Below are 230,686 nucleotides of genomic sequence, written 5' to 3'. Positions count from 1 at the left end.
TGAGCGGTACGATTCTGATGAGGGTCTCGGATGGTTTTACCCGCTTATGGCCTTCCATTCTTATGTTTGCCTGTTATGGAGCGAGCTTTACCCTGTTGAATTTTGCTGTGAAGTATATGCCGCTGGGTGTTGCTTATGCCATCTGGTCGGGCATAGGCATTACATTGATTGGGATCGTGGGACATTACTTTCTGGGAGAACGTCTGAAGGCGATGTCGATCGTCTGGATGGGCTTTATTCTGATTGGCATTATTGGACTGAAATGGAGTGATTCCTGATGGATAATGAAAATAAATACGAACAACCGATAATCAGCTTCCAGGTCATCACAGATACTCATGTGAGAGAGCAGGCTGATCATATCCATAACCGTCATCTGGAGAAAGCGCTGGAAGACATCGCAACGTATGGCCATGGCAGCAGCGGAATTATGCATGTGGGCGATGTTACCGATCGTGGAATGCCGCAAGAATACCAGGAGTTGCAGCGTATATTGGAGGCTCACGGCGATTCACTGCCTCAAATACGTTACACCGTAGGCAATCATGATATTGGAGCCATTCTATGGGGAGATCCGCCGTTGAATTTGACCACAATGACCCAGCATGAGGTGGGTAAGGTGCTGGGGCATTCAGGGGATATGGGCCAAATAGAGGCTCATGATATTGAGAAACCGCAGCAATCTATTTCAATTGAGGAGTTATGGCAGAAGCGGTTGAACGATTTTACGGCAATCACAGGTATGAACGGATCGTACCACGACCACTGGATCGACGGATATCATTATATCTTCCTGGGTACGGAGCAGCCTCATCCGAAAGATTGTGATATGTCTGTCGAACAGATGCAATGGCTGGAAACCAAACTGTCGGAACAAGCGTTGCCTGAGCAGCCGATTTTTGTCTTCCTCCATCAACCACTAATGGATACAGTCGCCGGTTCCATGAAGGAACAGGGTTGGTATGGCGTGAATCAGGACGCAGCATTAAAGGCTGTTCTAAGTCGTTATCCGCAGGTCATCCTCTTCTCTGGGCACACCCATTGGCAAATAGAGGCCCAGCGCACCATGTACGAAGGTGGCGGGCAGATGGCAACGATGTTTAATGCTTCCTCTGTAGCTTATCTCTGGACGGATGAGGAGGAGCATCTTGAGGGAAGTGAGAGTTTGCATGTGGATGTATACCGTGATCGGGTTGTCGTTAAGGGGCGTGATCATGTTACGGGGAGCTGGATTGAAGGCGCGGAATATACAATTCATTATCCGGTAAAAGTAAATGGGGGTAATTGACCCATACATCGGGTAAGTTGATGAAATATGCAGGGCAGCAATAGAAGACTTCGCTCGTTAGTTGTAGCGGAGTCTTTATTATTTCTGTAAAAGTTCCACGTGAAACGTAGTTTTGGCGGTTGAATCTGGACAAACTTGTAAATGGGTCTCACGGAGATCTATACTCAAATAAGTGGAAACGCGCCTGCCAGTACGTACGAAAGGGCGTTGAAGCAATACAAGATTATTCTTCGTGTACGTTATTTATTTAATAAACCTTGAGACAGAATTTCGTCAGCCCAAAGTTACACCCGGATCTGAGCAACACCAGTCGTAAGCTGGAACTATCGATCAGTAGAGAGGATGTATATGCGCATGAGGGAACTTCAAGTGAACACAAGATATGGCACGGTTCAAGGAGAGCTTCTGCATGGAGCGATTGTATGGAAAGGCATTCCTTATGCTAAACCACCCGTAGGTGAATTACGCTTTCAGGCTCCGGTTCCACCCGAGATTTGGGACGGAGTCAGAGATGCGAAGCAATTCGGCCCTGAAAATATACAGCCAAGAAATCCTCAAACCGAGGCCATATCCGGACAGCCTCCAGTGGAATCGGAAGATAGTCTTTACCTGAATATCTGGGCACCTGAAAAAGAAAGCCATGATCCACTTCCCGTGATGGTATGGATTCATGGCGGATCATTCGTTTCAGGCGCTGGCAGCCAGCCGATGTACGATGGAACACAACTCGTCCTCCGGGGAGACGTTATCGTCGTGACAATCAACTACCGCCTGGGGCCGCTAGGGTTTCTGCATCTGGCTCCGCTTGGAGAAGGTTTTGCATCCAATGTGGGTTTACTGGATCAGATTGCTGCGCTGCAATGGGTACAGGACAACATTGAAGCTTTTGGCGGTGATTCGCATAACGTCACTGTATTCGGAGAATCCGCGGGCAGCATGAGTATTGCCGCTTTGATGGCGATGCCAGCAGCCAAAGGATTGTTCCATCGCGCCATTATGCAAAGTGGAGCTTCACAAGTCGTGCCAGCAGAGCAGGCTTCTGCCATTCGTGAGGGCATGCTGAAGGTACTGGGTGTAACACCAGATGACCTGCATAAACTCAAAACCATTCCAGTGGAGCAAATCATCGCTGCTGGCGAGACGGTCAAACAACAAAGTGGTGTAGGTATGGCCCTGTTGTTCCAGCCCGTACTGGATGGAGTTACAATTCCGAAGGCGCCTCTCCAGGCGGTAGAAGAAGGCGCGGCACAGGATATCCCTGTACTGATCGGAACCACTTTGCATGAAGGATCGTTGTTCATTCAGCCTCAGGTACCTTACTCCGAAGAAATCAACATGGTGAAGGCTGTTGATTTCATGACACCTGATCTGGAGAATCGGGCAGCGATTGCGGACAGTTATCCGAAGACTGCAGATGGTCAAGCCCAAGTGATGACAGATCTTTTCTTCTGGCGCTCGGCTGTGCAATATGCGGCTGCTCAGCAGAAGCATGCACCTGTATGGATGTATCGATTTGATTGGGTGATGCCGGAGCATCCACTGCTGCAAAAATCAATCCATAGCATCGATATCTTCTTTGCTTTTAATACGTTACCTGTATTGAAGTTTATGAATGCCGAACCGGATGCTGCCGCGGTAAAACTTGCGGGTAAAGTGCAGGATGCATGGATTTCGTTTGCCAAGCAGGGCAAGCCTGAGACAGCGGGAGTAAATTGGCCTGCCTACGAAGATGATCGTGCTACGCTGATTTTCAATCATGAATTGGAGTTGGTCCATGATCCGGAAGCTTCCAAACGTGAGCTGCTGGGGCTATAGTTCGACAACCTCTGAACTTCATCTCAACATAGCTAAAAGGTGTGCCTCGTCATTAGTTGACGAGGCACACCTTTTTTTACGATGGATCAAACTTGCCGACTGTAATGGCAAACGCTACGGTACTATTTTTCACCTGAACCTATGTGCTGTGAGTGGAATGAGTCCAGCATTTACTTTCGGGATGCTCTTGTCTTGGACACATCATCACAGTAAAAAGCTCGCTTGCCTCGGGAGAACAGCACCAGCATGACATGAATGAACAACACCAAGAAAATAAGCATATGCAGACCAAAAATTCCGACAGAGATCCACACCTTATAAGGTTCGAGCATCGCATTTTCGTTCAGAAAGGCATAATCGGTTATGAATTGAGCTATGGTGACCAAGATCCAAGGGGCATAAAGTGCCAGCAACCTTTTGAACAGTGATGCGCTTGAAGGGTCGCCAGTTTCCCGGTTAACATATCTGAACCGCATTATGGCGGACCCTGGAGTCTTACCATCTCGTAATGATGGAATAAAGAAAAATACAAACAGCATGGCGATCACCGTATTTAGCGTACTGACGATCACATTTGTATTACTCCAATTGAAAATGGACATCAGATTGGAAAGGAATACAACAACTACACCGTCAATGATAAGCGCGAGCAATTGAGGCACAGGATAGACCTTGTTTTGTTCCAGAATCTGCTCGCTCTTCGCCTGAATACTTGCACGAGACGGGAATAAGGCAAGCAAGATGGGAGCTGCGAAAAATCCAAGTACCGTTCCTGATGTATTCAGCAGGAGATCATCCACGTCAAATAACCGATAAGGGCAATCATAATAACCGTAGAAGCCGGTGATCTGGGTAATCTCAAAGAAGAGGGACAAGCCGAATCCGCTTAACAAAGCCTGTTTCCAGTACGATCTCTTTTGCCGAAAATAACGGATATACACGCCAAGTGGCATGAGAAGCATTACGTTGAACAGAACTTGCAGAAAAGCTCTGCCCTGAATCATTCCGATATAGCTGGCGGGTTGAGACCAGACGAGTGGTGTTTCTTTCATAATATCTTTTACAAAGGTGAACGGAACAAGGTTGTAATATACGGTATCCGCTGCTTGCTGTGCACATGTATTACGAGTGGTCGGGAAAGGAAGAATAACCAGACAATACGCAGCCAGTAGGTAGAAAATAAATGAAAAGCTGACGCCAAATCTTGACCAGCTGAAAAATCCATCTTTCCGATATCCGTAGATCAACCAAGGAACCAGCAGGAACATGGCGATAAGGACAAAAATAAAAAAAGCCGTTTGAACAGGAAAAACATAGGGTGACATGAGCAGAAACTCCTTTTATAGGATATATATCAGCATTTCGTGTAAGACACGACTTTTAAGAATAGTATTTCGTTGTGATGCTCCACCATTTTTCTTCTATAGCTTCAGTATAAGGAACCTTCCTTAAATCAGGGGGCGGGGCAATCTTAAATTTAGTTTAAAATCAATTAACCACCGTGGCCTAATGTGGAACAATGGACTGCATTCCCGTATACTTGCGAGGAAGCCACAAAATGAATGGAGAGTTTAATACATATGTCTAATTTGCCTAATTGCCCCAAATGTAATTCCGAATACACTTACGAGGACGGGAATTTGTTGGTGTGTCCAGAGTGTGCGCACGAATGGGCGCTAGCGTCAGAAGAAGAGAATGCGGAAGAAACTAAAGTAGTACGCGATTCCAACGGTAATGTCCTGAATGATGGCGATACTGTTACGGTCATTAAGGATTTGAAGGTGAAAGGCAGCTCACTGGTAGTTAAGCAGGGCACCAAAGTCAAAAACATTCGACTGATTGACGGTGATCATGACATCGACTGCAAAATCGACAGCCTAGGCGCGATGAAGCTGAAGTCCGAGTTTGTGAAAAAAATCTAGCAAATCCCCTTAGGCAACACTGGATTGCCATGTTATTGGCCTTGTCTTAAACCATAAAGAACGTTCATTTCTGCAACGCTGTGGAAGTGAAGGTTCTTTTTTGTTGTGTGGAGAAAGAAGCAAGATGAATAAAGTAGTATTATAATGTTATAATTAAGTGATTATAATGATATCGGAGGGAAGTTATGCAGATCAAACCATCAACTACAATACGCAAGGACTATAACGGGTTCTCTAAATATTGTCATGAGCTGGATGAGCCCGTGATACTTACCCGCAATGGAGAAGCTGATTTAGTCGTGATGAGCCATGAAGCGTACCGGAGAATGGAAGCCAGAAACGCCTTGCAATCCAAACTACTCGTCGCTGAGAAACAGGTGGCTGAAGGTGAAGAGTTGCCCAGTCACGAGCAAGTGATGACACGATTACGGAGAAAATTGGATGCTTCCAAAACAGAGTAGCATCCGATATACTCCTGCTGCTGTTGATGATCTGGACGAAATTTTCTCTTATATATCTATGGATAACGTAGAACAGGCAGAAAAGATGCTTGATAAACTGGATGGAAAAATAAGGGATATTGCCGATTTTCCCAATATAGGTTCTGTTTTGTCAGAGGATGATTATAACCTGATCCAGCGAGGATACCGGTTTATCGTCGTTTCTCCCTATCTGGTTTTTTACCGCATTGTTGGAGAGGGTATTATCATTTATCGCATCTTGCATGGGCGGAGAGATTACCTCCGGGATTTATTTGAAATGAATTGACAGGAAATATTTAGAAGTACTATACTGGTTAAAATTTAACAGTCAAATGCAATGATCAGGAGTAGTAAGGTTCAAGGTTTGGTCCAGAGAACTGTCGCTATGGTGCAAGGCAGTCCAACCTTTCCCCAACTCACCTGTGAGCAGCAGGATCGAATCGTAGTTACGTAAGTATCGTCAATGTTCAGCGCACGAAAGGGCTGGATACTGAAAATGATGCTATACGCTGACTTCATGTAGATCCTGACGGTTAACCTCCGTCATCAGGTCCTGAGATGCTATGGCAGCATAGGTTGGAGCATGTTGTTTCCAATCCTGTTCATGGATCAAGAAGAGTGGTACCGCGAAGGTCAGACCTGTCGCCTCTTAGTTGAGGTGGCAGGTTTTTTGTTTTTTTATATGGCCCTAATGTTGAGAAAAGGCAGGTGCAGAATCATGGAAAGATCACGTGTGATTGAGTATTATTCCAGATTTGACGAGTGGGGAAGGTTGGATTGGGAACCGCTGGAGTTCATCATTAACATGCATTATATCCGAGAGTCACTTCCGGCAACCGGACTTGTGCTGGACAATGGCGCCGGACCAGGCAAATATGCGATGGAGCTTGCCAGGCTCGGATACCATGTCACGCTGTCAGACCTGACCCCTGCATCTGTGGATATGGCTCAGCAGAAGGCAAAGGAATTGGATCTGACACAGCAGTTTGACGGATTTCATGTATTGGATGCGACCCATCTTAACGGTATTGCAGATGAGACGTATGATGCATCTCTGATGCTGGGACCGTTATATCATTTGCAGACGGAAGAAGAGCGAGTGGCTGCGGTACGGGAGCTGCACCGGGTCACAAAGCGTGGGGGAACCGTGTTTGTAGCGATGCAGAGCCGCATGCGAATGGGCATTACCTCTTTGCAATTCCCGCAGCAATGGAAGCCACATGACCACATGGAAGCTATCCGATCTTTTGTGGAAAAGGGGACATTCGATCATCTGGATCAGGGACGGTTTACGGGAGCGTACTATTTCAACATTCAGGATATTAACCCGTTTATGGAGCAGTACGGATTTGAAACGGTAAACCTGATTGGATCGTCCAGTCTGAGAGCTATGCTCACAGAAGAGCAGCAGCAATATTGGAAGGAACGCGGAGAATACGATGAGTTGATCCAGTACATGATTGAGGCGGCCAAAGACCCGTCGATATTGGGAATCTCGTCTCACCTGTTGTACATTGGGAAAAAGAAATAATCATGAAATCATTGGATTCTGAGAAGAATATGTCACGAAATTGCCCTCTGGAAAACAGGGGGCACTTGTATTTTTCCTCAAAATAGTTCAATATTAAGATAAATAACAAAAGGTGATCTACTTACAATAGGTTAGATGAACGACGGATCGCTTCATAACAGGGAGGAATAGACAATGGAAATCGGAATCAGTACATTTGTGGAGACGAACCCAGATGTAAACACAGGAGAACTTATAAGTCATGCGCAGCGTATTCGCGACGTCGTTGAAGAGATTGTTTTGGCAGATCAGGTCGGGCTGGATGTATACGGCGTGGGAGAACATCACCGTGCCGACTATGCCGCTTCATCACCAGCTATAATTCTGGCCGCCGCAGCTTCACAGACCAAACGCATTCGCCTAACTAGCGCTGTAACGGTGCTATCATCGGCTGACCCGGTACGGGTATTTCAGGATTTTGCAACGCTGGACGGCATTTCGAATGGGCGTGCGGAGATTATGGCAGGGCGGGGATCATTCATCGAATCATTCCCATTGTTCGGTTATGATCTGAATGACTATGATGAGTTGTTTGACGAGAAATTGGAGCTGCTCTTAAAGCTGCGTGATTCGGAAAAAGTAACTTGGGAAGGCAAACACCGCCCTTCCTTTAACAATCTGGGCATCTACCCACGTCCGGTACAAGAGAAGCTGCCTGTATGGATCGGTAGTGGCGGTAACCAGGAATCGGTTGTCCGCGCAGGTTTACTTGGATTACCGCTTGTACTCGCCATTATTGGTGGTCGCCCCGTTCAATTCGCACCACTGGTGGAGTTGTACAAAAAAGCAGCCGCACATGCAGGTCACGATGCTTCCAAACTGACTGTGGCTTCCCACTCCCATGGGTTCATTGCGGATACAACAGATGAAGCGGTAGAGAAATTCTTCCCGCCCGCACAAGCAGTCATGAACATACTGGGCCGTGAACGCGGCTGGGGACACTACAGCCGTGCAACCTTTGACGCGGCACGCAGTCTGGAAGGCGCATTGTATGTGGGTGATGTGGATACCGTGGCTCAAAAGATTATCTATCTGCGCAAAGAAGTTGGTATCACACGCTTCATGTTACACACTCCCCTCGGCACGATGCCGCATAAAGAAGTGATGAGAGCTATTGAACTGCTCGGGAAAGAGGTGGCTCCCAAAGTTCGTGCTGAAATCTCGCGTTGGGAAGCTGAGAACGAAACCGCGCGTTAATTGGTAATGGTAATCCCTTATATATAATTATAAAAAGGAGCAGGTCCTTCATCCGAGCGATGAAGTGCCTGCTCCTTTTTTCGTTTCTTTATCAATTTATGGCTTATCAATTCGCGGATACCCCAACAAGGGAAAGAATGACCATGGACAACGTATGATCATATAGCCGTTTGGCGGCTTCCTCACTCTCAATATGGCCTCCCAGGTACAGGTGGATGACACCATGCAGAGGGGCCCAGATCATACGGACTGCAAGCAGGAGATCGTTCTCCTTAAGCATTCCCTGCTCAATTGAGGCCGCAACCAGGGACGTAATTTGTTTGAGGGCAGTTGCTGTTCCTTGCAGACTCTCTGCATCTGGTTTGAATTCTACAAATGAACCGCCAAACATCAGCTGATAGAAGCTGGATTGTGTAATCCCGAAATCCCAGTAGGCATAAGCAAGGTCACGAAAATATGTCTCGAATGATGCTTGCTGAGGCACGGATTCAAACGATTGGGATAGGAGGGTGCACCCCTCCATGTATAGATATTTAGCTAACCCTTCTTTCTTGCCGAAGAGGTTATATATGATTTTGGTGGAGCACTCCATTCGTTCTGCCACACGCCGAACCGTGACGGCTTCGGGACCGTGCTCTTGCAGCAAGGATGCGGCGGCATGCACAATATTTTGGCGCAGGTTTTCGGAGTGCTGGAGTCTGGCTTCCTGAAAGGTAGTGACCGTGTGAGCGGATTCTTTGGAACCCGAATTGTGATCTTTCATCTATCTCATCCTCATACATCCATATTGTTGTTTAACGGAAACCGTGTTTCTTATCGTCATTCTACTGTTTTACGCTGGAAATCGTCAAATGATCAAAAGAAGTTGACAGTAAGAAGACAAGAGAGTACGATGATTTCATTAGGAAACAGTGTTTCCAATAAAAAACGAGTGTTCGAAAAGGGTGGATGAGATATGAAGCAGGTTCAGAATCAATGGGTACTCATTACGGGGGCTTCTTCAGGAATTGGACAGACTTTTGCATTGGAAATGGCGTCAAAAGGCAAACATCTGGTCTTGGTGGCCCGAACGGAGTCCAAATTGCGTCAATTGGCAGAACGGATTGAGCGAACCTATCAAGTGAAGACGGAAGTGATTGTAGCGGATCTATCCCAAGCGGATGCATCACAACACGTTTATGAGGAATGTATGAATCGGGGCATACAGGTTAATGTATTAATCAACAATGCGGGATTTGCCACGCATGGAATGTTTGAGAAGGTGGATGGTGCACGGCAGCAGGAAGAGATTATGCTGAATGTACTCGCAGTCATGAACATGACCCATCTTTTCCTGCCAGGCATGCTGCAAAAACGGAACGGTGCCGTCATCAATGTCTCTTCAACGGCTGCTTTTCAACCTGATCCATACATGGCTGTATATGGGGCTACGAAATCTTTCGTCCTTTCTTTTACAGAGGCATTGTATGAAGAGAACCGGAAGCGAGGCGTTCAGTTTTTGGCTCTATGCCCTGGCTCAACTGATACCTCATTCTTTGACGTAGTAGGAGCCGAAGAGGCCTCGGTAGGCAAACGGGATACGCCCGAGCATGTTGTGGAAGTAGCGATGAAGGCGTTGGAGTCAGGCAAGCCGTATGCTGTTCCAGGTGCCTCCAATTATTGGACGGCCCAGTTCGCCCGCCTTATGCCGCGCAGACAAATGCTGCGCATCGTAGGGGGCATGCTTCGGCCCCGTTCGAAGAGTGGTAAACCGCAAAAAGCACAGGCTTAACCGTAAAAAACCCAAATACGCTGCTAGCGGGAATACCCACTGGCAGCGTCTATATCTGAACAATCTTCAGTACTCCATAGGTCACGCTGCATCCAGCAGCGCCTAATGCAATCAACTGCTATTGCGTCCACCTTTATGATTCCTATACCGTCGGGCCCGCGTATAACCCAACCATTAATACTCCTTGCTCTCCCCGGCCAACGGTATAGAGTTCAGGCTGCTTGCGCAGATCAAGCTCATCGTAATTGAGGCTGTAATCAAACTTTTTCATGGATTCCTCTCCTTCTTGGAGAATATTGTCCCTTTCCACCTCTTTACCCCGATTCTTGTACAACATGCACGGTTAATGGGAAAGAAGAGAAGTACATACATAGGAGGGATAAGGGTATGGGCATGTCCGGCAGATATCTTGTTGTTACCAAGGAATTGATTGAATCCATTAAGTCAGGTGAAGTCAGTGTACATGATTGTTCGGTTGAGCTGGATATCGATAAAATGTGGCAGATGCTTCAGTTTACGTTGACTGGTGAAGTGGTAGAGGGGCAGCCTCCTCTGGGATATGTGGTCCCTTTGGCAGGCGAACAATATCTGGGGAACTATTCAGACATGGATCTGTTCCTGCTGAACAATGAACAGGTGCTTGAGGCGTACATGGCGTTAGAACAACTGATACCTGAAGAATTGAAGAAACGGTTTAGCTTGGAACAAATGGTGGCTGAGGGCGTGTATCCTGTCATGGAAGATTGGGACGCAGAGGAGACATTCCAGGAGATCGTTCAAACACTGAATGATGTTCAGGCTTTATATCAGGCAACTGCTGCGAGCGGGAACGGGATTGTCTTTTATATTTTCTAAGTTCCCACCTCCGTCTGTTTAATTTGTCATTATTCCGGTTATTGATAGAAACAAGGCACAGACTGTGCCTAAAATCCGGTAGAAGAGAGGGAATACGATATGACACAAGACCAGAATGAAGAGAACAAAGCCATTCAAGACGACGAGCCGGATCAATTTGAAACCCCTGCACGTACCGATGGTAAAGAATCCGATGAGGATACTGAGGCAGAGGATACGGAAAAAGAATAAACTTAACTGTTTATGATTCGACTAGGCATAGTGTTGTTGAAGCCCATTACCCCAAATTTTAAATATACGTCGTACACGAGGTCGGACCATTGTTCGGCCTTTTTTTGGTGTTTATTTATGGATTCGGTTTACAACAATTACCTATAACCCTCATAATAGGAGTGAACCACATTTTTCCTAAGGAGGAGATCGTATCAAAAATCACAAGTTAGTGAAGTGGATTGCCGTACCACTCGTTTTGATGATGGTTGCGCTTACGGGATGTCAGGCCGTAGGTGGCGTAGATATTAGCAAAGCCGTTGTCAACAGCACAACCGTCAAGTCCGGTGAATCCAAACAGTCGATGCATATAAAAATTGAACCTACAGCAAACCTCGTCGATGAGGATGCGCTTCAAATGATTGAACTCATTAATTCCGTTTCATTGGATATTGAAGATGCCAAAGTGAAGGACTCCAGTACGGTGTCTGTCAAAGGTACACTAAGTATGCAAGGAAAGAAATTGCCTTTCCATCTGTCGATGGATAAATCGGAAATGGTCATTGATGTAGACGGAGCGCAAAAGCCTCTATACATATCTTTGCAGGATGACACACTTCCTATGCTAGATACGAAGGCGTTGGAGAAGCAGATCGAGGAGCTTTCCCCGAAATTGCTGACCTTTGCGCTGAAGCATTTGTCCAACCCAAAAAATATTTCCGTAACTCCGGTACAGGAATCGGTTAACGGTGAATCGCTGAGCCTCTCCAAGCTGCATGTGGAGATCAGTGGAGAAGAGCTTCTTGCTATGGTTAAACCGTTTCTGACAAGTGTTGCTCAGGATGAGCAAGGACTCAAGGATCTGATTGGGGATCTGTATGATGTGTTCTACCCTATCCTCGTTACAATCAACACGGTTGATAATGGCGAAGGTAGTGCCCTGCCTTCTACTATTAGCGAATCACGGGATGCTGAGGTTGCTTCATTGTACGAAATGATTAAGGGCGGTCTTGACGAGATTCTTGCCAATTACGACAAAGAACTAGCCAGCTTGTTGACCGATACGCCTGAATTGAAGACGGTATTCGGAACAGAGACCAATCTCAAATTGGACTTTTATCTGGACAGCGCACTGAATATCCGTAAACAGAATTATGATTTCAAAGTAGCGTTGCCTGCTTCTGAAGATCTGCCGATCAAATCGGTATCCGTATACGGTGACAGTGAACTGTGGAATATTGGTGGACCAGTAACTGTGGATGCCGTGGATAAAACGGGTGGTGCAATTGATCTGATGCAGGGAGATATCACGCCAGGTCAGATGTTGCGCAATTTTGATTCCAATTCACTTGTGTATCAACTGTTGAAAGATGAAGCGGGAATCACCCGCAAAAATGTTATGCTTTATCCGGACGACGAATCCTTTGGCGCAATCACTGTTAAAAATACAACATTTGTTCCTCTGCGCTATCTATCCGAGGAATTGGATGCTGAAGTGAAATGGACCAAAGGATCGGATAAAATCGTCGTTATTGACGATATCACCGGCGATGAGATTGTCCTGACTGTAGGTTCCAAGAAGGCAACCGTTGCAGGCAAGGAAGTAACGTTGGTTGAACCCGCCTATGTGGGCAAAAACGGCAAAACTTACGTCCCGCTGCGCTTTATGGCAGAGTCTCTTGGGGCATCTGTAGATAAGGAAAAAGAAACAGGCTGGATTTTCATTGATCGGCCATAAGTAAGATTTGTATGTAAGCCTTAGGTTGAGAGGGGTTTTCAGAGTATGCCAGATTTCTCGTAATGATCATGAAAGAACACATCGAAAAATTCCGTTAGACCATTAACGGGATACGTGTGTCCTTTTTGACCCATTACGAGGAGCTTCGGCGTTTCTGAAATGATGAAACGAATCGGGGAGTGCCTCTATTGGAGGTGCTCCTCTTTGTCGTGTCATCCCAAATAAATCCCAGAGGAGTTATATATGAAAAGTCAATTGACCATCCAATTACGGCGTGCTCAGCAAGAAGACGCGTTTATGCTGACAGAGATATGCACCCGAGCATTTGATCATGCGATCCGGGTCTGGGTTAAAGGAGACACAGTTCCGGACAGCAACATCTGTCCACCAGGCTATTCGTCTGTTCGCATGCACAGTTATGTGATCCGTGAATGGGACTATTACGTTATAGAATGGGATGGATGTGCCATTGGTGGAGTCAGTGTCAATGTATTGGGGAGCAAACATGCGAGACTGGATAAAATCTTTATTGACCCCGTCTGTCATGGTCGGGGCATAGGATCTCAGGTCATCAGGCTTGTTGAGGCCGAATTCCCTGAGATTGGGATATGGAAGCTGGAGACCTCGGGAAGACAGCGGGATAATCATCATTTTTATGAGAAAATGGGTTATGTCTGTCTCTATGCGTCTGAAGATGAATATGGATATGAGAAAATCATAACAATAGAACCTGTAATCCAGCTCCCATCCGAGGAATTATCCAATGTTAAGGATGAGACGGTTACTGAATTTTACCAAGCTGATCTGGATTCACTTCGCTTCAGCACCAGCAATCTTCGGGATCTCCGGATGACCGATTGCAACCTGAGTGGGGGCAAATTCACCAATCTGAATATGACCGGCATATTACTGGCCGATTTGCGTTTAACAGATAGCAAGGTTGAATTCTGTGCTTTGGATGGCGTTCATTTTCAGGATACACACCTCGGCCCAGACAGAGTACCCATGCGTTGGGAACATTGTGATCTCAAGGGCAGTCATTTCAATGACTGTGATCTATCCGGCGTACACTTGGAGCAGTGTCAGGTGGCAGGAATGAAGATTAATGGAGTGGCTATAGAGGAGTTGCTTGCTGCGTATGAATCCATGAAGGCCAAAAGATAAATTACTTATAGCGAAATAGAGAACGCCCGTTTCCGACCTTTGTGTTGGAAATGGGCGTTTTTTTGATGTTACTTTGCAAACAGTCAGCTATGCTGCAAAGCCTGCGGCTTTTTGCTAAATCCGGTGCTTCCCGCGGTAAAGCCCATCTGTTGGTAGAATTTATGCGCAGCTTCACGATCCGGGCGATTGCCGCTGTTCAGGGATAAGGAATCTACGCCATGCGTGGCTGCCCATTGCTCAGCTTCCAGAATAAGCTGACGACCGATGCCGGAGCTTCTGAACTGATCATGCACGATAAGAGCCATGATACGGCAGTGCCTTCCGTTTTTTTCATATAGGTAAGATGTTTGGAGGCCAATCAGTCCAACGACACGACCACGGACTTCAGCAACCAACGTTGCAAAGTTTGAATCCGCAGCGATGTGCGAATAACGCTCCTTCATCTCGGCATACGTAGTTGGATAACCGAGTTGATCCATAAGAATGACCATATCCTGCAGATCTTCAGGGGAACTGTTACGAATCGTTACATTCAGACTCATGATCGCGTTGCCTCCTTTTGGCGTTCTTTTAACGAGAGATCAATAATGGAATCCAGCAAACTCGCAAAGGAAATACCGGCAGCGGCTGCACTTTTAGGCAGCAGGCTATTTCGGGTAAGACCCGGCAGCGTGTTCACCTCAAGCACATATGGCATGCCATCTCGAATCATCATGTCTACGCGGGCATAGACACTGCATTTTAACACCCGGTAACAGGTTAGTGCTGCAACTTCTACACGTTTGTGCAAATCCGCAGGTAAATGGACGACCTGCTCATCAGCGCCGCCGTCATTATATTTGGAGGTGTAATCGAAAAAATCAGCATTTGAACGAATCGAGATAACAGGAAGCATCTGACCATCCAGAACGGCGCAGGTAATCTCCTCGCCCTCAATATATTGCTCGATCATAACGACTTTATCCCAGACGAGTGCCGCTTCTACAGCCGCATGAAGAGCCGAGGGTTCTTGCACCACTTGTGTACCTATGCTGGAACCGCCTGAATTGGGCTTTACCACAACGGGATACGTTAACTGCTGCACAGCGACTGATGACAATTCATCCAGACTGCTTACCTGAAGCCACTCGCCAGTAGGTACACCCGCATGCTGGATGAGGCGTTTGGACATATCTTTGTCCATGCATACGCTGCTCGCGAGGACACCACAGCCTGTATAAGGAACACCCAGCGACTCCAACGTACCTTGAATCGTACCATCCTCGCCGTATTTGCCGTGCAGAGCGAGCAGTGCCACATCCAATCCTGCTGCTTTCTCAATGAGATCTCGTTTGCTGTTGATCTCCACCGGAATAACCTCATACTTCTGTCCATCCAGATGGTTCATCATCTCCTGTCCGGTGAGCAAGGAAACATCCCGCTCCGAAGATGTGCCACCCATAATAACGCCAACTTTCATGTGAATCCTCCTCATTTCATTTGAGCAACCGTCTCGCCAATGATGCGAATACCTTTGCGAATGTTCTCATCGCTGACCCGGGAGAAGCCCAAACGCATCGTGTTTTGTCCCTGGCCTGGTTCAAGATAAAAGGTATCCCCGGGCATGAAGGTAACGCCTTTTGCCTTGCAAGCCGCCAGTAGCTCCCTCGTGCGGTATTCTGGTGGAAATTGTACGAACAGGTGAAGTCCGCCTTCACCGGAAACCCGGCACATCGGCAGATACTGCCGCAAGCAGCGAACGACCAACTCATATTTACGCTTATATTCCGTACGGGCCCGCTTCAAATATTTCTCGAAATTGCCGTTGCTCAGATACTGATAGAGCAGCGACTGATCCAGCGTCGAGGTATGAATGCTGCGCGCCCGTTTCATGCTTTCCAGATAATCAATTAGTGCCCCATCCGCAATGACCCAGCCTACGCGCAGTCCCGGAAACAATATCTTGGAGAAGCTGCCCAGATACACGAGTCCATTCCCTTTGCCCACACTTGCAATCAGGGGAGAGACGTGGGAACCGGAATAACGCAATTCCTCGTTAAAGCCGTCTTCAATAATCGGTACATGGTACTGGTTCATCAACCGAATGATCTCTGTCCGTTTGGCAGGTGATGTGACGATCCCGGTTGGATTGTGATAGGAGGGCACGAGATAGGCCAGATCATACGGGTTTGCTGCAAGTTCCCGTTCCAACTGCTTCAGGTCCAGACCATCTGATTCCATATCCACACCGGTGAGATGGAATTGATGAAGTCTCAGATTTTTAACAGCGGTATGATGTGTCGGGTTTTCACACAGGGCCCTGCCGCTTTTTTTGCGAAGTGCGCCCAGTACCAGATCAAAACCTTCTGTAAATCCGTTGGTAATCAGAATATCCTTGCCCGTTAGGTCGACACCTTTATTTTCCATATAACGCTGCAGATACTTCATAAGAGGCCTGTAGCCTTGCGCATATCCGTAATTCAGCAGCACTTCACCTTCAAGCGACATCCGGTCGAGGAAAGCTCTTTTCACATTGTGCATGTCGAACAGCTTCTCATCCGGCGCGATGCTGGTAAATGAAATCTCACCGCGCTCTGAGCCAGAGCCATGCTTCATCAGATCATACTGTTCTGCCTGGATTGCATAATCGCTGACACGTTCGTTCCAGTCCAGCTGCAAACCGGATGTTGCCTCAGGTGCATCAATGGTGGAACTTACGTAATTGCCTTTGCCTTTGACTGCGTAAATCAGGCCTTCCTCCTCAAGTTCAGCATAGGCCAGCAGAATCGTGCTGCGGCTTACTTTCATGAGTGTACTGAGTTCGCGGGTGGAAGGAAGCTTTTGTTTGGCTTGCAGGCCGCCTTTGAGCATCAATCGCTTCATATAATCTTTGACTTGTATATATACAGGGCGGTCCTCCGTCAGTTGCAGATCGGAATACATCCCATCACTCCCTCTTTTGCTATCTTGCCATATTATAAACCCCACAGAAAGAACCACGATACCTCTGTTTCCCTGCGGAGGTGGTTGGTTGTTTGCGCAAACGTAAAAAAGCCCTGGCATCATGCCGGGCTGGGGTGAAACGTGATCCATCTTTTATAGTGCTGCTGCTATAACTTTCTAGGTTGGCGTTACATGACTAGTCTCTCTAGGATCGATAGCTATCTGTCCTTCTACGTGTGTCTATTTACTCTCGTACGTCTATAATTGCAGGCTTTCTAGGTGAATCCAATTCTATACTATCTTCGTAAATCTAGGATCTTTCTACGTTTGCTTGCTGCAAGGGTCGAATAGATGATGAATCTTAAAGCTATAAAGCTAGGTTCTTGCTAACTGTACTCTTGTCGTGCGCACGTAACAGAATTCAGTATGAAAAAGATGATCAATCATAGGGTACAATAGACGGAAGTAGATATAAAGACATATGTCTTAGTGCCCAAATTCTTCCTCATACCCCTATAGTACCACTTTGAATCAGGGAAGTTAACCTTTTTTTTGAAATATTTGTCGTAATAGTTGAAAAAAGCTTGAATCTTGCTTCTTATTAATGAAATGGTTTCCCTTTATAATATATGATAGGATGTAAACCTATAGATAATGAGGAAGTGAACCTATTGATTAATATTACTGTGCCAACACCAGATGTCACCATCACGAAGCAGGCTGATCCACAGCTTAGCCACATTTACGGATTCACCGATTTCCACCTGATTACGCGGGAACAGGGCGGTATCTTTATGTTTTACAATGCCGCTGATGAGTTGTTGTTTGTCGGGAAAGCACGAAAATTAAGACCGCGTATCAAGAAACATTTTGAAGATACCGTATCACCAATGAAGTCACACCGCGAGGAAGTAACCACCATTGAAGTGTGTGTTATTGAAGATCCGGTGGATCGCGAAATTTACGAGACCTATATCATCAACACGATGCGTGCGAAATACAATGTAGATAAAGTGTTGTACAAATAAGTATCTCGAATATGCCCCAAGAGCGTTAAGAATTGGAATCAAGTGATGGAATGTGCTGAATAAAGCGTAAAGTATTCTTCGCAAAGTTTTGGGACATATAGCCTATGCCTTGCGTCAACAGACAAGGATGTGATCTGCGGATTGCATCCCACGTCTGCTTGGAAGCATTAGAATTTTTATTTTTCAATATGCAATTCAATATGTAGTTCGTAGAAATGGCAATGTAGAACCTAGAGATGGTAGTACAGGATTAACCAAATACATAGAAGAGGTGATTGTTTTGATCGGACGTAGCGGTAACCCTACACTCAAAGATAGTACGTTTGAAGACTCCAGAGGATATGGAGATGATCGGTATCAAACCAGAATGACGATCAACGGTACGGTAAATAAGGCGTTTATTACGTTGGTAATCCTGCTGGGCAGTGCATTTGCATCTTGGATGATGTTTTTCAATGGGCAGGAAGTGCTTCCTCTTGCATATGGAGGGGCGATTGTCGGATTTATCCTCGCATTGATTATTTCATTCAAACCTGTTGCAGCGCCTTACCTTGTGCCGATCTATGCCGTAGCGGAAGGGATGTTCCTTGGTGCGCTCTCGGCTACGTATGAATACTTGTACAACGGCATTACGTTGCAAGCTGCTTTGCTGACCATGGCCGTCTTTATTGCTCTGCTGATGGCATACAAGACAAGATTGATCAAAGCTACGGAGAATTTCAAGCTGGGGGTTGTGGCAGCAACCGGAGGCATCATGATTATGTATCTCCTCAGTTTTGTTCTTGGTTTGTTCGGGATTACCGTTCCCTATCTGCATGACAACAGCCTGATCGGAATCGGCATTTCTGTCGTTATCGTCATTGTGGCCGCACTGAATCTGGTACTTGATTTTGATTTTATTGAAAGTGGTGCCGACAACGGTGCTCCGAAATATATGGAGTGGTACGGTGCATTTGGATTGATGGTTACGCTGGTATGGCTGTATATTGAAATTATTCGTCTGCTGGGTAAGCTGCGGAGCCGGGATTAATTCAATTTAAATTTTTGCAAACTTAATCATGTAGTTTCTCATCAAAAGCTAACTCGTGCTCAAAACACGCAGTTAGCTTTTTTGGCGTTTACGGGATTGTCTTAACATCGAACTGTGTACATTCTTCCATATATGGATTGACTGAATGGAAAAGAATGTGATATTTTAATTGATAATGATTATCATTTTCGTTAAGTTAATATAGTACTGGCTTTACAGCCCTGTACATTTCATATCAAACCGATCAAGCAGATCGAAAGGAGTGGCCTTATGTTACTGGAAAATGATTCGCAGACCCCTGCGCACTTGCCCGTTACCGGCCGCAGTCCCAAGACGGATCTTGCCAAGGTAAAAGTATATATGGACGAGCACTATGACGAACCATTGTCTATTGCAGATCTCGCCCACAAAGCCAATATCAGTGCGAAATATTTCGTGGATCTGTTCAAGAAGACCTACGGGCAGAGTGCAATGGAATATCTGACCGATCTCCGTATCAATCGTGCGAAACGATATCTGAAAGAAACAGGGTACAAACTCCGTGAAATCGCGCTGAGAGTAGGCTATAGCGATGAGTATTATTTTAGCCGCAAATTTAAAAAGGAAGTGGGCGTATCTCCTTCGGATTATGCCAAAAATACGAGAAAACGCATCGCCACCTGCTCCTCCAGCATCATTGGACAGCTGCTGGCGCTTAATGTCATGCCTATCGCTGCGCCGATTGATCCCAAATGGACCGCTTATTATTATAACGCGCACCGAACAGAGATTCAGTCTCATCTGAGACTGACAGACCCGTATACCAGCTTGAGATTTGAAGCCAACGTGGAGCGTTTGGTTCATATCCGGCCGGACGCTATTGTCGGTACGGATCAGATTAGTGATCAGGATCAGGCCAAGCTAGCTGAGATTGCACCTTGTTGTTTTGTACCGAAGTATCACTTGGATTGGCGTGCGCAGTTACGCATGATTGCTGCTTTTCTGGAACGGGAAGAACAGGCAGAGCAGTGGATTGGTGTATACAATCAGCGAGTCGAGAAGGCACGGGACTCAGTAAAGCAGAAAGTGGGCCGAGAGAAGGTCATCGTTGTCCGAGTGTATGGGCAGTACCTTTATCTGTATCGAAATCCGGGTATTGAAGAGGTGTTGTACAATAATGGTTTACAACTGGAGACGTTTCCCGATGTTCAGGCCAATACACGGTTAACACTGGAACAACTGGCTGGGCTAAATCCAGATCGGATTCTTGTTATGGTGTGTCCTGAGGCCGCATCGCGGGCGTATTGGCTCAGTCTGCAACACTCTCCAGTATGGCGTCAGCTTAAGGCAGTAAGGCAATACCAGATTCATCTGATTACAGGTGATCCCTGGTTTGACTACTCTGCCGTAGGTGTGATGCGCATGCTGGATGAAGCGCTGCTGATTTTCACGGGATATTGTCCAAATGTATATCTGGATAACGTCCATGGTGATTCCCGGGCTACATGACATATAATCCATCTATCTAAATGAGAATGTTTATCAAGGGGGATATGTCATGTTTCAACAGAAAAAAGGTAACGGACACCGTTCCGTTCGTCCATTTCGTAGTACCGGTTTTTCGGCCTTGCTCGTACTGGTATTGATTACGGGTCTGCTATCTGCCTGTGGCTCAAAAGCAGATAATGAAGGGGAAGCACAGAAAGAGCAGCCAACAACGGAGGCTTCGACCACGGCCTCATCAGGGACTGCTGTAACCGAAGAGAACACGGAAGAAACCAAAGGAGAACGAACTGTCAAAGACGATCTGGGACATGATGTTATCGTTCCTGAGCATACAGAGCGTGTTTTTGCACCTTATCTGGAAGACTCTCTGCTGACGCTGGGTGTCAAACCGGTAGCTCAATGGGCCAGCGGTACGCAAGGCCATGTTTACCTTAAGGATCAGTTGAGCGGGGTGCCAACACTGGATTTCTCCAGTGGATTGCCTTCTCCTGAAGCACTGATGGCGTACAATCCGGATTTTATTATTCTACACACGGCCCAATATGCCGAGAACGGTGTATATGAGAGTTATTCGAAAATTGCACCAACCTACGTATTTACGAATGCTTCGGGTGATGTCGAGAAGTCTTTGCAGGTGATTGGTGATCTGTTGGGTAAAACGACTGAGGCCGAAAAAGCCATTGAAACATATCATGCGAAGGTAGACGATGCTAAGGCCAAGCTCGCCAAAGTTACCGAGGGCAAGAAAGCAGCGATCATTCGTTTTGCACCTCGTGGGATCAGCATGATGGGTGGTAACTACTTTAGTGGTTACGTGGTATATCAGCAATTGGGACTTGGCAAGCCTGCACTGGTGCAAACAGAGAACAGCGCAACGGTATCAACCGAGGTGTTGCCTGAGATTGATGCAGACTTTATTTTCACGGTGGAACAGGGTCCGGGGAGCATGAAGGAAATGACGGATACCAAAGTATGGAATAGCATGCCAGCCGTTAAAGCTGGACATGTATACGCAGTGGAGCCAGCTCCGTGGCTGGGCGGCGGATTGATTGCTTACGGTCATGTCATTGACGACACGCTGAAGGCGTTAACGCAATAATGGAGTCAATCCATTGATGTATTGATCACAATATGAGAAATGTAGCTCCCCGCGGAGTGCCAGAAACCGGACAAATTCCAGCGTTTCAGGTATTCCGTGAGGGAGTTTTTTTATTTTTAGGGTAACCAAGTCAGTTACAGAAATGTGGAAATATGGAGATAATCAAAATCATTTCTGGATATCGTCCATGGGACAGCCGGATGGACTCTCTTATAATTGGTAATGAGAATCAATCTCATATAAAACATTTGTAGTTCAGTATTCAACTTATATACGCAGAACAACGAGGAGGAACCATCCGTAATGACGTTTCAGCCCAATCAACCCGCATCTGGCACCCTTGAACATATCGCACGCAGCACCGTACAGATTCCACGTGCCGAACAATGGACGATGAAATCACGCAACGGCAATCATGCCTATCAGATCATGGTATTCCAACCAGCAGAAGCGCCGCCACCTTCGGGATATCCGGTGATCTATCTGCTGGATGCCAACTCGGTGTTTGGCACGATGGTGGAAGCCGTTCGTGTACAGGGCCGCAGACCGGAGAAGACCGGAGCTCTACCGGCCATTGTTGTTGGCATCGGGTATCCAACGGCGAGCCCTTTTTCGCCGCACCGTTACTATGACTTTACCCCGCAGGCCACAACGGAATATACACAGAATTCGGATGGAACACCTTTACCGAAACAGGGTGGAGCCGATGAATTCTTGCTGTTTATTGAAGAAGAGCTGAAGCCGGATATGGAACAGCAGTTCCGGATTGACCGGAACAGACAGGCCATTTTTGGACATTCCCTTGGTGGATTGTTCGTGTTGCATACGCTGTTCAAGAAACCGGAAGCTTTTCGCTATTACATTGCGGGCAGCCCTTCGCTTCACTGGAATCAGAACGTCATGCTGGCAGAGGAACAGGAATTTGTCGCACGGCTGGAGCAGCATCCCGTGAACGTCAAGGTGTGGATTGGCATGGGTGAACAGGAAAAGACACATCCTGCGCGCAACAATGATAAGGCTTCGAGTCTTACAGAACGGTTATCTGCGCTGAATCAGCCGGGTCTGGACATTAAATATACCGAGTTTGAAGAAGAAAACCATGTATCCGTATTGCCGTTTCTGATTAGTCGTACGATGCGTTTTGCCTGCAGCCCGGAGTCGTAGGAGGAAAGAGACGACAGTATTTCTCAATCAGAGGTATCGATATGGCAGATTTGGCGAAAGACAGGTGGACAGAAATGTTTCGGATTTACGGATGATCCGATCGAATTCAGCAGGCTAACATATCTCTCCAACAGGAGAGGGAGCAGTAATGCAAGGGAGGAACAGGAGTGAGTTACACAGGGATTGATGGAAAAGTAGCCGTAGTCACCGGTGCTGCGCAAGGCATTGGTGAAGCCGTGGCAAGATTGCTTGCCGAGCAAGGCGCTATTGTTGCAGCTGTCGACATACGAGAGGATCAGTTGAATCAACTGGTCACAGATCTGCATAGTCAGGGTCATCAGGCAACAGCCTGTCCTGTGGACATATCTAATCGTCAATCCGTCGAAGATGCAATCCAGCGTATTGAGAATACATTAGGTCCGATTGGCATTCTCGTGAATGCAGCGGGAGTACTATACACGGGGGCTGTGAGTGATCTCCGCGATGAAGATTGGACAAGAACTTTTGACGTGAATACACATGGTGTATTTTACATGTCACGTGCTGTAGTGCGATACATGGCTGAACGTCATTCGGGGGCGATCGTTACTGTCGGTTCAAATGCTTCTGGCGTGCCCCGGATGCACATGTCTGCCTACGTAGCCTCCAAAGCGGCTTCAACCATGTTCACCAAATGTTTGGCGCTTGAATACGCCTCAGACCATATCCGCTGTAACATTGTATCTCCAGGTTCGACGGATACCGATATGCAGCGTGCATTGTGGGCGGATGAGCAGGGAGCACAGGCAGTTATCGCGGGTTCCCCGCAAGCATACCGACTGGGCATACCACTGAACAGGCTGGCGTTGCCATCGGATATAGCGGATAGTGTACTTTTTTTGGTATCGGATCAGGCTAGACATATTACGATGCATAACTTGTGTGTGGACGGAGGCGCCACGCTAGGTGCCTGAATCAAGATAAGGAGATGATAATCATGTCAAAAGCGGGTACGGTTGCTGCAACTTCCGCCTTACACCTTCTGGAACAATATCGGGAAGGGACGTCCTTTTTCTGGTCTTCACCGCAACATACCCTGTTAGCTCAAGGGGAACAGATTCGATGGCCTGCCATGGAGGTATCGGAAGGAAATACACCCAATTCCATGGGCGCGGTTAGTGTTACTGAACAAAAGCGTAATGAAGAAACGCAGCTTTTCATTAACCGGATGGAACAGCTGATGGAAAAGGCGAGACGCTCGGGCCAAACGAAACCGATTGTGGTCGGTGCCATTCCGTTCGATCCGATACATTCTTCTGCGGAGCTATTCGTACCGGAAACGGTACAATGGGCTGAACTCCTATCCCCGGACTCCAGAGCATTGGTGGAAAAACGTCCAGCCGCAGTGGGGTGTGAGGTGCGTGAAGAACCTGCTGGAGCCATATTTAAGCAAAGCGTAAACAACGTTTTGATGGATCTGAATCAAGGCAATCTCCACAAAGTTGTGTTATCCCGTACACTGCATGTGACTTCACAGACGTTTGTGGACACGCATCAGTTACTCCGTAATTTGTTCAGGGATAACACACACGGATATACATTTGCTGTTCCGATGACGAAATTCTCTCTAGCTAAAGGTAATATAACAACGGATAAACGCGCTGATGTGGAGGCGGAAAAAGAAACTCATCGGACTTATATCGGAGCGAGTCCCGAATTGCTGGTTACCCGGAAAGGGTCCAAAGTAAGAGCCAATCCACTCGCCGGGTCTGCTGCCCGGAGTGAAGATCCTGCTGAGGACCGCCGCCGTGCAGAAGCACTGCTGGCTTCAGCCAAAGATCGTCATGAACATGCAGTAGTCATTGAGGCTGTGGTGGAAGCACTGCGTCCGCTGTGCAAGCAGCTATCAGTTCCGGCTGAACCTTCCTTGATCCAGACACGGACCATGTGGCACTTATCTACGGAAATTCACGGGGAGCTTGTTGATGTGAACACATCATCACTGGAACTTGCGTTTGCTCTTCATCCTACACCAGCAATCTGTGGAACACCTGTACAGGCCGCACGGGAAGCCATCCGTGAACAGGAGCCGTTTGAACGGGGATTATTCACCGGCATGGTGGGCTGGTGTGACAGTGACGGTGACGGCGAGTGGGCTGTAACGATCCGATGTGCGGAAGTGGAAGGGAAAACGCTTAAACTGTTCGCTGGCGCGGGTATTGTTGCAGGTTCTACAGCAGAAGCGGAGCTGGCAGAGACCTCAGCGAAATTCGGAACAATGCTGCTCGCCATGGGTTTGGATTCATCTGTGTCCAGTATGAAGGAGGAATGAATGATGCTGTCAGGATTTCAGGCCTGGCCTGAGGAAGTTGCCGAACGTTATCGTCAGGAAGGCTGCTGGGAAGGAATTACGTTTGGAGAAATGCTCCGCCAGCGCGCTGAACTATATGGCAATCGTGTAGCCGTTGTCAGTGGTGAACAACAATTAACATATGCGGAGCTGAACGATCGGGTGGATCGTCTGGCTGCTGGCTTATATGCCAAAGGAATACGACAGCATGATCGAGTCATTATCCAACTGCCCAATATTCCGGCGTTTATCGAGGTGTGTTTTGCCCTATTCCGCATTGGAGCACTGCCTGTATATGCCCTTCCCTTGCACCGGAAGAGTGAGATTACGTATTTTGCCCGTTTCTCTGAGGCTGTAGCATACGTGATACCTGATCAGGATGGAGGGTTTGATTACCGCTCGCTGGCCGAAGAGGTTCAGGCAGAGGTTCCGGGACTTCGGCATGTATTCGTGGCGGGAGAAGCGGGGCGATTTATGGCTTTGGATGATGTTTATACAGCACCAGTCACACTGCCGGATGAGCCGGTTTCTTCGGACGTTGCTTTTCTACAGTTGTCTGGTGGAAGTACCGGGCTGTCCAAAATGATTCCCCGCACCCATGATGACTACATCTACAGTTTGCGGAGAAGTATGGAAGTCTGCGGACTTACCCCAGAGAGTGTCTACCTAGCGGTTCTGCCTATAGCACATAACTATCCGATGAGCTCACCCGGCTTTCTGGGTACGCTGTATGCGGGTGGAACCATTGTACTGTCACGCGGGTCCAGCCCCGATGAAGCTTTTCCACTCATTATGCGCCATAAGGTAACCATAACGGCTCTTGTACCACCTCTTGCGCTCATATGGTTGAATGCGGCGGCTACCCGGGGGATTAAACTTCCCTCACTTGAGGTGCTTCAGGTTGGCGGAGCCAAATTCAGCGCCGAGGTGGCTGCACGTGTCCAACCCGTCCTTGGCTGCACCTTGCAGCAAGTGTTCGGCATGGCGGAGGGGCTGGTGAACTACACCCGTCTGGATGATTCGTTGCAGGTCATTGTTAACACTCAGGGCAAGCCGATGTCTCCGTATGACGAAGTACGAATTGTGGATGACGAGGACATGGATGTGGAACAGGGACAATCGGGGCATTTACTGACACGAGGGCCTTATACGATTCGTGGTTATTACAAGGCTGACGAACATAATGCCAGATCGTTTACCACGGACGGTTTCTATCGTACCGGAGATATTGCCAGTCTTACGGCTGATGGATACCTCGTTGTGGAAGGACGGGCGAAGGATCAAATCAACCGTGGTGGCGATAAAGTGGCTGCCGAGGAAGTGGAAAATCATCTGCTTGCCCATCCTGCCGTACATGATGCGGCATTAGTATCCATGCCGGATGAATATTTGGGCGAGCGTTCCTGTGCATTTATCGTGCCGAGCGGTGAAGCTCCGTCAGCTGCCGAAGTGAAATCTTTCCTGCGTAATCGGGGACTGGCGAGCTATAAAATACCGGATCGGATTGAGTTTGTGCAGTCTTTTCCCAAAACTCAAGTTGGTAAAGTAAGCAAAAAAGCGTTGCGAGAGATGATTACGATGAAACAACCAATATAACAGGTGCGACAATGCTGAACGGTAACGATGAACATGATTGTGATAAATAAAGCTGAAAAGAGGGATATTCATGGCACTTCCAAAGATTCAACCCTATGCAATGCCTGTAGAGTCGGAGCTTCCCGTCAACAAGGTAACATGGACACCGGATGCGAAGCGCTCGGTACTCCTGATTCATGATATGCAGCAATATTTTATGAACGCCTTTACGGCTGGGCAATCCCCTGTTGTGGAGCTGATCGATCATATTTCACAACTTCGTTCGAAGTGTCATGAGCTTGGCATTCCGGTGGTTTACTCCGCACAACCGGGCGGACAGACTCCGGAGCAGCGCGGGTTACAGCTGGACTTTTGGGGTGCGGGGATTGATGGAGGACCTGTGCAAAAAGAAATTATTGAAGCACTCGTACCCGCTCCGCAAGATACGTTCATGACCAAATGGCGATATAGCGCCTTCCAGAAGACAGAACTGTTTGAACTAATGCAGCGGGATGGTCGCGATCAATTGATTGTCTGCGGCATTTATGCTCATATCGGATGTCTGATGACCTCCTGCGAAGCCTTTATGCGAGACATTCAGGCGTTCCTGGTTGCGGATGCAGTAGCTGATTTTTCGGCGGAAAAACATCGCATGGCCTTGACGTATGCAGCAGAACGGTGCGCTGTGACAATGACAACCGGGCGTTTGCTTGAATCGCTAAATGATTCCGCCGCTGACGGAAATGAAGGAGCACTGAAATCCGAAGCGGGTGAGCAAGGGGAGCGCTCCTATGCTGCATCTGCTCAGGTGGCTGGTTCGGAGGCTGAACAACAAACGGCATCCGCAGCAGAGCCAATTCAGGACGGAAGTCATGGCGTTGAACAAGTCACGTTGGAAGCATTAAGAAATCAGGTCGGAGAGATGCTCCAGGAGCACCCTGCCCACATTGGAGAGCACGATGATCTGATTCAGATGTGGGGACTGGATTCCATTCGTATTATGAGTCTGGCTGAGCGCTTTCGAGTGGAAGGAGCGGGGGTAACGTTCGTGGATCTGGCGGAGCTACCTACATTGGCTGCATGGGCAACATTGCTGGATAAGGCCAAAAATAGGGTGCTCCCGAACGGAGACTACTTTTGAGCGGGGCCGTGCATACGTCGCACAGTCGGAACACGGCTTGGCCCCTGTCCTCTGCACAGTCCGGCATCTGGTTCGCTCAGCAGTTGAATCCGGACAATCCGATGTACAACACTGCCGAGTATGTGGTCATCGAGGGTAGCGTAGACCAAAGACGATTCGAAGAAAGTGTGCGACAGACCGTTTCGGAAGCAGAATCTCTGAATATGGTTTATGGCGAAAATGAACAAGGTCCATGGCAGTCTTTGGACAGCAACCCGGATCATTGGACATTTCATGTCATCGACGTGAGGGAGGAACCGGAGCCCCACACAGCAGCACTGGCCTGGATGAAAAAGGATCTGGCCAATCCCGTCAATCTGGCGACAGGTCCACTCTTCACGGAGGCATTGTTCCAGGTGAGCCATGATTGTTATTACTGGTACCAGCGCATTCATCATATCGCGATTGATGGATACGGCGTTTCGCTGATTACCCGCAGGGTGGCGAGCCTATACTCCGCAAGTCTAAGAGGAGAAGCTGTAGATCAAGTGCAGCAAGGGGCGTCGTTTGGCTCGTTGACGGCCGTTCTTCAGGAAGACGAGGCTTATCTTGGCTCAGTGGACAAGGAGCAGGATCGTCAGTTCTGGATGGATCGATATGCAGATGAACCGGATGTTGTCAGTCTGGGGGAACGGGCTCCGCGAACATCTACCTACTTCCTGAGACAGGGAGGTCTGCTTACACAGCCGCAGCGCGAGCAAATGCAGGCGGCAGCGGCAAGGTTCGGTGTGACTTGGCCGGATTTGTTTGTAGCGGCAACGGCCATTTACGTACACCGAATGACAGGGGCGACCGATGTTGTGCTGGCCCTGCCCGTGATGTGCCGATTGGGATCAACATCCCTGCGGGTTCCGGGTATGGTCATGAATGTGCTTCCGCTGCGTCTCAACGTAGAGTCGGATCTGACCGTGTCAGAGTTGCTGAAACAGGTTGTGCAGGAGATTCGGGCGGTACGCAAGCATCAACGCTATCGGCACCAGGATCTGCGGCGTGATCTGAAGCTGCTTGGAGAGAATCGTCGTCTGTTCGGACCCATGATTAATGTCATGCCATTCCACCATGAATTGAACTTTGCGGGGCAGTGCGGCATGATTCACAACCTGTCCACGGGCCCGGTAGACGATCTGTCCATTCATGTTGTGGACCAAGGGCATGGTCATGGGCTAAGTATTGATTTTGATGCGAACCCATCTATCTACAATGATTCCGAACTGCTGAACCATCAGCTTCGTTATATGCAGCTGCTGAACCTGGTGATGCAGGAAGGCATGGAGACGGAAACGGTGGAACGACTGGAATTGCTGCTCCCTGCCGAACGTGAGCAACTATTGGTTACATGGAATGGAACGGGAGGGGTGACAGCCGATAGCAATTCAGCAGCACTGTTTGAACAGCAAGTCCGCCGCACGCCTTCTGCAACGGCGCTGACCTTCGAAGGGGCCTCCCTGACGTATGCGGAGCTGAATGAACGGGCGAATCAGTTGGCTCATGAATTGATACAACGATATCAGGCAGGACCGGAACGGATGATAGCCATTGCTCTGCCTCGTTCGCTCGAAGTGGTCATTGCCATTGTGGCTGTCCACAAAACGGGGGCCGCTTATCTGCCGCTTGACCCTGACTATCCCGAAGAGCGTCTGATCTACATGTTGGAGGATGCCAAGCCTGCTTGTGTGGTGACGGTAATGAACCATGTTTCCAATCTGCCGACAACATCCAGTGTACCGATGATGGTCATGGATGAACCGAATACTGCTACGGCAGTGAGTCGCCGGCCTGGAAGTAATCCCGAAGCTGATGACCTGACAAGTAAATCTTCTCTGCTCAATCCTTCGTATATTATCTACACTTCAGGTTCCACGGGTAAGCCCAAGGGTGTAGCCGTAACCCATCTGGGGCTGGCGAATCTGCTTGAGGATATGAAGAAGAGATTACAAGTTGGTCCGCAGGACCACTGGCTGTCGGTGACCACGATTGCTTTTGACATATCCGTACTGGAAGTATTCCTGCCGCTTACGACGGGTGCCCGGCTGGATATTGCTCGCAAAGAGACGATTCTTGATCCGGTAGCTCTGGCTGGGAAGATGAGAGAACGGGAAACCACCATCATGCAGGCTACGCCTACGTTATGGCAGTCTTTGGTGACGAGCCGGCCAGGGCGATTCGATGGGCTAACCGTGATTACCGGAGGAGAGGCGCTGACGGAGGAACTGAAGCTTTCTTTGCAGGAACTGGGGTGTCACGTCAATAACCAGTACGGCCCGACTGAGACGACCATTTATTCCACGGCTGCCTCGTTCGACACAGGGGTGATGGGGAAACCGTCGATTGGTGGTCCGGTTCGCAACACGCAGCTATATGTGCTGGATAAAGGCTTAAAGCCAGTACCCTCGGGTGTAGCAGGGGAACTGTATATCGCAGGCGAAGGGCTTGCGCGCGGGTATTTGGGCAGGCCTGATCTTACCGCAGAACGCTTTGTAGCCAATCCCTTCGGTCAGCCAGGCAGTCGGATGTACCGTACAGGAGATTTGGCGGAATGGCTGCCGGATGGTTCTATCGATTATTTGGGTCGTGCAGATCACCAGATCAAAATTAGAGGCTTCCGAATTGAACTGGGCGAGATTGAATCGGTAATCTCCAGGTATCCTGGCGTAGCTCAGGTCACGGTCATGGCTCGCGAAGACCAGCCGGGAAACCAGCGACTGGCAGCGTATGTAGTGGCTGAGTCTGAACTCGAGAATCGTATGGATCTGGCAGAACTAAGAGTGTATGTGGCTGAGGCGTTACCGGATTACATGGTGCCTTCTTCATTCACGCTACTGCCCGAGATGCCGCTGACACCGAATAAAAAGATCGATCGCAAACGGCTTCCTGTGCCTGCTTTGCTATCAAATGCCAATGGACGGGAGGCGCGCACGCCACAAGAAGAAATTCTGTGCAGTCTGTTCGCTGAGATTCTTGGTGTTGGTCGTGTGGGCATTGACGATGATTTCTTTGAACTGGGTGGGCACTCCCTGCTGGCTGGACGAATTACAGCACGTATCCGTGATGTATTCGGTGCAGATCTAACGATTGGCAGTGTATTTGAAGCTCCAACCGCAGCAGGCCTAGCCAAACGATTGGATCAGGCGAAATCGGTGAGACCTGTTATTCAGCCTGTTTCACGTCAGGGGGAGCTTCCGCTCTCCTTTGCCCAGCGGAGGTTGTGGTTCATGTATTGTCTGGAAGGCGCCAATCCGACGTATAACATTCCGCTGGTTGCCCGGTTGGCCGGGAAGCTGGATACGGATGCTCTGGAGAACGCCCTGCAGGATATTGTAGACCGTCATGAGACATTACGAACGTTGTATCCGCCTGAAATGGGTTCTGCGAGCCAGCATATTCTGAATGCTGCTGACGTCAAAGTGAAATTGAATATAACCGCTGCTACGGAGCAGGAGCTTCCCGAGCTTCTGACAGAAGCGTCACGTTACAGTTTCCAGCTTTCCACTGAACCAGGCATTCGTGCCGAGTTGTTCAGAATCGGCGCTGATGAGCATGTGCTGTTGTTGCTGCTGCATCATATTGCCGGGGATGGATGGTCATTGTCACCGCTCATCCGCGATCTGTCGGTGGCTTATGCATCACGCTTGCGGGGTTCTTCACCTGCCTGGGAGCCGCTGCGCATTCAATATGCCGACTATGCGGTGTGGCAGGAGAGATTGCTAGGGAATGAGAAACAGCAGGACAGTCTGATTGCAAGACAGATGGAATTCTGGAGCAACCAACTGGCCCATTTACCGGAGCAGGTTACATTCCCTACGGATTACGCACGTCCAGTCGTGTCCAGTTATCGCGGTGGGTCAGTGCCTTTTACGATCAGTCAACGTTTGCATGAGCAATTAATGATCATCGCACGTGAGAATAAAGTCAGCCTGTTCATGGTGCTGCACTCGGCACTGTCCTTGCTGCTTACCCGAATGGGTGCAGGAACGGATATCGCGATAGGAACACCGATTGCCGGACGGAGCGATGATGCGCTGGATGAAGTCGTAGGTATGTTCATTAACACCCTTGTGCTGCGTACAGATACTTCAGGTGATCCAACATTCCGTGAGCTGCTGGCTCGTGTGCGAGAAGTCGACCTGGCAGCATATGAACATCAGGATCTGCCCTTTGAACGGTTGGTTGAAGTATTAAATCCGCCTCGATCCCGTTCCAAACATCCGCTCTTTCAAGTGATGCTTGTGCTGCAAAATACACCGGATATTCGTCTTGATCTACCGGGTATTGTGGCGGAAACCCGCATGCATGGTGTGGGTTCATCCAAATTTGATCTAACCCTTGAGCTGACAGAGCAGCGTCAGCATAACGGATCTCCAGGCGGAATTGAAGGTGTGCTGGAATATAGTGCAGATCTCTTCCGGGAGTCTACTGCAGGTGAACTTGTGGTCCGATTGATGCAGGTGCTTGAAGATGCAGTGCAGCAGTTGGATGAGCGAATCAGCAGATTTCATGTCGTGACCCCAACAGAGCAGGCCCAGCTTGAAAAAGAATGGTCCTTTACGCTGAGTGAGGATGCACAACTGACCATAGCCGAGCGCTTTGAAATACAAGCAGCTGCTCATCCGGAAGCGACTGCCATGACCTGTGAGGATATCACCTTAAATTACAGGGAGCTGAATGCAAGAGCCAATCAGCTTGCCAGATTACTGATCGCTCAAGGCGTGGCACCGGAACAAATGGTTGCGCTAGCCTTGCCTCGTTCCGTTGAAATGGTTGTGGGCATTCTCGCTGTGCTAAAAGCAGGAGCCGCTTATCTACCACTTGACCCCAATTATCCGGCAGATCGGTTGACACATATGCTGACAGATGCAGCACCGAAAGTAATGGTAACGAGCACAGAGGTATACACCTTGCTTCCGCAGGTGGCAGAAATTCAGTGTATTAATATGGACGATTTGCATACTTTGCAGCAATTGGAGATGCTGGATGATCGAAACCCTGCGGATAGTGAACGCAATGGGCGTGTAACACCTCTGAACCCGGCTTACATGATCTATACCTCGGGTTCGACAGGCAAGCCTAAAGGGGTCGTTATTCCGCATGCCAATGTCATCCGTTTATTGGATGCCACGCAGCACTGGTTCCATTTTGACGCGAGTCATGTATGGACCTTGTTCCACTCCTATGCATTTGACTTCTCCGTATGGGAAATCTGGGGACCGCTGCTGCATGGAGGGCGATTAGTCGTTGTTCCTCATGAGATTAGCCGTTCACCTGGAGCGTTCCTGCAGTTGCTTGCTGAGCAAAAGGTGACCGTATTGAACCAGACGCCATCCGCATTCTACCAACTCATGCAGGCTGACAGGGAAAATCCGGCCTGGGGACAGCAGCTTGCACTCCGTTATGTCATTTTTGGAGGCGAGGCACTGGAGCTTGGGCGCTTGGATGATTGGTATGAACGTCATGCTGATGATGCGCCAAGACTCATCAATATGTATGGCATCACTGAGACGACGGTTCATGTCAGCTACCAGGAACTGCATGCAGGCAGTTCTACGGAAGGCGCGAGCAGCTGGATTGGATGCGCCATACCGGATCTTCGGGTATATGTGTTGGATGATCAACTTGAGCCTGTACCAACAGGAGTAACCGGAGAGATGTATGTAGCCGGAGCGGGTCTGGCTCGTGGTTATTGGAATCGACCTGATCTTACAGCTGAGCGATTCGTTGCTGATCCATACGGTCCACCAGGCACACGTATGTACCGGACAGGAGATCTGGCGAAGCGTTTGCATGATGGCTCGCTTGATTATTTGGGGCGGGCGGATCAGCAGGTGAAAATACGGGGATTCCGCATTGAGCTTGGCGAGATTGAAGCGGTGCTGGCAAGGCATTCAAGCGTGGCCCAGGCTGCTGTAATTGTCCGTGAAGACCAGCCGGGGGATAAACGTCTTGTAGCTTATATCGTTCCGGCTTCGGATACAGGGAAGGCACCTGAATCGACTGCTTTGCGTCGTCATGCGTCTGCCAGCCTTCCGGATTATATGGTTCCATCTGCGGTTGTAGCGATGGAGAGCCTGCCGCTTACAGCTAATGGAAAGCTCGATCGCAAGGCACTACCCGCACCGGAAATGCAATTAACGACAGGTGGCAGAGCGCCTCGCAACCCGCAGGAGGAGATCCTCTGTGATTTGTTTGCCGAAGTATTGGGCATGCGGAGTGTGAGTATTGATGACAGTTTCTTCGAGCTGGGTGGCCATTCGTTACTGGCTGTTCGCTTGATGAGCCGCATTCGTGAAGCGATGGGACGGGAGCCGGGCATCGGCATTTTGTTCGAAACAGCTACCGTAGCGGGGCTGGCGGAGCGATTGGAGATGGATTCCGATTCCGGAAAAAGCTCGCTTCAGGTGCTGTTGCCGCTCAGAACGCATGGGGAGCATCTGCCTATATTCTGTGTCCATCCTGCAGGAGGACTTAGCTGGTGTTACGCCGGGCTGATGAAACATCTGGGCATGGAGTATCCGCTCTATGGGTTACAGGCCAGAGGAATTGCTGAGGTTGAGGAACTTCCGTCTACACTGGAAGATATGACGGCAGACTACATCCGTCATATCCGCTCGGTACAGCCTGAGGGGCCTTACCGTCTGCTGGGCTGGTCTCTCGGAGGCAACGTTGCGCAGGCTATGGCGGTACAACTGCAATTGGAAGGGGAAGAAGTGGAGTTTCTCGCCATGCTGGATGCGTATCCTAGCCATTATCTTCCAATTCGCGGAGAGCCGGATGAGGAAGAAGCCTTAACCGCATTGCTTGCACTGGGTGGTTATGATCCGGACAGCATTGGGGATGGTCCACTGGATATGGCAACGGCTATGCGCATATTGCGCAGTGAGGGCAGTGCGCTGGCAAGTTTGGATGAAGAAACGATTATGAAGCTGCGGAAGACCTATGAAAATTCCGTACGGATCTTGGGGGCCTACACGCCATCCCGATTCGAGGGGGATCTGATCTTCTTCCGTTCCACCATTATTCCTGACTGGTTCGACCCGATTGAACCGGAAATGTGGAATGCATACATCGGAGGCCAATTGGAACGTCATGATATCGCTTGCCGTCACAAGGACCTCTGTCAGCCTGGGCCTCTGGAGGAAATCTGCCGAACACTGGCCGCCAAGCTGGAGGAGCTGAACAAGCGCGAAATTCAACATAAATAGGAGGATAAGGCGATGAGCAACCCATTTGAATATGAAGACAGCAATTATCTGGTGTTAATCAATGAGGAGGGTCAATACTCCCTCTGGCCTGCATCCCTTGAAGTACCCGCAGGTTGGACCGTGATGCTTGGCAAGGCCAAGCGCCGGGTATGTCTCGATTACATCGCCGAGCAATGGACAGATTTAAAACCGCTGAGTCTCTGTGATGAAGTTGGCATGCCTGGAGCCGTTTATGAGGCTAGCAGATGAAATTCGGTCTGAATCCCAAGGTCATTGTCAGCATTGTCTACGTACTGGCGATGTTTATGGTGGCTATGGATGGAACGGTCTTGAACGTAGCATTACGAACCATTAGTGAAGAGCTGGGGATTCCCCCAGCTGCTTCAAGTACCTTGAATGTGGGTTATCTGGTGAGTTTGGCTGTATTCCTGCCTGTCGCCGGGTGGCTTGGTGATCGATGGGGAACGAAACGAGTTTTCTTATCGGCACTGGCACTGTTTACGGTATCTTCTGCACTTTGTGCGACGGCCGATCAATTAAGAACGCTGACGTTCTTTCGCATTTTGCAGGGTGCAGGGGGTGGTCTGCTTACTCCTGTAGGGATGGCGATGCTGTTTCGAACCTTTCCTCCCCAGGAACGGGCTAAGGTATCTCGAATGCTCGTACTGCCCATCGCGCTGGCCCCGGCACTGGGGCCGATTGTGAGCGGATTGATTGTGGACCAGCTCTCTTGGCGATGGATCTTCTATGTGAATCTGCCCGTCGGCATTCCAGCGGTAATCTTCGGAATGCTGTATCTGAAGGAGCACAGAGAACAGGGAGCTGGTCGACTGGATGTACCGGGTTGGTTATTATCTGCCGCAGGACTCGCTCTGACGATGTACGCTCTTAGTCAGGGTCCGCTGCGAGGGTGGACTTCCCCTCTTATTATTGGAGCTGGCCTTACAGGAATCATCCTGCTCGCGTTGCTCGTGGTGGCCGAACTGCGCGCGAAGCAGCCTTTGCTTGACCTGCGTTTGCTGAAAGACCGTTTATTCCGCTATTCGGGTCTAGTATCTGTATGCGGGTCAGCAGGTCTGCTGGGCATGTTGTATGTGTTTCCGTTGATGTATCAAAACGTGCTAAACGCCTCTGCGCTGGAGACAGGGCTAACCACATTCCCGGAAGCCCTGGGACTTATGATTGCTTCCCAGCTTGTGCCCTGGACGTATCCGCGCCTAGGCCCACGTAAGCTTATATCCATGGGTCTGATCTGCACGGCGGTGATTTTTATTACACTTAGTCAGATCACAATGGATACGAATCCATGGTTCATCCGTGCATTATTGTTCGGAGTGGGCATCTTCCTGGGACAGACGGTAGGCGCGGTGCAGATTGCTTCGTTTGCCCAAATACCGCCTCCTTCTATGGGACGAGCCTCCACCTGGTTCACGGTGCAAAATCGGTTGGGTTCCGCGATTGGAATGGCGTTATTGTCTGCTGTTCTGGCTGGCGTGGGTACAACGACGGTGACTGCGGCTGGAGCGATGGAGCCGAATATGCTGGCGTACCGTTTGGCTTTGCTGGGAGCTGCTGCGTTTTTGTTGATTGGTCTATGTTTTGCCCTGAAAATCAGCGATGCTGACGCGGCTGCAACGATACGGAAAAACAGCAGTCAGGGTCTCTTTCGGAGGCAAAAGAAATCTCCATCATTGACACAGGAAACGTCTGTACAATCGAAAGGTTAAGTCCCCTGGCAGTTGAACATGATATCCATTCAGAGGATTGCGTGAATGCAGTGCATTGAATATTAAAAAGTCCCTGACGGGTTCGCCAGGGACTTTTCGGTATTTCTACATGGGTGCGTGCTAGTTCATAAATCTACAATAAAAATCTAAATTGCTATGTTTGTTACATTCTTTTCTAAGTTTATGCTGCTCGAGCAATAATCTGATTTCTCTCAAGAACCGCTTGAGACTCAGCATTTGCAGGACGGTAGCCTTTTTCCAGCAATTCTTTAATGTAAATTTTGTTGTAAACGAAGGAGAATACGATTCCACTAACCCAAGCTCCGAAACCCACAGTGAAGACTCCAAGAGCTACACTAATCAAAAACATGATGGCAGCCCATTTCAAATCACCACGGAAAAGAGCAGGGAAAAAACCGAAAAAGAGTGTTGTCCAGCTGAAACCAACCTTAACGTTTTTGGTCACACCTGCATTGTTTTGCAAAAAGATATGCATTTGTCCACTTCCTTCTAAAATAATAAATGGAGAGAGAATCGAGCGTTGACAAGTATGTACTGTAGAAACTAGTTATAAATACCTGATCTATATTACCTACTTCTCTTCCTTTTGGTCCTATAGTACCATTAACTGGACAGAATGTTAATCATTTTTTTTTGAAAATTATGGTTTGGAAAGGGATAAATGCACTTTTTGATAAAATGTAAAAAATGAAGGAGGGGTTGTAACCCCTCCTTCATAATAATGCCTGATACAACTCTTCGATTGTGATGACATTCGGCTGGGCAGGTAAATCTTCTCCTGCGGAACAAGCTGCTAACATATGCCCATGATCCAGTCGCAGGCTGAGGAATGGATAAGCGGCTGCTTCTGGTGAGTGCCAGTTCCCGTCAGCATTACGGATCATGGAGAATGAATCAAGTGGCATGGACAGGCCCATGCCGACGGCCTTGATGTAGCTTTCCTTCAACGTCCATAGACGGTAGAAGGTCTCTAGCTGCATCTCGGCGGGCTCCGCAGCCAGAAATTGGCTCTCTGTGAGAGAGAAGAATCGCTCCGAAATCTTCATGTCGATAGGCGATATTTTTTCCACATCCACACCCAGATCAGCGTCACCGCCAGAGATTAAAGCAATCCAATCGCCGGAGTGCGAGACATTAAATTGAACATCAGCATAGTTACTGAGTGCAGGTTTGCCGTATTTGTTACGTGTAAAGGAAAGATCTCCCGGCCTTAGGCCAGTTAACTTGCTCAGCGTCACACGGGTCAACACTTCACCCAGAACAGAGCGATAGGCGTCCGCCTGATGTACAAAACGTGAAGCTTGTCCTCGTCTTTCCTCAGATACCCCCGACAGAAAAAGGTTCCAGTATGCCTCCGGCAATTCTGCCGGAACTTGAAGAACTTGAATAGTTATCATCATTTATCACCTGACGATGTATTCGGCATGGATTGCACACTTTCCTTTATAATCATCGGTTTATCGGGTCTGCGCGTGCCGCTTCATACCTGCTGTGTTCTTTTCCATTCTTCATGTGCAGCCTGTACCCGTCCCCACATTTCTTTGCGTTCCACTTCTGTGTAATTCACCAACGGTTCGTGGAATTTCTCAGCCAATACGTCTTTCCACTCGGTGTAGGTTTGAATCTCCTTTTTGCGGATACCATCGCGGTCATGCGTCCGGAGCATACATCCACGTAGTTCGTTGCTTTGGAGAGCATGCCTCTGACGGAGCAAAAATGCGTTATGCCAAGGCGAATCGGCTGACTGGCTGTAGAATTCATGCTTGGGCATGAACTCTTCCAGGCTGGTAAGCTCTTCGGGAGCGAAGTCGACACCCTCACTTGGCCCGTTGGGTTCATATTCAAGTCTCCATCCGCCAGGAGCAACAGATGAAGGCATTAATGTATAAGTAAACGGGGCCGATCCGTAAGTTCCATAACGAAGAGGAAGCGGTTCGAAGGGCTTACCGCCCAGACCGACATCCACAATCCAACGTTCCACATTCGGGTCTGCATCTGGCAAAGAGACCGACAGACCTAGATGGAACGAGTTCACACGTGGCTGCTCTCCATATGGCTGAACTCCGGCACGATGCCAATGCACCGTATATCCCAGAGAGCGAAGCAGAACGCTGAATGCGCCATTCAGATGAAAACAGTAACCACTACGGCCTTGCAATATAAGCTGGACCGATTCTTGAAGATCAATGCCCGCAGGCCGACCTGCAAAAATATCGACCGTTTGCCAGGATAGATGCTGCACATGTGCCTGCTGGATTTCGGATAGGAATTCCAGGGTGGGTTCCTTGATATTATGAATGCCTATCCGTTTCAGGTAGGCCTGTATTTCAGATGGAGTCAATGTAACATTCATCCAGATCACCTCGAGTCATGTAGTGGGCGTATTATTAATTGCTGCTGCCCTGAATTCATTGTAAAAGTGAACGGATGAAATGAATACACTAGTTTGCTTCAATTGTACCGGTACAGTAAAGGTTACGCATACACATCTTTCCATCAATGGGAGCGTTATTTCTTTTTCTTGGTATGCTAACCGTTTGGAGTGGATATAGGTTAGAATATAGATAGATAGCAGGATTAGGAGATGGAAAAAATGGCTAATGATGAAGTGATTTTGACACAGGAAGGCTTGGAAAAGCTGGAGGACGAACTGAGGGAATTAAAGACGGTGAAGCGTAAGGAACTGGCGGCGCGTCTGAAACTCGCGATCAGTTACGGTGACCTGAAGGAAAATAGTGAGTATCATTCAGCCAAAGATGATCAGGCTTTTATGGAAACCCGCATTTTGATTCTGGAGAAAATGCTGACCAAAGCAAGAGTCATCACTTCGGACAATATCGACTCGAACAAAGTAAGCATTGGCTCAACCATTCTGCTTAATGATATCGAATTCGCCGAGAAGATTGAATACATGCTGGTTGGTCCGGCCGAGGCGGATGTTGCTGATAACAAAATATCGTACGAAAGCCCGCTTGGCAAAGAACTGATGGGCAAAGAAGTAGGCAGTGTCATTCATGTCAATGCGCCGATGGGCATTATCAAATATGAGTTGCTAGAAATTAAAATTTAATGGGAATAAAGGTGTTTCGGCAACCATGGAAATGGCTGTTGGAACACCTCTTTTTTATTCTTTCAAAATAATATTCAGCTCCGTTTTTTTCGTTCATCCAGAACCTCACGGGTCATGGCATATACAACCCAGAGCAGGATCACGATATGGATCATTGCAATGGAAATGCCTATGCCATACATCAAGTCATTGGTCAGTCCCGAACCGTGCATGCTGAAGCTCGCTCCATGTCCTCCGCCAAAGTTACCATACCCACCACCGATGCGCGATTGTCCTCCCTCAGCTCCAAAGTCGCCATCAGAGCCCGTGCTCATGATCATGGCAATATTTACGTAGGTCGTCAGGGAGAAGGTGATTGCTGCATACATCCATTTACGTTCAAAGAACGGAACTAAAACCAAGAATAACAAAGCAGGTATGCTGTAACGCTCATGAATTTCCGTTGGCAGCATAAAGAAGGCGAGATTCACCGCTGCACCTGCAATGAGCAGGGATGAAATACGAATTTCCTTAATTAGCAGTAGATAGGCTGCTACTCCAATCACGGCAATGGCTAGCAGCAGCAGACCAAACATTTTATACGTCACTATGCCAAACAACACCGTAGCATCGCTTGTTCCGGGATCACCAAGCAGGTGATACCAGATATTCATGGCGTTCAGGGAAAGCTGCGGGTACATATTAATGGCGCTCCCGTAGGCGTTGGTCAGCATGGTGCCGAGGGTTCCATTTGCAGCAAAATAGAGAAATACAGGCAGGGTTGCAATCATTAATCCTGCTACAAATAGAAGCGTAGCCCAAAATTGCCTTTGATAAAGCTGGCGTAGTAATACAATACCGAATACCGGAGCAATGACAATCGCCTGAAACTTTGCCAGCAGGGCAACGGAGAACAATATACCCGCCAATAGAGGATTACTTAGCAGCAGAACGGTAGACAGCACCATTAATGTACTGTGCAGGATGTCGATCTGTCCCCACATGGCGCTATCGACCAGCAGGCCGGGGTTGAAGGAAAGAACTGCAAGCAGCACCAAAAGTGCGCCAGAGCTTAGCTTTTTGAATGTGAGGGTCAAGACCGCCATGGACAGCATATCAAAGGCGATAGGTAGTATTTTCATGGATAGATTTCCAGCTGAGGCGGTTATGCCAAGTCCATCCAGTATCCAGCGGTACAATCCCAGAATGAAGATAAAAAAGGGGGGATAGTTCTGATCTTTTCCATACAGGTATGATTCGCGAAGACCGTATTGGTGAACAGCATTCATCCAATCGACGAACAGGGACTGATCTCCGACATAGCCTCTGAATTGTGTTCCAAGATACAATCGCAGCAGTAGACCTCCTGTGAAAATTAGAGCGGCATACAGCCAGAAATGCCTGTTCCATCGGATGTTTGGATCTCTGTAGGTCAGTGTGTTCATCCTTCTCCTCCTCAGCATGGGCGATTGAGATTGGTGCAAGTATAGGTGACCAAGCTGAAAAAGGGATGAATTTTGGATCATGTTTCACTCGAATGGAAGCTTAAAGTTTGCTGAAAGCCAGTGAATAGCACGGGCGATTCAACAGCAGAGAAGCAGGATGTGAGGAGGTTCCTCCTTCTTAACGGTTTGGTGCCAGCAGGGGAAGTTAAGTTTGCAGCCATCTGAGCAATTACCGAACTACAGGGCAGGGTTGGCGTGCTCCTTTTTATCACATACTGTATATTAGGGGGTTCAGTGGACTACATGTCGCATGCTGCTTGCTTTGTTAAGCGAAGAAGGCAAGGGCAGCATATTTAATGTAGACATTCCTGTAAATAAATAACATTTCGACAAATTTCGATTTTCGAATGACCTGACACGTGGAGTAGTATATAATTACGGGAAAACTTTAAAGTGATGGAGTAGATACGATGAATTTTAGTAAGTCCAATAATCCTAATTTGAATCAAGACGGGCCCAACAAAGGTGAACGCTTCTCACAGGCCGGATTCATTCTGGCTGCCATCGGTAGTTCAGTGGGTCTTGGCAACATGTGGAAGTTTCCTTATATTACGGGAGAGAACGGGGGCGCTGCATTTTTCCTGCTCTTCATCGTCTGTCTTCTACTAATTGGTCTGCCTGTTCTGCTGGCTGAACTTGCGATTGGTCGCAGCGGCAGAGGTAGCGCGGCTACGGCCTTTATTAAAGCGGGTGGTCATAAGGGCTGGCTGGCAGCAGGATTGCTGCAAGTACTGACGCCGTTTATTATCCTTTCCTTTTATGTCATCATTGCAGGCTGGACGCTGCAATATGCAGTGACGTCATTCAGCGGTACGCTGTATAACAATCCTGATTATGCTGGACAATTTGGTGACTTTGTAGGCGGTTATATGCCGATTGTGTGGCAGCTGATTTCGGTTCTGATTACAGGCTGGATCGTAGCCAAAGGGGTATCGAACGGAATCGAGAAGTTTAACAAGGTACTGATTCCAGCGATGCTGGTTCTGCTCATTATCCTGATGGTTCGTGCAGTGACTTTGCCAGGAGCTGGTGCGGGAGTTTCCTTCTTCCTGAATCCTGACTTCTCGCAGCTTACGACCGAATCTGCGCTGGTTGCGCTTGGACATGCCTTCTTCTCCCTATCGCTGGGTATGGGTATTCTCGTGACATACGGTTCATATGTTGATAAAAATCAATCGCTCGGTGCAGCAACCATTGCTGTCGGTGCGGGTGACCTGATCTATGCATTCATTGCGGGTCTGATCATATTCCCAACGACCTTCTCCTTCGGGATTGCACCGGATCAGGGTCCGTCGCTGATCTTTGTGGCTCTGCCGGCAGCCTTCTCGGCTATGCCGCTGGGCTTCGTGTTTGGCGGGTTGTTCTTCGTGCTTCTGGCGATTGCGGCGTTAACATCGGCGGTATCCTTGCTGGAAGTTCCGGTGAAATATTTCATGGAGAGATTATCCTGGAGCCGGAGTCGCTCGGTATGGACCATCTCACTTGCCGTCTTCATCGTTGGGCTTCCTTCGGTATTGTCGCTTGGATTGTTCCCTGAATGGACGATTGGCTCGAAGAGTGTGTTCGACTGGATGGACTTTATGGCGTCCAACATTTTACTTCCGATTGGTGGATTGCTCGTTACTATTTTTGCCGGATACTTCTGGAAAAAGGCAGCCGAAGCTTCCGGCCTGCGTGCAGGCTGGTTCCGGGTATGGCTGTTCATGCTGCGTTATATAGCGCCAATCTTGGTGCTTCTGGTTCTGCTGCACACCTCCGGTATTATTCACTTCTAAACGGTTGGGAATTGAAGTGGAGAAGTAAGTTACTGTGCAGATTTGCCATTGATAAAACCTCTTGGAAGAAATGCAAAAGCCCTTGTGTTCCCTCGTCAATTTTGGGACAATACAGAGTAGAGGTTTTTTCGATAGACCGATAAGCCATATGCTTTTTGCGAAAAGAGGACAATAACATGATTAAATCATCCATATATGGATTAACATTAGAGCAACTACGTGACTGGCTGCCGGAGCACGGACAGAAGAAATCCCGTGCTTCCCGCATCTGGGAATGGTTATATCAGGAGCGTGTGCACGATTTTACAGACATGACGGACGTGCGTCAGGAATGCCTGGATGTCATTTCCGAGCATTTCACGATGAACTCGCTGAGTGAACATGTCAAGCAGGAATCCGCTGACGGCACCGTGAAATTTCTGCTGCGTATGCAGGACGGTAATCTGATTGAAACAGTTTTAATGCGCCAAAAATACGGTCTCACTGTATGTGTAACTACTCAAGTGGGATGTAACATTGGTTGCAGCTTCTGCGCGAGCGGGCTGATCAAGAAGAGCCGCGATCTGTCCGGTGGTGAGATTGTGGAACAGATTATGCATGTACAACAGTATCTTGATGCAGCTGGTCAAGGCGAGCGGGTAACTAACGTGGTGGTAATGGGAATTGGCGAGCCGTTTGACAATTTCCAGAACATGACTGACTTTATTGAAGTGATCAAGCATCGTAAAGGGCTGGCGCTTGCGGCCAAACGGATCACTGTATCCACGAGTGGGCTGCCTGACAAGATCAAGGAATTTGCAGATAGCAGCCTTCAGGTTAATCTGGCGATCTCCCTGCACGCACCGAATAACGAACTGCGGACACATATCATGAAGATCAACCGGGCCTTCCCGATTGAACAATTGATGGATGCAGTGGATTATTACCTGGCTACGACGAACAAGCGTATTATGTTTGAGTATATTTTGCTCCGGGACGTCAACGATCAGCGGGAACATGCAGCAGAACTGGCTGAACTGTTGTCCAGCCGCAAGAGTATGGTCAGCATCAATCTGATTCCGTATAATCCGGTGGATGAGCACAGTCAGTATCAGCGGAGCACGGAAGAGTCCATTCTGGGCTTCTATGATACGTTGAAAAAGAATAACATTAACGCAACTGTACGCATGGAACATGGTACCGATATCGATGCGGCATGCGGACAATTGCGCAGTAAACAGATGAAAAATAACGCCACTGAATCCCAGCCAGGTCGTCTGGCTTTGGGATAAGGATGTAAGCCATGAAGTCAGGCTAACGCCTGGCTTCTTTGTCATGATATATGCTTAGTAAATACTCTCCCAATGGAGCATTTCTAATGAACTCATTCACCTTATTGTGGCAAAATACGTGAATTAGAAATGCTAACGAACTTCAATCACGTTATTGCAGTCAAATTGACATAGAAGGTGCAAGCTAGTTTGCAAAGCAGAAAATAAGGTGTGTACGGTTCGTTACAATCCCAAAATGGTTGAATCTCCATTAATAGCACTGACTGGGTTCATTAGAAACCAAAAAGAGCATCCCAAAGTCTTGTTCTTGAACTTTGAGGATGCTCTTTTTGTATTTATTTCAGTTTTTTGGTCATCAGCAGATGAGGAATGCTATCTTCCATGAATACGTCCGAGGCTGCCGTGTATCCGAGACGTTCGTAGAACCCGGAGGCTTGTACCTGTGCGTGCAGCTTGGCTTTCTCCAGCCCTTGAGCGAGAGCCATCTGCTCCAGCTTATCGATCAGCACACGACCAAGTCCATGTTTCCGATAATCGATCATGACACAGATCCGTTCCAATTTGGCAACATTTTCGACCACACGTAGTCTGGAAGAGGCGGCAGGAACGCCGTCTACGTAAAGCAGGATATGTTTTGCTTCCGTATCCAATGCATCAAAGGTGTCGAATTCATCTTCTGCAGGCACCCCTTGCTCTTCAACAAAAATAGCGGTACGAATGGCGAAGCAGGCGTCGAGCAATTCCTGGTTATTAGCTTCAACAATAGTTGTATTCATGAATGTTTCTCCTTTAGTCAATAGTAATTCTATTCTGGCATGGTAAACTGGTAGATAGCTTGAATGTATACCTGTTCCATGTGTTATCATGGTTAAAATTTAAACTGATCCAATTCAGTTATATCATCAATTATGTTGCGAATGCAACAATTTTATAGAGGGGTGAATCCATTGACTGAAAAAAAAGAAGTGTTGCGTGAAATCGGCATGATTGCCCGCTGTCTGGATTCAATCAGCAACGTTGAATTCCAACATCTAAACTTGTCTCGTGGACAGTATTTGTATCTTTATCGCATATGTGAGAATCCTGGTATTATCCCCAACCAGCTCGCTGAATTAATCAAAGTTGATCGGACCACTGCGGCTAGAGCCATTAGCAAACTGGAAGCGGACGGGTTTGTCGTCAAACAGTCGGCAATGGGTAATAAAAAGAATAAGTTGTTATATCCGACAGATGCGGGTCTTGAAGCTTGGGAGTTCATCCGCAGGGAGGGTGTTCATTCCGATCAGGTAACGCTGGAGGGCTTAACGGATGAAGAGATCGAGATTGCGGTTAAGCTTCTGCGCCGGATGCGCCACAATATTGAGGTGGATTGGAAATTCGTCAAAAAGGGCGGCCGCCGACCTTATATGGATCAATCTGAATGAGCTTACTTCTAATACGTAAGGGCTGTCTGCTGGAGTATTTCGGGCGACAGCCTTTTGCTGTAGAAACATATGCCGATATTCTGTATAATCTTCCAGGCTGAATATGAGAGCTGAACTTCATTACAGTAACGGAGGGGTTGAGCATTGAGCGAACGGGGATCGGATTTTTACGAAGATGGGGCCAATTTCGAGAAGTATATGAAACGCCGGCAGTGGCAGGAGAATGCCAATGATACGTTGGAGAAGCCTGTAGTGCTGGAGCTGATTGGAGACGTTGGGGGCTTGAGCATATTGGATCTCGGCTGTGGGGATGCGAGGTTCGGAGCAGAACTGTTGGGTCCCGACCACCGTGGTGGCAGCTACATGGGAATTGAAGGTTCAGTGAATATGATTCAGGCTGCCAATGAATCGATAAAGGGCCAGAACGCGCAGATTGAGCAAGCGTATATGGAAGATTGGAGTTATCCCGCGAATACATATGATCTGGTCATATCCAGACTGGCGATTCATTATATTGAGGATGTGGACAGCCTATTTCGCAAGGTATATCAGACGTTAAAAAAGAATGGCACATTCGTATTTTCGGTAGAACATCCTGTGATCACGTCAACGTTGCAGCCTTCGGTGGTCCGAACCAACTGGGTTGTCGATCAGTATTTTGTGGAGGGATTTCGGGAGCAGCAATGGCTTGGAGGCACGGTGAAAAAAATGCATCGCTCCATCGAATCTTACTATATGGCATTACAGCAGGCAGGATTTCAAGTACAGCATCTGCGGGAATCCGCGCCTCAGCGTCAGTATTTTGTGAACGAGGAGACGTACCTGCGCAGACAGCGGATTCCGTTGTTTTTATTCCTGTCTGCCCTTACACAGAAAACTGTGGATAATTCATAATATAGCCAAGCAGCCCAAAAACCTGTCCACATGTGGATAAGATTTTGGGCTGCTTCGACTGTTCTGATTGTGAATAGATAAATTGAACTAAAGAATATTTACACTTGCCACTCCGATGACAGAACAACCTTCCGATCGCTGTTATCCCCAGATTTTTTTGAATCCCTTATTTAAAGGGGAAAATCCGGGGATAAAGGCGAGGTGTATGCTTCCGATGCAGCTTTCTTTCAGAAAGCTTTTAGCTCCGCTTCTTCAGGTTATTTCTGTCCTCTCCGTTATCGTGTAAATGTTTAGTTCAATTTATATAGATATAGAAAATTATTTATCCGATGCTCTGACATAGACACGTTCTCCATGCCGATCCACATCCACCGGTGATTCAAAAAAGTTACTCAGTACGTCTCTGTTCATCAACTCACTGGTTAATCCACTATTCACGATCTCGCCCCGCCGGAGCAGCAGGCTGTGACTGAACACAGGCAATATTTCCTCCGTATGATGAGTAACGTAGATGAGCGAAGGGGTATCCGGCTTCTGCGTCAGTTCACTGATACTTTCAAGCAGCCGCTCTCTAGAGAACAGATCGAGCCCATTGCAGGGTTCGTCCAGAATGAGTACACGCGGGTTAGCCATCAGGGCTCTGGCAATGAGCAGCTTCTGCTTCTCCCCCTGGGAGCAGGTACGGTATTCGCGATCCCACAGATGCTGACAGCCGAGCGTATGCATCAATTCTCGTGCCTGATCCAGATCCTCGTCTGACAGTTTATCGTACAGTCCGATCGTGGCGTGTTTACCGCTGATCACGACATACTGGGTGCGGTCGGTGCCATACAATTTCTCCTGAAGGGAGGAGCTGACCCAGCCAATCGACTTCCGCAGCTCTCGCAAATCCACATCTCCGTAACGGTGTCCAAGCACGGATATCGTACCTTCTGTGGGCCAGAGATATCCGGTGATCATGTTCAGGAGTGTGGTTTTACCGGAACCATTCAGGCCAAGCAATGCCCAATGTTCGCCTTCGTTTACACGCCAGCTGACATCGTTCAGCAGGGTGATCGGTCCTCTTTTCCAAGTAACATGCTGTACATCAATGATCATGGGTTATTCCTTCCTTCTGTTTAGCCTCTGTCTCCATTATCCTGACCTTATTGTAGTCACAAAACGACTGACGTTTCAATGCATATTAGGCGTTTCTTGGCCGATCCCGGCGCAGGAATACAGCACACACCCCGAGCAGCGGCAAAAAAGAACATAGCTTGATGACGAATGAAATGCTGGTCACATCAATCAGGGAACCGAGCACAACCGAGCCGAGTCCCGCCATGCCAAACGACAGGCCGAAGAACAATCCCGATACCGTCCCAATATGACGCGGCAGCAATTCTTGTGCGTAGACAATGATGACACTGAAGCCGGACATCAGAATCAAACCGATCATGCCGCATAATACCATGGATAGAGCAGGTCCCGCATAAGGCAGCAGCAGTGAAAATGGTGCAGTACCCGCGATGGAGAACCAGATCATCGGTTTACGTCCATAACGGTCAGCCAGTGGGCCGCCGAGCAAGGTTCCAACCATACCCGCAAATTGCAGAACGAACAGGCAGATCTGTGCCTGCGAAAGAGGCAGGTTATACGCATCGGCGTAATAAAAGGCATAGTATCCGGTCATACCGGCAATATACACGAATTTGGAAAACAGCAGCAGGATGAGGATACCCATTGTAAAAGCGATAAATCCCCGACTTACAGGCTGGGCAGCAGGCTGCACAATACCATTTGCCTGTACAGGCTGTTGCTGACGGCTGCGATTATCCGCCAATTTTTCTCTATACCAACGGCTAACGGAAGACTGGATAACGATCCCGATTAGGGCAAAAGCCATTAGCCACAGAAAACTAAGCTGTCCATGCGGGAGCAGGATAAAGGCAACCAGCAACGGGGCGAGAGCCTGACCTGTGTTGCCACCGACTTGGAAGATGGACTGTGCCATTCCGCGTCCTCGACCTGCCGCCAGATGGGCGACGCGTGAGGATTCAGGATGCAGGATGGATGATCCTATGCCGATCAATGCTGCGGAGACAAGCAGCATCCATAGCTCGGAAGACAAGGCAAAGCCGAGAACACCGATCAGGGAGAACAACATGCCTCCGGGCAGCAGGATTGGCATGGGTTTGCGATCAGACATATAACCGACCAGCGGTTGTAGGACCGATGCGGTAATATTTAATGTGAAGGCAATCCAACCCATCTGGGCGAAACTGAGCTGCATCGTTTGCTGGAACAGTGGAAAAGCAGACGGAACAACGGTCTGCATCGCATCATTCAGCAGATGGGCGAAGCTGACTCCGGCAAGCGCCCAATTGGCGGAGTGATTGATTTGCATTTTGCTTACAGCGGCTTGTGCCACGGGAGATCACCTCGAATTATTTTTTTACCATGATAAAAGATACAGACAGAGATTGTCTTTGTGAAAAGTGCTTGGAAAGTGAGCACGATTTGCTATAATGTCAGCAGGTGAGGAAACGATGGAATTAAACATGATGCTGAATGGATTGGAATTGTGGAAGGCTTCTGGCGGATTCGCCAATGAACCCCATGTGCATGATGACTGGTATCAGGTTACGTTGCCTGTAAGAGGACAATGCCATCTGGTGCAGGAACAGCAGGCTTATCCACTGCAAGCAGGACTGGGGATTATTGCGCATCCCCGGATGGAGCACTTTTTCGAGATTGGCTCGGATTCCGCGGTTATCGTTATCAAGTTTCGTAATCCGCCAGTTGGCGGCTTGGAGAATTCAGGTCAACAAGGGGCGCAGACCGAATTTCGGACCACACAAACCTTCGATCCTGCTGAAATTAGCAGACTATTTCGAGGCTGGAACGCCATTTTGTTGGACGATGCGCCTGAACCATTGCAGATACAGGAAACGGAGCTTGCAGTAGAGACATATCTTGGGCGGATGCTGACTGGTCAACCGAATGGGAGTAACCTGACGCTGGCAACCGCAGGAATAGGTGTGGTGGGGAGCGTGGGGTCTGGTCTGGTTTGCGGGCAGCTTCAGAATCTGCTTCAGCGAACAAATAGCAATGGCGGCGCATTCTTCGACCCCCATCTACGGCGCGTGCTGGAGTATATACACAGTGACTATACAAGTCCAATGGACATTGAATCGATGGCGGCGGTTGCGCACCAGAGCAGATATCATTTTATGCGTTCTTTCAAGGCACTGACAGGTTCAACGCCGTATCAGTACGTGCTGAATTTGCGTGTGGAGGAAGCCACCCGACGTCTGCGCCATACAACAGATTCAGTGACCACCATCAGCTTTGGGCTGGGGTTCTCCAATGTCAGTCAGTTCTACAGGGCGTTTCAGCGCGTGACGGGTGTAACACCGATGGAGTATCGGAACCAGATGTAGAATCCGAATAGGTTGAAACCAAGGGTACACATATAAAAAATAGAACAATCCTGCGCTGGAAATGGAGCGATTGACATGAACAAACCTCTGTCACACGGATCAAATCTGGATTTGTACAGAAATGGTTACCTGGTTGCTGCGGACGGAAGCGGCGATTTTCCCTCTATTCAGGCTGCCATTGATGCGATTCCGGCAGACTGCACTGAAAAGTATACGATTCGCATAAAGCCGGGCACCTATATTGAGAAACTGCATATCGAGAAGCCGATGGTCCACCTCGTCGGTGCGGGAGCCGATCAGACTATCATCACGTATGATGATTATGCGCTCAAGAAGTTCCCGAACGGGGAGTTGTATCACACCTTTCATTCTTACACGGCCTTTATTGGTGCAGATGATTTCACCGCTGAAGGACTTTCCTTCATAAACTCGGCCGGACCTGGTCGTGAGGTGGGTCAGGCGTTGGCTGTATACGTGGATGGGGATCGGGCAGCCTTTCGGCATTGCCGATTTATGGGTCACCAGGACACGATCTTTACCGGACCGCTGCCCGAGCAGCCGATTGACCGGAGTTTCTTCGGGGGGCCGCGTGACGGGGCGGAGCGGCGGAAGCTGCGCCAATATTATGAGGACTGTTACATTGAGGGCGATGTCGATTTTATTTTTGGCTCGGCTACGGCAGTGTTCCAGGGCTGTGAGATCTTTGCGAAGAATCGCTTGAGCGATGTTGCTGCTGCAGAGGGAGAAGTGAATGGTTGGATAACGGCTGCTTCCACACCAGAGGATGCACGATATGGCTATGTGTTTATCGATTGTGACCTAACCAGCAACGCCCCCGTTCAGTCCGTATATCTAGGCAGACCGTGGCGAAATCATGCCAAAGTCTGCTTCCTGAACTGCTGGATGGGAGCGCATGTGAAGCAGGAGGGCTGGCATAACTGGAACAAGACCGATGCGGAAGTAACGGTTGCGTACGTTGAATATCGTAGTGCCGGACCTGGGGCAGGAAGTGTGATGGGGAGAGTCCCGTGGGCGAAAATACTCAGTGAGCAGGAAGCGGCTGAATACGCTGTACCTATTATTTTATCTGGTGATGATGGGTGGCAACCTTTCGAAGGTATGCTGTCATCTGAACTAGCCTCTTCGAAATTGAAACAAACTTAGTAATACATCCGTTAATTTATAAAATGAAAATAAAAAAAGGCTGTCTACCAAGTCTCTTAATGACTTGGTAGACGGCCTTTTTGTGCGGTATATTACATTTTTCGCCCCCCATAGAAATAATTTATCCCTTATCTCAATTGCATTTTACTGATTAAATACAGGGTGAGGATCTGTAAATTCCCTGTAAAATTTGGATGATGTCTGCAAAAAAAGAAAACGAGAGGGAAGGTCCATTTTGATAAGGGAAGGGAGTGAAGCGATACTCATCGTCAGACGGTTTTATAAGCTCTATAGATCGCGGATCACATGTATGTGCACCAGTGAAGCTTTGTTTGCAAGGTGAAAATAATCTGAATACAGGAGGGATTTTGCTTGAATCAAGCTGTTCGATTCCGCCCGGTCATTACATTCGCTTTGGCATTTATTCTGATTATTACGTGGTTTGCACCAAGAGCAGACGCCGCTGCCCAGTGGCAGGCAGGCACCGCATACAAACAAGGAGATCTAGTAACCTATTTAAATAAAGATTATGAATGTATTCAGCCCCATACGGCTTTGACCGGATGGGAGCCCTCAAATGTGCCTGCGTTGTGGAAATACGTCGGGGAAGGTACGGGAGGAGGAACTCCAACTCCGGATACGACACCACCTACCGTCCCTGCAGGTTTAACCTCATCCCTCGTCACGGATACATCGGTCAATCTTACCTGGAACGCTTCCACGGACAATGTGGGTGTAACCGGATATGAAGTGTACCGGAACGGTACTCTCGTGGCGAACACTTCAACGACTACGGCTGTAGTAACAGGACTGACAGCCGGCACCACATATGTTTTTACAGTCAAAGCAAAAGATGCGGCAGGCAATCTGTCCGCTGCAAGTACCTCTCTCAGCGTTACCACTTCCACCGGATCTTCGAATCCTGGGCCTAGCGGCAGCAAATGGCTGATCGGCTACTGGCACAACTTCGATAATGGCTCTACCAACATTAAACTGCGCAACGTGTCAACAGCCTATGACGTTATTAATGTCTCCTTTGCCGAGCCGATTTCACCCGGCAGCGGAACGCTCGCTTTTACTCCGTATAACGCTACGGTAGAAGAGTTTAAGTCGGACATTGCATACCTTCAAAGCCAAGGGAAGAAGGTACTGATTTCTATGGGGGGAGCCAATGGCACAATTGAGCTCACAGATGCGACCAAGAGACAACAGTTCGAGGATTCCCTAAAATCCATTATTTCGACTTACGGATTCAATGGCCTCGACATCGATCTTGAAGGAAGCTCCCTGTCTTTAAATGCGGGCGATACCGACTTTCGCAGTCCAACGACTCCGAAGATCGTTAATCTGATTAACGGCGTGAAAGCGCTTAAATCACACTTTGGTGCCAATTTTGTCCTGACCGCTGCACCGGAAACGGCCTACGTACAGGGCGGATATCTGAACTATGGTGGTCCTTGGGGGGCGTATCTTCCAGTGATTCATGCCTTACGTAATGACCTGACCCTACTTCATGTGCAGCACTATAACACCGGTTCGATGGTGGGGCTGGATGGACGTTCTTACGCTCAAGGGACAGCCGATTTCCATGTCGCCATGGCCGAAATGCTGCTTCAAGGTTTTAACGTAGGCGGAAGCTCGGGTCCATTCTTTAGCCCTCTGCGCCCGGACCAGATCGCCATTGGCGTACCAGCTTCCCAGCAGGCGGCTGGAGGCGGCTATACGGCGCCAGCTGAGCTGCAAAAGGCATTGAACTATCTGATCAAAGGAGTATCATACGGCGGTTCTTATACCTTGCGCCAGCCTGCGGGTTATGCCGGTATTAAGGGCATTATGACCTGGTCAATCAACTGGGACGCGTATACGAATAACCAGTTCTCGAACGCACATCGTCCATTCCTGAATGGACTTGGCACGCAAAAGACAGAGGAGGTTGTGTATTAAATGATAAATTTAAATAAACACACTGCTTTTAAGAAGACTGCAAAGTTTTTCCTTGGTCTGTCCCTGCTCTTATCCGTCATTGTTCCTTCCTTTGCGCTCCAACCAGCTACGGCCGAAGCAGCAGATTCTTATAAAATTGTTGGTTACTATCCGTCCTGGGCTGCGTACGGGAGAAACTATAATGTAGCCGATATCGATCCGACCAAAGTGACGCATATCAACTATGCTTTTGCTGATATCTGCTGGAACGGCATTCATGGGAATCCGGACCCTTCGGGCCCCAATCCTGTAACCTGGACCTGTCAGAATGAAAAAAGCCAAACGATTAATGTACCAAACGGAACGATCGTGCTCGGCGATCCATGGATCGATACGGGCAAGACATTTGCAGGGGATACATGGGATCAGCCTATTGCAGGCAATATCAATCAGCTTAACAAGCTGAAACAAACCAATCCTAATCTGAAGACTATTATCTCCGTTGGAGGATGGACGTGGTCCAACCGTTTCTCTGATGTAGCCGCGACTGCTGCAACCCGAGAGGTATTTGCGAACTCCGCCGTCGATTTCCTACGGAAGTACAATTTTGACGGGGTAGATCTGGACTGGGAGTATCCGGTATCAGGAGGACTCGATGGTAACAGCAAACGTCCTGAAGATAAGCAGAACTACACATTGCTCCTGAGCAAAATCCGTGAAAAGCTGGATGCAGCGGGAGCTGTGGACGGCAAGAAGTATCTGCTTACGATTGCAAGCGGTGCGTCTGCGACCTATGCTGCCAATACGGAGCTTGCAAAAATTGCTGCCATCGTCGACTGGATTAACATTATGACATACGATTTTAACGGGGCTTGGCAAAAGATCAGCGCACATAATGCGCCATTGAACTATGATCCTGCGGCTTCAGCCGCTGGCGTGCCAGATGCCAATACATTTAATGTGGCTGCCGGAGCACAAGGGCATCTGGATGCAGGCGTACCGGCCGCTAAACTCGTGCTTGGTGTTCCATTCTATGGCCGTGGCTGGGATGGATGCGCACAGGCAGGCAACGGCCAGTATCAGACGTGCACGGGTGGTTCTTCCGTTGGGACATGGGAAGCAGGCTCCTTTGACTTCTATGATCTGGAAGCCAATTACATCAACAAAAACGGATACACGCGTTACTGGAATGACACGGCCAAAGTGCCATATCTCTATAATGCGTCCAACAAGCGCTTTATCAGTTATGACGATGCGGAGTCCGTTGGTTATAAAACTGCTTATATCAAGAGCAAAGGACTCGGCGGAGCGATGTTCTGGGAGCTCAGCGGTGACCGTAACAAAACACTCCAAAACAAACTGAAGGCCGATCTGCCTACCGGAGGTACAGTGCCACCAGTAGATACGACAGCACCAAGCGTACCAGGGAATGCCCGTTCGACAGGTGTGACGGCAAACTCTGTGACGCTGGCTTGGAATGCTTCAACAGATAATGTAGGGGTTACCGGTTATAACGTCTATAATGGCGCTAATCTTGCGACATCGGTCACCGGAACGACAGCAACAATCAGCGGACTTACAGCGGGTACTTCATATACCTTCACGGTAAAAGCAAAAGATGCAGCAGGTAATCTGTCTGCAGCCAGTAATGCTGTAACTGTAAGTACAACGGCTCAGCCGGGAGGCGATACGCAAGCACCAACTGCACCAACGAACCTTGCGTCGACCGCGCAAACTACATCCAGCATAACGCTGAGCTGGACGGCATCCACTGATAATGTTGGTGTAACAGGTTATGACGTGTACAACGGAACGGCACTGGCAACAACGGTAACCGGAACGACAGCAACAATCAGCGGGCTTGCGGCGGATACCTCGTATACATTTACGGTAAAAGCAAAGGATGCGGCAGGCAATGTGTCTGCAGCGAGCAACGCGGTAAGTGTGAAGACGGCCGCCGAAACGACGAATCCTGGCGTATCTGCATGGCAGGTCAACACAGCTTATACTGCGGGACAATTGGTCACATATAACGGCAAGACGTATAAATGTTTGCAGCCCCACACCTCCTTGGCAGGGTGGGAACCATCCAACGTTCCTGCCTTGTGGCAGCTTCAATAGTTAAAAATTTAAATACAACATTTTTAATTGAAGCGTGCAGTGTTGGCGAGCTTAGTTAATGGAAAGAGAATATGACACATGGATTGTTTCTCGACGCTAAACAGAGGAGAAAAGAAAAGAGAAGTCCAAAAACCACCGGCTCTTGATCCGGTGGTTTTTGGCTATGGTATGTCAAAGCAGGTTCCAACAAGGATTTGCCCTACTTATTTTATCTGAGATTTTACACAGACATAATTTGAATCTTCAATTAGAAATCAAAGTTGTCAGGATCAGGTCCAACGCGAACGTCTTCATTCAGGGCGCTAATACGCTCCATCTCATCATTAGACAATTCAAAGTCGAAGATGGAAGAGTTCTCGACGATACGTTTCTCCTTGGTAGACTTCGGAATGGTGATGACGCCGTTCTGCAAGTCCCAACGAAGGATTACTTGTGCTACCGATTTACCTTTCGCAGTTGCAATTTCGGTCAGAACCGGATTGTCCAGAAGTTGACCCTGCATTAACGGGGACCAAGCTTCCAATTGAATTTCGTTTTTCTCACAGAATGCTTTAAGTGGAGATTGAGTCAGACGAGGGTGGTACTCCACCTGATTAATCACTGGCTTCACTTCAGCATCCTGCAACAGATCTTCAAGGTGATGAATCTGGAAATTGCTGACGCCAATGGCTTTAATGCGACCTGCTTTGTACAGCTGCTCCATCGCTTTCCATGCGCCTTTATATTTGCCTGCTTTTGGCCAGTGAATCAGATACAGGTCCAGATATTCCAGTCCCAGTTTGTTCAGCGTGACATCAAAAGCAGCAAGAGTTTCCTCGTATCCGAGGTCTGCATTCCACACTTTGGAGGTAATGAACAGTTCTTCACGTTTCAGATTATTCTCTTTCAAAGCCTCGGCGATTGCTTGTCCTACACCGGATTCGTTGCCATAGATTGCAGCCGTATCAATGCTGCGGTAACCGTGAGCAATCGCTTGTTTAACGGCCTCGATTAATTCAGATCCTTCTTCTACCTGAAATACGCCAAGTCCGAACCAAGGCATATGAACGCCGTTATTTAAAGCTACTGTAGATTGTAAATGTTGTGCTGTCATGTGAAGTCCTCCTCATATTATGAATCAAAATGGTAGTAACGAAGTTAAATGATAAATCCTAGTATCCTTCATTAAGTCATAGTAGATTAAATTCGAATTAACGTATTATACTAGATTAAAATAAAAAGCGAAACCGGTTCCGAGTTGTAGCTTCAACCTAGGAAAGACGCGTGTTTAGGCTGATATCTGACTGAACCTGTCTTACGTCTCTGATGGGGAATATGGATCTTTACGATCAAGCGCTCTTGCCCAACCAGTCAGAAGAACAGCAGCCAGAACCATAATTGCACCAACCCATGTGGTATGAATCAGACCGATGGAATCTGTGATTACACCGCCCAAATATGCACCAATTGCGATACCCGCGTTAAAGGCTGCGATGTTGAAGGCGGAGGCGACGTCTTTGGCCTGCGGAGCATAACGTTCTGCGAGCGTCACGACGTACATCTGAAGCCCTGGCACATTCATAAAGGCAAGCAGACCCATGCCGAGTATCGTGAGTAACGCTGCCAGCTTAAATGGAACTGTGAAATACAGTATGCCCAGAATGACGGTCTGAATGATAAACATATAGAAGAGTGCTCGGAGCGGATTGCGGTTGGCGGCTTTCCCTCCGATAATATTGCCAATAGCAATAGCGATCCCGTACAGCAGCAGAATACCCGCGACCGTTTTCTCGGAATACCCGCTGATATCATGCAATAGTGGGGACAGGTAAGTGAATACCACAAACGTTCCCCCATATCCCACGGCTGTAATGGCAAAAGCCAGAAGCAACCGTCCGCCTGTCACCAGCTTCAGTTGTTCTCGGAATGCAGTTCGCGTTCCGCGTTGTAACGTGGATGGTACTAGAAGCATGTTGCCGATGAAGGCAACAACACCTACGACAACGATAAGAATGAAAGCTGCGCGCCAGCCCCAGTTTTGACCGATGAGTGTACCCAGGGGTACACCAGTTACTGTAGCAATGGTCAAACCAGAGAACATGATGGCAATAGCGCTCGCCCGGCGGTTTGCAGGAACCAGGTCTGCCGCAATGGTGGAACCAATGGACATGAATACTCCGTGTGCCAAAGCGGAGACAATTCGCGCAATGAGCAGCATTGTAATTCCACTCGAGAGCGCCGCCATGGTGTTACCAGCGATAAAAACAACCATAATAGCAAGCAGCAGCGTCTTGCGTGACACCGTTGACGTCAATGAGGTCAGAATCGGTGCCCCGAAGGTTACGCCTAATGCATATAATGTAACGGTCAGTCCCGCTGTCGTTACGGAAATGCCCAGATCATCTGCAATAAGGGGCAGCAGACCAACGCTGATAAATTCAGTGGTGCCGATGGCAAACGCACTGATTGCCAGCGCTAGCAGTGCCCAGGTACTGCGTTTTGAATCATGTAACATGTCTTGTTCAACTCCCCAGAATGTAGATTTACGTACCGGCAAATGCTATTATGAGTTATTCGACATAAAATGAATAGTACGTACTTTTTAGTACCCTACGTACTTTTTGGTGCCTATATAGCAATTGCTTTTTATGAATAACAATTCCAGGGAGGACATTCAGCATGATCAGAAAGAAGTATAATATTTCAGTTGAAGCGACGCTTGAAGTCATCGGTGGCAAGTGGAAATGCGTTATCCTCTGCCATCTGACACACGGGAAGAAGCGCACTAGTGATCTCAAGCGTATTATGCCCGCAATTACGCAGAAAATGTTAACGCAGCAGCTGAGGGAGCTTGAAGATGACGGGATTGTGAACCGTATTGTTTATAATCAGGTACCTCCCAAGGTGGAGTATGAACTGAGTGAATATGGCCGAAGTTTGGAACCGATTCTAAATGCCCTATGTAACTGGGGAGATCAGCACATTATTAAGGAATACGGAGACAAATCCTCAGTGTTGGAGGATAATGGGTTAAACGATTTTAACACGGACAACAAGGAGCTGATGAAGCCATGAACTATGAAATTCTATATGATGGTGCATTTGCGATGCTTAAAGTGCAATTGCAACGGGGGGAAAGGTTCAAGGCAGAAAGCGGGGCCATGGTATCCATGACACCAACCGTTGACTTGAAGGGATCTGCTGAAGGCGGTATGTTTGCCGGATTCGGACGTATGATCAGCGGCGAGAAATTCTTTTTTCAGGAATTGACGGCTGCAGGGGGATCTGCGGAAATTCTGTTGTCACCCTCCAGCATGGGGGATGTGGAGGCGATTGAACTGGATGGTTCCTATTCGCTCTACGTACAGAAAGATGGTTTTCTGGCCGGAACAGAAGGCATCCAGGTGAATACCAAAATGCAAAACTTGAAGAAAGGTCTCTTCTCGGGAGAGGGTTTCTTTATTATAGAGATCAGTGGGCGAGGAACAGTGTTCCTATCATCCTATGGTGCAATCCATGCGATCAATCTGGCTGCGGGTGAAGAAGTGATCGTGGATAATGCCCACTTGGTCGCATGGCCCAATTATATGGATTATCGCATTGAGAAAGCTTCACAAGGCTGGTTATCCAGTGTGACCAGTGGAGAAGGATTAGTATGCCGATTCCGGGGTGAAGGGACAGTCCTGATTCAGAGCCGTAATCCGCATGGATTTGGTCAATGGGTCAAGCAATTTATTCCTTCACGCTAATGTTTTCCGCTGAAAATGTACAACGTTGAAACGCATGCGTTCCGACAAGCGTTATAAGAAAAGATGAAGCTCAAGGTGTAATGATGGAGGTATATTGAGATGGAAAGCTCACGGTATAAAAATGCTCAGGAAAGTCCAGGATACCTGCTATGGCAGGTTACTACGATGTGGCAAAAGGAAATACGCAGGGTGCTCGAGCCTCTGGAATTAACACAACCCCAATTTGTATTATTGCATGCCTGTGTGTGGCTCAATGAACGCGACACAGAGGGCAAGGGAGTAACCCAGGTCCAGCTTGCGCAATTTGCCAATGTGGATGTTAACGTTACTTCTCAAGTTCTCCGTGCTCTTGAAAAGAGAGAGTTGATAACTCGCAAGCGTCATCTTACCGATACCCGTGCGAATATTATTACAACAACGCCGGAAGGAACCCGCTTGGCGCTTGAAGGTATTCATCTTGTTGAAGCTGCGGACAAGGTGTTCTTTGATGTGTTAAGTGATCGTAAGGACGAATACATGGAAATTATGCAGGAATTTATTCGATATAAAACAGATGTTTAATGCATAAAAAGATTTTTTCTATGGTTTAATAGACTACAATGTGTAGTGAAGTTGTACCTCCCGGACTTTTTAGCCGGGAGGTTTTTTCTGTTGGTTCAATCAATCCGATAAGTCGCAAATGGCTTACCATGGCGGAAAGAGTCGCTGAGTTGATCGAGCTCGGTGATCATATCATCGGTCAGTTTCATGTCCAGGCTAACCAGATTATGCTCCAGCTGTTCGGTACTCGTTGCCCCAACGATAACCGTTGAAACAGCAGGGCGTGCCAGCAGCCATGCGAGCGACAGGACACTTGGGGAGCAGCCATACGCCGATGCCTTTTCACTGACCTGCTCACCTAATTTAATATTGTGTTCCAACAAGAAACGATTGAAGGCCGGATCAGTATCCGCTCTGGAACCGGAAGGTACGCCAGCTTCTCCATTGTATTTACCTGTCAGAATTCCACCAGCCAGCGGGAAATACGGGATGATGCCGACGCCCTGATCAAGGCACATCGGTACGAGTTCAAGCTCAGGTGTGCGATCAGCCAGCGAGTAGCTGGTTTGGGTCGAGATATAACGTACATATCCTTTTAGTACGCTGCTACCAAGAGCTTTCATTAGTTCCCAGGCTGCATAGTTGGAAGCTCCGATATAGCGGACTTTGCCGGAAATGACCATATCGTCCAATGTGCGCAGCGTCTCATCCAGTGGTGTATGCGGATCAAAGGTATGGATCTGATACAGATCCACATAGTCCGTTTGCAGACGCCGCAGGCTATGTTCAAGCTCTTGCTGCAAATGATAGCGGGAGGAACCGCGTCCATTGGGACCCTCATGCCGGGGAAGTCCGGCTTTGGTAGCAAGCACAGCGTTTTCCCGTCTGCCTGCCAGGGCCTGTCCGATAATCCGCTCCGATTCAGTTCCGGCGTAGATGTTGGCGGTATCAATAAAATTGATTCCCTGATCCAGTGCCGCATGAATAATGCGGATAGAAGTTGGGTCATCCGCCCGTTTACCAAAGGCATTGGTGCCGAGTCCAAGTGCGGAAACGCGCAGTCCGCTATTCCCCAAACGTCGATATTCCATCGTTCATCGCTCCTTCTGTGTCATTTCTTGTATAGCAGATTATAACGTAATCTATTGAAAACGTGTTATTAATATAGTTAAATGATTCTAAGACCGTTATTAAAGGAGATATGATGGAGAACAGTGCCGCACATTTAACCAGACGGAAGCCGAAGAAACCGAAGAAGAGATGGAAGAAACCTTTGATTATCATCCTGAGTACTTTGATTGTGCTGGGGGGACTCGGATTTATCTATCAAAAGCAACTCGTTGTGTTTGCATTTAACCTGTTTGCTTCGGAAACCGTAAAGGAAACGCTCGATGAATCCTTCAAGCCAGTTGGAGATAAGGATGCACCCGTTGTAGAACATACCGATCCATTCTCGCTGTTGTTGCTAGGAATTGACCAACGGGATAACGAACCAAGCCGTTCGGATACCATGATCTATTCTGTTGTGCGTCCGGAAGAAAATAAAGTGTTGCTGCTGTCAATTCCACGTGACTCCTATACCGATATTATCGGCCGGGATGTGAAGTCGAAGATTAATTCAGCCTATGCGCATGGTGAAGCCAAGATGGCGATGGATACCGTAGAGCATTTGTTGGAAAACAAAGTCGATTTCTATGCCGCGATTAATTTTAACGGACTCAAGGATATTGTTGATGCGGTTGGCGGTGTTGAATTGCCGATTAAGAAAAATATTGAGAACAAATTGAAAATCCATGAGAAGCTGTTTGTTGAAGCGAACAAACCGATCTACAGCGGCGAAGAAGCGCTGGGCTATGTGCGTTACCGGGAAGATTCCGATTTCAATCGGACGATGCGGCACCGTCTTTTCCTGAGTGCCTTCATGAATCGTGCGCTTGAGGTCAAAAACCTGACCAAGATCCCGGACGTTATCCAAATCGCTGGATCGAATTTTACAACCAACATGAACTCGGATTTCATCGTGAAATTTGCCGAGTCTCTATATATGAAAGACAGCACACCAACAATCAGCAATTACATGCTGAAGGGTGAAGGCGCAACGCGGAGCGGCACATGGTACTATGATTTGTCAGAGAGTGATCTGCAATATGTGCGCGGGATGATCGCCAATTGGCTGGACCCGGATACCACCGAAATTATGGAGCCGGAGACGGCGGATACGAAAGATCCGGCGTAAGCATATCACCATATTTATGAATGAGAGTCCGGGAAGCTTGATGCTTTCTGGGCTTTTTGTTGTTATCTATTCCTTAAACCCCATTTTATGGCATACATATAGTAAAATATAGGGAATGAATTCAACATCAACCAACGGAGGAAGCTCATGAAAGAGTTCAAGGATCGGCTTCACCAGGTTCAGGAGCAGCAGAAGCAGCTGGTAAAGGAGTACAATGCGCTGCTCCAGGAGTATCAATCCGATGATCTGATCGTGCAGAATGAACAGCTGCGAGCGCAATATGAAGCGAATCAACTCAAGCTGCAACAGCTTGAAATACGCACACGCAAGATGGAAGAAGAGAATGCCCGTCTTCGCATGGCTCTGTCCGAACAGATGCTGGATGAAAAATTGAATCTCATTCGTGTATCCCAGGAGAAGATGGAGACCTATTTTCGGGGAAAGACGAGTGTACATAATGATCGGCTCGCGGCACATGAACACCGTGCCAAAGTGAATTTGAATGCCATATTCAACAGGGCTTCAGAGGAACTTCAGGGCGACGCCAATGAGATTAAAGAGAGAATTGCTCATCTGGCTGCTGAGGTGCAGGAACGAATTGAGCTGCATAGACAGACCCTGTGGGAGAGAGAAGAGGCACTGCGCGGGCAGATGCAACTAGGATACGAGCATATGGCGGAAGAAGGCTTAAGCGAAGAGACCATTCAGCGGCGCATTCGCCAGAACCGGATGGAGATGAAGATTGGCCTGAGCTGGATCAACAAGGTCGCCATCCTGCTTATTATTCTTGGTGTTGGTGCGGCATTTCAGTACTCATACGCTGCCTGGTTCAACGATGAGATGAAAGGCGGGGCATTTTTCCTGCTGGGGGCGATCATGCTTACCGGGGGTGAATGGCTGTTTCGCCGTAAACGGCAGACGTTCGCGATGGGTCTGCTGGGCGGCGGCATTTCCGTGCTGTTTGGCTCGATATTCTACAGTTACTTTTTACTGCATATTATCGGGTTATATACGGGACTTGCCTTGTCGGTGTTGGTTTCGGCGTTATCCGTGCTGCTATCGTTGAGGTATCGGTCCAGGACAATCTGCTCACTTGGTTTGGTTGGAGGGTATCTACCGTTAATCTCCTACATGGCCTATTTTGGCCTTCAAGGTTCGGCTGTGTATGTTGCCATGATCTATCTGTTGCTCTTAAACGGAATTATTGTGTTGATTTCATTTGGCAAACGGTGGCCGATTGTGCATTATATCAGTTTTCTGTTCAACACACCGTCCATGCTCATCCTGTTATGGCTCTCGCCAAGCGAGAAGATCGGCATGGTGTATTCCATTGTGACATTTGCATTATATCTCGGTATTACACTGGCGTATCCATTCAAACATCGGGTGAAGTTAACCTGGTGGGACTTCGCACTGTTGGCCATGAATACGAGCATCAGCTGCCTGATGTTGTATGTATTGTTTGATGCAGCGGGCTGGAATGATGCACAGGGCTTGCTTGCTCTGATTTTCGCTCTGGTCTATTTCGGGCTCGCCCGGTTTGTCCAGCAGAGGATGCCTCAGGAAAAGCAGACCCTTCTATTGTTCTACGTGACTTCCCTGACCTTTGCCATTCTGATTATACCGTTCCAATTTGGTGCAAAGTGGCTGTCCATGGGCTGGCTGATCGAAGGGGTTCTGCTGGTTACGCTAGGACATCTGAAGCGGTTCAAGTTGGTGGAGCGTGCCGGATGGGGAATCGTGCTTCTGTGCATGTTCACCTTTGTGTATTATGACGTGCTGGTGCTGTTCATCATGGGGGAGCAATCTTATTTCATGCTAAAATACTCCTGCATCACGTTGGGTGCGCTGCTTATTACGCTCTATTACGCCTTGGATCGCAACGGCTCCCTTTCCGGGGAGAAATATCATTATAGCCAGACAGAGCTTGGCTTTCTGAATGCAATTAAGTACATCACACTCGCCAATCTGTGGTTATACGTGCTGTATGAATCGAATGAATTGTATATGAAAGCAGTCGATGACTCATTCCTGTTATACCTGTTCTACAAATGGCTGATGTTCGCTGCGCTGACCATTGCCATGGCCTATGGATTGGGTAAAGTGAGGCTTTTGCGTGATCGGATCGTGCAGGGTTATATCGTCTTCCTGCATGCGGTGGGCTGTTGTATTGCACTGGCAGTAACGTTAACCATGCCGGCACTTCAGCCGGATGTCCAGCAGCACACAGCGGCTGAAGTCGTAGGTTTACTTGTGTTAATCATCTTTAATGTGGGTGTGTTCTTTGCAGGAAGAGATCTGCTAATCACGGCAATCCGCGGGCAGTTCAAGAGCATTGAATGGTATCCGGTTATCGCAGGGGTCTATCTGCTGGGTGTCATCACCGTGTTCCTGACGATCCAATTCCATTGGGGAGATGTAGGGCTGTTGTTCAGCCTAATCTATCTGCTACTTGCGATCCTGTACATCGCATACGGTTTCCGAAGAAAATATGTGATGATTCGGCGCCTCGGTCTGGGTCTGACGTTGTTTTCCACCGGGAAAATGGTTTTCTATGATGTGGGATTGCTTACATCGGGCAGCAAGATCATTGCCTATTTCAGCTTTGGCGTACTGCTGCTTGGAATTTCTTATCTGTATCAGAAGGTGTCGAGCCGGATGGAGGAAATTCAGGCTAGAGAGACCGTACGGTCTAATGAATCCGATCTGCCGGAGGATGAAGATAACCAATTTTAGGATAGTCGATACAGCATTCACAATCTTTGGGGGAGGGATACAACATGGGATTTGATCTGAGTATCTTGTTATGGCAATTATTATGGATTGCTGGCTCTGTAACTCTTATTGTGTATGGGTGGAGGAAACTTGGTATCAGGAAAAAGCGGCGCTGAGGGCGGGGAATGCCGCAGCAACATCGCTTTTGACAAAAGTTATTATCGGATGAACCTATTGGTATCCATATTATAAATATGCATTAAAATGAGGCTCTTGAGCGCTGGTTGTTAGCGTCCAGGGGCCTTATTCTGATGAACGAATTATGATCTGTTCTTCATTCAGCATGGCATGACTCAGTATAAGATGACATTCGTGAAACGTTTTTTTCTGTTGATCACGTTATAATAGAGTATACTTACGGCTGGGTATTCAGTTGCAACCATGAAGTTTCGGTTGTGGTTGTGCCTTTCAATGATTCTCCGCGATCATCATTGATACGGGAGAGCACTGTTAATGTAATGGACAGGGTGAAGGCGAGCAGCACATATATAAAAATGTTTTTTTTGTTCATGATGAGGGACCTCTCTTGTTGATTGGGCTAGGGCATGGATACGACTGTTATGAGAAAAAAGGCACAACGTCTGGTATAGTAGAGAAAAGCATAAAACGATGCCTGTATACACTATATAAATTATTATGGATGCAAACAATGGAACAAATCTGATGAATTTATCATTATTTATGAACGGAACGCTCATAGAGATAGAGTGATATTTGAAGGTGGGAGAATAACATGCGGGAGACGGCAAAAATCGTCATTCGTACGCCAGGGCAGGAAAGTGATGGTTCGTTCGCTTATGTCAGCCAGGGGCGTTCCATTACAGTGGGGCGTTATACGGGTGGAGATGAATTGGACTTGTCTGTCTACAATCAGTTGATATCGAAGCGGCATTGCCGCATTCATTATGATTTGCAGCAGCAACTTTGGATTGAGGACCTGGATAGCAAAAATGGAACGGAATTGAACGGGCAGCGCCTCGTTCCTTATGAGAAATACCCGTTTGCCGAAGGAGACAGCCTGACGCTAGTCAACGGCTTGATTCAGCTTCGCGTAGAAGGGGATCTCGAAGAAACGAGAGAATATCGAATATCTGACCTCCTGGGCGAGGGCGTGCGTTTACAGGATCACCTGCAAACCGTGCAGATTGGAGAAGTGGAGATTCCACTGTCCAAGAAGGAGTACCAACTGTTCAAGCTGCTGTACAGCCAGTTGGATCACTTTGTCACACGGGAGCAGATTGTCGGCCAGGTGTGGCCGGAGCGAAGCATGCTGGAGAGCGAGCCAGTGGGTATTGACGAGATTAACTCGCTGATCTACCGGACGAATCGCAAGCTGGGAGTACATTTTACAATCAAATCGGTTTACAAAAAGGGTGTATACATGAAGTCCCATGTGCCGGACTGAATGCGTGGAATGAGCAGCGGGATGGAATGAGATTAAGCCAAAATAGAATAAGAAGAAGGAAGCTTCTTCCAGGTTTTTTAGACCTGAGGAAGCTTCTTTTGTTATGATGAAGGTGCAATTACCGCCTCTTAATTAAAAATCCAAAGGGTTGGGGTTATGTTCATATTTCAATTTATACCATGGCTGATTGCTGTGGTGACACTTATATCGGTAGTATCCATCGTGCTGGTCAGTTGGAAAAATGGAATCTCACCTATGCCCACATCCAGCATCGTCAGGCAGACAGTCATTCAGGAGGTCAACCGCATTCCCGGTTACGGCGATGTTATTGAAGCAGGCTCCGGGTGGGGAACGCTCGGACTTGATTTGGTGAGACATTGCCCTGGCAAACGGCTTACGGGGATCGAAAATTCAATCATTCCCTTATGGGCATCTCAATTGATTGCTTTTCTAAGTGTCCGCTTACGGCGAGCGAAGGGAAAGCGTCATTCTCTGGAGGGGCGGCTGCGATTCATCCGTGGCAACATTTATACCAGTTCATATGAACACGCAGATTGCGTCATCTGTTATTTGTTCCCTGGAGCAATGAAACGTCTCGTCGACAAATTCAATCGGGAGCTTCCGCCGGGAGCAAAGGTGATTAGCGTTTGTTTTGCACTGCCAGGCAAGGTACCGTTACGGACGATTACATGTCGGGATACGCTGCGTACCAAGGTGTATGTATATACGTTTTGAGCGCTAACGAATGTACAGCATCTTAAAAGGTGGATATCAAGGGATGCAGCATTTAATGAACATCAGCAACGTTATTCCTTCACAGACCTGGGCAAATGGGAGCGAATAGCGTGTACCAGCTTCTATAGAACAAAATAGCAAAAATAAGGGATGTCCCTCGTCATATTCATGACGTAGGGGACATCCCTTATTTTTAATTGTTTAATCGTTGGCTTTTATAGCCTGAATCTTAGCTTACTTCGCGGTATCTGTAGTGCCCGTTGTACCTGTAGTGTCTGTTGTTGTGCCCGATGTACCGGATTGCGTTCTGTTTCTACCGCCTCCGAATCCACCTTGGCCACGGCCTCCGCCTGGACCACCCATACCTGAATTGGCAGTTGTAACACCAGATTCATTCACCCAAGTTACATTGCTTGTGGATTGGAAGGCAACTACTTTGGTTCCGCCACTATACGTTCCGTCTGTATAGAGTCCATCCACAGCTTTACCAGTCGATGATCCGCCGGAGTAGATCACGTAAGAGCCGTCTTTTTTCAGATCCGGGGAGCTGACAACCACCGTTTGATAATCTTTCGCTGGAGCAAAGGTTAGGGTATTGTTGCCTTCGCTGTCTTCCACGTGTACCAGTGTTCCTGCTTTTTGCGTTTCAGGGAACGTCATGGCAATGGTATTTTGAGTCGAGGCTTCAGATGTTGCCTGAGCCATGCCGGAGCTTCCCGCGGCGACCAGATATCCGCCGCTCAACTCGAAGTTCCCGTCATAATCCAGTGCTCCGTTGCCGCTGTCTGTAGGGCCGTTCACAATGACGGTTCCGTCTGTCATATAGATGGAGCCATTCGAATCCAGTCCATCGCCACCTGCATTTACGGTGAGGGAACCGCCGTTGATATGGAGCTCACTGTTGCTGGCGGATTCACCCGGCATACCACCTGGAGCGCCGCCTTGTGGGCGAGTATTGCTGTTCGCGTCTGTACTTTGATTGGATTGATCCGTAGTTGATGTTGTGCCAGTCGTTTCTGTAACAGAAGTGTTGGAGACTGTAGTTGTATCGGTATCGGCTGCTTGAGTGCTGTCATCTGCAGTGGTTGCAGCATCCGCATCAGTTGCAGTTATTTCACCGGAAGCATTCACGCCATCATCTGATGCAGTCACATCCACATCCCCATCGTTCATAGTGATGATTGCACCTTCAAGACCTTCATAGCTCTTGGCAATGGTGATCGTTCCGCCGTTAATGGTAAGCGCCTGATCTGCATGAATACCGTCATCACCGGATTCAATGCTGAACTTGCCGTCATTGACGGTCACATTGTTGTTACTGTGCAGGGAATCATCCATGGAATCGATCGTATACGTACCGCCATTGACGGTAAGATCTGCTCCTGCTTTAAGTGCTTTGGCACTCGTTGTTTCTTCTTCTGCAGCCGTTGTGCTTGTGTCTGCATCTGCATTGGAATCAGCAGGTGCTGTTGCATTTGTAGAGCTGGATGGTGCTGCGCCTGTTGCGTTCGTTCCATTATTGCTCAGCATATCAGCAGGTGGTTCCCCATCCGGTGGTGTGCCCATATCGGTTGGAGGTGTACCGCCACCCCATCCGCCACCACCGCCGCCAAATGGTCCTTCTTCTACTTTTTCTGGTGCATTGGCACTGCCGCCTCCGGTTACGATGTCAAATGTGCCGCCATCCGTAACCAATGCGGTTTCCGCTTGAATGCCGTCGCTGCCGCTCTGGATGTTGAATGTGCCTCCAGCAATGGCAACGAAGCCTTTGGTCGTATCTGTATCGTTTGTGGATTTGATGCCGTCACCTTCTGAATCAATGGTAATGGTTCCTGCTTGAATCGCCACCATATCTTTACCTTTGATGCCGTCATCGGCGGATTTGACGTTAATTGTTCCACTAACGATTTTCAGATCATCCTTGCTCGTAATACCTTCATTGTAGTTACCTGTAACCGTCAGCTTGCCTGTACCATTGAACGTCAGGTCTGCCTTGCTGAAGATGGCTGCATCCGGCTCATCCGTTGTATCGTCGGCGTATACGTATTTTTTGCCATCGGAGACGGCATTCTCGGTTCCTTCCTCCAGCGTAATGATGGCTTTGCCCGCTTTCTGGATATAGATGGCTGCACTATCGTTGTCATTGATTGTTGCCCCGTTTAATACGAGATGTACGGTGCCCTTATCAGCAATATTAACTACAATCTGTCCATCAGTAAGCTTGCCGCTAAGTACATAGGTACCCGCTGCGGAGATGGTTACCGATCCGTTTGCTGCTTTTGCACCCGATCCTGTGATGGAAGCGGTCGTACCGTTCAGCTTAATCGTTGTGGAATCTGTTGCACTCCAGCTAACGTTGGTATCGTCTGCATCCATCGTGACCAGATCGGCATATTTCACCGAGGTTTGTTCACTGACGGATACGGTTTTGGTTGTCCCTGTCGTTGACACTGCGGCGTTTGCGGTACTGCTGGTTGCAGCCGGAGCGCTGCAAGCTGTAACCATTGCAGTAATCATCGCGACGGACCACAGTTTGCTGCCAGTTATGATTTTCTTTTTCATAGTATATCGTTCCCTTCGGATTCAATTTAGTATTCTGGTGTTGGACTCATCGTTAACGAGATACCCAGATTTCCGTTTCGTGTACGAATCGCGTCCAAGAATTCCTTTTGGCTTACACTTTCGTGAATGGTAACACTGTAGACAAGCTCGTACAGACTGCCGAGTTCGGTCGTTCTGATTTTTTTGAGATCAAAAGGTACGTTAAATTTATGGAACACTTCGTTCAGTGCTTCTTCGTAACTCAGATTCTCGGGAATGGTCACTTTCAATGTTTTTTGCTGGTTTTTCTTCGCTCCGAAGTTGAAGCGGCTCAGGACAAACATCAGTACACACAGGATAATGGTGAACATTACGGCATAACCGAATGCGCCTACACCACAGGCAAGACCGGAAGCCATGGTAAACAGAACATAAGCAATGTCTTTCGGGTCACCAGGCGCACTTCTGAATCGGATGATGGAGAAGGCACCGGCGAGGCTGAATGCACGGGCAATGTTGCTGCCGATCAGAAGAATGATGATGGCTACGATGACTGGCAAGACGACCATGGTTAGTGTAAAGCTTTGGGAATATGTGCTCTGATTTGTCTTCATGTACGTCAGGCTGATGATGACCCCCATGATGATGGCAAGTCCGATCGTTAGAATCGCATTACTAAAAGTTAGGGTGGTGTCTGTTAAAGCTGAGCTGAAAATGGAATCAAGCATATACTACACGCTCTCTTTCTGTGATTGTTTTTTCTTGTTCTATGGATGGGTTGAAATCTGTACCCGGCAGCAATTCTCGTTCAGTCTGGTAGTTCAGGTTGGTTGTTCTGGCCAGATGTCTGTACTCATTGCCGTATTTCGAGAATCCGGTGCGATATAGGCCGTGTTCGGATAACAGTTGAGAGAGCCACATCGGAACGGTTTTCTCGGCTTTGACTTCCATCAGCCAGCGTCCGTCTTTCACCAGAGGTTCACCGTAATCTCCTTGCTCTAGCTTCAGATCGTATCTGCGACTGCGGATGTTGGTATCAAAGGTGATGCGGAGATCGCGGCTGTTCTTGTCGAACAACGCCTTGCGTTCATACGCCAGATATACTTTTGGTTCCAGATCGTACAGCCGGAGGAAATACTTGATCTCTTCGACGACCTGTTTGTTCATATAATCGGCGAGATCAGGCGCCTTGCCTGTCTGAACGAATTCATAGGCTTCATCCAGCTTCAGGGCAGTTCGGCGTTTGTTCACCAGGCCAAATACTTTCTTTTTGATCTCCAGATATACCTTCGCATTCTCTTCAGGAACTCCGTATGCCCGCAGTCTCAGCTTCTCCTTGTATTTGGGTTTGGAGAGACTGGCGCGGATCAGGGAATCCTGCGGAGTGTCGAAGTACAGGTTGCTGATCGAGTAAAACTCGTGTTTCTTGTTATAGGCATCCAGCTCCATATACTTCAGCAGGTCGGTGTAGAAGTTCTCGTATTGCTCATCTGTCAGGAGGTACTTGCTCTCATATCGGTTGAATACTTCAATTGCCATTGGGTTCAGTCCTTTCATCCATGTTTTGTATGTTTTGTTTCATCGTGTATTGCTTCCATGTCTGTATCTTAGAGCGCCAACCTTGAATGAATCTTAAATGATTTTACATTCCGTTGATCTTTTTTTACCTTCCTTTAATAGTCCGCGAAAAAAGTGAAATTAAGATTGATTCAAGGTTCGGTTGCTACAATCGTTGGTATAATAGATTGACATATATCGAAACCAATTCATGCAGAGGAATGAAGAACCGATGAGAATACTAATTGCGGAAGATGAGGTTCATTTGGCGGAAGCCGTATCGCAAATATTGAAAAAACACAATTACTCTGTAGACATGGTGCATGACGGGAGATCGGGTCTGGATTATGCGCTAAGCGGAATCTATGATCTGTTGCTGCTGGACATCATGATGCCGGAAATGGACGGGATTACCGTGCTGAAGAAACTACGCAGCGAAGGCAATCATACGCCTGTCATTCTGCTCACAGCCAAAGGAGAAATATCAGACAAAGTTACCGGGCTGGATTATGGAGCCGATGATTATATAGCAAAGCCCTTTGCCACGGAGGAATTGCTCGCACGGATTCGGGCAGCCCTGAGAAGGAAGGGAGAAGTCGTTCCAGAGGATGGACTGAAGTTCGGTGACATCGAACTGAACACAACGCAGCTGAAGCTGAGTGTTCAAGGCAAGGAGATCAAGCTGAATCTGAAGGAAAATGAACTGCTGGAACTGCTGATCACGCGCAAACAGGCCATTACTTCCAAAGAGCAGATTATTGAGAAGTTGTGGGGTTTCGATTCGGAAGTGGAGTATAACAATGTGGAGGTGTACATCTCGTTTTTACGCAAAAAATTAACCTTCTTGAACTCCGCGGTCCGCATTAATACGATTCGGGGTGTGGGGTACGTACTTGAGGTGACGTCCTGATGTTCAAGAAACTCAGAAACCGATTTCTGATCGTGAACTTGGTATCCATCTCGATTATGATGCTGGTTGCCTTTGCTACGATCTACATCATTACGTATCAGAATGTGCAGCGGGAAACTAACATGGAGCTGTTCAAAGTGTCGGATTTCTATCATGGTCCGTACAACTCCAGCAAGATGCCGCGCGGTGATGACAGGGATTCAGTGACAGGATCGCAGCCATCGGATTCCGTTACCAATGGAGCACCGGGAAGTGATCCGAACTCACCACCAGGACGCTCGGTATCATTCATGATCAAGACGGACAGTGAATGGAAAATCACGGATGCGCACTCCAGGTTTGATATGGATGACACGTTCTATACTGAAGCTTTGCAAAAGGTGAACAAGGTTAACGATCTGGATCGGAAAACCGGACAATTCACACTGAATGGAACCGATTGGGCTTATGTGATCGATCCGAGCAGCACAGGTCACATGATTGTGTTCATCGATGTGACGGCCCAACAGGGCATCCTTACGAATCTGATTTATACGTTTGCCATCGTAGGTTTGATCATGCTGATCGTCATCTTCTTCCTGAGTCGTTATTTCGCCAATCGTTCCATTACCCCAGTCAAGGAAGCTTTTGAGAAGCAAAAGCAGTTCATAGCCGATGCTTCTCATGAGTTGAAAACGCCGCTGGCGATCATTAATACCAACACGGATGTGCTTCTCGCGAACCGGGAGGATACAATTGAAAATCAGGCCAAATGGCTGCATTACATCAAGTCGGAGACGGAACGCATGTCGGGACTGACGAATGATTTGTTATATCTGACTCAAATTGACGATTCGCGATCCTCGATGATTCATGCCAAGTTCAATATGAGCGATGCGGTGGAGACGATCATTTTGACGATGGAAGCGGTGATTTTCGAGAAAAATATATCCTTGGACTACAGCATTGAACCGCAGCTCATGGTCCATGGCAACAGCGAACAGATTAAGCAAGTCATTCTGATTTTGCTCGATAATGCTGTGAAATACTCCAGAGCCAAGGGCTCGGTCAACGTATCGTTGAAGAAACAAAATAATGACGTTGTGCTGGCCGTTTCCAACACGGGAGAGGGCATTGCGGCTGAACATCTGGACCGGATTTTCGATCGTTTCTATCGCACGGATGCCTCCAGAGCACGGAAACATGGTGGACATGGATTGGGTCTTGCGATTGCTAGGTCGATTGTGGAGCAGCATAAAGGTGAGATTTACCCCCGCAGTGTGGTAGGGGAAGGCGCAACATTTTACGTTCGTTTATCCTAGGGATAAGGAATAAGGCATGACTGTTGTGGGTTAACCTATGCTACAATGGCAACAGAACGTATGAATCAAGGAGCTGACTTTAACGTGACTGAAGCAAATTCAATTAATGAACAGGAAATGAAGGCATATATTGCAGAGAAGACGAAGGCAAGCGAAGCGAATATCGCTCTTGTCCTGAAGCATGAGCAGGCGTACATTAACAAAGCGCATGAAAATGCCAAAGGCGACGTGGATATCGACGGTGACGATCTGGCCGACTACATTCTGAGCCGCAAAGATGTGAAGCTGGATGAGCTGACCGTTGAAGGCATTCTGGATGCTGAAATGGACTACTTGATGGAAAAAGGGCTCGCTGGCTACGTGGATTAAATTTAAATCAATCTATTTAAAAAATGACCTCAGCCTCCACGTTATTGTGGAATTTGAGGTCATTTTGGATTGTACATTCGGAATCACCTTTTAAACCGCCATCCCCGTTGGGCTAGCCCCATTCTTCTTATTGACCCATCATACCGCCATCGACAGTGTAGAGCGAAGCAGTGACATAAGATGCTTCTTCGGACAACAGGAAGTTCATGATGGCTGCGACTTCTTCCGGTTCACCATAGCGGCCCATCGGAATGCTGGATACCGTAGCGGATTGATAATCCTCCACATTACCGGAGTTTGCCTCGATTTGGCGCATCATGCGGGTATTAATAGTGCCTGGCAATACCGCGTTGACCCGAATACCATGGGGCGCGAGTTCATTCGCTGCTGTGCGGGTGAGGCCAATCACGGCATGTTTGGACATAATATATGGAGATACGGCTGGAGCACCCATCAGACCTGCAAGGGAAGAGGTATTCAGAATCGCGCCTGATTTTTGTTTTTTCATGACAGGGATAACGTTCTGCAAACCAAGGAATACCCCGCGCACATTGACGTTATATACGAGGTCGAGGGCTTCAACGCTCAGATCTTCGATCAGTCCGGTTGGACCTTCAATGCCGGCATTATTGGCGAAATAATCGATACGACCAAACGTATCAAGTGCTTGCTGCACATAGTTTTTCACATCGGCTTCCTGAGATACGTTTGCTTTCACCGCAATGACGTGCTCCTTGTCGAGTTTCAGATGCGTAATGGTTTGCTGAATGGCTTCTTCGTTGAGGTCGACCAGCACCAGATTAATTTTGCGTTCGGCAAGGCGACGTGCCAATTCTTTACCAATGCCACCGGCTGCTCCTGTAATAACGGCTGTTTGGGTATATGATGTACTCATCATTTATTCGCTCCTTATAAAATGAAATCAGGTGAACTGTGAGTGAACATTCAACCTGTGGTCTATCGTTCCTATCTCAATGTTAAGATATACATAGTAATGTGACAATCATCATTGACAGCGCATATGTCAGCTATCGGACAGAGATGTAAGCGGTGTTCATTTAGGTTACAATAATGGACAGAGGAGGTGGAAATGTTGATTATCGAACACCCTCAGGATCGGAGAGCACGAAGAACGCAGGATGCCATCATTGCTGCGGCAGTTTCTTTGATATTGGAAAAGGGAGCTGAAGCCGTCACGATTCGTGACATTACGGAGCGGGCAGATTATAACCGGGGAACGTTCTATTTACATTTTCCTGGTAAACCCGAGCTATTGCAATTCATTCTGGATGATTTCATGCAGGGCGTGGGACAAGCTTATGCATCACCTTACGCGGAGTTAAAAGAAGTGGATATGACGGCATTGCTGCCATCAACGATGCCTGTATTTGAATATATCGAAGCGCATCAGGATATCTTTCGAGCCTTGATGACGATGCATGGGGATATGGGAACGAGACTCTGCAATATGTTCAGAACATATTTAACCGAGGATTTTGTATTGGTGACCGAAGACAGCGACTACACCATTAATTACGATATCATGCTAAGTTACCTGGTATCTGCGACCGTTGGTGTGATTATGCACTGGGCGGAGATTGGGTTCAAGTATTCTTCCCACTACATGGGAGAACAGTTGACCGCGTTAATTAACATCAAACCGACCCGTCTCCTGATTGAACCAGGGCAGAAGGGCCGGACCATTCATGAACGCATGCTTCAGGACTGAATAGCGTGCCTGATTCTCTTATTCCCAAGGATAACTAACGGTGAGGAAGTCGGCGAAGTTCTTGCTTTCTGCCCGCCGTTGTTTCCGCATGGCCGCCCGGGCTGGAGCAGTCTCGTATAATTTCTTCTCTTCCTCCGTCTCCGGAATGATGCGAGGAACAATGAGTTTACGGTTATTCTCATCCAAAGCGACAAAGGTAAGGAATGCGGTCGCCGCAATCTTCTTCTCCCCCGTCTTCAGATCCTCGCGGATCACCTTCACAAAAATCTCCATCGAACTTCGTCCCGTCCACGATGCGAAGGATTCCAACGTCACCGAATCCGTCGGATTAATCGGATACAAGAAATCGACCGAATCGGTCGAAGCCGTAACGGTATTGACCCGGCACAACTTGGATGCGGCGATGGATGCAATGTCATCGATATAGGACATGAGTTTGCCGCCAAACAAGGTATTATGGTTATTTACATCGGTTGGAAATACTCTTGCCGTCTTGAAACAACGTGTTTCGCGCACATACTTTCTCTCCACTTGATCTAATTCCGTAGGTTTAGGTATCTCTCTCATATTTCTTCCTCCTGACAGTATGGCTGATGGACTCTGCAAGATATGGCGCGCCCATCGTCTCTATATGTTAGTTCTAGTATAGGTGTCGGTCACATCCCTATTCAAGTGAAGCATAATTCAAAAAAACCGCCAGGCGCGGACCGGCGCGCTGGCGGTTTGATGCTGTATATTAAGCCTTGGCTTTGAAAATGCCAGACGGTCCGCCAACAGGCAGGAACGTGTAGCCAAAATGAGCATTCAGTACGGAAGCACCTGTGCCGTACAACGACACGATTCCGATTCCCATTTCAGCATAAGCTGCGATGGTATGGAAGATATGAGGAGCTACGCCGAAAGCGTCAAAGGTCAGGCCAAGGAACAGGAAGTCAATGAGAATGAAAATGATGAGCAATACTTTGTTGGCTTCCACGGCACCCAGCGTCATGAACAGGGTGAACACGAGGTATCCGGCAAAAGCAAATCCGAGCTGCTTTCCATCTGCCTGTTCCGCAAGAGTGGAGCCAAACACGCCCATTTTGATCAGCCAGTTGGCACCCATGGCGAACCAGAAGAATGCATATGCGCCGAAGGCAGTTGTGCCAAAGGTATTGTTGCGTTTGGAATCTTGAATACAAGCGAACAACTGGGCAAAAGCACCTAGGAAAATCGCCCAAGGAATGGCGTAGCTAAGGCCGTCTGTAATGCCAAGCTTTTGGGAGGAAGCGACCAGAGTGACGATGGCCAACCCAAATAATCCCATCGCGCTGGGATCGGCGTTTATGATTTTGACTTTAGTCTGTGAATCGGTTTGCATGGTGTTGATGAGCCTCCAAATAATCAAATCAGGATGATCCGTTCGAACGGAATCGTCCTCTATACTTCTTATTTCGTATCCGCCTGGTCCGGACACACACATCGCCCTATTGTACCTGAATGAATTACGTATGAAAAGGGATTTTATTACCTTTTGGAGCATTATCCGATCCCTTGTGAGGCTTGTGTTAGAGATCAAGAACGAAGAGATTGGTTTTTTGGTGAAAAAATACGGAAAATTCCATGTTCATTCCTTAAATTGATCTAATGAAGAAGCACCTCTTTATCGATATAGGGTAACCCCTTGGGTAAGTCTGTAGATCGAGAGGTGTTTTTTTGTTTTTTTAACATACACAATAATGACACAACTGTTTGAATATGAAGTTAGTGGGGAAAATTTGCTCGTGAAATTGTAAGCCAACCTTCAATTAGGCGTTGCAGAGCCATTTTCGGATCGTCTTGTAGAGATGACTTTAGAGACTTTCAAAAATTGGAGAAGGATACAAAACATCCATGCGAACTATGCCATATGTTAATCCAACTATAGATTGACAGGAAAACCTAAAATGTAACACAGAAATAAGGAGGGATCAGACGCGATGGTTATGAGTTTGGAATTGAAAAATCAAATAGAGAAAGCCAGACATAACCTTCATATGTTGGTAGAGCATAACGAGGGTAGATTTGGGCATCCCGATGTGCTTCAGCAGTCCATGGTACTGGATGAATTGATCAATGAGTATAATCGAATGCACTTAAGCAAGCCGAGGGCTTGATGGATATAGATGGTTTTTTTGCATGCGCACATGATAATAGCTGGAATAGGCAGCAGGAAGAACGAATGCTGTATCATTCCAGTTCAATCATGAGCGCATGTTTTTTTGTTTACTCCTCAATGCAACAGCCGCTTGGCTTCCAGATACAGTACCTGAACGAACTTTTTGGTGTTAATGCGAGTCTGAGACAAGGAGGGCTCCACATTGTTTTGCAGTTCCAGCATTTTTTTGCGAATCTCCGTAAAGTCAAAGAACTTCGACGCGTAATTCTCGAACTTCGGATGTGTGTAATCCGTGAGTCCAAGCGATACGACATGGCTTAATGTCTGGAAAATTGCACGGCGAACGCGCTGCTCAGATGCCTTGATCTCTTTCGTTATTTCCGCTGGAGAGGCATCGGAACCCAGTTTGCGTATAGCTACATTCTGGAAGATATCTTTAAGTGACGGGAACGTATATGGAGAGAGCTTATGTTCCTCTGTTTCAATCTGCTCCAGGTATTCCAGCATGTCCAGCAGATCTCTGCTGCCGGCTTCTCCGATCATGCCCATCTCGGATAGCAGGAAATGTCCTGCTGTGGTAATCGTTTTGTCGGGAGCTGGTGTTGTAGCACGCTCGGAGGATTGCAGTCTGGAAAGTCCTTGCAGTGTACGTTGAATATCTGCGATGGATTGCTGCATACGCAGACGTTCATCCACCAGACGCAGAACAGACAGGATCTCCAGCCGATTAATCGGCTTCGTAATATAATATTCGATGCCAAGCGAATAGGCTTCTCCGATCATATTTTTCGACTCAATCTGGGAGATCATCACGATCTTGCCATCGAACCTTCCTTCAAGTGCACGTATCGTCTGAATCCCGTCTCGCTGGGGCATGAGCAGATCAATCAGCAGTACATCCACCTTATGCAGCTCCAGCAGTTCAGCATGAATATGAGCTCCATCTTCGGCTTCCCCCGCAATCTCGCCGAGCCCCTCATCTTCTATAATATCCATCAGCATGGATCGAACCCCAGGATCATCATCCACAATAAAATATCGCATTTCCGTGTCCTCCTTTCTGATTAAGTTAACTCCTATATATTCCGTCCTCTGTATCTATAAATGATCTTTCCCTGCTTTTAATATCCTCTATTATCATACTTGGTTGTGTATCCCGATGTGAAGACCCGTGGACCAATATGTCAGATAAAGTGACAGTGAATGGATAAACGTTGCTTATTTATAAAAAATTTAAATGTTTCCGTGTAGGTATTTGTCGATTTCCGTAGATGTCCCTGTAGTATAGGTAACATCCGAAAATGTGGATTCCGAGATGTGCAGAATGGTACAAACGATGCTCTTAACCTATCGTACTCCAGCAGAAAAGGGTTCGTCTGAGACGATAGAACTGTATGCCTTATTAAGTAGTATGAGAATATTTCGCTCAGTCATACAGCTGGGGAACGCTTTTTAACGAACCATCAACGAAAAGGGGCATTGCCAATGGAGCAAACAATACAAGATATTATTGCAGTTTTCAATGATTTTCTGTGGTCCAAGCTGTTAATCATCTTGTTGGTCGTATGTGGTTTGTATTTTACGACCAAGACCCGGTTCATGCAATTCCGCATGATTGGGGATATGGTGAAAGTGCTCAAGGAGCCGAAAAGTAAGGAGCCCGGCAAAATTTCGCCGTTTCAGGCATTCTGTATCAGTATGGCAGCCCGCGTGGGAACCGGGAATATTACCGGTATTGCACTGGCAATCGCACTGGGGGGACCAGGGGCTGTATTCTGGATGTGGGTTATCGCGATTTTTGGTTCGGCTTCGAGTTTTGTGGAGAGTACGCTTGCCCAAATTTATAAAATCAAGGATAAGGGCGGATTCCGCGGGGGTCCAGCTTATTATATGGAGCGTGGCCTTGGGAAACGCTGGATGGGGATATTGTTCGCAATTCTCATCACGTTGTCGTTCGGTTTGGTCTTTAATGCTGTGCAGTCCAACACGATCACAGTCGCCTTCAAAAATTCATTCGGCATCGATCGGTTGACTGTAGGTATTATTATGGCCGTTGTGTTTGCAGCAATTATTATGGGTGGTGTTAAACGGATTGCCAAGGCGTCCGAATATATCGTTGTTGTACTTGCTGTGCTATACATTGGCGTGGCTGCATTTGTTGTTCTGGCGAACATCACACAGCTTCCGGCCATGATTGCGCTGATTGTAAAAAATGCCTTCGGCATTGAACAGGTTGCCGGTGGTACACTGGGAGCCGCACTGATGAATGGTGTCAAACGTGGTTTGTTCTCCAATGAGGCGGGTATGGGTAGTGCGCCGAATGCTGCGGCTACGGCGGATACAACACATCCGGTCAAACAAGGGCTTATTCAGGCGTTTGGCGTGTTGACCGATACCTTGATCATTTGTACAAGTACGGCTATGATTATTTTGTTATCAGGCGTGTACAAGGGTTCCAATCTGGGTGGAATTGAATTAACTCAAGCGGCATTAAGTGTGCATATTGGTTCATGGGCGTCCGGATTTTTGGCAGTCATGGTGTTCCTGTTTGCTTTTAGTACGCTCATCGGGAATTATTACTACGGGGAAACCAATATTGAGTTTATCAAATCCAATAAAGGTTGGCTGTGGGTATACCGTGTCTGTGTCATCGCGATGGTGCTGTTCGGTGCCGTTGCCAAGGTACAGTTGGTATGGGATTTGGCCGACCTGTTCATGGGGCTGATGGTTGTGGTGAATCTGATTGCCATCCTGATGCTGTCCAAGGTGACATTCGATGCGCTGAAAGATTACAAGAAACAAAAGGCCGAAGGACGTGACCCGATCTTTACTCGGGACCGTATTCACATTCCGGGCGAAGTGGAATGCTGGGAGTCGGAGGCCGAGGTAGTAGGAACAAAATTAAATGAAGCTGCCAAATAATAAAGGAATAACGAATACAGATACAACACGACATTCACATTCATCACGATAAAAAGACAAATGAAAGAGGACTTGGAAGCTCCATCATGGGGCCTTCAAGTCCTCTTTGCTACATATAGAGTGTTAGTGTTCAGCTATCTTTGGGGGAGTGGGTAACCTCCCATCGGGAGATGTACATTTCCTTAATCGTTCACAGAGTAACTGATGAGTTGCTCAGACAGAGCTTTCATGCGTTCTCCCGCTTCATTCAGCTTCTCGATGACATCCGTGAAGGAGGATACGAGCGTAGCTTGCTCCTGAGAAGAAGCTGCAATCTGGGATACTTCGACTTCCATCTGTTTAATAACCTGTTGTACATCTTTCAAGCTGATATCAATGTCGCTGGTAGCCTGTTTGGCATCGACAGAAAGTTTGCGCACTTCCGTTGCGACCACACCAAAGCCTGCTCCGGCTTCACCTACACGCGCAGCTTCGATAGCGGCATTGAGCCCAAGCAAGTTGGTCTGTTCAGAGATTTCACGAATGAACCCGGCAACCTTGTTGATCTGAGACGAATTCTTTACCGCCAGGCGTGTATTCTCCAGAATCTGTTCGCTGGTGGCTTGCAATTCTTCCGCATGAGCGGCAACATGCTGGACCATTTCAACCAGGTTTCCATTAATGGTTTGGTTTTCTTGTATAATAGCTTCAAGCTGATTCTGGTTCGATTGATCATACGATACGCAGAAAATAGCAACGACCTGATGATTGTCATCAAAGATCGGTATATTAAGGACATCCAGCTCGATACCGTAGTATTCTGCCGGCAGGTGGGTCAGAGAGGCCTCGTTTCCGTTCGTGAGAGCGGTGAAGTTCTTATATCCATCCAAAAGAGGATCGCCTTCGTTGAATCCAAGATTAAACTTATCGGTAGAGACAGAATACAGTACTTTCTCGTGATCATACACCGTTAGACTGGCTGGTTCTCTAAGAATCAGACGGATATAAGGCATTACTTTCAAAAGAGCATCTACAACGTTCATGGTAAGTCGAACCATCCTTTCATTATTTGAATTCTAAATTAGCAGTTGTAACTATGCTTATTGCTTTATCTTTCATCGGATAAGAGTGCGCTATCATGTACTCCTTTTTTCATAAAATATTGTCATTTTGAAGGCTGGACTTTAAAATATTTTCCATTTGAATGAATGTATTGGATATAAAATCTAGTTGTAACTATTTTTATATCAAGATATATGCACGGACCTATGTCGTTTAAGGGACATGTGTCCATTGTATATGTAGATCCACACAGGGGGGTATCCAAGATGAGAGAAATCATGGACTTTGGATTACTGCGCGAGCTTGCGCGGGAGCATGGCCTGGATCAGGTACTCGACGAACCTGCGCTTGCTGAATTAAGGTTGCTCGAAGCCTCCAAAGGCGAGATTATATGTGCCAAAGGTGAACGTCCCGAACGATTATATTTTCTCGTCCAAGGTAAGCTCAAGATTTATACAACACTGCCGAATGGCAAGTCTTTGTTGCTTCGTTTCAGTATGCCGCCTGCGCTGGTAGGTGATCTGGAGCTGGTCAATGGCAAGGAAGCCAAAAACACGGTGGAATCCGTCAACAAGAGTCTGCTGTTCGGTGTAAGCTATCGCTATCTCAAGAATACATATGCTGAAAACCCGAAGTTTCTCCATTTTATGCTCAGTCATGTGACCCACAAATTATATACCTTCTCGAATCTATCGAGTCTCAATCTGCTTTATCCTGTCGAGAGCCGTTTTGCAAGCTATTTGCTGTCCACGATGGAGCAGGGGGAGCAGATCACAGAAGAAATCCAGACCTCCAAGCTGACAGAGCTGGCGGATATGCTGGGCACGAGCTATAGACACTTGAACCGGGTGATCCATGACCTCCGCGACCGTGATATCATCCGCAAAGAACAGCGCAACATTGTCATCTGTAATCTGGAGCAGCTGCGTGAAATTGCGGGAGGTAATATGTACGAATAAATAAGGATAGGTGGCAGTGCTTCACAACTGTTGTACGGCAAAAATGTAAAGACACCCTCTGCAGGTCAGAGGGTGTCCCGTGCCTTCACCTGTCAGGTGAAGGTTCTTTTTTGTCATTCTATTGCTTTAGATATGGATTAAACATCTCCACGCTGTTCGAATAATTGAGCGATTTCCACGATGACCTGTGTGGCCTTCACCATATTATCTACCGATACATATTCGAATTTGCCGTGATAGTTCTCTCCGCCAGTGAAGATGTTGGGTGTAGGCATACCCATGTACGAGAGCTGGGAACCGTCTGTGCCTCCGCGAATTGGGCGGATGACAGGCTCAATATCCAGGCGGGTCATTGCTTCATGTGCAATATCGACGATCTGGCGCACAGGTTCGATTTTCTCACGCATGTTATAGTATTGATCATTTAATTCAATGGAGATGCTTTTCTCGCCATATTTGCTTTTCAATTCGCCCACAACATCCAACAAATACGCTTTACGTTTCTCAAACTTCTCCCGGTCGAAGTCTCGGATGATGTAACTCATCTTAGTCAGTTCGACGTCTCCCTCGATAGATAACAAATGATAGAATCCTTCATAACCATCTGTGAATTCGGGAGCTTCCTCCGCAGGCAATCGGCGGTTCAACTCCATCGCAATTTTAGCTGAATTGACCATCTTGTTTTTGGCTGTGCCCGGGTGCACGTTGGTGCCGCGTACTGTGATTTTGGCAGCAGCCGCGTTGAAACTTTCGTATTCCAGCTCACCGAGTGGTCCGCCGTCCACCGTGTAGGCATATTTGGCTCCAAAAGCAGGGACATCGAACTTATGCGGCCCGCGTCCAATCTCTTCATCCGGGGTAAAAGCAACGCGAATCTTTCCGTGTTTTAATTCCGGGTGTTCAATCAGATAGGCCATCGCCGTCATGATCTCGGTTATGCCGGCTTTATTGTCCGCACCAAGGAGTGTTGTGCCATCTGTTGTAATCAGGGTGTGGCCTTTATATTCACGAAGTTCCGGGAAATCAGTGGTGGATAACACCACATCCAATTCCTGATTCAGCACAATATCCTGTCCATCATAGTTGTCGATGACCTGTGGTTTGACATCTTTGCCTGTGAAGTCGGTTGCTGTATCCAGATGAGCGAGGAAACCGATCACTGGAACATCCTTGTCTGTGTTGGATGGCAATGTCGCCATTACGTAGCCGTTATCATCCATGGTCACTTCCTGCAATCCAATGGATTTACATTCTTCAACCAGATATTTACCCAAGACCAGCTGGCCTGGTGTGGAAGGGCAGTTCTCACTATTTTCATCAGATTGCGTATCCATTTGAGCATAGGTTGTCAGTCTTTGAATTAAAATATCTTTCACCAGTAATCGCTCCTTTGGCTCGGTTAGTATATAAGTTGACCACTTATTTTACACTATCACTACAAGGTCAGAATATCCTTCTGATCGCTGTTATCCCCAGATTTTTTTTGATTCCCTTATTAAAAGGGAAAATCCGGTGATAAAGGCGAGTATATGCTTCCGATGCAGCTTTCTTTCAGAAAGCTTTTAGCTTCGCTTCTCCAGTTTATCCTGCCCTCTCCGTTTTCGTGTAACCGTTAGGTACAACTTATATAAAGTGGGTATAGTATAACCTGTATGTCTGTATGGCTATCATATCATGTTTTGGGTTCATTTCGAGTTGTGGTGAATGCATCAGAGGAAAAGGGTCAACTAGGTATAAAAAAGGGTACTATCTCACAAAAAAGTACGTACTTGTATTTCTATGGGTTAGGTTCATAATAGTGATTGAGGATTTGGAGAAGGACAACTGCGGCAAGCATGGGCAGCTGTTTTCCGATCTGGAAAACAAGGAATTGCCTCAACATATATCATCATATTGAATAGGAGATGTAATTGAAATGACAGAGAAATTATTTTCCCCGTATCAATTCAAGGGACTTCAACTAAATAACCGTGTCGTCATGGCACCGATGTGCCAATATTCCGTTACTGCCAAAGACGGTATTCCGAACGATTGGCATCAGGTACACTATGTAAGCCGTGCGGTTGGGGGTACAGGATTGATCGTGATTGAGATGACGGATGTTGATCCGGACGGACGTATTACCGACAATGATTTGGGCATCTGGTCAGATGAACACATTCCTGCCTTTACCAAGCTGGTGGATGGCATTCACGCTTATGGCTCCAAGGTGGCGATTCAGATCGCGCATGCTGGACGTAAAGCAGAGGATGCGGCTCGACCTGTAGCTCCATCGGTGGTTACCTTCCCAGGAGAGAGCTTCAATACGCCACACGCTTTAACTACAGAGGAAACACAAGCCATGGTACAGAAGTTTGCGGACGGTGTACGCCGCGCAGTAGCTGCCGGGGTAGATACCATTGAGCTGCATGGCGCACATGGTTACCTCATCCACCAGTTCCATTCTCCGCTGATGAACCATCGCGAGGATGCGTATGGACAGGATCTTTCCCGTTTTGGTGTCGAGATTATTCGTGCAGTGAAAAAAGAAATGCCTGAAGATATGCCTCTGATTATGCGGATTTCGGCAGTGGAGTACGCTGATGGCGGATATGATATTGATCATACCATTGAAATTTCCCGTGCCTATCAGGCAGCTGGCGTGGATATATTCCACATTAGCTCCGGTGGTGAAGGGGCTTCCGGACAACGTAAACCGGGTAACTACCCTGGTTACCAAGTGCCTTTTGCTCGTCGTTTCCGTGAAGAACTGAACGTTCCTGTCATTGCGGTAGGTATGCTTGAGGATTCAGCACTGGCTCAAGCAGTTATCGGCAACGGTGATGCAGATCTGGTCGCGGTTGGCAGAGGCATGCTGCGCGATCCTTACTGGGCGACTCATGCAGCTCTGGAACTGGGTGTTAGCAAAGATAAAGCGCCTGTTGCACAGCCATATTCCCGCGGATACTGATCTTAATTAGAACATTTATATAAATGCAATTAAAAAGGGATGTCCCATAAGTCTAAAATGTACCCTATAAGATGGACACTTTAAAAAAGGTCATCTTGTAGGGTCTTTTTGTGTACAATGAATAAAAAACGAGCGGTGGTCAAGCGGATGTCAAAGAAATGCTTTACAACTCAAGAGCAAGATCAGTTAAGAAGAAATCCCTATGTGAAAAATGTCAGCGCTAAAGCTATTACGTACACGGATGCGTTCAAAGAACGATTTATTCAAGAATACAGTCAAGGTACGCTTCCCCGTGAGATTTTTCAGGAAGCAGGCTTTCCCATTGACGTCTTGGGTGCAACCCGAATTCGAAAGGCTTCCAATCGATGGCGTGCGGCTTTTCAAGAACAAGGACCTGCTGGATTAACAGACGGTAGAATACACGCTTCAGGCCGTCCTCTGACCCGTGAATTAAGTCTTGAAGAAAAATATGCCCGTTTGGAAGCGAAAATGAAATGGCTTGAAGCGGAGAATGAATTCTTAAAAAAGCTCGATCAACTCGAAAGGCAGATGAGAAAAAAAAAATCCAACTAAGTACGCGGCAAAAATTCGAACTGATTCAACAGATGATGCATACATACCCTTTCCAACGCAAGGTGCATGTTCTTTGTGAAATTGCTGGAGTTTCACGTTCGGGCTATTACCAATATTGTAGCGAAGATGCCAGGTTACATCGTCAAAATCAGGAACAAGACGATCAGAAAGTGAAAGCGATCGTTCTGAAAGCCTACCATTACCGTGGAAGAAAGAAAGGCGCCCGTCAAATCAAAATGACGCTGGAGCACCAATATGGAGTCATATACAATCTCAAGCGAATTCGTCGTGTCATGCAAAAGTACAACATCGTTTGTCCGATTCGAAAAGCTAATCCCGCACGTCGTATGGCCAAAGCGACCCAAGAGCATCGAACCTGTCCTAACACGTTAAATCGAGCTTTTAAGCAAGGGATTGCAGGCAAGGTACTATTAACGGACATCACGTATTTAACTTATGGGAAAAATAAGCGAGCCTACTTATCGACCATTAAAGATGCTGAAACGAATGAGATTTTAGCTTATGAAGTCTCTGCTTCACTCGGTTTGGACATTGCGATTGAGACGTTGAATCAACTCAAAAAGCATCGTCACCTCACCTCAGATGCGTTGATTCATTCAGATCAAGGATTTCACTATACGAACCCAAAGTTCCAAAAGATTGTGAAGAATATGGGGCTGGGACAATCCATGTCGCGTCGAGGAAACTGTTGGGATAACGCTCCACAAGAATCATTTTTTGGGCATTTTAAAGATGAAACGAACTTTAAAACGTGTATGACCTTGGAAGAGGTCAAGCAAGAAGTGAAAAGCTACATGATTTATTACAATCATTATCGAGGTCAATGGAACTTAAACAAGCTGCCGCCTGCACGATACAGACAGCAGCTTGAAGTTGCCTAACCTTTTTAAATTGTCCTTTACAAGGGGTACATTTTAGTCATGAATATGACGGAGGGCATCCCTTTTTAGCATCATTACGATCTAACGAATCGAGCAGATGCTATTAGCTGCTCAACAGATTAGCTGTTTAGTGAAAGCACTTCCGAGGTCATCTCTCGTGTCGCTTCAAACACAAATTTCTGATCAGAACGCGAAGGTTCCTGCTCGGGATCGAAGTCTGCATATACAACAACGTCGACGAAACCGATCTGTTCCAGAATCATGCGCAGCTCCTCCACACCGTACCAACGTAATGCAAGCTGTTGCAGTTCCGTGGCTATGAGGGTGCCATGGCGCCACTTTTCATAGCGAATTAAACTTACTTTGTACTGCCGAAGCATATTGACTTCGATGTCTTTGCTCTCCATTGTAATCGTATCGCCATCCGGTAATTGAACAGTCGAGGTACCTGAGTAGTGTGAAGTCGTATTCGTTACATCGGGTAGAAAGAGGTCCAGCACAAGTCTTCCTCCCGGTTCCAGATGTTGATACAGATTACGCAGGGCCTTTATGGAAGCCTGTCTGTCTTGAATAAGCAGCAGTGAGCCTGCGGCGATGATAATGACTTCATACCGATAAGGAAGATCAAGTGTCTCCAGATCAGCAGCGAACAATTCAGGCATGGGCAATCCCCGCTTGGCGCAAAGAGCCCGGCATGAATCGAGCATATCCGTTGAATAATCAAGACCGTCTACGCTCAAACCAGCCTCAAGTAATGGAATCAGCATTCGACCTGAACCAGACATCGCTTCCAGGATGCGTCCATTGCAGTTCTTCAGAACATCACGGTAGAATTCAATATCGCCTCCAAGGGATTGGCCAACGGGTTTGGTGGCATTATAAACCTCTGTACATAACGGACCATAATAACTAAAAGACATTTAACGTTTCCTCCACAACATAATTAGAATAGAATGTTGAAGGGACTAGCTACGAAATGTTTATCCCTTCCGGCAACGGTTGGAATTGAATTTTTCAGAGCAGACTATCATAAGAATCACGCACCTTTTATGTAATATGTTCCAATTATAGGGTGGGTTTGAGAGTTGGTCAACAAAGCTCCTGCCGGAATATCTGTTATGATTAGAATATATTTGACACACATCATCTAATCTTGAACAATGAGTTATATCCATTTAGAAGGAGAGATATCATGGAATCTTCAAGTGCATTACCAGATATTCGGGAACAACTGTTGCTTCACGCACCTGCGGAGAAAGTGTGGGCGATTGTATCGACGTCGAAGGGATTGGAATCATGGTTTATGCCAAGCAATCTGGAGCCAGTGGAAGGGCATGAATTTATATTGGAAGCAGGACCCTTTGGTAAATCACCGTGCAAAGTCACGGAAGTTCAGCCGCTACATAAGCTGTCATTCCAATGGGGTAAGGACTGGACGCTTACGTTTGAACTGATGGAGCAAGGACAAGACACTGACTTTACATTGATTCACAGTGGTTGGGACGCGGACAAACTGACTGAATTTGGACAAGCTCATGCCATGGTTCGTGAACGGATGGAGCAGGGTTGGGCTGGAATTGTGCAGAAACTGGCTCAGGTCGTTGGACAAGCGTAAGGAAACGAGAAAGTAAAACAGATAGTCAACAAATTCAAAAAGTCACGGGTCTTACTCCGGTCTGCATTCCGGTAGCTGAGCCTGTGGCTTTTTTGGCGTTAAAATATCATGTAAGAACTATTTCCGTCAGCAACAGAAACGTGTAACATGGAGTTATAGGTATAAAACGACAAAATTAGACGTCTCTCGCCATGGGGGCGGAAGGATTACATAGATGAGAAAACACTGGATTATACTTACCATTAGCTTTATATGTATTGTTGTCTTTCCTCTGGGATCCATTGTACAAACGTTAATTATCGAGCGCGGCAACCCTCATGCGAGGGATGGGGTCATGGACCTGACCAGCTGGAACTTCGACAGGCATGGGGCTGCATCCCTGAATGGTACGTGGGATTTCTATCCGGGTCAATTGTTGACGCCCGTTGATTTTGAGGCGGATGTATCCGGACGCAAGCTGCTTTCCAAACCTCTACCTATCCATGTTCCATCCCGATGGAATGGGACTCTTGGAGAGGCGCACGGGTATGGGACCTATCATCTGCGTGTTCGAATTCCCCAGAGATTAGAGAAGAACGATTACGGAATTCGCACTCAAAATATCCGTATGGCTCATCGTTTATTTATAGATGGTAAAGAGATTGGCGGCAAAGGGCTGCCAGGTACAACTCGAAATAACGATATTCAGCTCAATTTGCCTTTTACGGGATTTACCTCCATAGAAGGTGACGTTGCAGATATTATCATTCAGGTATCTAATTACAGCTACTCGTCTGGCGGCATTATTGCATCCATTTTGTTTGGAGACGAGCACAGTATTCTGAAGAGCCAACAGCAGGACTGGCTCAAGGATCTGATGACACTTTTCGGATTTATTTTACCAGCGGCCTTCTTCCTGATGCTCTTCCGGCTGCGGCGCAGTGAAAAAGAGCTTCGGTATCTGGGATTATTCAGCCTGTCCGGTGCGATGTATGCATTAACTCATGGAGAGAAGTTGCTGGGAACCCTGTTACCGTTCTTACCGAATAATGATATTCTGCGGCTGCAATTAATCAGTGCAGCTCTTGCGTATTATTTCTTGCTCCGTTATATGGATGCACTGGTACCTGGAGCGGTCCATCAATGGTTTGTTCGCTTGGGTGTGGTTCTGGTAATAGTCCAATGCGTGGTAGGCCTTACATTGTCTCCTGTTCTGTTCTCAATGCTGGAGCTGCCCATGCTGCTGATTTCACTCGTGGTGATTGGTTACACGCTGCGAGCCATGCTCCATTGGCTGAAAAATCGACCGAATGACGGTCATTTTGTCCTGATGAGCATGATGAGTATATTTATGGTGGTTGTGCTGCACACCGTTGGTGCTTTCACCACCGTGGATACGACATTTTTAGCACTGTATGAGCTTCTGTTATTTGTGTTTGCACAGATGATTCTAACAGCGATTCGGTTCGCACAATCATTCCGTGAAGTTGAAGCGTTGTCTGAGCGTTTGCTTGCCATCGACAGCCTCAAGGATGAGTTTATGGCGAATACGTCCCATGAACTGAGAACCCCCCTGCATGGCATCATTAATATTGCTCAATCGATGCTGGAAGGGGCAGCAGGAGCGGTCACACCCAAGCAGGCCAAAAATCTGTCTATGATCACCTCAACTGGAAAGCGGCTTTCACTGCTGGTAAACGATATTCTGGATTTTTCTAAGCTCAAAAATGGTGAAATTGAATTAAAACGGGGGGCTGTGGACCTCGAATCAGTTGCCCGAACGGTCGTTGAAGTCTCTGGTTTTACCTTTGAAGACAAACCGGTTGTGCTGATTCAGCAATGGCCTCCAGCGTTTCCGTTGGTTGAAGCGGACGAGGATCGCCTAAGGCAGATTCTGTACAACCTGCTGGGCAATGCGTATAAGTACACGAAGCAGGGGGAGATTCGTCTCTATGCTCGTGTGGATGGAGCTATGGTGACGGTATCTGTCGCCGATACAGGTGTTGGTATCACCCCAGATAAACTGGAAGACATATTTCAGTCTTACGAACAGGGCAACGGAACAAGTGAGAGGGTTAACGGGGGAACTGGTCTTGGACTGAGTATCACTCGCAAACTGGTCGAGCTTGGGGGAGGAACCATCTGGGTAGAATCGGAGCCAGGTGAAGGTTCGATCTTTCATTTTACCCTGCCTATTGTGCAGCTTCCTTTGCTGCAAGCGAGTTCGAGGCCTGTTGCAGCCCAATATGTATCTACCCAAGAAAGAAGAGCGCAGGATACGGCAGCAGCAATGGATTGGGATGAGACGGATGATATTCTGGAAGCAGAACACACCATTCTGATTGTGGACGATGATCCTGTGAATCGACAGGTATTGTTCAATCTGTTATCAACGGAAAGTTACCGTGTCATTGCAGCCGATAGCGGGACAGCAGCATTGAAGCTTCGTGAAGAACACCCTTCCATTGATCTTGTCATTACAGACTGGATGATGCCGCAAATGTCCGGGCTTGAGCTGTGTCGCAAGCTGCGTGAGAACAGTTCCTTGTCCGAGTTGCCCATTCTAATGCTGACAGCTCGCGGGCTGCCTGAGGATATCAAAATGGGATTCCAGGCAGGAGCAAATGATTTTCTGAGCAAACCTGTGGATGCAGGTGAACTGCGTGCAAGAGTACGGACGTTAATTGAGATGCGTACCTCGGTACAGGAGGTTGTTCGTACGGAAATGGCTTTCTTGCAGGCCCAGATCAAACCGCACTTTCTATATAACGCACTCAACGTCATTATTGCAACGTGTGCCGTCAATCCGGATAAAGCGACCGATTTGCTTATTGAACTGAGTCACTACCTGCGGGGGAGTTTTGACTTCCAGAACCGCGACCAACTGGTTCCGCTGGCGAAGGAACTGGAGTTGGTGGAGTCCTATGTACATCTGGAACAAGCACGGTTCGAGGAGCGTTTGGTGGTCCATTATGATATCGACCCAGATGTGCGTCTTTACCTGCCACCACTCAGTATTCAACCACTTGTGGAGAATGCGATTCGTCACGGGGTGATGGAGCGTGCTGCAGGCGGCACGGTTAACCTTGGCATTACCAGGGAAGATGAGCACATCGTCATTGTGGTACAGGATGATGGAGTAGGCATACCTCCTGAGCGTTTGGCTCAGGTAAGTTCAGGGCGAACCGAAGGTCCTGGAGGTGTAGGTCTACAGAATATTAATCGACGCTTGTTGTCTTTATATGGTCAAGGGCTGGAGATTCAGAGTCATTCGGGGAAAGGAACGCTAATACGGTTTCGCATACCTGTGGAGAAGAAAAATGGTTCCAAATAATGGGCCGAGTTGGGCGGATTTGGTTAACAGACTATTAAGCGGGTGCCAAGATAACCGGTATTCCCATTGAATAATTCACGGCAGGAGGCTGGAAGAGCGATGAAAGCCATTGTAATCGATGATGAGAAACCGGCGCAGCTTCATCTGGAGCGCCTGTTACGATCGGATGGGCGGATTACACCCGTGCAGTGTTTTTCAACAGCCCGTTCCGGTCTTGATTTTCTGGCAAAAGAGCGTGTAGACGTAGTGTTTCTGGACATTGGCATGCCGGAAATGAATGGACTGGAAGCGGCTGAATATATTCAGCAATTGGACAGCAGTATTCGTATTATATTTATAACGGCTTACGCGGATCATGCGGTTGAAGCCTTTGAACTTCAGGCGCTGGATTATGTGCTGAAGCCGGTAAGTTCAGCGAGGCTTGGCAAAACGATCGATCGCATTGCCGCAGGGATGATAGCCTCATCCCCTCAGGTTGCTGCAACTGCTGAGGTTCTGGAATCTGAGGCTGTGGAGTTGGATACCCGTGTGCCTGGATTGCTTACTTTTAAACATCTGGATATCTACAGAAGTCTGGATCAGGAAGCACAGAAGCACAAGTGGCGTACAGCCAAATCGCAAGAACTGTTTGCTTTTTTGTTTCACCATAGAGGGGATTGGGTAAGCAAAGAGATTCTGCTCGATAAGTTGTGGGCGGATGTCTCGCAAGAGAAAGGTTTAACGCATCTGCATACTTCCGTTTATCAGATCCGCAAACTGCTGAAGGAATGGAACATGACGGGTAAGCTGGAATACAACATGAACCGCTATCGTTTGTTATCGGGTAATCTGGTGAGTGATGTAGAGCAATTCGAGCAAGGTATGGCATATGCTACCGTTACGTCAGACAATGTCGATCAACTGCGGGATATCGTCCCGCTCTACCGTGGTGATTATCTGGAGGAGCATGATTATCGCTGGGCTCAAGCCAAAGCTAGAGATCTGAGAGGTAAATATGTAGGACTGGTTATGGATATCGCCGAATGGGACATGCAGCATGGACGGGGCAAAGAGGCGATGGAGCAGTTGAACGAACTACAGGAACGGGAGCCATATGCCGAAGAGATTTGCCGATTAATGATGAGAGTAAGTGCAACCATGGGTGATCAACAAGCCATACTCAGAATATATCATTCATTTACGTTGACCCTGCTTGAAGAACTTGGACATCAACCGGAGCAGGAGACAATCAGGCTGTATGAAGATTTAATGGAAAAGTAGGCAGAAGTTCAGCAGGAGGATGAAGCATGAAGTTATTCATACATCGCAAAGATTTGCGTATAGATGATCTAGTCGCATTCGATTATTTGCGGAACCAGGATGCAGAGAGTCTGCATGTGCTCATCTATGATCCATTTCTGCTGCGGCAAGGTCGCGAAGAGGAACATAGCGGAGTGAACTTTCTACAGCATGCTGCTGAGCTTGGTAAGCGGTATCGCGAGTCAGGCTGCAAGCTGCACGTTCTTTATGGCAAACCAGCTGAGGTGATTGAACATATCCTCGATCGGATACAAAGTCGTATAGATGAAGTTGTAGTTCATCGGGATATGACGCCATATGCAATCGAGCGTGATCGTGGAATATGTAAGGTAACGGAGGCACGAGAAGTCACGTTTACGCAGCTGACGGATCATTTGCTTATGGACCTGAAGGGGTTCGCTGATTATACGGGTAAGTCCGAGCCTTACAAAGTATTTGCTGCCTTCCACCGACGCTGGGTGGAATTCATGAATGAGCATCCTAATCCAGCTTCAACCACTACGGTTGCGGATGTGCAGGTCAGTGATCAGCAGATAGAATGGCCGGAGACCTTCCAGGTGCCACCTCAATTGCTGTCATATGATGTATCGGATTTGGAGGAACCTCATCAATTGTTGGATGGTTTTTTATCTGACAGAATTGCCGATTACGGAGACCATCGGGATGAATATGAAGCTTATGAATCAAGTCGGCTCAGTTCTTATGTAGCTGTGGGGGCTGTTTCCATCCGTAAGATGTACGATGCTGCAAAACGCACGGAGCATTCGGATGAATGGATCAGACAATTGTGCTTCCGCGACTTCTATCTGTATCGGGCCGTATATGAGAGTCATTATTTTACATATGAAAAAGTTTATGATCTGTCGGCGCTCAGTGAGGTTCACTTCGAACAGTGGTGTAAGGCCGAAACGGGCATTCCGATTATCGATGCAGCCATGACGGAACTGAATGAGACTGGACATATGCCGAATCGGCTTCGTATTCTGACCGCGATGTTCCTTACCAAAAATCTGCGATGCCCGTTCACGCTGGGTGAAGCGTATTTCAGACGCAAGCTTCGTGACTATGACAATATTCAAAACCGGGGCAACTGGCTGTGGTGTGCATCACTTGGCGAGAATGCAGCTCCATACTTTCGGGTGAACAATCCGGTGACACAGTCAGAGAAGTATGATCCCCAAGGGGATTACATCCGCAAATGGCTGCCTGACTTGAAGGATTTGCATAGCAAAGAGATTCATCAGCCTCGGCAGGGTGCAATTGTGGATCTGAAAGTCTCAAGACAATCGGCTATTGAGGTCTATAAACAAATTCTGGCCAGTCGTTAGCGATGAAGTTTACCATTTTCATCCCAGTGAACCAACAATATTTTGGACAGATTCGAAACATGCTTACAGGCCGCGTCATAGCGGTCTTTTTTACATATATAGACATGAAAAAACTGTGAAACATGTTGAAAATTTAGGAACTTTTAAGAATTTGGACTACCCATCTTAAGCTTTATGCTTTTTAATAGATAGTGAGCTTATCGTATTAAGTCATCTTAGACATATCAACGAAACATATTAAGGAGAAACGCTAATTATGAGTGAAACTATCAAAAGAGAGCGAATCCCAGAGCTGAATCTGGTACGGGCAATGGCTATCATCGGTGTGCTGTGTGTGCATTCCACTTCATACGCGACGGTGGACATGACAGGTTCAGGGTATTACTGGCTGTACAATTTTATTAATATTTTTATGAAATATGGTACACCAACGTTTATTTTCATGAGCAGTTTTGTACTGTTCTATAACTATTATTCTCGCCCGCTAGATAAGAAGCTGGTCAGCAACTTTTACAAAAAAAGATTTGTTTACATTTTACTTCCGTATTTCTTATTTTCATTAATGTATTTTGTAATCCTGCACTTCACCCATTATCAGGGCCGTCCGTTCGGTGAATCAGCAGTAAGTTTCATAACGAAACTGTTCACGGGCAAGGCGTATACGCATCTGTACTTTGTATTTATCAACATGCAATTTTATCTGTTATTCCCGTTGGTATTGTGGCTTCTTAAGAAATATCCCTCAGTCGTCAAATGGTCGGTACCGATTGGGTTGCTCATTCAGTGGGCATTTATCGTAAGTAATAAATATGGCTTCCAGGTGCCGAACAAGGGAAGTTGGGCATTTTCGTACTTTTCCTACTTCATGCTGGGTGCTTTTATCGGAGTATATTTTCCGAAGATTAAACAATGGTTTGTCATTAGTCGGGAAAATGCAACCAAGGCTCGTGTAGTTTCATGGATTTTGCTGTGGGCGGTATGGATTTTTGCCGGACTCGGCCATGTATATATTTATTATCTGTTGCGCCTGAAGATTGCGACGTATAACACGCTGTGGTACGAGTTTTTCTGGAATCTGCATACGTTCGCCTGTGCGCTGGTGCTCATTCAGATTGCGTACCTGCTTTATCGTAAAGGACCATCGCTGGTCGTTAAGCCACTCAATCGGCTTGGGGCATTGTCCTTTGGTATTTATCTGATTCATCCATTCTTCCTCTTGGTCTATCGGAATTACCCACCACAAACCGGGGTTTCCTGGCTGATTCACCTATGGTACGCGGGAGGTTTTGGTGTGGCGTTGATCGCATCTTGGATTGTGGTTGGACTCACTGCAAGATTCGTTCCATTTGCATGGGTGATTTTCGGCAATTTGCCAAAACCAAAGCCTCGTCTGGTACCGCAACAAAACTCGGGACAACTCGACGTTCGTTAAAATATTTATGCCAATACAGGAATAATAAACCGTTTCTTGGTCGACCATTAGGGTTGAGCGGGGAACGGTTTTTTGATTGCGGATTTGATTCATATATGGGGAACGGATGTTTCTTTTTCATACGCGAAGGGTAATGAGAAGGCGGAACACATTTTAAATAATTTAAAAGTCTAATCTAGGTTTGAATAAAAAATACACATTAACAGAGAGGGCAGAAAAAACCTGAAGAAGCGTAGCTAAAAGCTTTCTGAAAGAAAGCTGCATCGGAAGCATATGCTGCCCCTTTAGCACCGGATTTCACCATTCAAAAAGGGGATTAAAGAAATCTGGGGGTAACAGCGATCGGAAGGTTGTTCTGCCAGTGTAGTAAAACAGTGTAAATTCATTTATTCAATGGATGTATTGACTTTTAAGAACAGGATTAAGGTGAGAACAATGACAACATGTGAACAATGCGGGAAACCGATGCAAGATATATTGGAATACGTGGAACACATCCTTCACGAATGCGTGGGGCAGACCCAGGAGTACAAGACAAAAGACTATGGGACATCTGGCTATGAGTGTGTTGGCGAGCAGATGTGATACAATAGAAAGAAACCGGATTCATACGGAACCGAGGTGACAACATGGAGATGGGCTCGGCCCCTTTCCGGCAGGAAATGACGGAACATGAAGCGCAACTGACCAAGACATGTATGTACTGCGGGCAAAAGCGACCTTTGTCCGAATTCCGACGAAGAACCGGAAAGCGGGCTGGCCCTGGAGCCAGACGTGGCGCTTGTCGCTACTGTCGTCAGCTCGGTGGACAAGCGGATAACAATAACAACTCACTCCGGCCTGAGGATGAGGCGGTAAAGAGTCATAAAGGTGCTGGGACTGCCCGACCTTCTGCACCTGCAAGTCATACAGCAGAACGGAGCGTCGATCCAGCAATTGGTACGCCTTCTGTTGCTGCTGCTTCAGAAGGACACGGCGAGTCACAGCCGCCGGTAGGGTCATCTTCTTCGATGGAAGGTGAAACGGCTGAATTCGTTGCTTCTTCAACTGTCTCTTCGCCTTCGGGCAACCGCAAGAAGAGGAGAAGGAGGAGAAAGGCGAAGCGCCCAGAGCTGCAGTCGGGTAATGAGCAAACGGAATCGCTCTCCCGAACTGAGGTGGAGAGCGAGACTGTAGATCAGCCGCAGACGGGGGCTGATCTGCAAGACAGGGATTCGCAGGTGATTACAGCGAATGCTGATCCATCTGCGAAGCGTGCCCGCGCGCGTATAGCCGCTGGCACGGATCAGGCCGCCGAGCAGGAGATTGCGGCGGCCAAGGCTCTGCTGCCAGCTAAGCCGCAAGGCCCGGCAGCAGAGCCAGGGGCTGCGGATCAGCCGACCGCAGCCAAGCGCAAACGCAAGCGGCGCCGCAAACGTGCTGCCGCGCTGCCGTCCGGCGCAGGACAGGCCCGCAGCATAGCTGAGGCCAGTGCGCCGAACCTGAGCGACCGTGGCGATGCCTCGGTCGCCGGACCCCCAGCAGCGGCCGCACAGCCTGCCGCTGCTGCAAAGCCTGTGCCCGGCCAGGCGCTGGGCACGGCCATGGAGGCTGCGCCTCCTGCACCCGGGCGGCAGCCAGGCTCGCCCGGGTCGAAGCCGCGCCCGGCACGCAAGGAGCGTGCGCCTAAGGCGGGCGGCGAAGACACAGCCCGCGCCGGATCATCCGGGCAGCGGGCGCCAGCGCATTCCAGCCGCAGTCACGGGGCTGGAACGGAAAGCCGTCCCCGCCGTCATACTCCGCCGGTGCCTGTAGCGATTGACCCGGAAGATCCGGCATCGCTTCGGACGAACCGGCAAGGCATGGTACGCATGCGGGGTAAGACGGACAAAGGGCGGCGCTGGCATCAGGAAGTGGATATGGAGCTGGCGGTCACGCTGGTCAAGGAAAAAGCCGCTGTTGTAGTTAATCGGTACACGATCCGCCGATTGTTTAGCAACAAGGATTTCAAACGGTTTATTTTGACCCGTGATAACTATACCTGTTACTTCTGTGGCTCGTATGGAGATACGATTGACCATCTTCTGCCGCGAGCCAAAGGTGGGCATACCACTCCACTTAACTGTGTCTGCGCCTGCAATCTGTGCAATCAGTCCAAAGCAGCGATGGATGCTGAAGAATTCATGCGTTCCGGTATTCCCGAGTGGAATGCTGCACATCAGGAAGAGCTGAATGAATTGGCAATGCAGGAAGCTCAACTAGAATAAACGGTTAGGCGAAATACTGCCCTAAGCTTGTTCACCAATGGTTTCAAGCGGGTATCCGATATATAGAGCACACCAAGACTGAACAGGTCCGGGTGTGCTTTTTTGTTTTTCAGCGTGGCTGGTGAAATTTCTTCAAATTGACAACGGTACAGCGCTCATATGTACGTTATACTGGGGAGAAGTGAGTCGTGAAACTTCACATCGGTTTACCAGATGTATTTTATAATGGGCACCACATCTTTAGAAAATTTGAACTGTATAGATTGGAGGGAAGCAGATGACCCCGGCATCTTTGGACATCATGTCCTATATTACGGAAGAGAATATTCGTTTTTGGCTGGAGAAGTTTCGCTCCCTGGGCCCTTTACCGGGAATTTTGCTTACCTTTATGAAATCATTCGTGCCCCCGCTGCCTACACTGCTCATTGTTGGGGTTAACGGAGCAGTGTACGGGCTATGGGCAGGATTCTTATATTCATGGATCGGGATGGTACTCGGATGTACCGTTACATTCCTGATTGTACGAGAGATTGGAAAATCGGCTTTTGTGGAACGTTGGGCCAATAAACCACGTGTGCAGCGCAGTATGGTATGGATTCGGCGGAATGCGTTCAGTTATGTATTTTTGCTGAGTATATTTCCAGTGGGACCGTTCGTGATTATCAATGTTGCGGCAGGTATCGCGCGGATGAGATTAACGTCCTTCCTGCTTGCGGTGAGTTTTGGTAAAGCCATTATGATCTTCTGTGTGACGTATATCGGTTCGAATGTAGCTCAGTTTATGGAACACCCTGTGCGGTGGGGCGGCGTTTTGTTGTTTATTGCTGCATCCCTGTGGGCAAGTCGGAAGCTGGAGCGGCACTTCACCCGTTCGTCATCCAATCGTGAGGAAATGAATGATCTGAGTCACTCATCTGGAAAGTCTATTTCGTCGTAAACTTCCGATGATACACCTACGTACGTTCGATTTTGAATGAGTTTAGTCGGAGAGGACCATCTGTTCAGACTGTTTAGAGGGGGATAAACATGATTGACAATGTCTTTGATTTTGATAAGGAGCTGCACCTTATGAATGAGGATGAGCTGCGCTCCTTATTGCGTTTGCTTTATCTTAGCGCAGATATGGCAGTCAGTGTTCAGTCAGCGGAAGAACATTCGGTTCATTTTGCAACGGAAATTCAGTTGATATTTAATACATTGGATGAGAATCGGAACCGGGAGAAAGCGGAGCAACAGGCATTAAAGGCACAGAAACCACATGAAATTCATATAGCGATTGGTGAATCGCCGCTAGGTAGCATTAAGGTTGCAATGGGCAAGGTTCCAGGTCGCTCGGAGCGGCGGTTTTTCTCTATGAATGACTACTATGCCATCGGTCCCTTGGGGGATTTGACGAACAAGGCGGATCTACACCGCAGGCACCTCTGGCTACTTGAGAAATTCTATTGGAATGAGCATGGAAGTTATGCCGTCCAAGGCATGGATGAGCTGATTCAATTAAACAACATGTTGAGTTCGATTGATGAAGATACACGAATCAACATCTGGTATGCGAATAATGCTCATGAGAGAACGGGGCTTTTATATGCGATGCATTTGCTGCGTAACAGACTGGGACCTATCTATTTGATCGAGACAACTGCATTATATCAGGAACTATTCAAACCTTCTGAAGTTCAGCATGATGTTCTTAGAACAGGTGAAATTTTTTCTGAGAAGTTGTTAGCAATGTGGCAACACTGTGTGAATGCTGAACCGTTATCTTTGGAGAAACGCAAAAACATGGAGCAAGAGTGGGTGGATTTGGCTGTACAGCCAGGGCTTTTGCGCTTAATGAAGGATGGCAAGATTCAGAGCGTGCCCGAAGACGCGATCGATGAGTACATTATGCAGAAGGCCAGAGAGCTTACGCTAAACAGACAGCCTGGCGAGTTTATAAAATCAGCCCGCGTCGTAGGTGAGGTGCTGGGCCATCTCGAACAAGCTGTCGGAGACGCATTCATTGAATACCGTGTTCGACAGTTGATCATACAAGGACAGCTTGAGATGGAAGGAAATCCACATGCCATGCGATTCTACAGTGTGAGGCTCCCACAGTGACCGAAATATGGACTGTTCCCGGTAGTTTTTTTATTCCGGAGCAGTCCATTTATTCTTTCATGTCTTATTCTGATTCCATAACTCCAATAGTGGCCCCTCTTGCCCATAGACCGGATCGGTATGAGGGATGGGAACCTCCTGAATTTCACGCAGAACTTTGGGACGCTCTCCCGGTTCACCCGTTCGGGTATTATAGCTCATGCCACCTGGGTAGGCCCCTGCAATGCAGAAATCCATGCTCGCACTCAGCCGCTTATGTCCGGTTCCCGCAGGTAGTACGACGACATCCCCTGCCTGAAGGCGCACAACCTTTCCTTGTTCCCCACCAAGGATGAGCTCAACCCAACCGCTCACCACTGCAAGTACTTCATGAGCATTGCTGTGATAATGATGATAATCAAACACACCGTTAATCCAGCTGTTTCCCCATCCGTTTTGGTTCAGTAACGACTCTGCACGCGCGGAATTTGTTGACCAAATTCCTTTATACAGAAGTACAGGCAGACTCGGATGATTGGGGATCACACCATCGTCCTGGAATAACATCGTTTGTACATTGTTCATGTCCTCTTTCATCGTAAATATCACCTCTCTATGGCATTACCCGTTTATTTCTGGAGAAGAACAAAAAACAATTGTAAAATGATACAAAATGTATCACTTTAAGGTTATAATCAGATCATAGACTCTCTTCAGTGAACTTGTTGTATTAATCCAAGGGGGAATGTGCTTGAATATTGTCATTACAGGGGCTTCTGGATTTGTAGGATTTAACCTTTCTCAGTATTTGGCGCAAAAGGGCCATCGAATCACCCTGGTGGACCAGGATGATTATTGTCAGAGGCTTGTTCACAGCTCTCCACTTCATGAGATGACCTTTATCTGTTGTGATCTCGCGAAGGACAGATTCAGCTTGCCGCACGAAACAGACTATATTATTCATCTGGCAGCGATGCCACACGTAGATTATTCGTATCATCACCCCGGAGAAGTGTTTCGTAACAACACCCTCAGTACACAAGCCATTCTGCAATACGCTTCCGATCACCATATTCCCGTGGTGCTGGCTTCATCCGTTGAGGTATACGGAGGGGAGATGGGCAGAGTGTATCACGAATCCGATGAATATGCTCCGGTATCTCCATACTCCGCTTCCAAAGTAGCCTGTGAGATGCTCGCACGATCCTACGCTCAATGTTACCAGCTTCCTGTAAAAATATTTCGTTTAACCAATCTCTATGGACCTTGGCAGTTGCCGGACCGGATTATCCCGCGTAATTTTGGCCGAATGATGGACGGCCTTCCTCTGGATATTCAGGGATCAGCTGTACGTGATTTTCTGTATGTGGATGATGCGCTGCGAGCGATTGAACAGATTATGCTGAATGGACAAGATCAGCAGATCTATAACATTTCGACAGGGCAAGGAACGACCATGCAAGAGATCGGGGATCATTTGCAACAATTGCATACTTCTAATGGAACGGCTGAGATTCGGGAGCAGGAGCCCACCCAGTCCAGAGGTTCGAGTCTGGTCGTTCACTCTGGAAAGTTACGATCAGAGACCGGATGGTTCCCCCAAACGACCCTGGAGCAGGGACTGGAGCAGACCTTTCGATGGTATCAGGAACATCCCGAATGGGTAAGACAATTCAGCCGTGAATACCACACGACAAGAGAGGCACGCAGTTTTATTATCGATATGGCGAGATATGCAGTTCCGGCTATCTAAATAGGACAAAAAAAGCCAGGGAAGGGTGTAGTGAATAACACCTTCCTTGGCTTTTTTGCGCCCCCGTCGAATCCCGGCTTTCAACCGGTATGGACGGTCGGGCAATGGACCTATATTTACTGCACGCATCGTCGTGCGTGTTCACGTTTAACGAATGGATCTAGTGATGTTTTTTTACATCAGCAATTTTGTCCTGCACAGCACCTTTGGCCTTGTCTTTTTTGCCCTCAGCCTGAAGGGATCTGTTGTTAGTTGCATTACCGATCTGATCCTTCACTTCGCCTTTGGCCTTGTTTACGCCTGCTTTGATTTTATCGCTAGTTGAATTACTCATATCGAGCATCTCCTTCGTTTCTGGTGTAGTCCTTATTAACCGGGATATCCGCATTCTAAACGTTCGCTATTTCATGCGGGCAGAAATTTGTTCTGGATATTCTGTCAGAAATGTTCTGTACGAAGAGTCAGTATAAGTATAGGCATTGCATAATCGCGTGCTTCATTAAAGGAATGAGAGGATGTTATGATATGAGCAATTATATTGGAAATGGAGCGTATTGCTACGCTAATTCAGCTTCAATGCTGCTGTCGTCCATTGGAGAAAAGGTTGACCCGAGTTTCCTTGAAGCTATAGGTGGCTTTTCCCTGGGAGCTTTCCGCACGCAGGAAGACCTTCTCTTTTTTGATAACTGTACCTCTAGTCCTGATCTGGCCATCAGCAAGGCGATGAGCATTCTGGGATTTAGTGTGCGCGAAAGTGTGCAATCACGGGGTACAGAGATGCCTGTAGATGAGCTAAGGGAGGCTTTGAAGCAGGGTCCTGTGATGATGGGCCCGCTGGATATGGGCAAACTCGTCTACAATCCCAACTCTCCCAACCTGGGTGGTTGCGATCATTATGTAGTGGCGTTGAGCATGGAGGGCGATGAGATATGCCTGCATGACCCGGCTGGATTCCCGAATGTCTTCCTGACACTGAATACACTTGAGGAAGCATGGAAGTCTGAATTCCCGTGGAGTAGCGGTGTGTATCGACGATGGTGGAGTCCAGAACGTATTGAACAGCCTGATCTGGAGGAGATTAACCGCCGCGCTTTTACTTGGTTCAAATCAACCCTTACAAAACAGATCCATGATACTGCTGCACAGGAAGGACGAACCGGAGCTTCAGCGATTCTGCATAAGGCGGAACAAGTTCGTGCTGGAGCAATCGATGGTAGTGAGTGGGCTCATTATGTGTATTTTGCTCTGCCAGTAGGCGCGCGTCGTGCCCATGATTATGGCTTGTTTTTTAAAACAATCCATCCTGACCTTTCTGCTTTGAAGTACGCACAATCCCGCCAATTCGGGGAATGCCAATCCCGTCTTGTCTCCCGGAACTGGGAGGCTGCTGCGACAATCATGGTGGCACTCGCGGAGACGGAAGCCATGATTGAAGCTGCTATTTTGAAGATGGAGTGATGTAAGTGAAGCAAGGCTATGAGAAAGGGAGATACACATGGACGGATTAGCTGACAATTGCCATATCGGGCCATGGGAAGATGAGACATTCGAGGATCGGCAAAAGGAGCCGGACATTGCGCTTATCCAACGAGCCCAAACTGGGGATACAGAGGCTTTTGGTGAGTTGATTCACCGTTACCGCGGGCAATTGTTCCGTTATGTGCGAGCACTTACGCATGATTCTTATCTCGCAGAAGACATTTTACAGGATGGGCTTATTCGTGCGTTCATTCATATGAGACAGCTTCAGAATGCCGACCGATTTATGGCCTGGATGCAGCGCATTGTGCGTAATCAGGCGTACTCACATATGCAACGCCGAGAGCAGCAGCGGGAACAACACTTTTCTTCGTTCCTTGCATTTGGAGCCGATGATGCCTCATGGAGCGATCAAGACTCGCTCGACATGACGCTGAACCATCTTTTGAATGACACCGATCGGAGATCGCAGGAAACAGGCTATGATCCGTATCAAGCTGTTGCTCAGCAGGAGATGAGGAACAATCTCCACAAGCTGCTGGGTTGTCTGAATGAGAGAGAGCAACAGGTCTTCACATCGTATTGGATGGAGCAGCTGTCACCGCAAGAAATTGCCTGCAAATTCAATCTGACGAGTGCCAATGTGTATCAAATTCTGTCCCGTTCACGTAAAAAAGTGTCGCAGCTTCATATTCATTTATCTGTAGAAGAAATGCTAGCAGAGTGGAATTCACTCGGGCAAAATCGAGTGATTCTGGAGGAACCCCTTTCTTTTCGTGCTCCCCAAACCTGGAACTCGGCAGCAGCATCCATTCACGAGATGTTAGGTTATATCGGTTCATCTCCATCTCTCCCCATGGTTATGGGGATGAGTGGACTTTCTTTTCGTCTGACCATCCTGCCTCAGGACATACATATCGCTGGACCCACCGCCTATAACTTCAAAGAGGTGCTTACCAGAGGATTGCACCATATGGGTTATCGTTCCCATGCGGTTGAGGCTTTGGCGAGCGAAGCGGGGCTCAATGCCAATCTGGTCGATCCTTCGATGCTAGAGGAGAAAGCGAAAGGGAAAAGGTTGCTAAATCCAAGGCTAGTTCGGGCCCTCTCCCTGATTCGTTACTCCATTCATCGGGGAATTCCGGCCGTAGTATGGGACCTGAATATTCCCGAATTCGGATTGATCTATGGCTATGATGATGCAGTTCGAATCTTATACGGTACAGATTTCATTAAATCAGGAACAATTCCCTATGATCATGTAGGGCGGGGTGTGAATCAGGAAGTATTTGTACTGGCAGCGGAATCAGATGGCATGATACGAGAAATGGACCTGCGCGCAGCACTGACAGCTGTTTTGGCTCATTATCGTGGGGAGGACCCGTATACCTTGCCGAACACAGTCAGTGGTCTGGCTGCTTATGCGGTCTGGAGAAAAGCCCTAGAATATAGACGGGTAGAACCGAACGGTCATGCCTATAACATTGCGGTTTTGTGGGATGCAAGACGTTATGCAAGTGAGTTTTTCAAAGAACTTTCTGTAAAGTGGGCTTCGACTCCCCGCTATTCCAGCTTGATTCCATTCTGTCTTCAGGCGGAAGAGTTATATCGAAACATGTCCCAAAGGTTAAACATGCTCAAGCAGTGTTTTCCTTTTCCAGATGGAGGACTGCCTAATGAGAAGCTTCATGCAGATCAGGCTATCTCAATACTTCTGGAGGTGGAGGAATTGGAGCGAGCCGCTGTCGTTGTAATAGAAGCATTGCTTGAAGGAATGGCTTAATATTCCCCAGCAATAAGTTGTGGGCGACCCGAATGTAACAATCAGATCGGGCGAATAGTGAAACAAACATCAGGAGGCAGGACGAACCGTCAGGCCTTCTTTGTGTCTTTTTTGCTTTCATGCCAGGATAGGTTCATACTTGGACAAGAAATGATGTTATTTCAGGAATAAGGCTGCACCCCTAGCTGCATAATAACGACAGTGACCAATTTCGTTGCATGAAATTCATGGTTTTGGAAAACAATTCCTGAAAATTTAGTTGGAAAAATCCTTCCTTGTGTACATATCGCACATATGGTCATATGTGATCTTGTCTTCATACCACATGTGGTATGATTACGGATCTGGGACAGGAGAATAATCGAGTTTAACCCGACCACAATGCTTGACAAAAAAATCGATTTTGTTACAATGTTCACAATATCTTCACAAGTGTAAAAAATTTCTTTTTCATGTTCATGTGTAAGAGGTGTAATATAGGGGTATAGAGTTCGGTTTCGGCCTGCTTGTCGTTTTGCGTCAACACATGTTGTCCGCAATAGACCCAAGATACAATACACGATGTGGGAACGGCCCATGGGCTATGCTCATTCTATTGTGTGAAATTTGGTACATTTAGTTGTATTGGATGTATTTGTGGTTCGGCTCTGCTTGACAGGCATCATGAAAGTCGCGGACTTCTATCCCAAAGTAAAGGAGGACTTTCTCTTATGTCACAATCGCCTACTCAACAAGAGGTGCCGGTTACAGAAGGTGCCGACGTTTCCCAACGCCAGTCCTTGGACGTACTGGATCAACTGATGAAGCCTGAGGTACAGGAGTCTCTGACCGTTCTGGTGGAGAACCTGCCTAAACTGGCTGAAATGGTCACTGCTATGACCAAAGCTTATGACTTTGCACAAAGCGTAGCTACAGACAAAGTTCTGATCAGCGACACAATGAGCGCAATGGGCGAGTTTGCTAAACCTGTTGTAGACAAAGCTAAAGGTGTAGCTTCTGCTGCCATCGAAGCAAGTGATCGTGCGCAAGCCGAGCAAACTTCGGTTGGTTTGTTCGCTATGCTCAAAATGCTTAAAGATCCAAACGTACAACAAACGCTGCGTTTTGCTCAATCATTCCTGAGCATCCTGAACGAGCGTGGGCAACAGCAACGTTAAGATTAGAAGAACGGAGGATGGATATGTCGAAGCAAATTTTGATCTTGGGCGGAGGTTACGGTGGTCTGTTGACTGCGCTGACTGCGCGTCAATACCTGACACCGGAAGAAGCGACTATTACAGTCGTGAACCGTTACCCTACGCACCAAATTATTACGGAACTGCACCGTCTTGCAGCAGGAAGCATTGCTGAAAAAGCAGTTGCCCTTCCACTCGAAAAATTGCTGAGTGGTAAAAATGTGAACTTGAAAATCGATACGGTGGATACAATCAAGCCGGATGAGAAAAAAGTTCTCATGACCAGCGGTTCTACTTACTCTTACGATGCACTCGTTGTTGCCTTGGGCAGTGAAACGGCATTCTTCGGAATTCCGGGATTGCAGGAGTATAGCTTCACGCTGAAATCCGTTAGCGATGCTAACCGCATTCGTGCACACGTAGAAGCGCGCCTTGAAGCATACAAACAGTCCGGCAACAAAGCAGACGCTACGTTTGTTATTGGTGGCGGTGGTTTGACTGGTATCGAGCTTGTTGGTGAATTCGCTGACCTGATTCCAGCTATTTGCCAAGAAAAAGGTATCGACTTCAAAGATGTTTCCCTGCACACGGTTGAAGCAGGTCCTTCCATCCTGGCAGGATTCCCGCCAGAACTGGTTGAGCGTGCAAAATCCAGCTTGGAAAAACGTGGCGTTAACTTCATCGTTGGCGTAGCGATTACCGAAATGAAAGAAAATGAAGTTCTGCTGAAAGACGGAAGCTCGATCCCTACGAACACACTCGTATGGACAGGCGGCGTTCAAGGTAATGCAGTTGTTGCCAACAGCGGAATTGAAGTGGATCGTGGCCGTGCGAAAGTTACGGAAGTACTGCAATCCACATCCCATAAAGACGTGTTTGTTGCTGGTGACAGCGCAGTGGTCTTCCCTAGCGAAGGCGCTCGTCCATACCCTCCAACAGCACAATTGGCTTGGCAAATGGGTGAAACGATTGGTCACAACTTGGGCGTAATGTTCAAAGGTGGCGCAATGGAATCCTTCACACCAGTATTCTCCGGTACACTGGGAAGTCTGGGTCGTAAGGATGCTGTCGGCATGATCGGTGGCAACCAGACTCGTCTGAAAGGTCTGCCAGCAACCATGATGAAAGAAGCAAGTAACATCCGTTACCTTGCTCATATTCACGGTTTGTTTGCACTGGCTTACTAATACCTGTACGCCATGCAGCAAAAAGGTACCCCTCTTGGGGTGCCTTTTTTTTATTTTAACCAGCATCGGTTGGCATAGGGACTAAGTTCCTTGAAGTGAAATGAGGAAGTATAACCGTTGTTATCAGAGATGTTTTGAAGAAAAAAGTGCTCGGTATAACCGTATAGGGTGTATGGTATATTAAAGGAAAGACGTGTTTTCCGCATCTTGCCAGATGCGCTGAACGGTAGTAATACATAGCAGCCGGCGCTTAGAAGCGTCGGCTTTCGTTTAAATTAAAGACATGTCTGTTTTATAAAAAACTAGCTTATAAAAAGGGAAACCGAGAGGAGAATGACATATGAACGTATTAGTAATTGGAGCGAACGGACAAATCGGCAAATTTCTGGTGCAGCAACTGGCGCAGGAAGGGAAACATCAGGTTACCGCGATGATTCGCAAACCGGAGCAGGCAGACGCATTGAAGCAGCTTGGTGCCAATGTCGTGATTGGCGATTTGGAAGGCAGCGTTGATGATCTGGCCGAGGCAATGAAAGATCACAATGCAATTGTATTTACAGCGGGTTCCGGTGGATCTACGGGCGAAGACAAAACATTGCTCATTGATCTCGATGGTGCAGTGAAAACAATGGAGGCGGCACAGCAGCAGGGAATTACCAGATATATTTTGGTCAGTGCGTTTGGGGCAGATCAACGGGAGAAATGGTCGGATGCCATTAAGCCGTATTACGTGGCGAAGCATTATGCAGATCGGGCGTTGTTCGCAAGTGATCTGAATTACACCATTATCCGTCCTGGTGGTTTGAAAAATGAGCCTGGCACCGGCAAAATCTCTGTAGGAACAAATCTGAAACCGGGAAGTATTCCACGTGAAGATGTGGCTCGTGTAATCGCTGCTTCCCTCCAGGAGGAGAAGACGTATCGAATGGCTTTTGATCTGATCGCCGGGGATGACTTGGTAGAGGATGCCTTAGGTAAATTGTAATTCATATTGTAATATAACGGGAGAATGGAAGACGGAATGAGGGGGAGCTCTGCATGAATGAAGCCGTGCTGGTGATCGAGGATGAGCCCAAAATTGCACGCCTGCTTGAACTGGAATTACAGTATGAGGGGTATCAGGTAGGCAAGGCAGGCAGCGGAACGGAAGGGCTGGAGATGTATGTGGACGGGCAATGGGATCTGATTCTGCTGGATATTATGCTGCCGGGTCTGAGTGGGATTGAAGTGTTGCGACGGATACGTGCCAAAGATGCGACCGTGCCTATTCTGATGCTCACAGCCAAAGACTCTGTGGAAGACAAAGTATCCGGACTCGATCTCGGAGCCAACGATTACATTACTAAGCCGTTCCGTATTGAAGAACTGCTCGCGAGAGTACGCGCTGCACTGCGCCTGAGTGCTGCATCGGCTGCTGCCCATTCTTCCTCTTCGGTCACACGGGATACGGCGCAATTACCCGAGCACACATCGGAAAATGAGACAGGCTGGCTCACCGCAGGCGGATTGAAGCTGAATGAAGGAACCCGTGAGATATCCCGGGATGGTCAACCGATTGAGCTTACCCCGCGTGAGTTCGATCTATTGGTGTATCTGCTGCAAAACCAGCGCCAGGTGCTCAGCCGGGACCAGATTGTCCAAGCCGTATGGGGATACGATTATTATGGAGATACCAATGTGGTGGATGTGTATATCCGTTATGTGCGCAAAAAAGTCGATAACGGATTCACACCACCCTTAATACATACCGTTCGGGGTGTTGGTTACGTCCTGAAGGAGCAAGTATGAGTCTGCGCAGCAAAATTTACGGATACTCGTCCGTATTGTTCGCCGTGCTGCTGATTGCCGTCAACCTGTCGGTATATATCGTGTTTGAACGGATGTCGATCGATAACGAGATCAAGCGGGTAGAGGCTGAGGCCGAGTCTATTGTAAAAGGAGTGCGTCAGTCTGCCGGCTCCATTCCGCCGGACGACTTGCTCCGGGCCTACGCGCCGCTGGACGGCATGCTGCGGATCGTTAATGAAGACGGCACCAGCTCCCCGCCGGTGACGACATCCGCAGAGGAGCAGCTGAGCAAGCTATCCTACAAGTACGAAAGCGAAAAAAAATCCGAGTACACCCAAGTTGAGCAAATCGGTTATGTCTGGGTCTCTGTTCCAGTGATCTGGCCGGACGGAGAAGTGGTGAATCTACAAGTCACCGAGAGCATTGAGGATACCGAGAATCGCCTGTCTGTGCTTCGTACGGTTCTTGTTGCTGTGACCATTATCGCGCTGATTCCGGCCATCATCTCCAGCCGTATTCTGGCGAACCGGATGACAAGGCCGATTCAGCAGATGACACGAACGATGAGTGATATCCAGTCGAGCGGCCAGTTCAAGCGACTTCCGCTCGATGAAAAATCCAAGGATGAGCTGAAAACGATGGGACAGACGTTCAACCGTATGATGGATCTGCTTGAATCCAACTTCGAGCGGCAGGAGCGCTTTGTTTCTGATGCTTCTCATGAACTGAAAACGCCACTTACCATCATTGAAAGTTATGCCAGCTTGCTGCAACGACGAGGTAAGGAACGACCCGAAGTATTCGACGAGGCAGTGGAAGCCATTCTGTCCGAATCTGTGCGCATGCGGGAGATGACCGAGCAGCTGCTATTGCTGGCAAAGCAGCCAGAGCAGTGGAATGTGCAGCTGGAGCGGGTTGATATCACCCGGCTTGCGCTGGATTCCACACGTGCATTTCGCGAAGCTTATCATCGGGAAGTCCACTGCGATGACCCAGGCAGGATATGGGCGATTAGCGATGTGAGCAAGCTGAAGCAGCTGCTTTTTATTTTGCTGGACAATGCTCGTAAATATAGTGAGGATGCCATTGAAGTCCGGCTGGAGGCAAAGGGGCAGGAATGTCGGATACGTATTGTGGATAAGGGAATCGGTATGCGGGAAGAGGAACTGTCCAAGGTGTTTGACCGTTTCTATCGTGTTGATCAGGCCAGAACACGTAGCAGCGGAGCAAGCGGTTCGGGCTTGGGACTTTCCCTGGCCAAAGATATCGCAGAAGCCGTGGACGCACGTATTGAATTGAACAGCACCGAGGGCAGAGGAACCGAGGCTTCGATTATTTTGCCCACATCCGTACAGTACGGGTCACTCTCATGAAAATCTCATTCTTCTCTTATATACTGGTGAACACGGTACAATTTCGGATCATAAGAGAGTGCATAAGGGGGAACCATGATGGAAGAGCATGAGAGGCGTCCGGAAATGAAATGGGAAAAACAACGACGCAAAGGATGGGCAAAGCCGAGACGTTCATTTTGGTGGGGTGTGGGGCTACTGGCTCTCCTTGTCGTTATAGTGGTCATGTGGTGGAAGCCGTGGCAATCAGACCGTGTGATGTTAACAGCAGATGCAGCCGCCCAATCGGTCTTGGATCAATATCCGGGAGAAATCGTGAATTCCACGTTGAAGGACGGAACCTATATCATGCAGCTCCGCTCAGAAACCGGACTGTATGACGTACAAGTTGATGCGGTTACGGCAACCGTAAATTCCATTAAACGGTTGCAGTCCAACCCACAAGCCGAGGAGAAGACGTTATGGAGCCGGGAACAAATCAAGACGGAATTGCTGAAACAAACGGATGCCGAACTGGTGTCGCTTGAACTTGTCGAGCAGCAGGGAATCCCGGTGTATTTGGCGGTATTTAAGATGAAGGACAATACTCGGGAGCAATGGACCATTGATCCGTATACCGGAGAGAAACAGTCTTCAAATACGCTGGAATCCTCTTCACCCGACCCGACGACAGGGGAAGGCACCAAGACTTCATTTCTGAGCGAGAAAGAAGCAGAGCAGAAGGCGCTGGCTAGGATTCCTGGTGAAGTGGATGATATCGAACTCCGTGGAACGAATAGTGGCAATCCGTATTATCTGGTTGAAATTGACCTGGAAGACGGCCGTGAGGCCATTGTGCAGGTGAATGCCATTTCAGGCGCGATTCGTTCGGTCACTTGGGATGATGACGAAGATTAAAGGTATAGAAGCCATTCTATGAGGTTCTCACTCATTTTCTCATCAAATTCTAATCTAACTCTCGCTGAACTCTCATTCGTACAGGTTAATCTATAACTGTAGACGAGAACGAGAACAACAATGAGGGGATGAATGATGATGATGAACAAACATAAACTATGGATTGGCAGCTTGTCGGCAGCGGTGTTGCTCGGAGGATCAGCCGCTCTGGCTAGTGGGAGTGTAAACGGACAATCGGTACAACCTACGCAAACGTCCACCACACAATCAGTAACACAGACCCAGAACAACGCAGGTAAATTGCTGACGGTCGCACAGGCAAAAGAAGCAGCCTTAAAAGCAACCGAGGGTAAAGTGGATGATGTGGATTTGGAGCGCAGAAACGGCCAAACGTTCTATGAAGTTGAAATCGACAAAAAAGGAAGCAACGACGTTGTCGTTCGTTTAGATGCCTACACAGGTAAAATACTTGCAGTAGTCGATGATGAAGATTACGATGACGACGATGATTATAATGGCACTGTGATAGGTACGTCTTCCAATCAAGCTGCTTCAAAACAAGTTAAACTGACAGAGGCACAAGCTTCGAACATTGCCCTGAAACAGGTGACAGGCGGAAAAGTAACTGAAATCGAACTGGATCATGATAACGGCCGTTATGTTTATGAAGTGGAACTGAGAACAGCAAACGGTGAAGCTGATGTAGACGTCGATGCCAATACAGGCAAAGTGCTTTCGTTTGATCAGGATTTTGACGACGAAGATTAAGAAATAACGTATATTATAGGGATTTGGCTTGTGTATAACAGAGGACGCTTCGGATGAAGCGTCTTTTTGCTGTTCACTCCATAAGTTCAGTGTGTAATCGTACATGTTCCGCCGTATTGTTCACTATTCGAGCAGGGGGATGGCGGATACAATCGTAATCAGGAGGTGAGTGCCGAGCCAGTCTGAGAAAGAGGTAATCTATGAAATGCATCATCGATCGGAGGAAGAAGAGACGTATCGATTTTATTGTAAGCGCTTTATAAATAAATTACGGAGGTGCAATGTTATATGAATGAGAATTGCTTGGAAAAGAAAACAAATTCACATCGTTTCACTCGTCGCCTTTGTTATCTGCTTGTTCTAATCCTGGCGCTACAATCGCTAGACATGCTGGTCGCTCCAGGACAACAGGCTTCCGCTGCTCCACTCAGTGTGACTAACGGGGTACAGTTCAAGGATACGAACGGCAATGTCATTCATGCCCATGGGGGCGGGATGATTAAGGCTAACAGGTATTATTACTGGTTTGGAGAGAACCGCAATCCTAATGGAACGTTCAAGGCGGTCTCCGCATATCGTTCAGCAGATTTGAAAAACTGGGAGTATCGCAATGACGTGCTCACCAGCAGCTCAGCTGCTGAGCTGAACATTTCCAACATCGAACGCCCAAAAGTTATCTATAACAGTGCAACAGGCAAGTATGTTCTTTGGATGCATAAGGAAAACGGGGTTGATTACGGTGAAGCCAGAGTGGCTGTAGCGACCTCAAGTACAGTGGATGGCAATTATACGTATGTGGGCAGCTATCGGCCACTGGGCTATGATTCGAGAGACATGACGGTATACAATGACAATGGAACGGCTTATCTTATTTCCGCGACCAAAGTGAATGCTGACCTGAATATCTACAAGCTGACTCCAGATTTTCTCGGTGTGGAATCGCTTGTAACGACGCTGTGGCCGGGTCAATATCGTGAGGCACCTGCCATGTTCAAAAAGGGTGGCGTCTACTTCCTGATCACATCCGGGGCTACGGGTTGGAATCCGAATCAGGCCAAGTATGCGACTGCTACCAGCATAACTGGCACATGGAGCGGCCTGAGCAACTTTGGAGATAGTACAACCTATGGTTCCCAATCGACCTACGTGCTTCCGGTGGAAGGCTCACAGACAACATCCTATCTCTATATGGGTGATCGCTGGGCTGGCGCCTGGAGCGGGCCAGTACAGGATTCCAAGTATGTGTGGTTACCGTTGTCTTTCCCTAGTGCAACCAGTCTGGCGATGAACTGGGCAAGCACGGTTACCATTGATGCAGCCACAGGTTCCGTAACCGGAGTGGATACCACTAACGTATGGGACCCGAATGCTTCGTACCAGTTGATTAGTCGTAAAAGCAATAAATTGCTTAATGTCATCGGTGGTTCTTCGGATAACGGTGCGGATCTAGAGCAGCGGGCAGACGGCGGCACAACCAGCCAGCAGTGGCAGATCACGGATGCAGGTGGCGGTTATGTCAAAATCATCAACCGATCCAGCGGCAAGCTAATCGGTGTAGAGAATGGCTCTACAGCCGATGGAGCTGTTATTGAACAGTGGAACGATGGCGGCTGGGCCAGTCAGCAATGGCAGTTGGTTAGTGTGGGCGGTGGTTATTATAAATTGAAAAACCGCAGTACAGGCAAGGTGCTTGATATTTCGGGACAATCCCTGGCAGACGGGGCAGCTGCAATTCAGTGGACAGATAATGGTGGTACAAATCAGCAATTCCAGATTGTTAAGGTTCAATAAGGATTTATTGTTTTGTTGGTTAAGCTAGAGATTAAACATTCCAATTGAACTTTTTTTTCTAATTTTAGATTATCAATAGCAGAAAAAAGGTATTAGTATAAATAACGGAAAAGCTTAATCCTCAGGACGATTACATTGCTCAGATATATTACTGGTAGGATCCTGCCACAAAGTAAAAAATGGTAAAACACGAGTGCGAGTTAGGAGGTTAGCAAGTGTACGTTTTTCTTCCTTTTTTGTTATCGACATTAATCTCTGGATTGCTAGGCTATCTAACTTATAGATTATTATTAAAAAATAGAGCTGGGATTATTGTGACGTTGATAACATCCGCGTTTATAGCTTATATTTTTATAGATTTATATGCTTTTTTTGGAGTGATAGGAGGGGTGTTGTTTTACCTTTTATTAATAAGAATTTCAACTAAATAAAAAAATAATAATTACCAGGCTTAATTGGTAAATTAACAAAAAAATTGTATTCTGATTTATAAATTTTGGACCTTTGTTATGCATTTCTTTGTGCAGAGCAAGGGTCTTTTAATTTTTCTTTATCCCTCTCTGTTAATCCAATCTGTGGTAAACTAGTATAATTGTAGAAATAATTGAGACAGGGGCTGGATAACGAAGTGAGTGAAAAACAAGTACTGTCAATTGAAGGCTTGCGTATGCGGTATAACGGGCGTTATGTGCTCAATGGGATTGATCTGGAAGTGAATCGGGGCGAGATGATCGGATACATCGGTCCGAACGGTGCGGGTAAAAGTACGACGGTCAAGATTTTGCTCGGACTGGTTGAGGGATATGTGGGTACAGTCCGCATCTTTGGCAAGGATATCGCGGATGGTGACGCGGAATATAAGCGCAGAATCGGTTATGTACCGGAAGTCGCGGAGCTATACGAGCAATTAACCCCAGCAGAGTATCTGACCTTTATAGGAGAATTATACGGGTTGTCCTATGAAGATGCCGATTATAAGGCGAAGCAGTTGATGGACTGTTTTGGACTGGAAAAATCATATCATTCCCGCATTGCTTCCTTCTCCAAAGGCATGCGTCAGAAAGTGCTGCTGATCTCCGCTCTGCTGCATGACCCGGATCTGTTGTTCCTGGATGAACCACTCAGTGGACTGGATGCCAACAGTGTGATGGTGGTAAAGGAGATTTTGACACAGCTGTCAGCCAAGGGCACAACGATATTCTATTCGTCACACATCATGGATGTGGTGGAGAAGATCAGCAGCCGAATCGTTCTGATTGCCGAAGGACGTGTGATGGCGGATGGTACGTTCAGGCAGCTTCAGCAGCAATCCATGGAAGGCTCACTGGAGGAAGTATTCAACCAACTGACGGGCTTCAATGAGCATCGGGCAATTGCAGAACGTTTTGTGTCCATCGTGCAGGAGGTGTATTGATATGGCGGAATCCTCGGACTTCCGCACGCTGAAGATTCTGGACCGTTTTCGGCCTATCATCGCCAAAACAGGGGCGGATTATGATGTACTGCGTTTGATTCTACGGGTGAAGTTTCAGATGGATCAGCGCAGGGTGCCGACGGTATTGTCAGCGCGTAATGGCAATAAGAAGCAGAAAGAAGGCAACCTGTATCTGCGTTCCCTCTGGTTGTATGCACTGATGGGGCTGATTATGGTTCCGTTTGTTGTCTGGGATACGGGACATTATATGCTTCAGATGGGTCTAGTGACTGCCATGCTGATGTTTATGATCATGACATCCATGATCTCCGACTTTTCTTCGGTACTGCTCGATATCCGGGATCGTAATATCATCATGACCAAGCCGGTAAATGGACGCACTGTTGGCTTGGCTCGTGCCATTCACGCAGGGGTTTATTTGCTGCTTCTGACAGGCTCTCTGACGGCTGCGCCGCTGGTAGCCGGATTGGTTGCCCACGGGATCGGCTTTTTCCTGCTTTTTCTGGTGGAACTGGTGATGATTAATATGTTAATTCTGGTGACCACGTCCCTGATCTATCTATTCATGATGAAGTTTCTGGATGGCGAGAAGCTTAAGGACATGATCAACATGATGCAAATCCTGCTTTCCATCGGGATTGCCGTAGGTTATCAGCTGGTCATACGTTCGTTCAGCATCATCGACTTTAATATGGTGTTCACGCCTGCCTGGTGGCAGTTACTGCTGCCTCCTGTATGGTATGCAGCGGCTTTTGAGCTGCTGTTCGGTGGCGGGGGAGATGCCTGGCTGTATACTTTCTCGGCGCTTGCTGTGATCGTTCCAATGGTCAGTCTGTTGGTGTACGTGAAGCTGATGCCTTCCTTCGAATTGTATTTGGAGAAAATGGCACACGCAGGTCAGGCCTCCGGACGAAGACGTGGGAATTGGGATCGCATCATGGCGAGGGTATTCTCTCGTTCGAGAGAAGAGCAGGCGTGCTTTCGTTTGTCTGCCAGTATGATGCGAAGTGAAAGGGAGTTCAAGCTGAAGGTATACCCTTCGGTTGGTTTATCTTTTGTATTGCCCTATGTATTCTGGTTCACTCAATTGCAGAGTTCTTCGTGGGCAGAATTCAGGGAAAGCTCCTTCTTTTACACGCTATACATTGTGCTCTTGCTGATTGTGTCTGTTGTGACCATGCTGAAGTATTCCGGGCAATACAAGGCGTTTTGGACCTTCCGGGCAGCCCCTCTGGCCAACGAGAATGTGCTATATAGTGGAGCGCTGAAGGCTTTCTTATGCAATATGTTTCTACCCGTATTTATATTGAACGCTATCATATTTGTGTGGACCTTTGGGTTAAGAATTCTTCCTGATCTGATCGTAATATTTTTGGTGGCAACTGCACTTATTCCGCTGTCTGGAAAGTTGTTGATGCGAAAACCGCCGTTCTCCCAATCCTTTAGTGTGGCCGGGCAGAGTGACGGCTGGCTCGTTTTTGCCTTCTTTCCGCTCATGGCATTGTTATGGGGACTACATGTATTCATCCGCACCATACCAGCAGGCATTTGGATCTATGTAGCGCTCCTGGTGGTGATTAATATGCTGTTCTGGACGATGCTGCATCGGGTGAAGCGGGCCTCTGTAATGGTTGAAGGTTAAAGCGGGCGGTAGCAGGTTGAGGTTGCCTGATGAGGTTTAGCAGATGGAATCCTGAAGAAAAGTTGATTAAAGCCAATCCGTTTTCGATGACCCGGATTGGCTTTTTTACGTTTTTTTCTAATTCTTTATGTGATGCGCTGATTTTTAACTATGGAGAAAATGATATGGCGAACTGTAACAGTGATCTCGCTTCTGGAATAATTAACGAGCCGCTAGTAAATATGCAAAATCGGTATATGTTAAGCATGGGGTTTTCCGCTTTGCAGGACAGCTTCTGCCAGCTGATCGGCTGCATCCGCCGTGGAGAAGGCAGATTGCTCTGCTATCGCATAGACCTTGGACAGCGTGCCCGCAATCCCCGCCACCTTTTGGCGGATCAGGTCGGGCCCTGCGCCCTCCAGCTCGTAGGCGGTGCTAATGATTCCGCCTGCGTTGAGCACATAGTCAGGCGCGTACAGGATGCCGCGCGCCTGTATGCCGCGAACAACCAGCTCCCGATGGCTGAGCTGGTTGTTCGCCGCCCCGGCAACGATGGAGCAGCGCAGATCCTCCACCGTTGCCGGGGTCAATACGCCCCCTAGGGCACAGGGGGCGAATACCTTGCAGTCAGCGGCGTGAATATGGGCCGGATCGGCCGAAATGGCGCCGCTGAACTGCACAAGGGCACGTTGTACACGTTCAGGTACAACGTCTGCCACGATGAGCCGTGCCCCGGCTGCATGCAGGTAACGGCACAGGGCATAGCCGACCTTGCCCAGTCCCTGGACGGCAACGGAAATGCCCTGCAAGGCGTCGATGCCTTGGTGACGCAGCGATGTCACAATGCCAGTGTATACACCGTAGGCGGTCATCTCGGCTGTGAAATCATCCTGTGCACCAAGTGATCCGGTCGTATCTGTCACATGTACCGTCTCCAGCCGGATTTGGTCCATATCTGTCGCCGTAGTGCCCAGATCCAGACCTGTCACATAGCGTCCGTTCAGTCGTTCCAGATAGCGGCCCAGAGAACGGAACGTTTCCGCACGCCGGCAGACTTGTAGGTTGTTTCTGGACACCTTATTTAATCCCTTATCTAATCCGTCCGATGGATCCTTGCCTTTAATGGTATTCTCATGGGGTCTGACGTTCTGTTTGCGTTTTCTGGGATTTAGATTGTTGTTTGGGCTGGCCTCACTCGGTTGGCTCATCAATTCATCTGGCACATCCCATACCACTGCCTTGCCCCCGCCATAGGGCAGACCGGAGACTGCCGATTTGTAAGTCATGCCCTTCGCGAGTTTGATGGCATCCCTAACCGCTTCTTCTTCCGATGCATACGTCCAGCAGCGGCATCCCCCGAGTGCGGGACCCAGTACTGTGCTATGGATAGCGATGACGGCTTTAAGCCCGCTGCGTGGATCGTGGCAAAATATGAGTTCTTCCATACCTTCCCGCTCCATCTCGTGCCACAACTGCATGACAGTTCCCCCTTTTGGTAGCCGTCGTTTCCCGAACCTGTTTGCCTGTACGCCTCAATCTACCTGCTGTTGGTTCAGCATATTCAGTCACGCCGATTTTCGCCCCTGGGTCTCAGGCCGGGTTGATAATGAGTGGAAAGGGCTCTATAATGGCAGTTCCGGCAAGGAACTGCAGTCCGATTTACGTTCCACCGTTTAAAATGACCGCATAACGTCCAATGATGGAGATAGAGTAAATACACAGAAGCGTAAATGACATGCAGGGGAAGCGGAAAGAAGGCGCGCAACAAACGCCATTCCGTTGTGAAAGTCAGGAAAGAGGGATTGCGATTGTTTAAAATATTGGTATTTATCTTTTTGATCCAGATTGTGTATGTATCTGCCTATACACTTCGGATGATTCTGACGCTCAAAGGACAGAAATATATTGCTGCGCTCATAAGTATGGGCGAAATTGTGATCTACGTACTCGGTCTGAATCTGGTACTCAAATATCTGACCCAGCCATCTGCGTTAATTGTATATGCCGTTGGTTATGGGCTGGGGGTATTGCTAGGTGCTTGGATTGAAGAGAAGATTGCACTCGGTTACGTTACCGTTAAGGTTATTTGTAACCAGATGGGCGGGGATGTGGCGAATGCCTTGCGGGATAAAGGATACGGCGTCACTGCTTGGGTTGGTAGTGGACGAGATGGAGATCGGCTGGTTATGGAGATTTTGGCGAAACGCAAAAACCAGAAACTGCTGTATCAGACGATTCTGGAGCTTGATCCCAAAGCATTTGTCATCACCGTTGAGCCCAAACAGTTCCATGGCGGGTTCTGGACACGTTCCATCAAAAGATAAATTATGGCAGGTCTGCAGCAGGTGCAGTCCTGCTTTTTTAGTTGTAAATATAATCATTTGTTTCAGATAAATTATCATTCAAAGTATTTTCGGCTAATTGAATAATACGCGGGTTTCTCACCGCTTTTATCAATAAGAGACACTTGCAGCAATTCTTTGATTGTTTTGCGGATCGTCATTTCGGATTTATTTAAAATTTCAGCCAATTCTTTGATGGTCAGTCCGTTTTCTGTAACAAAGAAATGGTTTTGGGCCAAGACAAACATGATATGGCGATATATAGCATCTTTATCTTTGAGTCTGTAATCTTTAGACAATTTATTCTCAGTAATTTTAAGTAATTCGATTTTTTCTTTTAACTCGCCACTCATTTTGCTAAGCGTTTCCAGAATTATTTCAAGGAAGGATTCAATAAAACAATTCATTTCGCCCCGACTCTTAATACTGTTTGTAATCTCGAAAGTCTCTAGATACTTGTTCCTATACGTATTGCACCCTCTAGATAGAGACAGTGTACCGATCTCACCAAGTACCTCTATCAAATATAAGCTGCTAATGAAGCGAGAACTCCTGCCATTACCGTCATAGAATGGATGGATATAACCAAAGAAATAATGGCCAACAGCCACTCTAATCATCAGAGGAATATCGTCATGGGTGTTCATAAAGTTTAATAACTGTTCTATTGCACGATAAACTTCTTTTTCTGGTGTCATTCCCTGGTGAATAATCTTTCCGCTCCCCGATTTTTTATAATTATAGGTTGCTTCTTCTCTGAAAATTTCGCCATCGGGTAACTCGCTCGAGTCAATCTCACCATTTGTAATCTCATCATAGATTTGTCTTATATCTTGGGGTGAAACGGGGTACTTCATTTCATTGTTTAATAGAGCCAAATAAGATTTAATCATACTGTCAAACCTATTTTTAGATTTTCTTTTTAATTGAATCTCTTTCGTGCTTCTTGCGATCTCTTCACGTGAACTCCTTACTCCTTCCAAATCATTGGTATTGTATAGTTCTTCTACCAAGCACTCATTAATAAATTGCTGTTGCGCTACCGTAGGGAGCTGTTCAAACGTTTTCTGAAACTCTCGAGATATGAGATGGATATTGTTTACGAGGGTTAACAAGTGGTTAGTGGGAACATAGTAAAGCTCATAATCATTTGGCTGGCTCATTGGTTTTATTTTTAGTCCCGTATGGACTGTTGACTCATAATTGAATCTTTGTTGATATGTAGTGTTAAATTCAGTAGCACTTTTCTCATGATAAATTTTATGAATATACCTCATTCCATCACCTCTTTTCTATAATTAAAGAGATTTTTACATATAAAAAGCGAAATGTACATATCTATTTATAAAAATGAGCTTATTTTTATAAATAGAATGAAGAGATGGAGTGGTTATTTATCATTTATAACCTTTATGTGGGCACCGCATGTACATCTGCCGTGGCCATTTTTTTTAATTTTGACTTCTTTACTACAGGAAGGGCAAGTGACATACATTGAATGAACACCTCCAGGATATTCATAGTTTAGACTTGAATAATAGATAATATTCTCACTAAATCTCAAGTAATCGTTCAATTATGGTAGAAGGGCCCTATACATAAGTTAAGTACGTACGATGCCAGGTTGCATACGGTACAATCCCTGAAGATAAGATCACTTATACATAGAATCTGAGATAAGGATTATTGTTGTAATTGCTTCCAGCATTTACATTGAGGACATGTCCTTCGTGACATGCGATGGCAGAGATGGACGGACGTAATCATTATAATTAGGGAGGAATGGTTTTATGAAAAGCAAAATTCGAACATGGTGCAATACCGCACTGGCTCTGACGTTGGGCTTTACTCTATTGTCTGGACCGACAAGTGTACAGGCAGCAGGCAATGCAGATTACAATCTTACAGGTTTCTCCCAAGGGAATGCGGGTGGAGGTGCCATCAGCGAGTCGGACACGTCCAAGTATAAGAAGGTATACAATGCAACGGATCTCGCTGCGGCGTTGAAAAAGAACTCTGGTGTCAAAGTCGTCGAGATTATGAACGACCTGAACCTGGGATGGAACGAAATTCCGAGCGCTGCACAGACATCTCCTTTTGCCAAGCATAATGATGCTCTGACTCATCCTGTATTGAAGCAAACGGGTGTCAGTAAGCTGACGATTGACAGCTTCAATGGCCTGACCATTTTCTCAGCCAACGGTGCCAAGATCAAGCATGCAGCCATCAGTGTCAAACGCAGTTCCAACGTTATTATTCGCAACCTCGAATTCGATGAATTATGGGAATGGGATGAAGCGACCAAAGGTGACTATGACAAAAATGACTGGGATTACATCACTCTTGAGGAGAACAGCAACGTTTGGATTGATCACTGCACATTCAATAAAGCCTATGACGGGCTTGTCGATTCGAAAAAAGGAACGAGCGGTGTGACCATCTCCTGGTCCCTCTTCAAAGGGGATGACGGCAGCTCAAACAGCTGGGTTACCCAGCAGGTTAACGAGTTGGAAGCGAACAAGGCTTCCTATCCGATGTATAACTACCTGCGCAGCAGCGCGGTTGGGTTCAGTAAAGCCGATATCATTGCCATTTCATCTCCTCAGAAAAAAGGTCACCTGGTTGGTTCGACCAGCTTCGAATCGGCCAATGCCAATCTGTCCATGACCCTGCACCATAACCTGTACAAAGATATCCAGGATCGCATGCCGCGTCTGCGCGGAGGCAATGCGCACGCATACAATATTGTGATGGATGCGACGGGGGCACGTGCGGCCAAATCCAGAATCACCTCTGCGATGGCAACGGCAATTTCGTCCAAAGGGTATCATTTTGATATCATCGGCAACGGAGCTATTTCCACTGAAGATGGTGCAGTGCTGGTCGAAAAATCGGTGATCAAAGACGTACTTTTCCCAGTCCGTAATAACCAGACGGATCCGGCCGATGCAACGTATACCGGTAAAATTAAGGTGACTGACACGATGTATTCTCTGGATGGAAGCTCATTCCGTGGAAACAGTGATACATCCGGCAGTCCACTCAGCCCGGTTCCGGCCGCAGTGAAAGCTTTCTCCTGGAATGGATTCTCGGCACTTCCTTACAGCTACACTACCGATGATCCAGCGACGCTGAATGCACGCCTCACTGGTTCAAGCGGAGCAGGTGCTGGAAAATTAACCTGGTCCAAAGACAATTGGCTAAAGACGAGCTACTAGGCTGTAACAGGAGTTAGGTATCTTGAATCGAGTGGAGAGTGGCCGTGATCTACAGTGGCTCCTGACCACTTCCTCTTTTTTTCATAAGCAAAGAGTGCTCCTGCAGCCGTAATGGCCGGGAGCACTCTTTTTGTGGAACGGGGAGTCCTAGTTCCTTTTTAGTTAAGAACGTCATCCGAAAGGGCAGGTGCAGCACTCACCGAATCACGATAAATGATATTGCCCTTCACGTATACGCGGCCGAAGCTGCGACTCGGGTTATCGATCTTTTTGAGCATGGAATGAACCGCAGTACGCGCCATCTGCTCCACATCGACCTCAACCGTTGTTAATTTGGGATCGGAGAGTGTGGCATAGATATCATTATCGAATCCAACCACAGAGCATTGTGCAGGAACCTGAATACCCAGTGAAGTCAGTTTCTGAACGAGCAGATGGGCCACCTGATCACAGTTGCATACAAAAGCCGTAGGCAGCTGCTCTGGCAGATCAATTTCAATAAACGTACCTCGTTCATCCCGGTCATTTAGCACAAGATCCGGATTCATCGGCAACCGATGTTCCAGCAATGATTTGTAATAGCCGAGGAACCGATCTTGAATGCTGCTAGTAGAATAGAGATTCCCAACATAAGCAATGCGGCGGTGTCCCTGCTGTACCAGAACGTTTGTCAGCTCATAAGCAGCGTAAAAGTTATCGGTAACGACAGAATCAATATCAGAATGCTCATCGTAGAAATCGAGAAACATTTTGGGTACCTCCATCGACTGGACCAGCTCGATATATTCCTTGCTGACTTGTCCAAGCACAATGAAACCATCCACTTTGTTGTCACTATAGAGCTTCGGTAGTATTAATTCCTCTTCGTCCTGAACATTCAGAATGTGCAGAATACCGTAGTATCCCTGATCCTCCAGATGTTTGGTGATGCGCTGGAATACACGTACATAGAACGATTGTGTAGGTCCGGTAAAACGCTCCGGGATAATAACACCAATATTATGAGTCAGGCCTTCCTTCATCGAACGGGCTGCGGCGTTATACCGATAGCCCATCTGAACGGCAAGCACTTTAATTTTTTCCTTCAATTCGCCACTGACGCCATCTTTATCATTTAATGCTTTCGAGACCGTCACACTGCTAACTCCGAGCTTGTCGGCGATATCCCGCATGGTGATATTGTTCTTCAGCTTTGGTCGCCTCCTTCAAGCCGGTTTACGTACAATGTGCTGTCATTATGGTTAGCGCTTCCTTCAAACATAACAACAATCCATATTAGTATACATCGTTACCCACATGGAATAAAGAAATTCTGGTTAGCGCTGCGCTAATTTTTCAGCATGCCGCATTTTCCGTTGAAGGCTGATCTTCGGTTTTAAACCAATTGCTTTTGGAGAAGCTTCTCATTCCGCTCAATCAGGTCACCGCGCTGGCTGGCGCAATCCAAGGAACGATAAGGATCAAATGGGGTATTGAAGGTGTAATCGACCAGTTTATCCAGCGTCGTTGTGGCCACATGACAGCGGGTATCGCTGGATGCGTAATAAATGAAAACTTCACCCTGTTCGTTGACCACCGCACCATTGCAGAAAATAACATTGGACACATCGCCTACGCGCTCGTCGTCATAAGGAGCAATGAAATGTCCGCCCGGCTTGGCGATGATGCGTGCCGGATCATTCAGATCCGTGGCAAACGTGTACAGCACATAGCGAAGACCTGCTGCCGTATTGCGCACCCCGTGGGCAATGTGAATCCAGCCACGATCCGTTTTGAGCGGGGCAGGGCCTTGGCCGTTTTTCACTTCGTATACGGTATGGTATTTCCGTTCATCGATGATGGTCTCTTCATCAATTACTGGATTCAGAATATCATCGCACAGACCAAAGGCAATCCCGCCGCCGCTGCCTGTGGAGATGAATCCGTCTTGTGGCCGTGTATAGAACGCATATTTACCAACAACAAATTCAGGATGTAATACAACATTCCGCTGTTGAGGGGATTTAGTGGTGATGTTGGGCAGACGCTCCCAGCTGACCAGATCGCGTGTCCGCACAAGTCCAGCCTGGGCTACGGCACTGGATGTATCAAATGCTTGAGCTTCCGGGTCTTTGCGCTCCGAACAGTAAATACCATAGATCCAGCCATCTTCATGCTGAACCAATCGCATATCATATTGGTTGGTCTCGTCGGCATCGATATCTTCCCACACTAAGGGTTTGCCTGTGAAGCGAAATCCGTCGATACCGTTATCACTCTCAGCTAGGGCAAAGATGGATTTGCGGTCCAAGCCCTCGGTTCGGATGACCATCACGTATTTGCCATTGAAATAGATGGCCCCCGGATTAAGCGTAGCGTTAATGCCCAGACGCTCCATGAAGTGGGGATTCGTCGTTTCGTCCAGATCAAATCTCCAGTGCAGCGGTACATGATGGCGTGTGATTACCGGATAACGGTACCGATCATATACGCCATTGTAGAAGGAAGAGTCAATTTCATTTTGACGCGTAAGCAGCTGCTCTTGTTGCTCCAACAATTCATTGTATTTGGGGTGTATCATCGTTATCCCATCCTCTCAATTAGTTCAATGCAGAATCGGCTATTGTGATACGGGCATTTCCACGGTCCGGCGATTTCGCTTTGATCCGGCGTGCCTTCCCCGTCTACCGACCAGTACCATTCCCCGCCAGCACGGTGATCGATAATATGTTCCTTCGTATATGTCCACAAGCGTTCCACTCTCTCCAAAAACAAAGGATCACCTGTACGCTCATAGGCGTTGTAGAAGCCGACCATCGCCTCAGCCTGAACCCACCATATCCGTTTCTCATCCACATGATCGTCCTCTTGTTCATTCATCAGGGAGCCATCGGCCTGTACAGCCACATTGGAAATGTTATAGGCAATATCCGTAACCATCGCGGAATACTCCAGGTGTTGGTCCAAGCCCAGCACTTTCAACGTTTCGTCGATCAGCCAGCTGGCTTCAATGTCATGCCCGAATGAGCGCAGATCGATGATGGAGTCCCAATCCTTGTTGAAAAATACTCCAAGAAACTTCGTGTCTTTGTCATACACCCGTTCATATAAGATGCCGAGCAGGCGTTCCAGCGCCGTCTTCACCTGCCGATCTGGCCACACTCGGTAGAGGGTGGTGTAGGCCTCCAACACGTGAATATGCGTATTCATCGTGTAATCTGCAATCACACCATTTTCGCTCAGCATTTCATTGGGCTGTTCAGTCCAGAAGCGGTCAAATTGTTCCTTGTATGCAGGTAATTCTGCATTCAGCCCTTGATCCTCTATCAGGGAAAAAAGCGTTTTCGCAAGTTCCAAAGCAGATGCATCCCCGGTGGCACGATAGTACTCACTCAGTGAGTAGACACCGAAGGATTGCGTATACACATGTTTGCTTGTGTCGAGCGGTTCTCCATTGGCATGGACCATCCAGTACATGCCGCCGTATTCCGTATCCATTACATGATTCACAAGAAAACGGTAAGCATGTTCAGCGTGATCGCGCCAGAGTTCATTTCCGGTCACCCGGTAGGCTGCTGCAAAGGACCATAATTGTCGTGCCGTGGCGATTCCACCCTTGGGAGCGAGTGGATCGACCTGAAGGTAATTGCCAACCCAACCGTAGAATCCGCCGTTGTTATGATCCTTGAGGGCAGACCAGAATGGCAGAATATGCCCCTCCCAGTGTTCTTTTATCTCAGTTCTAATGTCATTGGTGTGAGTCATAAGTGAGCGCTCCTTCAAAGTACAGGTTTCAACTATATTTAAGTTAACGTTAACTTTATTTATTAATATTAGTGTCGGGAAAATACGTTGTCAACGAGTCCAGTGATAAAAACTTTTGTTGAGTAATAAATAATTTAATTGACAGGTAAACATTACCATAATAAAATTCATTTTGTAACCTTAACGATAACTTAAATTAACTTAGAAAAGGGGTAGAACCAATTGAGAAAAAACAAAGGCTGGATGCTTCTGCTTACCATGCTGCTCATCACTTCTCTGCTCGCCGCTTGCTCTTCCGGGGATGGATCTTCACAGGTAGGAGAGGAAATCAGTACAGATCCTGCGGATATTAAGGGGGAAATCACCGTTCTCACGCAGCGCACAGATATTGTTGATAGCGTATTCAAAGATTACGCCGCGGAGTTCAATAAAGAATACCCGGATGTCAAAGTAAACTTCCAGGCCCTCGCTGACTACGAGGGACAAGTGAAGATTCGTATGAGCACCAAAGATTATGGCGACGTGCTGATGATCCCCACCAGCGTACCGATCGCCGACATTCCGGACTTTTTTGAACCGCTAGGCACGTACGATGAGTTGAAAGATAAGTATACAGCCATTGAAGAACGTATGGTTGACGGCCAGATATACGGAATTCCAACCGTTATCACGTTCTCCGGCATCATCTATAACAAGCAGGTGTTCAAGGACGCTGGCATTACGGAAGTGCCCAAAACGCCTGAGCAATTCCAGGCTGCACTGCAACTGGTGAAAGATAATACGGACGCGATTCCACTGTATACGAACTATGCCTCCGGCTGGGCTTTGACACAATGGGAAGCAGATCTGCCGACGGTTGCAGGCAGTGTGGACTACGTAAACATTGATCAACCGAACACGGATGAAAACTTTGTGGCTGGCAAGCCGCACTATGAATTGTACAAAGTGCTTTATGATGCAGCCAAGAATGGCCTGATTGAGAAAGATCCGACCACAACCGACTGGGAAAGCTCCAAGGCTGATCTGGCGAACGGGAAAATTGCAACGATGGCGCTTGGATCTTGGGCGATTACCCAAATTCAAGGCTTGACGGATACACCAGATAATATCGGATTCTTGCCATTTCCTACGAATGCAAGTGATGTGGTCGTTCCGCTCGCAGCAGACTATAACATTGGCATGAACGTGAACAGCGAGAACAAACCTGCTGCGAAGGCCTGGATCGATTGGTTCCTGGCGAAATCGAATTACGCGGTTGAGCAAGGAGGGGGCATGAGCGCAGACAAAAATGCGGAATTGCCACCGATTTTGGATCAATACAAAGACGTTACATTCTCCACACTGACTCCTGCCAAAGAAGGACAGGAAGGTCTGGTTGACAAAATCGACAACGAAGGCGAGATCGGCCTCTGGCAGCCTGACTTCAAGAAACGTATTATCGAAGCTGCCATCGGTAACCGCAGTGAATCGTATGACGACATCATGAAAGACCTGAATGACAAATGGGTGAAAGCGCGGGCTGAACTCGCAAAATAAGTAGATTGCGGAGATTCATCGATCTGTAAAGGCGCTACCTGTGACCGATCACCGCTGACATACAGCGAGGCACCACGCCTTGGCTGAGGGGAGAGGATTTTACCTTTTCCTACGGCATTTTGCATCTGGATGCATCATATCGGATGTGAAATGCCACCATCGGTTATCCAGCCGGATTTGTTCATTGGACGGGAGTCTTTCGATATAAAAGCGGCAGAACCGCTTGGAGGTGTGGAGAGCATGAAATACTTGAAGATTTCGAATTGGGGCTACTCAGCGCAACGCATATTTATCATCTGTGCCTTCTCGATCATTCCACTGGCACTGCTGTTCACGTTTGCTTATTTGCCTGTCATTAATATGTTCAAATACAGCTTCACCGATTGGAACGGATACAGCAAAAGGTTCGACTATGTGGGATTTGAGAATTACACGCGGATATTCAGTGACCCTGAGTATTTTAAAGTATTTATTGTCAGTTTGTATTATTTTGTAGCCACCTTCGTACAAATGGGCCTGGCTCTCTACTTTGCCACGATTCTGAGCTTCAAAATCCGCGGCAAAAACTTTTTCAAGGGCATATTGTTCTTTCCCTATCTGCTGAATGGCGTAGCCATCGGATTTATCTTCCTCTTTTTCTTCAAACCGGACGGGACCCTCGATACACTTATGCAGGCTGTCGGGCTTGGACAATACACTCAGCTCTGGCTTGGGAATCAGAACATTATTAACGTGTCGCTCGCAGGCGCATCGGTATGGAGATACATGGGCTTTAACTTCATTATCTTCCTGGGTGCGATCTCTTCCATTCAAAAGGATGTCTATGAAGCGTCGGATATTGACGGGGCCAATCGCTGGCAGCAGTTCCGCCATATCATCCTGCCGAGCATTACGCGCATCCTGCAGCTCAACCTGATTTTGGCGATTAGCGGCGCAATCAGTGCGTTCGATATTCCATACATTATGACCGATGGTTCCAACGGCAGTGAGACGTTTGTGATCCAGACCGTTCACTTGGCATTTAAGTACGGCAAGCTGGGCTTGGCGTCAGCGATGGCTGTTGTGCTGCTGTTTATTGTCATTCTTGTTACGCTGGTTCAGCGTGTCACCATGAAAGGGGAGGAATGAACGTGCAACCATTCAAATACACCCTTGCGAGCATATTTAAATATGCTTCACTCATTCTCGCAGCGTTCATTGCGCTTGTACCCATCGTTGTGGTGCTATTTGCATCACTCAAAACCAATGCAGAATATGCGACCAGCAGTCCGCTTGCCCCACCAGCCAATTGGCTGAACTTTGCGAACTATACCAAGGCTTTTGTGGACGGCAACATGCTGGTTGGTTTCAAAAATACGATTATCATCCTGATCATCTCCATCGTGGGTGCCACTTTAACGGGTTCCATGATCGCGTATGTGCTGGATCGTTTCAAATTCAAAGGCAAGAAAATCATGGTCGCCGCGTTTCTGCTCGCCACGTTAATCCCAAGTGTAACGACACAGGTCGCCACATTCCAGATCATCAACGCGCTCGATCTGTTCAATACCAGATGGGCAGCCATTGTGATGTACCTTGGTACAGATATCATCGCGGTGTATATCTTTCTGCAATTCCTGGGTTCCATCTCGAATGCGCTGGATGAATCGGCCATGCTGGACGGCGCTTCCTACTTCACGATCTATTGGAGAATCATTCTGCCACTCCTGAAACCAGCGATTGTAACGGTCATTATCGTGAAGGGTGTCAACATCTACAACGATTTTTACACACCATTCCTGTACATGCCCAAGACAGACTTGCAGGTCATATCCACGGCTCTTTTCAAATTCAAGGGGCCATTCGGATCACAGTGGGAGGTCATCAGCGCTGGGATCATGATTGCCATCATTCCAACGATGATCATCTTCCTGCTGCTACAGAAGTACATCTACAATGGCTTCGCGCAAGGCTCCGTTAAATAAAAAACGAAGGGAGAAATGAAACGATGACAGTTGTTGATACGAAAAATGTACACATTGTTGGGGATGCATTGCCGAATATGCCTTGGGAGGATAAACCGGAGGGCACGGAAGGTCCGGTATGGAGACACTCCACGAACCCGATTGTGCCGCGTAACCCAGTCAAGGGAATTGCCCGTATTTTCAACAGTGCAGTGATTCCATATGAAGGAAAATTCATCGGGGTATTCCGCGCAGAAACCATTAATGGACGTCCGCATCTTCATATGGGTTCCAGTGAGGATGGCCTTGAGTGGAATATTGAAGAGAAACGTATTGCCTTTGTGGATGAGAACGGCGATCCCTTCATGCCGAACTATGCATATGATCCGCGTCTGGTGAAAGTAGAAGATACGTATTACATCATCTGGTGTACCGATTTCTACGGTGCAGCGTTGGGTTTGGCCAAAACGGATGATTTCAAAACGTTTGTGCGTCTCGAAAATCCGATGCTGCCGTTCAACCGGAATGGCGTGTTGTTTCCACGTAAAATCAATGATAACTATGTGATGTTGTCCAGACCAAGCGACAGCGGACATACGCCGTTCGGGGACATTTTTCTGAGCGAAAGTCCGGATCTCGTGTACTGGGGCAAGCACCGTCATGTCATGAGCAAAGGTGGTCAGGGCTGGTGGCAGTCGGTCAAAATTGGCGGCGGTCCAGCACCGATTGAAACGTCCGAAGGCTGGCTGATGTTCTACCACGGCGTAACCGGGACTTGTAATGGTTTTGTCTACAGCATGGGTGCGGTCATTCTGGATCTGGATGAGCCATCGAAAGTAAAATATCGTTCCTCCAACTTCGTACTGACACCGGAAAAATGGTATGAGGAGCAAGGGTTTGTGGACAATGTCGTCTTCCCCTGTGCCACATTGCATGATGCGGAGACAGGACGGATTGCCATCTATTATGGTGCAGCCGACACATACGTTGGAGTCGCTTATACCACTGTCGAAGAGATTGTGAACTACGTCGTCGAGACTGATGAAGTCATTGCCGGAGACCGTGAGGAAGGCAAATTATAATGAAACAATTTTAAATAAAGCTGAAATATACAACAATAACGGAGAGTGCAGAACCGATCTGAAGAAACGAAGTGTTCGCATTTATCCTCGGATTTTCCCTTTCATAAGGGGATTCAGAAAAATCTGGGGATAACGGCGATCGGAAGATGGGACTGCAATCGTAGTGGGACGTGTATACATTCGGTCATTTATTTTATATTAAGTGAAAAGGGGCATTGCGGAACAATGCATATGGAATACATCAAGGGATTTACATTTGGCTGGATGAGTGGCAGGGGAGACTTCCGCAAGCCGGAAGCGAAAGAATCCTTGCGTCTGATGGCTGAACGCACTGGCAGTTCGTATGTTATTTTTGCACTGGCGGCACATCAGGATCATCCGCAGGCTGTAGAGGTCAAATATGAGGGTGAACATATGGTGGAAGACGATGAATTGGTGGATATGATCCGTTATGCCCGTACGCTCGGACTGCGGGTCATTCTGAAACCAACCGTCAATTGCACCGATGGCACATGGCGTGCACACATTAACTTCTTTGATATCGATGTGCCGTGTGAGCCGAAATGGAAAGACTGGTTCCACAGTTATACCGTGTATCAGAAGCATTATGCAGCCATTGCAGAGCGTGAGAAATGCGAGATGTTTATTGTGGGTTGTGAGATGGTGCAGTCTGAGCGTCGGAGCCAGGAATGGCGCGAGGTCATCACGGGAGTGCGTGAAGTGTATTCCGGGCTAGTATCCTACAACACCGACAAGTATCAGGAAGGGCATGTGAATTGGTGGGATGCCGTAGACGTCATCTCGTCGAGCGGATATTATCCCATTGGAGATTGGGAAGCGCAATTGGATCGTATTGAGCATGTCATTGCACCCTACGGCAAACCTTTTTTCTTCGCAGAAGCGGGTTGCCCTAGCCGCAGTGGATCGGCACAGGTGCCAAACGACTGGGGGTTAGAAGGAGCGGTCAGCGCGGAGGAGCAGGAGCAGTTCTATGAAACCATGTTCCGTCATGCCAGCAAGAGGGAGTGGGTACGCGGATTTGGTCTGTGGGACTGGAGCGCGCATCTGCATCAAGAGAAGGATGCCCTGGGTGATGATGGATACGGAGTTTACGGTAAACCAGCCGAGAAGGTCATTCGTCGTTTCTATGAAGGCATTGCAGTGGAGGCCTAGTCTGTCTTGGAGTTGAGTTATCCCATCCACTTGAATAGCGTTCATCTATGGACAAAGATACTGCTGTGCTTATGCACGCAGTATCTTTTTTTGGTTTAGTTTTAATTTTTTTACCCCAATTTCCGTCCAAGCTGCTCAATCTTCTCCAACCATTTCTTTCTCTGTTCCTCGGACTGTTTGCCCACTAGATCTACAGGTGTTATGCGCACAGGTTTGATGCCTGTCAGAGCAAAGGTGGAGATCTTCATCATTTTGTGTGCAGGTTCACCCTGGAACCATTTGTAGTACCAGTTCGGACCGTCCATGGTGGTGATCATGCGTGCGGTGCGACCTTTGAGCAGTTGATCCGGGAAAAGTTTACCTTTGTGATACTTGAAGGCATAGCCTGGCATGAAGATGCGGTCGATGAATCCTTTGAATAAAGCTGGTGGTCCTCCCCACCAAATCGGAAATACCCATACGAGATGCTCTGCCCATTTAATCGCCTCTTGGGCTTCCAGTAAGTCGGGTTCGAGTGGAAGTTTATTGCGGTATCCACCTTCTAAATTCATGTTAAATTCCAACTCGTTTAGGGTGATCATGCGAACCTCAGCACCTGCCTGCACAGCGCCTTTACGATAAGCTTCGGCGATTGCGCCATTGTAACTTGGGGAGACGGGGTTGCCTTGGATGATTAATATTTTCTTCATAGTGATGACACGTCCTGACTATTTTAGTTAATGAACGCTAACCTCATGTGCAAAAAGAAAAGGTCACGAATGACCTGGTAAACATTCAGGAATATCCTGAAGTCGGATGAAGCTGGTCTTGTGTATAGGCGCATACTTATTCCAATGATTATTGCCTGATCTGATCGGAACGAATTTGAGATGCAATCCGTCGGGTGTTATCCCAACTCAGTCGTTACCTGACCCAACATCAACGCAAGTCGGTGAACGGTTTCCCCGGTGTATGGAACAAGCAGCTCCGGCAGTTCACCTTGCATACTGGATACGGCCAGGCGCGTAATGGCACCAATGACCAGAACGGCTGTGAGCCGTGAATCCTGATCTGGCAGTTCACCTCGCATAATCCCCTGATCGATTAGATCAATCAACGCATCAAGCGGCTGACGGTAATCCTCACTGCTTCCAGCTTCAATGAAAATCTCGTGATTTTGTGAAATCAGCAGCAGTCCGTAGGGATCTTCATCATGCAGGTGGAGAACTTCGGTAATCAGTTGCCGGAAGCGTTCCAGCACCGGACCATCCTGGCGAACATACCCGTCAATTAATGCAGTATAGTCCGCGCAATATTGGGTGAAGGCCTCAAGGGCAACGGCATCTTTGTTTTTAAAATGTTTGTAGATCGCCGCATCCGTTACTCCGGCGGCGTCACCGATCTCTTTGACGGAAATGCCGTCAACGCCTTTGGTTGCAAACAAGCGCATCGCCGCTTGTAGGATGTCTTTCTTTTTGCTATCAACATGAGGTTTGTTCTTCATGATTGTATAGTAAGTGATTACTAACTAAATTGCAACTAACATTTCGAAATCTCTTATTTAACGCTAGGAAAAGTGCTTTCGCTCAAAGCTTGCAGGCTTATGAACGGCAACGTATGATGGATAGAAATAATAACGGATAGACGGGCAAAGGAGCTTGGACAGTAGTGGGGCTGCAAAGCAAACATCAGCGGCGCCAGCTCCAGACCTTGGGAACGAAATGGATGGTGAATGGCGTGAATGAAGACGTGCAGGCGCATCGCTGGGTGACTCCCGCAGGGACGTTGAATGAACAATATATAACAAGCAGGGAAAGGCTCTACAAAGGCATGAATGGTAAATATGTGGAGCGTTTCACTGTTCGTACTGGGGAAAGTTATATTTTCAAACCGCTGACCAATCCTGCACAATATGGGCGTGAGCAATGGATGTCGAGGCATGTGCTGTCTGTATTGCCGCCTATATATCCAGCGCTAATTGCTGCATCAGACCGTGAAATTAACGCGGAACAGAGCTGGATTATTTATGAGGATCTGGGCGAACTGGTGCATGATTCGCGGGAAGAGACGTTGCTGGCTGCTGCTGCACATATGGCGGAGTGGCACACGTTATCTGTTGCTGATTGGGGTGAGCTGCCCCGGGTGGGTCAGAAACCGCCAATTCGGGACATACTGGATGATCTGCTTGGGCAAAAGGAATCCACCGCTGATTTGTTGTCCAAGCTGGAGATCTCGCTGTCACCATCGGATTGGCACAACATCGCCGCGCTAATCCATGCGGCGGAGGAGGAGTTACCTCGTGTCTTGTGTCACGGAGATCTCCATCCCGGCAACATGGCGGATGTGAATGGCAGGCTGGTGATTATCGATTGGGAGCATGCGCATCTGAATACGGCTCTTTGGGACGTGTATCATCTGGTGGATTTATCGCATCCGCTGTTCCCGAGAACCGTTACGCCTGAGCTGCGGGAGCGGATTATTGATGTTTATCTGGACGGGCTGGAGCGCCATAGCGTTCAGGTTGACCGGGTTTCTTTTAAAAGGTGGTACAGTGCATATGCCATTGTATTCTCGCTCTGGATGCTGCGTCTGATTGATGGGGATCTGAGAAGTGCAGACTGTGTATGGCCGGAGGAACAGCTGCGGAACCAGTGGCACGAGACGGCAATGACGCTGAAACAGTGCATGAAGCAGTGTTGTAGGGAATAGAAATGAGGGGTGCAGAACATGCGTAAAGTAGGACTCGTAATGCGTAAAATTCAATTCACGGAGGCACAGGGCCCGCGTGTATTTGCGGATCGGTTGAAGCAGATTGGGCTGGAGCTGGGCGTGGAGATTGTGTTCATCTCGCCAGAGCGCCATGTCAGCGGGTATGACTGGTTGCCGGGTTATGAGCATGAGAAAGGCGACCTGGTGAACTATGATATCGTACTGGACCAGATATACAGCCAAAATATAGAGCATGTCATCTACACCGTATCCGGGTTTACGTTCTTGAAGATGTTTTTACCGAAGAGTGTGTTGTTCCCGCACAGTTTTCCCGACCCGGCGCTGACAGGGCATGAGATGATGAAGCCATTTTATACGATGGTGGATAAAGCGATTGTGCAGACGGAGTTCCTAAAAACAGAACTGGGCCGCAATTTCGGTGTACATGACGTGAACGTTATCCCGATTGGCTTCAACGAAGAGCTGGCGCATCGCCACTACGACCCGAGTCAGGTTGTGCATAATCGTGTGCTCTGGATCGGTCGGGATGAAGCGAATCGTCGCCCGGATCTGGTGCTGGAATACGCCCGGCAGAACCCGGACAAGGAAGTATACATGGTATTCGGCGGTCGCCGCTATGAGGAAAGCATGAAGAAATACAACATTCCGGACAACGTAAAATTGCAATTCGCGCTGACACAGGATGAAGTATTTACCCTGATGAACTCGTCCAAGGTGTATTGGAGCTGTTCGGCCTTTGATACGTTTGCAATGCCGCTGACCGAAGCCATGGCGATGGGCAAAATGGTTGTGAAGCCGGAGCATGCCTGCTATGGACACATCCGTTCCACGCATGCCTTTGCAGGCAATGAGGATAACTGGTTTGAACTGGTGAACATGGCTGTTGCCGCGCCGCGCAGTGTGTCGGAAGACAACCGTGAGTATGCCTTTGGTGCTTTTTCGCGCACGATCATGAAAGAGGGGTACCGGGAGTTCTTTGCCAACTGGTTGAAGTAATGAGAGGTCTGTAGCGAAGGCTCTAACCATTCAGCAAGAAGGAGGAGAACCTTATGGAAGTACTCATCCTGTGGACGCTTGGCATGTGGGCTGTGCAGCTGCTGATCGATTGGCTCATCTATCGGTTGCAGGGACGTCGAATGACCGGGGTTCAATATATACTGCCATGTGTGGCCTTGCTCGGCGGAGCCGTTGTGATCATGATTAGCATTGATATTGGCGGGTGGAACGGCATTGGTTATGCCTTGCTTGGTGTATCGCTAGGTACAGCGGGAATGTTGACACTAATTACGGTGGCGATCACGGATGTGGTGTTTCGGCGTCGGAGAAGGAATTAATCTGAGGGTTAAGCTGCTGTACAGTAAGAGTGAATTGGACGATAGGGCGGTTGCAGGAATGCATTCGTCTGTGATATATTGACATTAATTATGACAAGGGAGGTGAAGACAGGTGAATCACGAGATGCTTAACAACCGTATTAGCCAGCTGCCGATTGCTATGGCTGGCATTGTTCATACTTTTCCAACCAACGGGAGAAGTCTGTCCAATTTTGAATATACGGAAATTAACATTTGCGAGAAGATGCCTGCCTTGACCTCATTCGGACGATAAGCAATTTTGCTTGAATTCTGAAGGGCCGCGGAGCTAACCTCCTGCGGCTCTTTTTGTGTTGCGGTCAGGATCTTCCAATCCATAGGAGGAACCTTATTATGATGATTATTAGCGCACAACAACTGACCCAATACCACGGAGCACATCTGGTGCTGGACGGCATTACGTTTGAAATTATGGAAGGCGACAAGGTCGCCCTAATCGGCCGCAACGGAAGCGGTAAAACAACATTGATGCGTTTGATAGCACGACTGAATCAACCGGATGAAGGACAATTGATGATCAAGAAGGATACACGTATCGGTTACGTGGCTCAGGTGCCGGAAGGAATGGACGATTACACAGTGCTGGATGTGCTGAGTCTTGGATTCAGGGAGCTTATGGCGTGCCGGAGTCAAATGAAGGATATGGAGCAGCAGATGTCCGATCCGGACTGTGCAGCCGATCTGAACCAATTGGAGCGACTATTGAAGCGGTACGCGGCATTGCAAGACCAGTTCGAGCGCGAGGGTGGATATGAGATGGATGCCCGGATCGATCAGGTGGCAGACGGTCTGGATATTGCGAAGGAGCATTACGGATGGCGTTTTGGTTCGTTGTCTGGTGGTGAACAGACCCGGGTTGTACTGGCTTCACAGCTGATTGTAAGGCCTGATCTGTTATTGCTGGATGAGCCCACCAACCATCTTGATCTGGAGCGGGTGGAATGGCTGGAAGGATTTTTGCGTGAGTACACAGGTACGATTATCCTGATCTCACATGATCGCTACTTTTTGGACCGTGTAGCATCCCGGACGTTAGAGCTGGAGGATGGAGAAGCAGAAACGTCCGCTGGCGGTTATACGGAATATATGAAAGTAAAGGAACTACGACTGCTGCAGCAATTCGAGGAGTTCAAGGAGCAGCAGAAGGTGATCAAAAAAATGAAAGAAACGATACGAAAACTAGAAGAATGGGGTCGAATCGGGGACAATGAAAAGTTCTTCAAACGAGCAGCCTCTATGCGTAGAGCAATCGAACGGATGGAACAGGTGAAACGCCCGGTACTGGAGCGGCGTAACGCCGACTTCGATGTACGCCCTACAGACCGTACGGGAAAAAGGGTGGCTGTGATAGAACAAGTCGAAAAGGCTTATGGAGAACGTCTGATTCTGCGAGGTGTATCAGGATTACTCGAATATGGCGACAAAATTGCCCTTATTGGACGTAATGGTTCAGGCAAAACAACGTTGTTCAAGCTGCTGCTGGGAGAGGAACAGCCAAGTGCAGGCAACCTGGAGTGGGGTGCACGTGTAGATGTGGGCTATCTGGCCCAGCAGGAGGAGCCTTCCAATCCGAGGCTGAATGTGCTGGAGTACTTCCGTCTGGAAGCGGGCGTGGAAGAAGGAGAAGCACGCGGCATTTTGGCCCGATATCTATTCTATGGAGCAGATGTATTTCGCTCGGTAGGACAGTTATCCGGTGGGGAATGGACACGGCTTCGGCTGGCTCTGCTGGTTCAGCGCAAGCCGAATGTGCTTCTGCTGGATGAACCGACCAACCATCTGGATATCGCTTCAAGGGAAGCACTCGAAGAGTCGCTTGTTGATTTCGAAGGCACGGTGCTTGCAATCTCACATGACCGCTACTTCGTCAATCGACTCGCTTCCCGCGTGTGGGAACTGGAGGATGGGCGGATGACCGCTTATCTGGGAGACTATGAAGCCTATCGCGAGAAGAAGCTTGATCTGCAAGCCCGCGCAGCCGCGGCAAATCAGCATATAGCAGTTGTTGCCACTCCATCACGTGGGAGTTCAAAACCGAAACAGGAGACGAAGTCCGGTAGAGCGCCTGATACAACGGTCACTTCCAAAAAGCTGTCCGCAGAACAATTCGAGCAAAGACTGGCCCGTCTTGAAGGGCAAATCCAGGAGATGGATCGTCAGCTTGAATCCTTGCAGGATAATCCAAACGAGCTGGAGCAAATATGGAACGAACGTGAGCAATTGTCTGGTGAATACAATGATATGTTGGCCCAGTGGGCAGAGCTGTGAGACAGGTCAGATTATGGAGCTGATCTTGAAATAGATCTTGAAATAGATAAAGAAGGAAAGAAGGCCGGAGAAAGTTCTCTGGCCTTTTTGATTTTCAAAGTTAGCATTATGACACGATGAGATCTGAGGTAATTGGCTGTTAAAGTTGCGTAGCGCTCGCAGGTACAAGATCTAGAAGAATAGATTCGTTTCGATCTATATCTTGCTGATTGAAAAACGCTCTTGGGATTTATGCAAAATGCTTTTTTACATGTCATCGGGAATAGTGTAACTTTTTTCCTTCTCATGCGTTAAATACGTTTGTGTGTATTGAAACGGCTCCTCTTAGAGCTCACAGAAAGGCAGGTTATCGTTATTTATTATTCATTGACTTATCGGAACTGGTCGGATGACCGGCAGGTGGAAACGGGCGTACTGGAGCAGGTATCGGTTACTCGCGATGAGCTTTTCATGCGCAAGCTGGTCGATGCTACCCTGATGAAAAATAAGCTCTGGGCGCATCTATCCAATGAATGCGAGGATCGTCGGGAGCATGCAGTTTACGTGACCGAGTATGACAATCAAAAACCTGCGGAATACGGTACAGAGATTGCGGACGCTGCACTGGCAATGTGTAAAATGTCCTCCATGTACAGTGCGGAATATATGCTGTGGAATGGGAGTGCGTTTCAGGAATTGGACCTGGCAGAATCCTCCTCGTACACGATGGAGCTTGCCGAGCAACTGCTGGACCATTACATGGTCCGTGGCGGTACGACCTATGAATTTGTGTATTCCGTGTTGGATGCGGATCGCAAGAAAGTGTTGTTTTTTATGAAGGAGGTAGATTTGTAATGGACGAAAATCCCAAACCCAAACCTGGATCACGCGCCAAGCTGGTTGCCTTCTCGCTAATGCTTGCGGTTCCGGCCGTATTATCCGGTTGTAGCAGCAATAGCGACGAGTGTGACCCGGAATACGATACCGGATGTGAGTATGACTCCAGCAGTGGGCACTATTATTACGGTGGCGGATCGTCCTATCGGAGCAACAAGGATAGCAGCTCCTACAGCAAATCCAGTTCAAAATCGAGCGGCTTTGGCAGCTTCTTCCGCAGTTCGGGAGGTTAGAACCTGATGAGGCATATATACCAGCTGCCGTTCAGTCATGAAGAAGTATTCAGGGGCGAGTGTAGGCATTTTGCTGGTAGTATTGGTATGTGGGTATTTCGCTTTTAGCCAATTGACCCGGTATAACGATAGCGAGGAAATCGCGAAAGGTAACGAGGCGGCAGGCATGTATATGGGCAGCAAATTGCTGGGCCTGTGTATCATTGTGGGCATGGTGTCCTTCTCCACGCATTCGTGGCTGGATATGCTGCTCTGGTCGGCGCTGGGAATCATTATTTTGTGTCTGGTCTATATTATATTTGACTTCCTTACCCCAAAGATGCGGGTATGTGACGAGATCGCCCGAGGAAACATGGCGGTAGCACAGCTGCTGCGTTCCATTATCATCGGCGTTTCCATCGTCATTGGTACGTTTTTGATGTAAAATAAACCCTAGTGTTTATTTGGAATGAATATCAATTCAACGAAGAAGGAGCGCGGCATCATGAGAAAAGTCATCATCGATACAGATACAGCAGGAGACGATACGATTGCGATCCTGACGGCACTGCACCATTTCCAGGTGGAGGGCATTACGATTACAGGCGGGAATGTACAGTTTGACCAGGAGGTTGAAAATGCCCTGTACACGGTACAGGTTGCAGGACATGGCGGCAAGGTGCCTGTGTACAAAGGGTGCGAACGCCCATTGATGGCCTATGGTAAGGCCCAACACCGCACGGTGGAAGACGTACATGGCGATGACGGCATGGGCGGAGCCCATTTCCCGAAGGCAGACCAGCGTCCAGAGGCAGGGCATGCAGTTGATTTTATTATTGAAAAGGTACACGCACAGCCGGGCGAGATCTCGCTTCTGGCCATTGCACCCCTGACCAACATTGCGATGGCAATCCAGAAGGACCCAACCATTATTCCGGAGATTGCTCACCTCTACATCATGGGTGGAACAAATAATGCACTGGGTAATATCACACCAGCCGCGGAGTATAACTTCTATGTAGATCCGGAAGCAGCCAAAATTGTATTGCACGCGGGCATTCCGATCACCATGGTTGGCTGGGAGATGTGTACTCAATATTCTGTTATGGATGATGATGATCACGCTGAAATTGCAGCACTGGGTACATCTGGTGCGGATTTCTTCACCGCCATCAACAAAGTAGTTATGCAGTTTAACAAATCGGTACATAAACTGAATGGCACCACTCATCCGGATACGTTGCTGATGGCTGTTGCCGCAGATGAGTCGCTCATGACCAAATCCGGTCAGTATTATGTGGATGTAGAAGCAGCAGGAGAGTTAACGCGCGGATATAGCGTTGTGGATATCAACGGACGTTTCGGTAAAGAGCCGAATGTACGCGTCTGCGAGGCCATTGACCGTCCGAAATTCAAATCTATGCTGCTGGATCTGCTCTCTGCTATTCAATAAAATTGTGGTTTTAACTCCAATAAAAGTATTTATCATCCGTGCCTATTCCAGGTACGGATTTTTTTTGCCCATTTTATGTCTAACTACTTCACCTGTCGTAGTAAGTTATGATATACTTCAACTACTACGACAGATGAAGTAACGGAGGAGGATTACCTTTTGTGATCAGCAGTGATGTTATACGCGGCTACAACGATACGCTAATTCTCTATATGCTGCTGGAAGGGGAGTCGTACGGGTACGAGATTTCCAAAAACATCAGGCAGCTGACAGATGAGAAGTATGTGATGAAAGAGACGACACTATATTCTGCCTTCACCCGATTGGAGAAGAACGGGTACATTGAATCATTCTACCGGGATGAGAGTCTTGGGAAGCGGCGTACGTATTACCGGATCACGCCGCTGGGCCTCGATTATTACAAGGAAAAATGCGAGGAATGGAAGGTTACGCAGGAGGTTGTGAATCTATTTATCAGGGAGTGGTGACAGAGCATGGAGACGATTATGGTGTATCTGGAAAACATGTTTGCTGGTCTGCCGAAGACCTCCGAGGTGGAGCGTTTGAAACAGGAGCTTCTCTCGGGGATGGAAGATAAATACTTGGAACTGAAGCGAGAGGGCAAATCGGAGAATGAGGCAATTGGTATTGTGATTTCGGAATTTGGCAATATCGAGGAGTTAACAGCTGAGCTCGGTATTCAACCAGATGAGGTCGGAGAAGCAGCACCTGTGCTAACGGAGGAAGAGGCTTACGATTATGCTGCTGTCAAACGCAGCGTGGGTCTGTGGACAGGACTTGGCGTTTTTCTCTGCGCATCCGGGGTGGCTTTCCTGATATTCCTTGATACATTTTTTGAAAACAACAATATCAAGTCCATGACAGGATCGATAGAAACGGGCAGCCTGCTGGGACTAATCGGGATGTTTGTACTGATCGCCATTGCAGTCGGCATGTTTATTCACAGCGGGATGAAGCTCGATCGCTTCAAGTATATGGAGAAGGGCTTTCAGTTGCCTTATGCGCTCAAGATGTCACTTCAACGCAATCAGGCCCATTTCTCGCTGACGTACCGCGTTTCGATCATTACAGGCGTCGGTCTGTGCGTGCTGTCACCCGTTTTTATTTTTGCGGGTGCATATATTAACGATGTCTACGCATCTTACGGTGTCTCTCTCTTTATGTTAATGGCAGCGGTGGGCGTGTTCCTGTTCATTTATTACGGCAATATCCAGGGGGCTTATACGAAATTACTGGAGGAGCCTCATTTTACTGCTGATATGAAGGAGAAGGAAAGAATTGTAGGAGCGGTGGGGGCTATCGTATGGCCTCTGGCAACGGCGCTGTTTCTATTCACGGGCTTTGTATACCAGCGATGGGACGTTAACTGGGCCATATTTCCGATTACAGGTGTGCTGTTCGGCATGTTCAGCAATACCTATCATATATTAAAGCGGAAAAATCCCTCCTGATGGTTTGTAATGCGCGTGGTCTACCCAGTTGGTGACAACGCTTCGGGTGTGTTAAAGTGAAGGGAATGTTACAGCGGAGACCCTTTAGTTTAACTTTTGAGCGTCCGGCAGGAGGAGTGGCACAATGTTATTTTATTTTGTAGCACTGCTGGTTACCTTGGTTGATCAGGGAACCAAGATGGCGGTGAGGATGTATATGGAAGTTGGCGACACGATGAGGCTTGGCGACTCGGGAATGCAATTGCAGCATTATGAGAACAGTGGAATGGCAGGCAGCCTGTTTCAAGGGAATGCGCGTCTGTTCGGTGTGGTCGCCATTCTATTCGTGGCAGGCATGATGTATTATCGGAGAAAAGGTGAAATTCGCGGTTTCTGGATGCAGGCGGGTGCCGGCTTCATGGTCGGTGGTGCCTTGGGTAATGCAATTGACCGTTTTATCTACGCACGCGTAACGGATTTTCTCGTATTTCCGTCGGGACGTGGCATTCTTAATTTGGCGGATGTTGCGATAAATGTTGGTGTGGTTATGCTGGTTATCGGCATGCTGATCCGTGCATTTCAGAGTTACCGGGCCAAGCGTTTACGTAATGCTTTGCCGAAAATAGAGCGTTCATAATAAGTTAACAACAGCTTTGATATAAGCAGTCGTAATTGAATACATGAGGGACATTGGACATTTTCCGATGTCCTTTTTTGTTATGCCGATGACCGGACTCGCGCTCAGTGGGACTGATTCAATTTTACCGAAACCGTTTTAGGAATAATAGGACACATTATAGTCAACGCTCTAAGTATAAAACAGTGGAAGGATTAACCACATGGTTACTTCACTAATTTAATGGGTAAATCTTTACGTATATAAGCTGAGGGAGGTACAACATGAGAACATCGCTTACCAAGGCACTCGGGTTAATGCTGCTTTGTGGAATAACGGCTGTAATTCTGTCTTCCTGCACCAGCGGGAATAATGCCAACGGCAAAGTGCAGGTTGAATTTTTTCAGAACAAACCCGAAGCCAAAGGAACCTTTGACGAATTAATCAAAACATTCAATGCCGAACACTCCGATATTCAGGTCACTCAGGTGAATCCACCTGACGCGGAGACGGTGCTGAAGACACGTGTGGTGAAGAACGATGTGCCAGACATTATGGCAATGGGGGCAACCGATACCTATTCCATTCTTGCACAGAGTGATATTTTCGCCGATCTGACAGACAGTCCACTATTAAAAACGATCGATCCCAACTACATAAAGATGCTGAAGGATGTCACGGGCATGGATGAAGTGACAGGTGTTCCTTACGCTACAAATGCAAACGGCATCATGTACAACAAAACGTTGTTTAAAGAAATGGGTCTGGACGTACCCAAGACCTGGGACGAGCTGATTGCTACAGCCAAAAAAATTAAGGATGCGGGTAAAATTCCGTTTTACTTCACATACAAGGATGACTGGCAGACGAATCTGCCGTTCAATGCACTCGGACCTAACTTGGTTGGTATTGATTTCTACCTGGAGCGTCGCGAGAACAAGGTGACCTTCAAGGAGAAATACCGTGAGGTTGCGGAGAAGCAGTTGGAGCTGATGAATTACGGTCACGGCGACAACTTCGGTAAAGCGTATTCGGATGGTAACCGTGCCTTTGCCAATGGCGAAGCTTATATGTACATCCAGGGTACCTGGGCGATCTCCGAGATTCGCAAAGCCAACCCGAATGTGGAGATTGGTTTCTTCCCATTCCCGACAGGCAATGATCCGAGCCAGATTAAGCTGGTGAACGGAATCGATTCCCTGTTTACCATTGCAGCAGATACACCGAACAAGGAGCAGGCCGAGCAGTTCATCGCGTTTCTGCTAGAGCCTGAAAATATAGGCAAGTACATTGAGGAACAGACGTTGTTCTCTGCGGTGGAAGGTGTAAAACAAGATGATCCTGCTGTACAGGAACTGACACCTTACATTGAGCAGGGCAAGGTTATCGACTTCGCCGATCACTATATTCCGGCTGCGGTGCAGCTGAATTCCATCGTACAGTCCTTTTTGCAGAACAAGAACATCGACAACTATCTGGATACACTCGACAAAGAATGGGACAAGGTAGCGAATCGGCGATAACGCCTTGTCCGAAGGAGGATGGAGTATGAACAAGCGCATCGCGCCCTATTACTGGATGACGGTTCCGGCGGTAATATTGTTCTTCGTATTTATGACGCTGCCGGCCCTTCAGGGGATCTATTATTCTTTTACGAACTACAACGGATTTGGTAAAGGTTATGACTTTGTTGGATTCAAAAACTATTTCAATCTGTTTCAAGATGACAATGTAGGCAACGCCTACTGGTTTACCTTCAAGTTTGCGATCGTTGTAACGATCCTTACGAATATTCTAAGCCTGCTCATTGCACTCGGGCTGAATGCCAAGATCAAGTTCCGTAACTTTTTCCGTGGCATCTACTTCTTGCCGAATATCCTGAGTGTATTGATTGTAGGTTACATATTTAACTACCTGTTCTCCAACGTATTCCCGATCTGGGGACAAAACCTGGGCATCAACGCCCTATCCACCAACATTCTGGGCAGCGAAAGTCTGGCATGGATTGGGATCGTAATTGTAGCGGTGTGGCAATCAGTCGCGTTGAATACGATTCTGTATTTGGCGGGATTGCAAACCATCCCTACGACATTGTATGAAGCATCAAATCTGGACGGCGCTGGAAAATGGCGTGAATTCTGGAGCATTACGTTTCCGCTTATTGCCCCGTTCTTCACAATTAATATGGTGCTGGCGATGAAAAACTCACTGATGGTCTTTGACCAGATCGTGGCCTTGACGAATGGTGGACCGGGACGGGCAACACAGTCCATCTCCCATCTGATCTACACGGGTGGATTTGAAGGCGGCGAATATGCATATCAATCTGCGAACTCGGTTATCTATTTCATCGTTATTGCGGTGATTTCGATTCTGCAAATCCGGTTCCTGCAAAGAAGGGAGACGGATCTGTAATGAGAAGCCGTTTACGTACCAACTGGCCCGTTATGTTGTTAATTATTCTGGGTACCTTGTTCATTCTGTTCCCTTTATATATGACGGTTACAATCGCATTGAAGAATCCGGAGCAAATGGCCCAATCGGTATTTGCCATTCCGACAACGCTCCACTGGGAGAACTTTGCAAGTGCAATAGACATGACAAACTTCTTCCAATCGTTCCGTAACAGTGCCATTGTTACTGCGTCAACAGTCATTCTGACCTTGCTCAGTAACTCTATGGTTGCTTACGCGATTGCCCGGAATATGGAGAAACGGAAGTTTTTCAAAGGGCTGTATTATTACTTCGTCAGCGCGATGTTCATTCCGTTTCCAATCATTATGCTGCCGATTGTTAAGCTGACTGCATCACTGGAAATGACCAATCTTCTGGGTCTTATCCTGCTGCATACGGTGTACGGTCTCGCCTTTAACGTATTTGTATATGTAGGTTACATTCGGTCCATTCCGGTAGCGCTGGAGGAAGCAGCCTTCGTAGATGGTGCGACAACTTGGGGCACGTTCTGGAAAATCATTTTCCCGTTGATGGCGCCGATCAGTGCTACGGTTGGTATTCTAACTTGTCTGTCTACCTATAATGACTTTCTGCTGCCACTCATTATTATTAGTGATCCGGCACAATACACGCTTCCCCTGGTACAATATGTGTTCCAGGGTCAATTCAATACCGACTTCAACCTGGCGTTTGCATCGTACCTTCTGGCGTTGCTGCCGATGATCATCATTTACCTGTTTGCACAGAAATGGATTATCAACGGTGTAACGCAAGGTTCAGTGAAATAAATTGGGGAGTGATTGGTGCGACACTGATGATTAGCATCCTGCCGATCCTGATCGCTTTCCTCGTCTTGAGCAACCGAATTGTGGAAGGTATTGCTGCCGGATCGGTAAAAGGATAGACCTGAGCACCACACATGAGTTATTGGCTAATTTAAACCTTGGACCCTTACATATCCCGATCCAATAGGGCTGTGTGAGGGTTTTTGCTCATCGCTACGGACTTCTTCTATCTCCTGAAATCGTGTATTTATAACGAGTATATCAATTTAGTTATTCTCTATAATGCAAACTAAATGAAAGAACTGAAAATACCTATTATTGGAATTTCAAAAAACTTTCAAGTTTTTTCGCAAAACTACTGCATTTTCAAACCACCTGTGCTAACATACCCTAAGAATTAAAGCCCACACGGGAAAGGTGAGAAAATGACAGCAATATCCTCAACCAAAGAGTCCCTGCGTTCGGATGCCAAGGATCTGAATCTGATTCGGCTAACATGGCCTATTTTCCTGGAACTCTTCTTGTTTATGTTGATGGGGAGCGTGGATACGTTCATGCTCAGTTCAGTGTCCGATAATGCAGTATCCGGAGTCGGAGCAGCCAACCAGATTATTTCCATTGCGATTCTTGTACTGGAAGTCATTGGACATGGCGCTGCTATTGTTGTGGCACAATATATTGGTTCGAAGAAGTTGAGTGAGGCGGCACAGGTCACAGGTAATGCGATTACACTAAATCTGATTGTTGGACTGATCCTGAGCGGAAGCTTCCTTCTGTTAGGAGGACATCTGCTTACACTGCTTCATATCCAAGGTGAAATATACGATTTTGCCCGTTCTTATATAAGTATTGTCGGAGGCGGGATCTTCCTTCAGGCGCTGATTAACGCGCTGGCCGCGACGATTCGTACGCATGGTTACACCAAAGAGACGATGTATGTTTCCGTTCTGATGAACGTGATTCACGTCGTTGGTAACTACGCCCTTATTTTTGGCCATTTCGGCATGCCGAAGCTTGGCGTGGAAGGGGCAGCGATCTCTACAGTTGGGAGCCGTCTGATCTGTTTGATTATTTTCTTCTGGTTACTCTATCGGGTTATGGATGTAAGGGTAGAGTTTAGCTATTACATCAACCTTTCGAAGAAGTTTATCAGCAAAATCTTGCGAATTGGTATCCCCTCTGCGTTGGAATCTGTTGTATATCAGTCCTGCCAGCTCGTCTTCACATTGTACGTGACCTATCTGGGTGCTGAAGCGATGGCAACCCGGCAATATGCGGGTAACATTTCAAGCTACATCTATCTATTCAGCATGGCGATCGGAATGGGAACTTCCATTATTGTTGGCCGACTGGTCGGTGCACGGCGCAAGAACGATGCATACAAACGCGTATTCGACAGTGTAAAATGGGCGCTGCTCGCCACGGTTGTGATCGATGTAATTATTATTCTCTTCCGTGTTCCACTGATGAGTGTGTTCACGGATAATCCGGAAATTATCAAGCTAGGGGCACAGGTCATCCTGCTAAGTCTTCTGCTGGAAACCGGGCGAACCTGCAACATTGTGATTATTGGTTCCCTTCGTGCCGCAGGTGATGCGAAGTTCCCGGTATACATGGGACTGATCTCCATGGTCTGCATGAGCCTACCGCTGGGCTATCTGCTGGTGTTCAAGCTTCACATGGGGCTCGCCGGTGTATGGCTTGCGATTGCCGCAGACGAGTGGACACGAGCTGTCATTATGTATTTCCGTTGGAAGAGCCGGGCTTGGGAGAAACATGATCTGTTGGATCATGAGGAGGAAGTTGGAGCTCAGCCGGTGCCGGCAGTATGATGTTGATTTTGGAAAATAATTTCGATTTGAGTGGAGTATAGAAATAAATAGACGCCTCACTTGGAGTCGTTAGTCTTATTAAAGAAGAAGAGTCAATCATGGGGTGGAGCACTCCTCCTTATGGTTGGCTCTTTTTGTTGTGTTTGGGGTATAAAAAAAGTGGAGTGAAGTCGAAGCTGAGAGGATACAGTCATATCTGACGTTTCTCGCAAATCGTAAAGTCCTCCATAGCTAATCAGGCGATACCTTGTTAACATAGATCCAAAGAATACGATAACTCATGACACATATAGAGGATGATTCCGATGAATAAAAAAGTATTGGTCGTGGATGACGAGTCAAGCATTGTCAGTGCCATTGCTTACGCGCTGCGGCGCGAAGGATATGAAGTAGAGACAGCAAATGACGGCGAAGAAGCGCTGGTAAAGGTGGCCTCATTCCATCCGCAGGTCATGATTCTGGACGTGATGATGCCCAAGCTGGACGGATACGGCGTATGCCGCAGGCTGGAGGACCGAGAGGATATCGGCATTATTTTGCTGACCGTCAAAAATGATATCGTGGATAAGATCGTAGGCCTGGAAATGGGCGCGGATGATTATATGACCAAACCGTTTGAGATCCGCGAGCTGCTCGCCCGGGTAAAGGCGCTGATGCGTCGCGTGGAGAAAAGCAGCCCGCCATCTGACGATCCCAAGAATCAGGCTATCGTCAATGGAACACTGCGTATCCATATCGCTCACCGCACCGTGACGGTGAATGAGGAGAAGCTGGATTTGACGCCAAAAGAGTTCGACTTGCTGACCATTCTGATGTCCAACCCCGAGCGTGTATACACGCGGGATGATCTGCTGGACCGGGTGTGGGGCATGGAATATGCCGGGGGCACACGCACGGTGGATATTCATATTCAGCGGCTGCGCAAAAAGATCGGCGATACCGATCAGCAAAAATTACAGACGGTATACGGCATTGGCTATAAGGCATCAGCCCCTGAACCGGGCGGCTCGGTATGAGAGTCAGCATTAAGCTGAAGTTCAGCGTTTTTCTGGCCGCATTGCTAATCCTGACCGTCGTTGTGCTCAGCTCCTTGGTATTGCGAGGTATTGAGCTTAACCAGCAGACGCAGATCGAGACCATTCTGTCCCAGCAGACCCGTCTGGTGAATCTGAATGTGCGGCAGTCTTACTATACCGAGTCCGTTCGTCTGGAACAGGAGGTTTTTTTACAGCAAAATGGCCGCAGGTTGGCTCAAGAGCTTGCAAGCTCCACAGGTCTGCCCATCGCGCTTTATGATATGAAGGGACAGCAGGTTGGTTCATCAATCATGTCTGAGGAAAGTGCAGATACCACAGCGACGCTGAACTATGCGCTGCAAAATAAAATTGCTTATCACGAACAGGGGGATACCCTGCTATATGTAGCACCGCTGGACGGACCGGATGGACAGATGGGTGCTGTGCGCATGCAGTATCCGGTTCAGAGCTATCATGAATTCTATGCCCGTATCCTTCAGTTGTTTATGTGGGCGGGGATTGCGGTTGTTGGGTTAAGCTTCATTCTGGGATATCTCTTCTACAATCGTTTTGCTGTTGCTATAACCCGATTGAAGAAGTCTGCCGATTCCATTCGTGAAGGGCATTATATTACCGAATCACCAGTGAGTCGCAAGGATGAATTGGGCGAACTGGGACAGGGCATTTATTATATGAGCACATCGATTCAACAAAATATTGAAGCCATGCATGCGGAACAGCAGAAGCTTCAGCTCGCTATCGAGAAGCTTCAGGCTCTGGAGCAGCAGCAGAAACAATATATCGGTAACATTAGCCATGAGTTCAAGACACCACTTACGTCGATTAAGGCATATGTGGAGCTGCTGGACATGTATAAGGATGATCCACAATTGCTGGATGATGCCACGAGCAATATTGGCAAGGAAACGGAGCGGTTGTACGAGATGGTTGAGAAGGTATTACATTTATCAGCCCTGGAGAAATATGATTTTGAGAATCAGGCGGAAGACGTGGAGGTTCGTGCTCTACTGGAGGATGCCTGTGGCCGGATGCGGGGCAAAGCCGAGAAGTTTGCGCTGAACATGGAGCTGACGTTACTGCCTGCGGTGATCCGCAGCGATCGGGAGAGCCTGATGCATATTTTCATCAATCTGTTGGATAATGCGATCAAATATAATGTGCCGGGAGGTGTCATCCGGGTAAGCAATGAACTGCGAATGCAGGAGCGACAAGCGGTGATTCGCATCTTCAACTCAGGTACGCCCATTCCGGATGAGGCGAGCGAGAAAATCTTTGAACCCTTTTACACCGTCAACAAAGACAGGGCCAGAAAAACCGGGGGAACCGGGCTGGGACTATCACTCGTCAAGCAATTTGTAGAGAAGCAGGGCGGCACAATCACATTGTTGCCGAGCGATCCGAAGCATGGGGAAGGAACGACGTTCCAGCTTGTTTTCCCTCTGGCCCATTCAAGTTTACAAGTTGGAAACAAGTCTGAATAACTTTGGAAGTATGCGATGTGTATGCTTGGTCTATAGAAAGCACTCAGGAGGGACCATGATGAATTGGAAGCAGGCGGCTATGGGCACGCTCGGGGCAATTGTCCTATTATCGGCAACAGCATGCGGGGGAACAACGAAACCAGGGGATAATACACAGAACGGGAAATCCGGCACGGATATTACGGTGAAGGACAATACAAATACATCGGTATACCAGAGCTTTAAGCTGGAGAAAATCGATAAACTGTCGAATATGCGCGGGGTAGCGTGGCTAAGCAATGACTGGATTTTGTCGGATAAAGAAAACGAGTCCATGAAGCCTGTCACTGTTGAGGGTGAGAAACGTTACCCGCATAACTTATACATGTATGATCTTACGAAGGGTACAGATACACCTGTGAAGGAAAGTGAAGTGAGTCTGGGCTCACCACTTGTGTCCCCGGATAGTCAGTATATTTTCTACAGAGAACCAGAGGAATCGACAGGCAAAGGCTTCATTCTGAATCTGCACAACGGAGAAGTGCTGCCTGCGGGCAAGGATGATGGATTTGTCTTTGAAGGCGCATGGCTGGATAAAGAGCATGTCGTCTTTCCGAACATGAGTGGGGATATCGTATCTGCAAGTGTGGATGGGACGACCAAAGCGCTGGTCAAGACGGGAAACTTCAATGTAAGCAGTGTCAGCGTTTCAGGTAATGTGATTTACTACATCACAGGCACGGACGGACAGTTAAATGCCTACGATACGAAGACCGGTGAAGTGAAGCAGGTGTTGAAAAGTGTGGAGAGGGTAATCCCGTCCAACGATGGCTCAAGACTGGCGATTGTGAAAAAAACAGCCGATACCAAACGGGCGCTGGTGCTAACCGATCTGGAAGGGAATGAAAAAGCCACACTTGCCAGAGGCACGCAAATCTTCGGCACGAGCTGGTCTGGTGACGATTCCAAAATCGCCTATACGATCAATTCGGAAAGTGACGATGAGAAAGGACTGTTCGTCTCCAATACGGAATCGGCGGAGCAGTTCCAGATCTCGGCCGATATGGATAACGCATCTGATCCACTGAGCTGGAGTCCGGAAGGTAACCGAATTTTGCTGTCACAGGCAGTGCAGGAAAATGAATCGTACCACTTTGTCACCTCGGTCATTACGATTTCGCAGTAAATCATCATCGAAGAAGAAGCAAATCAGCAGGGCGGGCCTGACTCATATCGAGTTGGGCTTATTCTGTACCTTTAACGTTGGTTTTCTGGGTTATACTGAAGAGACGAGAAGTGAAGGGGGAACATGATCATGGATGAAAAGGACTGCCGTCTGCTGCTGAGCGTTTCCGAAGAAAGCAGTCTGACCAAGGCTGCGGAGCGCATGTTTATGACCCAGCCGGCTTTGACATACCGTTTGCAGCAATTGGAGAAGGAATTTGGCGTGCCACTTATCGATAAAACGTTAAAAGGCGCCAGATTTACTCCCGAAGGAGAGCATCTCGCGATCTATGCCCGTAAAATGCTCAATGAGCTTAATCAGGTCAAAGAACAGCTGTCGAACATTCGAAATGAGGTTAAGGGAACGTTGCGCCTTGGGATTGCCAATCATTATTCGTTGTACAAGCTTCCTCCGTTGTTAAAGCAGTTCAAGGAGCTGTACCCTGAGGTTCAGTTTGCTGTGACCTGTGCTTTGAGTGTAGAGGTTATGGAACTGTTGATGCGGGATGAAATTCAGGTAGGTGTCATCCGGGGGGAGCATCCATGGTATGAGGGTAAACATCTGCTGCACGATGAACCGGTCTGCATTGTATCCCGTGAACCCATTGACCTGGATGAACTTCCCGAGCTTCCGCAAATTGCATTTCAGGAGCCTTTGACGAAAACGGGTGGTTCTCCTGTAAGCCCATTCCGAGAGGGAGTAGCGGCCTGGTGGTATGAGCGCTATGAATGTTCACCAACTGTAGCGATGCGAGTGGACAGCTACGAGACATGCAAGGAAATGGTGCGTTATGGGCTTGGTTATGCCATTATTCCGGGAATTTTCGTGTCTGCTTCGGATGGCCTTCATCAGCAGGAACTGATCCGACAGAATGGACAGGGAGTGCGGCGTAATACGTGGTTGGTGTATAAGGAAAGTGTGCTGCAGCAGGCAACGGTGGGTCGCTTTGTTGACTTGATGAGAACGGCAGGGACACAGCATGTCTTGGGTGGAGGCTAGATACATACATAGCGGAATAGATGCATTGCTTTATGCATAATTATCCGATATTTTATTATCAAATAAGGAATTTTATTGCTATTTTGCAGTGTCATTTTTATAGGGAGTACCCATTCGAAGGATGTACATAAGATTAAAATGTATACCGATGCCATCTTGGCTAATATGTAAATATACCAGTATTATACTGACATCTAATGATATCCATATGTTATTGTCTAGCGAGTCCATAAAATTTTTTATGGGCTATTCCTTAATTTTTTTGAATTTACTTATGGCTTGGTCACACATACAATATATCCAATCTGATTGTATATTTATTCGATTGAATTGAATATAGAAATGCTGTATTTGGAGAAAGGCGGCAAAACAACATGTATCCTGACCCTGCTCATATGAAGCAAAAAATCAAAGAAACCGTAGATCGGCTGGACCCCGACTTGCGGAAATTATCCCTGCGCATTCACGCTAACCCTGAACTTAGCTTTCAGGAAGTCCAAGCACAACAATGGTTAACCGAACCGCTGGAAGCAGCCGGATTTCAGGTGGAAAAAGGCATTTCAGGCCTCGACACCTCGTTCCGTGCTGTATGGGAAGGCCAGCCAGGTGGACCCACGATTGCACTGCTCGCTGAATATGATGCGCTGCCCCGCATCGGACACGCCTGCGGACACAATCTGATCGGAACCTCTGCTGTAGGTGCAGCACTGGCACTCAAGGAAGCTTGCCCTGATCTTCCGGGACGGATCATCGTTCTTGGCACACCGGCTGAAGAAGAGGGCGGCGGAAAAATCATTATGGTGAACGATGGCGTATTCAATGAGATTGATGCCGTCATGATGTGTCACCCGCAGCAAAAAACGATGGTACTGAGAGGTGCGCTGGCCTGTGTGGACGCAACCTTTACGTTCCACGGCAAACAGGCACATGCAGCCTCGTCTCCTGAGAAAGGCATTAGTGCGCTGGATGCCTTGGTCAATGCATACGCGGGGATTAACTCGCTGCGTCCTTATTTGAAGGATGACGTTCGGGTGAACGGGATTATCACCAAGGGTGGAGATGCGCCCAACGTGGTGCCTGAGCTAGCTGAAGCCGTATATATCATTCGGGCGAAGACAGTCGAAGAACTGAAAATCGTCATGGACAAAGTATATCGTGTCGTGCGCCATGCTGCGGAAGGCGTTGGGGCTACGGTAGATATTACAGAAGGCCTGATCTATGCCGAGCGGAATAACAACAAGACTCTGGCGGGTCTGTTCCAGCAGAACCTGGAGGATATGGGCATTGAAGTGCATGATCCACCGCAAACAGGCGGTGTTGGTTCATCGGATATTGGTAACGTAAGCCAAATTACAGCCGCGATCCATCCGTATATTCGGTTAGGCGACGCGACAACACACACGCCTGAATTTGCCCGGCTTGCCGGAGCAGAGGAAGGCATGATCGAACTAAACCGTGCAGCGAAGGCACTTGCACTGACGGCGTTCGACCTGTACGCAGACAAGGCAGCTTTGCAGCAGGTACGTGATGAATTTGAAGCATGGAAACAACAGAAGGACGAGGGATGATGAATTGGAAAACATAACAAAACAACCACCACAACGGCGTAAATGGTTCAAAATGCCTCATACCTTCGTCATCTTGTTCATTTTGGTGCTGGTAGCTACTGTCCTGACCTATATTATTCCCGCAGGGGAATTTGATCGGGTCAAGGATGAGGCGACAGGCAAATCCTTGCTCGTTCCAGGTTCATATCATCATGTAGAGGCCAATCCAACGGGATTATGGGATATTCCCAAGTCCATCGTTCGCGGACTGGTTGACTCCGCTGACGTTGTATTCTTTATTTTCATCATCGGCGGAGCATTTCAGATCATTACGAGCACGGGAACCATTGAAGCTCTTACAGGCCGGGTTGCCCGTTCGTTTGCCAATAAGGGACTGTGGGTCATCCCGGTATTCATCACCTTGTTCTCTATTGGTGGATTCACGATGGGCATGTCCACAGAGGTCATGGTCTTTGTACCGATCGGGATCGCGATCGCGCGTGCGTTGGGGTATGACGCTCTAACCGGTACGGCGATGATCTCGCTGGGGGCCTCGTGTGGTTTTACTGCTGGACTGCTCAATCCGTTCAACGTGGGACTGGCCCAGGCTATTGCAGAAGTTCCGATCTTCTCAGGCATGTGGCTGCGTGCGATCATCCTGGTGTGTCTCATCTCCGTGACAAGTATCTATATTATGCGGTACGCGTCCAGAGTGAAGTCTGATCCAACTCGTGGTTTGGTGCATGAGTTAGAACAGGAGCAGGCAGCAGATACACCTGCGGTGGACCTGAACAAACTGCCAACGATTCGCATCACACATATTCTGACCATCATTACAATTGTAGCTGGCTTTGCCCTGTTAATCTGGGGTGTATCCAAAGAAGGCTGGTGGATGGAGGAACTGGCGGCTCTCTTCCTTAGCATGGGCGTGATCTCTGGTCTCGTGTCTGGGTTCGGTCCTAGCCGAATTGCAAGTGAATTCGTCAAAGGCGCAAGTGGTATTGCCTATGGTGCCTTTATCATCGGTCTGGCAAGAGGAATTATGGTTGTCCTCGATCAGGGTAACGTAATTGACTCCGTAGTATACGGAATGTCTACAGCGGTTGGCGAATTGCCGTCCTCCGTGCAGGTATTGGGTATGTATTTCTTCCAAAATATCATGAACGTGTTCATCACCTCGGGTACAGGTATGGCCGTAACAACGATGCCGATTATGGTTCCATTATCGGATCTGCTCGGGGTTACCCGTCAGACTGCCGTACTGGCTTTCCAGTTCGGAGACGGATTCACCAACATGATTTTGCCAACGTCTTCAGCCTTAATGGGCAGTCTCGCGGTATCCGGCATTCCGTATCAGAAATGGGTTAGATTCTTCTGGCCGCTGATGGTAATGTGGATCGCTATGGGTATTGTATTTATGCTTATTGCCAATGCCATTCAGTATTCTTAATCGACGATTGAGACAAGTAGCGAAAAATGTATTCCATAACTTACATTCCTTTCTATACATTTATATTGACTAAGCTATTCCGCTTCCGATAAACTAGAATGCAGGAATAAAAGTCGAATGTTCAAAGCAGCAGTTCGAGACATTGTTTCGGACGGCTGTTTCTTTTCTTTTTAATAAGCAAGGTTGCAACGTTGTAGTCTTGTCGGATGATCCGGCCAATAACAACATGGAATAGGAACAGGTGATACACATGTGTAACAGCGCGTACCGCGTGCTTTTATATTATAAGTTCGTGAAGATTGAAGACCCTGAAATGTTTACGCAAGAGCATCTGCAATACTGCAAGGATCTGGGTGTAAAAGGCCGTATTCTGATTGCCTCGGAAGGTATCAACGGTACCGTATCCGGTACACCAGAGCAAACCGAGCAGTACATGAAGGATATGCACGCCAACCCGCTGTTCAGCGATATGGTATTCAAGATTGATGATGTCGAAGAGCATGCGTTCAAAAAAATATTTGTTCGTCACAAAGCTGAGCTGGTTACGTTCCGTGTGGACGAAGACTTGGACCCGAACGAAATTAGCGGTAAACGGTTGTCCCCGAAAGAATTTTACGAGCATCTTCAACAGGAGGATGTCATTGTAATTGATGGCCGCAATGACTACGAGTACGAGATTGGTCATTTTCGAGGTGCGATTCGTCCGGACGTTGAGTCGTTCCGCGAGTTTCCGGAATGGATTCGGGATAACCTGGGCGACATGAAGGACAAAAAGATCATTACTTACTGTACTGGCGGTATCCGTTGTGAAAAGCTGACCGGGTTCATGATTAAGGAAGGTTTCCAGGACGTGGCTCAACTTGATGGCGGAATCGTGACCTATGGCAAGGATGATGAGGTACAAGGTCGTTTGTTTGATGGGAAATGTTATGTATTTGACGAGCGTATTTCCGTACCGATTAACCGGACGGATGAAGATATCGTGATTGCTAGCTGTTATCACTGTGGAACGACGCATGACCGTTATATTAACTGTCCAACCTGCAACCTGCAGCATGTAAGCTGTGAGGATTGCGAAGAGACGCATAACCGCTTTTGCTCGGATGCCTGCCGGGAGGCAGCACCGGTAACCGCATAAGCAGGGAGAGCAGGTGCTGATCGTGAAGCGCGAAGAGGAACGAACGACGCGTGAACGGATTTTGTTCATGCTGAAGCAGCAAGGCACAATGACCGCAAGGGAAATGACAGCTGAGCTTGGTCTGACCGGCATGGCGATTCGCCGTCACCTCACAGCACTGGAGCAGGATGGATGGATTGAAGTTCGGGAAGCCAGAGCTACAGCTGGACGTCCATCTGCCGTGTACCATCTGACGGTACGCGGGGATAGCTTTTTCCCAAAATCATATTCATCACTGACCCTGGAGCTGCTGGAGGAACTGTCGGATTCAGCGGGCAGCGGTGTCGTGGATGCATTGTTCGAGAGCCGCCGGGACAAGCTGCTTCGCAGCGGACAGCCACAGATGCAAGGTCAGGATCTGGCCGGACGTGTCGAGGAACTCGCGCGCATTCAGAATGCAAACGGATATATGGCCGATGCCTCCAAGGAAGAGGATGGCACCTATGTGCTTACCGAGCTGAACTGCCCCATTGTGCAGGTAGCGAGTGTCTATAAACAGGCTTGCCGCTGTGAACTGGAACTGTTCCGTTCATTGCTAAAGGCCGATGTGGAGCGCACCGAATGTTATGCGGATGGCGGCAAAAAATGCACGTACCAGATTCGCGAAGCGGCTGGGAATTAGCATGTATAGAGATTGTTTCGATCACTCGGAACAGTCTCTTTTTTGTTTGGAAAATGACGTAAAAACGTTATGTTAATATAGAGATGCGTGCTACAATAGGGCTAACATCTAGTGTATGTTCGCATCCTTATATTTGCTAAATATTCAGCAGATATATCCTGTTCATTTTGCATGTAGGAGTGAATAATGATGACAGAGTTGCTTGATCCCAAGAACGATTATGTGTTCAAACGAATTTTTGGAAGTGAAGAGAATAAGGATGTGCTTCTGGCTTTTCTAAATCATACCTTTAAAAATGCAGGCGAATCCTTACTGACTGACATTTTGTTGATCAACCCTTATCTGGACAAGGACACCCCGAGAGATAAACAGTCCATTCTGGACATACGGGCCAAAACAGATCAAGGCGAGCTAATTAATGTTGAAATGCAGTTGTTTAATCAGTATGATTTAGAAAAGAGGACTTTGTTCTATTGGGGTAAACAATACTCCGGACAATTACTTGAGGGACAGAGATATAGTCAACTCAAAAAATGTGTTGCAATCAACATTGTTAATTTCAAAATGCTCGCTAATGACCAGTACCACAACGTATTTCATTTAAGAGAAGACCATACCGATATTCCGTTGACGGATGTTATAGAGATTCATTTTATGGAAATACCTAAGCTGAATGATGAAAATATTCAAATGAAGAATGGATTGGTGCGCTGGCTGTTATTTTTGAAAGGAATGACTAGATCAAGCTGGGAGGAGTTATTGATGCACGAACCGGAACCGGCGTTGAAAAAAGCCATGAGTGTATTGGAGTTTCTGAGCCAGGATGAGCAAGCACGTCAACAATATATCGACCGTCAGAAATTTCTATGGGATGAAGTTTCCATGATTGAGGGCGCACGAGAAGAAGGTCTCAAGAAAGGCTTGGAGGAAGGCATCCAAAAAGGAATCGAAGAAGGCATCAAAGAAGGCATCAAAGAAGGAGAAGCAGAGAGTAAACGTAAAATCGCAATCAATATGCTCGCTTTGGGGCTTGATCAAGATACCATTATCAAAGCTACCGGGCTAACATTATCTGAACTAGAAGAATTGAAAAAAGAAAAAGAATGATGTGTATTTTCTCTTCACCCAGTTGTATATCCTTTCTTAGCAGAGGCCTTATTGCAAAATTGCAGAGGCCTTTTTTTGTTTCATGTAATGTTTTCTCTCACGTATATGCAATGAATGTAAATTGGAAGCGGTTCAACCATTGACGGGAAACAGGTCGCACCTTAATATTAGGGAAACAATAAAATACCAACACGAGTCATGGACTTCAGTCGCATGAGAAAAGTCTATATTTGTCTGCTTTTGTCGGTCAAAGCAACAATGCGTTTAAGCGTTCGTTTTGTCCCGCCCTATCGTGTCACTTGGATAACGATGAGGGCATCAACATTTTAGAAGATGGAGAGGGGTTCTCACACATGAAAAAGAAATGGTTAATGTCTCTGATGATGGTTGCATCTATGATCGTAGCGGCAGGTTGCGGAAATAACAGCGGCGGTAGCACAACAACCGAGGGATCAGGCAGCACAACAGGTGAAGGTACGGCAGAAAAATCGTATCGCATTGCGATCTCACAAATCGTCGAGCATCCATCGTTGGATGCCACACGTGAAGGATTCATTGCAGCGCTGAAGGATGCTGGTCTTGAAGAGAACAAGAACTTGACGATTGACTACAATAACGCGCAAGGCGATTCAACGAACAACTTGTCCATTGCCCAGAAGATTGCCGGGGATTCCAAAAATGATCTGGTCCTTGGGATTGCAACGCCATCCGCACTGGCCCTGGCTCAACAAGTGAAGGACAAGCCATTGCTGTTCGCGGCAGTGACGGACCCGCTGGGTGCCAAACTGGTGAGTGACATGGACAAGCCAGGTGGTAACGTAACAGGTGCATCGGATACGAACCCGGAGGCGATCGTGCAATTGGCTGATTTTATCGCCAAATATTTACCGGATGTGAAGACGGTAGGTCTGGTTATTAACGAGGGCGAACCGAATGCGGTGGTGATGGCGAACAATGCGGAAAAAGCGCTGGCAACACATAATATCAAGCTGGTCAAAGCACCAGTTACGAACACATCCGAAGTAAAACAGGCAACCGATTCTCTGGTTGGCAAAGTGGATGCCTTCTATATCACACTGGATAACTCGGTAGTTAGCGCAGTGGATACAATCATCCAGACCGCGAACAAAAATAAAATTCCGTTCTTCTCCAGTGACCGGGATACCGTGGAAAAAGGGGCTTTCGCAACCGTTGGCTTCAAATACTACGATCACGGATACCAAGTGGGTGAAATGGCTGCGGACATTTTGAAAAATGGGTCGAAACCGGGCGACATGAAAGTCACCGTGCCGGACAAGCTGGATCTGATTCTGAACCTGAAAGCTGCTGAAGCTCAAGGCATCACTGTTACCGATGAGATGAAGGCAGAAGTGAAGGACCAGGATAACAACATTATTCAATAATCTGACCGGAGATCCTCCGGCAGTACGGATGCGAGGCGGACGTGCAGGCGGGTTCGCCTCATTCTTTTCGATAGACAGGGAGGAAGCAATGTGAATTTGACTTGGGGTTCAATTGAAGGGGCAATCGAGCTTGGATTGTTGTATGCACTGATGGCATTGGGTGTATATATTACATTCCGCATACTGGACTTCCCCGATCTCACCGTAGACGGAAGTTTTACAACTGGAGGCGCAATCGCGGCGGTCATGATATCCAACGACTTCTCTCCTTGGCTCGCTTGCTTGGCAGCAATGGCTGGAGGAATGGTGGCTGGCGCCTGTACAGGTCTGCTGCACACCAAAGGCAAAATTAACGGGCTGTTATCCGGTATTCTGATGATGATTGCTCTGTATTCAATTAATATGCGTATTCTCGGCGCACCGAACAAATCCATTATGGGCATGGATAACCCCTTCTCGGGTGAGCATGTCATGGTTATCATTATCGTAGTTGTGCTGGTATTCAAAATCATGCTGGATCTGTTTATGAAAACAGATATCGGACTGGCACTGCGCGCCACAGGTGACAACAAACGCATGATTCGTAGCTTCGGCGCGAATACGGATGTGACCACCATTGTTGGTGTCAGTCTGTCCAACGGACTTGTTGCGCTGTCTGGAGCATTTATTGCACAGCAATCCGGTTTTGCAGATATTACGATGGGAATTGGTATGATCGTTATCGGACTGGCCTCCGTTATTATCGGGGAAGCCATTCTGGGTGCAAGAACCGTATTCTGGGCCACACTTGCGGCCGTTGTCGGTTCAATTATTTACCGGATTGTGGTCGCGATCGCACTCCAGGTAGAATGGTTCGACACATCCGATCTGAAGCTGATCACCGCGGTGATCGTTATTATCGCACTTGTTTTCCCAACCATGCAGCGCTCCATGAAGCAGAAAAGCCTGGCTCGCAAACGAACCGAAGAGCTTATGGGCTCGTCGAGCCAACAGGCGAAGGGAGGCATGTGATTATGCTTGAGATTACACAAGTGACCAAACTGTTTAATCCGGGAACGACCGACGAGAAGACTGCGCTGGTTGGCGTAAACCTGACGATGAACCCGGGAGACTTCGTGACCGTGATTGGCAGTAATGGCGCGGGAAAATCAACGTTGATGAACATTATCTCAGGCGTCATGAAGCCAGATATGGGCGATGTGCTGATTAATGATCGTTCCATCAAAAGCCTGCCTGAGCATAAGCGCAGCAGTTGGATTGGCCGTGTGTTTCAGGACCCGATGGCGGGTACAGCACCGCATATGTCCATTGAGGAGAATATGGCGATGGCGTACAAACGAGGCAAGGGCCGGGGACTGGGCTTTGGAATTACCCGTGCCAGACGGGAGATTTTCAACGCCCAGTTGGAGAAACTTGGCATTGGACTCGACAAACGCCCCAATGCCAAAGTGGGCCTTCTATCTGGCGGTGAACGCCAGGCGCTCAGCCTGCTGATGGCAACATTCACCCAGCCGCAAATTTTGCTGCTGGATGAGCATACGGCTGCGCTTGATCCTTCTCGTGCGGAGCTGATCACAGAGCTGACAGAGACGCTTGTACGTGAAATGAGACTCACAACGTTGATGGTTACACATAATATGGAGCAGGCCATACGTTTGGGCAATCGTCTAATTATGATGGACAAAGGCCGAATTATTTTGGACGTTAGTGAAGAACGTAAGCGCACGCTGACCGTACCTGAGTTATTGGGTGAGTTTGAACGTATCAGCGGTAAAAAAATGGCCGATGATCGTGTGGTGCTGGGCTAAATCCAGGGAGCACCTTGCGATTACCGAAGAGAGCCAGTACATCTCATTACAAAAAACCTTTTGCGTTCTCGCAAAGGGTTTTTGTGGTATGTTGAACAGAATAAGGATCACTGCTTAGTAAGCATACATAGGAGGGCCAAGCATGTTGTTACAATTCGATGAAGGAACATACACGGTAACCCAGCGTACCGATTCCATCCGTCTGCTGGCGAAGGAATTTGCACTGCTGTATTTTTTGTATGAGAACAAGGAAAAAGCCTTTACTCGCAGCCAACTGCTGGATCGGGTATGGCCCTTGGAATATCCGGTTGAACGCACCGTGGACGACCATGTGTATCGACTGCGCAAGAAACTGAAACGTTGGGAAGAAATTGCACTGGAGACCGTGCGTGGTTATGGTTACCGACTTATCATCCGATCGAATATGGCGATATTGCCCTCTAACCCTTCCGCCCAAGATCAGGAGATGCGAGAAGTGATTCATGGATTGTTCCGCAAATATCATCTGTATGGGCAGGGCAAATCGATGCTCACGCTGCTGGATCAGCAAGAAGCACTGGGCATTGAGATTGATCCATTTTATCAGTTGTATATTCACTTTATTCAGGGAGATCTGGAATGGCTGATTACAACGACGGAAATTCCCTTCGAGGAACGTTTGTATTGGCTGCTAATTTTTACACATACCCTGATTGAACCATCGGAGAGTTTGCCATTGTACGAAAAGGCTCTGAATTCATCCGCACTGTCTGCCGATCAGCTTCGTGAACTTCGTATTCTGAACATTGTTGAAGTCTACGCAGAGGTGGGCCAGTATGAACGAGCCAAGGCTCGACTCATTGAAACGTATCACGTGATGGAGAAAGATGAACTGGTTCATTTCAGACTTCCGGTAAAGCTCTCAGCGTTGTATGTGGAACTGTGGGGTGGCAGCGGCGAAGCAGTAGAGGATCACATGTCTGCTCTGCGTTCCGGGTTGAAAGATGCGCCATACTTGCGGGAAATCGGACGCTTTCAAGTTATGGAAGGCCTATGGTTGCTTAGACAAGGGAGAATCCGAGAGGCAGAGCCTAGAATGGACGATGGTCTGGACGTATTGAAAATGACATTGAACGCACCGCTATATCTCAATTCGGCTTACCAAATATTGTTGTTCATGGCACACCACCGGATAGAGGGGCGTCTTCGCACTAAATACCGTCAAATTTATGCGGATATCTCCAAAAGTTACGGCGTGCCTATTTATGGACAACAAATTGTGGATGAAATCCGCAGATTTTTATCCCCGTTTGCTCCATCATCTGATCTTCCTCTGATATAACACCCTTATGATTACAGCCAAGGAACATATAAGCCAGCAACAAGGCTGTAATCAGGGGAGGAAGTATACGTATGACCGTCATTTCAAATGAACCCAATCCATCATCCATTTCGTCCAATGGTTCATCCAAAAGCCTATGGACCAACTTCCGCTTCATGCGGATGTTTATTGCTTATTCGCTCGCAACCTTTGGAGATTGGTTTGACGCGCTCGCCATCCAGGTCATGGTCGCTTATCGTTGGGGTGCTGATCCTCTGATCATAGCCCTTATTCCGGTATGTATGGCTGTTCCGGGGATCGTACTTGGCTCGGTGGCAGGTGCACTGGCTGATCGTTTGCATAAGGTGAAAATCATGATGATATGTGATGTGATCACCGTCTTATTAACGATTGCAATTCTGTTCGCGCCAAGTGCGGCTTGGCTGCTGCCGCTTCTTGCTTTACGAGCGATGATGGGGGTATTCCATGTACCTGCGCAGCAGGCACTTACGCGTCAAGTGGTAGCAGAGGAGCATCTGTTTCAGGCATCGTCATTGAACGGTTTTGTGAACCAATGCTCCAAAGTAGCGGGACCGCTGCTGGGTGCAGTCATTGTGGCCGTCTTTTCACCGCAAGTCTGTATTTTAATCAATGCTTGTACACGTTTGTTGTCCGGAGTCGTGTTATGGCCTTTACGGCGTCTAACAGAGGATCCAGAACCTTCTGCATCGGATGGAGGTCCTTTGGAAACGGGGGAGACCGAGGAATCTCTGTTCATTCAATGGCAGAAGGGTTGGCGTTTTATTCAGAGCAGCCGTACCCTTCTGAGTACGATGCTGTTTGGTTGCTTTGGATTAATGGCGATACTCATGATCGATTACCAGTTTACGACGCTGTTTAGGGAGATCAAGCCTGGCAACGAAGCTCTGATCGGCTGGCTGGGATCATCCGCTGGGGCAGGTGCGGTTGTGATTATTCTACTATTGAATCGACTTCCGCGAATAGGGTATGGCTGGGGGTTGGGTGGAGGATATTTGCTGATTGGTGCCGGAATTGCTGCGCTTGGCTGGGTCAGTTCCCAAACGTCCGAGTTCTGGATTATCATCTGGGGCTTATGCATCGGAGTGGGCAATGGACTGTTCATGGTGACGTTGAATTACTTGCTGCAAAAAGAAACCCCGCCTGCCTATGTAGGCCGTGTATTCGGTATTCAAAACTCGCTTTCGAGTGTCGTGCTGGTCGTTGCTCCACTTGCTGGAGGTGCCTTGATTCGGAGCGTGGGGCCCAGTCCCACATTTCAATATATTGGCATGGCGACACTGGCCATTGGTTTGGCCGGCATGCTGCTGCAACGAATCTTATGGAAGGGGGAACAACCACTTCCGGCAGAATCGACTGGTGAACATGGGCAGAGGCCAGTCAGACAGCCATAACTGTCATCGTTACGGTAAAAAGAAGATCGAACGATGAACAGCCGCTACGGTTACTTATCCGTAAGCGGCTCTTTCCATCTAATAGGGTAGTACATCATACTTCCCACCAAGAGAAATAGGAGGTGGAGGCCATCAGCCCCCCAACTGAGAGTGAGCCACTCACCGACAGGTTAATGGACTGACCGGGAGGAACCACGTAACGTCCTAACTCATTGGATAGAAAGGGACCTACCTGCAAGGGCATAGCCAATAAGGTTGTGGTACCCGTGGGGGCGGCAGCGGAGAATCGTACCGTTGCAATGCTGGTGTTACTGCTTGATAAATTATTGTTTACCGGTGTGAGTGTGCTCGGTGATGTCAATGTTCCATTTGCAGACAGAGTCATGGTACCACTGAAGGAAGAAAGCAAGTTGAGCGCGACCGTGATTCCTCCAGATAGCCGCGATATATATACATTTTTTCCGCTTCCTGCTGGGTTGGTCAGTTGGACAGTAGCAATAACACTGCCCCCCAGCAATCCTAGTGTTGTGGAGTTGGTTGAGCCTGCATTGTACAGATTGCCAGTACTACCTGCATTATTCTCAGGTGGAGCCACAATGCCGGGAGAGGTAAACGTATTCGTAATGGATGTATAAACGGGACGGTTTAGCGGGTTGAACACGTGATCATTCGGCATTGTGCACACTCCTTTTCTAAATGATATGTCAGAATTCCCACCAGGAAAGATTAATGGAGGCGGTTTGGGAGCCTGTTCCCGCACTGATGGATAGTGTCTGTCCTGGAGGGACGATGATAGAACCGTTCAGGTTTAACATATACATGCCCGCTGTAAGAGGAATGCTTAACAAGCTTGTTAATGTTCCCGTTAATGTGCCGGTATTTTGCCTTGTTGTCATTACACTCGTATTGGTATTGCCCAACAATGTATTGACTGGCACAGGTGTGGTACCACCTGTAATGGTTCCGCCGGAATAGACAATGAGTGTAGCAGCTGCGGTTGTGCCTCCGCTGATCCTAGAGACGTACAAGGTACGCCCACTGCCCACTGCATTAACGACCTGCAGCAACAGATTTAGTCCAGCACCTACACTGACATTATTGGTAGTCAGTGCAAAAGAACTGCCTGCGGCTGCCGCCCCGCCCTCTGGAGTGGACTCAATGCCAGGGGCAGAGAATGTATTAGTCAGTTGAGTATATAAGGGACCGTTAGATTGATTGAATACATTGGAATTGGTCATATAATCCACCTCCAATCTGCCTGAATAAGATAACCAAAGTGAATTTTTTGGAATGTGCTGCTTCTATGAAAGTTTGAAATAGAGACGTGAAGAGGTTGTACTTGCAGTGTATGTGGGAAAAAGGGGAAGGGTTTGGGATACAAACAGTAAATCCTCAAATAACGGCGTATGCCGTGCCCGTATTTTACATGCAGGCATACGATGCGGAAGCACATTTTTTAAGGGGAAATCGATATGAGTCGAACAGCGAAGCGTAGCAAGAAGAGAACGAACCAAACAACTAAATATGTCAGCCGTCGCCAATCCCGTCGTTCCTGCCGCGCTAAATTGCTGAAACCTCCTTGTTCCCGGATTACTCGTCCCCGGTTCAAGCAGGGTACTTCCTCACGTACGACACTCCCTGGTGCTACTCACTGTTTTACAGAGCATACGTATGTCGGAGCCGAGACAAACGGTAGTATGAATTCTCTTCCGGCTCAAGACACCTCATCGCTCAGCATGTACACATATGGCATTGTAAATCGGGGCGAACATCCGGCTCTTGTGCAGATTCAGATCAGCCCTAATGCCAGGGACTATGCTGTGGACAGCCAGGAAGTGATTGCCGGAGGGCAGACCAAAGCGCTGGTGCCGCTGCGATTCCTGCGTTATACCCGGCTGGTTATCCAATCGGTTGAACCGGATCAGCCGACCCGGCTCGATGTTTATTTTCAGGCACAGCGTATGCCGTAAGAACGTGGAATTCTACAACCGATTTGACCAGGGAGGAGGACGAGGCATATGCCTAACTTTACAACGTTTAACACGAATCCGGATAATCTTAGAACTTTGATTTTTGGTCATGATAGTACAGGTACGGCCCAGCCGGTTCACACCGATACAAGCGGGAACGTACTCGGAATTATTTTGGATGGTACGATTAGTAATATCTCAGGTCTCACTACCGTTACCATTAATGCCGGAACCATCACAAATATTCTGAACGGAACGATTACCAGCGTCCTCGGAGCAACGATCACGGCGGGTACAATTAACAGCGTGCTTGGCGCAACCGTGACTGCGGGGACATTAACAAACCTGCTCAATGGTACCATTACCAGCGTGCTTGGAGCTACAATCACCGCAGGAACGTTGACCAACTTGTTGAATGGTACAATCACGAGTGTACTCGGAGCGACGATTACAGCTGGAACGATCACCAGCGTGCTTGGAGCCACAGTGACAGCGGGAACACTAACGAACTTGCTGAACGGTACAATCACGAGTGTACTTGGAGCGACAATCACAGCCGGAACGATCACCAGCTTGCTTGGAGCCACAGTGACAGCGGGGACACTAACGAACTTGCTGAACGGTACAATCACGAGTGTACTCGGGGCGACGATCACAGCCGGAACGATCACCAGTGTGCTTGGAGCCACGGTGACAGCGGGGACGCTGACAAACTTGCTGAATGGTACAATTACGAGTGTACTTGGAGCTACAATTACCGCAGGGACGCTGACCAATCTGTTGAACGGTACAATCACAAGTGTACTTGGAGCGACGATTACAGCAGGAACACTGACGAACTTGTTAAATGGTACCATCACCAGCGTTTTGGGAGCTACCGTGACAGCAGGAACGTTAACGAATTTGCTGAACGGTACCATTACCAGTGTACTCGGAGCCACCATTACGGCCGGGACGTTGACCAATTTGTTAAATGGTACCATTACAAGCGTATTGGGAGCCACGATTACAGCGGGTACACTCAGCAGCGTGACGTCCATCTCGCAAAAGAGCTTTCAGGAATCACAGCTTCTTAGTACGCCGACGGCAAACACGTTTACACCGCTTCCGGCAGTCACGACGAGTGTGTTCGGCACTTATTCCTTCTTTGTATATAACAGGGGTCCAGGGCTTAACCGGATAGATGCCCGCGTCGAAATCAGTGCCAACGGTACCAACTGGTACGATGATGTGGACACGGTAACCGGGATCTTGCCAGGCTCGGTGGATGTACTGGTGCCGCAGCGTTTTCTCAAATATACACGTCTTTCCTACCGCTCCAGTCTGCTGGGAGCACCAAGTACGATTGATGTGTTCTTTAATGGACAAGGCACATAACCCGGTTTGTTGTCATATAGGTACATGGAGTCCCTTTGGTGGGCTTCATGTGCTTTTTTTTGTATTGGAGGTGGCTGCATATGCAGAACAGGTTACTCGGAATTCATATGATTGTGCAAAATGAAGAACGTCATCTGGCCCGCTGTCTCAACGGCTTCAAGTCGATTGGCATCGAATGCTTCATTACAGATACCGGCTCAACAGACCGTACTCCGGAGATTGCCAGACATTATGGAGCAACGGTGCTTCACACCCGTTGGGAAGATGATTTTGCACATGCCAGAAATATAAGTTTGCCTCTCGCGAGCACGGAATGGATTCTGTGTCTGGACGCGGATGAGTATGTCATACAGGGATTGGAAGAGCTTTTGAATTATCTACCGAAGGTCCATAAGAGCGTTTCGAGACTGCGGATTACGATAGAGAACCGAATTGGCGAGGGAGCGGGAGAGCGTGTGATCTTCCAACCTGTGCGTCTTTTTCGCGCCCATCAAGGATATCGGTATGCTGGGCGTATCCATGAGCAATTGGTTCGTGGCGGTACAAGGGATGGTGGAGAACAAGAAGGCGACGATCAGGACATGAACGACTCCTTTGCCTATGAAAAAGGTTGGATTGCTGAGCATGAACCCTTGGCTCCACTGCGTTTGGTTCATGATGGTTATTTGCCGTCCACGATTGCTAAAGGACATAAACCCTTGCGTAATCTAAAGCTTTTGCAGCAGGAATTAGCTGATCGTCCGGGGCAACCTTTTCACCTCTATAATGTGGGGGTGACATACTGCCAGCTAGGGAATATCGAACAGGCAGCAGAAGCCTTTACTGAATCCTTTCTTCATACACCCCTGCAAGCTCCGTATCGCTCCACCCTGGTTCGGGACTATGCCAAGGTTCTTCTGGCAATGGGGCGCTATGACGAGGTTCATGGATTATTGGCGGTAGAAAGACAGCGTTATGCGGGGTATGCCGACCTGCATCTGATATATGGAGAGATTTTGGAGCAACAGGGTCTGGAGGAGAGGGCCTACAAGTCCTATGCAAGAGCAACAGATTGCCGGGAGGGCTTCAATGGAGCTGATCCCAAGGACAATAACAAGGCAGAGATTCGAGGCATACATCAGCAGGCAATCGAGCAAACAGATAAACCGGGAAGCGATGAATTACGTGAGGGCAAGTCCTCTGATGATGTTCACAGAGAGCCAGACCGATTGGAAAGACATTACGTAACGGATATAGGTTGCGATAGCTACAAGGCCTATACAGCGATGGGAAGGCTTGCACAGAAAAGAGGCTTTCTGCAGGAGTCTGCTCATCTGTACAGCCTGGCTCTGGGGAGCGAGATCACGTATGCTCCTGCATGGACAGGGTTAGCCGATGTATTGCAGCAATCCGGAGAGACGGATGAAGGCATAACAGAGACATTACTCGCACGCTGGAAAGAGTATTCAAAGAAAGAGGATTCAGATCTGAGCGGAGTCACATACGATGATGGTCTGGCATATGTGGTGCATGCACTTGCTTCCAGCGGAGCGTATGGGCAAGCATTAGACTTGCAACATGGAGATGCCCGAAATACGCGTATAAAACATAAAGAGTACCTGTATTGGATGTTATGTGACAACAGGGTATCAGATGCGTTGCAGTTCGTGCAGAAACAGTGGAGTGACGAGCATCGTGCGGGCGTAAACCTCCAACCTGAGCAACGACTGGATTTGGCATTGACCTATTGGGCAAATGAATTATCTGTATCCGAATCATTTATGGCAGCAGCAGAACCTCAGGAGAGGGAAGGCTGGAGACTGCTGAATGGCCTGCTGGATGCGGGAGAACAGGTGCATGTTGAGGATGACAGAGATGGGAAAACAGTTCACCAGACGCTTCAGGCTGCAACGGAGCTGAGTAAGAACATATTGATTCGGGCAGTGCAGACGGGGCAACTGGCGTTTGCCAATAAGCTGTACGAGAAGATGGCTGCAATTAACCCTGAACACGACGGAAATGGTGTTTATAGCCGATGGCTGGCTGCTGTTCTTTACCGCCAGGGATACACCATGGCGGCCGCAGATCTGCTGATTCAATGCATGTCGCAAGGCGATCTGGATGCGGAAAGCCACTTCTACCTTGGGGAAGCCGTGTATGCCAAAGGGCATTATGATCAGGCATTGATTCTTTTCCAGCAGGCATTGGAGCTGAATCCAGAACAGCGGCAGGCAAGGGCTGGAGCTGCTGTCTGTTATATGAAGTTGGCGCTAGGGGTTATCAGACACGAACTAACTCGTTCTCCCGCTGACAAGGTACTCATGGCACAACAAACTGTGCTGGAACAACAGCTTCGCACCGCCGAAGGTATTCCTTGGCGTACGGTGTTCCATGCAAGGGAGAGGAGGAACCAGCTTGCCGACCAAGCACATTTCATTATGCATGATCGTGAAGGATGAAGAAGAACTGTTGCCTCATTGTCTCGAAAGTGTCCGCGGGGCGGTGGACGAGATCATTGTTGTGGATACCGGTTCGTCGGACCGAAGTGCTGCCATTGCCAGGGAATATGGGGCGGAGGTTGTGCCGTTTGTGTGGAGCGACGATTTTGCCGCGGCACGAAATGCTGGGCTGGAGCAGGCTTCGGGCGAATGGATTCTTTTTCTCGATGCGGACGAGGCGCTGGATGAGACTGCACGGGAGCAGATCAGAAGCTGGACGGCAGCCAGCGGATGTGACGGATTGTTTTTAAATATCCATAACTATACGGGTTCGGGTCAGCAGGGGGTCACGGTAAATCCGGTATTGCGCCTCTTCAGGAATGAGCCGGAGCATCGATTCGAAGGTCGGATTCATGAGCAGATTGCGGTGGCAATCTGTCGGAAGAATCCACAGGCTGCTTTTCATGTGACGGACATGATCATTCACCATTACGGGTATCAGACAGACATTGTGGAGCGCAAGGATAAGGTGAACCGGAATTTGCGTTTGCTTCAACAGGCGGTGGAGGAAGAGCCGGAGCAGCCGTTCCATCATTATAACCTGGGTGTCGAGTATCTGCGGATGGGGGAAGCGGAACAGGCGCTGAAGACGTTTGGCGTAGCTAAAGCGGGAATTGACCCTACTCTGACAAGTTATGCACATCTGTTGTTTAAATATGAGATTCGTTGTTTCCAGCATTTGAGTCGCTGGCAGGAAGCATTGGATCACACCCATGCTGCTCTTGAACTCTTCCCAGAATACACGGACCTGCTGCATCATCGCGGGGTATGTGAGGAGGCGTTGGGCGAGACAGAAAAGGCAGAGCTATCGCTGCGTGAAGCAGTCCATATGGGACCGCCACCACCCATATTTCATACAGAAGAAGGAATCGGAACCTATCAGACCTGGTATACCTTGGGTAGGCTGCTGGAGGGGCGGGCGGATCTTGAAGGCGCAGTGGATGCTTATGTGGAAGCAGTTCGTGCCAAATCCAGCCTGCTGCCGCCGTTGTACAGGATCTTTCGAATTATGCGGGTTTCCGGTCAAGAGCAACATCTGGTGGAGCTGATTAAGGAGCGATTTGCAATCACTTCAGAAGAGGCGATCCAGAAAGTGTTGGGTATTCTGGAGCAGTGTCGTTGCTATGATACGGCTGTGCAGTTGTTACCAGACATATCTTCACATCCTTCCGGGGAGATGAGGGAGAGGTTATCCATGGCTGAGGCTTTGCTCCAGATTCAACAGGGGAAATGGAACAAGGCTCGTCTTAAGCTGGATACGGTACGGCGAAAAAAAGGAGAGCTTTCTGTACCAGCTACCCATTGGATAGAGCGACTAAACTGGATTGAAGGAAGACCAATAGATGGGGAAGATCAACTGACTGCGTGGTTGTATCGTCATTCGCAACCGAGTAGGGAGTCGGAGCCATATCAACAGACAGAACGAATTGGGAGTTTACAAGTCGTTGACCAAAATGACGACTCTAACGTGGCTGCTGGAACAGCGTATAATGGCTGGCAGGCACTTGGACTGATGATGGAGGGATGTGTGCAATCCGGGAAATGGGATGTGCTGCATGCGCTGGTTCAGCTCGGTCAGGGGCAGTTGGCAGAAGGGGTGTATCCATTGGTGGAAGGCGCCCGGCAGGAAGCGGGAGAACCCTTTCCCGGAGCCTCCGATTCACGTGTGGGAACCAGCTGGCTGGTGAAAGGGTTTGTCAGTGCTGCCGATCATCACCTGGAGAAATTTGCTCAAGGGACAGAAGGACAGCGACACCGTTGTTGGCCTGTTGTTCAGCAGATTAGGCTGGATTTACCGGGGCCGGATGGTTTTGAGTTTTGAGAGTTGAATGAAAGAGAGCAGAACCCCGTATAGGAAGGAGGAGGATGAACATGCAGACAGGAATTAGCCTGTGCATGATCGTGAAGGATGAGGATCAGTCGCTTAAGCGGTGTCTGGATGCTATTCAGGATGTTGTGGATGAGATCATCATTGTGGATACGGGATCAACGGATGAGACGATCGACATTGCCCGTCGTTATGGTGCGGTTGTCATCAGTGCAGCATGGACCGGAGATTTTAGTGCTGCCCGCAACCTGTCCCTTGTTGCTGCCACTCATCCTTGGATTCTGGTACTGGATGCGGATGAAGTCTGGATTCAGACCGAGCATAATTTGGCGGAGATGAAGCGGCTGCTGACCTCAAGTAAGGACGACGTATGGGGATACTGGATACAGGTCACGAGTTTGCTCGGAATGTCTGGAGAAGAGCATGTGACGGATGCGGTGTGTCGTTTATTTCGGAATGATCCCCGAATTGCTTTTCAAGGCATGATTCATGAAGAAGTGGCATCTTCGATTCTATCCTTCGCTCCGTGGGGTGTGGTCGATTCCGGGCTTGAAATTATTCATTATGGCTATCTGGAGCACGTTATTGTTGGCAAAAATAAACCCGAGCGCAATATGCGGCTGATTCGCTCCGCTCTCCATAAGTCGCCGGATCAACCGGAACTGTTATATGCCATGGCTGCCGAGTGGTTTCAGCAAGCGAGATACGATGAAGCGTTCAAGTTGTTACAGCCTTTGCTGGCAAAGCTTACGCCGGAATGCGGATATCATTCGGATCTGGTACTCAAAACGGCCTATGCCTGGCGGGAACGTAGCCGCCCAGAGAGAGCACTCGCTATCGTTGAGGAATGGAGACCGGTGTATGCTGATTTCCCTGATCTGCTGGAGCTTGGTGCTGTGTTGGAGCTCGATCAGGGACGGGATGCTGCGGCGCTCGACTGGCTGAAGCAGGCCAAAGCGGCAGCATCCACAGCCAGTCGATATACGTCCGTTTCCGGTGCGGGAACGTATCGCAGCCTGACTCTGGAAGGCATAGCCCATGAACGGCTGGGCTGCTGGCAGGAGGCAGCTAAGGCTTATACATCTGCGCTCGCCGTACAGCCTGGCAGCTTGCTAGCATGGCAGCGGCTGTTACTGCTGGCCGCAGCTAGCGGGCGGCCGAACGCCATCGCAAGCGCAGCCCAGCGGATAAGCCTGCCGCCTGCGGCCTGGCAGGCGCTGATCCCGGCCGCGCTGGATGCGCATCGGCCGGAATGGCTGTCGCGCCACGCGGCATCACTGTCTGCCGCGCTGCGGGCGCAGCCCCTCGCCGCTGGGCTGGCGCTGGCCCAGCTCGGCGAGGACGCCGCTGCCCGGGCGGCTTTGCAGCCCTGGGCAAAGCATGCGCAGCACGGGAAGGAGGCTGTGCTGGCGCTGTGGGCGCTTGGCCACAAGCAGCCCGGCGAGCACCGCGCCAATGCTGCGGCTGGCTCAGCGCGAGGCGCCGCTGCGTCGCCGTCAGCGCGGCGTAAGGCCCGCCAGCAGGGGGCCGCGCCAGACGCAGCCCGCGCAGCGGAAGCGCTGCTGCGCGGCGGCGCCCCGGCTCGCTGCGCCCCGCCAGCGCCGCAGGCCATGCACGCCGCGGCGCTGGCGCTCGCGCGCGTAGGCGCCTGGGCGGCATGGCTGCGCCTGCTGCGGGCCCTGCCGCCCGGCCAGGCGCCGGCGCTGCTCGCGGCGCTTCCGCCTGCGGCCCGCTGCGGGCTGCTGCGCGCGCCCGCGAGCGTGCGTGAAGGGCTGCTTGCGCTATTCGGCACGCCGCATGGCGTGCAGCAGCCCTTCACGCACGAAGTGCCCGCCATGGTACTGGCGGGCACGCTCGCTTTGCTCGCCGGGCGGCGCACTGCGCGTGATTGGGCCGATTGGGCCCAAGTCACTGCACGGCAACCCGCCGCCTCCGGCAGCCCGGCGACGACCATCCCGCCGGGCCTGCACACCCTGCTGCGTCTGACATCACCCGGCGCAGCATCCACCGAAGCATACGCTAACCAGTGCAGCATGCTGCTGGTTCATCTCTAACGGCTTCGGTATCCAAAAGATTTAAGGATTTAGAGTTAATCTGAATCTACGCCCTCATCACTGATCCCATTTATCCATCCCAATTACTCCTTACGAATAACAGCACGAAAACAACGGATTGCCGGGCCATACATGTCAGACCAGATGGCATCCTCCGGTTCTTTCACGCTCAGCTTACCTTCGATCGTCAGTCCAGTGACAGCCATAATGGTCTCCAGCAGATCAGGGCGCATCTCTGGCACATCAAACGTGGCTATCAATCGTCCGTCCGGCTTTAGTACCCTGGCGAATTCGCGAAAGGCCCGCAGCATCGTGCCTGTATCCAGATGCTCCAACACAGAGATGCAGAATACGCTGTCAAACATCTCCGATTCATACGGAAGCTGAGCCAGATTGGCCTGCGCAAGATGCAGTCGGTCCAGGCTCGATTCCGGCAGATCGCGTGCGGCCAGCTCACCAAAATCAGAAGCGATATCCAGCCGGATCGCTTCTCTGGACAAAATGCGCTCATCCCAATCACAGGCATGAACTTCCCGGCAGTACTCTGCCAGCCAGAATTTGAATGGATGGGATATACCACAGGCAGCGTCGAGTACGACGTCTTCCTGCCGCGCAAACTGGCGTGCCCATTCGTACTCGTACGGACGGCTCCACCACGCAGGATGCAGTGGAAAAACCAATGTATCCGTTTTGGGGTCACCCTCCCGAATGTATCTTGATTCCGTGAAATCCGTTGCATTTGGTGTATCCATCATCCCCGAATTCCCTCCTTTAATCCTGCTTCTGCCAGAAAAGATTCCAATACCGTACTCCATCTCCGCCGCCAGTGGGATATGTCGTAGGATAGCGCCGTCTCGCGGGCATAGATACCCAGCCGCTCCCGCTCGGCCTTATCCTGAACGAGACGCAACAGCGCGGCGGTCAGCGCTTCTTCCCCTGGAGGTACCAGCAGTCCGTTGAAGCCATCCTGAATCAGATCATTCAGTCCGCCAACATTGGAAGCAACAACCGGAAGCCCGCAGCTCATTGCCTCCAGACAAGCGTAGGATGTTCCTTCCGAGAAGACCGTCGGGATCACGGCGATATCCGCCTGATGGTAGGCATCGCGGATATCCCGAAAATCATACGTGCGCTGTATAATTCGATCCGCATGGGGGTGTGTGCGATGCCAATATCGGAAGGATCGGCCCACCGTACTGCCTTCGACCAGCTCTCCCGCAAATTCGACCTCCAGATCAGGAGAGGCACCGAGCAGTCGGTCAGCTGCCAGCATCATCGGAATAATGCCCCGTTCCATGCTGATGCGGCGCGGATATAAAATGCGCAGTGGACGCGATGGGTTCACATGAATTGCAGCCTTTGTGTCGTCGCCCTGATCCTTCAAATGTTCACCCATCAGCTCATTTGGCTGCCGACCAGTGTGGCCCTGTCGGATATCCCTCGAGTCCAGTTCTTCAGCGATTACTGTCACCTCGGATCTGTTCGCCCGTACCATGCCGTCTCCATCGTTTCTTCCCCTCACGGACGTAGCATTCAACCCCGAGATGGTAGCTTCAGCATGATCTTCATGGCCTGCAAGATCTTTCTTCCATGCAGCCAGCCATTCTTCTTCCTGTTCATGCTCGAACGTACGTCTTGGCGGAGCAGGTGTGAAGTAGGAGGTATCCACTGCATTGGGAATGAGCACGACCTGACTGGCATCCGCAAACGTACAAGCAGCACGGCAAAAGGTCTGAAAATGGGAATCGACCGACACGATGCGTACAAGTCCATCCAGTGCCAGTTGAATATGCTCCGATACTTGCTGCTTGGTTTCCAGCGGCAGCGCGGGACGATCCCAGTTAATACCATGGCTGATGCCGAGACTGCCCGGCTTGTAGGCAATGGGCTGCCACAGGCAGCTTGCATAGATCACAGGTCCTCGTGCTGCGGCAGCCATTCGGGCAAAAGCTTCGGGCACATCATTCATATCGTAGGCATATCCGTATACATCAATCTGTTCCGTACGGGTCTGAAAAGCTTCAAAATAGGACAACTGATGAACCTCGGGGATGTGTCCCAATCCGCGGATTACACTGCATAAATCCAGGACGTAACGCTCCAGACCGCCCCCGAACACCCGGCTGAATTCCCGGTTATATCCATCGGTGAAGCTGTGTGTCAATATGCTGACCACGCCCATCTCACTGCTCCTCCTTCCACGGAATCAGTCGGGGCTCCGGATCAAGAATCGATTCATAGTGTTCCAGGCTACCCCACTCGCCGTGTGGATCAATTCGTTTATAACGCAAATATTTCCGAACGCGATCCTCCAGACTTCCTGCCCAGCCAAGATGCTGAACTTTCAATTCCGTGCTGATTCCGGGCAATACAGTGCAGGGCAAGGGAAGGCGAGGTACATGATGATTTTGCTGTGGATAAAAGTAAGGATAACCCGGCATATAACGGACCAGGGAAGCGGTATGACGTCGGTGAAGCCCCCAAAGCTCATCCTCCCGATAGTGAGTTCGTCCGCCCCACATATCGTAGAAGCGGAAAGCGATCCAGTCCGCATGGTCCTGGTTAATCAGAGCGCGTATCGCTTTCTTCGCTTCCGTGCTGTATAGCTCATCGGCATCTACCGAGAGCAGCCAATCCGGCGAGGTACCTGCCGCTGCTTGCCATAGAGCATTGCGTAATCGCCATTCCTCCGCAAATAATGGCTTTTCCAGCACTTCCAGACGAACGACCTTTGGATAGGCACTGCATATATCCGGTGTTCCATCTGTGCTGGCATCGTCCACAATGACGATTTCATCTACGAATTCACTCAGATCGTCCAGCACTTCCTCCAGATATCGCCCGCGCTCGTTACGTACCTGAAGCATGGCGGTCAGTTTATTGCCCTGACTTTTACGAACCCGACGAACGGAAAACGGCTCTCTGAATAGGTCTGTATCCTGGTGTTTTGCAGCATGCTGCTGATCGCCTTGCCCCTCTGGGTCAGCATGCAGCGATTCCAGCGTTTCCGTTGGAGTATGAGTTGTTTCGGATCGTATATCCTTATGCACCATCGGTCCATTCACATGTTGTCTGCGCTTCTTCGGGTCCAGCATCATGGCACCTCCCCCAGCAATTGCTGGACGGCTTGATCCAACAGCTCCATCTCGACGATTCGCGCAAGAGAATCTTCATCCTCCAGTGCCGTCTCCAGAAATTGTCTCACCGCCCCGTGACGTTCTCCCCGCAGAGCCAGAGCTAGACCTGATAATTGCCGATAATCCTGTCGGCTAGGGCTATCTTGGATATCCACTGCGTGCACCAAATTTAATGCATCTTCCACACGTCCAGTCTCCTGATAGATACGAAATTTCCAATGCCGTGCCGTTTCGCCTCCGAGTTCATCCAAAATGTGCAATGCGTGTCTATAATCATCATTCAGACGCAGCAGTTCTGCCCGGACAAGCTGTTCCTCGCCGGCCTCCAGCCAGCGACAGAGTTGTTCATAATGGTGGCGTTCCTGCTCGTTACCTGCGCTGATTCCATAAACCTGCAACGCGTTCTCGATTTCCCCGGTCCTCGCATGAATCGCAGAGAGGAATCGATAGTGGGAGCTCACACAATCATTGCGCCCGTTTAATACCGCGTGGGAGAAGGCTTCCTTGAGTGAAGCGGCCGCTCTGGAATCCTCTAGCACATATTCATAGGCTGCCAGCAAAAATGAAATCGTCTCATGCGCTCCTGCTTTGGACCGAAGCTGACGATAGAAGTCGGCCCGCACACTGCATTGCAGCTGGGTGACCGTATCCTGAACACCCGAGAGGGTCTGTCGCAGCGCATGCAGGAATAGCAGTTCATAGTCCCGGAGAGGGACCTCGAGGTCATCCTTTTGCATGACACCAGCAGGGGAGGTATCCTCTCCATTCAGCCAGATGGCGCGTACACCCTGGAATACCAGCTTCATATAGCGTGTTTCTGAAGTGGTGCCCACCAGATCGGCGATACCGACCAGTCTTGAAATACAGCTCTCCCATAAGGGGGACTCGGCTTCTTCACCAACCGGCTCAGGAAGAAGTACAATACAGAGCTCCGGATCGAGCGAGGCTGTGGCGGTCAGCCAGTAGGGATGAGCAACCACTGCAACCGTACGTGGCTCCTGTAATAGTTGTTCAGCTTCGGGAAGCGTGATGACGGTGATATTCGCAGGTATTTCCTCGGAGCGCTCCAGGCTGCTGACATAATAGACAGGCCCTTCTGCGACCATCAGAGCAGCGATGTCTGGATAGGGAAAAGCAGACCATCCTCCCTTCCGGGGGAAAAGAATATAACGAAAGGCAGGCAGGGTCGTACTTGACTCTTCTGCATCTACCCCTTGATGAGGCTCCGGGTCCGGGATCGGAGACAGCTCTTCCATCGATGAATCACCTCACTTGATTTTCATTTTTGTCCGTTCATGGATTGAAGCAGCACCATCTGATGAATATCGGATTGGCGCTGCTTTGAATGATATCAATGAATCCAATGATTCAATATGTAATGCCTTTTTTGCCCAGCGTATTTTATGCCTGACACTAACATATGGGCGTTCCGTCCCAAACATGAGCATCTTCCGTGAATAGACGAAGCTGGCAAGCCCAAAGATTAGGTTTAATTTTTTCTATTATGTGACCATCGTCACTTTTTTTTGATGTCATGGCAGGGTTTGTGATAATTGTCACATGTATAAAATAGTCTATCTGGCACAATACGTTCATCAATACGTGTTTGGCTGACAGAAACTGAAGAAGGGGCTTCAATGCCAAATACGAAAACTGCGATGTGAACAGAAAGAAGGGGTAACGGTATGGATCCGATCATGTTATCGCGTATCCAATATGCGCTCACAACGATTTTCCATTTCTTTTTTGTGCCGCTGTCCATCGGTCTTGTGCTGCTGGTAGCCATTATGGAGACGTTGTACGTAGTGAAGGGTAAGGAAGTTTACAAAACGATGGCCAAATTTTGGGGCAAACTGTTCCTGATTAACTTCGCCGTCGGTGTAGTCACAGGCATTCTGCAAGAATTCCAGTTCGGCATGAACTGGTCGGAGTACTCCCGTTTTGTCGGGGATGTATTTGGTGCGCCACTGGCTGTGGAAGCCTTATTGGCGTTTTTTATGGAGTCTACCTTTATTGGACTCTGGATTTTCGGATGGGATCGTTTGTCTAAAAAGGTGCACCTAGCTTGTATTTGGCTGGTGTTTGTCGGCACATTCCTGTCTGCGCTCTGGATTCTGGCAGCCAATTCATTCATGCAGCATCCGGTTGGCTTCGAGATTAATAATGGCCGCGCAGAGATGAATGATTTCTTTGCACTGATTACGAATGGTCAACTGCTGGTAGAGTTCCCGCACACGATCTTTGGTGCCTTGATGACAGGCGCATTTGTGGTAACCGGGATTAGTGCTTACAAGTTGATGAAGAAGCAGGATGTGGAGATTTTCCGCAAATCGTTCAACATCGCGATCATTATTGGCCTGGTTTCCTCGTTGGGTGTTGCCTTCTCGGGTCACTTCCAGGCGCAATATCTGGTGGAGACGCAGCCAATGAAAATGGCGGCCAGTGAAGGAACATGGACGACGACGGAAGACCCTGCCCCATGGACGGTGGTGGCCTTTATCGATCCGGACAAACAGGAGAATTCCGGCGAGATCAAAATCCCTGGATTGCTCAGTTATCTGTCCTATAGCAAGTTCTCTGGCAGTGTCAAAGGCATGAAGGAACTGCAAGCAGAGTATGAGCAAACGTATGGACCAGGGGACTATATTCCACCGGTACGGACGACGTTCTGGAGCTTCCGCATCATGATTGCTGCGGGAGGATTGATGATTTTGCTAGCGATATACGGTACATTCCTGACGATGCGTCGCAAGTTGGAGGGTGCAGGCAAGTGGTTTATGCGTCTGATGGTGTTTGCCATTTCCCTTCCGTTTATCGCCAATACGTCTGGCTGGATTATGACTGAGGTGGGAAGGCAGCCGTGGACGGTATTTGGTTATATGACAACTGCAGCCGGGGTATCCCCGAACGTAAGCGCAGGCCAGATTTTGTTCTCCACCATTGCTTTTACAGCAGCTTATACGGTTCTCGGAATTGTGATGGTCTATCTGTTCGTTCGTGAAATTAAGGCAGGGCCATATGCAGTCGAAAAGCCGGAGGAGCATGATGAATCGGCCGATCCGTTCGGCGTGGATGGGGGTTATTCTGTTGTCACTAAGTGAGTTGTGGTTTTTGCTGATTGCCGTCTTGTTTGTTGGTTTTTTCTTTCTGGAAGGTTTTGATTTTGGTGTGGGTATGTCCACTGCAATGATTGGCAAAACGGATCGTGAACGTCGTACTCTGATCAACTCGATCGGTCCGTTCTGGGATGGCAATGAAGTCTGGCTGATTACGGCGGGGGGTGCAATGTTTGCAGCCTTCCCGCACTGGTATGCCACGCTGTTTAGCGGTTTTTATCTGCCGCTGGTTGTGGTACTGCTGGCCTTGATCGGCCGCGGAGTTGCCTTTGAATTCCGTAGTAAGATGAGACATGAACGCTGGCGCAAAACATGGGACATCATCATTGTAGTCTCCAGTGCGTTACTGCCATTCCTGTTCGGGGTTGTTTTCGCTACCTTGATGAAAGGTCTGCCTATTGATGCGCAGATGCAGCTTCGTCCCGGTTTCCTGGACATCGTCAATCCATATACGGTGGTAGGTGGGTTGAGCGTGACGTTGTTGTGTCTGGTGCATGGTTTGCTGTTTGCTTCATTGCGGACCGTCGGAGATCTTAGAGAACGTGCCCTGAATATGGCCAAAAAACTGATGCTGCCGCTGGCCGCGATCCTCGCGATCTACGCTGTGATGACATACTTCATGACCGATGTGTTCGCCGTACGCGGCTGGGCTCTCTGGATTATGGTTGTCCTTGGCGCTGCTTCATTGGGTTTGGCCGCTTACTTCGTGCGTCAAAAACGTGAAGCCTGGGCCTTCGGCATGACGGGAGCCGTGATTGCAATCGCGTTTGCCTCCGTATTTATCGGTCTGTTCCCAAGGGTCATGGTGAGTTCAATGGGTTCCGCGTTTGACCTGACAGTCTACAATGCTTCGTCTGGTGCATATTCGCTGAAAGTGATGACGATGGTGGCGTGTACGCTGCTTCCGTTTGTACTCGGCTATCAGATCTGGAGTTATTATATTTTCCGCAAACGTCTGAACGATCAGCATCACCTGGAGTACTGACATGGGACGGGGGCTGCTGAAGCTGCCGGGCGTCCGGCCAGTACTTGCGCTGACCTCAGCGCTGGTACTGTTGCAGGCGATGACAATTATCATGCAGGCGAAATGGCTGGCACAGGCGATTACGGCATTGTTTCAAGGTTCATCCGTAACGGAGCAGTACCCGGTACTGCTGTTGTTCCTGGCCGCTTTTGCCGCCCGCTATGCCCTATCTTTCTGGTTGCAGCTCATCGCTTCGCGGTACGCGGAGAAGACAGGGAACGATCTGCGTAGACAGATGGTGGAGCAGTGGTTCCGGCTGGGGCCGCGTTTTGCCAAAACGGAAGGAACAGGGCACCTGGTAACCTTGGCACGCGAAGGAACAGCCAAGTATAAGACGTATCTTGAACTGTTTATTCCCCGAATGCTGGGGATGGGATTCACGCCAATCGTTATTCTGTTCTATGTCTTCAAGCTGGATATGATGTCCGGGGTTATTTTGACGCTGACGCTGCCGATCCTGATTGTGTTTATGATTTTGGTGGGGTGGGCTGCACAGCGCAAGATCGATGGACAGTTCAAGTCGTACAAAGCGCTGGCGAACCATTTCGTAGATACGCTCCGTGGACTGGAAACACTCAAAACACTGGGACAGAGCGGCAGGCACGGGGAAACGATCATTCGGGTCAGTCAGCGTTATCGCAAGGCTACGATGTCTACCCTGCGCATGGCTTTTCTGTCCTCCTTCGCACTCGATTTCTTCACCATGCTATCGGTGGCTTCGGTGGCGGTTGGCTTGGGGCTGCGCCTGACGGAAGGGCATATGCTGCTTGGACCAGCGCTGACCGTACTCATTCTCGCGCCGGAATACTTCTTGCCTGTACGAATGGTAGGCGCAGATTACCACGCCACACTGGACGGCAAAGAGGCGGGGGAAGCGATCAACCAGATGATTGAACGAGGGAAATTGGCCGATCGTAAGCAAAAGGAAGCGTACACGAGTGCTGTCCTACATGGTGTGTCAGAAAAGAACGGAGAATCCTCTTCGCCTGAGTCTTCTTCTGGCCAAAGCGGTGTGGATCCATCCACCATACGGGTGGTCTTACATGAGGGAAATGCCCGAAGTGGCGTGGCTGCTTTCTCATTGAAACCCTCTTGGGAGGCGACGAGCAGACTGGCGCTCACTAATGTACAGGTACGGCATCAGGAAGACGGGCCATGCTCGCTGAATGATGTGACGTTTCAGGTTTCTGGTCTTGGCAAAGTAGGGATTATCGGAGCGAGCGGAGCAGGGAAATCAACCCTGATTGACGTACTGGCAGGTTTCCAACAGCCCAATTCAGGCCAGATTTTATATAACGGTCAGCCCATATCTCCAGAGATGATGGGAGATTGGAGAAAACAAACGGCGGCCATCCCGCAGCATCCAACTATTTTCAGTGGAAGTCTGGCGGATAATGTTCGGTTCTATATGCCTGAAGCTTCGGATGTGGAGGTGGCTGACGCCATTCACGCAGCTGGTCTGCATAAGCTTGCCTCCTCCTTGCCGAATGGGTTGCAGGAGCCGATTGGGGCTGGGGGAAGGCAGCTCAGTGGAGGACAGGAGCAGCGGGTGGCTTTGGCGAGGGCCTTGCTTAGTGCGCGCCCGATCCTGCTGCTGGATGAGCCAACTGCGCATCTGGATGTGGAGACCGAGTATGAACTGAAACAGACGATGCTGCCACTGTTTGAGGGCAAGCTGGTGTTTCTGGCAACACATCGACTGCATTGGATGCCGCATATGGACCGCATTATCGTGATGGATGGCGGCACGGTTACAGAGACAGGAACACATGAGGAATTGTTGGCCCGACAAGGCGTATATTACCAGATGATTCAGGCCCAGATGGAGGCGGTGTAAGATGAAAGCCGGATATGAGCAGACAGAAACAGCCCGGAGCGGGGGCAAAAAGAATAGCTGGATCACTCCGTACGTGGCACAGTACCGCTGGAGACTCGTGGCAGTCATTGCGCTGGGGATATGCGCTACGCTATGTGCTGTATTGCTGCTCTTCACCTCCGGATTTCTGATCTCCAAGTCGGCGCTCCGTCCTGAAAATATTTTGATGGTATATGTACCTATCGTGGGCGTTCGTGCATTTGGGATTTTCCGTGCTGTATTCCGGTATGTCGAACGTCTGGCCGGACATGATGCGGTTTTGCGTATACTCGCGGATCAGCGCGTGAAGCTGTATCGGATTTTGGAGCCGCAGGCACTGTTCCTGCGCTCTCGTATGCAGACGGGAGACGTACTTGTTGCTCTCGCGGAGGATGTAGAACGACTGCAGGATATTTACCTGCGTACAGTATTTCCGGCGGTTACGGCGCTCGTGATGTATGGTGGAGCTGTTGTGGCTTTTGGCAGCGTTGATCTGGGATTTGCACTGTGGATGGGGTTGTATATGCTGTTTCTGGTTGCCGTGCTGCCTGCCATTTCGCTCCGAGTGACGTGGAAGTTGCGGGTGCGGCTGAAGCGGGAGAATGCTGAGTTGTACACTCGTCTGACAGATGGTGTGCTTGGCCTCGGGGATTGGATAGCAAGTGGACGAGCTGAAGAATTTGTGCGTCGGCAGGAAGAGACTGAAGGCCAGGCAGATATGATTCGCCTCCGCTTGCGACAATGGACGCGCTTGCGTGATCTGGTTGCCCAATGTGTGATCGGACTAATGGTGGTATCCGTGACCTTATGGGCGGGAAATGCAGCTTCTGCGGGACAGCTGCCTGCGGTTATGATTGCAGCGTTTGTGCTGGTACTGTTTCCACTCACGGAAGCACTGCTGCCCGTAGGAGATGCGGTGGAGCATATCCCGCAGTATCGTGAATCGCTGGAACGATTGCAGCACTTGGAAGGTGAAGAGCATAAGCCAGAACAGTCTGGAACCGAAGAAACGAAAGCAGCAGGAGCCAAAGAGGATATGACCACAGGTGTATTAGGCAGCAATCTGGTAGCTGGAGAGCAGCTGGGTTCCCTGAATCGCATGGAAAGAGCTTCGGATCGACGTATCCGCTTGCGCATTCCGCCCAGGCTGCGAGCCGATATTCAGATCGATCAGGTGAGTTATCGTTATACGTCAGGTGCTCCATTGGCTGTGCAGGAGGTGTCTCTTCATCTTCCTCAGGGCAAACGCTTGGCTATACTCGGTCGCAGTGGCGGCGGTAAATCAACCCTTCTGAAGCTCATTCAGGGAGCGTTACTCCCTTCCGCCGGAAACATATTCATCAATGATCTTCCGGTACAAACGATGGGCGAAAATATAACGGATGTCATTGCAGTGCTGAACCAAAGTCCACATCTATTCGATACAACAGTAGCTAACAATCTGCGGATCGGCCGTCCGCATGCAACAGACGAAGAAATCCAGCGAGTGGCTGCGCAAGTAGGTTTATCCGATCTCATTGAATCTTTGCCGCAGGGTTATCATACCCCGATGCTGGAGACAGGACTTCGTTTCTCTGGTGGAGAAAGACAGCGGATTGCACTGGCTCGGGTACTTCTTCGCGAAACACCTGTCGTTATTTTCGATGAACCGACTGTAGGACTTGATCCTGTGACGGAGCGAGCGCTTATGCGGACGATTCTGGACAGCATGCAAGGCAAAACAATGATCTGGGTCACCCATCACCTGATGGGAGCGGAACGGATGGATGAACTTATTTTTATGGAAAATGGACAGATCACCATGCAGGGTTCTCACGAACAATTGCTAGCCCGGGAAGAGCGTTATTGCCGTCTCGTTGAACTTGATCGACCGGGTTGAGTAGATGGGCAGCAACCTGCGGTTTCGCTGCCACCTGCAGCTTCCAGATAAGAGGGAATATAAGGTGCAGGTGCAGGGCGTGTAATGAAAAGGCTAGAGGGCGAAGCCAGAGGTTTGTGCACGACACGGTAGCTGCTACCCTATTAAAAGGTTAGTTTAATTCATCAGCGACATAGCAAAGAGACGAGCCACAGGATTAGTGGGCTCGTCTCTTTTTTACACCTTATGTTGTAACGTTTGTTACATCTCCACCAGCATCAAAATAATGGATGAGAGGCAAAGGCAGGTACTGATGAGATACAGGACGCCAACCACCTGTTTATGATTCAGGCCAGCACGCAGCAAGCGATAATGGGCTTGACTTGCATCTGCCTGATAGATGGCTTTGCCTTGGATGAAACGTTTGATGACCACAAAAATGTTGTCAAATATTGGCACACCAAGCGCCAAAATCGGGATGAAGATAGACAGCATGGTCGCTTGTTTGAAAGCACCATCCAGGGCGATTACCGCCAGGATGAAGCCGAGAAACGTAGCCCCTGCATCGCCCATGAACACTTTGGCGGGGGCTTTGTTATATTTTAGATAACCAAGGGTTACACCGACCAGCGTAATGGCCATAAGGGCAGAATCGGTTTGGCCTTTGGTCATTGCCACGATAAACAGTGTAATGGCTGAGATGGCGGACAAACCGCCTGCCAGTCCGTCCATGCCGTCCGTGAAGTTAATGACTGTTGTTACACCGAAGATCCAAAGGATCGTCAGAATGAATTGCAGCCAGATCGGAAGCATAATGTATTCGGAATTCAAGGGATTCACGAACCCGGTGAACGCAATGCCGGAAGCAAATACGAGTACTGCCGCTGAGACCTGAATGATCATTTTAGGCAGAGCAGGGAAATCTTTGCCTTTGGTTTTGTACCAGTCATCGACCGTACCAATCGTTAACAGAAGCATTCCACCAGCGACCAAAGCCGCCGTTTCCCATGAAATTTCTTTCGTAAGAGCAATGTATGTCAGGAAGAATCCAGTAAATATCGCGTAACTTGCCGTCAGTGGAATGGGCTGCCTGTGCAGCTTGCGCTCCACATCTTCTCGGGGCTTGTCCACAAAATCGAGCCGATGTGCCAGTCGACCAAGCGGCGGAATAAGCAGAACCACGACAGCAAAAGACAGCATAAAAGCCAGTATGTATACCATAAATTCGCTTGATTCACTCCTATCTACCAATTTCCCCTTATTATACGAGCTAAACAGGAAATCTGTCGATGTCATTATTGTAACCTAAGCTTCCACCCAGATAGTCAGTGTGTTCTTCCCTTGGTGAAAAACCAACCACCGGCCACGAAAACGAAGAAAAGCACAAGATTAAATCCGACACCCTTGAGTAGTGAGTCGTTGAATAACAATGCTTCAAAAAAAGAAATAACATGAGCGCGTAGCGCAGGAATCGCTGTTCCGGTTGGAATCGCCACAATGAATAGCACCCACAGCAGCCAACCGACAAGGTGGTGGTAGCCGGAGATCAGCATGCTTAGGAGCGCCATCGTCATCAAATAAAAAACGGTTTGATAGAGAAAAGAACCTGCCACGCCAAATTCATTCCAATGAAACGCATCAATAAGATTTACGGTATTTTTGTGGAGTACATTCACTTCAAGCATAGGCCACAAAGAATTGAATAAAGCGATGACCATTGCCCACACGGCATAAACGAATTGAAGCCCGAAAAAATATTGCTTTCGGCTTGCGCCTAAATGTACGATGCGGTTGTAATAGCTAAGCGGAAGTGCGATTGCGATAATGAGCAAAATAAGCAGCAGCAGGTTGCCATCCGCGAGTCCTGTATTTTGACTGCTGTCTATAAAGAGGCCAACAATGAATTCCGCCAACTTGCCAAGGAGGATTAAAATAATGACCATCCATATATAAATCCTCAATTGCAGATAGGTCGCCTTTAAATGAACGGTCAATGAACCCAATTCAACGACCTCCTTCGATCAAATACGAAAAAAACTTCTGAAGCGTCAAATTTTCGATAGTTATGTCTAGTTTGCGGGCCTGCAGCCTGTCCTCATCGTTAAATTTTTCGTAAATGGCGGCAAGCTTCCCGTGGCCATAGGATTCTGTATGTAATACTCGCTTTCCTTTTGTAAATGAAGCTACAGCATCTGAATTTCCACGAATCAAATAAGCTGCCATCCGTATCCGATTCATCTCGTCATGAAGCAGGAGGGAGCCCTCATCAATGATATAAATTCTCTCTGCGATTGGGGCGATTTCATCAATCAAATGCGTAGAAAGTAAAATCGTACGGGGATGATTGGCGTAATCCTCCAAAAGCTCCTTGTAAAACCTTTCCCGCATCAATACATCAAGTCCAAGCACTGGTTCGTCGAATAATGTCAACGACGATCGGCTAGACAGACCGATGATGTTTCCTACGAGTGATTCTGTGCCTCTTGAGAGCTGTTTGATTTTTTTGTTGGGATCAAGCTCAAACGTTTGAAGAAGTTTATGAGCAAACGTCCAGTCCCAATTGGGATGGAAATTTGCAGCGAACTGCAAAATCTCAATCAATCGAGCTCCTCCAAATAGCTTGTTATTCTCCCGTACGAAACAGCAATCTTCTGGAAGTACTCCTTTACCCAGCTTTTTACCTCTTACCTCAATGGTGCCGTCGTTCGCGAAGAGTCCACCTGCTATGATGTTTAGCAAGGTTGTTTTGCCTGCGCCGTTTCGTCCGAGCAAGCCATAAATAACGTTTTCCTCGAGCTGTATATCCAGATCCCGTAATGCATAGGTTCGACCATATTTCTTATTCAATTTGTCGCAACTCACCAAGATGCTCACAATGAATTCATTCCTTCCTTAATTGTTTAATCATCTCAATGATATCCTCGGTTGCCAGTTCAAGTTTGTCAGCTTCACAAATGAGATTGGACAACAATTCCTTATAAAAACGATTTCTTCGCTTATTCTTAATCTTTTGTTTGGCATCAGACGAGACATACATGCCAAGCCCTCTTTTTTTATACAATATTTCTTCATTTACGAGCAGGCCAATTCCCTTCACAACAGTCGCTGGATTGATTTGAAAGAGCTGAGAAAACTGAGCAACGGAAAGAATTTGCTCGTCCTCTCGGTAAGTTCCGTTGAGAATATCGTCCTCAATGATATCTGCAACTTGTTGAAAAATTGGCTGCTTTTCGTCGAAAGTGACGTTCATTACCTCACCACTCAGCATTGTAGTTTGTTACACATCTAGCAGGAAAACATAACTTATATGCGAAAATTTGTCAATAAACAATCATTCTGAAGGGTAAGTGATGATTTTTTTTACACAGAGTCCAGTTATTGACAATTGATTACGATGGAATTATAGTATGCTACATGAGTGACATACTCATACACTAACATACCTACATAAATAAAAATATACTTGCCAAAGGGAGCTTCAAAAGTATGACAAATAGATAACGGGGAGAGAGAATTTATGAAAACATTAATCGAATTTAAAAACGTAACGAAAGAATACAAAATTGGCGAAGTGCCGATCAAGGCGCTGAACGGCGTTGACTTTTCCATCAACGAGGGCGAATTCGTCGTTGTTCTAGGTGCAAGCGGAGCAGGCAAGAGCACGATTCTGAATATACTTGGTGGCATGGATACGGCTACCTCGGGTAAAGTGACTGTTGGCGATAAGGATATTACTAACTTCAACGAGAAGAAGCTTACGGAATATCGCGCCGAGAAGGTAGGATTTGTCTTTCAATTCTATAACTTAATCCCCAATTTGAATGCTTTAGAAAATGTTGAATTTGCGACTGAAGTATGTAAAAACCATTTGGATGCCAAAGAGATATTAAATCAAGTCGGCTTAAAGAATCGGATAAAAAACTTCCCGTCCCAGCTCTCCGGAGGAGAACAGCAGCGAGTTGCTATAGCACGAGCCGTTGCAAAGAACCCTTTGCTATTGCTATGCGATGAGCCGACTGGTGCGTTGGATTATGTCACTGGCAAGTCCGTTTTGAAGCTGCTTCAGGATTTGAATACGGAAACGAAAAAATGTGTTGTGCTGGTCACGCATAACTCCGCGATTGTGCCGATGGCGGATAAAATCATTCGGGTGAAAAGCGGGAAAATCGAAAGCGTAACAGTTAATGAGCATAAACAAAGCGTTGAAGGGATTGAGTGGTGATGAAATTACTAAAAAAATTGTTAAGGGATATCAAGCAATCAATCGGTCAATTTCTGGCCTTTGTATTGGTTATCACCATAGGGGCTTTTTTCTACACCGGGTTGGTTACGTTAAGTGATAACCTTAGCTCTTATTCGAAGGATTACTTTCAAACACATAATTTAAGTGACTTAAACGTTTACTATGACCAAGTATCCAAGCAGGATATGTCGAAGTTGAGTGGAATCGAAGGGATAAAGAAGGTTGAGGGACGGTATACCTTTGATGCGACGCAATCATTTGGTGATACAAAAGCGGCTTTAAAAATCCACTCCATCCCCGCAGTCAATAGCATTAATACGCCTACGATAGTTGAAGGCAAGATTCCATCCAGCATGGATGAAATCTTGCTGGATTCCCATTACGCTAGGGAACATCAGTACAGTGTTGGAGATCAAATGAATTTAATCGTTAATAACGCGAATGTGGCATTTACCATTAGTGGTTTGGGGGAGAATGTGGAGTATGCCAAAAAAAATGAAACCCAAGATCATAGAACTTTTGGATTCGCATATGTGGCTGAAGCGGGAATTCCTCGAATCGCAGGTAGCCTTTATTATAATGAGGTTTTGTTCGATGCGGAAGAAAGGTACAATTTAGACCGATTAGGCCGAAACGTTGAAGCGCAGTCCCAACAACTTTCTTATGTAAGTCAAATAAGTAAAGAGCGAACATTCAATTACTCGCAGCTTCAACAAACAGTCTATAACAATAAATTGATGAGTAAGGTTATTCCTCTAGTTCTCTTTATAATCGAAGCGATCATTCTTTTCCTCACCATGTCTCGAATCATCGATTCGCAAAGGAACCAGGTAGGAATTATGAAGGCTTTAGGAGTGAAGAACAGCAGCATCATGCTCCATTACATGGGGTTTCCGGTGCTTGTGGGGATCATAGGTTCCATTCTTGGTTGCATCGTTTCGGCAGTCATATTTGTTCCGATGATTGAGACGTCGAATGCTAGATCCTATTCGCTGCCGGGCATTACCTTCTCCCTATCGCCATTCTCGGTCATTACGCCTATCCTGTTCTCTAGCGCATTCGGCATGCTGGCTTGTTACTTGAGCGGCATAGGTATTCTGCGAGAAAACGCAGCACAGGCGATGAGGCCTAAACCGCCGAGGAAGATGAAAAAACTGCTTATTGAACGGCTTCCGAAAATGTGGGGACGTATTTCCTATAGCAATAAACTCATTTTGAGAAACATCTTTCTTAATAAGCAAAAGGCGATAGCGAGCTCCGTTGGCGTTGTGGTGAGCACGGTGTTGTTGATAACTGCGTTCGGTACTCAAACGTCCTTACAAAGGGTCGCGGACCAGATCGAAGAGGTGAATACCTATGATCTGAAGGTCGAATACACGAAAGGAGCAGAGCTAGAAAAGGTGGAGTTACCCACCGGGATTAAAAGCAGCTATGTTCAATCGACCTTTCCTGTGGAGTTTACCAAGGGCGATGAACATGAGAATGCCACGTTGACCGTTACCGAGAAGGACAATACTCTTATCCAATTTTTCGACGAGAAAGACAATCCGATGACACTTATGGACAATGGCGTGCTGATACCCAAATCGTATGCAAATCAATATAAAGTTACGATAGGGGACACGATTCAAATTCGATTTACCGATCCGTCGTTTGAAAATAAAACGGTCGATATGAAGGTTGCACAAATATCCAATCAGTATTCCAATCCATCTTTCTTTTGTTCGATAGCGTATCTGAATAGTTTTGACATCGACTATAAGCCAACATCGATTCTAGTAAAAGCCAACAATGCCGCAGAGCTTCCTAACGTTCGACAGTTTTTTGAACAAGATAACCAGGTAGATACAATCGCGGATAAAGATGATTTGAAAAAATCTGCACAATTTATTATGAAGCAGAATAGTTTTATCTTCATCATGTTTATCATTAGTGCCGTCATTCTTTCGTTTGGTGCCATCTACACGATATCCTCCATCAACATTTATGAAAGGAATCGAGAGCTGGCTACTCTTAAGGTATTAGGTTATCAAAAAAATAAAATAAATCGACTTATCTTCTCTGAGAATATGATACTCACCACCTTTGCGGTCATTATAGCTATGCCGATCAGCGTATACATGTATTCGATTATTATTGAGGCATTGTCGAGTACCCATCAACAAATTCCAGATCAAATAAATATTTTTGTTATGCTGGTATCAATCATGATTGCATTTTTACTTACCACGCTCTCTAACTTGATGCTTCAGAGAAAGGTCTCCCGAATTAATATGATTGAATCGTTAAAAAGTCTAGAATAAATCGGGCAAACGGGGTGTGTACTGCGTGAATTGATTCCACACTTAGTATGTCGTCCTTTAAATATGTCTTGATGCCTATCGGAAAATTAACGGTCAATTTTCGGTAAAACACTGCAAGCCTTCGAGCTGTAGTGTTTTTTACTATATCCACCTAAGTATTTGTTTGTCATTCATATAACCAGGTTTAAGCAGACCTAGGGCTGGTTAAGGGCTTGAAGTTTCTGGGGCAGATAGGAGCCAAAGAGGGAAATCGCCGCATCTGCGCTATAACCGTCATCGCCCTGCCAGGTTGCGGTAAAGTGGAAGTCGCTGTACCCGCCTCTGCTTTTCCGTGGCGTATCCTGCGGAACAAGCAGACCGGATGCACCCCAGATTTCGAGGATGGCGTCGCGTTCCTGTTTGCTCGAAGGAAATAAGCCTTTCCAGCGTTTCTCCAACCCGCGTGCGCTGTCATGAGGCTCGCAGGTTTGCGCTGCTTCAAGCATGCTCACAAGTATAGCGATGTCTGCGTCAGTCACTTCATAGATGGCTTCCTTGCTAGCCAGCAGTAGATCCAGATCCATCAGGCAGTATAACAGGTTGTTGTGGCGGACTCCGCCCCATTTCACCCGTTCAAAGTTCAATACATTCAGATCCACGTCCGTGTACGTCTTGTCCGATTGCAGGCGCAGGAAGTTACAATCCCCGCAGGAGCTGGTGTTGGCATGCAGTGCTCGGCGTTCCTCATAGGTATGCAAAGGCAGCTGCGATGTTAAAGCCCAGCTGGAAAGGGCGCTGCGAAGGTACAATTTTTTGGTAGATAAACTGTGTAAAAATGCCGATACTACCCGTCGCTTGATGGAGTCGTCCTGATGAACTTCACGCAAACGTGTGACGATCTCATCATGGCTAATGGTCAGTCGATCGAACATGACCCCTCTGCTTTTGGCATATTCAAAGTCATCCCCCGAGAAGGGAGCAGATATTGTTTTCCAGCCGCCGCTTCCCCAGAAGGTGCCTAGAAGAATTTTTGCCGCTTTTTTATCCAAGAAATCAACCACCTTTATACAATCGATAAGATGATGTATCGCATGATTCAAGCTTAGTTTTCCTTAATGTACATATTCCTCGCCTGTATTCAGAATCAGTTCAACAAGACCGGGAAAGCGGGAGTTCAAGTCTTCCTTTCGCAGAGAATAAAAGTGCTGTTTACCTTCAATGCGAGGCCGGATAAGGCCTGCTTCACGCAAGATTTTGATGTGATGAGACAACGTTGATTTGGAAATATGGTTTACTTCGAAGGCGGAACAGTTTTTCTCGCCAGAGCTGGCCAGACAGTGTGCAATTTTCATCCGTACCGGATCACCGAGTGCGTTGCAGACCTTGGTCAGATTCAATTCCGAAGCCATAGGTATCGTTGGAGTTTTCATATCTATGACGGTAGCATATTCGATAGTCTCTTTCAATGTTTGATTATTTTCGAACTGATGGTTGTTCTAGGGATATAAAGTGTGGTACATTTCATCTCAGTTAGTTTGAAATTTTTCGAACTTAAATTCAAATCGGATTATACATCACAGGAGGAATACTCATGACTACCTTGTTAAACAACTATTTCCGTTTATTTGACGCTTCCCGTACAGACGAACGCGCGATGCAGGATCTCTTGTCCCTGTTTACACCGGATGCAGAAATTGTGCTTAATGGCACCAGAAGAATAGGATTTGATGGTTTTATGAAGGCTTTTTATGAATACAATAGCGATGTGAAACATATGTGGGACCAATGGAAGCTTCAGCCGGACGGCAGCTATCAAACGAACTGGGCGGTATGTGGACAAGCTGCGGACGGAACGGTATATGCCAAGACAGGCATTGATATCGCTCGTGTGAATGAGACGGGACAGATTGTATATTTGGAAAATGTGCAGGCAGATAAAGATGCATTCAGCAAATATAATGGATGATTGCAATAAATAGGATACAGATGAACATCCAGATTTAATCAGAAAAGAGAGCTATCGATCATTTACTATTCGATTAATTGCTCTCTTTTTGCCGTACATCGAATCAGTTAGCGTTGGATGCCTACATGTTCTTGGTGGTTCTTCTTATGAGATACTTCGTTATCTATCTTGCTTATCATGTCACCGTTGCTGATGGTGTGATGGGCAATGCACCTATGGTATTTGGGGTATTTGTGCAAAAAAAGTACATAAAGAGGGGCCATCCCATATGTCATAGACATAGTGGGATGACCCTCTTTAACGTGCAGTGATTCGTTGGCGTAGCTAACTCACTTCTGCATCGGTTTATTCTGAAATGCAGCGATATCGGCATATTCCTCTTCAAATTTGCGGGAGATGCGGATGAAGATCGGCAGCAGTTCGCGATAGACGCGAACGCTATCCGGGTCTGGCTGATGCCGATGGGTCGATCCAATCATGCCGGAGACGGAGCTGAGGGAATCGATGCGGCCAAGAGCATAAAGCCCTAATACAGCTGCCCCAAGGCAGGAGCTCTCGATACTTTCGGGAATGATGACATCCTGGTCGAAAATATCAGCCATCATCTGGCGCCACAGCTCAGAGCGGGCAAAGCCGCCTGTCGCCTGAATCTTTTTGGGACGTCCGATTTTCTCTTCAATCGCCAGCATGACGGTGTACAGGTTAAACAAGACACCTTCGAGAGCAGCGCGAATCATATGCTCCTTCTTATGATGCAGCGTCAGGCCGAAGAATGAACCGCGTGCATTCGGATTCCAGAGTGGGGCCCGCTCACCCGTCATGTACGGATGGAACAGCAGGCCTTCCGAGCCCGGTGGTACATTTTCGGCGACACGGGTCAATACTTCATACGGATCAATTCCGAGTCGTTTCGCTGTCTCTACCTCAGATGCAGCAAACTCATCCCGAATCCAACGGAATATAACCCCGCCATTGTTGACCGGACCGCCAATCACCCACGCATCCTCAGTGAGTGCATAACAGAAGAAGCGCCCTTTCGGATCGGTGACCGGCTTGTCCACGACGGTACGAATCGCTCCGCTGGTCCCGATGGTAACCGCCACGACGCCTGGATCGATTGCGTTTACGCCCAGATTGGAGAGCACGCCGTCACTTGCCCCGATGACAAATGGCGTCGTATCCGTAATTCCCATCTCCTTGGCATACTCAGGATTCAAGCCTTTCTTGAGTACATGAGTCGTCGGCACAAGGCGGGACAGATGATCCGGAGTGATGCCTGCGACATGTAGAGCTTCCTCGTCCCAGTCGAGCTTTTCGAGATTCATCATTCCCGTAGCAGAGGCCATGGAGTGGTCAATTACATACTCGGAGAACAATTTATAAAATACGTATTCTTTCATTGAAATAAATTTGTGCGTCTGTTTGAACAGCTCAGGTTGATCTCTGGTTAGCCACATGATTTTGGTCAGAGGTGACATCGGATGAATCGGCGTACCGGTTCTCAAATAGATTTCGTGACCGTTCATTTCGGTTTTGAGTGCTTCCGTCCACTCGGCACTGCGATTGTCTGCCCAAGTCATCGCCCGCATCAGTGGTTTGCCGTGTTCATCAACAGGTAGAATGCTGTGCATGGCAGAACTGAACGATACAAACAAGATTTCATCCGGTTTGATGCCGGCTTTAGAGGTCGCTTGTTTAACCGATTCTACTACGGCTTTGAAAATATCTTCTGCATCCTGCTCTGCAATCGCAGGAGTAGGAGTATACAGCGGGTAATCGGCACCGCCTTGAGCCACGATGGTTCCGTTCTCTTCAAACAGGACGGCCTTGGTGGAGGTGGTGCCGATATCTACGCCGATCATATAGGGTGAAGAAGCCATTTTGTCATCCCTCTTTCTTGAATATATAAGTTAAATGAATGCTGTCTATTCATCCAACTTATATGGCATCTGGTATTTATCTATAGATAAGAATATCAGACTTGAGGGATGGATCAAAATTCGCTATCCCTAATCCTTTACAGCTCCTGCGGCAATATCGGAGATAAACTGGCGGCTGATGAACAGGAACATCACGATCAGCGGAATAACAGCCAGCAATGTACCCGCTATAACCATCGCATAATCCGTATTGTACAGTCCATTTAATTGAGACAGCGCAATCTGCAGCGTATACTTTCGCGCATCCGTCAGGACGATCAGGGGCCAGAGATAATCATTCCATACGCCAATAAACGTGAACGCGCCGAGGAAAGCAAACGCAGGCCGCAGAATGGGCAACGCTACGTTCCAATAGAGCCGGAAAAAATTACAGCCATCGATTCGCCCGGCATCCAGCAGGTCATTCGGTATGGACTCCGTGGCATATTGACGAATCCAGAAGATGCCGAAGGCATTCACCATGCCCGGAATAATGAGGGCTTTGAAGGAACCAACCCATCCGAACGTCGCCATTAGCACGAAGGAAGGGACCAGCGACAGCTGGGAAGGCACCATCATGGTGGCGAGCAGCAGGACGAAGAGCCATTTTTTACCCGGAAATTCAAACTTCGCAAACGCAAATCCTGCCAATGAGTCAAAAAACAGCACCAGTACCGTCACCAAGCCCGACACAAACAACGTATTCATGAATGCGCCCCAGAAGTCAATCTGCTGAAGCACCCGACTGATATTGTTCCACAGTTCGCCCCCGAACCAGAGCTGAGGTGGGAACTTATAAATGTCGGACGTCGTCCGGGTAGACATTACAATCAGCCAATAGAATGGGAACATGGAAATGAGCATGCCCCCGATAAGACCGGTATACAACACCAGCGATTTGAGAGATTTGGACGTCATGAGCGCTCCCCCCTTGTCACATCAGGATGACTTGCCTTGAACGAGCTTCCAGTTCACAATCGAGAACAGGGCGATAATGAGGAACATGCCCCAACCAACCGCAGCACCGTAGCCAAAATAGTTGTTAATGAATGACTCGCGGTAAAGGTACAATACAATGGTCATCCCTGCCGCACCTGCGCCGCCATCGTTACCTACGAGAATTTGTGGCTCGGTGAATAGCTGCATGCCGCCGATCGTTGATGTGATCACAGTGAACAGAATGACGGGACGCAGCATCGGAATCGTAATTCGGAAAAAAGACTGTATCCCGGATGCACCGTCAATCTTGGCAGCCTCGTACAATGTCTGCGGGATGCTCTGAAGTCCGGCCAGATAGATGACTGCGTTGTATCCTGTCCAGCGCCAGACCACCATAGAGGAGATCGCCACTTTGATGCCCCATGGTGCGTTCAGCCATTCCACAACTGGAAGTCCGACGGACTGTAGCAGATAGTTGAGAAACCCGTAGTTGTTGGCAAATAGGGCACCGAAGATAATGGCGACGGCCACGATGGACGTCACGTTCGGCAGGAAATATCCCACGCGAAACAGCGTACGGAACTTCACAAACGGTGCATGTAGCAGAAACGCAATGATCAGGGCAAAGAACAACATCGGGATGGTCGCGTATATCCAGATCATGAACGTATTGCCCACCGCTTGCCAGAATTCTGCATCGGTCAGCATATATTTAAAGTTGTTTAGTCCGTTATAGGTCATCACACCAATGCCATCCCATTTGTGGAAGGCCAGATATAAGGAAAAACCGATCGGAAACAGTCCAAACACGGCAAACAGAATGTAAAACGGGGAGATCGCCACATAGAGTGCACGATGTTCCCACATCCGGGACAAGAGTGATTTCTGCCGATCCAAATCCGGACTTACCTTTCCGGGATCCGGAGTGAGGCGAGGTTCGGTTACAGCCATATGAATTCCTCCTTTGCGGATTGCCATCTCATAAGAGTGTTTGAATTAACGCTGTAACTCCCGCTCAACACGGTGAACCGTATCAGGCCAGACCTGCTCCGGGTTGGCATTTTGCTTCGCAATATCATTCAGCCGCCGAGTAATGATGTTGTGCACCGGAGGGTATCGTTCGCCAAAGAAAGCCTCTGGCACATGCTGTGCCGATTCGGCAAATACAGGCCCTGTTGCCTGTCCGCCGAAGAAGGGCTCTTCTTCTTTCATCGCGGGTGTATCAAACACACTAGGTGCCGAAGGAAACAGGTTCAACGTTTTATATTGTTCAAGTTGGTTTTCCGGGCTTTGCAACCACTGGATGACTTCGAACGCTTCTTTTGGGTGTTTGCTCGACTTCAAAATGGACAGGAATGATCCACCGTTATTGCCATCTCCACCAGGAGCGCGAGTGACTCGCCACTTGCCAGAGGTATCCGGCGCGGCTTCCTGCAGTACCTGCTTCATCCAGACGGCTCCCACAAAGGAAGCAATCTCACCATTATTCATCGCTGCGTTCCAGCCCGGGGTCCAGCCGTCGGCATTAGCGAGCAGCCCTTTTTGCTTGAAGGATACGGCGGTATCCCAGCTCTGCTTGACGAGTGGAGAATCCATGCCGATAAACGAGCCGTCAGGACGGAAATACCGTTCGGTTCCTTGCGATAACACTTGATTGTAAACGGTTCCAATATTGTCGGTTAGAAATACCTTGCCTCCGAACTTTTCCTTGATCTTTTCTCCTGCAGCAGAATAGGCATCCCAGTTGTTGATCTGACGAGCCACTTCTTCAGGCTCGGAAGGCAATCCGGCCTCTTTAAATAGATCTGCACGGTAGAAGAGGGCTGTCGGTCCCGTATCCATAGGAAAACCGATCATTTGTCCATCCGGCGTAACGCCTTGCTTCCATTTCCAATCCAGATATTGGTCTTCAACGTCACCTGCGCCAAGATCATACAGATTATAGAAACGGTCCTCGCTGGGAAAGAGCTCCATGATCCAATCGTTCAATGCGACAATGTCGGGCTCACCTGAGCGCGCAGCGAGTGTCGTTTTGAGTTTTGCTTTGAAATCACCACCGATTTTCTGGGCGGTCAGTTCAATATTGGGGAACTTTTCCTTGGCCTTGGCAATCAGCTTATCATCGATGGAACGGTTCCAGTACCACAATGTAAGCGCTACCTTTTTGTTGCTCGATGAATCGTTCTGTCCCGGCCATATGGAGCATCCGCTCACCAGCATGACACAGACTAGCAGAATGGCTGTCCAGCATGTTCTTTTCCGGCGGATCATGTGATAACCCCCTCATCGTTAAGTTCGAGGCATGAAGTGCGATGGACTACAACATAAGTGTATGAGCAGTTTATAAACTCATACCCAATATTCCTGAAATGAAACACAAATTTGTGTCGGTTGCGTATCATAAATTTATTAGTTACTTTAAAAACAAAAGTTACTTGACACAACATAATTTTTATTTTAAACTTGCTTACATAAAGTAACTAATGATGATGACAATAATATAGATACGTATGATATGCAATCCAGTGATCCATTTTCCGTCTGGATGCGAATCAATTCATAACCAAGATGGCTTAACAGGAGGAACTTACTAATGATTAATTCACATATTATTCAACTGCTTGCCCCCAAAATCCAGACTTTTCCGAGTGGAAAAGAATTCATTTACCTCGTTGGGCCAATTAAACTTCCGGTGAACCTTGATGGAGAGACACATACCTTCCAGTGGTACAGCTGGATGAAATCGGAGAAAGCTATGGAAAGCGGCGAGCTGATTGAATCTCTCGCTACTGCCGAACTGGCTGAACGTCAGCAATCCAGCGTATTGGTGTACGGTGACTTTGCCGAAGCCCAGGAAGCACTGATTCGGATGCACAGCATCTGTCATACGGGCGACATCTTTGGAAGCAAACGTTGTGACTGTGGCTTCCAACTGGAGCAATCGATGAAGATGATTGCTGCCCATGGAGCAGGCGCACTCTTCTATCTGGCGAACCATGAGGGGCGTGGCATCGGTCTGTTCAGCAAAGCGATGGCATACCTGTTGCAAGAGGAAGGTCTGGATACCGTTGACGCAAATCTGCAACTTGGGTTTACAGACGATGCTCGTAATTATGATGATGCCATCGCCGTATTGCGGGCACTTCGTACAGCTCCGGTTACATTGATCACCAACAATCCACGCAAGCTCGCTGCTTTGCAGGAAGCGGGACTGAATGTGGGTGGACGTGTGCCACTGTGGGGAGATCGTTCGTCCTTCAACGAAAAATATTTGCAGACCAAAGTGAGCCGTTCCGGTCACTTGGCAGAAAATGATGGATGGGCTGGCGAAGAGACCTTGCTTCCGCATGCCCAGGCCTAAAAGGTTGATCCCGATCGATCGTTCAATATGATTTTGCCATAAAGTCTGTCTGTCAGACTGCTCAATAGACAGGACAGTTTAAGCTGTTTGTGTATGCTCCTTCTGGGGTATACATGAACAGCTTTTTTGAGTTTAGAGAATGGAACGGTCCAGTCTCAAGCCAAGAATTAATCTTACAGTCCTGACTTCGCTTGCCGTTCATACCATACGACTATACAATATAGGCATCTGATTTATGCGGGAGGAACGAAGGTGCCATTTGAGGGACAGTATGTGTTACCGGCTGCCAAGAGCATGAAGCAGTTTGAAGCAATGATTGAAGGCCCTTACACTTATGGGGTTATGCTGGATACGCATATTGCACAGCTTCATAGTCTGCTGGAAGAAGCACGGCGACGTGGCAAGAAAATAGTACTGCATGCCGATCTGGTGCAGGGGCTGAAGAACGATGAATATGCCGCAGAGTATTTATGCCAGCATATTCGTCCGGCAGGACTGATTTCGACGCGAGCCAGTGTAATTCAGAAGGCGAAACAGAAAGGGATTACAGCCATTCAGCGTGTATTTCTGCTGGATACAAATGCGCTGGAGAAAAGTTATCTTTTGCTGTCCAAGACCCAACCGGATTATATTGAAGTACTGCCCGGTGTTATCCCGCATATTATTGCAGAAGTATCCATACGGACAGGTATACCCATTATTGCAGGTGGGTTGATCCGCTCAACGGAAGAGGTTGAACTGGCGCTGGAAGCCGGAGCTACCGCAGTAACAACTTCCAACATGGACCTGATTCGGCATTACAAGAAATCGCATACAGAATATAAGCAGTAATCCCACAACAGGAGGTTGTCTGTATGGAAAAATATATATTGGCTCTAGATCAGGGAACGACGAGTTCCCGGGCTATTCTGTTTAACCGGAGCGGTGAGATTGTGCATATTGCACAGCAGGAATTTCCGCAGTACTTTCCCAAGCCGGGCTGGGTGGAGCAGAACGCCAATGAAATTTGGAGCTCCATTCTGGCAGTGATGGCTTCATGTCTGGCCGAAAGTGGAATCAAGCCGGTCCAGATTGCCGGCATCGGCATTACGAACCAGCGGGAAACGGTTGTGGTATGGGACAAAGAAACGGGCCGGCCCATCTATAATGCAGTAGTCTGGCAGTCCAGACAAACGGCTGATATTTGTGATGAGTTGAAGGCGAAGGGACTGGGTGACCTTTTTCATCGCAAAACAGGCTTACTCATTGACCCTTACTTCTCGGGGACCAAGGTGAAGTGGATTCTGGATCATGTGCCTGGTGCCCGAGAGCGTGCAGAGAAGGGTGAGCTTCTGTTTGGTACAATCGACAGTTGGCTGATCTGGAAGCTGAGCGGTGGTACTCATGTCACTGATGTATCCAATGCTTCCCGCACATTAATGTACAACATCTATGATCTGCAATGGGATGATGAATTGCTGCATATCCTGGACATTCCCAAAGCGATGCTGCCGGAAGTGCGCGGTTCATCCGAGGTGTACGCACATACGGTTGACTACCATTTCTTTGGCCATCGGATTCCGATTGCCGGAGCAGCAGGAGATCAGCAGTCGGCATTATTCGGTCAGGGCTGTTATACAAAGGGAAGCATGAAAAATACGTACGGCACCGGCTGTTTCATGCTTATGAATACCGGTGAACAACCCGTACAATCCAACCATGGCCTGATTACAACTATTGCATGGGGCATTAATGGCAAAATCGAGTATGCGCTGGAAGGCAGTATTTTTGTCGCAGGTTCGGCGGTACAGTGGCTGCGTGACGGCTTACGGATGCTTCGTTCCTCAAAAGACAGTGAGGACTATGCGGCACGTGTACCCTCTACAGACGGCGTTTATATGGTGCCTGCATTTGTAGGTCTGGGAAGCCCTTACTGGGACAGTGAGGTTAAGGGAGCAGTGTTTGGTTTGACGCGAGGAACGACCAAAGAACACTTTATCCGTGCAACCCTGGAAGCACTGGCGTATCAGACCAAGGATGTACTGGAGGCAATGGAATCCGATTCAGGTATTCCAGTGAATGCCTTGCGCGTAGATGGGGGAGCGGCGGCCAATGATTTTCTGATGCAATTCCAGAGTGATATTCTGAATATCCCTGTGGAGCGCCCCAATGTGAACGAAACGACGGCATTAGGTGCGGCTTATCTGGCAGGACTTGCAGTAGGCTATTGGAATAGCGCGGATGAATTGGCGAATCACGAGAATACGGAACGTGTCTTCCAGCCGGTTATGGCTGAAGAAGAGCGTACAGAACTGTATGCAGGGTGGCAACGTGCAGTGAAGGCAGCTATGGTGTTCAAATGAGTGGATTAAATTTCAAATGGGTATTTGTACTTTTTCGATAAAGTTCTACAATAAATGATATTTATTGGTGGGAAATGATGCATAACTTACAGGGTTTATTTTCCTGGAGAAGAGAAAATATATACCCACTATAAGGAAAAATAAATGATTAGTGGATCAGTTTGAAATTCCATCCGCAGGCAGAACAACTTTTTGAAATTTTTTTGAATAATGTGTCATTTCAGGCCTTCACGCCGCCTTAAATGTGTGATAGGATTAAGTCACAAGTTAAAAAAATGATGTCTGGAGATCGGGAGAGACCACGTACCGCTCAGCAATTGCTGAAGCGAATGACGTGGTCTTTTTTTTGTGCTTTTGTGGGTAAAACAGAGGTAATCAATGGGAGGAATCGGGATGACAACATCGTTCTCAGCGGAAAAACGAACCGAATATCTGGATCGGATGGCGAATGCACATTTTGACATATTGATTATTGGTGGGGGAATCACGGGAGCCGGGATTGCGCTGGATGCAGCTTCCCGCGGATTGAAGACAGCACTGGTAGAAATGCAGGATTTTGCGGCAGGCACATCCAGTCGTTCGACCAAACTGGTGCATGGCGGTCTACGGTATCTGAAGCAGTTTGAAGTGAAAATGGTGGCTGAGGTGGGACGGGAGCGGGCGGTGGTGTATGAGAACGGGCCGCATGTAACAACACCCGAACCGATGCTGCTCCCCATCTATACGGCGGGTACCTTTGGACGCTTCAGCACATCCATTGGTCTGATGGTGTACGACCGGCTTGCCGGAGTGAAGCGTAGTGAACGACGCCAAATGTTAAATGCCGGTGCCGTCTCAGACAGTGAGCCTTTGCTGCGCAAGGAAGGACTGCTGGGTGGTGGACGTTATGTGGAATACCGAACGGACGATGCCCGGCTTACCATTGAAGTGATGAAGGAAGCGGTGCGGCGCGGCGCACAGGCAGTGAACTATGTGAAGGCAGCAGCATTCCTGAAGGAGAATGGGGTCATTACCGGAATTCAGGCTGTGGACCAGATCAGCGGTCAATCTTATGATTTGCGGGCAACCAAGGTGATTAATGCTTCCGGTCCATGGGTGGATGAGCTGCGCAAAATCGATGGTTCGCGCCAAGGCAAAACGTTGCAGATGACGAAAGGTATTCATTTGGTATTCGACGGTACACGTTTCCCGTTAAGGCAGGCTGTATATTTTGATACACCGGATGGACGAATGGTCTTTGCTGTCCCGCGGGATGGGAAAACCTATGTGGGAACCACAGATACCGTCTTTGAAGATGATCCCGCACACCCGTTAATCTCTGAGGCAGACCGGGATTATGTCATCGATGCCGTCAACGGCATGTTCCCGGACGTTCGGATTCGAGCTGAGGACGTGGAGTCCGGTTGGGCTGGAGTACGTCCCTTGATCCATGAGGAGGGTAAAGGGCCTTCCGAAATTTCGCGCAAGGATGAAGTGTGGGTAGCCCCTTCGGGGTTGATCACGATTGCCGGGGGAAAATTAACCGGGTACCGCAAGATGGCAGAGATGGTTGTTGATCTGACTGCTCGCCAATTGGAGCAGGAGACGGGGAGATCCGCTGGACCATGTATTACGAAAAAGATGCCGATCTCCGGAGGCGATGTTGGTGGTTCCGCCGGATTTGGTGCGTATGCTGAACGCAAGATTAAGGATGGGGTAGCACTTGGACTCGACAGATCTACTGCGGAACGATTAGCCAGAGTGTATGGTTCCAATGTGGACGCACTGTACGAACGGATGCCTGATCCGCGGACAAAGGCCGACCTGCATGGTATGTCACAGGAGCTGCTGCTAATGCTGCGTTATGCCATTGACGAGGAGATGGCTGTGACACCGGCAGACTTTTTTGTGAGACGCACCGGAGACCTGTTTTTCCGCATTGATGAAGTCCGCCAGTATAAGGCAGTGGTTATTCAGTATATGGCTGAACACCTGGATTGGCGGGAGGAGCAAGCGATTCGGTTTGCGAATGAACTGGATCAGCTGCTCATGGAAGCATCGGGCAAAATGTAATGCAGGATTTCGCATCTGGGGGTCGAATGGAACATGTAAGCGTGTAACAAGGAGAGGGGTTTACATCTATGACTTTACAGATCGGAATCATTGGAACAGGTTGGTTCAGCAAGGTACATGCAGATATTCTGGCACGAATGGAAGGCGTTCGTGTAGCAGCTGTCTGCGGAACAACGCTGGAGAAGGCAGAGGCTATGGCTTCCGTCTATGAGGCTGTTGGCTACGGTGAACTTGAACATATGCTGGATGGTGAAAAGCTGGATGCAGTCTATATCTGTGTTCCTCCGATGTCTCATGGATTGATTGAAGCTGAATTGATTCGTCGGGGTATCCCGTTCCTGGTGGAAAAACCGCTGAGTACAGGCATGGATATTCCTCGTCAGTTGTTGGATCAGGTACAGAAGTCCGGATTGTTGACATCGGTAGGTTATCATTTCCGTTATCAGGAGGCTGCACAGGTACTGAAAGAAGCGATGAAAGAGCAGACCGTCGGCATGGCGCTTGGACGCTGGATGGGCGGAATGCCGGGAGTCGCTTGGTGGCGTCGCCAGGAAGGCTCCGGGGGACAGTTTGTGGAACAGACGACCCATATCGTGGATTTGCTGCGGTATTGTGCTGGTGAAGTGACAGAGGTATACGCTGTAGCGGCCCAACGCAGTATGCATGAAAAGCATGAGCATGTCACGGTAGCTGATGTGGCGAATGTAACACTTAAGCTGGAGAGTGGAGCGATCGCAAGCATTGCCAACACCTGCCTGCTGCCAGATGGTGAGGGCGGTGCGGGGCTCCAGTTCTACACGGATGCCGGAGTATGGGACTGGACACCTGAACGTCTTCTTCTGCCAAGTGCTGCCCCTCATGCGATGGCAGGTCTGGAGATTCCCGCAGGGCATAACCCGTATGAGCGGGAAAATGAAGCGTTCATTCACGCCCTTCGTACCGGAGATCGTTCACGGCTATTGTCCGATTATGCGGATGCCTGCCGTACACAGGAAATTACAACGGCGGCCTTGGTTTCGGCAGATTCGGGATTGCCGGTGCAGCTTCAGCCATCCAAACACCTCTCGCATTAATCCTTTTATGACGTAAACAGAAATATAAACGCGTGAAAAAGACGCCTGAATCTGGACTGATCCGAAGATCAATTCAATTCAGGCGTCTTTGTGTTGTACATGAATCAGAATCTGGCTACTTAGTAGACTGCTGCTGTTTCAACCAGTCTGAGGACCAGTTGTAAATCTGATTAATGACGGGTTCAATAGCTCTGCCTTTGGGCGTCAATTCATACTCTACGCGAGGCGGAATTTCAGGATACATATGGCGGGTTACGATACCTTCCATTTCCATTTCCTTCAGACGTTCGGATAACAACCGACCGCTAATCGCCATTTCTGCTTCCAGCTCTGTGAATCGTTTGGGTCCGGATAACAGTTGGTACATGATGAGCAGTACCCATTTCTTACCGATGATATCCATGGCTTGCGTAATGAGACAGGGACTTGGTGATTTTACTTTTCTCAGCTTCAACGTGTTCACCTCGATTCAAGTAAGTAGTGATGGATTTCCTCGTATATATAAAAGTGCGTGGCTTTCTGCCGCTCTGACCAAAGTAAGGGACAATGAAGTCAAACATGTTACTACAAAATGTACTGTAACATACCTTTTGTATGTATTATACACTATTCGTCAAAAAATTACTTGAATAAATAATGTTATTATTATATACTCACTTCATAAAAGTAAGTTAATGATTATTAATATGTATAATATCAGCACATACCAATTTTGCAGTGCAAACTGCCATTTTTAAAAATAGAGTTACGTTGTAACTTTTACATAGATTGCTTTTTATAAAACAGATGGATATGGACATTCATTTTCAGGAGGATTATACATATGAACAAAGGCATAAGAATTTTGGGATATATTGCGTTGGTTGTGCTTGCAGGTATGTTTGTAATGGCAGGCTTTAACAAGGTTAGTGGAGCAGAGATGATGGTACAGACTTTCGAAGGTTTCTCCTATCCTACATGGACGATGTATCTCATTGGTGTAGTAGAGCTGCTCAGTGCGGTGGGTCTATTGATTCCTCGTACTCGTATTCTGGCTTCAGGAGTTTTGACGTTTATTCTGATTGGGGCTGTGGGGAGCCATCTAATTTATGGACAATACGCAGCTGTTCCTTTCCCAGCGGTGTTGCTGGTTGCCAACATTGTCGTTCTTATTATGGGGATGCGTAAATTGGAAGCAGAAGAAATGGATATGGATCTCGTGCAGGTCTAAGAGTTACACGCTGGATTAAAGAATATTGAAAAAGATGACCACTGTGATTAAGCGGTAGTCGTCTTTTTTATGATTTATCTCTCAAAAAAAAGAAGAACCCACGGAGTTCAAAGGGTTCTCTTGCAACGGGACTTCTTGAAACGGAAGGTCTCCTGATTATAAATAATCGAATAAATTCCTATTATAGTAGTTTTTTAAGTTGGGAGACGCGTCCTTGGCTAATGCCAAGCTTTTCCGCAATTTGCTGTTGAGCCAAACCGGGATTCTGTTCAACAATTTCCTTCATCTGTTGCAGCATGCGTGCCGTCTTTGGCCGCAGGTCCGGGTACTCTTGGTTGGCAGCTGTAGTCCCCTCTTCCCATGCAGGAGATGAGACAGTGGCGGATTCGGTAGCAGGACGCTCCACGGGTGCAGGAGCCTGTTTGTTCTGAGGAACGAACCATTCGGGAGTGTCATCCGGGTGTTTTAATTGAATTGCACAAGTCCGGCAGATGAATTGCTCTTTGAAATACATTTCCGTATCCACATCACCGCAAAAAATACACAATGTTGATTTGTACTTTCTCAAAATCAACTCTTTCCCTTCAATGAAAAACTCGAGCGGATCGCCGATATGGATTTCCATCGTATCCCGCATTTCTTTGGGAAGGACAATTCGTCCAAGGCGGTCCAGAGATCTCTTCATTCCGGTTCTTTTCATCGCATCTCCCCCGCAATATTCACAATTAAAACCTGTCCTTATTGTAAGGAAGAAAGGGCTTTAATACAACAATAATATTTCAAGAAATAGGGTTAATTCCATCTATTATGGGAAAATAAGTTTGGATAGCACGGGTGCAACCGCCAATGTGAACAATGCGGCCAGTACCATGGAGATGCTGGAGATGGTTCCTGTCAGTGAACTGAGCTCAAATGCCTTGGATGTACCTGTGCCATGGGCACCGGTTCCAAGCAGCGTTCCACGTGCAATCTCACCATCAATACGCAGCATTTTCACAATGGATGGCCCCATAATTGCCCCCAGCAGACCGGTCATGATGACAAAAACCGCTGTAACCGCCGGAATGCCTCCAATGGTAGCCGATACATTCATCGCGATAGGGGTCGTGATTGATCTCGGGATCAAACTATGAATGAGTCCGGAGTCCAGGCGCAGCCATTTGGCGAGCAGGGCAGAAGAGAGGACCGCCACGACGGAGCCCGTCATAACGCTGAAGACGATCTCGGAAATATGCTTTTTGAGTACATGGAAGAAAGTATAGAGCGGTATGGCGAAGGCCACCGTTGCCGGTTGAAGCAGCAAACTTAGCCATTTACCACCACTGCTGTAGGCTGCGTAATCCGTACCTGTTGCGAGCAGCACACCGACGACAAGAAGCGGCGTAATCAGCAGCGGAGACAGATACACTTTGGGCAGGTTACGATACATGCGTTTGGCGACCAAGTATATACCGACGGTTAACAAGAGACAGAGGAATCCAATCATCCGGTGTGACGCTCCTTTCGTTTGGCGATTCGGGTGGCAACAAGGCCTGTGCAGGCCATGACGAGAAACGTGCTAAGCAGAACAATAAATAGAATTTGCAGTCCGTCTTGCTCCAGCATGGGCATGTAGTTCATAATGCCAACGGCTGACGGAATGAAAAATAGCAGCAGCTCACCGAGCAGCCAGGCAGCTCCAATTTCGATCCAGCGCAGCTTCACGACTCGGGTCTGAAGCAAAATAAACAGCACGATCATGCCGAGTATGGAACCTGGTACAGGTAGATGGAGAGCACGGGCCAACTGGTCCATGAGCAGTGAAAAGGCCATCAAGAGCGCAACTTGCAAAATGCCAAGGCCCCATTTCTTCACTTCAATCCCTCCTTGTATAATGAATGTGATGATTTTGAGTTGTTTATGAAAATGATTCACTTGATATCACAAATTTTACATCGCATTCTTTCATGAGTAAAATGCATATTAAGAATGTTTACCATTCCATTTATCTATGAGAGATGGGGATCAGACGATGGATATCCGCCATTTGCAATATTTTCTGGAAGTTGCTCGGCAGCAAAGCTTCACCAAAGCGGCCGAAGTGCTGTTCATTACACAACCGACCATTAGCAAAACCGTCAAAAGCCTGGAAGACGAATTGGGCGTAACGCTGCTGGATCGTTATGGCAAGAAGGTAGCGTTAACGGATGCAGGCCATGTCTTTTTCCGACAGGCGCTGGAGATTGAAAAGTCATTCCGCAGCTTATCATCCGAGCTGGACGATCTAATGAATCTGAAGAAAGGACACCTTCGGATTGGTCTGCCACCGATGGTGGGGTCCAGCTTTTTCCCGATGATTATCGGTGAATTTCACAAAGCCTATCCCCAGGTGACCATTCAGCTGTTCGAGGATGGTGCGAAAAAAGTGGAGGCCGACGTGATTAGCGGTGCACTGGATATTGGCGTTGCCGTTCTTCCAACGGTGGATGAACTGGTGGATCATTTTGTTTTTGTGAAAGAGAAGCTGAATCTGCTCGTACATCCTTCGCACCCGCTTGCGGGTAAAGACTCTGTCGCGCTACGTGAACTGGAGAATGATGCATTTGTGCTGTTTCGGGAAGATTTTGCACTGCATGACCGGATAATCGCCGCCTGTCAGTATGCGGGATTCCAGCCTCGGGTGGTGTATGAGAGCTCCCAATGGGACCTGCTCAGTGCAATGGTAGCGGCCAATCTGGGTGTGGCTTTGCTGCCAGAAACGATCTGCCGTGAGGTGGATCATATGCGTGTGCGCATTATTCCCGTTGTGGAGCCTGTAATTCCGTGGCAGCTCGGCATGATCTGGCGGAAGGACCGATATTTGTCCTTCGCAACCCGGGAGTGGATCAGTTTCACACAGTCCATGCTGAGTGAATAAGAAATTCGGTGTATACTCCAACTGAAAGCGATAGAATGTATATTAAAATGACCCTCAACGCGTGTTGAGGGTCATCTTTACTTTTATGTCTATTTATAAAATGAGTAATATTAATGTTCCACTATAAGAACAATACGAGTAGGTGCTGCGTGCATGATAATGTGGTTAGTGAAGCTCTGGCTGTGTTTTTTTCAAATATGCACGCCAGGTAATACACCATTGCTTCGGATCGTCCAAAGATGATTCGTCATTGCGATGCACAGTGCTATTATGCGGAGCCGATTTGACGATATCTGGCTGAGTATAGGCTTCATTCGAGATATGCTCCAGCGCATGGATATATTCGTCGAGATCCTCCTTGGAATAGGATTCGGTTGGCTCCAGTGTGAACGGCTGTGGAACAATATATGGATGATGAGAGGTCCAATAATGCAAGCCAAAGTCACACATTCTCCGCGTAATATCCTCCGTCGTCACTCCAGTCTCATCCGTGAGTTGTTTCCAGCTGTAGCGTACCTGTTCTAAACGGCGTCCTTGGACATACGGGGCACTCGCTCCGCGTATTTGAACAATTTTATGATATAGATAGTTGTTATTCAGCACCGCCACCTGGGCGACATCTTTCAGACCGTCCGGTCCGAGGCTCATAATCCAGGCGTAGGAACGGAGTACAGTTTGGGCTACACCATGAAAACTCCGTACCTTACCGATGCTGACTTCCGTTTGATCTCTCAAGATATAACGTCCGTCATTATTCTTATCCACCAAAGGGCCGGGCATGAACTTCTTCAATTCTTCCGTCACACCGAGAGCACCCGTAGCAGGACCGCCGCACATATGGGGCGCAGCAAAGGTTTTGTGAAGATTGAAAAAGCACATATCAAAACCCGCTTCCTTCGCTCGTGTAATCCCGAGCAGGCCATTTGCGTTAGCCTGATCATAATAGCAGACACCACCAGCTTCGTGCACCACATCCGTAAATTCGCGGATACGATGATTGTAGATGCCTGTGTCCTCCGGATTAGCCACAACAAATCCGGCTGTCCGCTCGGAGACAACGCTCTTCAGTTTCTCAAGGTCCGGGAATCCATCCTCGTCTGGATGCAACGTAATAATCTTATATCCTTTAACCGCAGCTGTAGCGGCCTGGGAGGGGTGAGAGAAGATTGTTGTAATGATCTCGTCACGTTGTTCACCTTCACCGCGCGAATCATGATAGGCGCGAACGATGGAGGCCATAGCCAAAAGTGCCTGGGTTCCGCTACTCGGCTGAAAGGAGAACGCATCCATACCCGAAATCTCTCGCATTGCCAGATCGAGATTATGGAAAATTTCCAGCATCCCCTGAACAGAATCCACATCCTGCAGCGGATGAAGCTCGGTCATACGTGGATTGCGGATAAGCATTTCGTTAATCCGGGGAATATATTTCATCGTGCAGGTTCCCTGCCCAATCTCCACGTTCATATCCGATCCCAGCGTTTCTTGGGATAATCTCAGATAATGCCGCAGTACCTTTGCCTGCCCGATTTCTGGCAAAGCGGGAATATTGCGCCGCCGCATGGATGCCGGTATGTTGTCTTCTGCGGAGCCTACTTCAGCAGCTACAGCCGCTTCCGTTCCCGGCGGGATGACGCCCCGCTCTCCGGGCCGGTGAAGTTCAAAGATAACGGGCTCATCCCATTTAGCTTGGTGAAACATGCGAACCTTATGATCTCTGCGAATCCGTTTCATGGCGTTCATTCCTCCTCTATATGATCATTATGATGTGCTGACAATGGAACGAAGAGTATCGACGAGTCGGTCCAAATCAGCCTGGGTATGCGTTTCCGTGACGCAGTACAGTGCACATTGACCCCATGATGGGTAGGATGAAGACAAATCCTTACCACCGAAAATCCCTGTCTCCATTAATCTCTGGTTGATCTCCTCAACAGTTAGACCTGTATCATTAAAATCAACAACAAATTCTTTAAAAAAGGTGCCATTTTCGAAGCGAAGTGACACACTTGGAATTCGTGATATCTGTTTTGCAGCGTAATGCGATTTCTGGATAATGGTGCTACCAACCTCCTGCATTCCGAAAGGACCGAGGAGGGCCAGATATACTCCTGCCGTAATGCCCCATAAAGCGGTCTGAGTTCCTACCGATTCCTTGCCTTTCTCCCGAAGAGCGAATGAAGTACGTTCATAGGCAACATCTCCGAAGCCATATTCGCCTTCCACTTCGGTTGGCACGATACCAAATAACCGGGAAGGGTATTCCATTACGTATTTTTCCTCATCACGTGTTGCGATAAAGCCAGCCTGCCCACCGCCAAAGTTCATATGCATACCCAAGGGCTGTAAATCTCCGCAAATGATATCGGCCCCGTAACGGCCCGGAGGCTCCAGAACTCCAAGTGATATGGGATCAACACCTACAATAGAAATGGCATTAATCTTATGAGCCAGTTCAGATATCTCGGCACCCTGATCCTCAATGATTCCAAGGTAACCGGGATTTTCAAAGTAAATCGCCGCGATATCGTCGCTTAATTTGCTACGCAGATCATTCAGATCCATTCGTCCTGTTGCCTGATCGATGTCAACATATTGAATATCCATGACTGGAGTACAGTAATTACGAATAATTGCCGCCTTATCCGGGTCTACGGAACGCGGGAGCAGCACGATTTTGCGCCCTGTAATACGCCCTGCCATCCGAATCGCGGTGGAAGCAGCCTGAGCCCAGTCAAAGGTTGGAACATTCACGACATCCACGTCCACGAGTTCGGCAAGCAAGCTCTGATACTCGAATAGGGCCTGGAATCGACCATGGTCTTCATAAGGCTCCCCGGCATAGGCTGTCACGAATTCAGAACGTTGATTGATCTCGTCACATACAGCTGGAATGAAATGTTGCCAGCATCCTGCACCCAGAAAATTAAGATAATCTCCACTGTGTTTGTTCTTCGCTAACAGTCCATCAATATGTCGGCGTAGTTCATACTCGTTCATGGCTGGCGGAAGGTCCATCTCCCGCTTCAGCTTCAGGCTGTCAGGGATCGCGTCGTGGAGTTGCTCCATAGACGTGAGACCAATTTCTTTCAGCATCGCGTCCCGGACCTCCGGAACGGTATTTGGAATATAGGGATGGGCATATGTTTTGTTGTCAGCCACAATTAACGCCTCCGTTCATATGTTGGGAAAATGGTAGTTCTTATCCGCCCTAAGCGATTCCGCCTCCGTCAACAACGAGAACACTGCCTGTTACCCATGAGGACAAGTCACTCGCTAGGAACAATACGGCATTCGCGATATCACGCGGTGTACCTAGACGCTCCAGAGGTCTGCCTCCTGCGGAGGCAACCAGAAATGCTGACTCATCCTGTTGTAACTGCTTCGCTTCGTCACGCAGGAGTGGTGTATCTGTATCCCCTGGTGATACACAGTTGACTCGAATATTCGCCGCTCCATGGTCGATAGCCATGGCACGTGTCAGATTGACAACGCCTGCCTTTGCTGCGCAATACGCTGCTGCGCGGTCTCCGCCTTTCAGTCCCCAACCTGAACCTGTGTTAATGATGCTACCGCCGCCGTTTTGCTCCATAATGGGAATTACATATTTAGAGAGAAGGAAGACGCCTTTGAGTGAGACATCTAGTACAAGATCCCAGTCTCTTTCATCCAACTCGGTAACCGTTTTGCGGCGAATAACCCCTGCGTTATTGAACAGGACATGAATTCCTCCAAGAGCCGATTTGATCTCTGAAGCTGTGCGTTCACAATCTGCGGCAGAGGTCACGTTGCAGCAGTAAAAGCTGGCCTGGCCTCCCTGTTCACGGATACTGGCGACTGCCTCGTTACCCGCAGCCTCATTAATATCAATCAAGACAACATGTGCCCCGAAGCTCGCTAGAAGCTCAGCGGTGGCCAGCCCAATGCCTGATGCCCCACCAGTAACGACGGCTACCTTGCCAGATAAATTCAAAACGTCCTGTGTATTAAGCATCTTTATCTTCCTCCATTTCATATTGCATCGCTTCTGTACTCATTCGGCGGCTCAGCCTTTCAGGAGAGCTATCCTCCGCCATATACGCCTGAAGCAAGATGCGGAACCGGAACGCTTCCGGTTTAACTGTATTCTCAGGGGACTGTGCTGGGCCGCAGCTGTTACTTCCCAGTCCGTTCTGTTGGTAATCCAGATTCAGAGTAATGAAATCACGAGGTGTCAAATCGCTCATATGCTGAGCCTTCTCCAGATCACCGTCCGTGTAACGTCTGGCGCTGAAATCAAGCGTTGGCGCTCCTGCCGCCAGCAGACCGATTCCTGCCCCATCAACGATCGACACCCACCTAACATCTGTCCGATTTCCGTTCTCTTGGGGATAGATATACGACGTGAGCAGTCCATCTACACTGCTCTGATATACGCCGAAGCGTCCGGCCTCCCGGCTATCCGAATAGCTCTCTCCCGGCCCGCGGCCATACCATTTCACACGGTCCATATCACCGGGAACTTTCATCTGAAGACCGATTTTCGGGAGCATAGTAGGTGGTGTTCCTTCCGGCATTCCCTTCACATCTATAATGATTAGTCCGCTTGCAGTAACCGTATAGGACGTTTCACAGCGGAAGCCCCAATCGTAGACAGGAGGTGCTATGCGTGAAGTCCAAGTCATACGCACGGATGTTTCATTCAATCGATCCCAGCGGAAGTCGTCTATCCGCTCGGTCAGTCGATCGAGGTGTGCCTTGCGCCAATCCGGGAGCACATACATATCGTTATCAATCGGAGCACGCCAGAAATTCAGTCGTGGTCCATCTTGAATGAGTTCCTTTCCGTTCAGGTGAAGTGAGGTGACCCCTGTACGTAGACGATTAAAAGAAATACGGAAGCTGTCATTGGTAAGGATTAGCTCTCGTCCTTCTTCGGTGACTGTCAATTTCTGCTCTACAGACAGCAGGGATGAGGGAGATACGGCTGATGTGGAATGATTCGGCAGTGCAAACTGCACCCAAGCCACCTCATGCCCCTGTTCCGCCCAAGCGCAGTCTGCTGCCAACGTGAATCCGACATTCAGCCACATCTCCGTACCCGGCTCGAGATGGATCGACTGTTGATCTGTCAAATTCAAATTTGGAATCAATACGTTTGCGCTATCACCCGGACTAATCTGCGGAAGTACGAGAACACCACTGTTAACGGTTCGTCCATCAGCCGTGATACTGTAATGAACCTGCAGATGATCTAAAGTCACAAAGTCATACCGATTCGTTACGCGAATCTTTCCTGCGTCTATCAATTCGACCCTTACAGGTTCGATGATTTTCTTATATTCAATGAGTCCCGGAGAGGGGGTACGGTCTGGGCGAACCAGCCCGTCAATAACAAAATTACTGTTATTCGGTACATCCCCGTAATCTCCGCCGTAAGCGTAGTCAGCCTTGCCATCGATTGATTTTCTGCTGAGCCCGTGATCGATCCATTCCCAGACAAATCCACCTTGAAGACGCCGATAAGCGTCAAAGGTGTCAAAATACGTCCGTAACCCTCCAGGCCCATTACCCATCGCATGGGCAAATTCGCATAGAATATGCGGTTTCGGATGATCGGTTAGCTGGCCGAATCCTTCCATTTTCTCCACGGAAGAATACATCGTGCTCACCACATCACATACTTCCGCTTCACGGTCTTCTTCATAATGGATAAGACGTGTGGAATCATTGGCTTTGCACCACTCAGACATCGCACGGAAATTGCAGCCGAAGCCCGATTCATTGCCAAGCGACCAGAAAATCACGGAAGGGTGATTTTTATCGCGCTCTACCATACGGCGGATGCGGTCAATATAAGCATCCTTCCAAGCGGGGTCATCGCTAAGCCGTGAAATATTACCCAGCGGCTCAAACCCATGCGTCTCCAGGTCCGTCTCTTCCATAACGTATAACCCATACTCATCACACAGATCATAGAACCGCGGGTCGTTCGGATAATGTGCCGTCCGCACCGCATTGATATTGTGCTGCTTCATCATTTGAATATCTTCGAGCATGGTGGATACCGTAACGGTTCGTCCCGTATCTGGATGATGGTCATGTCGGTTTACTCCTTTGAGAAGGATCGCTACTCCATTCACCAAGAACTGTCCATCCTTGACTTCCACACGGCGGAACCCAACTCGCAGGGCAATCGTTTCTATAACCTGATTCTTCGAATCAACCACTGAAATGATCAGATGATATAAATAAGGAGCTTCGGCATTCCATAAAAAAGGCTTTGCCACAGGCAGATTGAACTCGACATGTGAAGGATGGTTTAGATTCTTCTCAGCAGACAGGATCTGCTCGCCAACGTTATTCAGCAGTTGCAACTGCACCTTGCCCTGAACTTCTTCTCCATCCAGATCTAAGCGGACCGACAGTACCGCATTGGTAAACTCTGTATCTAGCTCCGTTACAATTCGATAATCTGTAATGCGGGATGCTGAAGGCTCGGAAACCAGATAGACATCCCGGAAAATGCCACTCATCCACCACATATCCTGGTCCTCCAAATAACTACCGTCAGACCACTGGTATACCCGGACCGCCAATCGGTTAATTCCCGCCTGAAGGAAAGGGGTCAGATCGAACTCTGATGTCAGCCGGCTGCCTTGGCTGTAGCCGACAAATGCACCATTCATCCATACATGAAAGGCGCTATCTACACCGTCGAACTTAAGTGAAACAACTCTTCCGTCCCAATGGTCTGGCAGCGTAAATTCCCTTACGTAGCTACCCGTTGGATTATCATTAGGTACATGAGGAGGATCAACAGGGAATGGGTAGTCGAGATCCGTGTAATGCGGATTTCCGTAGCCTTGCAACTGCCAGTGGCCAGGGACACGAATATTATCCCAACCTGAGGTGTCATATTCATTTTGATGAAAATCGGGGGGGGCTAGATCCGGCCCCTCAGCAAATTGGAACTTCCAAATACCATTCAGCGATTTGAACCATGGAGAGCTTCCTCTGTCATAACTCAGAGCACTTTCTTTATTGGAATGAGGAATAAAATAGGAGCGACTCTTCGCACGGTTTCTCTCCAGCACGCTGAGGTTATCCCAGTCGCGCTCAATGTTCATAACAGTCATGATCGTCATTCCCTTCCTCTATCTGTGTGTCCTATCCTTTAATACCTGTCGTGGCAATTCCGCCAACAATGTAACGCTGGGCGAAGAAGAAAATCGCAAGTGGCGGAATCGAAATTAAGCAGGTGATGGACATGATGGATTGCATATCAACACCGTACATGCCCTTAAATTGAGATAGGCCAAGTGTTAACGTATATTTCGTCTGATCATTCAGGAAAATGAGCGGTCCCAGATAGTCATTCCAACAACTCATGAACTGGAATACGGAGACCAGGATCAGCGAAGGTCCCATCAGCGGCACGATGATTCGCAGCAGAATCGTCATTTTACTAGCGCCGTCAATCGTCGCTGCTTCATCCAGCTCCCGAGGGAGGGTCATAATGAACTGCCGCAACAAAAAGATATAATAGGCAGAGCCGAACCACGATGGAATAATCAGCGGTTTGAGTGTGTTGATCCAACCCAAATAGTTAAACTCCATATACTGCGGAATCATCGTTACTTCCCAAGGGATCATCATGGTTGCTAGGACGACAAGAAATAGGAAATCACGCCCTTTGAAGTGGAATCTGGCGAAGCCGTAAGCGACGAGTGTACAGGATATCAGCTGACCCAGGGTGGATAAAACCGTAACGAGCAGTGTGTTTTTCAAAAATAAATTAAAGGGCTGGATATTCCATGCCTCTGCGAAGTTACTGAATTTCCAGACGGACGGAATCCATTTGGGAGGAAACAGATAGAGCTCCTGCGGTGATTTCAGTGCTGTGGTCACCGCCCAGAACAGGGGGGCGATGAATAGCAGTGAGAACCCGATCAGCAACACGTATGCAACTATTTTTTTCATCAGGACCGCCCCCTTTTACTGGCCTTAAGTTTCTTCTGCGGCTGCTTTTTCATTTCACCTTCATAGAACACCCAGGCTTCCGAAGATTTGAATACCAGAAACGTCAAGGTAAGCACGATCAGAAACATAAACCAGGCATTGGCGGCAGAGTAACCCATCTTAAAATATTTGAAAGCGTTCTCATACATATACATCGCATAGAAATAGGTTGATTTCATTGGCCCGCCTCCCGTAAGTAGCAGGGCAAGAGTTAACTGCTGGAATGCTGCAATAATTGATGTAATGAGATTGAACAGAATTGTTGGCGTAATCATCGGAATGGTCACACTCAAGAACTTTCGGATTTTACCTGCTCCGTCGATTGAAGCGGATTCGTACAGGTCCTTAGGAATGCCTTTAAGTCCAGCCAGGAAAATAAGCATCATCGATCCCTGTCCCCAGAGGCTGGCAACGACCATCGCAACAAGTGACCAGTTCGTATCATTCAGCCAATCGGGCCCTTGAATGCCCAGGACAGACAAGAAATAGTTCAGAATTCCATAGTCTCCGCTGTATACCCACGACCAGATCATAGCAAGCGCCACACCTGAGATCACGGAGGGTAGATAAAATGCCGTACGGAAAATGGCGCTTCCTCTAACCCTTTGGTTTAGCAGCATGGCAAGTCCGAGTGCAACTACAATATTGAGCGGAACGAAGAGGGCTGCAAATTTCAGTGTTACAAATAAAGATTTCCAAAAAAGCGGATCATTCGAAAACATCTCTACGTAGTTGTCTAGCCCGATAAAAGTTACCTTACCGACGATTGGCCAATCAAAAAATGAAATGACCAGTGAGAACAGTAGGGGACCTAACGTGAAGACAATAAATCCAAATATCCAAGGGAAGATAAAGAGGTAGGGTGCAAGCCCACCCCATTTGCGTTTTTTCAAGGCCTTAAGGGTAGCTGTCGGTTCTGATGTATTCTGCAGGTAGGTCTGAGCCATCTCCTAACCTTCTTTCTACAAGTGTTATTTCAAAAATCGCTCGCTGTCCTTAACCGCCTGATTCAGCGCTTCTTGGGCATTGCTGCCGTGCATAACTGCTTCCACTGCAGCCGACAGCTGTCGGTTCACTTCATTCCACTTCGGATTGAGTAGAAATGCAGGTTTATTATCCGAACGCTCAAGCATGGTGTAATAAGGTTTGTAGAGCGGGTCCTGATCCTTTTTGAGCTCGTTTACAACACTTTGTCGTACTGGCAGGTCAGCAACACGCATTTTGATCGATTCATTAGAGACATAGAATTTAACGAATTCCCATGCCAGATCTTTGTGCTTGGAGTCTTTAGCAATAGACAGGGCAGATTCTGCAAGTACACCTTTAACCGGTTTGCCTGGAAAAGCCGGAATTTCGACCGTACCTACATCAACTCCTGCTTGTTTGAATGATTCGAGCGGCCAGATTCCGCTTTCCCACATGGCGATCTTACCGCCTTTAAAAATATCATCACCGCTTTGCTGGCCTTTACCACCTGTGAGCACGGCACTGCCGTTCTTGACCATATCACCAAACATTTGGATAGCTTCAGCGGTTTCTTTACTGTTCATGTAGCCTTCGATGCTTTTACCGTCCGGGGAAATAAAGGAGCCACCGTTGCTCCAGACAAAGCCCTGCAAGTCATACGTATCATTCTCGGCACGGGCACCGAAGCCGTACTGCTTCTTGGATGTGTCCGTCAGCTTCTTAGCGATATCCTGGAATTCGCTCCATTCCCATCCGTCCTTAGGATAAGGGACACCGGCAGCATCAAAGAGCTTTTTGTTATAATAGACGACACGAGTCGTGAAGCCGGCCGGAATGCCGTATAGCTTATCGTCAATTTTTCCATAGTTGAACAATCCTTTGTAAAAATCATCTATCTTCAGGTCTTTATCCTTTTCTGCGAAGCTATCCAGTGGTTCAAGAGATTGATGGTAGGTAGGGAAGTCCCACATGTACATGACGTCTGGGGGGTTACCCGCTCCAAAGCCTGCGGCAAGCTTCTGGTCAAATCCGTCCGCATAGGCCTCAACCTGCACCTTTGTACCGGGATGTTCTGCTTCAAACTTCTTGGCGATATCCTGCTCAATTTTGAGCGCGTCTCCCGTATCCCAGGTTGCAAAACGAAGTGTCTTCGTCTGATCCGAACCGCCGTTTTCCGGATTGGCTGTTCCAGCGTTACCGCTGCATGCAGACAGTATAGATACCATCAGCGTCGTTGCAAGGACAATGAGTGAAATTCTCTTCTTCATATCGTCAGCTCCCTGTCAGTGAGGTTTATAATAATTGAACCGCTTTCATCGTAACGCGAATGAAAGCGGTTCAAAACGTGTATCTATTCGAATGTTGTTGTGATTTTGTTCGAATTATTGAAGCAGGTGTCAATCTGTTCGGGACCTTTCGTCTTTTTGTTGGGCACGGTAATAGCTCGGTGTCTGACCCGTACAGCGTTTGAACCATTTGCTAAAATATTTGCTGTCCCCAAGTCCTGTTCGCTCGGCAATTTCCTGCATGGTTAGGTGTGTATCCCGCAGTAAGCCATAAGCAAGGCGCAGTTTCCGTTTATATTGGAAGGCAATGAAACTATCACCGACAGCCTTCTTAAACAGAATGGAGAAATGACTGCGGCTGAGCCCAACCTCTTCCGCCAGTTCGCTGGCTGACCAGTCAGCTGCGGGATTAGCATATAGTAGATTCACGGCTTTCCAGATCGGATCTGGCCAATGATTTACGGATATCCCATACAGCTTCTCTAGCTCAGCTTCTTTATGAAGGTTTTGGAACGCCTGCTTCAGATCATCGCTGTTGAGCAAGGATTCTTTACGAGTCCACTTCAACTGACTGCATTTGCTCTTACTCTCTACCAGAAGGCTGTCTGCAGACCCTCGCAGCGTATCAGGAACGATCCAATAGTAGTATTCTTCTCCATAAGGAATGGTCGTACCCTCGCGCATGCTACGGTCATTCTTCTCAGCTTCTTGTAGTAGCTCGGTCCAAGATGCTCCGCATTCTGCCGTTCGAATCAGATATATCAACAGCGGCTGACCATTAACATGCGATTGACCGCCATGCAGCTTCTCCAGCTCCTCTGGAAATTTACAGCTATGCCCGTTCAGCCATGCAAAGAGCAGTGTTTCCATACGTTCTTCATCCTTTGGAGAGGGGGGAGCGGAGACAGACAGTTCCTGCTGGAACTTCTTTAACATGTCTTCAAGTTCTTCGTCCTCAAAAGCGGTTTTCAAAAGATATCCGGATGCCCCAAGTTGAATTCCCTGTTGTGCGTATTCAAAATCTCGGTGGCAACTGAGCAGAATTATTTTTGTCTTCGCCGCCATCTCCTTTATCTTGCGAGACAGCTCAATGCCATCCATCTCTGGCATTACAATATCGGTAATTACAATTTCAGGCCGATGCTCCAGAAAGGCTTCCCAGGCTTTTTGTCCATTGGGCGCGTCTGCTATAACTTCCATTCCAAATTTCTCCCAAGCTACGGTCGAACGTAGACCTTTCCGTACAATACTCTCATCATCTGCAATCAGCACCTTAATTCTCTTTGCTGTATCCATCCGGACGCTCCTCCTCTTTGGGCCAATGAATGACAATCGCTGTACCTTCACCCTTAGTCGAATGTACTGTAAGTCCGTACTGCGAGCCGAAATGCAGTTTGAATTTCTGGTCTGCGTTCTGGACGCCTAATCCTCCGCGACCACGACGTTTCGGATCTGGAACAAGCAAACGCTCCCGTTTTTCTTCTGTCATACCTGCTCCATTATCCCGGAGAGTCAGCAGAAGTTCATTTTTTTCTACGGTGACGTCGAGCTTGATTACACCTATTCCATCCGTGAAGCCGTGGAAAAATATATTTTCAAACAGTGGCTGCAGAGTCATACGCGGGATCAGATACTGCTTCAGGGAGTCCTCACAATTCAGCTCATAGCTGAACACATTTCCATACCTGATCTCCTGAATTTTCAAGAAATGCTCAATCATGCGTAGTTCTCTGCCCACCGTGATCAGTTCCTGCGATATATCCAGATTTCCTTCCAGCACCATCGTTAAATGATATAACATCTGCCGGATATCATCAGCCCCTTCCAGACGGGCCTTCCACTGAATGGAGTTCAACGTATTGAACAGCAGGTGGGGGTTAATCTGATAATGGAAAGCCTTCAGTTCCGCTTCCTTCTTGAGTCGTTCGCTCTGTTCCACTTCTTGTACAAGCGATTGGACGCCACTTACCATCCGGTTAAAACTCATATCAAGGCTACCTAGCTCATCTCTGCCTTCGATCGGCATCCGTGTATCCAGCTTACCGAAGCTGACCTTCTGCATTGAATCCTTTAGCGTACGAATACGCGCTGTAAACCTCGATGAGAACAGATAGGCGAATCCAAAGGCAAGCAGACATGAAATAACGGCCACGACAATGGTATTCGACCGAATAATGCCCGAGGACAGGTAGAAGGCTTTGGCAGGTAATCTTGCTTCTATGGTCCACTGGTTCACGGCAAGCGTCCGAATCCATGTAATATCACTATCCTTCTTCGTAAAAGTAGATGCGCTTTCATACACAATTCTTCCGTCCGAAGCTTTAATGGTCAGATGCGCCTTCGTATCTGTCTCAAACAGCTTGAACATATGGATCAGTTCCTGGGCATTCTCCTCAATGAGTATAGTGCTTCCATTTTGCGTTCCGTTGGAATTATGAATCGGAACAGCGAGTCCAAGGACGGGAAGATTCGAATCGCCTGAGCTGCTCATTGCGTGATTTTGCATATAAAAACCGAGCCAGTATAATCCTTTATAAGAAGTGGGTTTTGTCTTCCATTCTGCTATATTTTTCAGCTTGGCAACATCCAAATTGTTCTCTCCATAATAATAGCCAGAGGGTGTAATGATATAGATTCCTGCGGTTTGGTCCGTCCACAGCGATTTCAGTAGTGCTTCAAAGTCATTCTTCTCAATGATTTCACTATAGCTTGTAGGTGCCTGATTCCTTAGATCGGTATGGGCGGGATCAAGCAAATACGAATAGATCGTTTCACTCATTTGTTTCATTCTGCTTAAAGATGAACTCGTTTGTTGCTCCAACTGCGCTACAGCATTTTCACCATATTTGCCAAACTGGGAATTAATGATTTTGGCGGATTGGTAATAGGACAATGCACCAAGCGAGAGCAGCGGAATCAGAGTCACGATGAGAAAACAGAAGAGTAGCTTGGTCCGTATACTGCGGTAGGAACCAGAGAAAATGCGTTTATTAAGCTGCCTGATCCATTGGATGTTCATAAACGGTTTCCCCTCTCGCTATAACTACATCTACCTGCATTCTAGCACGGACAGGTAGCCTATAGAAGAATCCAATCATTTCATGGTAACGCTTTCAATTTGTCGTGTGCAAATAAAGTTTTTCGAGGAAACGGGAAAAGCACCTCCCCGGAAAGCTGTTTAAAACAGCAGCCAGGGACGTGCAATATTGGTTTTAGATTGTGTACTCGTGCCCCAGAACCAGGAACACACTTGATGTCCATGTGAATGCCCTGTCACGTAGGCCTTCACCAGTCAGCGCATCGAAGTTCTCCGCCATACCACTCCGGCTAAGCATATTGCAGAAGCGGCGGGATACTTCCCGAGCCAGCTCCAGGTCACCGGCAGCAGCTACGCCCTCCACGAGCAGCATGGTTGATGGAGCCCAGATCGGTCCACGCCAGTACCCGTCTGGTATATAGTAGGGGCTGCTTATGCTCTCGGTCGCCCAACCATTTTCCGTTAGGAAGCGATTCTCCTCCCGTAACCCTTCCAGAAGAAGATCTCTGATGGGTTCAGGAAGGCGTTTGCCCAGTAGAATCGGAATGAATAACAGCAGACTGTCTCCAGCTGAAGGTTCATGTGTACCTGAACGTAAGGAGATAAATCTATCATCTTTCCAGAAGTGGCTGATCATCTTCTCCAGCGTATCATCCGCCAGTTTTCTCCATTCAGAAGATTCCTTGGTAAGCCCAAGCAACCCAGCAATTTCAGCCAGAAGCTCTGTCTGGATAATCAGAAAGGCAGCTAAATCCGGACTTTCTACAGGAATTCCATTATTAAACGCGGTGCTGTTATCCCAGCCGGAATCATTACCGTGGTTATATTGGGGAATCCCATCACCATCATCATCACGATACCGGAACCACCATTTCGTCCACTTGGACAATGGGCCGTACACTTCACGAAGCTGCGCCTCGCGGATATAATCCGTACGTTGCATCATCCAAGCCAGTGTCCATCCGTGAATAGGAGGTTTGTTGCAGTTCCAAAGCTCATATTTATCGTTCACAAAGTCAGGAATTAATCCACTCTCATCTTGCCGATCAAAAAAGATCATGAACTGGTCCCACGCAAGCTTTGGATCATGGCGAACAAGCGCCATCGCATTGAAACAGTGGTCCCAGCTCCATATATTCGTCATCCAATTCTTCGACATATACATAGCTGGACGCGTCAGACAACCCTCCGCCGGAACGAGGCAGGACCAAGTAATGTAAGCAGCGAGCTCCCGCGCATCCTGCCAGCGATCAGGGATCGCAAGACTACTGTCTAGCCACTGGCTGAATTCAGTCCTAACCGCTTTTACGTCATCATCAAAGGAATCCCATTGTGGGCGAGGCTCCCATACTGTGCGGAACTCCTCAACGGCAAACTCAGCTGTATTCGTGTCTGTATCCGGATTGAACTCTGCGATTACGCGTGAGCTCTTGATTTTATCCCACGGCACTTCCAGCTTCATGTCGCCTACAATTCCAGTCAGCATGAAGCGGCATTCATGGGTGAAGCTATTTACTTCCCAGCTGTTCTTATTCGCCTCATATGCATAATCATAAGTTGACGGGATAAAGGTCAATCTGATCCCGCACCCTTTCGAGCGGAAGCGGACCGTGCGGCTATCCGAAATACAGATCTCAGCAAAGATTGCCGACACTGGTGAATTCAGCTGGATAGTTTCTGGAGAAGCCTCTGCCGTGAATGGAATCGTCTGATTCTGCTGATCCAACAGTTCGATACGGAACGCCTCGCCAAATTTATCATCTCCACCCCGCACAGTTCGTAGGTAGAGGCCCTGCTGTCTATTCTTGCCTTCAGGCAGAAGAGAGACGGCAAGGAACGACTCTCTGCGGCTGAAGGGTACAAAGTTCAGATCGAGTTTCATCATTCTCCTCCTTCGACAAGGAATAATACGCTTTCATTGTAAACCGCTGCTCAAGGAAGAGGAACGTCCAGGTGTTTTCGCTAGAGAGGGGAATTTGTTGGCAATGGATGATTCGGATGGTTATAGGTGTCTTTTTGTTAGAAAGTTGGGGAGAAAGTGTTAGATCTAGAGGTTAAAAGAATGGAAAAAGCCCATGAACCAGATCGTTCTCGGACGACCTTTCATGGGCTCTTGTCTTTTGTCATCATGGATTAAATTTGTTAAAAGAAAAAAAGTTCATGTTGCATGTTGGATCATTTCACTGCATTTCGATTCGGTAACTGACTCAGATAACTGTGGGATAAGTGTAGAAGATCCAAAGCCCGTTCGTACTGTTCCTTCGTAATATATTCTGAAGAGGTCGACTCCTCTTCAGATGGTATGGCAGATGAGGGCAGGGTCGGTTCATCCTCCAGACTGTCGGGAATCGTGCCCTTCTCCTGATCAGGCTCTGCCGAAACGACATCCTGTCTCCCGGCATCTGCAAGAGAATAATGCGTACCATCACCGTACCCCGTCTCAGGAACGAACAGTGAAGCATCGTTCAGTACGGAACCGGAGGGAAGATAATAGCGCTCTGGCAGCAGATTATTTCCCTCACGCAGCAAATCCTGCCCGAAATACAGTTGGTTCTGGAGAGAGGCACCGGTCAACCCGGCGATCGTTGGCAGAATATCCACCTGTCCTCCGATCTGTTCCAGCTGAGCTGCTGGCGTGATGCCAGGAGCCGCGACGATAAGTGGAATATTGATCATGTCCGCAGACGTGTACTCCCGACCGTAAATTTCCTGCATCAGCTTCTCATCAGTCCGATCCAGCGAGTAGATAGGCAGACCCAGATGGTCGCCATAAACGACCAGCAGGCTATTTTCCCATAGTCCACGTTCCTTAAGTCCCTCAATAAATTGTCCCACTGCCTGATCGGCATAATGCTGGGACACAAGATAATCCCCAGGCAACGTATTAACGTAGCGTTTCGGCAACGTCAGACTTTTCTTATCTTCTGGCAAATGGTAAGGATGGTGTGCAGACATGGATATGATTTGTGCATAGAAAGGTGACCCTGATGCCTGCATGGCCTCGAGTTTATCCAGTGTCTTGCTGTACAACACTTCATCCGATGCCGAGAAGGCGATGGAATCCTCTGTTCCGAAATAATTTATGTCATAATACTGGTCGAATCCAAGCGCCTTGTATAACTGATCGCGATTCCAGAAGTGCACATCATTCGTATGGAATGTGGCTGTCTGATAACCGTTCGCGGACATCAGTCTGGGCAGACTTGGTAACTCCTTATTGGCATAGACGGTAGTTGCAGCCCCGTTGGGCGGTGTGTAAAACGATGTATTTACCACAAACTCGGCATCCGACGTATTTCCCTGTCCGACTTGCTGATAAAAGTTCGGGAAGTACAGGCTTTGTCCAGCCAACTTATTCAGATTGGGGGTAACTTCCTGTCCGTCCACCTGCAATCCGATCAGGAAGTTCTGGAATGATTCGAGCTGGAGGACAATGACGTTGCGTCCTTTGGCTGCACCTTCCTTCACAACAGCGGGCAGTGCTGTCGTTTGTTTAATCTCGTCGATATGATTCTGATCGATTTGATCGAGGGGCACGGGTTTGTCAGGCCGATCAGCCAGGATGGTGTACGCTTCGTAACCGAGAATCCCCATCTGCTCCGCCTGTGTAATTTCGCTCATACTCGCCCGATTGGGGTATATGTTGAGCATGCACAGCATCATCGACAGAATCAGAATGACTGAGGCAATCCGTCTTCTGGCCCTTCGTTCAAGCGGCACTCTGCCGGGACGTTCAGTCCCGCCGAGCTTGATCCGCCGACGAATCAGAATCCCCGCGATGACCAGAATATCTGCAAAAATAAACAAATAATACGGATCAAGCAAAGAGAACATGCTGCTCTTGACCGAGGTTACCTGATTAACCTGTGCGAGTGCGTGATAATTGACAATCACACCATAATATTTGTAATACATGATCGCTGCGAAGAAGATGCCCGATAGCACCAGATTTAGTCCGAGATAGAGCCACATCCGGCGTTTGGCTGCGAACCACTCAATCAGACAGAAGCAGATCCAGATCAGCGGCAACTCTGTCAGCAGCGGTTTCCAGACGGGGATGTCATCGAAGATCACAATCCAGGCCAGAGAGCTTTTGATCATCATAATAACGGTGAACACTATAAACGGTCCGCTTAGAAACCGGGTGAGTGAATTGCGTGACAAGTTACCGCCTTCCTTCCTTTCCGAAGTTTCATTTAACAAGTATTATGCTATCTCATGGTATGTCGTGTCAAAAGCACCGAACTTCTTGGTTGCTCATTTCTTTCAATTATTGGAAAAAGGAGAGAGGGGCTTGGGGTCATTCATGACCTCACATATACAAAAAGCCCCTTCCAATTGAAGAAGAGGCGGAAGGGGTTGCATTTTTAAGTGAACATAATTAAATGATGCTTACCCAAAGTGTGATTACAGTATATCTGTAAACTTGTATACAGATTCTGGAGCATAACCATTTGTTTTGCTCCCGTTCGTTTACTCTATGGTGAAGGTCGTGACGAATGAAGGTCTTGGAAACATGGTGGGCTTCTGTGCGGTTAGCCCTTCACTCGTGCTGCGGTTGCGGTGAGCATGGTTATAGGCTTGAGACTGCTGCCAGTTTTTGAAATGATCTTCGGACTGCCAGAGTGTAAGTACGACGTACGTATCGTCCTTTAAAGGACGAAGCACACGAATGCCGACAAAGCCGGGTTCGTCTTCCACTTTGCGTGCACGGTTCTTGAAGCGTTCCTCGAAGTCATTCCGTCCATCTTCGGTTACGGGTATATTGTTGAGAACGGCATAACCGCCGCCTGTCCAGGAGCCTGCGGCATCGAAGGCTTCATACGCCGCTACGTTATCATCGGACTCAATGTTCATCAGACGTTCTGTCGATTCAATGGCCAAACGAACCTGTTCCTCGCTGCGCAAAGTCAGATGCGGATATGCAGCAAGTGCATCCGGAATCGGTGAAGGGACCAAATAGATATACATAGAAGATGCCTCCTCATTTAAGTACATTCCACTTCAACATAGCATATGGGAAGGGACGAGTCCAATCCGCTGATTGGCTGGTTTGAGCACTGCTTTTCATGATAAAGTATAGTCACTACAAACAGAACGGGTGATCGCATGACAACCGCAATTCGAATATCAGTCAGGCCTTTGGTGGAATATGTGTACCGCAGTGGCAGCATACGTCCAGGGTTCCGCACTAATGCATCGATGCAGGAGGGAACCCGGATACACCAACGGGTGCAGAAGGACTACACGGAAGAGGATTTGAAAGAAGTAGTTCTCGAAGTGGAACTGCAGCACGGAGACTTGACCTACATGGTGGAGGGACGATGTGACGGACTGATTCGTCTGGATGGTCAACTGACGGTGGATGAGATCAAATCAACTGCGGGAAATTTGGACGACCTGGGCGATGGGGCCCCAGTACACTGGGCGCAGGCCATGATGTATGCCTATATGTACGCCGTTCAGCATGATGAGCCCCGTATGCAGGTACAACTTACGTACGTGCACACCGTGAACAATGAAGAAAGACGGTTTCGGCGGATGCTGGAACGGCAGGAGCTGGAACAGTTTGCAGCAGAGCTGGTCGCTGGTTACGCGCCATACGCAGAGATGATTGTGGCTTATGAAGAGAAGCGCGATATAAGCGTGCGAGAGCTGCCTTTCCCTTTTCGCAAATACAGAGAGGGACAGCGCAAGCTGGCAGGAGCCGTATACAAGACAATCCGCGAGGGGCAGGGACTGATGGCGAAAGCGCCAACGGGTATTGGCAAAACGATGTCCGTACTGTTTCCCACGGTCAAGGCCATTGGTGAAGGAGAAGCCAAACGATTGTTCTATCTGACCGCGAGAACGACGACGCGAGTGGCGGCAGAAGAGGCTTTTGCCCGGATGCAGGCGGAAGGATTGAAGATGCATGTGATCAGTCTGACCGCAAAGGACAAGATCTGTTTCAAGGAAGAGGAAGCCTGTGATACGGGACAGTGTGGCATGTGCGAAGGGTATTATGACCGTATTAATGGAGCCGTGCTGGATATGCTGGAACATGAGACGTTAATGACACGCCCGGTTATTGAACAGTACGCGCGCAAGCATCGGGTGTGTCCATTTGAATTTTCACTGGATGCTGCGTATGCAGCCGATGCGGTGATCTGCGATTATAACTATATTTTCGACCCGCGCATCTCTCTCAAACGCATGCTGGAGGAGCAGAAGCGCAAGACGGTTTTACTGGTCGATGAGGCACATAATCTGGTCGATCGTGGCCGGATGATGTTTTCGGCAGAGCTGGAGAAGGCGGTCTTTCTGGATGTCAAAAGGGAATTTCAGACGCTGGACAGCAGTGTTACCGCGGCCAAAGCCATCGCGGATCGTACGGGCGCCATCGACAAATACCTGATCACGCTTCGCAAAAACGGTGGGGATGAGGGCAAATTGCTGCAACAGGAGGCGCCGGAGGAACTGATTGAACTGCTGGAGCCTTTTGTCATGGTTGCGGAGCAATGCCTTGTTGAAGGCGGTTCGGGGAATGCGGAGACGGATGAATTGCTGCTGGCAGCCTATTTCACCGCACAGAATTTCCTGCGTATTGCCAAGCTGTACGATGAACGCTTCATTACCTATGCGGAATGTGTACGAAGTGAAGTGCGAGTGAAGCTGTTCTGCCTGGATCCATCTGTGCTGCTGCGCCAGACTGCCAAAGGGTTCCGTTCTACCATTCATTTCTCTGCGACATTGTCACCTCTTGGTTATTACCGGGATATGCTAGGTGCGGAGGAAGAGGATTATACCTTGCGTATTGCTTCGCCTTTCCAGCGGGAGCAGCTGGATGTGAGATTGCTGCCATTATCGATTCGCTATCGGGATCGTGAACGTTCCAGACAGCCAATTGCCAATATGCTGCGCCAATTGGTTGCAGAGTGGCCACATAGCAACCTGCTCGTCTTTTTCCCTTCCTATCCTTATATGCGCGAAGTACATGGGACGTATATGGAACAGCCGGGCGAGGCAGAAGTCGTGATGCAGGAGCAGGGCATGAGTGAAGAGGAACGGGAGGCGTTTCTGAACGCTTTCCAGCCGCATCCTGAACGAACACGATTGGTATTTGCCGTTATGGGTGGTGTATTTTCTGAAGGTGTGGATCTGCCGGGTGATCGTCTGAATGGAGTTGTGGTGGTCGGGGCCGGACTTCCCCAGATTGGTCTGGAGAACAACGTACTCCGCGATTATTATAGTCGGACAGGGCGCAACGGATTCAACTATGCCTATGTTTTTCCCGGCATGAACAAGGTGTTGCAGGCAGGTGGAAGACTGATACGTACGGAAGAGGACAAGGGCGTGCTGGTGCTGGTTGATGATCGTTTCACCGAGGAACCGTATCGTTCATTGCTGCCCGAGGAATGGCAAGACTACACACGGATTTCACCCCAATAATGATATTTAGTTAAAGAACGATCGCAGACTTTTCAGCTTTCTTTTCTGTGCATGATTGAAGGATAGGCCGAAAAGGGTATTACTTGGATAGCATACGAACGAATAAGGACGATACAGATGCGTGCCGTGGTCCGCTTCGAAAGCAATCAAGGAGGTCGGTTGGGAATGAAGAGAAATCATACGATGATGCAGTTTTTTGAATGGCACCTGGCCGCAGACGGAAACCACTGGAAGCGATTGGCCGAAATGGCGCCAGAACTGAAAGCCAAAGGCATCGACTCCGTGTGGGTACCTCCGGTGACCAAAGCCGTCTCTGCAGAGGATACCGGTTACGGCGTATATGACCTGTACGATCTGGGCGAGTTTGACCAGAAGGGCAGCGTG

General features: G+C 48.2%; 195 protein-coding genes and 3 pseudogenes (2 of these 198 running past the window's edge). 130 read left to right on the top strand and 68 right to left on the bottom strand.

Annotated elements, in window-relative coordinates:
• The 3 genes from AC3ITG_RS31350 to AC3ITG_RS31340 all read left to right on the top strand — a co-directional run.
• A protein-coding gene (locus tag AC3ITG_RS31350) for a DMT family transporter (protein ID WP_110000479.1) crosses the window boundary here: on the top strand, positions 1 to 278 show its 3' portion. Its footprint begins 58 nt before the window's first position; the window shows 278 of its 336 coding nt (coding positions 59-336); its start codon lies beyond the left edge, outside the window; its stop codon occupies positions 276 to 278.
• Positions 278 to 1,288, top strand: a complete 1,011-nt coding sequence (locus AC3ITG_RS31345) for a metallophosphoesterase family protein (protein ID WP_489252365.1) — start codon at positions 278 to 280, stop codon at positions 1,286 to 1,288. Before AC3ITG_RS31350 ends, AC3ITG_RS31345 begins: the two co-directional genes overlap by 1 nt.
• A 354-nt stretch (positions 1,289 to 1,642) precedes the next feature.
• Positions 1,643 to 3,103, top strand: a complete 1,461-nt coding sequence (locus AC3ITG_RS31340; RefSeq protein ID WP_489252364.1) for a carboxylesterase/lipase family protein — start codon at positions 1,643 to 1,645, stop codon at positions 3,101 to 3,103.
• 170 nt (positions 3,104 to 3,273) lie between these two features.
• Here the strand turns inward: AC3ITG_RS31340 and AC3ITG_RS31335 are convergent, their stop codons facing one another.
• Positions 3,274 to 4,428, bottom strand: coding sequence for a VanZ family protein (locus AC3ITG_RS31335; protein ID WP_489252363.1), 1,155 nt, complete (start codon positions 4,426 to 4,428; stop codon positions 3,274 to 3,276).
• Positions 4,429 to 4,683: 255 nt separating this feature from the next.
• On the opposite strand from AC3ITG_RS31335, the gene AC3ITG_RS31330 reads away from it, so the two are divergent.
• The 5 genes from AC3ITG_RS31330 (at position 4,684) to AC3ITG_RS31310 (ending at position 8,274) form a co-directional block, all read left to right on the top strand.
• Positions 4,684 to 5,025: a zinc ribbon domain-containing protein YjdM gene (locus tag AC3ITG_RS31330; protein ID WP_076287691.1), complete on the top strand. Its 342-nt coding sequence runs from the start codon at positions 4,684 to 4,686 to the stop codon at positions 5,023 to 5,025.
• Between the two features lie 185 nt (positions 5,026 to 5,210).
• Entirely contained in the window at positions 5,211 to 5,486 is a 276-nt protein-coding gene (locus AC3ITG_RS31325; RefSeq protein ID WP_413374010.1) for a type II toxin-antitoxin system Phd/YefM family antitoxin, read from the top strand.
• On the top strand, positions 5,467 to 5,793 hold the full coding sequence (locus tag AC3ITG_RS31320) for a type II toxin-antitoxin system RelE/ParE family toxin (protein WP_489252362.1): 327 nt from the start codon (positions 5,467 to 5,469) through the stop codon (positions 5,791 to 5,793). Before AC3ITG_RS31325 ends, AC3ITG_RS31320 begins: the two co-directional genes overlap by 20 nt.
• Before the next feature lie 432 nt (positions 5,794 to 6,225).
• Positions 6,226 to 7,038, top strand: coding sequence for a class I SAM-dependent methyltransferase (locus AC3ITG_RS31315; protein ID WP_489252361.1), 813 nt, complete (start codon positions 6,226 to 6,228; stop codon positions 7,036 to 7,038).
• A gap of 174 nt (positions 7,039 to 7,212) precedes the next feature.
• Complete coding sequence (locus tag AC3ITG_RS31310) at positions 7,213 to 8,274, top strand: LLM class flavin-dependent oxidoreductase (RefSeq protein ID WP_413374013.1); 1,062 nt, start codon at positions 7,213 to 7,215, stop codon at positions 8,272 to 8,274.
• Between the two features lie 106 nt (positions 8,275 to 8,380).
• On the opposite strand, the gene AC3ITG_RS31305 is transcribed toward AC3ITG_RS31310, so the two are convergent.
• Positions 8,381 to 9,037, bottom strand: coding sequence for a TetR/AcrR family transcriptional regulator (locus tag AC3ITG_RS31305; RefSeq protein ID WP_489252360.1), 657 nt, complete (start codon positions 9,035 to 9,037; stop codon positions 8,381 to 8,383).
• Positions 9,038 to 9,229: 192 nt separating this feature from the next.
• Between AC3ITG_RS31305 and AC3ITG_RS31300 the strand changes: the two genes are divergently transcribed.
• Positions 9,230 to 10,045, top strand: coding sequence for an SDR family NAD(P)-dependent oxidoreductase (locus AC3ITG_RS31300; RefSeq protein WP_489252359.1), 816 nt, complete (start codon positions 9,230 to 9,232; stop codon positions 10,043 to 10,045).
• A 160-nt stretch (positions 10,046 to 10,205) separates the two neighbouring features.
• Here the strand turns inward: AC3ITG_RS31300 and AC3ITG_RS31295 are convergent.
• Positions 10,206 to 10,316 (bottom strand): annotated as a pseudogene (locus tag AC3ITG_RS31295) (DUF4385 family protein); the annotation flags it as partial.
• Positions 10,317 to 10,432: 116 nt separating this feature from the next.
• Between AC3ITG_RS31295 and AC3ITG_RS31290 the strand changes: the two are divergent.
• The 4 genes from AC3ITG_RS31290 to AC3ITG_RS31275 all read left to right on the top strand — a co-directional run bounded on the left by AC3ITG_RS31290 (position 10,433) and on the right by AC3ITG_RS31275 (position 14,012).
• A complete protein-coding gene (locus AC3ITG_RS31290; RefSeq protein ID WP_489252358.1) occupies positions 10,433 to 10,900 on the top strand; it encodes a YfbM family protein in 468 nt (155 codons plus the stop codon).
• A gap of 99 nt (positions 10,901 to 10,999) precedes the next feature.
• Entirely contained in the window at positions 11,000 to 11,131 is a 132-nt protein-coding gene (locus tag AC3ITG_RS31285; protein WP_256336468.1) for a hypothetical protein, read from the top strand.
• A 211-nt stretch (positions 11,132 to 11,342) separates the two neighbouring features.
• A complete protein-coding gene (locus AC3ITG_RS31280; protein WP_489252357.1) occupies positions 11,343 to 12,848 on the top strand; it encodes a copper amine oxidase N-terminal domain-containing protein in 1,506 nt (501 codons plus the stop codon).
• Between the two features lie 243 nt (positions 12,849 to 13,091).
• A complete protein-coding gene (locus AC3ITG_RS31275) occupies positions 13,092 to 14,012 on the top strand; it encodes a GNAT family N-acetyltransferase (protein WP_489252356.1) in 921 nt (306 codons plus the stop codon).
• An 83-nt stretch (positions 14,013 to 14,095) separates the two neighbouring features.
• On the opposite strand, the gene AC3ITG_RS31270 is transcribed toward AC3ITG_RS31275, so the two are convergent.
• Genes AC3ITG_RS31270 through pdxR form a run of 3 tightly spaced genes read right to left on the bottom strand, consistent with a single transcriptional unit; the run spans position 14,096 to position 16,934 of the window.
• Positions 14,096 to 14,554: a GNAT family N-acetyltransferase gene (locus AC3ITG_RS31270; protein ID WP_489252355.1), complete on the bottom strand. Its 459-nt coding sequence runs from the start codon at positions 14,552 to 14,554 to the stop codon at positions 14,096 to 14,098.
• Positions 14,551 to 15,471, bottom strand: coding sequence for a D-alanine--D-alanine ligase (locus AC3ITG_RS31265; RefSeq protein WP_489252354.1), 921 nt, complete (start codon positions 15,469 to 15,471; stop codon positions 14,551 to 14,553). The genes AC3ITG_RS31270 and AC3ITG_RS31265 overlap by 4 nt, the downstream gene beginning before the upstream one ends.
• Before the next feature lie 11 nt (positions 15,472 to 15,482).
• On the bottom strand, positions 15,483 to 16,934 hold the full coding sequence (gene pdxR / locus AC3ITG_RS31260) for a MocR-like pyridoxine biosynthesis transcription factor PdxR (protein ID WP_489252353.1): 1,452 nt from the start codon (positions 16,932 to 16,934) through the stop codon (positions 15,483 to 15,485).
• Positions 16,935 to 17,605: 671 nt separating this feature from the next.
• Between pdxR and AC3ITG_RS31255 the strand changes: the two genes are divergently transcribed.
• From AC3ITG_RS31255 to AC3ITG_RS31200, 12 genes are all read left to right on the top strand, one after another.
• The gene (locus AC3ITG_RS31255; RefSeq protein ID WP_063565880.1) at positions 17,606 to 17,962 is read left to right on the top strand and encodes a nucleotide excision repair endonuclease; all 357 of its coding nucleotides are present in this window, start codon (positions 17,606 to 17,608) and stop codon (positions 17,960 to 17,962) included.
• A 280-nt stretch (positions 17,963 to 18,242) separates the two neighbouring features.
• Positions 18,243 to 18,992 (top strand): Bax inhibitor-1/YccA family protein, encoded by a 750-nt coding sequence (locus AC3ITG_RS31250; protein ID WP_064641623.1) that lies wholly within the window; start codon positions 18,243 to 18,245, stop codon positions 18,990 to 18,992.
• A 270-nt stretch (positions 18,993 to 19,262) separates the two neighbouring features.
• Positions 19,263 to 20,480: an AraC family transcriptional regulator gene (locus tag AC3ITG_RS31245; RefSeq protein WP_489252352.1), complete on the top strand. Its 1,218-nt coding sequence runs from the start codon at positions 19,263 to 19,265 to the stop codon at positions 20,478 to 20,480.
• 49 nt (positions 20,481 to 20,529) lie between these two features.
• Positions 20,530 to 21,576 carry an ABC transporter substrate-binding protein gene (locus AC3ITG_RS31240; protein WP_489252351.1) on the top strand — a complete coding sequence of 349 codons (1,047 nt, stop codon included), beginning with the start codon at positions 20,530 to 20,532 and terminating at the stop codon, positions 21,574 to 21,576.
• A gap of 303 nt (positions 21,577 to 21,879) precedes the next feature.
• Positions 21,880 to 22,740, top strand: coding sequence for an alpha/beta hydrolase (locus tag AC3ITG_RS31235; protein WP_489252350.1), 861 nt, complete (start codon positions 21,880 to 21,882; stop codon positions 22,738 to 22,740).
• 167 nt (positions 22,741 to 22,907) lie between these two features.
• Positions 22,908 to 23,693, top strand: coding sequence for a 2,3-dihydro-2,3-dihydroxybenzoate dehydrogenase (locus tag AC3ITG_RS31230; RefSeq protein ID WP_489252349.1), 786 nt, complete (start codon positions 22,908 to 22,910; stop codon positions 23,691 to 23,693).
• A gap of 23 nt (positions 23,694 to 23,716) precedes the next feature.
• The gene (gene dhbC / locus AC3ITG_RS31225) at positions 23,717 to 25,051 is read left to right on the top strand and encodes an isochorismate synthase DhbC (RefSeq protein WP_489252348.1); all 1,335 of its coding nucleotides are present in this window, start codon (positions 23,717 to 23,719) and stop codon (positions 25,049 to 25,051) included.
• A gap of 3 nt (positions 25,052 to 25,054) precedes the next feature.
• Positions 25,055 to 26,665, top strand: a complete 1,611-nt coding sequence (locus tag AC3ITG_RS31220) for a (2,3-dihydroxybenzoyl)adenylate synthase (RefSeq protein ID WP_489254559.1) — start codon at positions 25,055 to 25,057, stop codon at positions 26,663 to 26,665.
• 70 nt (positions 26,666 to 26,735) lie between these two features.
• Complete coding sequence (locus AC3ITG_RS31215; RefSeq protein ID WP_489252347.1) at positions 26,736 to 27,785, top strand: isochorismatase family protein; 1,050 nt, start codon at positions 26,736 to 26,738, stop codon at positions 27,783 to 27,785.
• Positions 27,782 to 35,020, top strand: a complete 7,239-nt coding sequence (locus tag AC3ITG_RS31210; protein WP_489252346.1) for an amino acid adenylation domain-containing protein — start codon at positions 27,782 to 27,784, stop codon at positions 35,018 to 35,020. Before AC3ITG_RS31215 ends, AC3ITG_RS31210 begins: the two co-directional genes overlap by 4 nt.
• A 12-nt stretch (positions 35,021 to 35,032) precedes the next feature.
• On the top strand, positions 35,033 to 35,269 hold the full coding sequence (locus AC3ITG_RS31205) for an MbtH family protein (protein ID WP_413374031.1): 237 nt from the start codon (positions 35,033 to 35,035) through the stop codon (positions 35,267 to 35,269).
• Positions 35,266 to 36,747 (top strand): MDR family MFS transporter, encoded by a 1,482-nt coding sequence (locus tag AC3ITG_RS31200; RefSeq protein WP_489252345.1) that lies wholly within the window; start codon positions 35,266 to 35,268, stop codon positions 36,745 to 36,747. The genes AC3ITG_RS31205 and AC3ITG_RS31200 overlap by 4 nt, the downstream gene beginning before the upstream one ends.
• 181 nt (positions 36,748 to 36,928) lie before the next feature.
• Here the strand turns inward: AC3ITG_RS31200 and AC3ITG_RS31195 are convergent, their stop codons facing one another.
• The 3 genes from AC3ITG_RS31195 to AC3ITG_RS31185 form a co-directional block, all read right to left on the bottom strand.
• Positions 36,929 to 37,243: a hypothetical protein gene (locus tag AC3ITG_RS31195; RefSeq protein WP_063565889.1), complete on the bottom strand. Its 315-nt coding sequence runs from the start codon at positions 37,241 to 37,243 to the stop codon at positions 36,929 to 36,931.
• Between the two features lie 238 nt (positions 37,244 to 37,481).
• Entirely contained in the window at positions 37,482 to 38,168 is a 687-nt protein-coding gene (locus AC3ITG_RS31190) for a 4'-phosphopantetheinyl transferase family protein (protein ID WP_489252344.1), read from the bottom strand.
• Between the two features lie 80 nt (positions 38,169 to 38,248).
• Positions 38,249 to 39,121: an arylamine N-acetyltransferase family protein gene (locus AC3ITG_RS31185; RefSeq protein WP_489252343.1), complete on the bottom strand. Its 873-nt coding sequence runs from the start codon at positions 39,119 to 39,121 to the stop codon at positions 38,249 to 38,251.
• Positions 39,122 to 39,361: 240 nt separating this feature from the next.
• On the opposite strand from AC3ITG_RS31185, the gene greA reads away from it, so the two are divergent.
• Positions 39,362 to 39,838 (top strand): transcription elongation factor GreA, encoded by a 477-nt coding sequence (gene greA / locus AC3ITG_RS31180; protein WP_063565893.1) that lies wholly within the window; start codon positions 39,362 to 39,364, stop codon positions 39,836 to 39,838.
• A gap of 74 nt (positions 39,839 to 39,912) precedes the next feature.
• Here the strand turns inward: greA and AC3ITG_RS31175 are convergent, their stop codons facing one another.
• Entirely contained in the window at positions 39,913 to 41,262 is a 1,350-nt protein-coding gene (locus AC3ITG_RS31175) for a hypothetical protein (protein ID WP_489252342.1), read from the bottom strand.
• Positions 41,263 to 41,732: 470 nt separating this feature from the next.
• Here AC3ITG_RS31175 and AC3ITG_RS31170 point away from each other — a divergent pair, with 470 nt between their 5' ends.
• Together AC3ITG_RS31170 and rlmN are read left to right on the top strand one after the other, a co-directional pair.
• The gene (locus AC3ITG_RS31170) at positions 41,733 to 43,097 is read left to right on the top strand and encodes a sodium-dependent transporter (protein ID WP_489252341.1); all 1,365 of its coding nucleotides are present in this window, start codon (positions 41,733 to 41,735) and stop codon (positions 43,095 to 43,097) included.
• Positions 43,098 to 43,273: 176 nt separating this feature from the next.
• The gene (rlmN, locus tag AC3ITG_RS31165; RefSeq protein ID WP_063565897.1) at positions 43,274 to 44,368 is read left to right on the top strand and encodes a dual-specificity RNA methyltransferase RlmN; all 1,095 of its coding nucleotides are present in this window, start codon (positions 43,274 to 43,276) and stop codon (positions 44,366 to 44,368) included.
• A 335-nt stretch (positions 44,369 to 44,703) separates the two neighbouring features.
• Here rlmN and AC3ITG_RS31160 read toward each other — a convergent pair whose 3' ends face one another.
• Positions 44,704 to 45,144: a GNAT family N-acetyltransferase gene (locus AC3ITG_RS31160; RefSeq protein ID WP_413374039.1), complete on the bottom strand. Its 441-nt coding sequence runs from the start codon at positions 45,142 to 45,144 to the stop codon at positions 44,704 to 44,706.
• A 207-nt stretch (positions 45,145 to 45,351) separates the two neighbouring features.
• Here AC3ITG_RS31160 and AC3ITG_RS31155 point away from each other — a divergent pair, with 207 nt between their 5' ends.
• Together AC3ITG_RS31155 and AC3ITG_RS31150 are read left to right on the top strand one after the other, a co-directional pair.
• Entirely contained in the window at positions 45,352 to 45,792 is a 441-nt protein-coding gene (locus AC3ITG_RS31155; RefSeq protein ID WP_489254558.1) for a MarR family winged helix-turn-helix transcriptional regulator, read from the top strand.
• Between the two features lie 144 nt (positions 45,793 to 45,936).
• Positions 45,937 to 46,686: a class I SAM-dependent DNA methyltransferase gene (locus AC3ITG_RS31150; protein ID WP_489252340.1), complete on the top strand. Its 750-nt coding sequence runs from the start codon at positions 45,937 to 45,939 to the stop codon at positions 46,684 to 46,686.
• A 318-nt stretch (positions 46,687 to 47,004) separates the two neighbouring features.
• Here the strand turns inward: AC3ITG_RS31150 and AC3ITG_RS31145 are convergent, their stop codons facing one another.
• Positions 47,005 to 47,784 (bottom strand): ABC transporter ATP-binding protein, encoded by a 780-nt coding sequence (locus AC3ITG_RS31145; RefSeq protein WP_090902999.1) that lies wholly within the window; start codon positions 47,782 to 47,784, stop codon positions 47,005 to 47,007.
• Positions 47,785 to 47,869: 85 nt separating this feature from the next.
• A complete protein-coding gene (locus tag AC3ITG_RS31140; protein ID WP_489252339.1) occupies positions 47,870 to 49,096 on the bottom strand; it encodes an MFS transporter in 1,227 nt (408 codons plus the stop codon).
• 118 nt (positions 49,097 to 49,214) lie between these two features.
• Between AC3ITG_RS31140 and AC3ITG_RS31135 the strand changes: the two genes are divergently transcribed.
• The 4 genes from AC3ITG_RS31135 (at position 49,215) to AC3ITG_RS31120 (ending at position 55,316) form a co-directional block, all read left to right on the top strand.
• Positions 49,215 to 50,108, top strand: a complete 894-nt coding sequence (locus tag AC3ITG_RS31135; protein ID WP_489252338.1) for a cupin domain-containing protein — start codon at positions 49,215 to 49,217, stop codon at positions 50,106 to 50,108.
• 75 nt (positions 50,109 to 50,183) lie between these two features.
• Positions 50,184 to 51,272: a pectinesterase family protein gene (locus tag AC3ITG_RS31130; protein WP_489252337.1), complete on the top strand. Its 1,089-nt coding sequence runs from the start codon at positions 50,184 to 50,186 to the stop codon at positions 51,270 to 51,272.
• A 372-nt stretch (positions 51,273 to 51,644) separates the two neighbouring features.
• Positions 51,645 to 53,216 carry a chitinase gene (locus AC3ITG_RS31125; RefSeq protein WP_413374046.1) on the top strand — a complete coding sequence of 524 codons (1,572 nt, stop codon included), beginning with the start codon at positions 51,645 to 51,647 and terminating at the stop codon, positions 53,214 to 53,216.
• Complete coding sequence (locus AC3ITG_RS31120) at positions 53,217 to 55,316, top strand: glycosyl hydrolase family 18 protein (RefSeq protein WP_489252336.1); 2,100 nt, start codon at positions 53,217 to 53,219, stop codon at positions 55,314 to 55,316.
• 247 nt (positions 55,317 to 55,563) lie between these two features.
• Here the strand turns inward: AC3ITG_RS31120 and AC3ITG_RS31115 are convergent, their stop codons facing one another.
• Together AC3ITG_RS31115 and AC3ITG_RS31110 are read right to left on the bottom strand one after the other, a co-directional pair.
• Positions 55,564 to 56,409: an aldo/keto reductase gene (locus AC3ITG_RS31115; protein WP_489252335.1), complete on the bottom strand. Its 846-nt coding sequence runs from the start codon at positions 56,407 to 56,409 to the stop codon at positions 55,564 to 55,566.
• 201 nt (positions 56,410 to 56,610) lie between these two features.
• The gene (locus AC3ITG_RS31110; RefSeq protein ID WP_379437484.1) at positions 56,611 to 57,810 is read right to left on the bottom strand and encodes an MFS transporter; all 1,200 of its coding nucleotides are present in this window, start codon (positions 57,808 to 57,810) and stop codon (positions 56,611 to 56,613) included.
• 164 nt (positions 57,811 to 57,974) lie between these two features.
• Between AC3ITG_RS31110 and AC3ITG_RS31105 the strand changes: the two genes are divergently transcribed.
• From AC3ITG_RS31105 to AC3ITG_RS31095, 3 genes are all read left to right on the top strand, one after another.
• Entirely contained in the window at positions 57,975 to 58,370 is a 396-nt protein-coding gene (locus AC3ITG_RS31105) for a winged helix-turn-helix transcriptional regulator (RefSeq protein ID WP_024629739.1), read from the top strand.
• Positions 58,367 to 59,044, top strand: coding sequence for a TIGR00266 family protein (locus AC3ITG_RS31100; RefSeq protein WP_400347998.1), 678 nt, complete (start codon positions 58,367 to 58,369; stop codon positions 59,042 to 59,044). The genes AC3ITG_RS31105 and AC3ITG_RS31100 overlap by 4 nt, the downstream gene beginning before the upstream one ends.
• Positions 59,045 to 59,143: 99 nt before the next feature.
• On the top strand, positions 59,144 to 59,605 hold the full coding sequence (locus AC3ITG_RS31095; RefSeq protein ID WP_376038592.1) for a MarR family winged helix-turn-helix transcriptional regulator: 462 nt from the start codon (positions 59,144 to 59,146) through the stop codon (positions 59,603 to 59,605).
• A 95-nt stretch (positions 59,606 to 59,700) separates the two neighbouring features.
• Here AC3ITG_RS31095 and AC3ITG_RS31090 read toward each other — a convergent pair whose 3' ends face one another.
• On the bottom strand, positions 59,701 to 60,675 hold the full coding sequence (locus AC3ITG_RS31090) for an aldo/keto reductase (RefSeq protein ID WP_489252334.1): 975 nt from the start codon (positions 60,673 to 60,675) through the stop codon (positions 59,701 to 59,703).
• 110 nt (positions 60,676 to 60,785) lie between these two features.
• On the opposite strand from AC3ITG_RS31090, the gene AC3ITG_RS31085 reads away from it, so the two are divergent.
• The gene (locus AC3ITG_RS31085) at positions 60,786 to 61,820 is read left to right on the top strand and encodes an LCP family protein (RefSeq protein WP_489252333.1); all 1,035 of its coding nucleotides are present in this window, start codon (positions 60,786 to 60,788) and stop codon (positions 61,818 to 61,820) included.
• 147 nt (positions 61,821 to 61,967) lie between these two features.
• The gene (locus AC3ITG_RS31080) at positions 61,968 to 64,556 is read left to right on the top strand and encodes a DUF2339 domain-containing protein (protein WP_489252332.1); all 2,589 of its coding nucleotides are present in this window, start codon (positions 61,968 to 61,970) and stop codon (positions 64,554 to 64,556) included.
• 394 nt (positions 64,557 to 64,950) lie between these two features.
• Here AC3ITG_RS31080 and AC3ITG_RS31075 read toward each other — a convergent pair whose 3' ends face one another.
• Entirely contained in the window at positions 64,951 to 65,106 is a 156-nt protein-coding gene (locus AC3ITG_RS31075; protein WP_157258566.1) for a hypothetical protein, read from the bottom strand.
• Positions 65,107 to 65,328: 222 nt separating this feature from the next.
• On the opposite strand from AC3ITG_RS31075, the gene AC3ITG_RS31070 reads away from it, so the two are divergent.
• Together AC3ITG_RS31070 and AC3ITG_RS31065 are read left to right on the top strand one after the other, a co-directional pair.
• Positions 65,329 to 66,000 carry an FHA domain-containing protein gene (locus AC3ITG_RS31070; RefSeq protein WP_413374053.1) on the top strand — a complete coding sequence of 224 codons (672 nt, stop codon included), beginning with the start codon at positions 65,329 to 65,331 and terminating at the stop codon, positions 65,998 to 66,000.
• A gap of 156 nt (positions 66,001 to 66,156) precedes the next feature.
• Entirely contained in the window at positions 66,157 to 66,735 is a 579-nt protein-coding gene (locus AC3ITG_RS31065; protein ID WP_489252331.1) for a class I SAM-dependent methyltransferase, read from the top strand.
• Positions 66,736 to 66,969: 234 nt separating this feature from the next.
• On the opposite strand, the gene AC3ITG_RS31060 is transcribed toward AC3ITG_RS31065, so the two are convergent.
• From AC3ITG_RS31060 to AC3ITG_RS31050, 3 genes are read right to left on the bottom strand one after another with little or no spacing between them, the layout of a single operon-like run.
• Entirely contained in the window at positions 66,970 to 69,297 is a 2,328-nt protein-coding gene (locus AC3ITG_RS31060; RefSeq protein ID WP_489252330.1) for a carbohydrate-binding domain-containing protein, read from the bottom strand.
• Between the two features lie 26 nt (positions 69,298 to 69,323).
• Positions 69,324 to 70,004 (bottom strand): DUF4956 domain-containing protein, encoded by a 681-nt coding sequence (locus AC3ITG_RS31055; protein WP_489252329.1) that lies wholly within the window; start codon positions 70,002 to 70,004, stop codon positions 69,324 to 69,326.
• Entirely contained in the window at positions 69,997 to 70,815 is an 819-nt protein-coding gene (locus AC3ITG_RS31050) for a polyphosphate polymerase domain-containing protein (protein WP_053782888.1), read from the bottom strand. The genes AC3ITG_RS31055 and AC3ITG_RS31050 overlap by 8 nt, the downstream gene beginning before the upstream one ends.
• Before the next feature lie 250 nt (positions 70,816 to 71,065).
• Between AC3ITG_RS31050 and AC3ITG_RS31045 the strand changes: the two genes are divergently transcribed.
• The 3 genes from AC3ITG_RS31045 (at position 71,066) to AC3ITG_RS31035 (ending at position 73,413) form a co-directional block, all read left to right on the top strand.
• Complete coding sequence (locus tag AC3ITG_RS31045; protein ID WP_053782593.1) at positions 71,066 to 71,743, top strand: response regulator transcription factor; 678 nt, start codon at positions 71,066 to 71,068, stop codon at positions 71,741 to 71,743.
• Positions 71,743 to 73,044, top strand: coding sequence for a sensor histidine kinase (locus AC3ITG_RS31040; protein ID WP_489252328.1), 1,302 nt, complete (start codon positions 71,743 to 71,745; stop codon positions 73,042 to 73,044). Before AC3ITG_RS31045 ends, AC3ITG_RS31040 begins: the two co-directional genes overlap by 1 nt.
• 117 nt (positions 73,045 to 73,161) lie before the next feature.
• Positions 73,162 to 73,413, top strand: a complete 252-nt coding sequence (locus AC3ITG_RS31035; protein WP_029880845.1) for a hypothetical protein — start codon at positions 73,162 to 73,164, stop codon at positions 73,411 to 73,413.
• A 127-nt stretch (positions 73,414 to 73,540) separates the two neighbouring features.
• Here the strand turns inward: AC3ITG_RS31035 and AC3ITG_RS31030 are convergent, their stop codons facing one another.
• Complete coding sequence (locus AC3ITG_RS31030) at positions 73,541 to 74,308, bottom strand: SDR family NAD(P)-dependent oxidoreductase (protein WP_489254557.1); 768 nt, start codon at positions 74,306 to 74,308, stop codon at positions 73,541 to 73,543.
• Positions 74,309 to 74,503: 195 nt separating this feature from the next.
• Between AC3ITG_RS31030 and AC3ITG_RS31025 the strand changes: the two genes are divergently transcribed.
• Positions 74,504 to 75,142, top strand: coding sequence for a TetR/AcrR family transcriptional regulator (locus AC3ITG_RS31025; protein WP_063567764.1), 639 nt, complete (start codon positions 74,504 to 74,506; stop codon positions 75,140 to 75,142).
• Positions 75,143 to 75,160: 18 nt separating this feature from the next.
• Here the strand turns inward: AC3ITG_RS31025 and AC3ITG_RS31020 are convergent, their stop codons facing one another.
• Both AC3ITG_RS31020 and AC3ITG_RS31015 read right to left on the bottom strand, forming a co-directional pair.
• Positions 75,161 to 75,673 (bottom strand): acyl-CoA thioesterase, encoded by a 513-nt coding sequence (locus AC3ITG_RS31020; RefSeq protein ID WP_063567782.1) that lies wholly within the window; start codon positions 75,671 to 75,673, stop codon positions 75,161 to 75,163.
• A gap of 205 nt (positions 75,674 to 75,878) precedes the next feature.
• On the bottom strand, positions 75,879 to 76,502 hold the full coding sequence (locus AC3ITG_RS31015) for an acetate uptake transporter (protein WP_024629763.1): 624 nt from the start codon (positions 76,500 to 76,502) through the stop codon (positions 75,879 to 75,881).
• Positions 76,503 to 77,100: 598 nt separating this feature from the next.
• On the opposite strand from AC3ITG_RS31015, the gene AC3ITG_RS31010 reads away from it, so the two are divergent.
• On the top strand, positions 77,101 to 77,277 hold the full coding sequence (locus AC3ITG_RS31010) for an aspartyl-phosphate phosphatase Spo0E family protein (RefSeq protein ID WP_053782597.1): 177 nt from the start codon (positions 77,101 to 77,103) through the stop codon (positions 77,275 to 77,277).
• Between the two features lie 116 nt (positions 77,278 to 77,393).
• On the opposite strand, the gene AC3ITG_RS31005 is transcribed toward AC3ITG_RS31010, so the two are convergent.
• Positions 77,394 to 78,323: a response regulator gene (locus AC3ITG_RS31005; RefSeq protein ID WP_489252327.1), complete on the bottom strand. Its 930-nt coding sequence runs from the start codon at positions 78,321 to 78,323 to the stop codon at positions 77,394 to 77,396.
• Positions 78,324 to 78,764: 441 nt separating this feature from the next.
• Between AC3ITG_RS31005 and AC3ITG_RS31000 the strand changes: the two genes are divergently transcribed.
• Complete coding sequence (locus AC3ITG_RS31000; protein ID WP_489252326.1) at positions 78,765 to 80,201, top strand: alanine/glycine:cation symporter family protein; 1,437 nt, start codon at positions 78,765 to 78,767, stop codon at positions 80,199 to 80,201.
• A 182-nt stretch (positions 80,202 to 80,383) separates the two neighbouring features.
• Here the strand turns inward: AC3ITG_RS31000 and AC3ITG_RS30995 are convergent, their stop codons facing one another.
• Positions 80,384 to 80,842 carry a methyl-accepting chemotaxis protein gene (locus AC3ITG_RS30995; RefSeq protein WP_371121638.1) on the bottom strand — a complete coding sequence of 153 codons (459 nt, stop codon included), beginning with the start codon at positions 80,840 to 80,842 and terminating at the stop codon, positions 80,384 to 80,386.
• A 666-nt stretch (positions 80,843 to 81,508) separates the two neighbouring features.
• Here AC3ITG_RS30995 and AC3ITG_RS30990 point away from each other — a divergent pair.
• Positions 81,509 to 82,201 (top strand): Crp/Fnr family transcriptional regulator, encoded by a 693-nt coding sequence (locus AC3ITG_RS30990; RefSeq protein WP_489252325.1) that lies wholly within the window; start codon positions 81,509 to 81,511, stop codon positions 82,199 to 82,201.
• Positions 82,202 to 82,338: 137 nt separating this feature from the next.
• Here AC3ITG_RS30990 and pepT read toward each other — a convergent pair whose 3' ends face one another.
• Positions 82,339 to 83,577 carry a peptidase T gene (gene pepT, locus AC3ITG_RS30985; RefSeq protein ID WP_489252324.1) on the bottom strand — a complete coding sequence of 413 codons (1,239 nt, stop codon included), beginning with the start codon at positions 83,575 to 83,577 and terminating at the stop codon, positions 82,339 to 82,341.
• Between the two features lie 539 nt (positions 83,578 to 84,116).
• Here pepT and AC3ITG_RS30980 point away from each other — a divergent pair.
• Together AC3ITG_RS30980 and AC3ITG_RS30975 are read left to right on the top strand one after the other, a co-directional pair.
• Positions 84,117 to 85,151, top strand: coding sequence for an NADH:flavin oxidoreductase/NADH oxidase (locus tag AC3ITG_RS30980; protein ID WP_413374065.1), 1,035 nt, complete (start codon positions 84,117 to 84,119; stop codon positions 85,149 to 85,151).
• Positions 85,152 to 85,298: 147 nt separating this feature from the next.
• Positions 85,299 to 86,626, top strand: a protein-coding gene (locus AC3ITG_RS30975; protein WP_489252323.1) for an IS3 family transposase whose coding sequence is annotated in 2 segments (ribosomal slippage) — positions 85,299 to 85,668 and positions 85,668 to 86,626 — 1,329 coding nt in all. Because the reading frame shifts where the segments join, the coding sequence is not laid out codon by codon here.
• Between the two features lie 119 nt (positions 86,627 to 86,745).
• Here AC3ITG_RS30975 and AC3ITG_RS30970 read toward each other — a convergent pair.
• On the bottom strand, positions 86,746 to 87,546 hold the full coding sequence (locus AC3ITG_RS30970; RefSeq protein ID WP_489252322.1) for a class I SAM-dependent methyltransferase: 801 nt from the start codon (positions 87,544 to 87,546) through the stop codon (positions 86,746 to 86,748).
• Positions 87,547 to 87,818: 272 nt separating this feature from the next.
• Between AC3ITG_RS30970 and AC3ITG_RS30965 the strand changes: the two genes are divergently transcribed.
• From AC3ITG_RS30965 to AC3ITG_RS30930, 8 genes and pseudogenes are all read left to right on the top strand, one after another.
• Positions 87,819 to 88,241, top strand: a complete 423-nt coding sequence (locus AC3ITG_RS30965; RefSeq protein ID WP_489252321.1) for an SRPBCC family protein — start codon at positions 87,819 to 87,821, stop codon at positions 88,239 to 88,241.
• A gap of 214 nt (positions 88,242 to 88,455) precedes the next feature.
• Positions 88,456 to 91,554, top strand: coding sequence for a hybrid sensor histidine kinase/response regulator (locus AC3ITG_RS30960; protein WP_489252320.1), 3,099 nt, complete (start codon positions 88,456 to 88,458; stop codon positions 91,552 to 91,554).
• Between the two features lie 99 nt (positions 91,555 to 91,653).
• The gene (locus AC3ITG_RS30955; RefSeq protein ID WP_489252319.1) at positions 91,654 to 92,814 is read left to right on the top strand and encodes a response regulator; all 1,161 of its coding nucleotides are present in this window, start codon (positions 91,654 to 91,656) and stop codon (positions 92,812 to 92,814) included.
• Between the two features lie 26 nt (positions 92,815 to 92,840).
• Positions 92,841 to 94,181 (top strand): cryptochrome/photolyase family protein, encoded by a 1,341-nt coding sequence (locus tag AC3ITG_RS30950; RefSeq protein ID WP_489252318.1) that lies wholly within the window; start codon positions 92,841 to 92,843, stop codon positions 94,179 to 94,181.
• A gap of 256 nt (positions 94,182 to 94,437) precedes the next feature.
• A complete protein-coding gene (locus tag AC3ITG_RS30945) occupies positions 94,438 to 95,613 on the top strand; it encodes an acyltransferase (RefSeq protein ID WP_489252317.1) in 1,176 nt (391 codons plus the stop codon).
• 1,808 nt (positions 95,614 to 97,421) lie between these two features.
• A pseudogene (locus AC3ITG_RS30940) lies at positions 97,422 to 97,859 on the top strand (HNH endonuclease); the annotation flags it as partial.
• A gap of 277 nt (positions 97,860 to 98,136) precedes the next feature.
• Complete coding sequence (locus tag AC3ITG_RS30935) at positions 98,137 to 98,796, top strand: TVP38/TMEM64 family protein (protein WP_489252316.1); 660 nt, start codon at positions 98,137 to 98,139, stop codon at positions 98,794 to 98,796.
• Between the two features lie 89 nt (positions 98,797 to 98,885).
• Entirely contained in the window at positions 98,886 to 99,959 is a 1,074-nt protein-coding gene (locus tag AC3ITG_RS30930; protein ID WP_489252315.1) for a DUF1835 domain-containing protein, read from the top strand.
• Between the two features lie 57 nt (positions 99,960 to 100,016).
• Here the strand turns inward: AC3ITG_RS30930 and AC3ITG_RS30925 are convergent, their stop codons facing one another.
• Positions 100,017 to 100,535: a cupin domain-containing protein gene (locus AC3ITG_RS30925; RefSeq protein WP_489252314.1), complete on the bottom strand. Its 519-nt coding sequence runs from the start codon at positions 100,533 to 100,535 to the stop codon at positions 100,017 to 100,019.
• A gap of 148 nt (positions 100,536 to 100,683) precedes the next feature.
• Between AC3ITG_RS30925 and AC3ITG_RS30920 the strand changes: the two genes are divergently transcribed.
• Positions 100,684 to 101,691 (top strand): NAD-dependent epimerase/dehydratase family protein, encoded by a 1,008-nt coding sequence (locus tag AC3ITG_RS30920; protein WP_489252313.1) that lies wholly within the window; start codon positions 100,684 to 100,686, stop codon positions 101,689 to 101,691.
• A 160-nt stretch (positions 101,692 to 101,851) separates the two neighbouring features.
• On the opposite strand, the gene AC3ITG_RS30915 is transcribed toward AC3ITG_RS30920, so the two are convergent.
• Positions 101,852 to 102,025: a CsbD family protein gene (locus tag AC3ITG_RS30915; protein ID WP_064506464.1), complete on the bottom strand. Its 174-nt coding sequence runs from the start codon at positions 102,023 to 102,025 to the stop codon at positions 101,852 to 101,854.
• A 191-nt stretch (positions 102,026 to 102,216) separates the two neighbouring features.
• Between AC3ITG_RS30915 and AC3ITG_RS30910 the strand changes: the two genes are divergently transcribed.
• From AC3ITG_RS30910 to AC3ITG_RS30855, 12 genes are all read left to right on the top strand, one after another.
• Positions 102,217 to 103,149, top strand: a complete 933-nt coding sequence (locus AC3ITG_RS30910; RefSeq protein ID WP_489252312.1) for a hypothetical protein — start codon at positions 102,217 to 102,219, stop codon at positions 103,147 to 103,149.
• 37 nt (positions 103,150 to 103,186) lie between these two features.
• Positions 103,187 to 104,953, top strand: coding sequence for an RNA polymerase sigma factor (locus AC3ITG_RS30905; RefSeq protein ID WP_489252311.1), 1,767 nt, complete (start codon positions 103,187 to 103,189; stop codon positions 104,951 to 104,953).
• A 710-nt stretch (positions 104,954 to 105,663) separates the two neighbouring features.
• Positions 105,664 to 106,110, top strand: coding sequence for a DUF1641 domain-containing protein (locus AC3ITG_RS30900; RefSeq protein WP_113053123.1), 447 nt, complete (start codon positions 105,664 to 105,666; stop codon positions 106,108 to 106,110).
• A gap of 23 nt (positions 106,111 to 106,133) precedes the next feature.
• On the top strand, positions 106,134 to 107,315 hold the full coding sequence (locus AC3ITG_RS30895) for an NAD(P)/FAD-dependent oxidoreductase (RefSeq protein WP_413374077.1): 1,182 nt from the start codon (positions 106,134 to 106,136) through the stop codon (positions 107,313 to 107,315).
• A 340-nt stretch (positions 107,316 to 107,655) separates the two neighbouring features.
• The gene (locus AC3ITG_RS30890; RefSeq protein ID WP_489252310.1) at positions 107,656 to 108,300 is read left to right on the top strand and encodes an SDR family oxidoreductase; all 645 of its coding nucleotides are present in this window, start codon (positions 107,656 to 107,658) and stop codon (positions 108,298 to 108,300) included.
• A 53-nt stretch (positions 108,301 to 108,353) separates the two neighbouring features.
• A complete protein-coding gene (locus tag AC3ITG_RS30885) occupies positions 108,354 to 109,103 on the top strand; it encodes a response regulator transcription factor (RefSeq protein WP_413374079.1) in 750 nt (249 codons plus the stop codon).
• The gene (locus AC3ITG_RS30880) at positions 109,100 to 110,476 is read left to right on the top strand and encodes a sensor histidine kinase (RefSeq protein WP_489252309.1); all 1,377 of its coding nucleotides are present in this window, start codon (positions 109,100 to 109,102) and stop codon (positions 110,474 to 110,476) included. The genes AC3ITG_RS30885 and AC3ITG_RS30880 overlap by 4 nt, the downstream gene beginning before the upstream one ends.
• A gap of 105 nt (positions 110,477 to 110,581) precedes the next feature.
• Positions 110,582 to 111,352, top strand: coding sequence for a PepSY domain-containing protein (locus tag AC3ITG_RS30875; RefSeq protein WP_489252308.1), 771 nt, complete (start codon positions 110,582 to 110,584; stop codon positions 111,350 to 111,352).
• A gap of 132 nt (positions 111,353 to 111,484) precedes the next feature.
• The gene (locus AC3ITG_RS30870; protein WP_489252307.1) at positions 111,485 to 112,120 is read left to right on the top strand and encodes a PepSY domain-containing protein; all 636 of its coding nucleotides are present in this window, start codon (positions 111,485 to 111,487) and stop codon (positions 112,118 to 112,120) included.
• Positions 112,121 to 112,408: 288 nt separating this feature from the next.
• The gene (locus AC3ITG_RS30865) at positions 112,409 to 113,911 is read left to right on the top strand and encodes an RICIN domain-containing protein (protein WP_489252306.1); all 1,503 of its coding nucleotides are present in this window, start codon (positions 112,409 to 112,411) and stop codon (positions 113,909 to 113,911) included.
• Between the two features lie 628 nt (positions 113,912 to 114,539).
• Positions 114,540 to 115,325: an ABC transporter ATP-binding protein gene (locus AC3ITG_RS30860; protein WP_063568220.1), complete on the top strand. Its 786-nt coding sequence runs from the start codon at positions 114,540 to 114,542 to the stop codon at positions 115,323 to 115,325.
• Between the two features lies 1 nt (position 115,326).
• The gene (locus AC3ITG_RS30855; RefSeq protein WP_489252305.1) at positions 115,327 to 116,988 is read left to right on the top strand and encodes a hypothetical protein; all 1,662 of its coding nucleotides are present in this window, start codon (positions 115,327 to 115,329) and stop codon (positions 116,986 to 116,988) included.
• A gap of 239 nt (positions 116,989 to 117,227) precedes the next feature.
• Here AC3ITG_RS30855 and AC3ITG_RS30850 read toward each other — a convergent pair whose 3' ends face one another.
• Positions 117,228 to 118,445: a Leu/Phe/Val dehydrogenase gene (locus tag AC3ITG_RS30850; protein WP_489252304.1), complete on the bottom strand. Its 1,218-nt coding sequence runs from the start codon at positions 118,443 to 118,445 to the stop codon at positions 117,228 to 117,230.
• 330 nt (positions 118,446 to 118,775) lie between these two features.
• On the opposite strand from AC3ITG_RS30850, the gene AC3ITG_RS30845 reads away from it, so the two are divergent.
• Positions 118,776 to 119,291 (top strand): DUF2179 domain-containing protein, encoded by a 516-nt coding sequence (locus tag AC3ITG_RS30845; protein ID WP_053782622.1) that lies wholly within the window; start codon positions 118,776 to 118,778, stop codon positions 119,289 to 119,291.
• 74 nt (positions 119,292 to 119,365) lie between these two features.
• On the opposite strand, the gene AC3ITG_RS30840 is transcribed toward AC3ITG_RS30845, so the two are convergent.
• A complete protein-coding gene (locus tag AC3ITG_RS30840; RefSeq protein ID WP_489252303.1) occupies positions 119,366 to 120,586 on the bottom strand; it encodes a Fic family protein in 1,221 nt (406 codons plus the stop codon).
• Positions 120,587 to 121,099: 513 nt separating this feature from the next.
• On the opposite strand from AC3ITG_RS30840, the gene AC3ITG_RS30835 reads away from it, so the two are divergent.
• Entirely contained in the window at positions 121,100 to 122,527 is a 1,428-nt protein-coding gene (locus tag AC3ITG_RS30835; protein WP_489252302.1) for a pectate lyase family protein, read from the top strand.
• A 158-nt stretch (positions 122,528 to 122,685) separates the two neighbouring features.
• On the opposite strand, the gene AC3ITG_RS30830 is transcribed toward AC3ITG_RS30835, so the two are convergent.
• The 3 genes from AC3ITG_RS30830 to AC3ITG_RS30820 form a co-directional block, all read right to left on the bottom strand.
• Complete coding sequence (locus AC3ITG_RS30830) at positions 122,686 to 123,699, bottom strand: LacI family DNA-binding transcriptional regulator (protein ID WP_489252301.1); 1,014 nt, start codon at positions 123,697 to 123,699, stop codon at positions 122,686 to 122,688.
• Positions 123,700 to 123,902: 203 nt separating this feature from the next.
• The gene (locus AC3ITG_RS30825) at positions 123,903 to 125,087 is read right to left on the bottom strand and encodes a glycoside hydrolase family 130 protein (RefSeq protein ID WP_489252300.1); all 1,185 of its coding nucleotides are present in this window, start codon (positions 125,085 to 125,087) and stop codon (positions 123,903 to 123,905) included.
• Between the two features lie 2 nt (positions 125,088 to 125,089).
• Positions 125,090 to 126,271, bottom strand: coding sequence for an AGE family epimerase/isomerase (locus tag AC3ITG_RS30820; RefSeq protein ID WP_489252299.1), 1,182 nt, complete (start codon positions 126,269 to 126,271; stop codon positions 125,090 to 125,092).
• A gap of 243 nt (positions 126,272 to 126,514) precedes the next feature.
• On the opposite strand from AC3ITG_RS30820, the gene AC3ITG_RS30815 reads away from it, so the two are divergent.
• The 5 genes from AC3ITG_RS30815 (at position 126,515) to AC3ITG_RS30795 (ending at position 132,005) form a co-directional block, all read left to right on the top strand.
• On the top strand, positions 126,515 to 127,807 hold the full coding sequence (locus tag AC3ITG_RS30815; RefSeq protein ID WP_489254556.1) for an ABC transporter substrate-binding protein: 1,293 nt from the start codon (positions 126,515 to 126,517) through the stop codon (positions 127,805 to 127,807).
• A 240-nt stretch (positions 127,808 to 128,047) separates the two neighbouring features.
• Entirely contained in the window at positions 128,048 to 128,935 is an 888-nt protein-coding gene (locus AC3ITG_RS30810; protein ID WP_489254555.1) for a carbohydrate ABC transporter permease, read from the top strand.
• Positions 128,932 to 129,771: a carbohydrate ABC transporter permease gene (locus AC3ITG_RS30805; RefSeq protein WP_063567578.1), complete on the top strand. Its 840-nt coding sequence runs from the start codon at positions 128,932 to 128,934 to the stop codon at positions 129,769 to 129,771. The genes AC3ITG_RS30810 and AC3ITG_RS30805 overlap by 4 nt, the downstream gene beginning before the upstream one ends.
• Before the next feature lie 23 nt (positions 129,772 to 129,794).
• Positions 129,795 to 130,832 carry a glycoside hydrolase family 130 protein gene (locus AC3ITG_RS30800; protein ID WP_489252298.1) on the top strand — a complete coding sequence of 346 codons (1,038 nt, stop codon included), beginning with the start codon at positions 129,795 to 129,797 and terminating at the stop codon, positions 130,830 to 130,832.
• Between the two features lie 231 nt (positions 130,833 to 131,063).
• Positions 131,064 to 132,005, top strand: coding sequence for a glycoside hydrolase family 113 (locus AC3ITG_RS30795; RefSeq protein WP_489254554.1), 942 nt, complete (start codon positions 131,064 to 131,066; stop codon positions 132,003 to 132,005).
• Positions 132,006 to 132,115: 110 nt separating this feature from the next.
• On the opposite strand, the gene AC3ITG_RS30790 is transcribed toward AC3ITG_RS30795, so the two are convergent.
• Positions 132,116 to 132,694: an NAD(P)H-dependent oxidoreductase gene (locus AC3ITG_RS30790; protein ID WP_217504699.1), complete on the bottom strand. Its 579-nt coding sequence runs from the start codon at positions 132,692 to 132,694 to the stop codon at positions 132,116 to 132,118.
• A gap of 197 nt (positions 132,695 to 132,891) precedes the next feature.
• Positions 132,892 to 133,488, bottom strand: a complete 597-nt coding sequence (locus AC3ITG_RS30785; RefSeq protein ID WP_489252297.1) for a TetR/AcrR family transcriptional regulator — start codon at positions 133,486 to 133,488, stop codon at positions 132,892 to 132,894.
• Positions 133,489 to 133,652: 164 nt separating this feature from the next.
• Between AC3ITG_RS30785 and AC3ITG_RS30780 the strand changes: the two genes are divergently transcribed.
• From AC3ITG_RS30780 to AC3ITG_RS30630, 31 genes and pseudogenes are all read left to right on the top strand, one after another.
• Positions 133,653 to 134,693 carry a phosphotransferase family protein gene (locus AC3ITG_RS30780; protein WP_489252296.1) on the top strand — a complete coding sequence of 347 codons (1,041 nt, stop codon included), beginning with the start codon at positions 133,653 to 133,655 and terminating at the stop codon, positions 134,691 to 134,693.
• Positions 134,694 to 134,711: 18 nt separating this feature from the next.
• A complete protein-coding gene (locus AC3ITG_RS30775) occupies positions 134,712 to 135,710 on the top strand; it encodes a glycosyltransferase (RefSeq protein ID WP_489252295.1) in 999 nt (332 codons plus the stop codon).
• A gap of 53 nt (positions 135,711 to 135,763) precedes the next feature.
• The gene (locus tag AC3ITG_RS30770) at positions 135,764 to 136,048 is read left to right on the top strand and encodes a YesK family protein (RefSeq protein ID WP_489252294.1); all 285 of its coding nucleotides are present in this window, start codon (positions 135,764 to 135,766) and stop codon (positions 136,046 to 136,048) included.
• A gap of 112 nt (positions 136,049 to 136,160) precedes the next feature.
• Positions 136,161 to 136,322, top strand: coding sequence for a hypothetical protein (locus tag AC3ITG_RS30765; RefSeq protein WP_379437295.1), 162 nt, complete (start codon positions 136,161 to 136,163; stop codon positions 136,320 to 136,322).
• Positions 136,323 to 136,420: 98 nt separating this feature from the next.
• The gene (abc-f, locus tag AC3ITG_RS30760) at positions 136,421 to 138,355 is read left to right on the top strand and encodes a ribosomal protection-like ABC-F family protein (RefSeq protein WP_489252293.1); all 1,935 of its coding nucleotides are present in this window, start codon (positions 136,421 to 136,423) and stop codon (positions 138,353 to 138,355) included.
• A 399-nt stretch (positions 138,356 to 138,754) separates the two neighbouring features.
• The gene (locus tag AC3ITG_RS30755; protein ID WP_489252292.1) at positions 138,755 to 139,189 is read left to right on the top strand and encodes a hypothetical protein; all 435 of its coding nucleotides are present in this window, start codon (positions 138,755 to 138,757) and stop codon (positions 139,187 to 139,189) included.
• Positions 139,189 to 139,464 (top strand): hypothetical protein, encoded by a 276-nt coding sequence (locus AC3ITG_RS30750; protein ID WP_063567585.1) that lies wholly within the window; start codon positions 139,189 to 139,191, stop codon positions 139,462 to 139,464. The genes AC3ITG_RS30755 and AC3ITG_RS30750 overlap by 1 nt, the downstream gene beginning before the upstream one ends.
• Positions 139,465 to 139,501: 37 nt before the next feature.
• Complete coding sequence (locus tag AC3ITG_RS30745; RefSeq protein WP_489252291.1) at positions 139,502 to 139,888, top strand: DUF350 domain-containing protein; 387 nt, start codon at positions 139,502 to 139,504, stop codon at positions 139,886 to 139,888.
• 60 nt (positions 139,889 to 139,948) lie between these two features.
• The gene (locus AC3ITG_RS30740; RefSeq protein ID WP_413374104.1) at positions 139,949 to 140,896 is read left to right on the top strand and encodes a nucleoside hydrolase; all 948 of its coding nucleotides are present in this window, start codon (positions 139,949 to 139,951) and stop codon (positions 140,894 to 140,896) included.
• Positions 140,897 to 141,057: 161 nt separating this feature from the next.
• Complete coding sequence (locus AC3ITG_RS30735) at positions 141,058 to 141,384, top strand: PadR family transcriptional regulator (RefSeq protein WP_079695459.1); 327 nt, start codon at positions 141,058 to 141,060, stop codon at positions 141,382 to 141,384.
• Positions 141,385 to 141,390: 6 nt separating this feature from the next.
• The gene (locus AC3ITG_RS30730; RefSeq protein WP_489252290.1) at positions 141,391 to 142,368 is read left to right on the top strand and encodes a permease prefix domain 1-containing protein; all 978 of its coding nucleotides are present in this window, start codon (positions 141,391 to 141,393) and stop codon (positions 142,366 to 142,368) included.
• A gap of 124 nt (positions 142,369 to 142,492) precedes the next feature.
• Complete coding sequence (gene lspA, locus AC3ITG_RS30725; protein ID WP_413374106.1) at positions 142,493 to 142,984, top strand: signal peptidase II; 492 nt, start codon at positions 142,493 to 142,495, stop codon at positions 142,982 to 142,984.
• Between the two features lie 296 nt (positions 142,985 to 143,280).
• A complete protein-coding gene (locus tag AC3ITG_RS30720) occupies positions 143,281 to 144,486 on the top strand; it encodes an ABC transporter substrate-binding protein (RefSeq protein WP_489254553.1) in 1,206 nt (401 codons plus the stop codon).
• Positions 144,487 to 144,511: 25 nt separating this feature from the next.
• Positions 144,512 to 145,378: a carbohydrate ABC transporter permease gene (locus tag AC3ITG_RS30715; RefSeq protein WP_063567591.1), complete on the top strand. Its 867-nt coding sequence runs from the start codon at positions 144,512 to 144,514 to the stop codon at positions 145,376 to 145,378.
• The gene (locus tag AC3ITG_RS30710; RefSeq protein ID WP_053782648.1) at positions 145,378 to 146,205 is read left to right on the top strand and encodes a carbohydrate ABC transporter permease; all 828 of its coding nucleotides are present in this window, start codon (positions 145,378 to 145,380) and stop codon (positions 146,203 to 146,205) included. Before AC3ITG_RS30715 ends, AC3ITG_RS30710 begins: the two co-directional genes overlap by 1 nt.
• Positions 146,205 to 146,321, top strand: a pseudogene (locus AC3ITG_RS30705) (carbohydrate ABC transporter permease); the annotation flags it as partial. The gene AC3ITG_RS30710 and the pseudogene AC3ITG_RS30705, both read left to right, overlap by 1 nt.
• A 306-nt stretch (positions 146,322 to 146,627) precedes the next feature.
• Complete coding sequence (locus AC3ITG_RS30700; RefSeq protein ID WP_063567592.1) at positions 146,628 to 148,034, top strand: MATE family efflux transporter; 1,407 nt, start codon at positions 146,628 to 146,630, stop codon at positions 148,032 to 148,034.
• 305 nt (positions 148,035 to 148,339) lie between these two features.
• Positions 148,340 to 149,050 (top strand): response regulator transcription factor, encoded by a 711-nt coding sequence (locus AC3ITG_RS30695; RefSeq protein ID WP_489252289.1) that lies wholly within the window; start codon positions 148,340 to 148,342, stop codon positions 149,048 to 149,050.
• Positions 149,047 to 150,552 carry a sensor histidine kinase gene (locus AC3ITG_RS30690; RefSeq protein ID WP_489252288.1) on the top strand — a complete coding sequence of 502 codons (1,506 nt, stop codon included), beginning with the start codon at positions 149,047 to 149,049 and terminating at the stop codon, positions 150,550 to 150,552. Before AC3ITG_RS30695 ends, AC3ITG_RS30690 begins: the two co-directional genes overlap by 4 nt.
• Before the next feature lie 55 nt (positions 150,553 to 150,607).
• Entirely contained in the window at positions 150,608 to 151,717 is a 1,110-nt protein-coding gene (locus AC3ITG_RS30685) for a hypothetical protein (protein ID WP_489252287.1), read from the top strand.
• A 129-nt stretch (positions 151,718 to 151,846) separates the two neighbouring features.
• Positions 151,847 to 152,755, top strand: a complete 909-nt coding sequence (locus AC3ITG_RS30680) for a LysR family transcriptional regulator (RefSeq protein WP_489252286.1) — start codon at positions 151,847 to 151,849, stop codon at positions 152,753 to 152,755.
• 374 nt (positions 152,756 to 153,129) lie between these two features.
• Positions 153,130 to 154,323 carry a M20 family metallopeptidase gene (locus tag AC3ITG_RS30675; RefSeq protein ID WP_489252285.1) on the top strand — a complete coding sequence of 398 codons (1,194 nt, stop codon included), beginning with the start codon at positions 153,130 to 153,132 and terminating at the stop codon, positions 154,321 to 154,323.
• A 4-nt stretch (positions 154,324 to 154,327) separates the two neighbouring features.
• Positions 154,328 to 155,752 carry a YfcC family protein gene (locus AC3ITG_RS30670; protein ID WP_489252284.1) on the top strand — a complete coding sequence of 475 codons (1,425 nt, stop codon included), beginning with the start codon at positions 154,328 to 154,330 and terminating at the stop codon, positions 155,750 to 155,752.
• Between the two features lie 250 nt (positions 155,753 to 156,002).
• Positions 156,003 to 156,890: an oxygen-dependent tRNA uridine(34) hydroxylase TrhO gene (trhO, locus tag AC3ITG_RS30665; RefSeq protein ID WP_489252283.1), complete on the top strand. Its 888-nt coding sequence runs from the start codon at positions 156,003 to 156,005 to the stop codon at positions 156,888 to 156,890.
• Positions 156,891 to 156,903: 13 nt separating this feature from the next.
• Complete coding sequence (locus tag AC3ITG_RS30660) at positions 156,904 to 157,551, top strand: helix-turn-helix transcriptional regulator (RefSeq protein ID WP_489252282.1); 648 nt, start codon at positions 156,904 to 156,906, stop codon at positions 157,549 to 157,551.
• Positions 157,552 to 157,740: 189 nt separating this feature from the next.
• Positions 157,741 to 158,658 carry an Rpn family recombination-promoting nuclease/putative transposase gene (locus tag AC3ITG_RS30655; protein WP_489254552.1) on the top strand — a complete coding sequence of 306 codons (918 nt, stop codon included), beginning with the start codon at positions 157,741 to 157,743 and terminating at the stop codon, positions 158,656 to 158,658.
• A 353-nt stretch (positions 158,659 to 159,011) separates the two neighbouring features.
• Positions 159,012 to 160,061 (top strand): ABC transporter substrate-binding protein, encoded by a 1,050-nt coding sequence (locus tag AC3ITG_RS30650; RefSeq protein ID WP_090809136.1) that lies wholly within the window; start codon positions 159,012 to 159,014, stop codon positions 160,059 to 160,061.
• Positions 160,062 to 160,211: 150 nt separating this feature from the next.
• Complete coding sequence (locus AC3ITG_RS30645) at positions 160,212 to 161,072, top strand: ABC transporter permease (RefSeq protein WP_063567616.1); 861 nt, start codon at positions 160,212 to 160,214, stop codon at positions 161,070 to 161,072.
• Between the two features lie 2 nt (positions 161,073 to 161,074).
• Positions 161,075 to 161,869, top strand: coding sequence for an ABC transporter ATP-binding protein (locus tag AC3ITG_RS30640; protein ID WP_489252281.1), 795 nt, complete (start codon positions 161,075 to 161,077; stop codon positions 161,867 to 161,869).
• Positions 161,870 to 162,011: 142 nt separating this feature from the next.
• Positions 162,012 to 163,190 (top strand): winged helix-turn-helix domain-containing protein, encoded by a 1,179-nt coding sequence (locus AC3ITG_RS30635; protein WP_489252280.1) that lies wholly within the window; start codon positions 162,012 to 162,014, stop codon positions 163,188 to 163,190.
• 71 nt (positions 163,191 to 163,261) lie between these two features.
• Positions 163,262 to 164,602, top strand: coding sequence for an MFS transporter (locus AC3ITG_RS30630; protein ID WP_489252279.1), 1,341 nt, complete (start codon positions 163,262 to 163,264; stop codon positions 164,600 to 164,602).
• Between the two features lie 94 nt (positions 164,603 to 164,696).
• Here AC3ITG_RS30630 and AC3ITG_RS30625 read toward each other — a convergent pair whose 3' ends face one another.
• Together AC3ITG_RS30625 and AC3ITG_RS30620 are read right to left on the bottom strand one after the other, a co-directional pair.
• Positions 164,697 to 165,278: a hypothetical protein gene (locus AC3ITG_RS30625; protein ID WP_072733755.1), complete on the bottom strand. Its 582-nt coding sequence runs from the start codon at positions 165,276 to 165,278 to the stop codon at positions 164,697 to 164,699.
• Positions 165,279 to 165,306: 28 nt separating this feature from the next.
• On the bottom strand, positions 165,307 to 165,840 hold the full coding sequence (locus AC3ITG_RS30620; RefSeq protein ID WP_072733754.1) for a hypothetical protein: 534 nt from the start codon (positions 165,838 to 165,840) through the stop codon (positions 165,307 to 165,309).
• A 234-nt stretch (positions 165,841 to 166,074) separates the two neighbouring features.
• Between AC3ITG_RS30620 and AC3ITG_RS30615 the strand changes: the two genes are divergently transcribed.
• The 5 genes from AC3ITG_RS30615 to AC3ITG_RS30595 all read left to right on the top strand — a co-directional run bounded on the left by AC3ITG_RS30615 (position 166,075) and on the right by AC3ITG_RS30595 (position 174,308).
• Positions 166,075 to 166,572, top strand: a complete 498-nt coding sequence (locus tag AC3ITG_RS30615; protein WP_072733753.1) for a DUF6385 domain-containing protein — start codon at positions 166,075 to 166,077, stop codon at positions 166,570 to 166,572.
• Between the two features lie 48 nt (positions 166,573 to 166,620).
• On the top strand, positions 166,621 to 167,949 hold the full coding sequence (locus AC3ITG_RS30610; RefSeq protein ID WP_489252278.1) for a DUF6385 domain-containing protein: 1,329 nt from the start codon (positions 166,621 to 166,623) through the stop codon (positions 167,947 to 167,949).
• Between the two features lie 80 nt (positions 167,950 to 168,029).
• A complete protein-coding gene (locus AC3ITG_RS30605; protein WP_489252277.1) occupies positions 168,030 to 170,387 on the top strand; it encodes a glycosyltransferase in 2,358 nt (785 codons plus the stop codon).
• A complete protein-coding gene (locus AC3ITG_RS30600; RefSeq protein WP_489252276.1) occupies positions 170,344 to 172,248 on the top strand; it encodes a tetratricopeptide repeat-containing glycosyltransferase family 2 protein in 1,905 nt (634 codons plus the stop codon). The genes AC3ITG_RS30605 and AC3ITG_RS30600 overlap by 44 nt, the downstream gene beginning before the upstream one ends.
• 50 nt (positions 172,249 to 172,298) lie before the next feature.
• Positions 172,299 to 174,308 carry a tetratricopeptide repeat-containing glycosyltransferase family 2 protein gene (locus AC3ITG_RS30595; RefSeq protein ID WP_489252275.1) on the top strand — a complete coding sequence of 670 codons (2,010 nt, stop codon included), beginning with the start codon at positions 172,299 to 172,301 and terminating at the stop codon, positions 174,306 to 174,308.
• A gap of 83 nt (positions 174,309 to 174,391) precedes the next feature.
• Here the strand turns inward: AC3ITG_RS30595 and AC3ITG_RS30590 are convergent, their stop codons facing one another.
• Genes AC3ITG_RS30590 through AC3ITG_RS30575 form a run of 4 tightly spaced genes read right to left on the bottom strand, consistent with a single transcriptional unit; the run spans position 174,392 to position 178,701 of the window.
• Positions 174,392 to 175,063 carry a class I SAM-dependent methyltransferase gene (locus AC3ITG_RS30590; RefSeq protein WP_163755537.1) on the bottom strand — a complete coding sequence of 224 codons (672 nt, stop codon included), beginning with the start codon at positions 175,061 to 175,063 and terminating at the stop codon, positions 174,392 to 174,394.
• Positions 175,060 to 176,490 carry a glycosyltransferase family 4 protein gene (locus AC3ITG_RS30585; protein ID WP_489252274.1) on the bottom strand — a complete coding sequence of 477 codons (1,431 nt, stop codon included), beginning with the start codon at positions 176,488 to 176,490 and terminating at the stop codon, positions 175,060 to 175,062. Before AC3ITG_RS30585 ends, AC3ITG_RS30590 begins: the two co-directional genes overlap by 4 nt.
• Before the next feature lies 1 nt (position 176,491).
• Positions 176,492 to 177,406 carry a glycosyltransferase gene (locus AC3ITG_RS30580; RefSeq protein WP_489252273.1) on the bottom strand — a complete coding sequence of 305 codons (915 nt, stop codon included), beginning with the start codon at positions 177,404 to 177,406 and terminating at the stop codon, positions 176,492 to 176,494.
• Complete coding sequence (locus AC3ITG_RS30575) at positions 177,403 to 178,701, bottom strand: tetratricopeptide repeat protein (RefSeq protein WP_489252272.1); 1,299 nt, start codon at positions 178,699 to 178,701, stop codon at positions 177,403 to 177,405. The genes AC3ITG_RS30580 and AC3ITG_RS30575 overlap by 4 nt, the downstream gene beginning before the upstream one ends.
• Before the next feature lie 429 nt (positions 178,702 to 179,130).
• On the opposite strand from AC3ITG_RS30575, the gene AC3ITG_RS30570 reads away from it, so the two are divergent.
• From AC3ITG_RS30570 to cydC, 4 genes are read left to right on the top strand one after another with little or no spacing between them, the layout of a single operon-like run.
• A complete protein-coding gene (locus AC3ITG_RS30570) occupies positions 179,131 to 180,546 on the top strand; it encodes a cytochrome ubiquinol oxidase subunit I (RefSeq protein WP_413374129.1) in 1,416 nt (471 codons plus the stop codon).
• Positions 180,530 to 181,546, top strand: a complete 1,017-nt coding sequence (gene cydB / locus AC3ITG_RS30565) for a cytochrome d ubiquinol oxidase subunit II (RefSeq protein WP_489254551.1) — start codon at positions 180,530 to 180,532, stop codon at positions 181,544 to 181,546. The genes AC3ITG_RS30570 and cydB overlap by 17 nt, the downstream gene beginning before the upstream one ends.
• 1 nt (position 181,547) lies before the next feature.
• Entirely contained in the window at positions 181,548 to 183,422 is a 1,875-nt protein-coding gene (gene cydD, locus AC3ITG_RS30560; RefSeq protein ID WP_489252271.1) for a thiol reductant ABC exporter subunit CydD, read from the top strand.
• Between the two features lies 1 nt (position 183,423).
• On the top strand, positions 183,424 to 185,319 hold the full coding sequence (gene cydC / locus AC3ITG_RS30555; protein WP_489252270.1) for a thiol reductant ABC exporter subunit CydC: 1,896 nt from the start codon (positions 183,424 to 183,426) through the stop codon (positions 185,317 to 185,319).
• A gap of 240 nt (positions 185,320 to 185,559) precedes the next feature.
• Here cydC and AC3ITG_RS30550 read toward each other — a convergent pair whose 3' ends face one another.
• From AC3ITG_RS30550 to AC3ITG_RS30535, 4 genes are all read right to left on the bottom strand, one after another.
• Positions 185,560 to 186,519 (bottom strand): MraY family glycosyltransferase, encoded by a 960-nt coding sequence (locus AC3ITG_RS30550; protein WP_489254550.1) that lies wholly within the window; start codon positions 186,517 to 186,519, stop codon positions 185,560 to 185,562.
• Between the two features lie 104 nt (positions 186,520 to 186,623).
• Positions 186,624 to 187,301 (bottom strand): hypothetical protein, encoded by a 678-nt coding sequence (locus AC3ITG_RS30545; protein ID WP_489252269.1) that lies wholly within the window; start codon positions 187,299 to 187,301, stop codon positions 186,624 to 186,626.
• Position 187,302: 1 nt separating this feature from the next.
• Positions 187,303 to 188,145, bottom strand: a complete 843-nt coding sequence (locus AC3ITG_RS30540) for an ATP-binding cassette domain-containing protein (RefSeq protein WP_489252268.1) — start codon at positions 188,143 to 188,145, stop codon at positions 187,303 to 187,305.
• Between the two features lie 34 nt (positions 188,146 to 188,179).
• Positions 188,180 to 188,548: a GntR family transcriptional regulator gene (locus AC3ITG_RS30535; RefSeq protein WP_256336443.1), complete on the bottom strand. Its 369-nt coding sequence runs from the start codon at positions 188,546 to 188,548 to the stop codon at positions 188,180 to 188,182.
• 267 nt (positions 188,549 to 188,815) lie between these two features.
• On the opposite strand from AC3ITG_RS30535, the gene AC3ITG_RS30530 reads away from it, so the two are divergent.
• Both AC3ITG_RS30530 and AC3ITG_RS30525 read left to right on the top strand, forming a co-directional pair.
• On the top strand, positions 188,816 to 189,520 hold the full coding sequence (locus AC3ITG_RS30530) for an ABC transporter ATP-binding protein (RefSeq protein WP_489252267.1): 705 nt from the start codon (positions 188,816 to 188,818) through the stop codon (positions 189,518 to 189,520).
• Complete coding sequence (locus AC3ITG_RS30525) at positions 189,520 to 191,844, top strand: ABC transporter permease (RefSeq protein ID WP_489252266.1); 2,325 nt, start codon at positions 189,520 to 189,522, stop codon at positions 191,842 to 191,844. Before AC3ITG_RS30530 ends, AC3ITG_RS30525 begins: the two co-directional genes overlap by 1 nt.
• A 194-nt stretch (positions 191,845 to 192,038) precedes the next feature.
• Here AC3ITG_RS30525 and AC3ITG_RS30520 read toward each other — a convergent pair whose 3' ends face one another.
• Positions 192,039 to 192,872 carry a hypothetical protein gene (locus AC3ITG_RS30520; protein WP_489252265.1) on the bottom strand — a complete coding sequence of 278 codons (834 nt, stop codon included), beginning with the start codon at positions 192,870 to 192,872 and terminating at the stop codon, positions 192,039 to 192,041.
• 63 nt (positions 192,873 to 192,935) lie between these two features.
• A complete protein-coding gene (locus AC3ITG_RS30515) occupies positions 192,936 to 193,289 on the bottom strand; it encodes an ArsR/SmtB family transcription factor (protein ID WP_489252264.1) in 354 nt (117 codons plus the stop codon).
• 125 nt (positions 193,290 to 193,414) lie between these two features.
• On the opposite strand from AC3ITG_RS30515, the gene AC3ITG_RS30510 reads away from it, so the two are divergent.
• Positions 193,415 to 193,789: a nuclear transport factor 2 family protein gene (locus AC3ITG_RS30510; protein ID WP_413374139.1), complete on the top strand. Its 375-nt coding sequence runs from the start codon at positions 193,415 to 193,417 to the stop codon at positions 193,787 to 193,789.
• A gap of 329 nt (positions 193,790 to 194,118) precedes the next feature.
• On the opposite strand, the gene gntK is transcribed toward AC3ITG_RS30510, so the two are convergent.
• From gntK to AC3ITG_RS30490, 4 genes are all read right to left on the bottom strand, one after another.
• Entirely contained in the window at positions 194,119 to 195,669 is a 1,551-nt protein-coding gene (gene gntK, locus AC3ITG_RS30505; RefSeq protein WP_489252263.1) for a gluconokinase, read from the bottom strand.
• A 129-nt stretch (positions 195,670 to 195,798) separates the two neighbouring features.
• Positions 195,799 to 196,626, bottom strand: a complete 828-nt coding sequence (locus tag AC3ITG_RS30500; protein WP_062321352.1) for a carbohydrate ABC transporter permease — start codon at positions 196,624 to 196,626, stop codon at positions 195,799 to 195,801.
• A 21-nt stretch (positions 196,627 to 196,647) separates the two neighbouring features.
• Positions 196,648 to 197,514, bottom strand: a complete 867-nt coding sequence (locus AC3ITG_RS30495) for a carbohydrate ABC transporter permease (RefSeq protein WP_090952660.1) — start codon at positions 197,512 to 197,514, stop codon at positions 196,648 to 196,650.
• Positions 197,515 to 197,643: 129 nt separating this feature from the next.
• The gene (locus tag AC3ITG_RS30490) at positions 197,644 to 198,918 is read right to left on the bottom strand and encodes an ABC transporter substrate-binding protein (protein ID WP_489252262.1); all 1,275 of its coding nucleotides are present in this window, start codon (positions 198,916 to 198,918) and stop codon (positions 197,644 to 197,646) included.
• Between the two features lie 322 nt (positions 198,919 to 199,240).
• Between AC3ITG_RS30490 and AC3ITG_RS30485 the strand changes: the two genes are divergently transcribed.
• From AC3ITG_RS30485 to AC3ITG_RS30465, 5 genes are all read left to right on the top strand, one after another.
• Positions 199,241 to 200,008 (top strand): GTP cyclohydrolase II, encoded by a 768-nt coding sequence (locus AC3ITG_RS30485; protein ID WP_489252261.1) that lies wholly within the window; start codon positions 199,241 to 199,243, stop codon positions 200,006 to 200,008.
• Positions 200,009 to 200,260: 252 nt separating this feature from the next.
• Complete coding sequence (locus AC3ITG_RS30480; protein WP_076287428.1) at positions 200,261 to 200,839, top strand: glycerol-3-phosphate responsive antiterminator; 579 nt, start codon at positions 200,261 to 200,263, stop codon at positions 200,837 to 200,839.
• Positions 200,840 to 200,862: 23 nt separating this feature from the next.
• Positions 200,863 to 202,350, top strand: a complete 1,488-nt coding sequence (gene glpK / locus AC3ITG_RS30475) for a glycerol kinase GlpK (protein ID WP_489252260.1) — start codon at positions 200,863 to 200,865, stop codon at positions 202,348 to 202,350.
• A 393-nt stretch (positions 202,351 to 202,743) separates the two neighbouring features.
• On the top strand, positions 202,744 to 204,402 hold the full coding sequence (locus AC3ITG_RS30470; RefSeq protein ID WP_489252259.1) for a glycerol-3-phosphate dehydrogenase/oxidase: 1,659 nt from the start codon (positions 202,744 to 202,746) through the stop codon (positions 204,400 to 204,402).
• 68 nt (positions 204,403 to 204,470) lie between these two features.
• Positions 204,471 to 205,475 (top strand): Gfo/Idh/MocA family protein, encoded by a 1,005-nt coding sequence (locus AC3ITG_RS30465; RefSeq protein ID WP_489252258.1) that lies wholly within the window; start codon positions 204,471 to 204,473, stop codon positions 205,473 to 205,475.
• A 115-nt stretch (positions 205,476 to 205,590) separates the two neighbouring features.
• Here AC3ITG_RS30465 and AC3ITG_RS30460 read toward each other — a convergent pair whose 3' ends face one another.
• The gene (locus AC3ITG_RS30460; RefSeq protein ID WP_062321783.1) at positions 205,591 to 205,878 is read right to left on the bottom strand and encodes a winged helix-turn-helix transcriptional regulator; all 288 of its coding nucleotides are present in this window, start codon (positions 205,876 to 205,878) and stop codon (positions 205,591 to 205,593) included.
• 420 nt (positions 205,879 to 206,298) lie between these two features.
• On the opposite strand from AC3ITG_RS30460, the gene AC3ITG_RS30455 reads away from it, so the two are divergent.
• On the top strand, positions 206,299 to 206,685 hold the full coding sequence (locus AC3ITG_RS30455; RefSeq protein WP_163755498.1) for a DoxX family protein: 387 nt from the start codon (positions 206,299 to 206,301) through the stop codon (positions 206,683 to 206,685).
• A gap of 181 nt (positions 206,686 to 206,866) precedes the next feature.
• On the opposite strand, the gene AC3ITG_RS30450 is transcribed toward AC3ITG_RS30455, so the two are convergent.
• The 3 genes from AC3ITG_RS30450 to AC3ITG_RS30440 all read right to left on the bottom strand — a co-directional run bounded on the left by AC3ITG_RS30450 (position 206,867) and on the right by AC3ITG_RS30440 (position 208,539).
• Positions 206,867 to 207,385, bottom strand: a complete 519-nt coding sequence (locus tag AC3ITG_RS30450) for an AbrB/MazE/SpoVT family DNA-binding domain-containing protein (RefSeq protein ID WP_379437091.1) — start codon at positions 207,383 to 207,385, stop codon at positions 206,867 to 206,869.
• 105 nt (positions 207,386 to 207,490) lie between these two features.
• Complete coding sequence (locus tag AC3ITG_RS30445) at positions 207,491 to 208,171, bottom strand: CidB/LrgB family autolysis modulator (RefSeq protein WP_063567333.1); 681 nt, start codon at positions 208,169 to 208,171, stop codon at positions 207,491 to 207,493.
• On the bottom strand, positions 208,168 to 208,539 hold the full coding sequence (locus AC3ITG_RS30440) for a CidA/LrgA family protein (RefSeq protein ID WP_063567332.1): 372 nt from the start codon (positions 208,537 to 208,539) through the stop codon (positions 208,168 to 208,170). The genes AC3ITG_RS30445 and AC3ITG_RS30440 overlap by 4 nt, the downstream gene beginning before the upstream one ends.
• Before the next feature lie 157 nt (positions 208,540 to 208,696).
• On the opposite strand from AC3ITG_RS30440, the gene cidR reads away from it, so the two are divergent.
• Positions 208,697 to 209,581: a cidABC operon transcriptional activator CidR gene (cidR, locus tag AC3ITG_RS30435; protein ID WP_489252257.1), complete on the top strand. Its 885-nt coding sequence runs from the start codon at positions 208,697 to 208,699 to the stop codon at positions 209,579 to 209,581.
• A 165-nt stretch (positions 209,582 to 209,746) separates the two neighbouring features.
• Here the strand turns inward: cidR and gcvPB are convergent, their stop codons facing one another.
• The 12 genes from gcvPB to AC3ITG_RS30375 all read right to left on the bottom strand — a co-directional run bounded on the left by gcvPB (position 209,747) and on the right by AC3ITG_RS30375 (position 227,842).
• Positions 209,747 to 211,315 carry an aminomethyl-transferring glycine dehydrogenase subunit GcvPB gene (gene gcvPB / locus AC3ITG_RS30430; protein WP_489252256.1) on the bottom strand — a complete coding sequence of 523 codons (1,569 nt, stop codon included), beginning with the start codon at positions 211,313 to 211,315 and terminating at the stop codon, positions 209,747 to 209,749.
• Between the two features lie 27 nt (positions 211,316 to 211,342).
• The gene (gene gcvPA, locus AC3ITG_RS30425) at positions 211,343 to 212,743 is read right to left on the bottom strand and encodes an aminomethyl-transferring glycine dehydrogenase subunit GcvPA (protein ID WP_489252255.1); all 1,401 of its coding nucleotides are present in this window, start codon (positions 212,741 to 212,743) and stop codon (positions 211,343 to 211,345) included.
• A gap of 49 nt (positions 212,744 to 212,792) precedes the next feature.
• Positions 212,793 to 213,575, bottom strand: a complete 783-nt coding sequence (locus AC3ITG_RS30420; protein WP_489252254.1) for an SDR family NAD(P)-dependent oxidoreductase — start codon at positions 213,573 to 213,575, stop codon at positions 212,793 to 212,795.
• A complete protein-coding gene (gene lacZ / locus AC3ITG_RS30415; RefSeq protein ID WP_489252253.1) occupies positions 213,568 to 216,699 on the bottom strand; it encodes a beta-galactosidase, LacZ type in 3,132 nt (1,043 codons plus the stop codon). Before lacZ ends, AC3ITG_RS30420 begins: the two co-directional genes overlap by 8 nt.
• Before the next feature lie 31 nt (positions 216,700 to 216,730).
• Positions 216,731 to 217,543, bottom strand: coding sequence for a carbohydrate ABC transporter permease (locus AC3ITG_RS30410; RefSeq protein WP_489252252.1), 813 nt, complete (start codon positions 217,541 to 217,543; stop codon positions 216,731 to 216,733).
• Positions 217,543 to 218,529: a carbohydrate ABC transporter permease gene (locus AC3ITG_RS30405; protein WP_413374160.1), complete on the bottom strand. Its 987-nt coding sequence runs from the start codon at positions 218,527 to 218,529 to the stop codon at positions 217,543 to 217,545. Before AC3ITG_RS30405 ends, AC3ITG_RS30410 begins: the two co-directional genes overlap by 1 nt.
• Positions 218,530 to 218,553: 24 nt before the next feature.
• The gene (locus AC3ITG_RS30400; RefSeq protein WP_489252251.1) at positions 218,554 to 219,816 is read right to left on the bottom strand and encodes an ABC transporter substrate-binding protein; all 1,263 of its coding nucleotides are present in this window, start codon (positions 219,814 to 219,816) and stop codon (positions 218,554 to 218,556) included.
• A gap of 129 nt (positions 219,817 to 219,945) precedes the next feature.
• Positions 219,946 to 221,130 (bottom strand): response regulator transcription factor, encoded by a 1,185-nt coding sequence (locus AC3ITG_RS30395; RefSeq protein ID WP_489252250.1) that lies wholly within the window; start codon positions 221,128 to 221,130, stop codon positions 219,946 to 219,948.
• Positions 221,108 to 222,853 (bottom strand): sensor histidine kinase, encoded by a 1,746-nt coding sequence (locus AC3ITG_RS30390; RefSeq protein WP_489252249.1) that lies wholly within the window; start codon positions 222,851 to 222,853, stop codon positions 221,108 to 221,110. Before AC3ITG_RS30390 ends, AC3ITG_RS30395 begins: the two co-directional genes overlap by 23 nt.
• A gap of 193 nt (positions 222,854 to 223,046) precedes the next feature.
• Positions 223,047 to 224,753 carry an amylo-alpha-1,6-glucosidase gene (locus tag AC3ITG_RS30385; protein ID WP_489254549.1) on the bottom strand — a complete coding sequence of 569 codons (1,707 nt, stop codon included), beginning with the start codon at positions 224,751 to 224,753 and terminating at the stop codon, positions 223,047 to 223,049.
• 293 nt (positions 224,754 to 225,046) lie between these two features.
• Entirely contained in the window at positions 225,047 to 227,035 is a 1,989-nt protein-coding gene (locus AC3ITG_RS30380) for an LTA synthase family protein (RefSeq protein WP_489252248.1), read from the bottom strand.
• Positions 227,036 to 227,344: 309 nt separating this feature from the next.
• Positions 227,345 to 227,842 (bottom strand): antibiotic biosynthesis monooxygenase family protein, encoded by a 498-nt coding sequence (locus AC3ITG_RS30375; RefSeq protein ID WP_090994860.1) that lies wholly within the window; start codon positions 227,840 to 227,842, stop codon positions 227,345 to 227,347.
• A 138-nt stretch (positions 227,843 to 227,980) separates the two neighbouring features.
• Between AC3ITG_RS30375 and AC3ITG_RS30370 the strand changes: the two genes are divergently transcribed.
• Entirely contained in the window at positions 227,981 to 230,302 is a 2,322-nt protein-coding gene (locus AC3ITG_RS30370; protein WP_489252247.1) for a helicase C-terminal domain-containing protein, read from the top strand.
• Positions 230,303 to 230,467: 165 nt separating this feature from the next.
• Positions 230,468 to 230,686, top strand: partial view of an alpha-amylase gene (locus AC3ITG_RS30365; RefSeq protein WP_489252246.1) — the 5' portion only. 1,254 nt of this gene lie beyond the right edge of the window; the window shows 219 of its 1,473 coding nt (coding positions 1-219); its start codon is at positions 230,468 to 230,470; its stop codon lies beyond the right edge, outside the window.

This window comes from Paenibacillus sp. GL_099_B, from assembly GCF_057835695.1.
Note: the sequence above shows the minus strand (reverse complement) of the source record. Positions and strands in the feature narration are given on the sequence as shown.

Coding starts and splice junctions, on each gene's coding strand:
- AC3ITG_RS30970 (WP_489252322.1), bottom strand. CDS start 87,546: ATGTCTTTTAGTTATTATGGTCCGTTATGTACAGAGGTTTATAATGCC.
- AC3ITG_RS31050 (WP_053782888.1), bottom strand. CDS start 70,815: ATGGCAATTGAAGTATTCAACCGATATGAGAGCAAGTACCTCCTGACA.
- AC3ITG_RS30655 (WP_489254552.1), top strand. CDS start 157,741: ATGACAGAGTTGCTTGATCCCAAGAACGATTATGTGTTCAAACGAATT.
- AC3ITG_RS30580 (WP_489252273.1), bottom strand. CDS start 177,406: ATGATGCTGGACCCGAAGAAGCGCAGACAACATGTGAATGGACCGATG.
- AC3ITG_RS30785 (WP_489252297.1), bottom strand. CDS start 133,488: ATGAAGAACAAACCTCATGTTGATAGCAAAAAGAAAGACATCCTACAA.
- dhbC (WP_489252348.1), top strand. CDS start 23,717: ATGTCAAAAGCGGGTACGGTTGCTGCAACTTCCGCCTTACACCTTCTG.
- AC3ITG_RS30615 (WP_072733753.1), top strand. CDS start 166,075: ATGAGTCGAACAGCGAAGCGTAGCAAGAAGAGAACGAACCAAACAACT.
- AC3ITG_RS30710 (WP_053782648.1), top strand. CDS start 145,378: ATGAGAAGCCGTTTACGTACCAACTGGCCCGTTATGTTGTTAATTATT.
- AC3ITG_RS30930 (WP_489252315.1), top strand. CDS start 98,886: ATGATTGACAATGTCTTTGATTTTGATAAGGAGCTGCACCTTATGAAT.
- AC3ITG_RS31030 (WP_489254557.1), bottom strand. CDS start 74,308: ATGAGTACATCATATACCCAAACAGCCGTTATTACAGGAGCAGCCGGT.
- AC3ITG_RS31345 (WP_489252365.1), top strand. CDS start 278: ATGGATAATGAAAATAAATACGAACAACCGATAATCAGCTTCCAGGTC.
- AC3ITG_RS30510 (WP_413374139.1), top strand. CDS start 193,415: ATGACTACCTTGTTAAACAACTATTTCCGTTTATTTGACGCTTCCCGT.
- AC3ITG_RS30945 (WP_489252317.1), top strand. CDS start 94,438: ATGAGTGAAACTATCAAAAGAGAGCGAATCCCAGAGCTGAATCTGGTA.
- AC3ITG_RS30840 (WP_489252303.1), bottom strand. CDS start 120,586: ATGAGGTATATTCATAAAATTTATCATGAGAAAAGTGCTACTGAATTT.
- gcvPB (WP_489252256.1), bottom strand. CDS start 211,315: ATGAAACGGATTCGCAGAGATCATAAGGTTCGCATGTTTCACCAAGCT.
- AC3ITG_RS30920 (WP_489252313.1), top strand. CDS start 100,684: ATGTGCTTGAATATTGTCATTACAGGGGCTTCTGGATTTGTAGGATTT.
- AC3ITG_RS30570 (WP_413374129.1), top strand. CDS start 179,131: ATGGATCCGATCATGTTATCGCGTATCCAATATGCGCTCACAACGATT.
- AC3ITG_RS30525 (WP_489252266.1), top strand. CDS start 189,520: ATGAAATTACTAAAAAAATTGTTAAGGGATATCAAGCAATCAATCGGT.
- AC3ITG_RS30810 (WP_489254555.1), top strand. CDS start 128,048: ATGAAATACTTGAAGATTTCGAATTGGGGCTACTCAGCGCAACGCATA.
- AC3ITG_RS30445 (WP_063567333.1), bottom strand. CDS start 208,171: ATGATTGGATTCCTCTGTCTCTTGTTAACCGTCGGTATATACTTGGTC.
- AC3ITG_RS30910 (WP_489252312.1), top strand. CDS start 102,217: ATGAGCAATTATATTGGAAATGGAGCGTATTGCTACGCTAATTCAGCT.
- AC3ITG_RS31095 (WP_376038592.1), top strand. CDS start 59,144: ATGGAAAGCTCACGGTATAAAAATGCTCAGGAAAGTCCAGGATACCTG.
- AC3ITG_RS31200 (WP_489252345.1), top strand. CDS start 35,266: ATGAAATTCGGTCTGAATCCCAAGGTCATTGTCAGCATTGTCTACGTA.
- AC3ITG_RS30740 (WP_413374104.1), top strand. CDS start 139,949: ATGAGAAAAGTCATCATCGATACAGATACAGCAGGAGACGATACGATT.
- AC3ITG_RS30590 (WP_163755537.1), bottom strand. CDS start 175,063: ATGATGGATACACCAAATGCAACGGATTTCACGGAATCAAGATACATT.
- AC3ITG_RS31055 (WP_489252329.1), bottom strand. CDS start 70,004: ATGCTTGATTCCATTTTCAGCTCAGCTTTAACAGACACCACCCTAACT.
- AC3ITG_RS31315 (WP_489252361.1), top strand. CDS start 6,226: ATGGAAAGATCACGTGTGATTGAGTATTATTCCAGATTTGACGAGTGG.
- AC3ITG_RS31325 (WP_413374010.1), top strand. CDS start 5,211: ATGCAGATCAAACCATCAACTACAATACGCAAGGACTATAACGGGTTC.
- AC3ITG_RS30990 (WP_489252325.1), top strand. CDS start 81,509: ATGAGAGAAATCATGGACTTTGGATTACTGCGCGAGCTTGCGCGGGAG.
- AC3ITG_RS31275 (WP_489252356.1), top strand. CDS start 13,092: ATGAAAAGTCAATTGACCATCCAATTACGGCGTGCTCAGCAAGAAGAC.
- AC3ITG_RS30395 (WP_489252250.1), bottom strand. CDS start 221,130: ATGGATACAGCAAAGAGAATTAAGGTGCTGATTGCAGATGATGAGAGT.
- AC3ITG_RS30825 (WP_489252300.1), bottom strand. CDS start 125,087: ATGATACACCCCAAATACAATGAATTGTTGGAGCAACAAGAGCAGCTG.
- AC3ITG_RS30865 (WP_489252306.1), top strand. CDS start 112,409: ATGAATGAGAATTGCTTGGAAAAGAAAACAAATTCACATCGTTTCACT.
- AC3ITG_RS31215 (WP_489252347.1), top strand. CDS start 26,736: ATGGCACTTCCAAAGATTCAACCCTATGCAATGCCTGTAGAGTCGGAG.
- AC3ITG_RS31205 (WP_413374031.1), top strand. CDS start 35,033: ATGAGCAACCCATTTGAATATGAAGACAGCAATTATCTGGTGTTAATC.
- AC3ITG_RS30420 (WP_489252254.1), bottom strand. CDS start 213,575: ATGCTTAATACACAGGACGTTTTGAATTTATCTGGCAAGGTAGCCGTC.
- AC3ITG_RS31265 (WP_489252354.1), bottom strand. CDS start 15,471: ATGAAAGTTGGCGTTATTATGGGTGGCACATCTTCGGAGCGGGATGTT.
- AC3ITG_RS31065 (WP_489252331.1), top strand. CDS start 66,157: ATGTTCATATTTCAATTTATACCATGGCTGATTGCTGTGGTGACACTT.
- AC3ITG_RS30955 (WP_489252319.1), top strand. CDS start 91,654: ATGAAAGCCATTGTAATCGATGATGAGAAACCGGCGCAGCTTCATCTG.
- AC3ITG_RS31015 (WP_024629763.1), bottom strand. CDS start 76,502: ATGCAAACCGATTCACAGACTAAAGTCAAAATCATAAACGCCGATCCC.
- AC3ITG_RS30530 (WP_489252267.1), top strand. CDS start 188,816: ATGAAAACATTAATCGAATTTAAAAACGTAACGAAAGAATACAAAATT.
- AC3ITG_RS31170 (WP_489252341.1), top strand. CDS start 41,733: ATGAATTTTAGTAAGTCCAATAATCCTAATTTGAATCAAGACGGGCCC.
- AC3ITG_RS31245 (WP_489252352.1), top strand. CDS start 19,263: ATGTTACTGGAAAATGATTCGCAGACCCCTGCGCACTTGCCCGTTACC.
- AC3ITG_RS30900 (WP_113053123.1), top strand. CDS start 105,664: ATGTCACAATCGCCTACTCAACAAGAGGTGCCGGTTACAGAAGGTGCC.
- AC3ITG_RS30950 (WP_489252318.1), top strand. CDS start 92,841: ATGAAGTTATTCATACATCGCAAAGATTTGCGTATAGATGATCTAGTC.
- AC3ITG_RS30795 (WP_489254554.1), top strand. CDS start 131,064: ATGGAATACATCAAGGGATTTACATTTGGCTGGATGAGTGGCAGGGGA.
- AC3ITG_RS30620 (WP_072733754.1), bottom strand. CDS start 165,840: ATGACCAATTCCAATGTATTCAATCAATCTAACGGTCCCTTATATACT.
- AC3ITG_RS31070 (WP_413374053.1), top strand. CDS start 65,329: ATGCGGGAGACGGCAAAAATCGTCATTCGTACGCCAGGGCAGGAAAGT.
- AC3ITG_RS30460 (WP_062321783.1), bottom strand. CDS start 205,878: ATGGATATCATCGGTAAGAAATGGGTACTGCTCATCATGTACCAACTG.
- AC3ITG_RS31285 (WP_256336468.1), top strand. CDS start 11,000: ATGACACAAGACCAGAATGAAGAGAACAAAGCCATTCAAGACGACGAG.
- AC3ITG_RS31060 (WP_489252330.1), bottom strand. CDS start 69,297: ATGAAAAAGAAAATCATAACTGGCAGCAAACTGTGGTCCGTCGCGATG.
- AC3ITG_RS30700 (WP_063567592.1), top strand. CDS start 146,628: ATGACAGCAATATCCTCAACCAAAGAGTCCCTGCGTTCGGATGCCAAG.
- AC3ITG_RS30850 (WP_489252304.1), bottom strand. CDS start 118,445: ATGCAGTTGTGGCACGAGATGGAGCGGGAAGGTATGGAAGAACTCATA.
- AC3ITG_RS30610 (WP_489252278.1), top strand. CDS start 166,621: ATGCCTAACTTTACAACGTTTAACACGAATCCGGATAATCTTAGAACT.
- AC3ITG_RS30895 (WP_413374077.1), top strand. CDS start 106,134: ATGTCGAAGCAAATTTTGATCTTGGGCGGAGGTTACGGTGGTCTGTTG.
- AC3ITG_RS30470 (WP_489252259.1), top strand. CDS start 202,744: ATGACAACATCGTTCTCAGCGGAAAAACGAACCGAATATCTGGATCGG.
- AC3ITG_RS30455 (WP_163755498.1), top strand. CDS start 206,299: ATGAACAAAGGCATAAGAATTTTGGGATATATTGCGTTGGTTGTGCTT.
- AC3ITG_RS30400 (WP_489252251.1), bottom strand. CDS start 219,816: ATGAAGAAGAGAATTTCACTCATTGTCCTTGCAACGACGCTGATGGTA.
- AC3ITG_RS30770 (WP_489252294.1), top strand. CDS start 135,764: ATGGAAGTACTCATCCTGTGGACGCTTGGCATGTGGGCTGTGCAGCTG.
- AC3ITG_RS31335 (WP_489252363.1), bottom strand. CDS start 4,428: ATGTCACCCTATGTTTTTCCTGTTCAAACGGCTTTTTTTATTTTTGTC.
- AC3ITG_RS30745 (WP_489252291.1), top strand. CDS start 139,502: ATGAAGAAGTATTCAGGGGCGAGTGTAGGCATTTTGCTGGTAGTATTG.
- AC3ITG_RS31300 (WP_489252359.1), top strand. CDS start 9,230: ATGAAGCAGGTTCAGAATCAATGGGTACTCATTACGGGGGCTTCTTCA.
- cidR (WP_489252257.1), top strand. CDS start 208,697: ATGGATATCCGCCATTTGCAATATTTTCTGGAAGTTGCTCGGCAGCAA.
- AC3ITG_RS31040 (WP_489252328.1), top strand. CDS start 71,743: ATGTTCAAGAAACTCAGAAACCGATTTCTGATCGTGAACTTGGTATCC.
- AC3ITG_RS30465 (WP_489252258.1), top strand. CDS start 204,471: ATGACTTTACAGATCGGAATCATTGGAACAGGTTGGTTCAGCAAGGTA.
- AC3ITG_RS30720 (WP_489254553.1), top strand. CDS start 143,281: ATGCTGCTTTGTGGAATAACGGCTGTAATTCTGTCTTCCTGCACCAGC.
- AC3ITG_RS31160 (WP_413374039.1), bottom strand. CDS start 45,144: ATGAATACAACTATTGTTGAAGCTAATAACCAGGAATTGCTCGACGCC.
- AC3ITG_RS30790 (WP_217504699.1), bottom strand. CDS start 132,694: ATGAAGAAAATATTAATCATCCAAGGCAACCCCGTCTCCCCAAGTTAC.
- AC3ITG_RS31075 (WP_157258566.1), bottom strand. CDS start 65,106: ATGAACAAAAAAAACATTTTTATATATGTGCTGCTCGCCTTCACCCTG.
- AC3ITG_RS30905 (WP_489252311.1), top strand. CDS start 103,187: ATGGACGGATTAGCTGACAATTGCCATATCGGGCCATGGGAAGATGAG.
- AC3ITG_RS30500 (WP_062321352.1), bottom strand. CDS start 196,626: ATGACGTCCAAATCTCTCAAATCGCTGGTGTTGTATACCGGTCTTATC.
- greA (WP_063565893.1), top strand. CDS start 39,362: ATGGCTAATGATGAAGTGATTTTGACACAGGAAGGCTTGGAAAAGCTG.
- AC3ITG_RS31310 (WP_413374013.1), top strand. CDS start 7,213: ATGGAAATCGGAATCAGTACATTTGTGGAGACGAACCCAGATGTAAAC.
- AC3ITG_RS30815 (WP_489254556.1), top strand. CDS start 126,515: ATGCTTCTGCTTACCATGCTGCTCATCACTTCTCTGCTCGCCGCTTGC.
- AC3ITG_RS31120 (WP_489252336.1), top strand. CDS start 53,217: ATGATAAATTTAAATAAACACACTGCTTTTAAGAAGACTGCAAAGTTT.
- AC3ITG_RS31080 (WP_489252332.1), top strand. CDS start 61,968: ATGAAAGAGTTCAAGGATCGGCTTCACCAGGTTCAGGAGCAGCAGAAG.
- AC3ITG_RS30605 (WP_489252277.1), top strand. CDS start 168,030: ATGCAGAACAGGTTACTCGGAATTCATATGATTGTGCAAAATGAAGAA.
- AC3ITG_RS30915 (WP_064506464.1), bottom strand. CDS start 102,025: ATGAGTAATTCAACTAGCGATAAAATCAAAGCAGGCGTAAACAAGGCC.
- AC3ITG_RS30935 (WP_489252316.1), top strand. CDS start 98,137: ATGACCCCGGCATCTTTGGACATCATGTCCTATATTACGGAAGAGAAT.
- AC3ITG_RS30880 (WP_489252309.1), top strand. CDS start 109,100: ATGAGTCTGCGCAGCAAAATTTACGGATACTCGTCCGTATTGTTCGCC.
- AC3ITG_RS30585 (WP_489252274.1), bottom strand. CDS start 176,490: ATGGGCGTGGTCAGCATATTGACACACAGCTTCACCGATGGATATAAC.
- AC3ITG_RS30730 (WP_489252290.1), top strand. CDS start 141,391: ATGGAGACGATTATGGTGTATCTGGAAAACATGTTTGCTGGTCTGCCG.
- AC3ITG_RS31105 (WP_024629739.1), top strand. CDS start 57,975: ATGATCAGAAAGAAGTATAATATTTCAGTTGAAGCGACGCTTGAAGTC.
- AC3ITG_RS31235 (WP_489252350.1), top strand. CDS start 21,880: ATGACGTTTCAGCCCAATCAACCCGCATCTGGCACCCTTGAACATATC.
- AC3ITG_RS30980 (WP_413374065.1), top strand. CDS start 84,117: ATGACAGAGAAATTATTTTCCCCGTATCAATTCAAGGGACTTCAACTA.
- AC3ITG_RS30995 (WP_371121638.1), bottom strand. CDS start 80,842: ATGGTCCAGCATGTTGCCGCTCATGCGGAAGAATTGCAAGCCACCAGC.
- AC3ITG_RS30800 (WP_489252298.1), top strand. CDS start 129,795: ATGACAGTTGTTGATACGAAAAATGTACACATTGTTGGGGATGCATTG.
- AC3ITG_RS31185 (WP_489252343.1), bottom strand. CDS start 39,121: ATGAATGTTACATTGACTCCATCTGAAATACAGGCCTACCTGAAACGG.
- AC3ITG_RS31100 (WP_400347998.1), top strand. CDS start 58,367: ATGAACTATGAAATTCTATATGATGGTGCATTTGCGATGCTTAAAGTG.
- AC3ITG_RS31090 (WP_489252334.1), bottom strand. CDS start 60,675: ATGGAATATCGACGTTTGGGGAATAGCGGACTGCGCGTTTCCGCACTT.
- AC3ITG_RS30575 (WP_489252272.1), bottom strand. CDS start 178,701: ATGGAAGAGCTGTCTCCGATCCCGGACCCGGAGCCTCATCAAGGGGTA.
- AC3ITG_RS30715 (WP_063567591.1), top strand. CDS start 144,512: ATGAACAAGCGCATCGCGCCCTATTACTGGATGACGGTTCCGGCGGTA.
- AC3ITG_RS30390 (WP_489252249.1), bottom strand. CDS start 222,853: ATGAACATCCAATGGATCAGGCAGCTTAATAAACGCATTTTCTCTGGT.
- AC3ITG_RS30685 (WP_489252287.1), top strand. CDS start 150,608: ATGATGAATTGGAAGCAGGCGGCTATGGGCACGCTCGGGGCAATTGTC.
- AC3ITG_RS30550 (WP_489254550.1), bottom strand. CDS start 186,519: ATGGTATACATACTGGCTTTTATGCTGTCTTTTGCTGTCGTGGTTCTG.
- AC3ITG_RS31270 (WP_489252355.1), bottom strand. CDS start 14,554: ATGAGTCTGAATGTAACGATTCGTAACAGTTCCCCTGAAGATCTGCAG.
- AC3ITG_RS30485 (WP_489252261.1), top strand. CDS start 199,241: ATGATTAATTCACATATTATTCAACTGCTTGCCCCCAAAATCCAGACT.
- AC3ITG_RS30855 (WP_489252305.1), top strand. CDS start 115,327: ATGGCGGAATCCTCGGACTTCCGCACGCTGAAGATTCTGGACCGTTTT.
- AC3ITG_RS31005 (WP_489252327.1), bottom strand. CDS start 78,323: ATGCGATATTTTATTGTGGATGATGATCCTGGGGTTCGATCCATGCTG.
- AC3ITG_RS31155 (WP_489254558.1), top strand. CDS start 45,352: ATGATTGCCCGCTGTCTGGATTCAATCAGCAACGTTGAATTCCAACAT.
- AC3ITG_RS30625 (WP_072733755.1), bottom strand. CDS start 165,278: ATGCCGAATGATCACGTGTTCAACCCGCTAAACCGTCCCGTTTATACA.
- AC3ITG_RS30750 (WP_063567585.1), top strand. CDS start 139,189: ATGGACGAAAATCCCAAACCCAAACCTGGATCACGCGCCAAGCTGGTT.
- AC3ITG_RS31305 (WP_489252360.1), bottom strand. CDS start 9,037: ATGAAAGATCACAATTCGGGTTCCAAAGAATCCGCTCACACGGTCACT.
- AC3ITG_RS31085 (WP_489252333.1), top strand. CDS start 60,786: ATGATGGAGAACAGTGCCGCACATTTAACCAGACGGAAGCCGAAGAAA.
- AC3ITG_RS30835 (WP_489252302.1), top strand. CDS start 121,100: ATGAAAAGCAAAATTCGAACATGGTGCAATACCGCACTGGCTCTGACG.
- AC3ITG_RS30870 (WP_489252307.1), top strand. CDS start 111,485: ATGATGATGATGAACAAACATAAACTATGGATTGGCAGCTTGTCGGCA.
- AC3ITG_RS31290 (WP_489252358.1), top strand. CDS start 10,433: ATGGGCATGTCCGGCAGATATCTTGTTGTTACCAAGGAATTGATTGAA.
- AC3ITG_RS30450 (WP_379437091.1), bottom strand. CDS start 207,385: ATGAAAAGAACCGGAATGAAGAGATCTCTGGACCGCCTTGGACGAATT.
- AC3ITG_RS30965 (WP_489252321.1), top strand. CDS start 87,819: ATGGAATCTTCAAGTGCATTACCAGATATTCGGGAACAACTGTTGCTT.
- AC3ITG_RS30635 (WP_489252280.1), top strand. CDS start 162,012: ATGTTGTTACAATTCGATGAAGGAACATACACGGTAACCCAGCGTACC.
- AC3ITG_RS30650 (WP_090809136.1), top strand. CDS start 159,012: ATGAAAAAGAAATGGTTAATGTCTCTGATGATGGTTGCATCTATGATC.
- lacZ (WP_489252253.1), bottom strand. CDS start 216,699: ATGACTGTTATGAACATTGAGCGCGACTGGGATAACCTCAGCGTGCTG.
- AC3ITG_RS31220 (WP_489254559.1), top strand. CDS start 25,055: ATGCTGTCAGGATTTCAGGCCTGGCCTGAGGAAGTTGCCGAACGTTAT.
- gntK (WP_489252263.1), bottom strand. CDS start 195,669: ATGGCTTCTTCACCCTATATGATCGGCGTAGATATCGGCACCACCTCC.
- AC3ITG_RS30875 (WP_489252308.1), top strand. CDS start 110,582: ATGAAATGGGAAAAACAACGACGCAAAGGATGGGCAAAGCCGAGACGT.
- AC3ITG_RS30820 (WP_489252299.1), bottom strand. CDS start 126,271: ATGACTCACACCAATGACATTAGAACTGAGATAAAAGAACACTGGGAG.
- AC3ITG_RS30370 (WP_489252247.1), top strand. CDS start 227,981: ATGACAACCGCAATTCGAATATCAGTCAGGCCTTTGGTGGAATATGTG.
- AC3ITG_RS31010 (WP_053782597.1), top strand. CDS start 77,101: ATGGTTATGAGTTTGGAATTGAAAAATCAAATAGAGAAAGCCAGACAT.
- AC3ITG_RS31135 (WP_489252338.1), top strand. CDS start 49,215: ATGGAATTAAACATGATGCTGAATGGATTGGAATTGTGGAAGGCTTCT.
- rlmN (WP_063565897.1), top strand. CDS start 43,274: ATGATTAAATCATCCATATATGGATTAACATTAGAGCAACTACGTGAC.
- AC3ITG_RS31330 (WP_076287691.1), top strand. CDS start 4,684: ATGTCTAATTTGCCTAATTGCCCCAAATGTAATTCCGAATACACTTAC.
- AC3ITG_RS31190 (WP_489252344.1), bottom strand. CDS start 38,168: ATGATGATAACTATTCAAGTTCTTCAAGTTCCGGCAGAATTGCCGGAG.
- AC3ITG_RS30375 (WP_090994860.1), bottom strand. CDS start 227,842: ATGTATATCTATTTGGTCCCTTCACCGATTCCGGATGCACTTGCTGCA.
- trhO (WP_489252283.1), top strand. CDS start 156,003: ATGTGTAACAGCGCGTACCGCGTGCTTTTATATTATAAGTTCGTGAAG.
- AC3ITG_RS30640 (WP_489252281.1), top strand. CDS start 161,075: ATGCTTGAGATTACACAAGTGACCAAACTGTTTAATCCGGGAACGACC.
- AC3ITG_RS31115 (WP_489252335.1), bottom strand. CDS start 56,409: ATGACAGCACAACATTTACAATCTACAGTAGCTTTAAATAACGGCGTT.
- cydD (WP_489252271.1), top strand. CDS start 181,548: ATGGGACGGGGGCTGCTGAAGCTGCCGGGCGTCCGGCCAGTACTTGCG.
- AC3ITG_RS30775 (WP_489252295.1), top strand. CDS start 134,712: ATGCGTAAAGTAGGACTCGTAATGCGTAAAATTCAATTCACGGAGGCA.
- AC3ITG_RS30595 (WP_489252275.1), top strand. CDS start 172,299: ATGCAGACAGGAATTAGCCTGTGCATGATCGTGAAGGATGAGGATCAG.
- glpK (WP_489252260.1), top strand. CDS start 200,863: ATGGAAAAATATATATTGGCTCTAGATCAGGGAACGACGAGTTCCCGG.
- AC3ITG_RS31195 (WP_063565889.1), bottom strand. CDS start 37,243: ATGCATATCTTTTTGCAAAACAATGCAGGTGTGACCAAAAACGTTAAG.
- AC3ITG_RS30490 (WP_489252262.1), bottom strand. CDS start 198,918: ATGATCCGCCGGAAAAGAACATGCTGGACAGCCATTCTGCTAGTCTGT.
- AC3ITG_RS31175 (WP_489252342.1), bottom strand. CDS start 41,262: ATGAACACACTGACCTACAGAGATCCAAACATCCGATGGAACAGGCAT.
- AC3ITG_RS30885 (WP_413374079.1), top strand. CDS start 108,354: ATGAATGAAGCCGTGCTGGTGATCGAGGATGAGCCCAAAATTGCACGC.
- AC3ITG_RS30695 (WP_489252289.1), top strand. CDS start 148,340: ATGAATAAAAAAGTATTGGTCGTGGATGACGAGTCAAGCATTGTCAGT.
- AC3ITG_RS30890 (WP_489252310.1), top strand. CDS start 107,656: ATGAACGTATTAGTAATTGGAGCGAACGGACAAATCGGCAAATTTCTG.
- lspA (WP_413374106.1), top strand. CDS start 142,493: ATGTTATTTTATTTTGTAGCACTGCTGGTTACCTTGGTTGATCAGGGA.
- AC3ITG_RS30405 (WP_413374160.1), bottom strand. CDS start 218,529: ATGGCTCAGACCTACCTGCAGAATACATCAGAACCGACAGCTACCCTT.
- AC3ITG_RS31340 (WP_489252364.1), top strand. CDS start 1,643: ATGAGGGAACTTCAAGTGAACACAAGATATGGCACGGTTCAAGGAGAG.
- AC3ITG_RS30535 (WP_256336443.1), bottom strand. CDS start 188,548: ATGAACGTCACTTTCGACGAAAAGCAGCCAATTTTTCAACAAGTTGCA.
- AC3ITG_RS30690 (WP_489252288.1), top strand. CDS start 149,047: ATGAGAGTCAGCATTAAGCTGAAGTTCAGCGTTTTTCTGGCCGCATTG.
- AC3ITG_RS31035 (WP_029880845.1), top strand. CDS start 73,162: ATGAAGGCATATATTGCAGAGAAGACGAAGGCAAGCGAAGCGAATATC.
- AC3ITG_RS31110 (WP_379437484.1), bottom strand. CDS start 57,810: ATGTTACATGATTCAAAACGCAGTACCTGGGCACTGCTAGCGCTGGCA.
- AC3ITG_RS30805 (WP_063567578.1), top strand. CDS start 128,932: ATGAACGTGCAACCATTCAAATACACCCTTGCGAGCATATTTAAATAT.
- AC3ITG_RS30410 (WP_489252252.1), bottom strand. CDS start 217,543: ATGAAAAAAATAGTTGCATACGTGTTGCTGATCGGGTTCTCACTGCTA.
- AC3ITG_RS30830 (WP_489252301.1), bottom strand. CDS start 123,699: ATGCGGGATATCGCCGACAAGCTCGGAGTTAGCAGTGTGACGGTCTCG.
- AC3ITG_RS31025 (WP_063567764.1), top strand. CDS start 74,504: ATGTTGATTATCGAACACCCTCAGGATCGGAGAGCACGAAGAACGCAG.
- AC3ITG_RS31240 (WP_489252351.1), top strand. CDS start 20,530: ATGTTTCAACAGAAAAAAGGTAACGGACACCGTTCCGTTCGTCCATTT.
- cydC (WP_489252270.1), top strand. CDS start 183,424: ATGAAAGCCGGATATGAGCAGACAGAAACAGCCCGGAGCGGGGGCAAA.
- AC3ITG_RS30385 (WP_489254549.1), bottom strand. CDS start 224,753: ATGAAACTCGATCTGAACTTTGTACCCTTCAGCCGCAGAGAGTCGTTC.
- AC3ITG_RS30495 (WP_090952660.1), bottom strand. CDS start 197,514: ATGTGGGAACATCGTGCACTCTATGTGGCGATCTCCCCGTTTTACATT.
- AC3ITG_RS31130 (WP_489252337.1), top strand. CDS start 50,184: ATGAACAAACCTCTGTCACACGGATCAAATCTGGATTTGTACAGAAAT.
- AC3ITG_RS30960 (WP_489252320.1), top strand. CDS start 88,456: ATGAGAAAACACTGGATTATACTTACCATTAGCTTTATATGTATTGTT.
- AC3ITG_RS31320 (WP_489252362.1), top strand. CDS start 5,467: ATGCTTCCAAAACAGAGTAGCATCCGATATACTCCTGCTGCTGTTGAT.
- AC3ITG_RS30645 (WP_063567616.1), top strand. CDS start 160,212: ATGGCATTGGGTGTATATATTACATTCCGCATACTGGACTTCCCCGAT.
- AC3ITG_RS30675 (WP_489252285.1), top strand. CDS start 153,130: ATGTATCCTGACCCTGCTCATATGAAGCAAAAAATCAAAGAAACCGTA.
- AC3ITG_RS30680 (WP_489252286.1), top strand. CDS start 151,847: ATGGATGAAAAGGACTGCCGTCTGCTGCTGAGCGTTTCCGAAGAAAGC.
- AC3ITG_RS30925 (WP_489252314.1), bottom strand. CDS start 100,535: ATGAAAGAGGACATGAACAATGTACAAACGATGTTATTCCAGGACGAT.
- AC3ITG_RS31045 (WP_053782593.1), top strand. CDS start 71,066: ATGAGAATACTAATTGCGGAAGATGAGGTTCATTTGGCGGAAGCCGTA.
- AC3ITG_RS31145 (WP_090902999.1), bottom strand. CDS start 47,784: ATGATCATTGATGTACAGCATGTTACTTGGAAAAGAGGACCGATCACC.
- AC3ITG_RS31000 (WP_489252326.1), top strand. CDS start 78,765: ATGGAGCAAACAATACAAGATATTATTGCAGTTTTCAATGATTTTCTG.
- AC3ITG_RS30630 (WP_489252279.1), top strand. CDS start 163,262: ATGACCGTCATTTCAAATGAACCCAATCCATCATCCATTTCGTCCAAT.
- abc-f (WP_489252293.1), top strand. CDS start 136,421: ATGATGATTATTAGCGCACAACAACTGACCCAATACCACGGAGCACAT.
- pdxR (WP_489252353.1), bottom strand. CDS start 16,934: ATGTATTCCGATCTGCAACTGACGGAGGACCGCCCTGTATATATACAA.